This window comes from Exiguobacterium sibiricum 7-3, assembly GCF_000620865.1.
GTDB lineage: Bacteria > Bacillota > Bacilli > Exiguobacteriales > Exiguobacteriaceae > Exiguobacterium_A > Exiguobacterium_A sibiricum_A.
Genome location: NZ_KK211190.1, coordinates 261,971 through 492,656 on the forward strand (window position 1 = coordinate 261,971; position 230,686 = coordinate 492,656).

Annotated in this window: 222 protein-coding genes, 2 tRNA genes and 3 riboswitches (1 of these 227 only partly in view); of the genes, 160 read left to right on the plus strand and 64 right to left on the minus strand. The window is 46.4% G+C overall.

The annotated features are described in order from the left end of the window. Position 1: 1 nt before the first annotated feature. The 6 genes from P402_RS0102370 (at position 2) to P402_RS0102395 (ending at position 3,337) form a co-directional block, all read left to right on the plus strand. Positions 2 to 78: transfer RNA gene (locus P402_RS0102370), tRNA-Met, on the plus strand. 107 nt (positions 79 to 185) lie between these two features. After that, on the plus strand, positions 186 to 632 hold the full coding sequence (gene tsaE / locus P402_RS0102375) for a tRNA (adenosine(37)-N6)-threonylcarbamoyltransferase complex ATPase subunit type 1 TsaE (RefSeq protein ID WP_026827249.1): 447 nt from the start codon (positions 186 to 188) through the stop codon (positions 630 to 632). After that, on the plus strand, positions 629 to 1,282 hold the full coding sequence (gene tsaB / locus P402_RS0102380; protein ID WP_026827250.1) for a tRNA (adenosine(37)-N6)-threonylcarbamoyltransferase complex dimerization subunit type 1 TsaB: 654 nt from the start codon (positions 629 to 631) through the stop codon (positions 1,280 to 1,282). The genes tsaE and tsaB overlap by 4 nt, the downstream gene beginning before the upstream one ends. After that, positions 1,275 to 1,730 (plus strand): ribosomal protein S18-alanine N-acetyltransferase, encoded by a 456-nt coding sequence (gene rimI, locus P402_RS0102385; protein WP_026827251.1) that lies wholly within the window; start codon positions 1,275 to 1,277, stop codon positions 1,728 to 1,730. Before tsaB ends, rimI begins: the two co-directional genes overlap by 8 nt. Further along, on the plus strand, positions 1,730 to 2,737 hold the full coding sequence (tsaD, locus tag P402_RS0102390; RefSeq protein WP_026827252.1) for a tRNA (adenosine(37)-N6)-threonylcarbamoyltransferase complex transferase subunit TsaD: 1,008 nt from the start codon (positions 1,730 to 1,732) through the stop codon (positions 2,735 to 2,737). The genes rimI and tsaD overlap by 1 nt, the downstream gene beginning before the upstream one ends. A gap of 30 nt (positions 2,738 to 2,767) precedes the next feature. Then, complete coding sequence (locus P402_RS0102395; protein ID WP_026827253.1) at positions 2,768 to 3,337, plus strand: hypothetical protein; 570 nt, start codon at positions 2,768 to 2,770, stop codon at positions 3,335 to 3,337. Between the two features lie 44 nt (positions 3,338 to 3,381). Here P402_RS0102395 and P402_RS0102400 read toward each other — a convergent pair whose 3' ends face one another. Beyond that, positions 3,382 to 4,047, minus strand: a complete 666-nt coding sequence (locus tag P402_RS0102400; protein WP_026827254.1) for a haloacid dehalogenase type II — start codon at positions 4,045 to 4,047, stop codon at positions 3,382 to 3,384. A gap of 159 nt (positions 4,048 to 4,206) precedes the next feature. On the opposite strand from P402_RS0102400, the gene P402_RS0102405 reads away from it, so the two are divergent. Beyond that, positions 4,207 to 4,860, plus strand: coding sequence for a TVP38/TMEM64 family protein (locus P402_RS0102405; RefSeq protein WP_026827255.1), 654 nt, complete (start codon positions 4,207 to 4,209; stop codon positions 4,858 to 4,860). A gap of 20 nt (positions 4,861 to 4,880) precedes the next feature. On the opposite strand, the gene P402_RS0102410 is transcribed toward P402_RS0102405, so the two are convergent. Both P402_RS0102410 and P402_RS0102415 read right to left on the minus strand, forming a co-directional pair. Beyond that, positions 4,881 to 5,336: a flavodoxin gene (locus P402_RS0102410; RefSeq protein WP_026827256.1), complete on the minus strand. Its 456-nt coding sequence runs from the start codon at positions 5,334 to 5,336 to the stop codon at positions 4,881 to 4,883. Between the two features lie 106 nt (positions 5,337 to 5,442). Next, positions 5,443 to 5,763: a winged helix-turn-helix transcriptional regulator gene (locus tag P402_RS0102415; RefSeq protein WP_012371654.1), complete on the minus strand. Its 321-nt coding sequence runs from the start codon at positions 5,761 to 5,763 to the stop codon at positions 5,443 to 5,445. A 183-nt stretch (positions 5,764 to 5,946) separates the two neighbouring features. Here P402_RS0102415 and P402_RS0102420 point away from each other — a divergent pair, with 183 nt between their 5' ends. Together P402_RS0102420 and P402_RS0102425 are read left to right on the plus strand one after the other, a co-directional pair. Further along, entirely contained in the window at positions 5,947 to 6,345 is a 399-nt protein-coding gene (locus P402_RS0102420; protein WP_026827257.1) for a DoxX family protein, read from the plus strand. A 21-nt stretch (positions 6,346 to 6,366) separates the two neighbouring features. Then, positions 6,367 to 6,960 carry a flavin reductase family protein gene (locus tag P402_RS0102425; protein WP_026827258.1) on the plus strand — a complete coding sequence of 198 codons (594 nt, stop codon included), beginning with the start codon at positions 6,367 to 6,369 and terminating at the stop codon, positions 6,958 to 6,960. Positions 6,961 to 7,027: 67 nt separating this feature from the next. Here the strand turns inward: P402_RS0102425 and P402_RS16690 are convergent, their stop codons facing one another. Further along, positions 7,028 to 7,420: a hypothetical protein gene (locus P402_RS16690; RefSeq protein ID WP_051525108.1), complete on the minus strand. Its 393-nt coding sequence runs from the start codon at positions 7,418 to 7,420 to the stop codon at positions 7,028 to 7,030. Next, positions 7,420 to 9,321 carry an ABC-F family ATP-binding cassette domain-containing protein gene (locus tag P402_RS0102435; RefSeq protein WP_026827259.1) on the minus strand — a complete coding sequence of 634 codons (1,902 nt, stop codon included), beginning with the start codon at positions 9,319 to 9,321 and terminating at the stop codon, positions 7,420 to 7,422. The genes P402_RS16690 and P402_RS0102435 overlap by 1 nt, the downstream gene beginning before the upstream one ends. 156 nt (positions 9,322 to 9,477) lie before the next feature. Between P402_RS0102435 and P402_RS0102440 the strand changes: the two genes are divergently transcribed. The 11 genes from P402_RS0102440 (at position 9,478) to P402_RS0102490 (ending at position 18,126) form a co-directional block, all read left to right on the plus strand. Continuing rightward, positions 9,478 to 10,137 (plus strand): redox-sensing transcriptional repressor Rex, encoded by a 660-nt coding sequence (locus P402_RS0102440; RefSeq protein ID WP_012371649.1) that lies wholly within the window; start codon positions 9,478 to 9,480, stop codon positions 10,135 to 10,137. Then, positions 10,137 to 10,340 carry a twin-arginine translocase TatA/TatE family subunit gene (locus P402_RS0102445; protein WP_026827260.1) on the plus strand — a complete coding sequence of 68 codons (204 nt, stop codon included), beginning with the start codon at positions 10,137 to 10,139 and terminating at the stop codon, positions 10,338 to 10,340. Before P402_RS0102440 ends, P402_RS0102445 begins: the two co-directional genes overlap by 1 nt. Positions 10,341 to 10,347: 7 nt before the next feature. Beyond that, the gene (gene tatC / locus P402_RS0102450) at positions 10,348 to 11,127 is read left to right on the plus strand and encodes a twin-arginine translocase subunit TatC (RefSeq protein WP_026827261.1); all 780 of its coding nucleotides are present in this window, start codon (positions 10,348 to 10,350) and stop codon (positions 11,125 to 11,127) included. A 112-nt stretch (positions 11,128 to 11,239) separates the two neighbouring features. Beyond that, positions 11,240 to 11,312: transfer RNA gene (locus P402_RS0102455), tRNA-Ala, on the plus strand. Positions 11,313 to 11,558: 246 nt separating this feature from the next. Further along, positions 11,559 to 15,302: a S8 family serine peptidase gene (locus tag P402_RS0102460; RefSeq protein ID WP_026827262.1), complete on the plus strand. Its 3,744-nt coding sequence runs from the start codon at positions 11,559 to 11,561 to the stop codon at positions 15,300 to 15,302. Positions 15,303 to 15,449: 147 nt separating this feature from the next. After that, on the plus strand, positions 15,450 to 15,608 hold the full coding sequence (locus P402_RS17025) for a hypothetical protein (protein ID WP_014971497.1): 159 nt from the start codon (positions 15,450 to 15,452) through the stop codon (positions 15,606 to 15,608). A gap of 94 nt (positions 15,609 to 15,702) precedes the next feature. After that, positions 15,703 to 16,152: a hypothetical protein gene (locus tag P402_RS0102470; protein ID WP_026827263.1), complete on the plus strand. Its 450-nt coding sequence runs from the start codon at positions 15,703 to 15,705 to the stop codon at positions 16,150 to 16,152. A gap of 14 nt (positions 16,153 to 16,166) precedes the next feature. Next, on the plus strand, positions 16,167 to 16,643 hold the full coding sequence (locus P402_RS0102475; protein WP_026827264.1) for a hypothetical protein: 477 nt from the start codon (positions 16,167 to 16,169) through the stop codon (positions 16,641 to 16,643). A gap of 20 nt (positions 16,644 to 16,663) precedes the next feature. Beyond that, entirely contained in the window at positions 16,664 to 17,125 is a 462-nt protein-coding gene (locus tag P402_RS0102480; protein WP_026827265.1) for a hypothetical protein, read from the plus strand. 18 nt (positions 17,126 to 17,143) lie between these two features. Beyond that, the gene (locus P402_RS0102485; protein WP_026827266.1) at positions 17,144 to 17,617 is read left to right on the plus strand and encodes a hypothetical protein; all 474 of its coding nucleotides are present in this window, start codon (positions 17,144 to 17,146) and stop codon (positions 17,615 to 17,617) included. Between the two features lie 23 nt (positions 17,618 to 17,640). Beyond that, the gene (locus P402_RS0102490) at positions 17,641 to 18,126 is read left to right on the plus strand and encodes a hypothetical protein (RefSeq protein WP_026827267.1); all 486 of its coding nucleotides are present in this window, start codon (positions 17,641 to 17,643) and stop codon (positions 18,124 to 18,126) included. 54 nt (positions 18,127 to 18,180) lie between these two features. Here P402_RS0102490 and P402_RS0102495 read toward each other — a convergent pair whose 3' ends face one another. From P402_RS0102495 to P402_RS0102510, 4 genes are all read right to left on the minus strand, one after another. After that, the gene (locus P402_RS0102495) at positions 18,181 to 19,188 is read right to left on the minus strand and encodes a FecCD family ABC transporter permease (protein ID WP_026827268.1); all 1,008 of its coding nucleotides are present in this window, start codon (positions 19,186 to 19,188) and stop codon (positions 18,181 to 18,183) included. Beyond that, a complete protein-coding gene (locus tag P402_RS0102500) occupies positions 19,185 to 20,192 on the minus strand; it encodes a FecCD family ABC transporter permease (RefSeq protein WP_026827269.1) in 1,008 nt (335 codons plus the stop codon). The genes P402_RS0102495 and P402_RS0102500 overlap by 4 nt, the downstream gene beginning before the upstream one ends. Before the next feature lie 64 nt (positions 20,193 to 20,256). Then, entirely contained in the window at positions 20,257 to 21,168 is a 912-nt protein-coding gene (locus tag P402_RS0102505; protein WP_026827270.1) for an iron-hydroxamate ABC transporter substrate-binding protein, read from the minus strand. A 4-nt stretch (positions 21,169 to 21,172) separates the two neighbouring features. Then, positions 21,173 to 21,964, minus strand: a complete 792-nt coding sequence (locus P402_RS0102510; protein ID WP_026827271.1) for an ABC transporter ATP-binding protein — start codon at positions 21,962 to 21,964, stop codon at positions 21,173 to 21,175. A 184-nt stretch (positions 21,965 to 22,148) separates the two neighbouring features. On the opposite strand from P402_RS0102510, the gene P402_RS0102515 reads away from it, so the two are divergent. Together P402_RS0102515 and P402_RS0102520 are read left to right on the plus strand one after the other, a co-directional pair. Next, positions 22,149 to 23,207 (plus strand): NAD(P)/FAD-dependent oxidoreductase, encoded by a 1,059-nt coding sequence (locus P402_RS0102515; RefSeq protein WP_026827272.1) that lies wholly within the window; start codon positions 22,149 to 22,151, stop codon positions 23,205 to 23,207. Between the two features lie 156 nt (positions 23,208 to 23,363). Further along, a complete protein-coding gene (locus tag P402_RS0102520; protein ID WP_026827273.1) occupies positions 23,364 to 24,659 on the plus strand; it encodes a cation:dicarboxylate symporter family transporter in 1,296 nt (431 codons plus the stop codon). Between the two features lie 308 nt (positions 24,660 to 24,967). Here P402_RS0102520 and P402_RS0102530 read toward each other — a convergent pair whose 3' ends face one another. Continuing rightward, the gene (locus P402_RS0102530; protein ID WP_026827274.1) at positions 24,968 to 25,201 is read right to left on the minus strand and encodes a DUF4305 domain-containing protein; all 234 of its coding nucleotides are present in this window, start codon (positions 25,199 to 25,201) and stop codon (positions 24,968 to 24,970) included. A 21-nt stretch (positions 25,202 to 25,222) separates the two neighbouring features. Then, positions 25,223 to 25,915, minus strand: coding sequence for a CPBP family intramembrane glutamic endopeptidase (locus P402_RS0102535; RefSeq protein WP_026827275.1), 693 nt, complete (start codon positions 25,913 to 25,915; stop codon positions 25,223 to 25,225). A gap of 220 nt (positions 25,916 to 26,135) precedes the next feature. Here P402_RS0102535 and groES point away from each other — a divergent pair, with 220 nt between their 5' ends. The 5 genes from groES (at position 26,136) to P402_RS0102560 (ending at position 30,469) form a co-directional block, all read left to right on the plus strand. Then, positions 26,136 to 26,420: a co-chaperone GroES gene (gene groES / locus P402_RS0102540; RefSeq protein ID WP_012371631.1), complete on the plus strand. Its 285-nt coding sequence runs from the start codon at positions 26,136 to 26,138 to the stop codon at positions 26,418 to 26,420. Between the two features lie 19 nt (positions 26,421 to 26,439). Further along, complete coding sequence (gene groL, locus P402_RS0102545) at positions 26,440 to 28,077, plus strand: chaperonin GroEL (RefSeq protein ID WP_012371630.1); 1,638 nt, start codon at positions 26,440 to 26,442, stop codon at positions 28,075 to 28,077. 264 nt (positions 28,078 to 28,341) lie between these two features. After that, a complete protein-coding gene (locus tag P402_RS0102550; protein ID WP_026827276.1) occupies positions 28,342 to 28,881 on the plus strand; it encodes an ATP-binding protein in 540 nt (179 codons plus the stop codon). A gap of 84 nt (positions 28,882 to 28,965) precedes the next feature. After that, the gene (locus tag P402_RS0102555) at positions 28,966 to 29,541 is read left to right on the plus strand and encodes a GNAT family N-acetyltransferase (protein WP_026827277.1); all 576 of its coding nucleotides are present in this window, start codon (positions 28,966 to 28,968) and stop codon (positions 29,539 to 29,541) included. Then, on the plus strand, positions 29,528 to 30,469 hold the full coding sequence (locus tag P402_RS0102560; protein WP_026827278.1) for a HEAT repeat domain-containing protein: 942 nt from the start codon (positions 29,528 to 29,530) through the stop codon (positions 30,467 to 30,469). The genes P402_RS0102555 and P402_RS0102560 overlap by 14 nt, the downstream gene beginning before the upstream one ends. Positions 30,470 to 30,537: 68 nt before the next feature. Here P402_RS0102560 and P402_RS0102565 read toward each other — a convergent pair whose 3' ends face one another. Beyond that, positions 30,538 to 32,337 carry an LTA synthase family protein gene (locus P402_RS0102565; RefSeq protein WP_026827279.1) on the minus strand — a complete coding sequence of 600 codons (1,800 nt, stop codon included), beginning with the start codon at positions 32,335 to 32,337 and terminating at the stop codon, positions 30,538 to 30,540. A gap of 185 nt (positions 32,338 to 32,522) precedes the next feature. Between P402_RS0102565 and P402_RS0102570 the strand changes: the two genes are divergently transcribed. The 4 genes from P402_RS0102570 (at position 32,523) to wrbA (ending at position 38,771) form a co-directional block, all read left to right on the plus strand. After that, positions 32,523 to 34,682 carry a hypothetical protein gene (locus P402_RS0102570; protein WP_026827280.1) on the plus strand — a complete coding sequence of 720 codons (2,160 nt, stop codon included), beginning with the start codon at positions 32,523 to 32,525 and terminating at the stop codon, positions 34,680 to 34,682. 205 nt (positions 34,683 to 34,887) lie between these two features. Beyond that, positions 34,888 to 36,921 (plus strand): acyltransferase family protein, encoded by a 2,034-nt coding sequence (locus P402_RS0102575; protein WP_026827281.1) that lies wholly within the window; start codon positions 34,888 to 34,890, stop codon positions 36,919 to 36,921. Between the two features lie 107 nt (positions 36,922 to 37,028). Next, positions 37,029 to 38,063: a DUF2332 domain-containing protein gene (locus tag P402_RS0102580; RefSeq protein ID WP_026827282.1), complete on the plus strand. Its 1,035-nt coding sequence runs from the start codon at positions 37,029 to 37,031 to the stop codon at positions 38,061 to 38,063. Between the two features lie 105 nt (positions 38,064 to 38,168). Continuing rightward, positions 38,169 to 38,771 carry an NAD(P)H:quinone oxidoreductase type IV gene (gene wrbA, locus P402_RS0102585; protein ID WP_026827283.1) on the plus strand — a complete coding sequence of 201 codons (603 nt, stop codon included), beginning with the start codon at positions 38,169 to 38,171 and terminating at the stop codon, positions 38,769 to 38,771. 45 nt (positions 38,772 to 38,816) lie between these two features. Here the strand turns inward: wrbA and P402_RS0102590 are convergent, their stop codons facing one another. Further along, the gene (locus P402_RS0102590) at positions 38,817 to 41,255 is read right to left on the minus strand and encodes a HAMP domain-containing sensor histidine kinase (RefSeq protein ID WP_026827284.1); all 2,439 of its coding nucleotides are present in this window, start codon (positions 41,253 to 41,255) and stop codon (positions 38,817 to 38,819) included. A gap of 213 nt (positions 41,256 to 41,468) precedes the next feature. Between P402_RS0102590 and P402_RS17030 the strand changes: the two genes are divergently transcribed. Further along, a complete protein-coding gene (locus tag P402_RS17030) occupies positions 41,469 to 41,642 on the plus strand; it encodes a hypothetical protein (RefSeq protein ID WP_200868714.1) in 174 nt (57 codons plus the stop codon). 51 nt (positions 41,643 to 41,693) lie between these two features. On the opposite strand, the gene P402_RS0102600 is transcribed toward P402_RS17030, so the two are convergent. Next, the gene (locus P402_RS0102600; RefSeq protein ID WP_026827285.1) at positions 41,694 to 42,707 is read right to left on the minus strand and encodes a zinc-binding alcohol dehydrogenase family protein; all 1,014 of its coding nucleotides are present in this window, start codon (positions 42,705 to 42,707) and stop codon (positions 41,694 to 41,696) included. Positions 42,708 to 42,886: 179 nt separating this feature from the next. On the opposite strand from P402_RS0102600, the gene P402_RS0102605 reads away from it, so the two are divergent. Continuing rightward, positions 42,887 to 43,324: a hypothetical protein gene (locus tag P402_RS0102605; RefSeq protein ID WP_026827286.1), complete on the plus strand. Its 438-nt coding sequence runs from the start codon at positions 42,887 to 42,889 to the stop codon at positions 43,322 to 43,324. A 269-nt stretch (positions 43,325 to 43,593) separates the two neighbouring features. Here the strand turns inward: P402_RS0102605 and P402_RS0102610 are convergent, their stop codons facing one another. From P402_RS0102610 to P402_RS0102625, 4 genes are all read right to left on the minus strand, one after another. Continuing rightward, positions 43,594 to 44,091: a PCYCGC motif-containing (lipo)protein gene (locus tag P402_RS0102610; protein ID WP_026827287.1), complete on the minus strand. Its 498-nt coding sequence runs from the start codon at positions 44,089 to 44,091 to the stop codon at positions 43,594 to 43,596. Positions 44,092 to 44,184: 93 nt separating this feature from the next. Further along, on the minus strand, positions 44,185 to 45,102 hold the full coding sequence (locus tag P402_RS0102615) for a metal ABC transporter substrate-binding protein (RefSeq protein WP_026827288.1): 918 nt from the start codon (positions 45,100 to 45,102) through the stop codon (positions 44,185 to 44,187). Next, a complete protein-coding gene (locus P402_RS0102620; protein WP_026827289.1) occupies positions 45,099 to 45,959 on the minus strand; it encodes a metal ABC transporter permease in 861 nt (286 codons plus the stop codon). Before P402_RS0102620 ends, P402_RS0102615 begins: the two co-directional genes overlap by 4 nt. Continuing rightward, positions 45,956 to 46,696: a metal ABC transporter ATP-binding protein gene (locus P402_RS0102625; protein WP_026827290.1), complete on the minus strand. Its 741-nt coding sequence runs from the start codon at positions 46,694 to 46,696 to the stop codon at positions 45,956 to 45,958. Before P402_RS0102625 ends, P402_RS0102620 begins: the two co-directional genes overlap by 4 nt. A gap of 235 nt (positions 46,697 to 46,931) precedes the next feature. Here P402_RS0102625 and mgtE point away from each other — a divergent pair, with 235 nt between their 5' ends. Then, positions 46,932 to 48,284 (plus strand): magnesium transporter, encoded by a 1,353-nt coding sequence (gene mgtE / locus P402_RS0102630; RefSeq protein WP_026827291.1) that lies wholly within the window; start codon positions 46,932 to 46,934, stop codon positions 48,282 to 48,284. 70 nt (positions 48,285 to 48,354) lie between these two features. Here the strand turns inward: mgtE and P402_RS0102635 are convergent, their stop codons facing one another. The 5 genes from P402_RS0102635 to P402_RS0102655 all read right to left on the minus strand — a co-directional run bounded on the left by P402_RS0102635 (position 48,355) and on the right by P402_RS0102655 (position 53,575). Next, the gene (locus tag P402_RS0102635) at positions 48,355 to 49,893 is read right to left on the minus strand and encodes a glycosyltransferase (RefSeq protein ID WP_235188805.1); all 1,539 of its coding nucleotides are present in this window, start codon (positions 49,891 to 49,893) and stop codon (positions 48,355 to 48,357) included. Between the two features lie 194 nt (positions 49,894 to 50,087). Continuing rightward, a complete protein-coding gene (locus P402_RS0102640) occupies positions 50,088 to 50,720 on the minus strand; it encodes a hypothetical protein (RefSeq protein ID WP_026827293.1) in 633 nt (210 codons plus the stop codon). Positions 50,721 to 50,734: 14 nt separating this feature from the next. After that, positions 50,735 to 51,061, minus strand: coding sequence for a potassium channel family protein (locus P402_RS0102645; RefSeq protein ID WP_026827294.1), 327 nt, complete (start codon positions 51,059 to 51,061; stop codon positions 50,735 to 50,737). Beyond that, positions 51,058 to 52,641, minus strand: coding sequence for a GGDEF domain-containing protein (locus tag P402_RS0102650; protein ID WP_026827295.1), 1,584 nt, complete (start codon positions 52,639 to 52,641; stop codon positions 51,058 to 51,060). The genes P402_RS0102645 and P402_RS0102650 overlap by 4 nt, the downstream gene beginning before the upstream one ends. A 94-nt stretch (positions 52,642 to 52,735) precedes the next feature. Then, the gene (locus P402_RS0102655) at positions 52,736 to 53,575 is read right to left on the minus strand and encodes an SDR family NAD(P)-dependent oxidoreductase (RefSeq protein ID WP_026827296.1); all 840 of its coding nucleotides are present in this window, start codon (positions 53,573 to 53,575) and stop codon (positions 52,736 to 52,738) included. Positions 53,576 to 53,706: 131 nt separating this feature from the next. On the opposite strand from P402_RS0102655, the gene P402_RS0102660 reads away from it, so the two are divergent. Genes P402_RS0102660 through P402_RS0102670 form a run of 3 tightly spaced genes read left to right on the plus strand, consistent with a single transcriptional unit; the run spans position 53,707 to position 55,954 of the window. Next, the gene (locus P402_RS0102660; protein WP_026827297.1) at positions 53,707 to 54,462 is read left to right on the plus strand and encodes a DeoR/GlpR family DNA-binding transcription regulator; all 756 of its coding nucleotides are present in this window, start codon (positions 53,707 to 53,709) and stop codon (positions 54,460 to 54,462) included. Positions 54,463 to 54,464: 2 nt separating this feature from the next. Next, positions 54,465 to 55,505: a Gfo/Idh/MocA family oxidoreductase gene (locus tag P402_RS0102665; RefSeq protein ID WP_026827298.1), complete on the plus strand. Its 1,041-nt coding sequence runs from the start codon at positions 54,465 to 54,467 to the stop codon at positions 55,503 to 55,505. Next, the gene (locus tag P402_RS0102670) at positions 55,502 to 55,954 is read left to right on the plus strand and encodes a heme-degrading domain-containing protein (RefSeq protein ID WP_026827299.1); all 453 of its coding nucleotides are present in this window, start codon (positions 55,502 to 55,504) and stop codon (positions 55,952 to 55,954) included. The genes P402_RS0102665 and P402_RS0102670 overlap by 4 nt, the downstream gene beginning before the upstream one ends. A gap of 57 nt (positions 55,955 to 56,011) precedes the next feature. Here P402_RS0102670 and P402_RS0102675 read toward each other — a convergent pair whose 3' ends face one another. From P402_RS0102675 to P402_RS0102690, 4 genes are all read right to left on the minus strand, one after another. Next, a complete protein-coding gene (locus P402_RS0102675) occupies positions 56,012 to 56,491 on the minus strand; it encodes a DMT family transporter (RefSeq protein WP_026827300.1) in 480 nt (159 codons plus the stop codon). Positions 56,492 to 56,503: 12 nt separating this feature from the next. Beyond that, complete coding sequence (locus P402_RS0102680; RefSeq protein ID WP_026827301.1) at positions 56,504 to 56,932, minus strand: DMT family transporter; 429 nt, start codon at positions 56,930 to 56,932, stop codon at positions 56,504 to 56,506. Between the two features lie 70 nt (positions 56,933 to 57,002). Next, on the minus strand, positions 57,003 to 57,320 hold the full coding sequence (locus P402_RS0102685; RefSeq protein WP_026827302.1) for an ArsR/SmtB family transcription factor: 318 nt from the start codon (positions 57,318 to 57,320) through the stop codon (positions 57,003 to 57,005). A gap of 36 nt (positions 57,321 to 57,356) precedes the next feature. Beyond that, the gene (locus P402_RS0102690) at positions 57,357 to 57,806 is read right to left on the minus strand and encodes a GNAT family N-acetyltransferase (protein WP_026827303.1); all 450 of its coding nucleotides are present in this window, start codon (positions 57,804 to 57,806) and stop codon (positions 57,357 to 57,359) included. Between the two features lie 158 nt (positions 57,807 to 57,964). Between P402_RS0102690 and rpoE the strand changes: the two genes are divergently transcribed. Beyond that, complete coding sequence (gene rpoE / locus P402_RS0102695) at positions 57,965 to 58,501, plus strand: DNA-directed RNA polymerase subunit delta (RefSeq protein ID WP_234944546.1); 537 nt, start codon at positions 57,965 to 57,967, stop codon at positions 58,499 to 58,501. A gap of 253 nt (positions 58,502 to 58,754) precedes the next feature. Further along, positions 58,755 to 60,350, plus strand: a complete 1,596-nt coding sequence (locus tag P402_RS0102700) for a CTP synthase (RefSeq protein WP_026827304.1) — start codon at positions 58,755 to 58,757, stop codon at positions 60,348 to 60,350. An 80-nt stretch (positions 60,351 to 60,430) separates the two neighbouring features. On the opposite strand, the gene P402_RS0102705 is transcribed toward P402_RS0102700, so the two are convergent. Next, positions 60,431 to 60,940, minus strand: a complete 510-nt coding sequence (locus P402_RS0102705; protein ID WP_026827305.1) for a DUF2529 family protein — start codon at positions 60,938 to 60,940, stop codon at positions 60,431 to 60,433. A 93-nt stretch (positions 60,941 to 61,033) separates the two neighbouring features. Here P402_RS0102705 and P402_RS0102710 point away from each other — a divergent pair, with 93 nt between their 5' ends. From P402_RS0102710 to glpX, 5 genes are all read left to right on the plus strand, one after another. Then, positions 61,034 to 61,408 carry a response regulator gene (locus P402_RS0102710; RefSeq protein ID WP_026827306.1) on the plus strand — a complete coding sequence of 125 codons (375 nt, stop codon included), beginning with the start codon at positions 61,034 to 61,036 and terminating at the stop codon, positions 61,406 to 61,408. 132 nt (positions 61,409 to 61,540) lie between these two features. After that, entirely contained in the window at positions 61,541 to 62,395 is an 855-nt protein-coding gene (gene fba / locus P402_RS0102715) for a class II fructose-1,6-bisphosphate aldolase (RefSeq protein WP_026827307.1), read from the plus strand. A 165-nt stretch (positions 62,396 to 62,560) separates the two neighbouring features. Further along, positions 62,561 to 63,208, plus strand: coding sequence for a fructose-6-phosphate aldolase (gene fsa / locus P402_RS0102720; protein WP_012371594.1), 648 nt, complete (start codon positions 62,561 to 62,563; stop codon positions 63,206 to 63,208). Between the two features lie 27 nt (positions 63,209 to 63,235). Beyond that, entirely contained in the window at positions 63,236 to 64,483 is a 1,248-nt protein-coding gene (gene murA / locus P402_RS0102725) for a UDP-N-acetylglucosamine 1-carboxyvinyltransferase (RefSeq protein WP_026827308.1), read from the plus strand. A 31-nt stretch (positions 64,484 to 64,514) separates the two neighbouring features. After that, a complete protein-coding gene (glpX, locus tag P402_RS0102730) occupies positions 64,515 to 65,480 on the plus strand; it encodes a class II fructose-bisphosphatase (protein ID WP_026827309.1) in 966 nt (321 codons plus the stop codon). A gap of 605 nt (positions 65,481 to 66,085) precedes the next feature. Here glpX and P402_RS0102735 read toward each other — a convergent pair. Together P402_RS0102735 and P402_RS16810 are read right to left on the minus strand one after the other, a co-directional pair. After that, positions 66,086 to 66,865, minus strand: a complete 780-nt coding sequence (locus P402_RS0102735) for an SDR family NAD(P)-dependent oxidoreductase (RefSeq protein WP_026827310.1) — start codon at positions 66,863 to 66,865, stop codon at positions 66,086 to 66,088. Positions 66,866 to 66,937: 72 nt separating this feature from the next. Next, on the minus strand, positions 66,938 to 67,621 hold the full coding sequence (locus P402_RS16810) for a C40 family peptidase (RefSeq protein ID WP_081776596.1): 684 nt from the start codon (positions 67,619 to 67,621) through the stop codon (positions 66,938 to 66,940). A 374-nt stretch (positions 67,622 to 67,995) separates the two neighbouring features. On the opposite strand from P402_RS16810, the gene rho reads away from it, so the two are divergent. Further along, entirely contained in the window at positions 67,996 to 69,360 is a 1,365-nt protein-coding gene (gene rho / locus P402_RS0102740; protein ID WP_026827311.1) for a transcription termination factor Rho, read from the plus strand. A gap of 97 nt (positions 69,361 to 69,457) precedes the next feature. After that, positions 69,458 to 69,703: a type B 50S ribosomal protein L31 gene (locus P402_RS0102745; protein WP_012371588.1), complete on the plus strand. Its 246-nt coding sequence runs from the start codon at positions 69,458 to 69,460 to the stop codon at positions 69,701 to 69,703. 35 nt (positions 69,704 to 69,738) lie between these two features. Here P402_RS0102745 and P402_RS0102750 read toward each other — a convergent pair whose 3' ends face one another. Then, positions 69,739 to 70,389, minus strand: coding sequence for a DedA family protein (locus tag P402_RS0102750; protein ID WP_026827312.1), 651 nt, complete (start codon positions 70,387 to 70,389; stop codon positions 69,739 to 69,741). 177 nt (positions 70,390 to 70,566) lie between these two features. On the opposite strand from P402_RS0102750, the gene P402_RS0102755 reads away from it, so the two are divergent. Next, the gene (locus P402_RS0102755) at positions 70,567 to 71,187 is read left to right on the plus strand and encodes a thymidine kinase (protein ID WP_081776597.1); all 621 of its coding nucleotides are present in this window, start codon (positions 70,567 to 70,569) and stop codon (positions 71,185 to 71,187) included. Between the two features lie 69 nt (positions 71,188 to 71,256). On the opposite strand, the gene P402_RS0102760 is transcribed toward P402_RS0102755, so the two are convergent. Then, the gene (locus P402_RS0102760; RefSeq protein ID WP_235188806.1) at positions 71,257 to 72,015 is read right to left on the minus strand and encodes an alpha/beta hydrolase; all 759 of its coding nucleotides are present in this window, start codon (positions 72,013 to 72,015) and stop codon (positions 71,257 to 71,259) included. 62 nt (positions 72,016 to 72,077) lie between these two features. Next, a riboswitch (SAM riboswitch) is annotated at positions 72,078 to 72,181 on the minus strand. Between the two features lie 248 nt (positions 72,182 to 72,429). Beyond that, positions 72,430 to 72,533, plus strand: a riboswitch (SAM riboswitch). Between the two features lie 86 nt (positions 72,534 to 72,619). Between P402_RS0102760 and P402_RS0102765 the strand changes: the two genes are divergently transcribed. From P402_RS0102765 to P402_RS0102810, 9 genes are all read left to right on the plus strand, one after another. Beyond that, positions 72,620 to 73,651 (plus strand): methionine ABC transporter ATP-binding protein, encoded by a 1,032-nt coding sequence (locus P402_RS0102765; protein ID WP_026827315.1) that lies wholly within the window; start codon positions 72,620 to 72,622, stop codon positions 73,649 to 73,651. Next, complete coding sequence (locus P402_RS0102770) at positions 73,641 to 74,291, plus strand: methionine ABC transporter permease (RefSeq protein ID WP_026827316.1); 651 nt, start codon at positions 73,641 to 73,643, stop codon at positions 74,289 to 74,291. Before P402_RS0102765 ends, P402_RS0102770 begins: the two co-directional genes overlap by 11 nt. Before the next feature lie 34 nt (positions 74,292 to 74,325). Continuing rightward, positions 74,326 to 75,147: a MetQ/NlpA family ABC transporter substrate-binding protein gene (locus P402_RS0102775; protein WP_034770134.1), complete on the plus strand. Its 822-nt coding sequence runs from the start codon at positions 74,326 to 74,328 to the stop codon at positions 75,145 to 75,147. A gap of 27 nt (positions 75,148 to 75,174) precedes the next feature. After that, on the plus strand, positions 75,175 to 76,386 hold the full coding sequence (locus tag P402_RS0102780) for a M20 family metallopeptidase (RefSeq protein WP_026827318.1): 1,212 nt from the start codon (positions 75,175 to 75,177) through the stop codon (positions 76,384 to 76,386). A gap of 159 nt (positions 76,387 to 76,545) precedes the next feature. Further along, a riboswitch (FMN riboswitch) is annotated at positions 76,546 to 76,689 on the plus strand. 157 nt (positions 76,690 to 76,846) lie between these two features. Further along, entirely contained in the window at positions 76,847 to 77,893 is a 1,047-nt protein-coding gene (gene ribD, locus P402_RS0102790; protein WP_026827319.1) for a bifunctional diaminohydroxyphosphoribosylaminopyrimidine deaminase/5-amino-6-(5-phosphoribosylamino)uracil reductase RibD, read from the plus strand. Further along, positions 77,878 to 78,504 carry a riboflavin synthase gene (locus tag P402_RS0102795; RefSeq protein ID WP_026827320.1) on the plus strand — a complete coding sequence of 209 codons (627 nt, stop codon included), beginning with the start codon at positions 77,878 to 77,880 and terminating at the stop codon, positions 78,502 to 78,504. The genes ribD and P402_RS0102795 overlap by 16 nt, the downstream gene beginning before the upstream one ends. Beyond that, positions 78,504 to 79,688, plus strand: coding sequence for a 3,4-dihydroxy-2-butanone-4-phosphate synthase (ribB, locus tag P402_RS0102800; protein ID WP_026827321.1), 1,185 nt, complete (start codon positions 78,504 to 78,506; stop codon positions 79,686 to 79,688). Before P402_RS0102795 ends, ribB begins: the two co-directional genes overlap by 1 nt. 1 nt (position 79,689) lies before the next feature. Continuing rightward, on the plus strand, positions 79,690 to 80,148 hold the full coding sequence (ribH, locus tag P402_RS0102805; RefSeq protein WP_012371577.1) for a 6,7-dimethyl-8-ribityllumazine synthase: 459 nt from the start codon (positions 79,690 to 79,692) through the stop codon (positions 80,146 to 80,148). Between the two features lie 130 nt (positions 80,149 to 80,278). Beyond that, positions 80,279 to 82,921, plus strand: a complete 2,643-nt coding sequence (locus P402_RS0102810) for a putative bifunctional diguanylate cyclase/phosphodiesterase (RefSeq protein WP_026827322.1) — start codon at positions 80,279 to 80,281, stop codon at positions 82,919 to 82,921. Positions 82,922 to 82,968: 47 nt separating this feature from the next. Here the strand turns inward: P402_RS0102810 and P402_RS0102815 are convergent, their stop codons facing one another. Both P402_RS0102815 and P402_RS0102820 read right to left on the minus strand, forming a co-directional pair. Further along, entirely contained in the window at positions 82,969 to 83,622 is a 654-nt protein-coding gene (locus P402_RS0102815; RefSeq protein ID WP_026827323.1) for a DUF4352 domain-containing protein, read from the minus strand. 11 nt (positions 83,623 to 83,633) lie between these two features. Continuing rightward, complete coding sequence (locus tag P402_RS0102820) at positions 83,634 to 84,992, minus strand: alkaline phosphatase (RefSeq protein WP_034769633.1); 1,359 nt, start codon at positions 84,990 to 84,992, stop codon at positions 83,634 to 83,636. A 248-nt stretch (positions 84,993 to 85,240) separates the two neighbouring features. On the opposite strand from P402_RS0102820, the gene P402_RS0102825 reads away from it, so the two are divergent. Together P402_RS0102825 and P402_RS0102830 are read left to right on the plus strand one after the other, a co-directional pair. Beyond that, positions 85,241 to 86,056 carry a DUF6612 family protein gene (locus P402_RS0102825; RefSeq protein WP_235188807.1) on the plus strand — a complete coding sequence of 272 codons (816 nt, stop codon included), beginning with the start codon at positions 85,241 to 85,243 and terminating at the stop codon, positions 86,054 to 86,056. A gap of 196 nt (positions 86,057 to 86,252) precedes the next feature. Next, positions 86,253 to 87,611, plus strand: a complete 1,359-nt coding sequence (locus P402_RS0102830) for an alanine/glycine:cation symporter family protein (protein WP_026827326.1) — start codon at positions 86,253 to 86,255, stop codon at positions 87,609 to 87,611. A gap of 59 nt (positions 87,612 to 87,670) precedes the next feature. Here the strand turns inward: P402_RS0102830 and treC are convergent, their stop codons facing one another. From treC to P402_RS0102865, 7 genes are all read right to left on the minus strand, one after another. Further along, positions 87,671 to 89,314 (minus strand): alpha,alpha-phosphotrehalase, encoded by a 1,644-nt coding sequence (gene treC, locus P402_RS0102835; RefSeq protein WP_026827327.1) that lies wholly within the window; start codon positions 89,312 to 89,314, stop codon positions 87,671 to 87,673. Positions 89,315 to 89,340: 26 nt separating this feature from the next. After that, complete coding sequence (treP, locus tag P402_RS0102840; protein ID WP_026827328.1) at positions 89,341 to 90,780, minus strand: PTS system trehalose-specific EIIBC component; 1,440 nt, start codon at positions 90,778 to 90,780, stop codon at positions 89,341 to 89,343. 206 nt (positions 90,781 to 90,986) lie between these two features. Continuing rightward, positions 90,987 to 93,701: a sensor domain-containing protein gene (locus P402_RS0102845; protein ID WP_235188808.1), complete on the minus strand. Its 2,715-nt coding sequence runs from the start codon at positions 93,699 to 93,701 to the stop codon at positions 90,987 to 90,989. A gap of 204 nt (positions 93,702 to 93,905) precedes the next feature. Next, positions 93,906 to 94,616, minus strand: a complete 711-nt coding sequence (gene treR / locus P402_RS0102850) for a trehalose operon repressor (protein ID WP_026827330.1) — start codon at positions 94,614 to 94,616, stop codon at positions 93,906 to 93,908. A gap of 46 nt (positions 94,617 to 94,662) precedes the next feature. Continuing rightward, the gene (locus P402_RS0102855) at positions 94,663 to 95,625 is read right to left on the minus strand and encodes a hypothetical protein (protein ID WP_026827331.1); all 963 of its coding nucleotides are present in this window, start codon (positions 95,623 to 95,625) and stop codon (positions 94,663 to 94,665) included. Then, on the minus strand, positions 95,618 to 96,484 hold the full coding sequence (locus tag P402_RS0102860; protein ID WP_026827332.1) for an ABC transporter ATP-binding protein: 867 nt from the start codon (positions 96,482 to 96,484) through the stop codon (positions 95,618 to 95,620). The genes P402_RS0102855 and P402_RS0102860 overlap by 8 nt, the downstream gene beginning before the upstream one ends. Then, positions 96,478 to 96,846, minus strand: a complete 369-nt coding sequence (locus P402_RS0102865) for a GntR family transcriptional regulator (protein WP_026827333.1) — start codon at positions 96,844 to 96,846, stop codon at positions 96,478 to 96,480. Before P402_RS0102865 ends, P402_RS0102860 begins: the two co-directional genes overlap by 7 nt. A gap of 191 nt (positions 96,847 to 97,037) precedes the next feature. Here P402_RS0102865 and prfA point away from each other — a divergent pair, with 191 nt between their 5' ends. The 14 genes from prfA to wecB all read left to right on the plus strand — a co-directional run bounded on the left by prfA (position 97,038) and on the right by wecB (position 109,762). Next, complete coding sequence (prfA, locus tag P402_RS0102870; protein ID WP_026827334.1) at positions 97,038 to 98,096, plus strand: peptide chain release factor 1; 1,059 nt, start codon at positions 97,038 to 97,040, stop codon at positions 98,094 to 98,096. Beyond that, positions 98,096 to 98,944 (plus strand): peptide chain release factor N(5)-glutamine methyltransferase, encoded by an 849-nt coding sequence (gene prmC, locus P402_RS0102875; protein ID WP_026827335.1) that lies wholly within the window; start codon positions 98,096 to 98,098, stop codon positions 98,942 to 98,944. Before prfA ends, prmC begins: the two co-directional genes overlap by 1 nt. Continuing rightward, positions 98,941 to 99,939 carry an L-threonylcarbamoyladenylate synthase gene (locus tag P402_RS0102880; protein ID WP_026827336.1) on the plus strand — a complete coding sequence of 333 codons (999 nt, stop codon included), beginning with the start codon at positions 98,941 to 98,943 and terminating at the stop codon, positions 99,937 to 99,939. Before prmC ends, P402_RS0102880 begins: the two co-directional genes overlap by 4 nt. Positions 99,940 to 99,956: 17 nt before the next feature. After that, positions 99,957 to 100,475, plus strand: coding sequence for a low molecular weight protein arginine phosphatase (locus P402_RS0102885; RefSeq protein ID WP_026827337.1), 519 nt, complete (start codon positions 99,957 to 99,959; stop codon positions 100,473 to 100,475). A 2-nt stretch (positions 100,476 to 100,477) separates the two neighbouring features. Further along, positions 100,478 to 100,918: a ribose 5-phosphate isomerase B gene (gene rpiB / locus P402_RS0102890; protein ID WP_026827338.1), complete on the plus strand. Its 441-nt coding sequence runs from the start codon at positions 100,478 to 100,480 to the stop codon at positions 100,916 to 100,918. Further along, positions 100,919 to 101,458 (plus strand): TIGR01440 family protein, encoded by a 540-nt coding sequence (locus P402_RS0102895; RefSeq protein ID WP_012371558.1) that lies wholly within the window; start codon positions 100,919 to 100,921, stop codon positions 101,456 to 101,458. It begins immediately after the preceding gene. 110 nt (positions 101,459 to 101,568) lie between these two features. Then, positions 101,569 to 102,828 (plus strand): serine hydroxymethyltransferase, encoded by a 1,260-nt coding sequence (gene glyA, locus P402_RS0102900; protein WP_026827339.1) that lies wholly within the window; start codon positions 101,569 to 101,571, stop codon positions 102,826 to 102,828. Positions 102,829 to 102,927: 99 nt separating this feature from the next. Further along, positions 102,928 to 103,596, plus strand: coding sequence for a response regulator transcription factor (locus tag P402_RS0102905; RefSeq protein ID WP_026827340.1), 669 nt, complete (start codon positions 102,928 to 102,930; stop codon positions 103,594 to 103,596). Then, on the plus strand, positions 103,593 to 104,963 hold the full coding sequence (locus tag P402_RS0102910; RefSeq protein ID WP_026827341.1) for a HAMP domain-containing sensor histidine kinase: 1,371 nt from the start codon (positions 103,593 to 103,595) through the stop codon (positions 104,961 to 104,963). The genes P402_RS0102905 and P402_RS0102910 overlap by 4 nt, the downstream gene beginning before the upstream one ends. Positions 104,964 to 105,033: 70 nt before the next feature. Next, positions 105,034 to 106,065 (plus strand): ABC transporter permease, encoded by a 1,032-nt coding sequence (locus P402_RS0102915; protein ID WP_026827342.1) that lies wholly within the window; start codon positions 105,034 to 105,036, stop codon positions 106,063 to 106,065. Continuing rightward, on the plus strand, positions 106,062 to 106,706 hold the full coding sequence (locus P402_RS0102920) for an ABC transporter ATP-binding protein (protein ID WP_026827343.1): 645 nt from the start codon (positions 106,062 to 106,064) through the stop codon (positions 106,704 to 106,706). Before P402_RS0102915 ends, P402_RS0102920 begins: the two co-directional genes overlap by 4 nt. A gap of 107 nt (positions 106,707 to 106,813) precedes the next feature. Continuing rightward, the gene (locus P402_RS0102925; protein ID WP_026827344.1) at positions 106,814 to 107,791 is read left to right on the plus strand and encodes a hypothetical protein; all 978 of its coding nucleotides are present in this window, start codon (positions 106,814 to 106,816) and stop codon (positions 107,789 to 107,791) included. Positions 107,792 to 107,867: 76 nt separating this feature from the next. Then, complete coding sequence (upp, locus tag P402_RS0102930; RefSeq protein WP_012371551.1) at positions 107,868 to 108,497, plus strand: uracil phosphoribosyltransferase; 630 nt, start codon at positions 107,868 to 107,870, stop codon at positions 108,495 to 108,497. A gap of 128 nt (positions 108,498 to 108,625) precedes the next feature. Then, positions 108,626 to 109,762: a non-hydrolyzing UDP-N-acetylglucosamine 2-epimerase gene (gene wecB, locus P402_RS0102935; protein ID WP_026827345.1), complete on the plus strand. Its 1,137-nt coding sequence runs from the start codon at positions 108,626 to 108,628 to the stop codon at positions 109,760 to 109,762. A gap of 208 nt (positions 109,763 to 109,970) precedes the next feature. Here the strand turns inward: wecB and P402_RS0102940 are convergent, their stop codons facing one another. Next, positions 109,971 to 110,765, minus strand: a complete 795-nt coding sequence (locus P402_RS0102940; RefSeq protein WP_026827346.1) for a pentapeptide repeat-containing protein — start codon at positions 110,763 to 110,765, stop codon at positions 109,971 to 109,973. Positions 110,766 to 111,419: 654 nt separating this feature from the next. On the opposite strand from P402_RS0102940, the gene P402_RS0102945 reads away from it, so the two are divergent. The 13 genes from P402_RS0102945 to mreB all read left to right on the plus strand — a co-directional run bounded on the left by P402_RS0102945 (position 111,420) and on the right by mreB (position 121,840). Continuing rightward, positions 111,420 to 111,638 (plus strand): AtpZ/AtpI family protein, encoded by a 219-nt coding sequence (locus tag P402_RS0102945; protein WP_012371548.1) that lies wholly within the window; start codon positions 111,420 to 111,422, stop codon positions 111,636 to 111,638. Further along, on the plus strand, positions 111,635 to 112,021 hold the full coding sequence (locus P402_RS0102950) for an ATP synthase subunit I (RefSeq protein ID WP_012371547.1): 387 nt from the start codon (positions 111,635 to 111,637) through the stop codon (positions 112,019 to 112,021). The genes P402_RS0102945 and P402_RS0102950 overlap by 4 nt, the downstream gene beginning before the upstream one ends. 8 nt (positions 112,022 to 112,029) lie before the next feature. Continuing rightward, positions 112,030 to 112,773 (plus strand): F0F1 ATP synthase subunit A, encoded by a 744-nt coding sequence (atpB, locus tag P402_RS0102955; protein WP_026827347.1) that lies wholly within the window; start codon positions 112,030 to 112,032, stop codon positions 112,771 to 112,773. A gap of 75 nt (positions 112,774 to 112,848) precedes the next feature. Continuing rightward, positions 112,849 to 113,061, plus strand: coding sequence for a F0F1 ATP synthase subunit C (gene atpE, locus P402_RS0102960; RefSeq protein ID WP_012371545.1), 213 nt, complete (start codon positions 112,849 to 112,851; stop codon positions 113,059 to 113,061). A 136-nt stretch (positions 113,062 to 113,197) separates the two neighbouring features. Then, positions 113,198 to 113,731, plus strand: coding sequence for a F0F1 ATP synthase subunit B (atpF, locus tag P402_RS0102965; protein ID WP_026827348.1), 534 nt, complete (start codon positions 113,198 to 113,200; stop codon positions 113,729 to 113,731). Next, positions 113,731 to 114,264 carry a F0F1 ATP synthase subunit delta gene (locus tag P402_RS0102970; protein WP_026827349.1) on the plus strand — a complete coding sequence of 178 codons (534 nt, stop codon included), beginning with the start codon at positions 113,731 to 113,733 and terminating at the stop codon, positions 114,262 to 114,264. The genes atpF and P402_RS0102970 overlap by 1 nt, the downstream gene beginning before the upstream one ends. Before the next feature lie 19 nt (positions 114,265 to 114,283). Then, entirely contained in the window at positions 114,284 to 115,792 is a 1,509-nt protein-coding gene (gene atpA, locus P402_RS0102975) for a F0F1 ATP synthase subunit alpha (RefSeq protein WP_026827350.1), read from the plus strand. 57 nt (positions 115,793 to 115,849) lie between these two features. Continuing rightward, positions 115,850 to 116,701 (plus strand): ATP synthase F1 subunit gamma, encoded by an 852-nt coding sequence (gene atpG, locus P402_RS0102980; protein ID WP_012371541.1) that lies wholly within the window; start codon positions 115,850 to 115,852, stop codon positions 116,699 to 116,701. A 35-nt stretch (positions 116,702 to 116,736) separates the two neighbouring features. Continuing rightward, entirely contained in the window at positions 116,737 to 118,155 is a 1,419-nt protein-coding gene (gene atpD / locus P402_RS0102985; RefSeq protein WP_026827351.1) for a F0F1 ATP synthase subunit beta, read from the plus strand. 26 nt (positions 118,156 to 118,181) lie between these two features. After that, on the plus strand, positions 118,182 to 118,595 hold the full coding sequence (locus P402_RS0102990) for a F0F1 ATP synthase subunit epsilon (protein ID WP_012371539.1): 414 nt from the start codon (positions 118,182 to 118,184) through the stop codon (positions 118,593 to 118,595). Between the two features lie 319 nt (positions 118,596 to 118,914). Continuing rightward, positions 118,915 to 119,148, plus strand: coding sequence for a DUF1146 family protein (locus P402_RS0102995; protein WP_012371538.1), 234 nt, complete (start codon positions 118,915 to 118,917; stop codon positions 119,146 to 119,148). Between the two features lie 234 nt (positions 119,149 to 119,382). Then, positions 119,383 to 120,687: a UDP-N-acetylglucosamine 1-carboxyvinyltransferase gene (murA, locus tag P402_RS0103000; protein WP_026827352.1), complete on the plus strand. Its 1,305-nt coding sequence runs from the start codon at positions 119,383 to 119,385 to the stop codon at positions 120,685 to 120,687. A 169-nt stretch (positions 120,688 to 120,856) separates the two neighbouring features. Then, positions 120,857 to 121,840: a rod shape-determining protein MreB gene (gene mreB, locus P402_RS0103005; protein WP_026827353.1), complete on the plus strand. Its 984-nt coding sequence runs from the start codon at positions 120,857 to 120,859 to the stop codon at positions 121,838 to 121,840. Between the two features lie 428 nt (positions 121,841 to 122,268). Here mreB and P402_RS0103010 read toward each other — a convergent pair whose 3' ends face one another. Further along, on the minus strand, positions 122,269 to 123,138 hold the full coding sequence (locus P402_RS0103010; protein WP_026827354.1) for a hypothetical protein: 870 nt from the start codon (positions 123,136 to 123,138) through the stop codon (positions 122,269 to 122,271). A 179-nt stretch (positions 123,139 to 123,317) separates the two neighbouring features. Here P402_RS0103010 and P402_RS0103015 point away from each other — a divergent pair, with 179 nt between their 5' ends. After that, entirely contained in the window at positions 123,318 to 124,514 is a 1,197-nt protein-coding gene (locus P402_RS0103015; protein ID WP_026827355.1) for a multidrug efflux MFS transporter, read from the plus strand. A gap of 61 nt (positions 124,515 to 124,575) precedes the next feature. On the opposite strand, the gene P402_RS0103020 is transcribed toward P402_RS0103015, so the two are convergent. Beyond that, a complete protein-coding gene (locus P402_RS0103020; protein ID WP_026827356.1) occupies positions 124,576 to 127,068 on the minus strand; it encodes a bifunctional diguanylate cyclase/phosphodiesterase in 2,493 nt (830 codons plus the stop codon). A 230-nt stretch (positions 127,069 to 127,298) separates the two neighbouring features. On the opposite strand from P402_RS0103020, the gene P402_RS0103025 reads away from it, so the two are divergent. Together P402_RS0103025 and P402_RS0103030 are read left to right on the plus strand one after the other, a co-directional pair. Next, a complete protein-coding gene (locus tag P402_RS0103025; RefSeq protein WP_026827357.1) occupies positions 127,299 to 128,087 on the plus strand; it encodes a flagellar hook-basal body protein in 789 nt (262 codons plus the stop codon). 15 nt (positions 128,088 to 128,102) lie between these two features. After that, positions 128,103 to 128,888, plus strand: coding sequence for a flagellar hook-basal body protein (locus P402_RS0103030; RefSeq protein WP_026827358.1), 786 nt, complete (start codon positions 128,103 to 128,105; stop codon positions 128,886 to 128,888). Between the two features lie 102 nt (positions 128,889 to 128,990). Here the strand turns inward: P402_RS0103030 and P402_RS0103035 are convergent, their stop codons facing one another. Next, positions 128,991 to 129,854 (minus strand): NAD(P)-dependent oxidoreductase, encoded by an 864-nt coding sequence (locus tag P402_RS0103035; protein WP_026827359.1) that lies wholly within the window; start codon positions 129,852 to 129,854, stop codon positions 128,991 to 128,993. 110 nt (positions 129,855 to 129,964) lie between these two features. Next, positions 129,965 to 132,508 (minus strand): HAMP domain-containing sensor histidine kinase, encoded by a 2,544-nt coding sequence (locus P402_RS0103040; protein ID WP_026827360.1) that lies wholly within the window; start codon positions 132,506 to 132,508, stop codon positions 129,965 to 129,967. Positions 132,509 to 132,799: 291 nt separating this feature from the next. Here P402_RS0103040 and P402_RS0103045 point away from each other — a divergent pair, with 291 nt between their 5' ends. The 3 genes from P402_RS0103045 to P402_RS0103055 all read left to right on the plus strand — a co-directional run bounded on the left by P402_RS0103045 (position 132,800) and on the right by P402_RS0103055 (position 135,064). After that, the gene (locus P402_RS0103045; RefSeq protein WP_235188809.1) at positions 132,800 to 133,948 is read left to right on the plus strand and encodes an AI-2E family transporter; all 1,149 of its coding nucleotides are present in this window, start codon (positions 132,800 to 132,802) and stop codon (positions 133,946 to 133,948) included. Positions 133,949 to 134,020: 72 nt separating this feature from the next. Continuing rightward, positions 134,021 to 134,344: a winged helix-turn-helix transcriptional regulator gene (locus tag P402_RS0103050; protein WP_012371527.1), complete on the plus strand. Its 324-nt coding sequence runs from the start codon at positions 134,021 to 134,023 to the stop codon at positions 134,342 to 134,344. Between the two features lie 135 nt (positions 134,345 to 134,479). Further along, positions 134,480 to 135,064, plus strand: coding sequence for a hypothetical protein (locus tag P402_RS0103055; protein ID WP_026827362.1), 585 nt, complete (start codon positions 134,480 to 134,482; stop codon positions 135,062 to 135,064). A gap of 46 nt (positions 135,065 to 135,110) precedes the next feature. Here the strand turns inward: P402_RS0103055 and P402_RS0103060 are convergent, their stop codons facing one another. After that, positions 135,111 to 136,043 (minus strand): class F sortase, encoded by a 933-nt coding sequence (locus P402_RS0103060; RefSeq protein ID WP_026827363.1) that lies wholly within the window; start codon positions 136,041 to 136,043, stop codon positions 135,111 to 135,113. An 86-nt stretch (positions 136,044 to 136,129) separates the two neighbouring features. Further along, on the minus strand, positions 136,130 to 137,500 hold the full coding sequence (locus P402_RS0103065) for a copper amine oxidase (protein ID WP_026827364.1): 1,371 nt from the start codon (positions 137,498 to 137,500) through the stop codon (positions 136,130 to 136,132). 307 nt (positions 137,501 to 137,807) lie between these two features. On the opposite strand from P402_RS0103065, the gene P402_RS0103070 reads away from it, so the two are divergent. From P402_RS0103070 to P402_RS0103095, 6 genes are all read left to right on the plus strand, one after another. Further along, a complete protein-coding gene (locus P402_RS0103070; RefSeq protein ID WP_026827365.1) occupies positions 137,808 to 138,104 on the plus strand; it encodes a DNA-directed RNA polymerase subunit beta in 297 nt (98 codons plus the stop codon). 27 nt (positions 138,105 to 138,131) lie between these two features. Further along, a complete protein-coding gene (fabZ, locus tag P402_RS0103075; RefSeq protein ID WP_012371522.1) occupies positions 138,132 to 138,554 on the plus strand; it encodes a 3-hydroxyacyl-ACP dehydratase FabZ in 423 nt (140 codons plus the stop codon). A gap of 7 nt (positions 138,555 to 138,561) precedes the next feature. After that, positions 138,562 to 138,984 (plus strand): hypothetical protein, encoded by a 423-nt coding sequence (locus P402_RS0103080; protein WP_012371521.1) that lies wholly within the window; start codon positions 138,562 to 138,564, stop codon positions 138,982 to 138,984. A gap of 200 nt (positions 138,985 to 139,184) precedes the next feature. Beyond that, complete coding sequence (locus P402_RS0103085) at positions 139,185 to 140,669, plus strand: SdrD B-like domain-containing protein (protein WP_235188810.1); 1,485 nt, start codon at positions 139,185 to 139,187, stop codon at positions 140,667 to 140,669. A 117-nt stretch (positions 140,670 to 140,786) separates the two neighbouring features. Then, on the plus strand, positions 140,787 to 141,218 hold the full coding sequence (locus tag P402_RS0103090; protein WP_012371518.1) for a helix-turn-helix domain-containing protein: 432 nt from the start codon (positions 140,787 to 140,789) through the stop codon (positions 141,216 to 141,218). A gap of 132 nt (positions 141,219 to 141,350) precedes the next feature. Beyond that, positions 141,351 to 142,199 (plus strand): pirin family protein, encoded by an 849-nt coding sequence (locus P402_RS0103095; RefSeq protein ID WP_026827367.1) that lies wholly within the window; start codon positions 141,351 to 141,353, stop codon positions 142,197 to 142,199. 68 nt (positions 142,200 to 142,267) lie between these two features. Here P402_RS0103095 and P402_RS0103100 read toward each other — a convergent pair whose 3' ends face one another. Then, a complete protein-coding gene (locus P402_RS0103100) occupies positions 142,268 to 142,513 on the minus strand; it encodes a hypothetical protein (RefSeq protein ID WP_235188811.1) in 246 nt (81 codons plus the stop codon). A gap of 166 nt (positions 142,514 to 142,679) precedes the next feature. Between P402_RS0103100 and P402_RS0103105 the strand changes: the two genes are divergently transcribed. The 9 genes from P402_RS0103105 (at position 142,680) to P402_RS0103145 (ending at position 156,558) form a co-directional block, all read left to right on the plus strand. Then, positions 142,680 to 143,093 carry a hypothetical protein gene (locus P402_RS0103105; RefSeq protein ID WP_026827369.1) on the plus strand — a complete coding sequence of 138 codons (414 nt, stop codon included), beginning with the start codon at positions 142,680 to 142,682 and terminating at the stop codon, positions 143,091 to 143,093. Positions 143,094 to 143,627: 534 nt separating this feature from the next. Then, positions 143,628 to 146,927: a hypothetical protein gene (locus tag P402_RS0103110; protein ID WP_026827370.1), complete on the plus strand. Its 3,300-nt coding sequence runs from the start codon at positions 143,628 to 143,630 to the stop codon at positions 146,925 to 146,927. A gap of 211 nt (positions 146,928 to 147,138) precedes the next feature. Beyond that, positions 147,139 to 149,820, plus strand: a complete 2,682-nt coding sequence (locus tag P402_RS0103115; RefSeq protein ID WP_026827371.1) for a glycoside hydrolase family 70 protein — start codon at positions 147,139 to 147,141, stop codon at positions 149,818 to 149,820. 151 nt (positions 149,821 to 149,971) lie between these two features. Further along, positions 149,972 to 151,555, plus strand: a complete 1,584-nt coding sequence (locus P402_RS16145; protein ID WP_026827372.1) for a S8 family peptidase — start codon at positions 149,972 to 149,974, stop codon at positions 151,553 to 151,555. Positions 151,556 to 151,715: 160 nt separating this feature from the next. Then, positions 151,716 to 153,284: a S8 family peptidase gene (locus tag P402_RS16695; RefSeq protein ID WP_026827373.1), complete on the plus strand. Its 1,569-nt coding sequence runs from the start codon at positions 151,716 to 151,718 to the stop codon at positions 153,282 to 153,284. Positions 153,285 to 153,310: 26 nt separating this feature from the next. Further along, positions 153,311 to 154,012 carry a hypothetical protein gene (locus P402_RS0103130; protein WP_026827374.1) on the plus strand — a complete coding sequence of 234 codons (702 nt, stop codon included), beginning with the start codon at positions 153,311 to 153,313 and terminating at the stop codon, positions 154,010 to 154,012. Between the two features lie 18 nt (positions 154,013 to 154,030). Continuing rightward, a complete protein-coding gene (locus tag P402_RS0103135; protein WP_026827375.1) occupies positions 154,031 to 154,735 on the plus strand; it encodes a hypothetical protein in 705 nt (234 codons plus the stop codon). Positions 154,736 to 154,762: 27 nt separating this feature from the next. Continuing rightward, entirely contained in the window at positions 154,763 to 155,452 is a 690-nt protein-coding gene (locus P402_RS0103140) for a hypothetical protein (protein ID WP_026827376.1), read from the plus strand. 233 nt (positions 155,453 to 155,685) lie between these two features. Continuing rightward, positions 155,686 to 156,558, plus strand: coding sequence for an LCP family glycopolymer transferase (locus P402_RS0103145; protein WP_235188812.1), 873 nt, complete (start codon positions 155,686 to 155,688; stop codon positions 156,556 to 156,558). A gap of 41 nt (positions 156,559 to 156,599) precedes the next feature. On the opposite strand, the gene P402_RS0103150 is transcribed toward P402_RS0103145, so the two are convergent. After that, a complete protein-coding gene (locus P402_RS0103150; protein ID WP_026827378.1) occupies positions 156,600 to 157,760 on the minus strand; it encodes a hypothetical protein in 1,161 nt (386 codons plus the stop codon). A gap of 198 nt (positions 157,761 to 157,958) precedes the next feature. On the opposite strand from P402_RS0103150, the gene P402_RS0103155 reads away from it, so the two are divergent. The 22 genes from P402_RS0103155 (at position 157,959) to P402_RS0103260 (ending at position 179,941) form a co-directional block, all read left to right on the plus strand. Next, complete coding sequence (locus P402_RS0103155; RefSeq protein ID WP_026827379.1) at positions 157,959 to 158,690, plus strand: YveK family protein; 732 nt, start codon at positions 157,959 to 157,961, stop codon at positions 158,688 to 158,690. Next, the gene (locus P402_RS0103160; RefSeq protein WP_026827380.1) at positions 158,683 to 159,378 is read left to right on the plus strand and encodes a CpsD/CapB family tyrosine-protein kinase; all 696 of its coding nucleotides are present in this window, start codon (positions 158,683 to 158,685) and stop codon (positions 159,376 to 159,378) included. The genes P402_RS0103155 and P402_RS0103160 overlap by 8 nt, the downstream gene beginning before the upstream one ends. Before the next feature lie 11 nt (positions 159,379 to 159,389). Beyond that, positions 159,390 to 160,154 carry a tyrosine-protein phosphatase gene (locus tag P402_RS0103165; RefSeq protein ID WP_026827381.1) on the plus strand — a complete coding sequence of 255 codons (765 nt, stop codon included), beginning with the start codon at positions 159,390 to 159,392 and terminating at the stop codon, positions 160,152 to 160,154. 190 nt (positions 160,155 to 160,344) lie between these two features. Further along, on the plus strand, positions 160,345 to 161,238 hold the full coding sequence (galU, locus tag P402_RS0103170) for a UTP--glucose-1-phosphate uridylyltransferase GalU (protein WP_026827382.1): 894 nt from the start codon (positions 160,345 to 160,347) through the stop codon (positions 161,236 to 161,238). A 39-nt stretch (positions 161,239 to 161,277) separates the two neighbouring features. Then, positions 161,278 to 163,128, plus strand: a complete 1,851-nt coding sequence (locus tag P402_RS0103175; protein ID WP_026827383.1) for a nucleoside-diphosphate sugar epimerase/dehydratase — start codon at positions 161,278 to 161,280, stop codon at positions 163,126 to 163,128. Between the two features lie 29 nt (positions 163,129 to 163,157). Next, complete coding sequence (locus tag P402_RS0103180; RefSeq protein WP_026827384.1) at positions 163,158 to 163,784, plus strand: sugar transferase; 627 nt, start codon at positions 163,158 to 163,160, stop codon at positions 163,782 to 163,784. A 6-nt stretch (positions 163,785 to 163,790) separates the two neighbouring features. After that, positions 163,791 to 164,657, plus strand: a complete 867-nt coding sequence (locus P402_RS0103185) for an NAD-dependent epimerase/dehydratase family protein (RefSeq protein WP_026827385.1) — start codon at positions 163,791 to 163,793, stop codon at positions 164,655 to 164,657. A 15-nt stretch (positions 164,658 to 164,672) separates the two neighbouring features. Continuing rightward, positions 164,673 to 165,815: a glycosyltransferase family 4 protein gene (locus P402_RS16155; protein ID WP_034769647.1), complete on the plus strand. Its 1,143-nt coding sequence runs from the start codon at positions 164,673 to 164,675 to the stop codon at positions 165,813 to 165,815. Beyond that, on the plus strand, positions 165,812 to 166,897 hold the full coding sequence (locus P402_RS0103195) for a glycosyltransferase (RefSeq protein ID WP_026827386.1): 1,086 nt from the start codon (positions 165,812 to 165,814) through the stop codon (positions 166,895 to 166,897). Before P402_RS16155 ends, P402_RS0103195 begins: the two co-directional genes overlap by 4 nt. Before the next feature lie 4 nt (positions 166,898 to 166,901). Next, positions 166,902 to 167,777, plus strand: a complete 876-nt coding sequence (locus tag P402_RS16160) for a glycosyltransferase family 2 protein (RefSeq protein ID WP_034769650.1) — start codon at positions 166,902 to 166,904, stop codon at positions 167,775 to 167,777. Next, on the plus strand, positions 167,767 to 169,116 hold the full coding sequence (locus P402_RS0103205) for a hypothetical protein (RefSeq protein WP_026827387.1): 1,350 nt from the start codon (positions 167,767 to 167,769) through the stop codon (positions 169,114 to 169,116). Before P402_RS16160 ends, P402_RS0103205 begins: the two co-directional genes overlap by 11 nt. A gap of 2 nt (positions 169,117 to 169,118) precedes the next feature. Further along, positions 169,119 to 170,024: a glucose-1-phosphate thymidylyltransferase RfbA gene (gene rfbA, locus P402_RS16165; protein WP_051525109.1), complete on the plus strand. Its 906-nt coding sequence runs from the start codon at positions 169,119 to 169,121 to the stop codon at positions 170,022 to 170,024. Continuing rightward, positions 170,021 to 170,578 carry a dTDP-4-dehydrorhamnose 3,5-epimerase gene (rfbC, locus tag P402_RS0103215; RefSeq protein ID WP_026827388.1) on the plus strand — a complete coding sequence of 186 codons (558 nt, stop codon included), beginning with the start codon at positions 170,021 to 170,023 and terminating at the stop codon, positions 170,576 to 170,578. Before rfbA ends, rfbC begins: the two co-directional genes overlap by 4 nt. 2 nt (positions 170,579 to 170,580) lie before the next feature. After that, positions 170,581 to 171,567 carry a dTDP-glucose 4,6-dehydratase gene (rfbB, locus tag P402_RS0103220; protein WP_026827389.1) on the plus strand — a complete coding sequence of 329 codons (987 nt, stop codon included), beginning with the start codon at positions 170,581 to 170,583 and terminating at the stop codon, positions 171,565 to 171,567. Continuing rightward, positions 171,564 to 172,427 (plus strand): dTDP-4-dehydrorhamnose reductase, encoded by an 864-nt coding sequence (rfbD, locus tag P402_RS0103225; protein WP_026827390.1) that lies wholly within the window; start codon positions 171,564 to 171,566, stop codon positions 172,425 to 172,427. Before rfbB ends, rfbD begins: the two co-directional genes overlap by 4 nt. Before the next feature lie 5 nt (positions 172,428 to 172,432). Further along, a complete protein-coding gene (locus P402_RS0103230; protein WP_051525110.1) occupies positions 172,433 to 173,458 on the plus strand; it encodes an NAD-dependent epimerase in 1,026 nt (341 codons plus the stop codon). 17 nt (positions 173,459 to 173,475) lie between these two features. Beyond that, positions 173,476 to 174,642, plus strand: a complete 1,167-nt coding sequence (locus P402_RS0103235) for a nucleotide sugar dehydrogenase (protein WP_026827392.1) — start codon at positions 173,476 to 173,478, stop codon at positions 174,640 to 174,642. Between the two features lie 42 nt (positions 174,643 to 174,684). After that, a complete protein-coding gene (locus P402_RS0103240; RefSeq protein WP_026827393.1) occupies positions 174,685 to 175,896 on the plus strand; it encodes an acyltransferase family protein in 1,212 nt (403 codons plus the stop codon). Positions 175,897 to 176,068: 172 nt separating this feature from the next. Further along, positions 176,069 to 177,316, plus strand: coding sequence for an O-antigen ligase family protein (locus tag P402_RS0103245; protein ID WP_026827394.1), 1,248 nt, complete (start codon positions 176,069 to 176,071; stop codon positions 177,314 to 177,316). Between the two features lie 20 nt (positions 177,317 to 177,336). Continuing rightward, positions 177,337 to 178,242, plus strand: a complete 906-nt coding sequence (locus P402_RS16170) for a right-handed parallel beta-helix repeat-containing protein (protein WP_152538813.1) — start codon at positions 177,337 to 177,339, stop codon at positions 178,240 to 178,242. A gap of 40 nt (positions 178,243 to 178,282) precedes the next feature. Then, complete coding sequence (locus P402_RS0103255) at positions 178,283 to 178,792, plus strand: acyltransferase (protein WP_081776600.1); 510 nt, start codon at positions 178,283 to 178,285, stop codon at positions 178,790 to 178,792. A gap of 330 nt (positions 178,793 to 179,122) precedes the next feature. Then, the gene (locus tag P402_RS0103260) at positions 179,123 to 179,941 is read left to right on the plus strand and encodes a tyrosine-type recombinase/integrase (protein WP_026827396.1); all 819 of its coding nucleotides are present in this window, start codon (positions 179,123 to 179,125) and stop codon (positions 179,939 to 179,941) included. Here the strand turns inward: P402_RS0103260 and P402_RS0103265 are convergent. The 3 genes from P402_RS0103265 to P402_RS0103275 all read right to left on the minus strand — a co-directional run bounded on the left by P402_RS0103265 (position 179,919) and on the right by P402_RS0103275 (position 184,382). Continuing rightward, on the minus strand, positions 179,919 to 180,758 hold the full coding sequence (locus P402_RS0103265) for a tyrosine-type recombinase/integrase (RefSeq protein WP_026827397.1): 840 nt from the start codon (positions 180,756 to 180,758) through the stop codon (positions 179,919 to 179,921). The two genes, P402_RS0103260 and P402_RS0103265, sit on opposite strands and share 23 nt — an antisense overlap. Next, positions 180,755 to 181,189: a sigma factor gene (locus P402_RS0103270; protein ID WP_026827398.1), complete on the minus strand. Its 435-nt coding sequence runs from the start codon at positions 181,187 to 181,189 to the stop codon at positions 180,755 to 180,757. Before P402_RS0103270 ends, P402_RS0103265 begins: the two co-directional genes overlap by 4 nt. Before the next feature lie 337 nt (positions 181,190 to 181,526). Continuing rightward, the gene (locus tag P402_RS0103275) at positions 181,527 to 184,382 is read right to left on the minus strand and encodes a GGDEF domain-containing phosphodiesterase (RefSeq protein WP_026827399.1); all 2,856 of its coding nucleotides are present in this window, start codon (positions 184,380 to 184,382) and stop codon (positions 181,527 to 181,529) included. A gap of 413 nt (positions 184,383 to 184,795) precedes the next feature. Between P402_RS0103275 and P402_RS17130 the strand changes: the two genes are divergently transcribed. From P402_RS17130 to P402_RS0103305, 5 genes are all read left to right on the plus strand, one after another. Further along, positions 184,796 to 184,990, plus strand: a complete 195-nt coding sequence (locus P402_RS17130) for a hypothetical protein (protein ID WP_026827400.1) — start codon at positions 184,796 to 184,798, stop codon at positions 184,988 to 184,990. A 416-nt stretch (positions 184,991 to 185,406) separates the two neighbouring features. After that, positions 185,407 to 187,035 carry a hypothetical protein gene (locus P402_RS0103290; RefSeq protein WP_026827401.1) on the plus strand — a complete coding sequence of 543 codons (1,629 nt, stop codon included), beginning with the start codon at positions 185,407 to 185,409 and terminating at the stop codon, positions 187,033 to 187,035. A gap of 397 nt (positions 187,036 to 187,432) precedes the next feature. Next, a complete protein-coding gene (locus P402_RS16970) occupies positions 187,433 to 188,683 on the plus strand; it encodes a TcaA 3rd/4th domain-containing protein (RefSeq protein WP_235188813.1) in 1,251 nt (416 codons plus the stop codon). 19 nt (positions 188,684 to 188,702) lie between these two features. Next, complete coding sequence (locus P402_RS0103300; RefSeq protein WP_012371479.1) at positions 188,703 to 189,125, plus strand: zinc ribbon domain-containing protein; 423 nt, start codon at positions 188,703 to 188,705, stop codon at positions 189,123 to 189,125. Continuing rightward, positions 189,122 to 190,852, plus strand: coding sequence for a zinc ribbon domain-containing protein (locus P402_RS0103305; protein ID WP_160168604.1), 1,731 nt, complete (start codon positions 189,122 to 189,124; stop codon positions 190,850 to 190,852). Before P402_RS0103300 ends, P402_RS0103305 begins: the two co-directional genes overlap by 4 nt. 41 nt (positions 190,853 to 190,893) lie before the next feature. Here the strand turns inward: P402_RS0103305 and P402_RS0103310 are convergent, their stop codons facing one another. Together P402_RS0103310 and P402_RS0103315 are read right to left on the minus strand one after the other, a co-directional pair. Further along, positions 190,894 to 191,577 carry a hypothetical protein gene (locus tag P402_RS0103310; protein WP_026827404.1) on the minus strand — a complete coding sequence of 228 codons (684 nt, stop codon included), beginning with the start codon at positions 191,575 to 191,577 and terminating at the stop codon, positions 190,894 to 190,896. Further along, positions 191,574 to 192,320 (minus strand): zinc ribbon domain-containing protein, encoded by a 747-nt coding sequence (locus P402_RS0103315; protein ID WP_034769661.1) that lies wholly within the window; start codon positions 192,318 to 192,320, stop codon positions 191,574 to 191,576. The genes P402_RS0103310 and P402_RS0103315 overlap by 4 nt, the downstream gene beginning before the upstream one ends. A gap of 87 nt (positions 192,321 to 192,407) precedes the next feature. Here P402_RS0103315 and P402_RS0103320 point away from each other — a divergent pair, with 87 nt between their 5' ends. Both P402_RS0103320 and P402_RS0103325 read left to right on the plus strand, forming a co-directional pair. Further along, positions 192,408 to 193,631 (plus strand): hypothetical protein, encoded by a 1,224-nt coding sequence (locus tag P402_RS0103320; RefSeq protein ID WP_026827406.1) that lies wholly within the window; start codon positions 192,408 to 192,410, stop codon positions 193,629 to 193,631. A 21-nt stretch (positions 193,632 to 193,652) separates the two neighbouring features. After that, the gene (locus tag P402_RS0103325; protein WP_026827407.1) at positions 193,653 to 194,558 is read left to right on the plus strand and encodes a hypothetical protein; all 906 of its coding nucleotides are present in this window, start codon (positions 193,653 to 193,655) and stop codon (positions 194,556 to 194,558) included. 380 nt (positions 194,559 to 194,938) lie between these two features. On the opposite strand, the gene P402_RS0103330 is transcribed toward P402_RS0103325, so the two are convergent. Next, positions 194,939 to 195,760 carry a hypothetical protein gene (locus P402_RS0103330; protein WP_026827408.1) on the minus strand — a complete coding sequence of 274 codons (822 nt, stop codon included), beginning with the start codon at positions 195,758 to 195,760 and terminating at the stop codon, positions 194,939 to 194,941. A gap of 114 nt (positions 195,761 to 195,874) precedes the next feature. Beyond that, positions 195,875 to 197,584 (minus strand): hypothetical protein, encoded by a 1,710-nt coding sequence (locus P402_RS16175; RefSeq protein ID WP_051525112.1) that lies wholly within the window; start codon positions 197,582 to 197,584, stop codon positions 195,875 to 195,877. A gap of 496 nt (positions 197,585 to 198,080) precedes the next feature. Here P402_RS16175 and P402_RS0103340 point away from each other — a divergent pair, with 496 nt between their 5' ends. From P402_RS0103340 to P402_RS0103350, 3 genes are all read left to right on the plus strand, one after another. Further along, positions 198,081 to 199,613 carry an FAD-dependent oxidoreductase gene (locus P402_RS0103340; protein WP_026827409.1) on the plus strand — a complete coding sequence of 511 codons (1,533 nt, stop codon included), beginning with the start codon at positions 198,081 to 198,083 and terminating at the stop codon, positions 199,611 to 199,613. 328 nt (positions 199,614 to 199,941) lie between these two features. After that, entirely contained in the window at positions 199,942 to 200,961 is a 1,020-nt protein-coding gene (locus P402_RS0103345; protein ID WP_026827410.1) for a fatty acid desaturase, read from the plus strand. A gap of 126 nt (positions 200,962 to 201,087) precedes the next feature. Further along, on the plus strand, positions 201,088 to 201,600 hold the full coding sequence (locus tag P402_RS0103350) for a VanZ family protein (protein ID WP_026827411.1): 513 nt from the start codon (positions 201,088 to 201,090) through the stop codon (positions 201,598 to 201,600). A gap of 55 nt (positions 201,601 to 201,655) precedes the next feature. Here the strand turns inward: P402_RS0103350 and P402_RS0103355 are convergent, their stop codons facing one another. Next, a complete protein-coding gene (locus tag P402_RS0103355) occupies positions 201,656 to 201,850 on the minus strand; it encodes a hypothetical protein (protein WP_152538816.1) in 195 nt (64 codons plus the stop codon). Positions 201,851 to 202,210: 360 nt separating this feature from the next. Between P402_RS0103355 and P402_RS0103360 the strand changes: the two genes are divergently transcribed. Continuing rightward, the gene (locus tag P402_RS0103360; protein ID WP_051525113.1) at positions 202,211 to 203,626 is read left to right on the plus strand and encodes an ankyrin repeat domain-containing protein; all 1,416 of its coding nucleotides are present in this window, start codon (positions 202,211 to 202,213) and stop codon (positions 203,624 to 203,626) included. A gap of 82 nt (positions 203,627 to 203,708) precedes the next feature. On the opposite strand, the gene P402_RS0103365 is transcribed toward P402_RS0103360, so the two are convergent. Next, positions 203,709 to 205,805 (minus strand): 5'-nucleotidase C-terminal domain-containing protein, encoded by a 2,097-nt coding sequence (locus P402_RS0103365; protein ID WP_026827414.1) that lies wholly within the window; start codon positions 205,803 to 205,805, stop codon positions 203,709 to 203,711. An 822-nt stretch (positions 205,806 to 206,627) separates the two neighbouring features. Here P402_RS0103365 and P402_RS0103370 point away from each other — a divergent pair. The 3 genes from P402_RS0103370 to galU (P402_RS0103380) all read left to right on the plus strand — a co-directional run bounded on the left by P402_RS0103370 (position 206,628) and on the right by galU (P402_RS0103380) (position 209,395). Next, entirely contained in the window at positions 206,628 to 207,437 is an 810-nt protein-coding gene (locus tag P402_RS0103370; protein ID WP_026827415.1) for an ABC transporter permease, read from the plus strand. Between the two features lie 14 nt (positions 207,438 to 207,451). Then, on the plus strand, positions 207,452 to 208,405 hold the full coding sequence (locus P402_RS16180; protein ID WP_051525114.1) for an ABC transporter ATP-binding protein: 954 nt from the start codon (positions 207,452 to 207,454) through the stop codon (positions 208,403 to 208,405). 111 nt (positions 208,406 to 208,516) lie between these two features. Then, positions 208,517 to 209,395, plus strand: coding sequence for a UTP--glucose-1-phosphate uridylyltransferase GalU (gene galU / locus P402_RS0103380; RefSeq protein ID WP_026827416.1), 879 nt, complete (start codon positions 208,517 to 208,519; stop codon positions 209,393 to 209,395). 41 nt (positions 209,396 to 209,436) lie between these two features. Here the strand turns inward: galU (P402_RS0103380) and P402_RS0103385 are convergent, their stop codons facing one another. Beyond that, entirely contained in the window at positions 209,437 to 210,018 is a 582-nt protein-coding gene (locus P402_RS0103385) for a TIGR00730 family Rossman fold protein (protein ID WP_026827417.1), read from the minus strand. Positions 210,019 to 210,148: 130 nt separating this feature from the next. On the opposite strand from P402_RS0103385, the gene P402_RS17035 reads away from it, so the two are divergent. Then, positions 210,149 to 210,322, plus strand: coding sequence for a hypothetical protein (locus P402_RS17035; protein ID WP_200868715.1), 174 nt, complete (start codon positions 210,149 to 210,151; stop codon positions 210,320 to 210,322). A 300-nt stretch (positions 210,323 to 210,622) separates the two neighbouring features. Continuing rightward, entirely contained in the window at positions 210,623 to 210,811 is a 189-nt protein-coding gene (locus P402_RS0103395) for a hypothetical protein (protein WP_026827418.1), read from the plus strand. A 2-nt stretch (positions 210,812 to 210,813) separates the two neighbouring features. On the opposite strand, the gene P402_RS16190 is transcribed toward P402_RS0103395, so the two are convergent. Next, positions 210,814 to 211,695, minus strand: a complete 882-nt coding sequence (locus P402_RS16190) for a helix-turn-helix domain-containing protein (protein ID WP_034769671.1) — start codon at positions 211,693 to 211,695, stop codon at positions 210,814 to 210,816. A 146-nt stretch (positions 211,696 to 211,841) separates the two neighbouring features. Here P402_RS16190 and P402_RS16975 point away from each other — a divergent pair, with 146 nt between their 5' ends. The 4 genes from P402_RS16975 to P402_RS0103415 all read left to right on the plus strand — a co-directional run bounded on the left by P402_RS16975 (position 211,842) and on the right by P402_RS0103415 (position 214,553). Further along, on the plus strand, positions 211,842 to 211,988 hold the full coding sequence (locus P402_RS16975; RefSeq protein ID WP_160168605.1) for a hypothetical protein: 147 nt from the start codon (positions 211,842 to 211,844) through the stop codon (positions 211,986 to 211,988). Between the two features lie 75 nt (positions 211,989 to 212,063). Further along, the gene (locus P402_RS0103405) at positions 212,064 to 213,278 is read left to right on the plus strand and encodes a hypothetical protein (protein ID WP_235188814.1); all 1,215 of its coding nucleotides are present in this window, start codon (positions 212,064 to 212,066) and stop codon (positions 213,276 to 213,278) included. Further along, positions 213,271 to 214,014, plus strand: a complete 744-nt coding sequence (locus P402_RS0103410; protein WP_026827420.1) for a hypothetical protein — start codon at positions 213,271 to 213,273, stop codon at positions 214,012 to 214,014. Before P402_RS0103405 ends, P402_RS0103410 begins: the two co-directional genes overlap by 8 nt. Positions 214,015 to 214,235: 221 nt before the next feature. After that, a complete protein-coding gene (locus P402_RS0103415; protein WP_026827421.1) occupies positions 214,236 to 214,553 on the plus strand; it encodes a hypothetical protein in 318 nt (105 codons plus the stop codon). A gap of 65 nt (positions 214,554 to 214,618) precedes the next feature. Here P402_RS0103415 and P402_RS16700 read toward each other — a convergent pair whose 3' ends face one another. Continuing rightward, on the minus strand, positions 214,619 to 215,041 hold the full coding sequence (locus tag P402_RS16700; protein WP_026827422.1) for a helix-turn-helix domain-containing protein: 423 nt from the start codon (positions 215,039 to 215,041) through the stop codon (positions 214,619 to 214,621). 228 nt (positions 215,042 to 215,269) lie between these two features. On the opposite strand from P402_RS16700, the gene P402_RS0103425 reads away from it, so the two are divergent. Beyond that, a complete protein-coding gene (locus tag P402_RS0103425; protein WP_026827423.1) occupies positions 215,270 to 215,767 on the plus strand; it encodes a VanZ family protein in 498 nt (165 codons plus the stop codon). Positions 215,768 to 215,862: 95 nt separating this feature from the next. Beyond that, positions 215,863 to 216,855, plus strand: coding sequence for an ATP-grasp domain-containing protein (locus P402_RS0103430; protein ID WP_026827424.1), 993 nt, complete (start codon positions 215,863 to 215,865; stop codon positions 216,853 to 216,855). A gap of 271 nt (positions 216,856 to 217,126) precedes the next feature. Here P402_RS0103430 and P402_RS0103435 read toward each other — a convergent pair whose 3' ends face one another. Both P402_RS0103435 and P402_RS0103440 read right to left on the minus strand, forming a co-directional pair. After that, on the minus strand, positions 217,127 to 217,885 hold the full coding sequence (locus P402_RS0103435) for a hypothetical protein (protein WP_026827425.1): 759 nt from the start codon (positions 217,883 to 217,885) through the stop codon (positions 217,127 to 217,129). Between the two features lie 31 nt (positions 217,886 to 217,916). Beyond that, entirely contained in the window at positions 217,917 to 219,206 is a 1,290-nt protein-coding gene (locus P402_RS0103440) for an O-antigen ligase family protein (RefSeq protein ID WP_026827426.1), read from the minus strand. 328 nt (positions 219,207 to 219,534) lie between these two features. Between P402_RS0103440 and P402_RS0103450 the strand changes: the two genes are divergently transcribed. The 10 genes in view from P402_RS0103450 to P402_RS0103495 are tightly spaced (at most 22 nt apart) and all read left to right on the plus strand, a layout consistent with a single transcriptional unit that may run on beyond the window. Then, complete coding sequence (locus P402_RS0103450; protein WP_026827427.1) at positions 219,535 to 220,185, plus strand: YveK family protein; 651 nt, start codon at positions 219,535 to 219,537, stop codon at positions 220,183 to 220,185. A gap of 22 nt (positions 220,186 to 220,207) precedes the next feature. Then, entirely contained in the window at positions 220,208 to 222,079 is a 1,872-nt protein-coding gene (locus P402_RS0103455; RefSeq protein ID WP_026827428.1) for a polysaccharide biosynthesis protein, read from the plus strand. Positions 222,080 to 222,091: 12 nt separating this feature from the next. Further along, entirely contained in the window at positions 222,092 to 223,354 is a 1,263-nt protein-coding gene (locus P402_RS0103460) for an oligosaccharide flippase family protein (RefSeq protein WP_026827429.1), read from the plus strand. 14 nt (positions 223,355 to 223,368) lie between these two features. After that, positions 223,369 to 224,661, plus strand: coding sequence for a hypothetical protein (locus tag P402_RS0103465; RefSeq protein WP_026827430.1), 1,293 nt, complete (start codon positions 223,369 to 223,371; stop codon positions 224,659 to 224,661). Further along, positions 224,651 to 225,688, plus strand: coding sequence for an NAD-dependent epimerase (locus P402_RS0103470; protein ID WP_026827431.1), 1,038 nt, complete (start codon positions 224,651 to 224,653; stop codon positions 225,686 to 225,688). The genes P402_RS0103465 and P402_RS0103470 overlap by 11 nt, the downstream gene beginning before the upstream one ends. Next, positions 225,678 to 227,027, plus strand: a complete 1,350-nt coding sequence (locus P402_RS0103475; protein ID WP_026827432.1) for a phenylacetate--CoA ligase family protein — start codon at positions 225,678 to 225,680, stop codon at positions 227,025 to 227,027. The genes P402_RS0103470 and P402_RS0103475 overlap by 11 nt, the downstream gene beginning before the upstream one ends. Positions 227,028 to 227,039: 12 nt before the next feature. After that, entirely contained in the window at positions 227,040 to 228,383 is a 1,344-nt protein-coding gene (locus P402_RS0103480; RefSeq protein ID WP_034769675.1) for a nucleotide sugar dehydrogenase, read from the plus strand. Next, positions 228,371 to 229,480, plus strand: a complete 1,110-nt coding sequence (locus tag P402_RS0103485) for a glycosyltransferase family 4 protein (protein WP_026827434.1) — start codon at positions 228,371 to 228,373, stop codon at positions 229,478 to 229,480. The genes P402_RS0103480 and P402_RS0103485 overlap by 13 nt, the downstream gene beginning before the upstream one ends. A 16-nt stretch (positions 229,481 to 229,496) precedes the next feature. Next, on the plus strand, positions 229,497 to 230,117 hold the full coding sequence (locus tag P402_RS0103490) for a sugar transferase (protein WP_026827435.1): 621 nt from the start codon (positions 229,497 to 229,499) through the stop codon (positions 230,115 to 230,117). Then, positions 230,098 to 230,686, plus strand: the 5' portion of a protein-coding gene (locus tag P402_RS0103495; protein WP_026827436.1) for a lipid II:glycine glycyltransferase FemX. 479 nt of this gene lie beyond the right edge of the window; 589 of the gene's 1,068 nt are visible here — the first part of the coding sequence; the start codon lies at positions 230,098 to 230,100; its stop codon lies beyond the right edge, outside the window. Before P402_RS0103490 ends, P402_RS0103495 begins: the two co-directional genes overlap by 20 nt.

Below are 230,686 nucleotides of genomic sequence, written 5' to 3' on the forward strand. Positions count from 1 at the left end.
TCGCGGGGTGGAGCAGTCTGGTAGCTCGTTGGGCTCATAACCCAAAGGTCGTCGGTTCAAATCCGGCCCCCGCAACCAATTTTAAACTTAACTTCAACTTTACTACGAAACGTTCAGCGTTTCGTATTTTTTTTTGCCTTTTTTGTTCGGTACAATGGAGTAAGAGAAAAGGAGGAGGGACATCGATGATGGAACTTGAAATGATGAGTCTCGAACAAACGACGACGCTTGCCGTTGAACTGGGCCAACGTGCCTTTAAAGGAATGGTCGTAACACTTGATGGTGACCTGGGCGCAGGAAAAACGACGTTTACACAGGGGTTTGCGAAAGGACTTGGGGTGACACGTAACGTCAACAGTCCGACGTTTACGATCATGAAAGTTTATACTGGACGATTGCCACTCTATCATATGGATGTCTATCGTCTCGAGGGCGGGGATGATATCGGTCTTGAAGAATATTTAAATGGAGACGGTGTCGCGGTCGTCGAATGGTCGGAATTGATTGCCGACGTCCTTCCGCCAGAACGTCTTGCGATTACGATCGAACGGACAGGTGATGAGTCACGCCGTTTTCGTTTAGAACCAATCGGTGAGCAGTACATCCAACTATGTAAGGGGTTGAATCCATGAAAATCGTAGCGATTGATACATCGACGAAACAACTGTCTGTTGCGTTATCGGACGGACAACAGATTTTGGCAGAAGCCTCTTATGTGACGTCTTTGAACCATGCGACAAAACTGATGCCTTTACTCGAACGCATGATGCAGGAAGTCAACTGGTCGCCGCGAGATTTAACACGTATCGTCATCGCTGACGGACCCGGTTCTTATACAGGTCTTCGGATCGGAGCAACGACAGCTAAGACATTGGCGTATACGTTGGGTATCGATTTAGTGCCGGTCTCGACGCTTGAATTGATGGCAGCTTCAGCAGGGTTAACCGGACGAATCGTTGCGATTCAGGATGCGCGCCGTGGAACCGGATTCGTCGGCTTCTATGAAGATGGTCAATTGGTGGGCGAAGAACAGCATACGGTCGTTGCTGAGTTCGTCAAGACGCTGCCAGCGGATACGAAAATGACAGGTGATACAGACAAGTTCACAACGGAACTTCAATTATTCTCAATCGTGAATCCGGCATTCCGTGCACCACGGGCTGGTGTCCTTGCCTTGCTTGGAGCTGCACGTGAACCGGTCGAGACTCATGCATTCGAACCGCGTTACTTACGTCTCGCGGAAGCAGAAGCCAAGTGGATTGAGGCACAACGTCATGACTAACGTCTCTATTCGAAAAATGACGGTCACGGATGCGCCGGGTGTGCATGCCGTGGAACTCGAATCCTTTGCGACACCGTGGACGCTGGAATCATTCATTGCGGAGATGACACAAAATCCGAATGCGTATTACCTGGTTGCAGAGACGGATGAAATCATCGGATTCGCGGGGCTGTGGCACATTGCCGATGAAGGGCATATCACGAACGTCGCTGTTAAAAAAAAGGCACGTGGTCTTGGAATCGGTGAGGCATTGCTGGTTGCGTTAATTGAACAAGCAAGACAATTGGGATTACGGGCGATGACGCTTGAAGTGCGTGTATCAAATACACCGGCACGGACCCTGTATGAAAAACTGGGATTTTTATATGCCGGAACGAGAAAACGGTATTATCAAGATAATAATGAAGATGCAGCCATCTATTGGCTGGAACTGGAAGGAGACGAGTGATGACACAGCCGTTGATATTAGCCATTGAATCAAGTTGTGACGAGACAGCTGCGGCTGTCGTCCGCGGAGGGACAGACGTCTTGTCGAATGTCGTATCTTCCCAAATTGAAAGTCATAAACGTTTTGGAGGAGTTGTCCCGGAGGTGGCATCCCGTCATCATGTTGAACGCATCACGTATGTCATCGATGATGCATTGACGGAAGCTGGTGTCACGATGGATGACATCGATGCGATTGCCGTTACGGAAGGTCCGGGGCTTGTCGGAGCGTTACTCGTTGGCGTCAGTGCAGCAAAAGCGTTGGCGTTCGCGCATAGTAAGCCGCTCCTCGGTGTCCATCATATCGCAGGTCACATCTATGCCAACCGTCTGCAACAAGAGCTCCACTTTCCACTCGTCTGCTTGATTGCGTCCGGTGGACATACGGAATTGATTTACATGCCGGAAGATGGTGTGTATGAGGTCATCGGTGAAACCCGTGATGATGCAGCGGGAGAGGCCTATGATAAAGTAGCACGGACCTTGAAACTGCCTTATCCGGGTGGTCCCCGAATTGATCAACTGGCGCAAACCGGTCAGGATACTTTCCATTTCCCGCGGATTTGGCTTGAAAAAGAGTCGTATGACTTCAGCTTCAGTGGACTCAAATCGTCTGTCATCAATGCGGTTCATAATGCTGAACAACGCGGAGAGGTGATTATTCCTGAAGACTTGGCTGCCAGTTTTCAGGCCAGCGTCGTCGAAGTGCTCGTTACGAAAGCCATCCGTGCCGTCAAAGAAAAGGGTGGCAAACAGTTGCTTGTCGCGGGTGGTGTTGCGGCAAACCGCGGACTGCGAACAGGATTGACAGAAGCCTGCGAACGCGAAGGCATCGAGCTGGTCATTCCACCGATGCACTTATGCGGCGACAATGCCGCAATGATTGGAGCGGCAGCGATTCACCCTTACCGGGCAGGCCGCCAATCGACACTTGCCATGAATGCCGAACCTGGGCTAGATTTAAAGTAAGGAATTCGAGAGACATGGGGGAAAAATGGAATGAAAAAAGTCATCATCGTGTTATTAGGTGTACTTGTCATTGTCGCAATCGGCTTACAGATTCGTGAAATCGTCAATGCCTATCAAATCGCCTACAAAGAAGAGCTCGTACCGGATAAAAAAGCCGTCGAGACAAATACGAAGCAAAAGCCGTTGTATGAAATCGGTCGCGCGGAAGGTGAGCAGACACGGATTGAAAAACTGTACGCCTTTGATCAAACTGTCGATGGCGAGCTGAAGAATGTTGTGGTCGTCGACCGGAAGTATGGTTTGACGAATAAAGCGAGTGATGACTTCTTCACGATTGCACCGGGAAAACCGGCAACCGAACAAGAAAAAAAATCATTCCAACCGATGATCGATCGTCTGGATGGAGAGCAGGTCCAAGCAGAGGTCATTTCAAAACACCAAGTCGTTGCCAGTGAAAACAACAAAAAGCGGACGTTGACGCTTTACAAAGTGTTTTATAAAGACACCGACCAAAAAGAATACTTGTTCTTTATCGAAAAAGACGGCGGCTTGAAGCTGGATCTCTTTAAAAAAGGTTTCTCACGTCTTGCGAACTATTAAAATAAGCGATGTTCCCCACAAATCTTGGGAGAGCATCGCTTGTTTCATTTCCATTCAAGTAGACCGGTCAAGTCATCGTAAATGCTGTCCGGATCAAGATTCAGCTCTTCGACCGGCAGACCGGATCGATTGATCCAGGCTGTCCGGAAACCAAAACTTTTAGCACCGGTGATATCCCAGCCGTTCGACGACATGAACAGGATTTCTTCCCGCTTGAGACCCAGTGTATTGAGGGCATGCATGTATGATGCCGGGGTCGGTTTGTATTGTTTGATATCATCGACACTGATGATGTGATCAAACCGCTCCGCTAGACCGGACTGTTCAATCAACGGGTCCAGCATGTCGTGTGAGCCGTTTGAGAATACAGCCAGTTGTTTATGACTCATCTGTTGTAAGACGGAATCGACTTCTGGGTAATGATTGAGCTTCAAATAGACTTCCATCAGGGCGGCAATATTTTCTTCCGTGACGTGGAGCTTCAGTTGCAGTAAGGCGTAACGGAGCGCATCACGCGTCACTTGGCTGAACGGAACGTATTGACCGTTCAACTGGCGTAAAAATGAGTATTCGAGTTGCTTTTGGCGCCAGGCTTGGCTGATCGCTTCTCCATGTTCCGGATACAATGCTTCTGCTTTCACTTTGACGGAATGGACATCGAATAAGGTCCCGTACACATCAAAGACTAATGCTTTAATTGGTTGCGTCATGCTGATCACCTTTCTGAGTTACATGTTATCTGTATCTAGTTCCCGAAAACTGATGTCGCTGAAACACGTATTAGAGGAGAGAGCGGAGGCGTGACGCGAGCCGGATTCGGGAACTGATAGATAAGACCAGGCTCTACCGGAAAGGAAATGAGACATTTTATGACACGCCAACAAAAAATCATTCGAATTCTTCTGCTTGTCCTGATCATCAGCGGACTGATCTGGTTCAGCCGTTCCTATCTCAACCTCCGTCCAAGCGACATCAAGGACTGGATCTTATCATTCGGGATGTGGGCGCCGATTCTGTATATCTTACTCTATACGATTCGTCCGTTGATTTTCTTCCCGGCATCGGTCCTGTCGATCACCGGTGGTTTGGCGTTTGGTGCCTGGCTCGGGACACTTTACACCGTCATCGGAGCGACACTTGGCGCTGTCGTTGCTTTTTTAGTTGCTCAAAAGCTTGGGAACCGGCTAATCAAGAAAAAGGAACAAGTAGGAAAACTCAATCAGATTCAGCAGCAACTCGAAAAAAATGGATTTATCTATGTCCTGATTTTCCGGCTGTTGCCGATTTTTAACTTCGATTTGATCAGCTATGCCGCCGGGCTGTCGAAAGTCCGCTTGTTATCCTTTTTCCTCGCAACGTTGCTTGGAATCATTCCCGGTACGTTTGCTTATAACTTTTTAGGCAGCAGTATCGTCTCAAAAGATCCACAACTCATCATCGGTGCCATCCTCGTCTTTCTCGTATTGACGATTGTCCCGTGGTACATTCAAAAACGCTGGAAAGCAAAAAAAGACCTTGGCTGACGACAGCCGAGGTCTTTCGTTTAAGCATGTAATCGTTGTGCCCGTTCGAAAAATTCTTCAGCGAACGTGTGACAGGCGGCTTGTTTCTCCGGTGTATCCGGGTCAAACTCAATCTTCAGACCAGGAGCGATGACGGTCGCACCGGCTGATTGTAACGTCTGTTCGAGCAAATCGACAGCGGCGCAGTATTTCGGATAATCACGATCCCCCGAACCAAAGGCGGCAGCTGCCAAACCTTTCAAGTCACTATCAGCAAGATCCACAACAAAATCTTCCGCTTCATACGGTAAATCGCCGTCTCCCCATGTGTACGAGCCGAGTAGCACGGCATCATACTGAGAGAAGTCAGATGGATATAACTGATCAAGCTCTTGTATATGAACCGTACAGCCCTTACGTTCGAGTTCCGCCCGCAAAAGGTGCACGATATCTTCTGTATTGCCGGACATGCTGACAAAACCAATCATGATGTTCATCTGAATCATCCTTTCTCCAAATCATGAACACCTTTAGTTTAAATGATAATCGTTCTCAATACAAACGAAAATAAAAAGCCTCTCCGGAGTGGAGAGACTTTTTATGTCAGTCTTGGAGCTCGGCCCATTCTTCGATTGAACGAATGACAGGTTCAAGCTGACGACCTTTGTCAGTCAAACTGTATTGAATTTTAATCGGACGTTCCGGAATGACGGTCCGGATGACAATACCTTCCGCCTCAAGTTCCTTCATGCGCTCCGTTAACATACGACCAGATAACTCCGGAATCGCATCTTGAATTTCGTTGAAACGACAGGTCTTCGTCATAAGATGACGTAAAATCAAGCCCGTCCACTTCTTGCCCAAAATTTCAAAGGCATGTTCGACTTTCGGACAAAGGGCAGTCGGAATCAATGTCTCTTCCATCAGCACTCATCCTTTCTATAGTCTTAGTATACCCACTCTGATGCAAAATTACGAATTATTTTACTTAAAGTAATAAAATAAACAAAAACAAATCTATTTACTTTTAGTAAGTGTTAGTTTATAGTCGTATTTAGGTTACGAAAAGTAATTAAAAAACATTAAGTAAAAGGAGTTTTGATCAAGATGATGGATTTAGGATTATTTCTTATTCGATTGGTGATTGGATTAACATTTGCAGCACATGGGACACAAAAATTGTTTGGCTGGTTCGGTGGACACGGGATTGCAGGAACAGGCGGCTGGTTCGAGTCGATCGGGATGAAACCGGGTAAAACACTTGCGCTTGCAGCAGGACTGGCAGAACTGATTGGTGGTTTACTATTTGCCGGTGGATTGTTCTTATGGTTCGCGGCAGCACTGATTATCGGGTCGATGCTTGTTGCGATCATCAAGGTGCACGGACAAAATGGTTACTGGGTGACACAGAACGGGTACGAATACAACATGGCACTGATCGTCATCGCCCTTGGCGTCGCCTTGATTGGTGCCGGAGACTATTCACTCGCAGCCATGCTCGGGTGATCAGAGAAAGCGGGTAAAAAGATGAAGTTTGATGCACAGTCACTCAGTCCAAAAGAAAATTATAAATTGTTGATCGGGAGTATCATCCCGAGACCGATTGCCTTTGTCACGACGAAAGGAGCGGACGGAACGGTCAATGCCGCCCCGTTTTCGTTCTTCACCGTCGCTTCGAGCCATCCGCCGCAACTGTTGATTGCCGTTCAAAAGACGGATCAGGGCGAAAAAGACACCGCTAAAAACATCTTATTGAATCAAGAATATGTCATCCATATCGTCAGTGAAGAGATCGTCGAAGCGGTCAACGAAACGGCAGCCCCGCTCGCTTACGGTGAAAGTGAACTGGAGCGGACGAATCTGACACTGATCGACAGTGATTTGATTGACGTCCCGGCAGTTGCGGAAGCGAAGGTTCGCTTTGAACTGAAGCTGACACAACACGTTGAGCTGGAGGCAGCTGATTTATTGATCGGCGAAGTCATTCGATACCATGTCGCAGATGAACTCGAGGAGTCGTTCCGGATTGATGCGGACGGTTTAAAAGCAATTGCCCGTCTCGCCGGAAATGATTATGCCAAGATTGGTGAAATCTTCACGATTGCCCGCCCTACGAAATAAGACAACGCCATACAAATAGACGAGGAAAGCAGATTCGATATCCGCTTTCCTCGTCTATTTTTGTTGCTTACTCCATGTTATGGCGTTTACTGTACTGGAAACCGTCCAGCAGATAAAACAGGACGGCAAGCGCCCAGATTCCGACACAACTGATCAAAAAGGCGACCAGTGGTGAGACAGCGCCGTAATACATGATGATCATCGGATCATTCAGTTCGACGAACGACTGAATCGTCAACAACGTGCAGATCAGACCGGACAATAAACTGATGAACAGTCCGCTCCACGTTTGGATGACAAGACCAATCATACAGGAAATTAAGATGAACAATGGATAAACGGCATTAAACGCATCCGGACGAATGAAAGCCGAGACATAGTCCGCATACATCGGGACGAAGTAGAGGACGCCGGACAATAATCCTTGGATCAGATTGATCAGATAACTTTTCGAGCGCATCAGTGGAACGACTCCCACTGTTCCATCAAATCGAGCAAGTCGACATCAATCTGATCGCGCTCTGCCGAAAGGGCGGTCGCTTTCGGAATATCATTAAAGACTTCCGGTTCGCACAACAACTGTTCGATTTCAACCGACCGGTTTTCTAACCGTTCAATTTCTTGTTCGAGCTGCTCGAGTTGCTGTTTCTTTTTACGTGCTTCTTTTTGGGCTTCCTTGTCAATCGTCTTTGTCGACGCGACTTTGATTGCTTTCGCTTCTTCCGCTTCGAGACGGGCGATTTCTTCCTTCTCGGCTTTTTTCTCCATATAATACGAGTAGTCACCGAGGTAATCGGTCACACCGTCTGTACTCATCTCGATGACGCGGGTCGCAACCCGGTCGATGAAGTAACGGTCGTGGGAGACGAACAGCAAGGTGCCTTCGTAATCGACGAGTGCGTTTTCGAGGACCATTTTCGAATCAAGATCCAGGTGGTTCGTCGGCTCATCCAGCACAAGCAGATTCGTTTTCCGTAACTTCAGCTTCGCGAGCGCCAGACGTCCGCGTTCACCGCCCGATAATTCATGGACGAGCTTGAAGACATCATCGCCGCTGAATAGGAACTGCCCGAGAACGGACCGGACTTCCTGTTCGCGCATCAACGGCCATTCGTTCCAAATCTCATCGATGACACGGTTGCGGTCATTCAGTTCCGCCTGCTCCTGATCGTAGTAGCCGATTGAGACACCGGTACCGAAACGATAGTCACCGAACAGCGGTTTGAGACGGCCGACAAGCACTTTCAGTAACGTCGACTTGCCTATTCCGTTTGGTCCGACGAGCGCCAGTGATTCCGCACGTTGCAGCCGGAACGTAATGTTTTTCGAGACGGCTTCTTCGTAGCCGACAGCGAGTTGATTGACCTGCAGGACATCATTGCCGCTCTGCTTTTCAATCGGGAATGACAGAACCGTACTGCGTTCGTCACCGTCCGGACGGTCGATTCGGTCGACTTTTTCGAGACGCTTGCGGACACTTTGCGCCCGTTTCGTCGTCGTCGCACGGGCGATGTTACGCTGGATGAAGTCCTGCATCTTCGCGATGTCTTCCTGTTGCTGTTCGAACTGTTTCATTTCCTGTTCGTACAGTGCCGCTTTTTGTTCGAGATACTTCGTATAGTTGCCGGTGAATTTCCGCGACACGTTCCGGGACAATTCATAGACGACGTTGACGACTTGATCGAGGAAGTAGCGGTCGTGGGAAACGATCAAGACGGCACCACGGTAACCGGATAAGTAGCTTTCGAGCCAAGACAACGTATCGATGTCGAGGTGGTTGGTCGGCTCATCGAGAATCAACAGTTCCGGTGCCTGGAGCAACATCTTCGCCAGGGCAAGCCGGGTCCGCTGTCCACCAGAAAGCGTCTGAATCCGGCGGGAATAATCGTCCGGATAAAAACGCATCCCGTGTAAGACAGAGCGGATGTTGGCTTCGAACTGATAGCCGCCGGCTTCCGAGAAGTCGTGTTGCGCTTGATCATACGTTTTCAGGAGACGGTCATAGGCAGTCGGATCATTTAATATGTGCTCCATGCCCATTTCGATTTCCATCCGGCGAAGCGCCCGTTCCTGATCCTGCAGATGCTCAAAGACGGTCAGCATCTCGTTCCAAATCGATTCGTTCGACTCGAGTCCGCTGTCCTGCGCGAGATAACCAATCCGGACTTCCTTGCTTTTCATGATCTCCCCCGAGTCATGTGACAGCTCCCCGGCGATGATTTTTAAAAGTGTCGATTTTCCGGCACCGTTTCGTCCGACGAGGGCGATCCGGTCCCGTTCCTGTACTTCGAGTTTAATATTGTCTAAAATCGGCTCTACGCCGAATGATTTTGAGAGTTGGTTTACTTGTAAGAGAATCATATCCATCCATCCTTCCACCCTTTAGTCTATCACGAAAAATCCTGCCGAATATAATATTTGTTACTCTATGTGAAGTGGTTTACAATCAAGGGGAGTAGAATTCTTTGCATTGATTTGGGTGCCACGTCAGAACGTGGCCGAAGGGGGAACTGCAGTATGAATGGGCCAGACACAAAAATACCACAAGCAACGGCGAAACGACTGCCGTTATATTATCGTTTTATCCAGAGTCTCTATAACTCCGGCAAGCTGCGCGTCTCGTCAGCAGAGCTCAGCGAAGCGGTCAAAGTCGACTCCGCGACGATCCGTCGTGACTTTTCCTACTTTGGGGCGTTAGGGAAAAAAGGGTACGGTTATAATGTTCAACATTTGTTAACATTTTTCCGAAAGACACTCAACCAAGACGAGGTCACGAATGTCGCCTTAATCGGGGTCGGACATCTCGGAACAGCGTTTGCAAATTATAACTTTTTAAAGAATAATAGTACTCGTATCGTCATCGCGTTTGACGCCGATGAAGACAAGGTCGGAACGACGACGCAGGACGTTCCGATTTATCATGTGTCGGATATGAAAGAACAAATCAAAGCGAACCATGTCGATGTCGCCATCTTGACGGTACCGTCCCAGTTCGCCCAGTCAGTGGCGGATGAGTTAGTTGAGTACGGTGTGACCGGCATTCTGAACTTTACACCGGCCCGGTTGAATGTACCGGCCCATGTCCGGGTGCATCACATCGATCTGTCAATCGAGCTGCAGTCGCTCGTCTATTTCATGAAGCATTATTCGCAATCAGCTGAAGGAGTGAAATCATAATGGAAAACTTAATCCCGTTAACACTTGGTATTGGACCGGCAAGCATCGCCTTGATCGGTGTCGTCGCCCTCATCATCTTCGGACCGAAGAAATTACCGGAACTCGGCCGCGCGGCCGGTCAAACGTTAAAAGAGTTCAAGAGTGCGACACATGGCATCATGGAAGATGATAAGGACAAAAAGGACGAAATGAAAGAGAAGTGAGTGAATCATGGCGATCGATCAAGAACAGAGTGTGACATCGCACTTAGATGAACTGCGTAAGCGGATCATCTGGTCGCTCATCATCGTGGTAGTCATGTTTATCGCAGCCTTTCCGCTCGTCCGGCCGCTCGTCCGTTTCTTACAGGCCGACTTAAAGGAACTCGGAATCGGTTTAAATGCGTTTAACGTCGTTGATCCGCTGATGTTATATCTGAATCTTGCGTTCATCATCGCAATCGTCTTGGCGTCCCCGTTTTGGATGTACCAGCTTTGGGCGTTCATCCGTCCCGGTCTGCACGACCAAGAACAAAAAGCGACGTTGACGTACATTCCCGTGACGTTTTTCTTATTCCTCGCGGGCGTTTCGTTTTCTTATTTTTGGCTGTTGCCGTTTTTACTGGAAGTATCAACGGAACTCGGACAAGAGCTTGGGATTGAACAGGTCATCGGGGTCGAGAACTATTTCAGTTTCCTGATCCGGTTGACGATTCCGTTTGGTCTGTTGTTTCAGTTACCGGTCGTGACGATGTTTTTGACACGGCTCGGACTCGTGACGCCGTTCTTCATGCGGAAGAATCGGAAGTATGCGTATTTTGCGCTGTTCGTGATCGCGGCGTTGATCTCACCGCCCGACATCACATCGCATTTGATGATTTCTGTTCCGTTGTTCGTCCTGTATGAAATCAGTATCATCATCTCGGCACGGACGTATAAAAAAGTGCTGATTCTCGAGCAACAGGCGGAACTGGAACGACAGGCAGATCTGATGCGTGAGTTAAATAAGTAAAAAGAAGAAGCTTTTTCTTGCCGTGATGGCAGGAAAAGCTTTTTTTTGTAAGCGGTCTAATTTTATATTGAAAAAATGAACAGAAGTGGTTATACTCGTAATAGAAACACACGGGGGCTTAGCTCAGCTGGGAGAGCGTTTGGCTGGCAGCCAAAAGGTCGTCGGTTCGAGCCCGATAGTCTCCATATCGCTTTACCTGCCGAAACCTTGGGAAACCAAGGTTTTTTTATGTCCTTTTTTATTTACCTGTAAGAAATAGATAAGGAAATATAAGGATTTATACCTTTTGTGATGTAATAAACAAACAAATACTTTTAAAAAGCACCAAATTTAAATTGTATATTAAGCGAAAGTTAATTAAACTAAAAATACAGAATTTTCGTTTAATACGTTTTTGCTCCACATTACATTTTTGGAAAAGAGGAAAAAGAATGAAGAAAAAGAAGATTGCTCTGATGGCAGCTGCCCTCATGACATCTTCCAGCCTAGTTCATGCTGAGGGACACGTGTCATCACAAAAAGTGGATGTACAAAAGCCACAAGCACTCTCACTGAAAAAAGCGGGTCAAGAAAAGTCATACAGTCAAAACGAAAAAGTACGGATTGTCGTCGAGCTCGATCAAAAAGCAGCGATTGAACATGCACAAGCACAAAATAAGCGTTACAGCACGTTAAGCAACACGGAAAAAATTATTCTTAAGAATCAAATCGTCAATAAACAAAAAGAAGTCAAAGCAGCGATTGCCCAAAAAGATATTTCTGTTTCGTATAAAGAAAGTTTCACAACTGTCTTGAACGGTTTCAGCGGCGAAGTCAAATACGGTGAAATCAAAGAGTTGAAGAAATTAAGCGGCATCAAAAATGTACATATTGCACACGAATATGCGCGTCCAGAAGTTGAAAAAGGCGCGACACCAAACATGTTGCACAGCAAAGACATGGTCAATGCGAAGGAAACATGGCAGGACTACGGCTATAAAGGTGAAGGAACAATCGTTGCCGTCATCGATACGGGAATTGACCCGACGCACAAGGACATGGTCCTTAGTCCGGAGACAAAAGTTGATTTGACGTCTTCAAAAGTCGAGAGCTTTAAATCGTCAAAAGGCTTAAAAGGAAACTACTTTACGGAAAAAGTCCCGTACGGTTATAACTACGCCGATCATGACAGCGAAATCCGTGACCTCGGAGCAGGCGCTTCGATGCACGGGATGCACGTTGCCGGTACGGTTGGTGCCAACGGCGATGAGACGAACGGTGGCATTAAAGGTGTTGCACCGGAAACACAACTGCTCGCAATGAAAGTCTTCGGCAATGATCCAGGTATGCCGTCGACATTCAGTGATATTTATATCAAAGCGATTGATGATGCGATTGCCCTCGGTGCAGACGTCATCAACATGAGTCTTGGTTCAACGGCATCCTTCGTTCAAAAAGATGATCCAGAACAAAAAGCGATCGTCAATGCGATGAACAACGGTATTTTATGTGCGATTTCAGCCGGTAACTCAGCTTTTGCCGGAAGCGGTGCCGGAAATCCATACGCGTCGAATCCGGATGTCGGTGTTGTCGGTTCACCTGGACTGATCAGCGAATCGCTTCAAGTCGCGTCTGTTGAAAACACGCAATTGACACTTGAAGGTATGGCATTGACGGTCGACGGGCAGGATGCCGGTTACCTGGCGTACCAAAAACAAGATTCACCGAACCCGATTGCGGTCTTTGATAAAGAAAAGATGGATGTCGTCTATGTCGGTGATGGCAGTGAAGCCAACTATGCCGATAAAGACGTCAAAGATAAAGTCGTCTTCGTCGTCCGTAACGGCGGTTTTAACTATGCGATGATTCAAGCGGAAGCCGAAAAACAAGGGGCAGCCGGTGTCATCGTCCGTGGTCGGGTCGAGCACGGGGACTATGTCAGCATGGCACTTAACAAACCGACGATTCCACTCGTCTCGTTAAGCATCGCAGACGGCAACGAGCTCGAAGTAAAAGCGAAAGCCGGTAAGGCACTGACAGTGACGTTTGACGGGAAAGCCGTCTCGACACCAAACCCGGTTGCCGGTGAAATGTCTGACTTCACATCATGGGGTGTGACGCCGAACCTAGACTTCAAACCGGAAATCACGGCACCAGGCGGAAAAATCTATTCGACGCTTAATAATAACGAGTATGGCGTCATGAGCGGGACATCGATGGCAGCACCACACGTCGCCGGTGGAACGGCACTCGTCATGCAACGGATTGATAAAGACTTCAAGGTCAGTGGCGCGACACGCGTTAAACTCGCGAAGACCATCTTGATGAACACATCACGTCCGCAGCTGGATTCAGGTAAGTACAATCAGGAAGCGAAGACTGGCAATTACTACTCACCACGTCGTGAGGGAGCCGGACTGATGGACTTGCATGCCGCCATGAAAACACCGGTCGTCGTAACGGAAACGAAGTCGGGTGAAGGAAAAGCAGCCTTGAAACAAGTCGGCGACAAGTTCAGCTTTACGCTCGACTTAAAGAACTACAGTAATGAAAAGTTAACGTATAAACTTGCCGGAACGGTTCAATCGGATCTTGCCGTCCAAGGTCAAAATTTCCTTGAAGCGAACGGAATCTTCAAAAAAGGAACAGTTGATTCGGTTGATGCCAACAAAGGGACGTTCCCGATTTCCTTTACGGTCGGCTCGAAGAAAGCAAGCTCGGTCGCGATCAACGCGAAGAGTACGACAAAAGTCAACGTTACGGTTGATTTAAAAGATACAGTCGATTGGGCAAACGGTGCACCGCTTGAAACCATCTTCGAAAACGGCTACTTCGTCGAAGGATTCGTCCGTCTGATCGATACGAAGAGCAAAAATCCTGAGTTGACAGTTCCGTACGTTGGTTTCAAAGGAGCATGGGACAAAGCACCAATTGTTGATGCACCACTCTACGATGACAACACGTTCTACGGCGTCACAGGTCTTGCGACAGAAGTGAAGGATAACTTCAACTTCCTCGGAACGAATGCTGCAGGCGACGTCGTTAAAGAAAAAGTCTCGTTCTCACCGAACGGTGACGGCAGTGCCGATGAGGCCTTCCCGGTCCTGTCGTTCTTACGGAACGCGAAAAAAGTCGAGTACTCGATTCTTGACCGCAATAAATCAACACTCCGTAAACTCGAAACGCAGTCAGACGTCATCAAAAACTATTACGATGGCGGATCGGAAGATGGTTTCACACCGGTGACGAATGCGGCATGGGATGGAACGGTCAACGGTTCAAAAGTCAAAGATGGTCTGTACTACTACCAGGTCAAATCGGTCGTCGATTATCCGAATGCGAAATGGCAGACGGCGTTATTCCCGATCTACATCGATACAAAAGTTCCGGCAGCAACCGTTAAATGGGATGCTGACAAAAAAGCAGTTTCCTGGACAGCCGGTGACCAAGGAACGGGTATCGCTTCATTCGATATCCTGGTCGATGGAAAAAGTGTATTGGAACAGCCGCTTGCGCCATCTGCTAAAAACTACACGTTGACGGATCTGCCGAGCCGAGCAAAAGTCACGTTCGTGGTATCAGATTACGCCGGCAACAGCGTGAAGAAAAACGTCAACACATCAGGTGTCGATAAAGCCGTTCCGAGTGTCCAGATCGATACACCGGAAGCACTGGGCTTAACGACATCACAACAAGTGACGGTTTCAGGAAACGTCGCGGATGAGTCTGGTGTCAAATCATTCAAAATCAACGGAAAAGCCGTTAAATTACGCTGGGATGCGGTTCAACAACACTATGCATTCAGCCATGACATCACGTATACGACAGATGGTGTGAAGTCGTTTAAAGTCGAAGCCTATGATGGAAAAGGCAATCGTGTTGCCTTCAGCCGTCAAGTCATCATCGACTCGGAGCGTCCGACAATCCGCGTGACAGCACCAAAAACGGTTTCAAGCAAAACGAAAACAGCCAAGATGACGATTGTCCTGCGCGATAACTACGATGAGTTACGCTTTGATCTGAATGGCAACGCCGAATACCGCCGTTCGTTCAAGGAGCCATACGAGATGCGCGCCTTTAAGAAAACGATCAACAAGACCGTTACCTTGAAAAAAGGTCAAAACGTCTACAACTTGAAATTAAAAGATCTAGGCGGCCATGTCGTCGAGAAGAAAGTCGTCATCACGAAGAAGTAAGGATTTGAAAGCAGTGTTGGTCCCGGTGGACGTTCGCCGGAATCGACACTGTTTTTTTCGCAGTGTGTTACAGAAAGGCTTTCGGTGTTTATCAAGTTCCGGGAATGGGAAATTTCTTTATAGGTTATTTTTTGAGGGGGAACTCGTATGAATCCATTTACTACACTCATTGCCTTCATCGTCGGCTGTCTGGTTCTGTATCTCGGAATTCGGGATAAGAACGGTTGGTTGATTGGTGTCGCAATGATTCCGCTTGCCATTGTTGCATACAGTGTCATCTATCTAATCATCCAGGTCTCGGCCTAGAAACTTCTTTTGCAGAAGTTTCTTTTTTTTTGAAACATAACTGGTAAAATGTAAGTATATGACAGTGAAGAACAAACGAAAGGAACGTGCCCGAATGGAAACTGTAACGGTTCAACAAACCGAATTAAAGGCGCTATATCAACACATGCATCAACGAACGACCGCTAAATTATGGGGTGTCTTGGCTCTGTTCTTATTCGTCAGCAATATGATCGAACGACCGTTGTTTGCCTTAATCATTCCGATTCTGTATTTCATATATGATGTAGTGATGCAACGCCGCCGTTTTCAAATCGTTGCCCGTCACACGTCAAAAAAATCAGCAGACCGTCTGTTCCGTCTGCATGTCGGCGTCGGCCTGTTTCAATACGGAGCGCTGGCTGCGTTGATTGTTCTCACGGCTAATCGTTCGAGCACGGTCTTTTTGCTCGGACTGTGTCTTGGCGTCATCCCGTTTTACTGGCTCTGCAGACGCTTCTTGACGTACCGCTCCAAACAGATTGATCCGACCTATATCAGCGAAACAGAGATTCAGCAAGGATAAAGGAGGAAAGCCGGATGCAAACGGCACGGGACGAACGGTTACACGAACTGACGCTTGCTTATATCGACAAGAGTCAACTGCAAAAGAACGGCTGGCTGATGGCGGCAGTAGCGGCGACGCTCGGCATTTTTTCGGAAACGATGGATTCAGCCCTTTACTTCGGTCTGTTGCCGCTTGTCTATCTGATTTTTGATTTCCCGTTCCAGCTGGAAAAACGCAGGATTTTAGAACGGTATCTCTCAAAAGATCAGATCATGACACAATCGATGCTGTGGCTCGGAATTCAGATTGTGTTATATGGCTCATTGCTCATGGTTGTACTCGAAACGAAAGGTCTGTCCTTATGGAAGATGACTTTTTGGATCATCTTGATTCTCGCTCCGATTTATTTTGCGACCGATTGGCTGTTTAAGAAAATGGCACGGTCAGGCGATCCCGACTTCGTCAGTGATCAGGAAGTGCATAAGCACGTGAAGTATCTGGAAGAATGACATCTAAAGGAGAGAACATCATGCGCACGGCACGGGACGAACGGTTACATGAGTTGACGCTGGCTTACATGGAGAAAGACCTTTTAGGAACGAAGTGGTTATGGACAGTTCTACTTTTGATGGGTATCGGGATTTTAATGACGTGGTTTGATTCGATTCTACTGACGCTGTTATTTCCGGCTGCTTTCCTTGGATCCAATCTTCGTTATCAAGTCAAAAAACGTCAGATTCTTGAATCGTACATCGGTGAAGAACTGGCAACCAGACACTGGCGGTTTTGGCTTGTCCAAAACGTTGTCTTAAGTGTTACTTTTGCAATCCTTTTGGTACAGACGATGAATATGTCGTTTTGGCAGATGTGGGGATTGATTCTGATTATCCTGCTCCCGATTTACTTGGTTTCTGAATGGTGGTTTAAAAAACGTATTCGGCGCGATGATCCGGATTTTGTCAGTGATCAGGAAGTGTACAAAAATGTGTAAAGTAGGAGCGAAAATCAAATGAACACACTGCTTGAAAAAAATACACGGTTGAATTTGCTTGGACCGCCGCTCAAAAAACTTCAACATCTGACGCCGGTTCCGGTTTTGATCCTCGCATTGATTGGTTGGTTCATTCCGGGTTTTTGGGAGACCGGACTGTTTACGTTGTTTTCGATTACCGTACTTTGTTTAGGCGGTGTCGTCCGCGAAATCATGCGTCTGCGAATTTTAAAACAACGTCTGTCGGTTGAGTTGTATCAACAGACCGTTTTAAAGGTCGGTCGGGCTTCGATGATCGGCTATCTTGTCCCTATCATTTTATTCTATGCAGGAATGATCTTTCCCCAGTATTCAAGTGTTTCTTTCACCCTGATTCTGTTCTGGGTCTTTGCGATTACAGTATATGTCTCTCGATTAAATACGATAGCGAAACAACTGGATCCCGCGTTCGTGACGATGCGGGAAGTCGAGCAGTACCGGAAAAGAAGTTAGTTCGGTGGAAAGGGGAGAATGGTATGGAAGAGGTGGGACGACAACGAAAGCTTGATTATCTGCGCTTCACGAAACGTGCCCGGCATGTCCAGACGGTATTTTTTATACTCGTCTTGGTCGTCTTTTTGTTTCTGGCAGATGATTTTAATTTCTCTGAAGCATCGATGCATTATTTTTTACTGATTCCAGTCCTCGGCTACCAATGGACGGTTCGTTTGTTGAAGTACCGTTACTTCACAAAACGATTTGACCGGATGGAAGTTTGGGATCACCTCGGGTTGCCGTACATCGTCATTACGATTAGCGAGCTGCTACTTGTCGTTGCGTCCCAGTTCTTGATTCCGTATGTGTCGCGACCAACGCTGATTGGACCGATTCTTGTCTTTTTACTGTCCGTCTTGTCACTCGACCGTCTCGTCGATTCCCGGATCAAACGACTCGATCCGACGCATTTATCAGAACGCGAGCTGATTCTCGCGGAACGGGAAGCGCGGCGCGTTAAATATTGAACAACAAAAAAACGAGGAGCGGAGTAAATATCCGGTCCTCGTTTTTTGTTGTCGTTATTTTTTAAGCAACAGATAGATAAAGTACGGGGCACCAATAAGGGCAACGACGATACCGGCAGGCACGCCGTCCGGATCGGCAATGTTGCGTCCTATTGTATCGGCCAGGACGAGCAAAAATCCGCCAATCAACAGCGCAATCGGTAAAAACCATTGATGGCGAGGACCGACGAGCGCACGGGCAATGTGCGGCGCCATCAAACCGATAAAGGAAATCCCACCGGTGACAGAGACGGCGGATGCAGCGAGTGCGACAGCCGTCAGCAACAGTTGAATCCGTTCCTTTTCAATCGATACGCCGACGCCAATTGCGACCGGTTCATTTAAGGCGAGCAGGTTGAGCTTGTTCGATTTATAGAGTGTAAACGGAATCAGGACGATCAGCCACGGCAACAGAGCATAGACAAACGTCCAGTCCGTGCCCCAGATGTTACCGGCCAGCCATTTGGCAATGAAGTCGACCTTTTCGCGTTTTGTCGACGAGATCAGAATGACCATGATGCCGGACAACGCCATCGAAAAGCCGACGCCGGTCAAAATCAACCGGATTGGTTGCAAGCCGCGATTCCGGTCGTAAGAAAGCGCGTAAATGGCTACGGCCGTCACTAAAGCACCTAAGAATGCAGCAACCGGTAATCCGTAGATAAATGAGCCGACATCAACCGGGAAATAGAGGAAGAAAATCGCCACCGCAACACCGGCTCCTGTGTTGATCCCGATGATTCCAGGGTCCGCCAATTCATTACGAGTGATGCCTTGCAAAATCGAACCGGACAAGGCGAGTGCCATTCCCGCAAGTAATGTAATGATAATTCGTGGCAGACGGAGCGAGAACAGAACGAAGTCCTCTTTGAACGATCCTTGTCCGAACAGGGTCGGCAACAGGCGATCGTACGAGACGGACGCAGGCCCCAGACCGATACTGATGACAATCGTTCCAAGCAATAACAGACTTAATAATAAAAAGATCAGGCGTTGACGGTTGCGTAAACGGGTTTCCATCATGAGAAAACGTGACCTCCTTTACGGACAATCAACAAGAAGAACGGCAGTCCGAGCATCGAGACAATCGCAATGACCGGGGTCTCGTACGGTGCGAACAGCGTCCGGCCGATCGTATCGGCAAGCAGCATGAAGGTTGCTCCGAATACAGCCGTCATCGGCAGAATGTAACGGTAATCGGTCCCGACGATCGCCCGGACGATATGCGGAATCATCAATCCGATGAAGGCCATGTTGCCGACTAAGGCGACGGCAGCACCGGCAAGCAGGATGACGACGACGTACAACACGACTTTGATCCGGGTGATGTTTTGACCAAGACCAAGTGCAACTTCTTCCGACAGGCTGAGAATCGTCAATTGACGTGCGAAAATCATCGCAATCAATGTACCGATGATGATGACCGGCGTGATGGCTTGAAGCTGTCCCCAGGTCGTGCCGACGAGACCGCCTGACGTCCATTGCGAGACGTCCTGGGCAATCTTAAAGTAAATCCCGATCCCTTCAGCAATCGCATACAGGAAGGCGGAAATCGCAGAGCCGGCAAGGACGATCCGAAGCGGCGAAAAGCCGCCTTTTCGGGAAGCACCGATGCCGAAGACGAGTGCTGCGCCAAGTGCTGCCCCGAGGAAACAGGCGAGCATGATGCCGTAATAGTTGATGCCGGGAATGAAGACGAGTGCCAGGGCAAGGGCCGCATTGGCACCGGCTGTTAGACCGAGCAGACCGGGATCCGCCAACGGATTTCGGGTCATTGCCTGCATGATCGCCCCGGAGATGCCGAGGGCGGCCCCGACGAGAATCGCTGCCAGTTCACGCGGCAGCCGGATTTCCTGAATGATTTTTGCTTTATCGTTAAGCGGACCGAACGTCAAGGCGTTCCAGACTTCGCGGATCGTCGTATCAGCAGCACCAAACGTCATCGATAGCCAAAACATGATGACGAACAGAATGAGTCCGAATGAAATTTTTAAGCCAAAAGGTAGTCGAGCGGATGACACGGATATCGCCTCCAGTTTGTATGAATCCCAAAAAAGGAGGGAGCGATGAGGCTCCCTCCTTTAGTATACGTTACGCGCCAAGGAAATTTTTCTTGAAGAACTCCAGTTGACGTTCCAGTGTGAGTGGATCGTTGAAGTAGAACTCTTTTGAATCAACTTCGAAGACGTGGTTGTTTTTAACGGCAGGGATGTTTTTGTACGTGTCCGTTTTAGTGAACGAGTTGTCTGCTTCCGCTGTTTTGCTGAAGATCAGATAGTCGCCTGCATATTCCGGCAGAACTTCAGGTGATAACGCGTAATAGCCGTCTTTTAACGCCATTTCCGTGACTTTTTTAGGCATTTTCAATTTCATCTCTTGGTAGAGGATTTCTGTACCGCGGCCCCAGTTGTCGCCGAAGACGTACAGCTGTTTGTCGAAGCTTTCGATGACGGAAACCGTTTTGTCTTCACCGATTTTGGCTTTGATTTCTTTTCCAGCGTCCGCAGCACGTGTTTTGAAGTCTTTGACCCAGTCGCGTGCTTCCTGCTCTTTGTTGAGTAATTTACCGATTTCGATGTGTTGCGTCAAATAGTCGACTTTTCCGTATGTGTATGTGACGGTCGGTGCGATTTTTTTGAATTTATCGATGTTTTTTGTCGTGTTGTAACCGATGATGAGATCCGGATTGAGTTCGATGACTTTTTCGACGTTTTCTTCTGAAACTTCTTTGACGTTTTTCAGATCAAACTTCGGATTTGATTTAGACCATGAGTCGACACCGACGAGTGGGACGTCGAGCGCCATGACGTTTCCGGCAAAACCGGCGAGGACGACGACACGTTTCGGATTCGCCGGTACTTCGACGTCTCCGTTTTCGGATTTATAGGTAATCGTTTCTTTTTTTGTATCAGCGGACGATGTCTCTTCTTTTTTCTCCGTGTTGCCACAGGCGGCAATCACAAGCGTTAACAATAAAAGAACCGGTAATAGCAGTTTTTTCATGACTTCAATCTCCCTTAATTAAGTTGTAGGTGACGCACATCGGTTTATTCGTGCGCGGATCACGACCGATTTCGGCATCGATATGGAATACATCTTTCAGGACGTCTTTTGAGATGACTTCCTCACACGTTCCGGCTTTAACGACTTCACCGTCTTTCATGGCGATGATGTAGTCGGCGAAACGTGCCGCTTGATTCAAATCGTGTAACACCATCACGATTGTCCGGCCTTGCGTCCGGTTGAGCTGTTCCAGCAGCTCGAGGACTTCCAGCTGGTGGGCGAGATCAAGATAGGTCGTCGGTTCGTCGAGGAAAATGATGTCCGTTTCCTGAGCGAGGGCCATCGCGATCCAGACCCGTTGCCGCTGACCGCCGGACAAAGCGTCGACCGGACGATGTTTGAATGCCGTCGTGTCTGTCGCTTCCAGTGCCCAGTCGATGATCTCGTAATCATGTTTCGTCAGACGCCCGAATCCTTTTTGATAGGGAAAGCGACCGTATGAGACAAGCTCTGCGACCGTCAGACCACTTGCACTTTCCGGTGTTTGCGGCAGGATAGCCATTTTCCGGGCAAGCAGTTTCGTACTCTCCTTCGCGATATCGAGACCATCAAGTAACGCGCGTCCCGATTGATGGGGAATGATCCGGGTCATCGCTTTCAGTAACGTCGATTTGCCGCATCCGTTCGCCCCGATGATCGTCGTGATTTGTCGATCGGGAATCTGAACCGTCAAGTCTTTGACGATGGTACGATCTCCGTAACCGATGCTGATTTCTTCTGTTGCTAGACGTACCATATGCACAGACTCCTTTTCGTTTAAAGCTGTATTCATTGATAATGATTATCACTATCGTCCACCTAACCATACCAGTTCGATAAAAACGCTGTCAACATTTTTTCTTGTCTTCAAGACATGTTCACGTTATCATTGGGAATGAGAATGATAATCAGTCGTATCGAATCGTGAGGGAGTGAGCGAGATGGAACAGCAGGAATTGTTCGATGTAACGGTAATTGGTGGAGGCCCGGCCGGGTTATACTCTACTTTCTATAGTGGACTACGCGGAATGAAGACGAAATTGATCGAATATCAGGCAGAACTGGGTGGAAAGATTCACGTCTATCCGGAGAAGATGATTTGGGACGTCGGGGGTCAGCCGCCCATTACCGGTGCAAAGCTGATGGAACAGCTGGTCGAACAAGGACTGACGTTTAATCCGACCGTTCATCTGAATGAAAAGATCATCTCGATCACGAAAGATGTGTTTGGCAATTTTGTGCTAGAGGCAGAATCGGGAACGGTCCACTATTCGAAGACGGTCATCGTTGCCGTCGGAGGCGGAATCCTCAACCCGCAGAAGCTGAAAATCGAAGGCGCTGAACGCTATGAAGTGTCGAACTTGAACTATACCGTCAAATCAATTGAACGGTTTAAGGATAAGACCGTCATTATTTCCGGCGGGGGTAACTCGGCAATCGATTGGGCGAACGAGCTCGAACCGGTCGCAAAAAAAGTTTACGTCACGTACCGGAAAGACTGCTTCACGGGGCACGAGGCGCAAGTTGAACAGCTCGTCAACAGCTCGGCTGTTTGTCTGCTCAATACGACGATCCATAAGCTGGTTGCGAGTGACGACCATCACCGGATTGCCTCGGTCGAACTGATCGATTGTGCAACAAGCGAGACGGTGGCGCTTGAGATTGACGAAGTCATCATCAACCACGGCTATGAGCAGGATGCAGAGTTGCTTGCGAACTGCGATCTTGAGTTGCAACAGGTCGATGATTTTTACATCGCCGGTACAGCATCAAGTGAGTCAAGTGTGCCCGGCCTTTACGCAGCCGGTGATATCCTGTCGCATGATGGCAAAGTTCATCTCATCTCCGGTGCATTCCAGGATGCAGCGAATGCTGTCAACCGGGCGAAGAAGTTTATTGAACCGGAGGCACCGAAAGTCGCGATGGTGTCGTCCCATAATGAAGTCTTTAAAAAACGGAATCGGGAATTGATTCAGGAAATGGTCAATCAAAATCGTTAACAGACAGAGCAAAAACGTGTTTCTACAGCCTTTTTGGCAGTAGGAACACGTTTTTTGTCCATTCTGTACTAATACAGAACGATTTGACATCTTGCTGTATTTAGGACAAAATTCACTTATGTGTTTTTAAAACGTGTGAAATTAAGGAGGCAGATTATGGCAGCAACGAAACGCAAACCACTTGGTCTTGCTTGGCAGATTTTAATCGGATTGATTCTCGGGATTACCGTCGGTGGTATCTTTTACGGGAATCCACATGTCGCGGAGTGGCTGAAGCCAATCGGTGATATCTTTATCCGGATGATGAAAATGATCGTCGTCCCAATCGTCTTTACAACAATCGTTCTCGGTGTCTCATCGGTCGGAAGTCCAAAAAGTCTTGGTCGTCTCGGCGCGAAGACACTTGGTTACTTTACAATCGTTACGATGATTGCGATCTTTACCGGATTATTCGCAGCAAACCTTGTTGAGCCGGGAGCCGGTATCAATATGGCGACGCTCGAAAAGACAGACATCTCAACGTACGTCGCAACGGAAGAAACGACGAAAGATCAAGGTCTTGTCGAGAAAATCGTTAATATCGTTCCGACGAACATCCTGGATGCGATGGTGCGTGGCGATATGCTGGCCATCATCTTCTTCTCAGTTCTGTTCGGACTTGGTGTCGGATTCGCGGGGGAAAAAGGTTTACCGGTCGTCCGCTTCTTCGAAGGGGTCGCGGCGGCAATGTTCAACCTGGTTAACATCGTCATGAAGTTCGCCCCAATCGGTGTCTTCGCCCTGATTGGTGTTACCGTCTCGACGTTCGGAATCGAATCACTCGGTTCATTGTTTAAATTGATCGGAACGTTATATGTCACAGCACTTCTATTCATGGTCATCGTCTTCGGGTCGATCATGAAATGGGTCGGGGTTCGTGTCTCGGATTTCGTCCGTGTCTTCAAAGATGAATTACTTCTGACGTATTCGACGGCATCGTCGGAAACGGTGTTACCGCGTGTCATGGAAAAACTCGAAAAAATGGGTGTTCCAAAGTCAATCGTCAGTTTCGTCGTTCCGACGGGTTACTCGTTTAACCTCGATGGATCAGCACTTTACCAAGCGATGGCGGCGTTATTCATCGCGCAGATGTACAACATTGATTTATCGATCGGCACGCAGTTGACGCTCGTCTTCGTCTTGATGTTGACATCAAAAGGAATGGCTGCGGTACCTGGCGTTTCGTTCGTTGTTTTACTCGCGACACTTGGAACGGTTGGAATTCCGCCAGAAGGTCTTGCCTTCATCGCCGGGATCGACCGGATCATGGATATGATGCGTTCTGTCGTCAACGTGACAGGGAACACGCTTGCATCACTCGTCATCGCGAAATGGGAAGGTGTCCTTGACTCCGACCAGCTGGACGAGTTCATGTCGACGGAAGGTAAGCAGGATAAAGTGAAAAGTGCATAATAGGTACGACAGCAGACCAGATGAATCGTCATCTGGTCTTTTTTTGTTATCTTAGAAATAGGAGGACGTAATCTGTTGTTCGCTGACCGCGGTATCGTGTTTGTCACGCCCGCTTTTCTCGGGCGGAACGCAAGCCGCTGTCGTCTCTGACGAAAGGGTCTCGCCTGTTCCTGACGGAAGCGGAGCTTCCTTTTCCCGCAGAAGTCGGGCGAAACACACGATACCTTCCTTTTGTCGAATCGTTACATCGTTTGATAGGATCAGAAAAAAATGAGATCACCGAGTAAAATCGGCGATCTCATTTTGCATTATTTCTTGTCGTTCTTTTTTTCCTGTTCTTTCTTAATCATCTTCTTGGCTGCCATCCGGAAGCGGAAGATGAGGTAAAGACGGTAAAAGTCGACCGCTGCGAACAGCGTCAAGAGGATTGTCCAGAAGTTGAAGACCGTTCCGGCCTCAATCGAATTGCTGTACGCGAGGTACATGAACAGAATACCGAAGATGGCATAAAAGAATGCCATGAAGTTTGAACCTTGTCGCATGAAAACACTACCTTTCGTTAATTAAGTCGTTGCGTAGAGGGCAAGCACGACGATGCCGTTATTAAAGACGTGAATGGCGATCGGTGCAATGATACGGCGGGTCTTGACGAAGACAAGCGAGAAAACGAAGCTCATCGCGACGTATATCAAGAATTTATTATCTCCGTGAATCAAACCGAAGATGACACCGCTGAGAACGAAGCTGAAGATGAAGTTCAGTTTCGTCGAGAGGTTTCCGAACATGATATGGCGGAACAAAAATTCTTCCATGATTGGACCAAGCAGGACGACCATGACTTGAAGAATCGGAATGACCTGGATGGCCTTCATGATTTCATCCGTATTTTGTGATTTCGCAATATTCTCGATACCACCAGACAGCCAAGCATCCACCAGATTGACACTGATCAGGGAGACATACAACAAGACAATCCCAATCCCGATCCACTTTAACGTATCCATCGTGTCGGTCTGATTGCCTTCTGCTTTCCACTTTTGCCAATCAGGACGCAGACAATAGAAGGAAACAATCACGGCGACGGTAAAACCAATCGCGAGCCACCAACCGAGGACGCTCGGAATCTGACTTTTTGAGAGGAAACTCGGAAAGGTTGCCGGAACAAGTTGCACGATTAAATAAATCACGATCGGAATGACGTGACGCATTTGCCACTTCTCTGCCATGTTGAACGGCAGATTGACGGAATTTTTCATCGGTTAGGACACAACTCCTTTGTAATGAAGGTACTGTCCCGATTGTAACAAACAAACCGACCGGGCGCACGAATGGTGATGGTTCAAAGATGGCGATTTCGGGAAAACGGATAAGGGTTCGGGCTTGAATTCCAACTGAAAACCGTTTAAGATAAAAATATGTTAGCACTCCAATTAAGTGAGTGCTAAAAAACAGTCATGTTCAAGGAGGATGTTTCGCATGTTAAAACCACTTGGTGATCGCATCGTGATCGAAGTCGTTAAAAAAGAAGAAACAACACTCGGAGGAATTGTTCTTCCTGGGTCAGCGAAAGAAAAGCCGCAAGAGGGTAAAGTCGTCGCTGTCGGTACAGGCCGTGTGACGGAGCAGGGTGTCCGTGTACCACTTGAAGTGAATGTCGGGGACCACGTCATCTATGCGCAATACGCAGGGTCAGAAGTGAAAGTCGATGGCAACGAATACTTAATCTTACGCGAAAGCGATATTTTAGCAGTAGCAAACTAATCAAAGGGGGATTTCAGTCATGGCAAAAGATATCTTATTCAGTGAAGAAGCACGCCGGGCGATGCTTCGTGGAGTAGACGCATTAGCAGACGCAGTCAAGGTGACGATCGGACCAAAAGGACGTAACGTCGTCCTCGAACGTAAATTCGGTTCACCACTCATCACGAATGATGGTGTGACGATCGCAAAAGAAATCGAACTCGAAGACCACTTCGAAAACATGGGCGCGAAGCTTGTGGCAGAAGTCGCATCAAAAACGAATGAAATCGCAGGGGATGGTACGACAACAGCGACAGTCCTCGCACAAGCGATGATCCGCGAAGGACTCAAAAACGTCACTGCAGGCGCTAACCCGATGGTCATTCGTAAAGGGATCGAAAAAGCAGTCCGTCGTGCCGTCGAAGAACTGCACGCGATTGCGAAACCAATCGAAGGCAAAGAAGCGATCGCACAAGTTGCGGCGATTTCAGCTGCTGACGAAGAAGTTGGTCAATTGATTGCGGAAGCGATGGAACGTGTTGGTCAGGACGGCGTTATCACAATCGAAGAATCACGCGGCTTCACGACGGAACTTGATGTCGTCGAAGGGATGCAGTTCGATCGTGGCTATGCATCACCGTACATGATCACGGATTCCGATAAGATGGAAGCGGTCCTTGAGAACCCGTACATCTTGATCACGGACAAAAAGATTTCGAACATCCAGGAAATCCTGCCGGTCCTTGAGCAAGTCGTCCAACAAAACAAACCACTCTTGATCATCGCGGAAGACGTCGAAGGCGAAGCACTCGCGACACTCGTCGTCAACAAACTCCGTGGAACGTTCAACGCGGTTGCCGTTAAAGCACCAGGTTTCGGAGACCGTCGTAAAGCGATGCTCGAAGACATCTCGATCGTCACAGGCGCAGAATTGATCACAGAAGAACTTGGTCTTGATCTCAAAGAAACACAAATTACGCAACTCGGCCGCGCGTCGAAAGTCGTCGTCTCAAAAGACAACACGACAATCGTTGAAGGTAACGGACACAGTGACTCGATCACAGCGCGTGTCGGAGCAATCCGTTCACAAATCGAAGAAACGACAAGCGACTTCGATCGTGAAAAACTGCAAGAGCGTCTCGCGAAACTCGCAGGCGGCGTAGCTGTCGTCAAAGTCGGCGCAGCAACAGAAACGGAACTGAAAGAACGGAAGCTTCGGATCGAAGATGCACTCAACGCGACACGTGCAGCCGTTGAAGAAGGAATCGTTGCCGGTGGAGGAACAGCCTTCATTCACGTGACGAAAGCCGTTGAATCGATTCTTGCTGTCACAACTGGCGACGAAGCGACAGGTGTCAATATCGTTCTTCGTGCGCTTGAAGCACCACTCCGTCAAATCGCGGAAAACGCCGGTCAAGAAGGCTCAGTCATCGTCGAGCGTCTCAAGCATGAAGCGCAAGGTATGGGTTACAATGCCGCAACAGACGAGTACGTCGACATGATTGAAACAGGAATCGTCGATCCGGCGAAAGTAACGCGTTCAGCACTTCAAAACGCAGCCTCTGTTTCAGCGATGTTCTTGACGACAGAAGCCGTCATCGCCGATAAACCGGAGCCAGCCGGTGCACCTGCAATGCCTGATATGGGCGGCATGGGTGGAATGGGCGGCATGATGTAATTTAGCTACATGAATTCCTGATTAATGGGGTTCGTGTTTGGTAATTCACTTTTAACGTTCTAGAAGGTCCTTTGTAAGTTCTTTGAACTTATAAAGGGCCTTCTTTTTTTTAGTATGGAATTTCTTTTGATATGAATAAAATTATTTTTGGATTCTTTGAAAAATTAGTAGTCTATTTTCAAATAAATGTAATTTCAATTCAGGAAAACTATATAATTAGAAGTCTAGTATAGTAAGCGGTAAAACTGTAAGGAGGAATGAAGCATGGAGAACAGGATTCATATCATGGGTGCTTCGGGATCCGGAACATCCACACTGGGAAAAGCTTTAGCAGAGGTTCTACGATGTAATGCTTTAGATACAGATGATTATTTTTGGATATCTAAATTTACTGAACAACGACCTATACCTGACAGGATAGAAATGCTGAAAAATGATTTGTCCAAATCCGAAAAATGGGTTTTATCAGGAGCTGTTGTGAAGTGGGGAGAATGCTTAGAGTCGCATTTTGATCTCGTTGTTTTCTTATGGGTTCCGCCACAAACCAGACTTGCAAGATTACAGCAACGTGAAATAGCACGATATGGAGAAGAAGTATTGCCGGGTGGCGATAAGTATGAACAATCGCAAACTTTTCTTAAGTGGGCTGCTCTGTATGATCATGCAGGTATGGAAGTAAGAAGCAAAATTTTACATGAACAGTGGATGCAAAAATTATCTTGTCCGATCTTAAGAATTGAAGGCGACTATTCTATTGAAGAATGTGTTACAAGGGTTAAACAGTATTTGGATAAAAATATTTAAACTAATGTTAAAATTCAGAAGAAGTATTTAATATTTTTTTTATGAAGTGTTACCTTGGAAATTACATAGCAAAGGATGAGTTCAATGGATCCGTTTGAAAAAATTATAATTCAGCCGTTAAAAGATTATCTTGTAACTATCGTCAACACGACTAATGACTTCTTTCCGATCATCGGTAAGCTTATTCCGAATTTTTCGAACGGCATCTGGTCCTATGAAGAAGAGTTATATGATACTCCATCTGAAATCCGCTTTCCGGATGACAAATTGGATTGGTCTGCTTATATCGACAGCAGTGAAAAAATTGTCTTGTTAGCTTTTCATGAAGACACTTGCATCGGTCAAATCCGTCTCGTGAAAGACTGGAACCGTTTTGCCTATATTGAAAACATTGCTGTCAAAAAGGATTTCCGGAAAAGCGGTGTCGGTCACTTATTGCTTGAAGCAGCAGAAACCTGGGCGAAGGGACAGTCGTTGATTGGCCTATCGCTTGAAGCACAAAACGATAATCTGATTGCCTGCCGTTTTTACGTCAAAGAAGGATTTGTCCTTGGTGGTGTGGATACGCTGAAACAATCCGCTAATCCGAACATTGATTTGACACTATACTGGTACAAGATTTTTTCGGAAACTGAAGGAACTGCCGATGAACAAGGATGAATTGATCGCATTAGCGGAACAGATGTCGATTGATGAATATGTGTACGATGAAGAACGAGGTTATTCCACGAGTGAAGGTTCGCCGTCTGACTTGGCGTATGAAATAGCACGGCGCTTTCAGGATGTTCAAATGCTTCCTGTGTTAATGGACCTGCTTGAACAGACGAAGCGACTAGAAATGAAACAGTATTTCTACTTTATGCTTGGCACGATTGGTACGAATACAGGCGACGTCCTTGTTGTTAACCTACTGTTAGAACGGCTGGCACAAGAGACAAAGCCGACATTAATCGTCAAAGTCCTTGATGAACTGGCGAAACAGGAACAGGTGGACGATGCGGCAGCTATCATCAAGTATGTCGAGGATCCTCGTTCGGCTGTTCGAAATTCGGCAATTGAGGCATTACGTGTCTGTCGGGGAGATGCAGTAGAGGATGCTTTAATTCGATTTATTACGACCTCCACTGATTCATTTGAAATCACAAGTGCAAATTTTGTGTTGGCAACAATCGGAACGAAGCGGGTGATTCCGTATCTGTTACCGCTCCTAGATCATCCGAAAGGTGATGTCCGGCACTCGGCACTCAATGCGCTCAGTGAACTTGGAGACGATTCGTTCCTGCCGTTGTTTTTAAAAGGTTTGGAGGATCGGTCAATCGACGTCAAAACGTATGCCTTGCTCGGAATTGTGAAACACGGAGATGCATCCGCCATTCAGCCGGTCATCAAACGGCTGAAAATAATGTTGAAGCGGAAGCGGCAGATTCAAAGTGACGAAGGCCTGGCTGCACTGCGTTTTTTAAATCGCTATCGACAATCCGACAAGACGATTCCGGTGTTATTTGACTGGATCGTCGCGAAAAAATGGAATGTTATGTTTGACGACGAGCAAGACTGGCTGAATGAGCATCTCGAAGGCAACAGATGATCTGTACAATCTAGATTCATCAACAATAAAAAAAGACGAAACCGGATTAAAGTCCGGCTTCGTCTTTTTTACTTCAACCCGTTCTTTTCAATGATCGCGTCCGACAGACGCAAATCGTTCCGCACCTGTTTCGTCTGCGGTCGGCACATGTCGCGCGCGACCGCTTCTTTTGTCGAGACGTCATAACACGTGCCATTGCCCGCTTTCCCGGTCAGCTTCGCTTTGTAATAGTAGTTTTTATAACGGAATGAACCGTCGCGGAACGCTGTCAGGTTCGGTTCGTCATCAAGCAACGAGTGTCCCGTCATGTACGGGGCGTCGAGATTGAGTAAATCGACGATCGTCGGGGCGATATCGATTTGTCCGCCGTTTTCCTGGATCGTTTTACCCGTGTCCTGATTCGGTTTCTTGATGAACAGCGGTACACGGCGGTCGAGTTCAAAAGCATCGACAGCATTGTCGATTTGCGCTTTTTGCTGCATCTCACTGTCTTTGTTCGTCAGACCGCTGTCATGATCGCCGTAAAAGATAACGAGTGTGTCGTCCCACATGTCTTTTTTCTTCAATTCCTTGACCATCTGTCCGACGGCCCCGTCGACATAACGGATCGTTTGATAATACCGTTTCAGCATCGGATCCTCGTAACCGGACAAGTCCAGTTGCTGTTCGTCTTTCGGAATTTCATATGGGGTATGACTCGTCAAAGCGACGAGGAACGAGAAGTATGGTTCCTTTAACGTTTCCATGTGTTCAATCGATTTTTGGAAAAACTGTTTATCATTTAATGCCATACCGATTTTCTTTTGTTTCGGATAATCGTCCTGGCTGAAAAAATGCTTGAATCCGATGTTTTGATAGACCTGATCGCGGTTCCAAAAGCCTTTTTCATACGCATGCATCGCGGCCGTATCATATCCGTTCGTACGCAACAGATTGGGCAGCGCGTCAAACTCGTTATCCGGGAACCGGGTATAGACGGAACCGGATTTTAACGGATAAAGCGACGTGTTCGTAATGAATTCGGCGTCCGAAGTCCGCCCTTCGTGTGTCTGATGATAAAACGATGGGAAATACAGCGATTCTTTTTTCAGCTGATTTAAGTTCGGTGTTAAGGTCTGACCGTTAATCTGTTGATCGATGACAGAAGCCTGGAACGATTCGAGCTGGACGAGAATGATATTCGGTTTTTTCGTGACGCCGTCTGCGGCTGAAGTCGAGTTGCCCTCGATTCGTTGACGCTCAGACGCGGTCAAGCTTTCTTCTGAGCCGATTGCTCCTTGGATTCCGCGGAACAGATCGAGTCCATGGTACCCCCAGAAACCGAGCTGATAATAGTCCCGCATGTCGGAGACCGACTGGCTGAGCCGTTGATCTTCTTTGACGACGCTGTAGGTGACTGGCGCAGCAAACAGGATTACACCCGTGAGGAAGACAAGACCTGCCGTCTTCTGGCGTTTGCTTTTCGTGACCGCAAACGTCTTGTTGCGTGTAAAGAAGAGAATCGCTAAGAAAATCAGGCTGTCCGCAAACAACAGGAAGTCGGACGGCAGGATCAGGGCGGCGAAACCGCTGCTGACATCACCCATCTGCAACATCTGCGACATCAACGAGACTGACAGGAAATCTTCGAAGTAACGGTAGTACCACAGATCGGAAATCAAGAGGAAGCTGTGGGCAATTAAAAGACCCAACCAAATCCAGCGGCGTTTGTTCCACTGGATCAACAGCGTCCAACTCGACAGCACGAACATCCCGCCGAGGTTCATGAAAAAGAGGTCAACCGGGAAAGCGGTGTTGGTATAAAAGCTGAACAGCACGAATTTTAACGTGCCTAACAATAAGTAGAGGGCGTAACCAAATACAATCATAATATTCTCCTAACGTTCGTCATTATTGTGAAGTAGTCTATACCCTCAACTAAATGGGAACGAACGTTTGAATCGGTTGGGATATGTTTGTCATTGACCTGATGTATCAAAAAACATCTGAATAGAAAAAATAAATGGAATAAAATAGAATTAATCACTGAATTTTGAAAGGATGTTCTACATACATGAACTGGAAACATTGGATGGGAGGTGCCGCGGTCGTCTGCGGAACCTGGTTAACGCTGACGACATTGACGGAAGCAGCACCGTACGACATTAAAAAGAATGATCAAGCAATCATCGGATTTTATGACTTAGAAACGAAGCAGACGACACCGTATCCAAGCGGCGTTTCACCATACGCGTTCCTGCGGGCGGACTCTGCGGACAAGACATGGTTCCTGTTCCAGGACGATTATTTTGACGAAAGCTTCCAGCCGTACTATTTGATGAATGCCAAAACCGGTACATCGGAAGAAGTAAAGCTTCCGGCTAACCTGGAGTATTTACGGGTTCTCGATCAAAATCATCTTATGGCGCGCGGGATCTCGGATGCGTTTCATATAGTAGAGCGGCAGGGAAACGAATTCGTCATCAGCGATACACTAAAGGATGGACGTAGTCCCTCCGTTCAGTGGATCAGTCCAAATCGTTTCTCCCTGATCCGTGACGGGGTTGCCGACTGGTACGATGTGAAGACAGACGGGACGTTTGAAAAAGTCCGGACCGTCGAAGTAAACAGCTTTTATTCGTTAACCGGTGACTGGATTCTTGATGTCAGCAAAACAGCTGTAATTCGGAATGTCGAAACGAAGCAGACGTACGCCTTACCGAATAAACGGACCGATCAGGTTGTCCGTGGCGCCTATGAGACGGCAGACAGTTTGTATATCCAATTGACGGAAGAGGACGAGACAAAAGACGATCACCAATCAACTTCCTTGTATGTTCTAAACAAGCAAACAGGACAAGTCAAAACACTCGTCGACTATTCCGACGGTCTGGCACAGGAAGTTCTGACGGATGGACGCGCCGTTTACCGGGTGAACGGTCAAACGACGCTGCTCGACTTTAAAGCGTATTTACGTCAACCGATTGCGATTGACGATCGGACGAAAGCGGATACGGCATTTCTTGAAAAGACGGCATTGACACCGGATGTCCAACTGACGCGAATCGACGGGACAACGGAGCCGCTTGCGCTTCGAGATATTACGTTTACGGGCGACGTGGACCAGGAGAACGGTGTCCGGATTCCGACGAGTCAAAAGCGGATTTACAATACGGCCTATACAGTCGCGTATACGGCGGAAACAGGTGTCGTCCTGAAAGACACGACGCGTTATCAACACAAACGCTATTTGACGGCGACGCTCGATTCACTGAAGGAAGTCAAAGAAGGGGTCTATACGTACCCGATTGATCTGGGACAGGCTGATGTACCGGTCAACGTGTTCCGTCAGGACGGAACACTTATCAACAGTGCGGTCTCGGACGAGAAGGGGATGCTGACCATCGGACTCGGCACGACCGGATTGCTCGGGCAGCCGGTCTCGTTTAAAATCGGTGACGAAAATACGTTCGATCAGAAAACGACGGTACAACGGACGGTCGCCGGATACGAAATTCCGCGTGTGACCCAGTCGACGAATACGAATTTCAAAACCTTTACGTACCGGTTGGAGAGTAAACAGGACGGCGGAACGTATACCGTCTATCATGGAAAGAAAAAAATCACAGCCGTTCCGGCAACGAAGAAGACGGAACTGACGATTCCGTATACCAATCAACTGGCCGAGTACCGGATTGTCCGTTCCGGCAGTTACGTCTCGAAATCACTGGCGTTAAAAGACAGCGTGATGTTGTACAGTACGTTAAACAATCCGTTAAACGACGAACAGACGACAATTGACGGTGTACTCGATGCGGATGCGTCTTACGGAAAACTCTACATCGACGGCAAGTACACAGCGTACATCGACCGGAAGAAAACACGGATTTTCGCCATCCCGACCAAACCGTTGAAAGCCGGCCAGGTCGTCAAGCTCGTGGCGCGCAAAGGAACGCAACTGCAGGTTTCCGAGCAACGGGTCGTCGCAGCCGGTAATCCGACGCTGAAATCGTACACGACGACACTAAGTCCGACGAGTACAGCCTGGAAAGTCAAAGCGACAAAAGGCAAGACGATTGTCGTGACGATCAATCAAAAGCGGTATACAAAAATCGCGACCGGCAAAACACAGACGATGACGTTCCCGAAACAAAAACGCGGCACACGTGTGACGGTTCATGCGGAATCAATCAAATTACGCAAGAGTAAAATCTTTACACTGACTGTGAAATAAGCCGGATATAATACGACTCTTCCACGCTGGAGGAGTCGTATTTGTTATGGGAAAAAACGAATAAATTGTAAAATTTAATTTCTAAATGTTGTGGATTTTATAAGTATTTTACTTTAGGATGGATTGGTGCGTGTTTAACGATGAAGGGAAAAATTTCAATTCAATTTTTTCTGCATGAGAAAAAAAGTATAGGAGCTAATACAAAATGAATCAACTGAATCAAAAAGAAGCACCGCCTCAAAAACTCATTAACACCAAAAGCCAGTTCCGCCCTGAAATCGAGGGGTTGCGTGTTGTCGCCGCCCTGCTCGTCGCGGTCTATCATATTTGGTTCAACCGTGTCTCGGGTGGTGTCGATGTTTTCTTCGTCATCTCCGGATTCCTGATCACGACGTCGATTATCTCGACGATCAACCGGACGGGTGAATTTCGTTTCCTGCCTTATGTGACAAAATTAATTAAACGGCTGTTGCCGTCGGTCCTGTTCATTTTGGCCGTCGTCCTCGTTCTCAGTTCATTTTTACTGCCGCAATCGATTCTAGAGAAGACAATTCGTGAAGTCGTCGCCTCGATGTTTTTCTATCAAAACTGGCAACTCGCCATCTCGAGTACGGATTACCTGGATGCGAGTCAGATGAAATCGCCGGTCGAACATTTCTGGGCACTGTCGATTCAAGGTCAGTTCTATATGATTTGGTTTGTTCTGTTCTCATTCATCTTATGGATGGTCAAGAAGTATACGATTAAAAACGTCAAACCGATGATCAACACGATTTTAGGGGTGTTGTTCGTCACATCGTTAAGCTATTCGATTTATTTAACTGAAGTCAATCAGCCGTGGGCCTATTTCATCACGATGACGCGCGTTTGGGAATTTGCCTTAGGTAGCCTGCTTTGCATCAACCTGTCGTCGATCCATGTTCCGAAATGGATGGCGACCTTGATGGGCTGGCTCGGTCTGATTGGTCTTGTCCTGACCGGTATCCTCTTTAACGTTTCTCAAATGTTCCCGGGTTACATCGCCCTTTGGCCGATGACCTGTGCATTGTTCATCGTCTTGTCCGGAACACGCGACACGACGTTCGGCATCAAACGTTTCCTCGGATCAAAGCCGATGGTCAAACTCGGAGGCATCGCCTTCGGAATTTACCTTTGGCACTGGGTCCTGCTTGAATTTTACCGCTACAACGTCCAGCAGACACCGGGCTTCCTCATGGGAACGGCCATCATTCTATCAGCGATTTTATTGTCGTACCTGATGACGGAATTTATTGAAAAACCGATTCGCAGTGCAAAAGTCGACCGGGCGGCTTTCAAGAAGCTCGGCATCATGATGAGCATCAATGTCTTGTTGATCGGGTCACTCTTCGGACTGAAATATTTCGAAGAACAGGAATTAAAGAACGGTGTCAGCGCAAGCGATTATCCGGGCGCAATGGCCGTCAAGAATCCGGACAAAACGCCGGAGCACGATCCGTTCCCATCGTATGCGAATGTCTTTGATGATCTGCCGCTCGTCCATGTCGACGGCAGCAACCAAGGACTAAATAAAAGTGACGTCAAAGTCGGCGAATACGGTGAGACGAAAGACTACATCGCGACCATCGCTCTTGTCGGGAGCTCACACTCGGAGCAGTGGTTCGGAGCGATTCATGAAGCCGCAAAAGGCGAAAAGTACCGTATTTTAAACATTACCCGTTCCGGGACACGCTTCTCGACCGGCTATGATGATAATGTCTTAAAAGGCATCTGGAATCAAAACGTCCTCGACTATTTAAAGGATGCTGATGTCGATCTGATCATCTCGCACGTCACGGCGGCAGATGCGACGAAAGATAAGATTCATCAACAGATGGTCGATCAAATGCAGTACGTCAAGGATGAGTACGGCATCGATGGTCTGGCGCTGCGGGATAATCCGCGTTACAGCTTCAACGTCCTCGAATCGCTTGAGACGACGAACATCAAGGAAACGACGAAAAAGATGAACGCCGAAGTCAACCAACGCGATGAAGCGTACTGGAAAAACTTCGAAAAGACGAACAAGTCGCTCTATAAACTCGATTTAACGGATCACTTCCGGGTCGATGGCGAATTCCGTCCAGTCATCGGGAACGTCGTCATCTATCGTGACGTCAGTCATATGACGAACTCGTATGCTGAAAGCTTCGGACCGGTCTTCAAACAGAAACTGAATGAAGTCGTGACGGATATCCTGAAGAAAAAAGAAGAAAAGTAAGAACTGAAACACTTCCACTTATGGGTGGAGGTGTTTTTTGTAGAGAAAACAGGTCTTTGGAATAATTTGGGGAATATAACAGGGAACGTAAAAAGGGGGAACAACACATGACAGAAACTGAACTCGCACAACGTTTTCAGACGTTTGCCGAACGGGAGTGCCGCGACTCCAGTCCGTTATACGAATACTTATCACTCGAAATTGCCAAGGATCCAGGAATTCTTAGCCTATGCCGGCATGCCCGCGACGGTCAACCGGTGCCGAACCTCCTGTTCGGAGCAGTTCATTACCTGCTGCTCAAAGGCGTCGATCATCCGCTCGCCACGTATTATCCGAGCGTGACGAACCAGCCGAAGCCTTTTAATAATGCGTTTGCCGACTTCCAGTCATTTTGTCAGACGTACGAAGCGGATCTGATTCTGTTGCTTGCGCAACGGCTCGTTCAAACGAATGAAGTCCGGCGCTGTACGTATCTTTATCCGGTCTTCAGTCAGATTCATCAACAGACCGAGCAACCACTTGCGTTGCTCGAAATTGGAACAAGTGCCGGCTTGCAATTGTTGTTTGATAAATACAGCTACGTATACGGAAACGGGGAAGTCGTCGGAAATCCATCATCGCGCCTTCAGTTGACATCGGTCATCGAGGGGACGGAAACGCCTGCCATGGCACAAACACCGCCGCCGGTCACAAGTCGGATCGGACTTGATCTGAACATCGTCGACTTGAAAGATGCGGACGAACAACTCTGGCTGAAAGCGTTAATTTGGACGGAACACCACGAGCGGCTCGCGATGTTCGAGTCGGCTGCCCGGTACGTCGAAGAGTTCCCGCTGGAGCTGGTCGAAGGGGACGGAGTCCGCTTGTTGCCGCACTATGCAGCACAGACACCGGATGACAGCATCCTCTGTATCTTCCATACGCATGTCGCGAACCAGATGCCGCTCGCGGTCAAAAAAGAACTGTTGCAGGTCGTCGAAGAAATCGGTCGGACGCGCAATCTCTATCACGTTTATAACAATGTTCAGGATCGTTATCTGCACCTTGATTCGTACATCGACGGCGTCTTGACGGAACAGACGATTGCCGAAACGGACGGACACGGCCGCTGGTTCAAATGGCTCGTAACACAAGAAGTGTAAAATCCTCTTGAATTCAAGGGAAACGTGTTACTTTATCCAAAAAACGGGAAAAGATGATTTGTACATCCATCGTCCGTCACTGTTTTTGAAAAAAGGAGCGAAGTCATGTCTAATGTGAAACTGGCTGTCATCTATTACAGTTCGACCGGAACCAATTATCAACTCGCCACGTGGGCGAAAGAAGCAGGAGAAGCGGCCGGCGCTGAAGTCCGCCTTGCGAAAATCAAGGAGACGGCACCGGCAGAAGCAATTGCCTCGAATCCACTCTGGCAAAAACATACCGATGCGACACGCGACGTCGAGGAAGCGACACCGGATCTGCTCGACTGGGCGGACGCCATCATCTTCAGCGTCCCGACCCATTACGGACACGTCCCGGGACAATTCCAACAGTTCCTCGATACGACAGGCGGTCTTTGGGGACAAGGAAAACTCGTCAATAAAGTCGTCAGTGCCATGTCGTCTGCACAAAATCCGCACGGTGGACAGGAAGCAACCGTCCTTGCCGTCTATACATCGATGTTCCACTGGGGCGCGATTGTCGCAGCACCAGGCTATTCGGACCCGGTTCTGTTCGCAGCAGGCGGAAACCCGTACGGTACGACCGTTACTGTCGACCAGGACGGAAACATGGTCGAGTCAGTCGAACCTGCCGTTCGTCATCAGGCGAAACGGACCGTCGATATCGCAAGCCGCATCAAAGGATAATAAAAAACCGCACCATTCCGACAAGGAAGTGGTGCGGTTTTTTCGTCATAACGGTGGAGTCGGATTGAGCGGTAAGTCGACCGTGAACGTCGAACCTTGTCCTTCAATCGATTCGACATGAATCTCGCCGTCATGGGCACGGGCGATTTCGCGGCAAATCGATAAGCCAAGCCCGGTTCCGCCAATTTGACGGGTATCGGAATTGTCGACACGGTAGAATTTTTGGAACAATTCACTCATCGCTGAAGACGGAATCCCGATGCCGTGATCGGTCAAGGCGACCGTGACACGGTTGTTCTGTTCCGTCAATCGGATTTCAATCGGACCACCGCCCGGTGAATACTTGATGGCATTGTTGACCAAGTTTCCGAACAGTTGACGGATTTTCTTCGAATCCCCGTTAATGATTTGGACCGTCTCCTCGGAGAAGATCTGGATGTTATGTGCTGAAGAGGACAAGCTGTGCAACTGCTTTAAGTCCTTCATCATCGCCAGTAAATCAAATGGCTCGAACGTATACTCCTGTCGATTTGCTTCCATTCGCTGAAGATCGAGGAAGTCGTTGATCAACAGCGACAGCCGTTCGGTTTCCGAATGGACGGCAGCCAGATATTTCTTTTGACGGTTTGGTGGCAGGTCACGTTGAATCATCAGTTCCGTGAACCCGTAGATCGAGGACAACGGAGTCCGTAATTCGTGCGAAATCGTCGAGACAAGTTCGTTTTTGATCCGGTCGATTTCCACTTCGTTGGTTACGTCACGGAGGACGAGCAGAATCCCGCGGAATTTTCCGCCGTAGTGAATTTCTTCCGAATACGTTTTGATAAAACGTTTCTCCCGGTTGATTGAGAAGGTGATACCTTCGCCTGTTTTGCGCTCGATGAACGTTTGACGTAAATAGAGTTCAAACTCCGGCAGTTGATCAACCTGATATTTTAAATGAGTGATGGAATCATTGACTTCAATCAGCCATTCCGCTTTCGAATCCTTCACAGACGGGTGGTCGAACAAATCGAGTAACGGACGATTGATCAATTGAATCGGTCCATCGGGTTCGATGTAGACGATCGATTCCCGGATCGAGTTCAACAAGCGGGCCGTTTTTTCGCGTTCCCGTCCGATTTCGTCGAACGTCCGCATCCGGAGTAACGACAAGGCAAGTTGACGTGCAAAGGCAGCAAGTTCTTCTTGTTCCTGCGAATCAAACGGATGATGGAGACGCATCAGGTAGATATAGGCGATGATCTCATCGGTGCTGGCATCAAGAACGGGTGTGACGGCAATCGCGCGTTGGGCAAACTGAGCGGTATGCGGGATTTTATCCTTCCGTGCTCTGCGGATGACGGGTTCGATGGTCGCAATCAAATCGTCCTGTTCCTGTTCCGTCAGACCGTAGGAAATGATATTTGTCACCGTCGTCCCTTCCTTGAAGATCAAGGACCCGTTCGTCGAATCCGTAATCTCCACCATCTTTTCGATGACGGCAGGATAGGCGGTCACTGTGTCGCGGGAAGCAAGGGTCTCCGTCAACTGATTCCGGATTTTCAAGTGTGCTTCGTTCCGTAAGGTGAGTTGCAGCGCCTGCTCTAAATTATCATTGGACGACATCAACCGGTGTTTATTGTCGGTCAGGGCCGTCGCCATTTGATGGAACGATTTACTGAGCTCACCGATTTCGTCGGTCCGATTCATAGGAATCAACGGTGCGGTATGTTGTCCTTGCGCAAGCAGCTTACTTTCTTTACTGAGGAGTTGAATTTGACGTGTCGTCCGTTCAATAAACGGTCGGATGATCAAAAGAATGACGAGGAAAAGGACAAGTAAATTGACGAGCCAAATCCATTCCGCATATTTCGTTTGTTTGATGAGTTTATCCTTCGCCATCGATTCTTTCGCTTGAAGGCTCGTCCGGTAGCTCGTGAAGACACTTTCCATCGTGTTGACACTTTTCCGCATCGTTTCGCTGTTCGAAGCGTTCATCTTGAATTTTCGATTCGGATCCCGTTTGACTTGCGGCATCATCGATTTCAAACTCGGCATCTGTAAAAACGTTTCATCGACAGTGCCGTCTTGTTTTGCTTTCACGTATTTAATCAGGCTCGGCATGACGAATGTCGTGTAAGACGTATAGAGGGAGCGGACATCCGATGCATAAATTTGATCGGCTTTATAGGTTCCGTTTTGTTCGAACCACTCTGTTTTTTGCTCAAGTGATGCTTTTTTTTCATTGATGGTCTCAAGAACGGTGTCATCGCCGAATACAATGTATCCGCGCATCTCATATTGTAAGGATTGCCAATCATCCCACAACGACGTCGCCCGTTCTTGACGTTCACTGATGGCATCAAGACTTTTTTTGGCACTTACGACCTGGTGATTTGTATAAAAGTAAGCGGCAATCGAAGATACTGACAGCGTAATCAGTATAAGGTAGAAAGCAGACATGATTTGCCGGCTTATTTTTTGATTGAACCATTTTTTCATATAATTATGGATGCCCCTTTACGTCAGCTTTCCTCGTGGATAAATAGATGTAACTACTATACCTATTTCTTACCGTAATCGTACATTTTTTAGACTCAGAAAAATAGTCTTATTAGAAAATTATCTTAAATACAAGAAATTCATACCAAAAAAACTGCATGATGGGTAAGAAGTAAGAAGGAATGGTACTTTCGCACAAAAGGAGGAAAAAAGATGAACTATCGATTTTTAGCAGTGCTGTTTGCGGCGGATGCTGCGGTCCTGATTATCGGAGGGATGTTGCTGCGTGATACGTTTCAATATGCACCAGTCATTGGCTGGGCGGGAGGACTCCTGTCGTTGTTTGCCGCCATCGTCTTTTCGATGAGACGTCAAAAAAACAGATAATCAAAAACAGGGCGTGCTTCTCGAAAGAGAAAGGACGCCCTGTTGTTTGGATCAATGCTGTTCGACGACGATTTTACCGATCGTCTTGCCACTCTCGACGAGGCGGTGGGCCTCTTTTAAATTCTCTGCGTTCAGTCCGATCAACGTTTGGGTGACAGTCGTCTCCAGTGTCTCTTCATCGAGCCAGGTCGCGACTTGCGTCAGAATTTCATGTTGGCGGATCATGTCAGGTGTCTCGAACAGGGAGCGGGTGAACATGAACTCCCAAGCGAAGGTGGCACTCTTTTGTTGCAACGCGCTGAGATTGAGTGCTTGATCGGTCTCGACGATACTGCAAATTTTTCCTTGCGGAGCGATGACATCGACCATCGCATCAAAATGCTGATCCGTCGCATTCAGACAAAAAATGTAGTCCACGTAAGAGTAACCGAGCTTCTTCAATTGTTCCCGGAAATCATCGTGGTGATTGATCGTATGATGGGCACCATGTGCTTTCGCCCAGTCAATCGTTTCCGGACGGGATGCGGTCCCGATGACGGTCAGGCCGGCATGGTTCGCGAGTTGCGTCGCGATGGAGCCGACACCGCCGGCTGCTCCGATGATTAAGATGGTCTTCTCAAGATTTGATTTGGCATCGAATGTCAGTTGGAGGCGGTCCGTCATGGCTTCGTATGCCGTCAAAGCGGTTAAGGGAAGAGCTGCCGATTCACTGAACGTCAAACGTTCCGGCTTCTTCGCAACGATTCGTTCATCGACGAGTTGGAAAGCACTGTTGGAACCGGGACGATTGATGGCGCCGGCATAGTAGACTTCATCACCGACGGAAAAGAGGGATGCGTGATCCCCGACTTCGACGACGACACCAGATGCATCATAGCCGATGACTTTCGGTTCCTGTTCGTCCGCGCCCTTAGCCCGGACTTTCGTATCGACCGGGTTGATTGAAACGGCTTTGACTTCAACTAAAAGATCGTGTCCTTGTGCGACCGGGCGTTCGATCTCAAGATCAATCAGGCTGTCAACTTCTGTAATCGGTAAATGTTTGTGGAATCCAATAGCCTTCATTTGTTGCATGACAAAACATCCTTTCAGAGATAAGTATCTTTTGAACTTTTCCACGCGTCACGAAAAACGAAACCCGTCCAAAATTAGAAAACGCATTTCCTTCCTCTGACGTCAAATCATTAAATTGGGAATTTGTAGTAGAATATAAAATATGAATCTTCCTAAAGGAGTCGAATTGTATGCATGATGTCATTTCTTTTCCGGCTGCCCCGACACAATCAATCATTGAACGGTTTTTAGTCCATGCGCATCCGTATCCCCGCTCGTACCAACCGGCGAAGTTGATTGCGCTTCGACGGGAACGAGGGGTCATGAACCGGTTATACCGGACAGAACGCGAATTGATTCTTCGTCCGAGTGAGCCGCTTGCCCCGCAAGTGCAGCGCCTGTCGCTCGAACAACAACGGCGTCTGATCGGTTATATGGAAGCCCGAAAAAATAGTTTCGGATTTGATGAGGCGGAAACGTATAAGTTTTATCTCCTTGAGGTTGCTTATGAATTACGGCATCTTCCACGGACCAGTCAACCGCTTCGGGCACATACATATTATCAGCTCGAGGAGCTATTATCAGGTAAACCGTTTGTTCTTCATGCGACGGCTCGCCTGAAACGGTAAGTCTTTACTTTCAAAAAGGGGCTGACACAAAAAAGAATCACTCGTTCTTTCACGCCCTTTCCTCAGGCGAGACATAAGCCAGTTTTCCTGCCCGTATTCAGGCAGGAAAGCGGGTCTTATTTGTCTCTGACAGCGCAAGTAGACTTGCGCTTTTCCTGTAGGAGTCGCGTGAAGAGAGTGATTCTTTTTTTTACGAGATAAGGGTGGTGGAGTACAATTCTGCCACCCTTATCTTTGGAGACTGATTACTGAGTCAGCCGATTTTTGATTTAGAGGGCCGGAGTCGGAGTCGGTTTGGCACCCGTCTTTGCATAGGCCGCATCAATATCAGAGCGGATTTTTTTGACCGGAGTACCTTGTTGGTAAGCGACGATCGATTGGGCTGCGATATCAAGACACGTTCCGCACGTAATCCCGTGTGTCGTCCAAGTCGTTTTTCCGTCTGCTGTTTGATCGGCGATGAAGCAGTCGTAGTTGCTCGTGTGTCCGGCCGATTCCCCGCATCCGCAATAACACGGCATCTTTTCCAAAAGATCCTGATGTTTGGCGACAGACAGGTAAATCGTCTGAATCGAAGAATCCGTTTCTTTTAAGAACGCCGGTGCAATCGCCGGCGACGTCGTCTGTTCCAGTTGATCGGCACTTGTGTGCGTCGCATGGGCCTCATGGTCAGTATGCGGCGCACTCTTTTGTTCCGTCTGTCCGCACGCACCGAGGGCAAGCGTTGCCGATAGTGTCATGATCATCCATCCGGTTTTTTTAGGCATCTTCATTCCTCCATCACTCGTTGATTCTTTCCTTAGTATACGGTGGAAGAATCAACGGCAGGTAAACCAGGGATGGCGATCCGATGACAGTTTTTAGCGGTTCAATTGTTGTTCAATCGTCTCGAAGTTCATTTCCATCATCGTCAAGTACGTCGAACCACCTGTTCCTTTTGCCCCGAGTGAATCCGTGTAGAGGGTTCCGCCGATCGGAACACTGGTTTCGCGGGAGACCGTCTCCATGCTGCGCCGGTCGACACTCGTCTCGACGAACAGTACCGGAATGTCCTGTCGTTTGATCAAATCGACGATTCGGCGGACTTGATCCGGTGTACCTTGGTTGTCGGAATTGATTTCCCAAATGTAGTCGGCGTTAAAATCGTATGCGTCGCTGAAGTATTTAAAGGCACCTTCACTTGTGATCAGATGACGCTCGGCGTCCGGAATCGCAGCAAAGCGTTCCTTCGCGTTTGCATCGAGTGTCTTGAGTTCCTTGATATAGGCGGAAGCATTCTTCTCATAATCGGCTTTGTTCGCCGGATCTTCTTTAATCAATCCGTCTTTGACGTTTTCGACATATTGAATGCCGTTGCTGAGATCAAGCCAGGCATGAGGATCGGTTTCCTGTTCTTTTCCGGCTGCCGTCAGATACTTTGGTTCGACACCCTTACTGAGCGCATAGACAGGCGCGTCTTTGCCGTCCTTGTTCGTACTCGAGCGGAGTTTATTGAACCATGATCCGCCGGCTTCAAGATTCAGACCGTTATAAAAGACGACATCGGCATCTGCCATCTTCCGGACATCGGTCGGCAGCGGATCGTATTCGTGCGGATTTTTGCCAATTTTGACCATGCTGTGGACATCGACATGTTCACCGCCGACGACACGGGTCATATCTTCTAAAATCGAATAAGTCGTAACGACTTGCAGTTTCCCGTCGTCGGCAGAATCTGGAGTACAGCCGGTCAGTAAAACAGCGAGACCGGTTAAAGGAATCCATCGTTTGAATGTCATGTCGTGAGCTCCTTTTTCGGTGATTTCCATTTCCGAAGCAACCCGTGGCGCGGTGAAAAAATAAATACCAGCGCAAACAGGACGGTCGCGACGAGGACGATCGAGGCTCCGGACGAGAGGTTATAGGTGAAACTGAAATATAAACCGACGACGGAAGAAATCGTCCCGAGACCGGCTGACAGGAAAATCATCCGTGACAACCGGTTCGTCAACAGATAGGCGGTCGCAGCCGGCGTAATCAACATCGCGACGACGAGAATGATACCGACTGTCTGGAGAGATGCGACCGTGACGAGGGTCAGCATCGTCATCAGCAGGTAATGAATCAACCGTGTCGATAAGCCGTAAGCGGCAGCCATCGTCGGATCAAATGAGGTCACGAGCAGTTCTTTGTAGAATAGAAAAATTGCCCCAAGGACAATCAGACCGATGGCAAGCGTCATCCACATGTCACTTGGACGGACGGCGAGGACGTTTCCGAACAGGATATGGTACAAATCGCTGCTGCTGCGTAAAAAGGAAATCAGGATGATACCAAGCGCAAAGGCCGACGTAAATAAAATACCGATTGCCGTATCATTTTTGATCCGGCTGTTTTGACTGACAAAACCGATGCCGAGAGCTGTCAACAGACCGGTCGCGACAGCGCCGATGAAGAAGTTGATCCCGAGCAGATACGAGATGGCGACACCCGGCAGGACCGCATGGGAAATCGCGTCGCCCATCAGCGACATCCCGCGTAAAATGATGAAGCAGCCGATGACGCCACAGATGATGCCGACCATGACGGACGTCACAAGGGCTTTCTGGAGAAAATCATATTCGGTCAAGGCTTGGATGAAATCGAGGATATTCATGACGAAACCTCCGCTTTCTGAAGGAAGGCAAGCGGATTGCCGTATGCGCCTTCGATGATATGCGGCTGCAGGACATCTGTTGGCGGACCAATCGAAATGACCCGGCGATTAAGCAGCAACAGGGTATCAAAATAATCGGCAGCCTTACTTAAATCGTGGTGGACGACGACAATCGTTTTGCCTTCATTGCGTAGTGTACGCAATAAATCGATGATGACCCGTTCGCTGCCGGCATCGACTCCGACGAACGGTTCGTCCAGTAACAGCAGTTCTGCTTCCTGCGCCAAGGCACGGGCCAAAAAGACACGTTGTTGTTGACCGCCCGACAGTTCACCGATTTGTCGGTCGGCATAGTCCTGCATGCCGACGCGTTCGAGACAAGTAATCGCCAAGGCCCGGTGTTGTTTCGTCGGACGCTTGAATAAACCGAGTTGTGGATAACAGCCGATCAGAACCGCGTCGAGCACCCGAATCGGAAAATCCCAATCAATCGCACTGCGTTGCGGAACATAAGCGACTTTCGTCCGGGCCTCTTTCGTCGATTGACCAAGCAAACGGATCGTAGTTGCTTCTGCCGGAATCAATCCCATGATTGCCTTGATGAAGGTTGATTTTCCGGCACCGTTCGGACCGATGATGCCTACAAGCTGCCCTGACATGAATCGAACCGACAATTTTTCTAAGGCGATGTTTTCGAAATACGAAACGTTTAATCGCTCTACTTCTACTGCGTGCATGTGAAGATACTCCTTTCAACTGCTTTATTTTTGGTGTGGAAACAAATGTTTCCTTAGGGCAAGAAAAACTCTAAAAAAAGAGTTTGCCTAATTACATAGATTATTCTCCTAACTAATAATGTTTCCTTTAGGCAAATTTTAAGGTGGGATGAAAGAAATGTCAACTGCTTTCGTAGAAGTGCTTTTGAAAACATCGTGCTAAGATGGAAGAGGAGAAAAACGCGGGGGTGAGAGGATGAGTCAGTCAGAGGAACAACAATGGAAGTTACTGTTACTTGAGGCATTGGTGAAAGAGCGGCGTGAAGATGCGCAGCAAGTGATTGAAGAAGTTTATCCATATGACTTAGCAAACTGGTATGGTGAGCTCGGTGCGACGGAGCAAGAACGGCTCCTCCGTTATCTTGATCATGAGCGTTTGGCGGACGTCATCGAGGAACTTGAACTTGAACAGCAACTCGAGGTGTTACGACGCCTTGATGTCGAGCATGCCGGTCACGTGATGGACTTGATGGAAAATGATGATTTGGCAGACATACTGGAAGAATTACCAAAAGAAGAAGTCGACCGCTTGTTATCCGGTATGCGTCAGGACGAAGCCTTGATTGTTCGAAACTTACTGACGTATCCGGCAGAGACGGCAGGCCGCTTGATGACGAACCGTTTCATCTGGGTGACGGATGAGTCGACGATTGGCGAGACGATCGAGAAGATGCGCGATTATATCGAATACTCGGAGACGATCAATTACGTCTATGTCGTCAATCAGCTGAGTCAGCTCGTCGGTGTCATCTCGTACCGTGATTTGATTCTTGCGAGTAACGACGAGCGGATTGCGGACGTCATGGACCGGAAAGTGATCAGCGTCTCGTCCGAGACCGATCAGGAGGATGTTGCGAAAATGTTTGAACGCTACGATTTAGTTTCGTTGCCGGTCGTCGAAGGGGACGTCCTCGTCGGATTGATTACGGTCGATGATGCCCTCGACGTCTTACGGGAAGAAGCCAACGAAGACATCGAGAAGTTATCCGCTTCCGGTAAGTCGATTGATTTTGATACAAAGCCCTGGGTGGCCGCGACCCGGCGTTTACCCTGGTTGATTTTGTTATTATTCATCGGACTGGTTTCAGGATCAATCATCAGCCAGTTTGAGGAAACCTTATCAAAAGTCGTCGCGTTGGCATTCTTCATGCCGATGATTGCCGGGATGACCGGAAATACAGGGACCCAGTCGCTGGCCGTCGTCGTTCGTGGTTTGATTACGCGTGAAGTCGACAAAAAAGTCGTCACCCGACTGATTCTCCGGGAGTTACGTGTCGGTCTGATCATCGGTGTGACATGTGGCATCTTGATTGCCATCATTGCCTATGTCTGGCAAGGGGACCCGATTCTTGGTCTCGTCGTCGGCAGTTCACTGATTATCACATTGATTTTCGGAACACTGGCCGGAACAATCATTCCACTGATTTTGCATCGTCTGAATATCGACCCGGCGATTGCATCCGGTCCGCTCATCACGACGCTGAACGATATCCTGTCGTTGCTCGTGTATTTCGGGATTGCGACAGCCTTTATCAGCCGTTTGATGTAACACAAAAAAGTATCGTTCTGCCGAATCTGTTGGATCCGGCGAAACGATACTTTTTTCTATCGACTGGAAATCAGTCGGTCTGGGCATCAAGTGTCTCTAACAAGTTCACCCAACGCGTTTCATAGTGTTGATCCGAGAACGGTTCAAGTGCTTTAGCGGCACGTGATCCCATCAGTTGTCGGGCATCGGGATGCATCATCAAGTCGATTGCGGCTTCGGCGAACTTAGCCGTATCTCGTTTAGGAATGAGACGTCCTGTCACCCGGTCCTCGATGATTTCTGCCGGACCATAACAAATATCGTAAGCGATGACCGGAATCCCGTAGCTCATGCTTTCGAGAATCGCCATCCCGAACCCTTCGGATTGTGAGGTGAAGAGCGTTGCGACGGCACCAGCATACGCTTCCCGCATATCAGCGACGAATCCTTTGAAGTGAATGTGATCGGTCAAAGCCAGTTCCTTGATCAATGCCAAAAGATCTTTTTCGAGTTGATCGTTATAACCGAACCCATAGAAATCAAGGAAGGCATTCGGATTATGATCGACGATCCGACGCATCACCCGAACGGTTTCTGCGACATCCTTTTTGATCTGAATCCGTGATACGACGACGAATCGATTCGGATTGACGGGATCAACAACAAGCTCATCCGCCACTGTGTTCGTAAACGCATGCGGGATGGAATGGAACAGGGACGCGTGACCAAACTGTTGCTTCATATGGTCGGCCTGTCGGGATGTCGCTGTAATGACAGCACTCCACTCATCAATCCGTTTGAATAAAGTATTCCAGACACCACTGACGGCTGCGGTTTCATCAAAAGGCGAAACAAAATGATTGCTGTGTCCAAATGCCACTTTCCGAATGTTTGGATGCTTGACGTTCAGTACGACGGCATCCAGGTTCTGTTTCGGTAAGTTCGGCAGACGGTCCCGGAATTCGGACGTCAGCAGGACAGCCGGATACTGTGCCAATAAGCGATTGAGTGCAAACGTATAAAAAGCAGCCGGGTCATTGAATTGGAGCTGTTCGTTTTTTCCGAAATAGAACAGATGACTCCAGTCCACGGAATTCATCTTGTGCCAAAGTGTTAAATAACAGGTGCCGTTGCCGTGAAGAAACTGGCGCGAGACAGGTTTGTTCGTCGTCTTGGAATAATGAACGATTTGGAAAAGTTGTCCGTTTTCAAGATATTCTTCCCGTTTTAGTCGATGACGTGTATCTGAAAAATAATCGATGAAAACAAGCCGATCCATTGCATCAAAACGGACATATTGGACGTAGACGCCATTGTCAAAGATACGGTAGGAATCGTTTTCCGTCCGGCTTACGTCATCAAAGACAATGAAGTGCCGATCTAACCGTTTCAAGAGTCGGGCTTTTGTCTGCTTCTCGTTTGCCTTCTGCTGTCCTAACGTATGGATCAGGTTCGTGACCTGGACATGCGGATTCAGAAGGTCAAGCTGTATCATCTCTTCTCGGGTACTATCGATCTGAGTCTGGAGACCAAGTGTCAAAAGATGGACAGCCCGGTCTGGTTCAGCAGCGGCGACCGTATTTGCTCGTTTGATGACGGCTTTGACAAGCCCGCCGCGTTTCGTGCCCAATGTATTTAAAGTGAAAAAAGTTGTTCTTTTCATGAATTTTGGCTGTCGGATAAACAATATTTTTTAGTTGGATAAAAGACAACCTCACCTCCTTTTTGTCTTTTTGAGTGATGCCAACCTTAGCACATCTATCGAAGACAAGGAAATAAGGGTTCATACATATACTCTCGAAATTGAATCGATTTAGACTAATTTCATCTTATCCACACGGCGAGCGGACCGATATCATCAAACCCGGCTTCGAGTGCTGTGATTAATTGATCGCCGTATTCATAGCCGACGAGCGGCTGCCCCGGAAAGTGGGCGGAACTGAGGCGAATGACATCATCCCAGAGCCGTTCATCCAGGTAATCCGAAGTCAGGTGTGACAATCCGGTCGTTTGACCGTTCGAATAGGCGATAAAACCTGCTTGCTGATGATCCGAAAAAAATAAGCGGACATCCGAACGGGCAAACAAGCTGTTCGGTAAATCTTCCGTTTCAATGAGTGTGAAAAAACGTGTTGCCTCACTTGAATTGGTCACAACGGTCCAATCGGCGGGAAGTGCCCGGCGATCAAGAATGGGACGGCGCGTAATCCATTCTGCCGTGAACAGATGGGTCAATCCAGCGCGTGAAAAATCGTAACTGGCGGTACAATCCTTGACGCTCGTAATCCCGGACAGGTCCAGCTGTTGTTGATGAGAGCGGACCATCATCTCCGGATAGAGCGGAGGCACGTCACCTTTCGCGAGCCAGCTATCCGGTGTTTCTGTCACGGTACATCCATGTAATTCGCAAATCAGACGACACCAATCGAAATTATTTTGAATGGCTGCTTGCCGCATCCAGACATCCCCTTTCAGTCTTCTTGTTCCTTGATCAAGACATAGGCCAGTGTGGCAATCAACGTAAGGAATAAACCACATCCGATTGTGATGTAGGCCATCGTAAAGATTTTCCCGAGTGTCGTGACGGGAGCAAACGTCGGATGACCGACCGTGCTCAACGTCGTGATACAGAAGTAAAGAGCATCGACGACGGTTAAATTTTCCTGGGTGCTGTAAAAAATCGTTCCGGACAGTAACGTCAACAGACAAAGTATCAATAGACCGCGAAAATAAGATAACTGGAAAGCATGGCGTAATCCTTTGAATAACCGTGAAAAAATCGCAAGCATGGAAATCATCGTGAGCCTCCTTCGGACGGTCGTTGGACCGAATCGAGTGTATCATGAATCCGGTATCCGTTTTTACCATTGTATTTGATATGATACATGGCCTGATCAGCATGATGAATCAATGTATCCAAACTGATACCGTGATCGGGTGAATAGCTCAGCCCGATACTTGTTCGAATCTCGATCAACTCTTCCGCGAGCGTAAACGGATTATCCTGGAAGGTCTGTAAGAGGGAAGTGGCGAACTGGTGCAACTGTTCCGGTGTTTGATTGTGCAACAGTAAAAAGAATTCATCACCGCCGACGCGGGCAGCGAAGCCAAGCGGTTCAACGGTCCGCTTCAGTAACCGAGCCAAGTGAATCAAAAAGGCATCACCAATTTGATGGCCGTACGTATCATTGATACCTTTAAAGCCGTCGAGGTCAACGACGACAATCGTGACACTGTCTTGCTCGAGAATCGCTTGCCCGGCCCGTTCGTAAAAATTACGCCGGTTGGGGATTTTCGTTAACGGGTCGTGGTAGGCGAAAAAGCGAATCGTTTGCTCGGCTTCTTTGAATGACTGGATATCCCGGATCAACAACATCCCGTGGATCTCCTGTTCGATGAAGACAAAGTCCGCGTCCATGACGACATAGCGTTCCTGTTGCTCGAGTGTCAGAATTTTTGTTTCGTATTCATTGAATTTACGCTGGGAAGCAAAATGGACCTCATAATGCTCAAGCCAACCCCGTTGCTTTTTCTCCGGCAGATAGTCGACGAAGGGATGACCTAGTAATTCTTGTTCCTTGAGCAGCGTATAAGCAGCTGGATTTGCACTCTCGATCCGTCCGTGACGGTCAAGCAACAGAATCGCCGAAGGATTCAAGTTGTAAAGCGTCGCAAACCGCTTTTGGTAAGAGGCAAGATAATCGAACCGGCGCATGGCAATCGTTAAAGCACCCGCCCAAAACAGCCCGCCGTACATATAGGCATAGGGTGGCATCACTCCGTAAAACGAGTTGTATCCGAAGACAACATCCCAAACGAGAACCAGGAGTGCAACACCCAGCAGAACATGGATGATGCCGCGCCGTGCATCCCGCAATTGAGTCCGGGCATAAAACAGTAAGCCGATTACAAGAAGGTGGAAAACGTTTCCCACAGTCATCGTGATTAAGTACGATGCATTGAATTCCGGATAAATGAAGGAACCGATCCGTTCAAATTGCTGACTGTTGATGACATTCGTCTGAAAGACATACGTAATCAGGACAATGACCATCGGTACATAAAAGACGCCCGGGTAAAGAAAGCGCGGCATCTTTTTCCACAGATTCGAGACACGGAAGATGAAGTGGAGCGATGTACTGAAGACAAGTAATCCGGCATTACCGAACCAGTACGTCACAAAAGCGGGACTCATGGAGACGGGAGCAGCATTACGGAAAAATTCGCCGAGGAACAGCATCCCGTAGGCGAAAGTGAAGAGACTCAGCAAGCGATGCTGCGAGCGTTTCGGGTTTCGCAAAAAGATGTCGATGGCCATATAAAACATAATGAACGTCGGAATCAAGTAGACGGCCGTGTATAAAAATAAGTGTGCCATGAAAAACCGTCCTTCTAAAATGAATTTAAAGAGATAGCTTCATTATAGAAAGAAGCAAAGAACGAATCTGATTTTGTTTTGAATAAAAGGGAAATCAGTCTAAATTTAGTGTCAGTTGCCGGGTTTTGATTGTTCCGACAAGACCGGACGGATCGCTCGCCGTTTTATGTGCAACAAAAGCTTCATCTTCCGGTGCCGTCCGAACGCGCAACGGCTTTTCATCGGCATGGACGAGTTCAAAAATCAACTCGGCAATCGTTTCCGGTGACTGGCGCTCGGCGTGTCGGACTCGGTACGTCCGTAAATAACTTTCGACGATCGGTTTGAAATCATCGTCATGAAGACCACCCGTCTGCTCCAAACGATCGAGGACGTTTGCTGTGAAGTTCGTCTCGACGGCAGCCGGTTCGATTAATGTGACGTCGATCGAGAAAAACGGTTTGTAGTAAGTGGCGAGGCTTTCGAACAAACCTTCGAGTGCAAACTTGCTGGCACAATAGATTTCGTTCATCGGCTGACCGACGAGTCCGCTGATGCTCGAGGTGGCTAATAGATGACTGCCATTCGGAGCGGCTTTCAGGAGCGGCAGACAACATTCAATGGTCCGCATGACACCAAACACGTTGATATCGAACAATTGATTGATTTCATAACTCGTCGCTTGTCCAAGCGCCCGTAACAATCCTTGACCGGCATTACAAAATAAAGCATTCAAGTGACCAACTTCCTGCTCGATGACGGAAACGGCCTGTTTTAGACTCGCGAGATCAGTTACATCGACTTCAAGAAAGTGCAGATGCGGTAAGGCGGCTTGTTCGAGTGCCGGTGTCAGTTCACGTGTACCGGCATACACCGTCCATCCTTCTTCAGCAAAACGTGTCGCCGTCGCGAAACCGATTCCGGACGAAGCACCGGTGATGAAAATCGTACGCATACATCATTCCTCCTCGTGAATTCCTGGTTATACCGTTCTTTACCCGAATTCACTGAAGTTATTTTGCGTTAAAATTGCATAATTTAATCAAAAAACTTAAAATGAAGAAAAAGAACGGGAGGACAGGCAACATGGCGCAACAGGATCGACTTCAACAAATGCGGGAATGGATCAAGACGGCACCTGAAATTTCACTCGATCAGTTGATGGAGGCGTACCGCATTTCGCGTGATACGGCCCGGCGTGATTTGATTCAACTGGAGCGGGAAGGAAAAATCATCCGGGTCAAAAACGGTTTGATCCGTGTTGGGACGAACACGACCGTTCAGTACGACCGGCGAACCGAACAGCCGGAAAAAAATCGGATTGCCAAACGTGCTGTTCAGTATATTCAACCGCAGCAAAAAATCATTCTTGATGCGGCTTCGACCGTCGCCCGGATGGCGGTTCATCTGCCGGCGCAACCGCTCCAGGTCATTACAAACGCACTGGCGATTGTCGACCAACTCGAAGCCCGTCCCGAAATCGATTTGTATGTGACCGGAGGGAAGTTGGACCGGCATGCGCGCAGTCTCGTCGGTATTAAAACGGCGGATGATATTTTGAACTATCAGGTCGACCGTGTGTTTCTTGGAGCATGTGGGCTGACGGAACAAGGGATATTCGCTGAAAACCTGGAAGAAGCAATCGTGAAAAAGGCAATGATCCGGAGTGGTGCGGAAATCATCGTACTGGCGGACCATACGAAGTTCGAGAAACGATTTCTGCACAAAGTCTGTGATCTTGCTCAGATCGATGTCCTGATTACGGATGAACGACCGCCTGAACAGTGGCAGGCCTGGTTGCACGAAGCGGATGTCTTACTGGAAATAGCAGAGGAGGAATAAACATGACGACGATTCAAACGACACTGGTCGGATTCGGATTTTCAGCTGTAACGTTTCATGCTCCATTGATTCAAGCATTACCCGAATTCACGGTCCGGCAAGTCGTATCAAGCCAGGCGGACAAAGTGGCGACCGTGTTCCCGGAAGCACAAGTGATCGGGACGCTCGAAGAGGCTTTGGAAGATGAACAGACAGAACTGGTCATCATCACGACTCCGACGGCTTTACATTTTGAGATGGCGAAACAAGCCGTCGAAGCAAAAAAACATGTTTTGCTCGAAAAACCGGCGGTCGTGACACTCGAAGAAGCAACGGAGCTACAGCGCCTCGCAACACAGTACGGCGTTTATGTCGCGGTTTATCAAAACCGCCGTTACGACGGCGATTTTCTGACGGTTGAACAGTTGGTCGAGATGAATGAAATCGGGGATTGGCAATTGTTCGAATCACGATTTGACCGGTATCGTCCGGTCGTCCGGGATCGTTGGCGGGAAAAGCCGGGAACGGGTTCGGGTATTTTGTTTGATCTCGGTTCCCACTTGATTGATCAGGCGCTTGCTTTATTCGGTGAACCAGATGCTGTGGTCGGAGATGTCTTATTCCAGCGTGACGGGGCGGAGACGGATGACGGATTCCAGATTACATTGCATTACGGAAAACGCCGGGTCGTCTTACGCTCGAATTCGTTTATTCAAGGAAAGACCCCGCGATTTGAACTGCATGCCACACGTGGCAGTTACATCAAATACGGAATGGATCCGCAGGAAGCACGCCTTGCGTCAGGACAAGCCGTCGATGCCTCAATTGGTCAAGAGGAAACCACCGACTTTGGATATCTGAAGATTGCCGATCATCCGGCCGAGCGATTGGCGACACTCCCGGGCAACTACCTTGGTTTTTACAAAGCGCTTGCTACAGGGCTGAAGACGGGTAACGTACCGGTTGATTTGACGGATGCTCTCAAGACGATGCAACTCATCGAGGCTGTTCGCTTGAGCAGTGAGACGGGACGCAAAATCTTCCGGAAGGAGTGGGATCAATGAAACTGACGAAATTGTTGGCGCAAGAAGAGACACTGACATTACGTCAGTTTACGAATCACGATGCCCTCCGTGCCGGACAGTATGTCATCGACCGGGCCTTACAGGATAAACTCAGCGTTGCCATCGAGCTGAAACGGAACGGGCAACGGTTGTTTTATGCAGCACTTGACGGGACGGCACCCGATCAGGAAGAATGGATACGGCGAAAATCGAACGTCGTCCTCCGGCACGGACACAGCTCACTCTACATGCGGTTGTATAATGAAGCGAAACAGCGTGCGTATCATACGATGTATGCTGTCAATCCGGCGGACTATGCGGATGCCGGCGGGTCATTCCCGATCCGCGTCACAGGGGTCGGTGTCATCGGAACGATTACCGTATCGGGTTTATCGCAGGAAGCCGATCATCAGCTGGCGATTGATGCATTAGCCTTTTTAAAAAAGTAAGCAGACGAAAAACCGGGAGTGCCTTCGAGTTGAAGACACTCCCGGTTTTGTATGGTCTCAAGAAGCCATCGAGTCGGAGGCAGGTGCCTCGACACGCCGTTTGTTGCCGCGGTAAATGAAGAACAAGGCGGCTAACATGAACAGAAGACCGGCAAAACGTTTAAGATCAAATGCCACCTCGACGCCACCGAATGTCCCGAAGTGATCCAGTACCATTCCGGCCGACAACTGTCCGATGACGGTTGCGATACTTGCTGCCGTGACCCCGATTTTCGGGACAGCGAGGATGGTCAGGAAGAGATAACTGACACCAAACCAGACGGCACTGAGCTGCCACCGGGGAGCATCAAGAATCAGCAGAACATCTCCTTGTCCGAAAAAGAGGACGGCGAGGGCGAGCAGGAGCATGCCTGTGAAAAAAGTTAAAAACGTACTTTCGAGTGCGCCGGCTTTTTGACCGAAGGCACCGTTGATTGAAGACTGGGCACTGAGGAGAATCCCTCCGAGCAGTGTCATCCCGAGTAATGCGATATTCATCAAGTTTCCTCCTTAGAAAATCAAAAATAGCGCAATGACCATCAGGCCGGATGCGATTAATTTGTCTTTGTTGATGGCGACGCGGGGACTTCCGAGCCAGCCTTTATGTTCAATGATCATGCTGGCGATCATCTGACCGATGATGACACTGATCATGGCGAGTCCGACACCGACAAGCGGGATGCTGATGATCAGGATCGTCAAATAGATGCTCCCGAGCAATCCGCCGAGCAACGTCCATTTCGGTGCCTTGAATGTATAGCCGAGCGAACCCTTTCCGAAAAAGAGGGTGATGATACCGATGATGATTGTACCGGCAAAGAAATTATAAAAGCTGCTTTCGAGTTTCCCGATGCTGTTGCCAAGTTCTCCGTAGATGGCGCCTTCAATACTGAGCGCGATTCCGGCAAGTAGAGCCAACAGGTAATAAATGAATTTCACAATCCGTTCCTTCTTTCTTTGTCGAATCTATATATCGAGAATTGTCGATATATGAACAAAGGAAAACCCATTAAAGTTCTCCTTTTAGATACTCTGCCAACTCGTTGATCTTCTCTTCATTTCGACGGTAATACGTCCACTTGCCGTGACGTTCGGATTCGAGCAATCCGACTTTTTGTAACATCGCCAGGTACTGGGATACGGTGGATTGGGACAAATTTGCCTTCTCCTGGATATCTCCGACGCAGACGCCTCCTTTTTCAGCGAGATTCGTTGACAAGTGAGCGGCCGGTTTGTTGAAATGAGTCTCTGGATCCTTGAGCCAGCGTAAGATGTCGAGACGGACTTCGTTCGACAACGCTTTGAAAAGATCTACTTGATGTGTCATGCCATCAATCTAATCGATACTTCTCGATATGTCAATTCATCGGTTTGAGTTGGCGAAGGATGTTTTATCGATCGTATGCGTGATTTTTTCACCGGAAACGAGTTGAAATCCGAGCCCTTGATAAAATGGATCGGCCTGTTCGCTGTAGAGGACTAACCGGTCATACGTCAAAAATGCTTCAGACATAATTTTTTCCAGTAAGGCAGTCCCGATTCCGTGCGATCGGGCTTCCGGCAATACATAGACGTGGCGGATCCGACCCGTTCCGGATTGACCGACTTGTTTCATATATCCACCGCAGGCGAGGACTTGATTGGTCGTCGACAGGACGACGAACATCGCTTCCCCGTTTTCTTGAAACGATTCCTCCCGGCGGTTTCGTAACATCCGCTCGATAAGTTGAAATCCTTCTTGGGAACTTTTAGCGAGTAACGGAAGCCAGTTGTATCCATCAAAATCGTTCACCCGTTCAATTGTCACATCCATCCGTGATTCCTCCTTCTTTTCTTTTGGATTATTCCTTTTTCGACCCTGTCAAAAACCCGATTTTCCTTTTCGGAGAATCTTTTTTTACGAGGGACTGGATTTTTAAAAGCCCTTTTGCGTATAATGAGAAGTAATGGATTGAACGCAAATGAAAGGAAGTGGCCGTCACAATGAGCCTCAGCCGTTTAAGTAAAGAAGAAATTACCGATCTTTCACTGATTAACTTCGTCAATGAAATGCTGCAAGAAGCGGGCGAACAGCCTATTACTTTCGATGACATCACAAAAGAAATCGAAAAATATCATACGTTTAAAAATGAAGAGGATAAGTTCGAGAAACTTGCCCAACTTTATACGGACATGAACATCGATGGGAACTTCGTTAACGTCGGAGCTAACCGTTGGTCGCTTCGTGCTTGGTACCCATTCGATAAATCGGATGAGGATTTGGTCATTGAAGCCCGTCAACGTGGTGAACTCGATGAGTTCGAAGAAGAGTTCAACTATGACGCGGAAGAAGATGAGTTCGAGACGATCGAAGATGATCTCGATACATTCGCGAAAACTGCTGATTATGATGCAGCAGACGACAGCGAAGAAGACACATTCAAAAAAGTTGCGGTCATTGATGACCTCGAAGACGATTTGGATGAAGAAGACCTCGAAGATTTCGAGGAAGATGACGAAGAAGTTTAACAACCGCAACCTGCCATTTTTGAACATGAAAATGGTAGTTTTTTCGTTGACGGCTGACACAAGGACGTGTGATTTTTTTCTTTAAAAATCTGCTTGACGAAGTTTTCGGAATGACGTAAGTTAGTCATGGGCTTCTTTAAGCAACGTGCTTAATTTCAGCAAAAGTGTCTCCTGTGAATGGGGGCACTTTTGCTTTTTTATTTTTTAACGACCTCTGACAGATTTCTGGACTCGAGAAGGGAGCAATTTAATCATGACAAAGTATATTTTCGTAACCGGTGGGGTAGTATCTTCGCTTGGTAAAGGGATCACGGCGGCATCACTCGCTCGTCTCTTGAAAAACCGTGGCCTCAACGTCACAATCCAAAAATTCGACCCGTACATCAACATCGACCCGGGAACGATGAGCCCGTACCAGCACGGGGAAGTTTTCGTCACGGATGACGGCGCTGAAACCGATCTTGACCTTGGTCACTACGAACGTTTCATCGACATTAACCTCAGTCAGAATGCGAACGTCACGTCAGGCCGCATCTACTCGACGGTCCTTAAAAAAGAACGCCGTGGCGACTACAACGGTGGAACGGTTCAGGTCATTCCGCACATCACGAATGAAATCAAAGACCGTGTTTTCCGTGCCGGAAAAGAAACAGGCGCTGACGTCGTCATCACAGAGATTGGTGGAACAGTAGGGGATATCGAATCGCTTCCGTTCATCGAAGCCATTCGTCAGGTGAAAAACGATATCGGAAAAGAGAACGTCATGTACGTTCACTGTACGCTTGTTCCGTATCTTGCAGCTGCAGGCGAGCTGAAGACGAAACCGACACAACACAGTGTCAAAGAACTCCGCAGCTACGGAATTCAGCCGGACATCATCGTGCTTCGTGCAGAACATGATGTACCGCAAGAAATGAAAGATAAAATTGCCCTCTTCTGTGACACACGTCCGGAAGCGGTCATCGAAGCGAAGGATGCATCGACGCTTTACGAAGTGCCGCTTAACTTACAACGTCAAGGCATGGACCAACTCGTCTGTGACTACTTCAAGTTTGATACGCCGGCTGCTGATATGACAGCATGGAAACAACTTGTTCACACCGTGACACACCTCGAGAAGAAAACGAAAATCGCTCTTGTCGGGAAGTACGTCGAACTCCGTGATGCGTACATCTCGGTTGCAGAAGCCTTGAAACATGCCGGTTTCGCCTTCAACAGCGACATCGAAATCGACTGGATCAATGCAGAAGACGTCACACGTGAAAACGTTCAGGAATTACTCGGTTCAGCAAACGGAATCCTTGTCCCGGGCGGATTTGGAGAGCGTGGAATCGAAGGGAAAATCGAAGCAACCCGTTTCGCCCGTGAAAACAATGTACCGTTCTTCGGAATTTGTCTCGGTATGCAACTGGCGACAGTTGAGTTTGCGCGCAACGTCTTGAACTTAGAAGGTGCTCACTCGGCAGAAATCGATCCGGCGACACCGTATCCGATCATCGATTTGCTTCCGGAACAAAAAGATATCGAGGATCTCGGCGGAACACTTCGTCTCGGTCTTTATCCATGTAAGCTTGAAGACGGTTCAAAAGCACGTGCGGCGTACTCGAGTGAACTCGTATACGAACGTCACCGTCACCGTTATGAGTTCGGCAACGAATTCCGTGAACAGTTCGAAGCAAACGGCATGATCTTCTCCGGTACAAGCCCGGATGGCCGTCTCGTTGAAATTATCGAGATTCCGGAACACAAATGGTTCGTCGCGTGTCAGTTCCACCCGGAATTAATTTCGCGTCCAGAGCGTCCGCAAGCTCTGTTCCATGACTTCATCCAAGCATCGCTTGGTGAGTAAGAAATTTAGCGAACGGCTAAACACCCCTGTTTCCAAATTGGAGACAGGGGTGTTCTGTTTATTATTATAGAAGAAAAGCGTCATTCCCACTCTTCCGTCATCTCTTGTAATTGCGTCAAAATGTGCGTCAACAGGAAGGCACCCAACGCGAGACTCGGCAAACCGTGACGGGAACCGTCCTCAGCCGGAAGCAGACCTTTATCGAATTTCAAGGCAAGCGGTGCGATTGACCGTTCCAGTGTGTCGGTCATGTCGCCGAGCGTGATGATCGAATAGGGCGTATGCCACGCATCATAGCGGGCAAGTGACGCCAGCAGATCGGAGCGCTCCGTATCCGGTGTGAAAATCAACACACGGTCGACCGCATGAAGGGTTTTATGATCCTTAATTTTCGTGACACGCTTCATCTGGTCCGGACCGTCGGACAGCATCGGATAAAGCCCTTCAAACTCGCCGTAGGCATCGAGATAGACTTTTCCTTGACCGACGAGTGCCTGAGCGAGCAGGCGGACGACATCAAACAGTTCGTCTTCCTGTTTTGTAAGCGTTTGTAGTTTTCCGTTGAATTGTGTCGCTAAAATTTTCAGCATTTCTAACATCCTTTCTAAATTTCTCTCATGGATAGTATATAGCAAGTTTTGCTTTCATGTAGAATGGAAATAACTAGAGGAGGAGTGTGGGAGATGAAAGGAAGATTACTCATCGCGGAAGATGAACCGGGGATTCGGAATTTACTGGCACAATTATTTCGGGCACAGGGGTATACGACCGACGTCGCTGTCGATGGTCTTGAGACGATCGAACGGCTGAAAGAGACGGAATACGACTTATTATTGATGGATGTCAATATGCCGGGTCGAACCGGTCTTGAAGTATTGCGTCATCAGGATGAGGTCGGACGACGGATTCGGACGATTCTGATGACCGCTTTAGACGAAACGGAAGCGATGGAAGAAGCGAAACGACTCGGTGTCGTCGCCTTCTTCGGAAAGCCGTTTGACATCTTTGAATTAAAAAAAGAAGTGACTGTGCAAATTTCGAACGATGTAAGCGGTTAATCCTTCACGTCGTCGTCACAATCCTAAATTCGGAGTGAAATGCTGTACGTTCCGGTGAATCAGTGTGTTATAATCAGTCTGAAAATGCACGTTTACGTGTAAGTAGCGATCAAAACAGAGGAGGATGTCATTATGCCATTAGTATCTATGACAGACATGTTAAACAAAGCTCTCGAAGGTAAGTACGCAGTAGGTCAATTCAACATCAACAACCTCGAGTGGACTCAAGCAGTACTCGGTGCGGCTCAAGAAGAGCAGTCACCGGTTATTCTTGGAGTATCTGAAGGTGCAGCACGTCACATGGGCGGTTTCTACACAGTTGTTAAAATGGTAGAAGGTCTCGTTCACGACATGAAAGTAACAGTTCCTGTTGCAATCCACCTCGACCACGGTTCGAGCGTTGAAAAATGTAAAGAAGCGATCGACGCTGGATTTACATCTGTAATGATCGACGATTCACACAGCCCGATCGACACGAACATCGAAACAACAAAAGCTGTTGTTGAGTATGCACACTCGAAAGGTGTTTCAGTTGAAGCGGAAGTTGGTACAGTTGGCGGACAAGAAGACGACGTCATCGGTGATGTCATGTACGCGAAACTTGACGACTGCGTTCGTATCGTCAAAGAAACTGGAATCGACACGCTCGCTCCTGCACTCGGTTCTGTTCACGGACCATACAAAGGTGAACCAAACCTTGGTTTCGCTGAAATGGAAGAAATCCGTAACGCAACAGACCTTCCACTCGTTCTTCACGGTGGAACAGGAATCCCGACACACGATATCGAAAAAGCGATTTCGCTTGGTACTTCGAAAATCAACGTCAACACGGAAAACCAAATTTCGTTCGCGAAAGTGGTTCGTGAAGTCTTGGCTGAGAAACCAGAAGCATATGACCCACGCGTATTCATCGCACCAGGTCGCGAAGCAATCAAACAAACAGTCATCGGTAAGATGCGTGAGTTCGGTTCAAGCAACAAAGCTTAATTTTTCATGCCTAAAGCACGGTAGACACTCGTCTATCGTGCTTTTTTTCATCTAAATCACCAGATTGTTTTGGAAAACGTTAGGACTTCTCCGTGAAAAAATTTATAATGGAAGAGTAAGCGATTTCAAGGGAAATTTTTAAGGGATGAAAGGGGAAAGAGAGAGATGAGATTTTTTATCGACACAGCAAACGTAGAGGATATTAAAAAAGCACATAAAATGGGGATTTTGGATGGGGTCACCACAAACCCGTCACTCGTCGCAAAAGAAGGCGTCGATTTCCATACACGCCTGCGTGAAATCTGTGAGATCGTCGGAGACGTCTCCGTCAGTGCCGAAGTCATTGCCCTCGATGCAGAAGGAATGATCCGGGAAGGGAAGGAACTTGCTCAGATTGCACCGAACATTACTGTAAAGGTTCCGATGACACCGGCAGGACTCGAAGCCGTTGCAGCACTTTCGAAAGAAAACATCACGACGAACGTCACATTGATCTTTAATCCGAACCAAGCCCTGCTCGCAGCGCGTGCAGGTGCGACATACGTATCACCGTTCCTCGGTCGTCTGGATGATATCGGTCAAGATGGGATGGGACTGGTCGAAACGATTGCTCAAATCTTCGTCATTCATGATATTCCGACACAAATCATCGCGGCTTCTGTCCGTAATCCGGTGCACGTCACGAATGCGGCACTCGCTGGGGCTGACATCGCGACGATTCCGCTCAATGTCATTGAGTCACTGACGCAACACCCGTTAACGACGCAAGGAATCGAACGTTTCCTCGCGGACTGGGAAAAAGCGCAGCAATAAAAGATTGTAGAGAAAGGTTGATGGAATGTGGACATTTTGCATATCGTAGGACAACAGCGTCTTGAAGGAACCGTCATGATCAGTGGATCGAAACAGAGTGCGATTCCGTGTCTCGCGGCAGCATTGCTGACCGATCAACAGGTCATTCTTGAGGGGGTACCGGACATTGGCGACGTTGCGACGATGATCCAAATCATTGAGATGCTTGGAGCTGTCGTAACACGTCAAGGCGATATGGTGACGATTGACCCGAGTCATGTCGAACCGATGCCGCTCACAGGAGCAGATACACGGAAGTTACGTGGATCGATTTACCTGATGAGTGTCCTCGCGGCACGATTCAAACAGGGGGTCGTCGGTCTGCCCGGTGGTTATGCCATCGGTCCTCGGCCGATTGATTTACACATCAAGGCATTAGAACGACTTGGTGTCGAGATGCGAAATGAACAAGGGGTTTACTACATGCATGTCGAAGAGTTGAAGGGAAACCGGATTTATTTGGACCTTCCTTCATTCGGTGCGACAATCAGTGCTTTACTGGTCGCCGTCATGGCGGAAGGAACGACGGTCATTGAAAATGCAGCGTGTGATCCGGAAGTCATCGACGTCAGTACGATGTTGACGAACATGGGTGCGAGTGTCAAAGGTGCAGGGACCGATGAAATTCGAATCAAAGGCGTCAAGACGCTTCAAGGATGCCACCACACCTTGATTCCCGATCGAATGGAAGCAGGTACGTTCCTGGCAATGGGAGCAGTCCTCGGCCGTGTGACGGTCGATAATGTCATTCCGTTACATCTTGAAAGCATCATTCAAAAGCTGGAACGATTCGGGGCCAACATCGAGCAGGGAGATGATTCGGTCACGGCATCCATCGATATGGCGAAACCGATTGACGTTCGGGTCTTTCATTACGGTGGATTTCCGAGCGATCTTCAACCAATCATCTCGGCTGTCCTGTTGAAACCGAAAGGCGCGAGTGTCGTCGTCGATAAGTTATATCCTCAACGTTTCCGGCACGTCCAGGAAATGCGGCGGTTGAATGGACGAATTACCCACGAAGACGCTTCGATCATCATCCGTGGCGGTGAAGCGTTGCGTGGCACGGAAATTGAAGCCCATGATCCACGTGGTGCAGCAGCACTCGTGTTAAGTGGAATGCTTGCTTCCGGTGAGACGTCATTACACCATGCAGAAGTACTTGATCAAAGCTATGAACAGTTCGTCGAGAAGTTAAAAGGACTCGGGGCTCTTGTTTGGCGCGAAACGGTTTAAGGTTTTCAGTTAGGGAGAGGGGATTATACACATGGAGAGAAGTTTATCAATGGAACTCGTACGCGTAACGGAGGCAGCAGCACTGGCTTCGGCACGCTGGATGGGGAAGGGCTTGAAAAACGAGGCAGATGACGCAGCAACAAGCGCCATGCGTGATGTGTTTGATACGATCCCGATGAAAGGAACGGTCGTCATCGGCGAAGGAGAAATGGATGAGGCGCCGATGCTTTATATCGGTGAGAAACTCGGAAATGGATACGGACCACGTCTTGACGTCGCCGTCGACCCACTTGAAGGCACGAACATCGTCGCCAAAGGAACATGGGGTGCGCTCGCAGTTCTTGCGGTCGCGGATGCAGGAGACTTATTACATGCACCGGATATGTACATGGATAAGATTGCTGTCGGACCGGAAGCAGCGGGACACGTCAGCTTGGATGCGACGATTGAAGAAAACATCGCTGCCGTCGCTAAAGCAAAGAATAAAGAAATCGAAGATGTCGTCGTCTCGATTCTCGACCGGGAACGTCATGAAGAAATCATTCAACGGATTCGCGCAACAGGGGCACGGATTCGTCTGATTGGTGACGGAGATGTCGCAGCAGCCATCAATACGGCTTTCCCGCATACAGGGATCGATATTCTACTCGGTTCAGGCGGGGCGCCGGAAGGTGTTCTGGCAGCCGTTGCTTTAAAATGTCTCGGCGGGGAACTTCAAGGCCGACTCTTACCGGCAGATGAAGCGGAAGTCGCACGATGCAAGAAGATGGGGATTGAAGACCCGTCGAAAATCCTCATGATGGATGACCTTGTCACGGGCGATGACTGTATCTTTGCAGCAACCGGTGTCACGGACAGTGAGTTGATGAAAGGTGTTCAATTTAGCGCGCAAGGCGGTCAAACACACTCTGTCGTCATGCGGGCGAAATCGGGAACGGTTCGTTTTGTCGAAGGGATTCACTCGTTCAAGAAAAAACCAAAGCTCGTTATTAAGTAAGTCTATTTTCATAATGCAAATAAAGACGAACCCGACTCAAATCGGATCCGTCTTAGACGTAAGACAAAAAGCGATTTTTCTCTTAAATGAGAAAGATCGCTTTTTTTGTTGGCTTCGAATCGTTTTCCTGGTACAAGAATCGCGCCGCTTCGCTTCACTTCACTGCAGGGTCGATCCTGCTTGTTTTTCCTTAGGAAGCGATTTCGAGCGGACAAAACACTTCTTCTTATAGCAGGGACTAGATAAAAAAATTCGTACTTCTCGACGCTTGGCAAGAAGTTCGTCCGATGCATTATGCATTAATAAAAAGAAGAACTGGATTTAGAAGTCGATTACGATTGAATTCTTCATGGAAAAAAATCCCTTCATTCCCGAAGAAGAGGAATATTGAAGAGCACGAGATGGAAGATAGCACAATAAATTCGGCTCAAACCGGATTCATCTTTATTGTAGGATGAAATCTTGTAGACTGTACGCGACTCCTACAGGAAAAGCGCAGGTTCACCGCGCGTCAGAAACAAACGAGACCCGGATACTTGTCCGTTTCAGGACAAAGAAGCCGCGGCTCGTGTTTCGCCTGAGGAAAGCAAGTACAGGAACAAGATTTATTCGAGAGCGTCACGTATCGGAGCTTGCAATTGGTGTGTCATCTGAACGAGTTTGCGTCGCGAGAAGAAGCGTGTCATAAAGACATACACTGCATTGCTGCGACCGGGGATGACAAGTGTTTTTCCTTTCATGTATCCCGTGAAGGAAAGTTGAGCAGTTGTTTTGGCATCCATGATTCCTGGTCGTTTAAATAACCCGGACGTTGCAAGATCGGCCGTTTTGGCGAAATCAGTATGCGTCGCTCCCGGACAAACGGCTGTCACCTGAATGTTGTAAGGTGCGAGCTCATCTGCCAAGGCTTCCGAAAAACTAAGCACGTAAGCTTTTGTCGCATAGTAGACGCTCATGAAAGGACCGCCATGGAAAGAGGAGGTCGAAGCAATCTGAATGATTCGTCCGCCGCCCTGCATTTTCATCCGACGGGCAAAAGCTTTCGTTAAATGCGTCAATGCCCGGATGTTGACGTCAATCATGTTCAATTCGCGTGATAAATCCGTTTCGATAAATTCACCATAAAGACCAAAACCGGCGTTATTGATCAAAACATCAACGGGAGTGTGTTCTGTCGCACGTAACAGGGCTTTGATTTGAAGGGATTGCCCGATATCATACGGAAGCACGACGGCAGAGCCGCCCCGTTGTTCGACAAAGTGTTTCGTTTCGAAAAGTTGTTCGACATTTCGGCCGACCAGTAACAGATGATGTCCTTGATCAGCATGCAGATAGGCAAGTTCACGCCCGATTCCGGCAGAAGCCCCGGTGATTAATACGTTCATGATATGTCCTCCTTGTATAATAGGGTAGAAAAAAAGCGATCGAGCCGATGCTCAACCGCTTGGTTCGTTAAATTATAGGTATGAACCCGCGCCGACAAGGCGTGAACCCCAGTAACCTGATTTGAAGCTTGAGTACTTGACGCCACCCGTTTCTGAGTTGACCATGCTTGATTTGCTTGTCGCCATACCGACGTGTTGAATGCCGCTACCGTGTGAGAAGAAAACAAGATCTCCAGGTTGAACGTTTGAGACACTTACTTTTCTAGAAGAAGAATATTGTGAAGAAGACGTACGTGGCAATGTTTTGCCTGCTGCTTTTTTGTAGACGTAGCTTGTGAAACCAGAGCAGTCAAATCCACGAGTTGTCGTTCCGCCCCATACATAAGGAGTTCCTTTATGTTTAGCTGCTTCGCTTAGAAGGCGTGTACGTGTTGAAGATGAAGTTGTTGATTTTTTAGCCGTTGAAGTAGAAGACTTGTATGTTTTCGTATACTGTGTAGATACATAACGTGTTTTGCCACCGTACGAAATTTTAGTCCAGCTGCCTGATTTACCTTTGTATGTAAATGTTTGGCCTGCGTTTACTTTACCGACGATGCTTGCTTTAGTAGAAGGAGCCGTACGAACACGTAATCCGCTATCTGTGATCTTGACTTTCGTTACTGTAGAAGCTGCCTCAACCTTATCTGTTCCCACTGATGCAAATCCTGAAACCACTAATGCTGCTGTCGCGACCGATGCTAGAAAACGTTTCATATGTGAAATCCTCCATGTCATTTTAAAGTAGTTTTGAAAACCGAGTTATATGATGTATCTCATTAAGTGTTTGTTTAAGCAGTGCACCTTACAACTGTGTAAGTTTTTCTCTGCACGATTATCTTAGCATGCGGATACATGAAAACGTTTTTTCAGTTCCGCTACAAAACATGACGTTTTTGTAACATAACTGCAATAATATACTCGAATATTACAAAGAAGAAATTCCCATTTCTTAAATCACGACGAAATGGATGAAATGTGATACCTTTAATTCACGAAGAATATACACCAAGATCCTTTGCACCATGAATTTGCACCATGAAGATGAAATCCTTTGCTCCTGAATTTATACGAAGAATAGGTGAATGCACATGCCAACTGAGAAAACTGACAAACCAGAACGTTCCTATACACTTGCTCAATTAAGCAACCTGACATTAAAAGATTTATATGAAATCGCAAAAACAAAAAACGTACCACAGTACCGTGAGGCTCGTAAGCGCGAATTGATGTTCAAAATTCTTAAAGCGCAAGCAGAATCCACCGGTCTTTATTTCCTCGAGGGGGTACTCGAAGTTATTCCCGGAAACCCACAGATGCAAAATGATGGCGGCTTCGGCTTCCTTCGTCCTATCAACTATTCGCAATCCTCTGAAGATATCTATATCGCCGCTTCACAAATCCGCCGCTTTAATCTCCGTAACGGAGACGTCGTGACTGGAAAGGTCCGACCGCCAAAAGAGAATGAACGGTTCCAAGGTCTTTTAAGTGTGGAAGCCGTCAATGGAGAAGCGCCGGACACGGCACGGAATCGTCTGTTCTTCCCGGCATTGACGCCGATTTATCCGGATCGCCTGATGCGACTTGAAACAGAACCGCGTCATTTGTCGGTCCGGGTGATGGATATGATTGCGCCGGTCGGGTTTGGCCAACGCGGTTTGATCGTCGCACCGCCTAAAGCCGGTAAGACTTCTCTATTAAAAGAAATCGCGAATTCGATTCAAGTGAATCACCCCGATGTCGAATTGATCATTCTATTGATTGATGAGCGCCCGGAGGAAGTGACGGACATCGAGCGGTCTGTTCCGGGAGCGGATGTCGTCAGTTCGACGTTTGACGAAACACCGGACAACCACGTCCGGATTTCGGAGCTTGTCCTTGAGCGGGCGATGCGTCTCGTCGAACATAAAAAAGATGTCGTTATCTTGATGGATTCGATTACACGTTTGACACGTGCTTACAACTTAACGGTTCCGCAAAGCGGACGAACGTTGTCCGGAGGGATCGATCCGGCCGCTTTCCATAAACCAAAACGCTTTTTCGGAGCCGCCCGGAACATCGAACACGGTGGCAGCCTGACGATTCTCGCGACAGCCCTCGTCGAGACCGGTTCCCGGATGGATGATGTCATCTATGAAGAGTTTAAAGGAACCGGCAACATGGAACTGCATCTGGACCGCAAGTTATCCGAGCGCCGGATCTTCCCGGCCATCGACATCCGGAAATCAGGAACACGGAAAGAAGAGTTGTTGTTACCGAAAGATCAACTCGACGCCCTGTGGACGATCCGCCGGACGATGAACGAGTCAAATGAGTTTGTCGACAGCTTCTTACGCAAGATTCGGGACACGAAAAATAACGAAGAATTTTTTGTTGAACTGAATAAAGAAAAGAAGAAACCCGTCCGGCGCGCGCCTGTTAAACCGCGTGTGACGAAAACCGACACAACGACTTGAAAATAGGTATTGCGGGTCGTGAAAAAATCGTTTAGTATAGGAAGGTAACTTACTCTGGCTCAGCAAATGAACCAGGGCGGAAGGAGAGAAAACAACCATGAAACAAGGAATTCACCCAAACTACAACAAAGTTGTATTTATGGACTCAACTACTGAGTACAAATTCTTGACTGGTTCTACACGTTCTTCGAACGAGACAATCACTTGGGAAGATGGAAACGAGTACCCACTCATCCGTGTGGATGTGTCTTCGGACTCGCACCCATTCTACACTGGTCGTCAAAAGTTCAACGCTGCAGACGGTCGTGTCGATCGCTTCAACAAAAAATACGGCCGCAAGTAATTGCGACTTCAGTATTAAAAAACAGCCTGTCTCCATCACTGGAGCAGGCTGTTTTTGTATAGACAGAACTTAGTACGGTACGCCAGATACGTTCTTAAGACGAAAGAGAGTCCGATTCCACCGGCAGCACCAATCAGATACGGGAGTGTATCCGGATTATTTGCAAAATGTTCCATGAGCAGACTGAAGGAAAAATGACGACCCAGGAAATAACCTGCCCCTAAAAAGATGCTGATCCAAATTAAAGCACCGGTATAAGCATAAGTAACGAAAATCCGGAACGGCATTTTCGAGACACCGGCAAAAAAAGCAGAGAGTTGACGGAGTCCGGGTATGTAATAACCGATAATGAGGACGGTTTTTCCGTAACGTAAAAATCCGGCTTCCGCTTTGAAAATATGTTTTTCAGAAATCCGTAACTTCGGAGCGATTCGATGCAATAATGGCATTCCGAGCTTTAGACCGAGGACATAGCTGATTGTCATACCGATACAGCTGCCGGCATAGGCAGCAAGGATCGTTCCGGCAAGCGGTAAATCACCATGGTGCATCCAGAATCCTGACATGACGAGTAATGTCTCGTCCGGAACAGGAAGACCAACGATTCCGCCGGCCAGCAGAACGGCGAGTCCGAACGCTCCATATTGGTGGAGGACTTCATGTAATATATGATGAATCGGAGTCACCTTCCTTCAAAGAAACTTCTCTTTCAGTGTACAGGAAATACATACCAGTTGAAATGAGAAGATGAAGAAAATGGGGAATTTGGCACGGGTTTTTGATTTTTAGAAGTCAATCCTTTTTCTCAATTTAGATTCGGGCTATACTCGTTAAAGTGACTAATTTAGAGGACGGTGTTTACGATGATGCATGTGATCAATCAATATGGTTGGATTGAAGTGATTTGTGGAAGCATGTTTTCCGGCAAATCAGAAGAACTGATCCGTCGTGTCAGACGGGCACAGTATGGAAAGTTACCGGTTCAGGTGTTCAAGCCGGCAATCGATGATCGGTACCACGAGGAGCATGTCGTGTCGCACGTCGGCAATTCCGTCATCGCGATTCCGATGGCGACGAGTCGTGATGTCTATGCAGCAGTGGCGGAAGAAACACAAATCGTCGCCATTGACGAAGTTCAATTCTTTGACGACGAAATCGTCGCGGTCATCGAAGCACTGGCTCAAGATGGCAAACGCGTCATTTGTGCAGGACTCGATCAAGACTTTCGGGCGGAGCCATTCGGCAAGATGCCCGAATTGTTGGCACGTGCAGAATTCGTGACGAAATTACAGGCGATTTGTCTGTCGTGCGGAGATCCGGCATCGCGGACACAACGATTGATTGACGGGAAACCCGCAAACTACAATGATCCAATCATTTTGGTCGGGGCGTCTGAATCCTATGAACCACGTTGCCGCCATTGTCATCAAGTACCGGGCAAACCGAAACCGTTACAGGAATGGAAAAAACAACAGCAGAATTGAGCATATCCGATTTGAAAAAGCGAACGATTCCTGGCAGTGAGGCCAAAGAATCGTTCGCTTTTTTTTATATCAACCGGTCCGTGTCAACTGGCTGAACTGCTCGACGAATCGTAAGGTTTCCCGAACAATTGTCTTTTGATCATAATCGAGTGTCGCAACATGGTACGAGTCAAGCAGACAATAACTGCGTTTATCCGCTGCACCAATCGTCCGGTACAAATAATCCGAACAGGTTGGCGGGACGACGTGATCCTCGGCAGAATATAAAATAAGTGTCGGAATTTGAATCGTTGCTAAGTGTGGTCGCGTCTCATCGATGAGTCGCAACAGTTCTGAAGCGCAGACGGCGGGGACAAGATCATAGATGATTTCAAAAGCCGATTGTTTGATATCAGGGACACTTTCCGGAAGATAGACCGGACAATCGGTGAACGACAAGGCTTCGTAAGCAGGGACAGCCAAGGCGGCGTTGATGGTGATGATTCCTGCGACCGGGAGACCTTCAGCGGCGAGCGACAGGGCAAGTGTCGCGCCCATCGATTGTCCGACGATGAAGATTGATTCACACCGTGCGGCCAATTGTTCGAAGCCGTCACGTAAGCTCTGTTTCCAGTCGTCTGCCATCGTCGTTTCGAATTCCCGTACATCCGTCCCGTGACCGTGCAGGCGAGGCGCATAGACGGAGAAGCCATGTTCTGCGAACTGTTCTCCTACAGCCCGAACACTTTGCGGTGTTGCGTTAAAACCATGACAGAGCAAAATGCCGACGGATCCGCGTCCTAAGGAAAAGGCTTCTGCACCCGGTATAACAGGATAAACCATACTCATCATCTCGTCCTCCATTTCAAAAATAAAAACCCGTTTGGCTTTGGACGCAAACGAGTTTCTCGTGTGTATCATCCAAAGCAGCCGCTTTGCTGGTCGGAGCACCTTGCACAGTAGCAGGTTGCCGTGGAGTCCTAGAGCCAGGTCTCTCGTCCACTCTTGATATATCGTATAGGAATTGTCGGATTAATCATTGAGAAGATAATAGCATTGACGGAAATGAATTGTCAAACTCTCTTTAATGGCATCAAAATTTATGCAAGGATCCGGTTTGTCCCGGTACAACAATCGATATGGGTCATATGGTTTATTTTTGAAAATATGGTTGACCTTTAAAAGATCTTTCTGTAGTGTAAAAATTAGTTTTACGACATAAGTTCAACCGGCAACAACACACATACGAATTTCATACCGCAACACTTATCCAGAGAGGTGGAGGGACTGGCCCTACGAAACCTCGGCAACAGACTCATTATGAGCACTGTGCCAATTCCATCAGACAATTGTCTGAGAGATGAGTCGAGTGGATTCTGCCATTGTGCGGATCCAGGTCTCTTCTTGTTTCTTAAGAAGAGACCTTTTTTGTATTTTGAAGGGGGAAAAAGTGGTGATTACATTCAAAAATGTAAAAAAAATCTATGAAACAAATGACCAATCGATCGCTGCGTTGAACGGAGTGGATCTCGAAATCCGAAAAGGCGAAATCTTTGGTGTCATCGGTTTCAGCGGAGCCGGGAAAAGTTCCTTATTACGATGCGTCAACCTGCTCGAACGGCCGACATCCGGCAGCGTGACGGTCGATGGACAAGATTTGACAACCCTCTCGGCGAAGCAGCTGCGGGAGGCAAAACAACATATCGGAATGATCTTTCAGCATTTCAACCTGCTGGATTCGAATACAGTGTTTGCGAATGTCGCAAAACCGCTTGTCTTAAAAGGTGTCAAAAAAGAGGAAGTCAACCGGCGGGTCAGCGAACTACTGGACTTCGTCGATTTGGCAGATAAGGCCGATCATTATCCGGATCAGTTATCGGGCGGACAGAAACAACGGGTCGGAATCGCCCGGGCACTCGCGACCCAGCCGTCGGTCCTGTTGTGTGACGAGGCGACATCCGCCCTCGATCCCCAGACGACGCAACACATATTACGCCTGTTGAAACAGATTAATCAGGAATACGGCATCACGATTTTACTGATTACCCATGAGATGGGTGTCATCCGTGAGATTTGTGACCGTGTCGCCGTCATCGAAGCCGGTCAGCTGATTGAATCGGGTACCGTGTTCGATGTCTTCTCGAATCCACAGACGGCAACGGCAAAAAACTTCGTCCGCTCCGTCATGCAGGATGAAATTCCGGCATCGGTTCAAACCGTCATCGATCAACGGGATGCCGGACATCACATCTACAAAATCAACTTCCTCGGGGCAGGGACGGGGCAACCGCTCTTATCGCAAGTCGCGAAACGGTTTGATGTCGATCTCAACATCCTGCACGGTAGCATCACGGAACTGCAAAACATTCCGTTCGGCAGTCTGCTCGTTGAACTGATCGGCGACGCGACGGAAATCAAACGGGCATTGCATTACATTCATCAGTCGGATGTCGTCGTTGAGGAGGTGCTCGCGGATGTTAGTTAATTACACAGATATTTGGAATGCATTCCTGCAGACGTTGACGATGGTCGGACTGTCGTTACTTTTCTCGACATTAATCGGTTTACCGCTCGGCATTCTGCTCGTCGTCACACGCAAAGGGGCGTTGCTTGAACAAATTCCCTTCTTCAATGTCTTAAGCGGCATCGTCAACATCTTCCGGTCCGTCCCGTTCATTATCCTGCTCGTCGCGATCATTCCACTGACACGCTTGATTGTCGGATCGTCGATCGGGACGCAGGCAGCCATCGTTCCGCTTGTTTTTTACGCGGCACCGTACATCGCCCGATTGATCGAAAGTTCGTTACTGGAAGTCGATACCGGTGTCTTGGAGGCGGCAGAAGCGATGGGGGCGACACCGTTGCAGACGATTTTCCGCTTCCTGTTGCCGGAAGCCCTCAGCTCGCTGGTTCTGAACTTGACGATTGCGACGATCGGCTTAATCGGTGCATCGGCGATGGCCGGGGCGATTGGTGGCGGCGGACTGGGTGACTTAGCGATCACCTACGGCTACCAACGGTTTGATACGACCGTCATGATCATCACGGTCGGGATACTCGTGATTCTTGTTCAAGGGTTACAGACGACAGGTAATCTGTTGGCAAGAAAAATTCGGAGACATTAAAAAAAACATAGAGCAGATAAGGGAGAGATGGATGATGAAAAAAGGTTTAGCGATTGGTGCAGCATTAACGACGGTATTATTTGCGGGATGTGCCGCTTCCGGAGAAGAAGATCAAAAAACGGTCAAGCTTGGCGTCAGCGGTTCTGATACACAAGTTTGGGAATATGTCGCGAAAAAAGCGAAGAAAGAGGGGATTACGATTGAGCTCGTTAAGTTCTCCGACTACGTCCAGCCGAACCTGGCCCTGGCAGAAGGTGAGATTGATGCGAACTCTTTTCAGACCGTGTCTTACTTCAACGCTTTCAAAAAGGAACATAAGTTAAAGCTGTCGCCAATCGCGACGACAGTGATTGCACCGATGGGGATTTATTCGGATAAGGTCAAGGACGTCAAAGACATTCCGGTCGGTGGGAAGATTGCCGTCCCGAACGAGGCGACCAATATGGGCCGGGCACTGCTGCTGTTGCAGGAAGCAGGCTTGATCAAGCTACCGGACGACTTTGACGGCAACGGATCCGTCGATAAGATCGTCGAGAATCCGAAAAAACTGAAGATTGTCCCGGTTGTCGCCGGACAGACGCCACGCGTCCTACCGGATGTATCGGCTTCGATCATCAATAACGGAATCGCCGTCGATGCAGGCTTCAACCCGATCAAGGATTCGATTCTTCATGAAAACGAGACGGCGAAGCCGTACATCAACATCATCGCAACCCGGACGGAAGATAAGGATAAAAAAACATTGAAGAAAATCGCTTCACTCTACCAGCAGGACGATGTCGCGGCCTTCATCAAAAAAGAGTACAAAGGAAGCACGATTCCGACGTTCGTCCCGCTCAGTGACATCGGGGAATAACTAAAAATCCAAAGGAGCGTGACCAAAATGACCATTCAGACGATACGGGAAAACTTGATTCAAACGATTGAACAGGACATTGAACAAAAACGTGAGTCTTATCTCGAGACGAGCCACCGGATTCATGCGACACCTGAAATTGGCAACGAAGAATATTTTGCGTCACGTCATCATGCCGAACGCCTGACGGCAGAAGGGTTCACGGTTGAGCTCGGTGTCGCGGGACACGACACAGCCTTCCTTGCCCGAAAGACTTCGGACAAACCGGGGGCGACCATCGCATTTCTCGCTGAATATGACGCGTTACCCGGAATCGGTCACGCGTGCGGGCACAATATCATCGGGACGACGAGTGTCGCAGCGGCGATTGCCGTCAGTAAAGTCCTTGATGAAGTCGGCGGCAGTGTCGTCGTCCTCGGGACACCGGCGGAAGAAGGCGGACCAAACGGCAGTGCGAAAGGAAGTTTCGTCAAACACGATTTGCTGGCGGGGATTGATGCTGCCTTAATGGTGCATCCGTCCGGAAAAACGCGGATCACCGGTTCTTCGCTTGCCGTCGACCCGCTCGATTTTGCCTTTACCGGTAAACCGGCCCATGCGGCGGCTTCGCCGGAAGAAGGGATCAATGCCCTGGATGCGGTCATTCAGTTATTTAACGGGATCAATGCATTACGGCAACAGTTGCCGAGTGATATCCGGATTCACGGTATCATTACCGACGGCGGAGATGCTCCGAACATCATTCCGGAGTACGCGAAAGCCCGCTTCTTCATCCGGGCGACGACACGCGAACGGCTGAATGCGGTGACAGCGAAAGTCAAAGCTGTTGCTGAAGGAGCAGCCCTTGCGACCGGGGCGACGCTTGAGGTCATCGCCTTCCAAAATGAGGTCGACAACCTGCTGTTCAACCGGACGTTTGACGAGATTTTCCGGGAGGAAGCAGTGGCGCTTGGGGAAGACGTCAAGACGGATGAACGCCCGGGTCTTGGTTCGACTGATGCCGGCAACATCAGCCAGGTCCTGCCGACCATCCATCCGTACATCAAGATCGGAGCGGATGATTTGGTCGCTCACACGGAAAGTTTCCGGGAAGCGGCGAAATCGGAAAAAGGCGACGAAGCACTGATTACGGGAGCCAAGATCCTAGCCCGGACGGCGTTACGTCTGCTGACGGATGACTCGTTGTTAGGTACAGTCAAACAAGAGTTCCATGACCGGAAAAACGGTTATTTGACCTAACAGCAAAAGACGTAAGTATGTGTTTTCCCGACCGGATGTCATCAAGACAACTGGTCGGGCAAAACCATACTTTTTTTCTTAATCCGAGAAAAAGAAAACAAATTCTTTTTTTGTATTTTAAAATTACCTGTGCTAATCTTGACCTGTACAACTGAATAACCAGTTCTTCGGGGTAGGGTGAAAATCCCAACCGGCGGTGATGCGATGTTAAATCGACGAGCCCGCGACCCATAGTGTACGCACTATGGCTGACTTGGTGTGACTCCAAGGCCGACGGTAAAGTCCGGATGGGAGAAGAACGAAAAAATGTGCTTGAAACCATTTTCTGAAAAAATCTGTTCAGAAAAAGGTCTATTTCTGTATGCTTTTAAACAGAAAAACAAGACGTTTCTTTCGTGACCCTTCAATCATGACGCCCTGCAAATGCAGCGGCGTCTTTTCTTTTGAAAGGAGCGAAAACATGAATAATAGAATGCATCAGGCGATGCAATTGGCACGGATGTTAGACGGACAAACAAGTCCGAATCCGAGTGTCGGTTGTGTCATTACGAAACATGGAAAAGTGATCGGCTTCGGTGCGCACCGGTTTGCGGGTGGTCCGCACGCGGAAGTCGAAGCGTTGAAAATGGCAGGAGAGGCGGCGCGCGGTGCCGATCTCTACGTCACGCTTGAACCGTGTAATCATCACGGAAAGACACCGCCGTGCACGGAGGCGATTTTAGCCTCCGGCATCAAGCGGGTGTTCGTCGCAACGGAAGATCGGCATGCGATCGTCGCCGGACAAGGTATTACACGTCTGCGTGAAGCCGGACTGACGGTCGAAGTCGGATTACTGGAGGACGAAGCGGTTCGTTTTTATACACCGTTTTGGCAAAGTCTCGAGCGGAAACGACCGATTGTCACCGTCAAGGTCGCCCAAAGTTTAAACGGTATCGTGACGACAGGTGAGCAACGCTTTATTACGTCAGTTGCAGCCCGGGCGGCAGGACGTGAGCTGCGGGCCACACATGACGCCATATTAGTCGGGAGTGAAACGATCTTAGTCGATGATCCCGCATTGACGTTACGCACGGAAGCCGGACCTGAACCGATTCGGATCGTTGTCGATCGCCGCGGACGGTTGACGGAAACAGCCCAAGTCTTTCGGGACGGCTTGAATCCGACATACTGGCTGACGGAACAGCCGCGTGTCTCGGTTCAATCGAATGTCACGGTTCTCGTCGGCACGTATACGACACCGAATCAGATTTTAGACATCTTGTACGACCAAGGCATCCGCAGTCTGTTGATTGAAGGAGGACCCACGATTCAGTCGGCGTTTTTAGAAGTAGATCTTGTCGATCGTCTTGACATCTATCAAGCCCCGTCGGTCTTACAAGGGACGACCGGATTGACGAGCACAATCGAGATTGAAGACCGGTTTGATTTAACCAACGTCGCGCAAATCGGACAGGATGTGCATCTGCGCTATACGCGGAAAGGAGACGGCTCATGTTCACAGGATTGATTGAAGAAGTCGGAACGATCAAACGAAAAGTCCCGCGTCCGAACGGTTTAGCACTCGAAATTGAAGCGCAGCATGTCCTTGAAGGAACGAAAATCGGTGACAGTATCGCCGTCGACGGCATCTGTTTGACGGTCACGGCGATGACTTCGACGGCTTTTACGGCAGATGCCGTTCATGAAACGATTCGGGCGACGTCTCTTCAGACGTTGCGGGTCGGAACACCAATCCAACTGGAGCGGGCGATGCCGGCGAACGGACGATTCGGCGGTCATTTCGTCAGCGGACATATCGACGGAACAGCACGATTCTTAAGCCGTCGACCGGATGGTGAAGCGATGGAATACCGCTTTGAGACCGGTGACTGGAGCAAATACTGTATTCCGAAAGGGTCAATCGCGATCAACGGAACGAGCTTGACGATTCAACACGTGGAGGCAAACAGTTTGACCATCTCGTTGATTCCGCACTCCCGGCAGGTGACGACATTCGACCGGCTGCAAAGCGGAGCGCTCGTTAATATCGAATGTGATTTAATGGCGAAACATCTGTATCACTTTACGCAACAGGAACAAAAAACGGATTGGTCGGCATTTTTAGGAGGCGGAGCATGATGAACGGATTTGATCTTGTAGAAGAAGCACTTGAAGAATTAAAACACGGACGTCCGATCATCGTCTGTGACGATGAAAGCCGGGAAAACGAAGGAGACCTGATTCTCCTCGCGGAACATGCAACACCGGAACAAATCAACTTCATGATCACATACGGGAAAGGACTCGTCTGTGTTCCGGTCAGCCCGCAACTCGCAGCCCGGCTCGAGTTGAACCCGATGACGGATCACAATACCGATCCGCACGGAACGGCGTTTACGATCAGCATCGATCACGAAGAAGCAAAGACCGGCATCAGTGCCGCGGAACGCGCGTTGACGATTCAACGGATGCTGACGGACGGGGCAAAACAATTTAAGCGTCCCGGTCACATCTTTCCCCTAATCGCCAAAGAGGGCGGTGTCCGTGAACGGCGCGGTCATACGGAAGCCGGAGTAGATTTGGCACGGCTTGCCGGAAGTGCCGAAGCTGCCGTCATTTGTGAAATCATCTTAGAAGACGGGACGATGGCGCGTGTAGACGACTTGTTGACGTATAAAGAAGTCCACGGACTGAAGATGATCACGATTGACGCGCTCGTCACGTATCTCGAACGCCCCGTCCGGCGGGAAGCGGACGTTTTGCTTCCGGCAGCACACGGTGCGTTTCGGATGCTCGGTTATACGACGCCTGATCAAAAAGAACACGTCACCGTCTTATCGGGAGAACCGGAAGACGGGATGCTCGTCCGGCTGCATTCGGAATGTCTGACGGGAGATGTCTTCGGATCAAAACGCTGTGATTGCGGTCCGCAACTTGACGCGGCACTGGCACGTATCGGACATGAAGGCGGAGCTGTTCTCTACCTGCGGCAAGAGGGGCGGGGAATCGGCTTGATGGCGAAACTGAAAGCTTATGAGTTACAGGAACAGGGACTCGATACGGTTGAAGCGAATCACGCACTCGGGTATGCGACAGACTTACGCGATTACACCGTTGCGGCTGCGATGTTGCACGATTTAGGTGTGACGAAAATTCGGCTGATGACGAATAATCCGGAAAAACAACAGGCACTGGAACGACACGGCATCACCGTGCTTGAGCGGATCCCGCTTGAGATTGCACCGGTCCCGGAAAACAAGCAGTATCTGCAGACCAAACAAACGAAACTCGGGCATCTGCTCGACATCCAAGGAGGACAATAACATGGTATTCGAAGGATTTTTAACAGGTGAAGGACTACGCGTCGCAATCGTCGCAGCACGGTTTAATGAATTGATCACATCAAAATTAGTTGGAGGCGCAAACGATGCGTTCCGTCGACACGGTGTCGCGGCGGATGCTGTCGATACGGCATGGGTGCCGGGAGCGTTTGAGATTCCGCTCGTCGCAGAGAAGCTCGCGAAAAGCGGAAACTATGATGCTGTCATCACACTCGGTGCCGTCATCCGCGGCGCGACATCCCACTACGATTATGTTTGTAACGAAGTCGCGAAAGGGGTCGCAGGTGCGTCACGTGAAACGGGAGTTCCGATTATCTTTGGTGTCCTGACAACGGATTCGATCGAACAGGCTGTCGAACGGGCAGGAACGAAAGCGGGCAACAAAGGATATGAAGCGGCGGTTTCAGCGATTGAGATGGCGAATCTGTTACGGACCATTTGATGAAGGAAAACGTAAGGCTTGAGACCTGTTTCTGATGGAAGCAGGTTTCTTTTTTGTCTCCCGCGCAGGACTTTGAATGCTCTATCCCTAATGGAAGGAGAAGGACTTTTTCATGAAGGAGGAAAGGTACATGATCAGTCTTAAAAAATCGTATTATCTGCCGGGTATCTTAATTTTCATTACGATGTACTACCTGTGGATTATTCTTTTGGAGGACCGACCGGCGCTTTTGGCTTGGGGAAGCAATCTGTTCTCGATCATCGGCTGTTTGCTGGCAACGATTCTTCTGTTGCAGGCGCACCGGACGTTCCGTCAACAAGAAGGGCGGTTTTTTCTGTATTTGGCGTTCGGGACGGGGAGTTATCTGATTGCCGAATTGGTTTGGATGTCCTATGAAAATATTTTGCGTATGGATGTCCCCTTTCCAGGCGTGTCGGATGTTTTTTACATCTTACAATCGGTTTGTTTTTTAGCCGCTTTTTTACATTTGATTCGCCGGCACGTCACGAAAAACCGGCTGATCAGTTTTATCTTCGATATTGCCATCGTCATGACGGTCGCCGTCACCTACAGCTGGTTTTTCTTGATTCGTCCCCTGTTCGATACACCGTTTGCGTCACGTGGTGAGGTGATTTTAGCGTTTGCTTATCCGATGTGTGACATCGTGCTTCTGTTTTGTATGATCAGCATTTATTATCTGTTTGAGAAAAAAGAGTGGCGCGAACGGATCCGTTTGTTCCAATTCTTGTTTTTAGGACTTTTACTGCAGGTTATTGCTGACACGATGTTTGTCTATATGACGACCGTCAGTGGCAATGAGGCGGTTCGCTTGATCGATCCGTTATTCATCCTCGGATTATTAATGGTCGGTGTAGCGGGGCATGTCAGCAAATCAGTAAGTGCGAACGAGCCGAGTGACAGACAGCAACGGAGTACGGTGCAACTCGGGAAACTGTTTTTGCCGTATTTGCTCGTCATCGTCCTGTTTTCAACGATGGCCCTGTACGCACGGCGTGACGAAGCCTTGAACGGGTTGATGATTGGCTGCGCGATTACGATTCTGTTGATTTTAATTCGGCAAATTTTGATGATTTTGAGTAATCACGAATTAATAGAAGAAATTCATCATAAGGCAGACGAACTTGAAGAGAGTGAAGAGCGGTATAAGTCATTGTTTACGTATCATCCGGATGCCGTCTACTCGCTGGATCTGAAAGGGCGCATCAAAAGTGCCAATCCGTCCTTTGAAAAACTGACGGAGCAAAGTGCGGACCAGCTGGTCGGCAAATCCTATCAACAGCTGATGGAACAACAAGCAGCGGCTGATGAGGAGATGACGGCGCATCAATTTGAAACGACATTTCGCAAATCGGGCGGGACGGATGTTTTGCTGAACGTAACAAACATTCCGATTCGTGTCCGGGACCGGTTTGTTGGCATCTATGGAATCGGTCAGGATATTACGCGGGTGCGGGAAAATGAATTGAAAATTCGCCGTCTTGCTTATTACGATCATTTGACCGGAGCGATCAACCGAACGTACTTTGAAGAAGTGCTTCATCATTTGGTAGAAGTGGAACAGGACGATGAAACGATCATCTTGTGCTTCATCGATTTGGATGACTTCAAACTCGTTAATGACTCGTTTGGCCACCACGTCGGAGATCAGTTATTGATTCAAGTCGCAAGCCGCTTACAAGAGGTGACAGAGCCGGACGATCTGGTTGCGCGTCAAGGTGGGGATGAATTTACGGTCATTTTGCGTCATGTCGCATCGGAAACGGACGGACGGATCCGGACGACCCGACTGCTCGAACGGTTACGCATGACCTATACGATTGATGAGATTGAACTGATTTCGAACCCAAGTATCGGAGCCGTCGGTTATCAGCGGACAACCGACAAGCCGATCGTGACGTTGTTGAAACAAGCCGATTTAGCGATGTATCAGGCCAAATCAAGCGGCGGGAAATCGATTATCTTCTTTGAAGATATTGCGGAGAAGGCGTCGTACCGATTGCGGCTCGAATCCGAATTGCCGGTTGCGATCGATACGAATCAACTGGTTTTGTATTATCAACCGCAAGTCGATACGGTAACGTACCGGATGGTCGGTGTCGAAGGGTTGATCCGCTGGAATCATCCGGAACTCGGTATGATTGCCCCAAACGATTTCATTCCGATGGCAGAAGAGGCCGGGATGATCATTCGTTTAGGCGAATGGGTGTTACGCGAAGGATTTTTACAGGCGAAGCAGTGGGAAGATGCCGGCTTGACCTTGAAGGTCGGACTGAACGTCTCGATGCAACAGTTCCACCATCCGACGTTTGTCCTGACACTTGTTCGACTTGTCGAAGAGACACAGGTCGATCCGACCAGAATTGATCTTGAAATCACGGAAGTCTCGGCCGTGGAAGATATTGAGGAAACGGTCGAGACGATGAACCGGTTAAAAGAGCTTGGTTTTACGATTTCAATTGACGACTTCGGCACCGGCTATTCTTCCTTGTCCCGACTGGCTGATTTTCCGATTGATACGCTAAAGATTCCACGCGAGTTCGTCGAAAAAATCCAGCCGGCAACAACGGGCTACTCGATGATCTCTTCGATCATCCACTTGGCGAAATCGCTTGAGCTCGAAGTCATCGCGGAAGGAGTCGAGACGCTGGAACAGGTCAATGTCCTCAATCGGTTGGAATGTTCACGGATGCAGGGGTATTACTTCGGTCGTCCGATGCCGCACGAACAGATTCCGGCGTTGTATCAAAAATAGGCAATCCCTTCCGTATTATGCGGAAAGGATTGCCTGTTTTTTTGTTCTCACTTGAGTGTTGTTGAGACCGAAACGCCTTTTTCGAGGACGTCGCGTTTCCCGTTCAGGACGTCACTGGTCAATAATTCAACGGACTCGAGCGGTTGTTCGATGATGAAGCCAAAGTTACCGGTCCGTGTCTCGGACGGCGCGTATGTCGTCGCGAGTGACTCGAGGTAGACATCGTCCCCGATCGTCTTCTCAGTCTTAGCGTCGAGTTTAAAATGGGCAACAGGGTTAAAGGTGACCGGTTCGTCACCTGTATTCGTGATTGTCACACGCGTCTTGACGAGGTCGAAGGATTCGTCATGGGTGAAGCCGTGGAAAAAGTCAATCATCCCGTAACTGGGACGGGCATGGAACACCTTCATTTCTTCAATCTTCATCGTGATTGGTCCGATGGTTCGTGTCACATCAGGACGGACGATTTGTTTTAATGTCAGTTCACCTTTATCGTCGGATACCGATTGGTTGACGGTCGTCAGTTTACGGTCATCTGGTAATTGCGGGTTCGGGACATACGTGGCAGACTTCTCGATCGATACCGGTGTCTCCTGTTTCGGGACCGATTTCTCTGACGACTTTTCTTGTATGGTGTCTGGCGCATTGCCGCAACCCGAAAGAATCGTCCCGAGCATCAAGGCAGCAAGTATCTGTTTCATGGAAAGTCTCCTTATTTCTTCGATTTCAACAGATCGAAGATGATTTTGGCGTGATCCGTATTATCGACTTGACCGGCGAATCGTTCTTTCGCTGGACCAAAGGCATAGACGGGGACATCTTCCCCGGTGTGTCCACCTGTCGTCCAGCCTGTGTGTGAGCGCTGATTGAAGATATCTTCAATCGCATTATCGACGTCTAGTACTTTCTTCGACTCCGCGGCACGTGAAACGGACTGGATTTCGTCTTCCGTCAAGGCGAGTCGATTTTGGTCGATGTACGTCGTCAAGGTTTTCCGGACATCTGCGCCTTCAATGATTTTTGCCGCCATGAAGTCCGGCGTCTTTTTCGCAGCCTTGATCGGCTCGGCGAACCAGTTGTAGATGCCGTCTGCTCCGATCGAGTAACCACCGGTCGAATGGTCGGCTGTTGCGACGACGAGTGTGTGTTTATCTTTTTTCGCAAAAGCGATTGCTGCTTTGAAGGCCCGTTCGAAGTCTTCCATTTCACTCATGGCACCGACGATGTCATTGTCATGACCGGCCCAGTCGATTTGGCTTCCTTCGACCATCAGGAAGAAACCTTTTTTGTTCGAATCAAGACGTTTGATGGCCGAGTTCGTCATCTGTTCGAGAGATGGAACGGTATTCTCGCGATCGATTCGTTTTGGCAATCCTCCGTCCGCGAACAGACCAAGAACTTGTTTGTTCTTATCCGCCTGCATTTGATCAAGATCCGTGACGTAGCTGTAACCGTCTTTCTTAAACGATTTCGTCAAATCGACATCCGGGCGGACAAAGTTCGATTTCCCGCCGCCGAGGAGGACGTCAATCTTGTGTTTGCCATTGACCCGCTCCTTGAAATAATCGTCGGCGATGGCGTTCATGTTCTTGCGATTCTCGTCATGCGCCCCGAACGAGGCCGGCGTCGCATGCGTGATTTCGGATGTCGCGACGAGTCCTGTCGATTTGCCGCGTTGCTTCGCCGCTTCGAGAACAGTTTTGACTTCTGATTTGTCGTTATCGACCGCAATCGCTGCATTATATGTTTTGACACCGGACGACATTGCCGTCGCGGCAGACGCCGAGTCGGTGATGTTTTGCTCCGGGTCTTCCGGATAAGTCATCTGTTGACCGACAAGATATTTATCGAATGCTGTTTTCTCAGCGATTGGCGTCGTTGGATCGTTTTTGAGATAACGGTGAGCAGACGTATACGAGACACCCATCCCGTCTCCAATCAAAAAGATGACGTTCCGGATTTCCGGGGATTTGGATGATTTTGTTTTTGCCTCGGCGTCATCTGTCGAGATCATCGTGCTAAGGGATAATGTCGATAATGCCACAATCGGGATGATTCGTTTCAACTTCATGGATGGTTCCTCCTTCAGGAAAATGAGTACGGTTCAGATCTACAGGACTAACTCTAGCTTTGGACTGTAAAACGAACGTTTGACCGGTGTAAAGTTTTGTTAAGAATCAAAGTTTAAAATTTACGTTGGACAGATGGACGTTAAGTTTGATGAGTAAAAAAGAGTCAGAACGGTAATAAGATAAGAAGTGGTTTTGAAACATTTTCCAGTGACAGATCGTAAAGAAAGATAATCTGTTTGAAGGAGGAATGACGGTGAAGAAGACAAGGTGGATGACGATCGGGCTCCTCACGGCAACGATTGGATTAGCAGGGTGTAATGACCAGACGATAGAAGATGGTCAAGGGGAGAACGGGTCGAAACAGCTTTCGAATACGGAGTTGCTGAAAAAAGCATCGAATGCGCAAGAAGACATTAAATCGTTCCGGATGGAAGGAACGACGGCATCGGATGTTGGCGACATGACGGTGGATCAGAGTGTAACGGTCGATCTGATTCAAGAACCGCTCGCAATGCATCAGACAGTTAATATGAAAAACCCGCAAGATGGAAAAGATCTTCAGGTGGAAAGTTATATCATGGATGATAAGTTGTACCTCTCTCAAAATGATCAGTGGTTTGTTCAGGATGCATCCCAACTCGGTGAGATGATGAATCAGATGAAATCAACCGTCTCAACAGATAAAAACCTGCAATTATTGAAAAAATATAAAGACAGCTGGACAGTTAAAAAGAGCGGTAACGTCTATCAAGTAGATGTGGATTTAAAAGGGGATCAGTTGAAAGCGTTTATGAAGGATTCCCTGGAACAGTCCGGGCAATTTAATCAAATGAAAGAGGTCATGGATCAAATTGAGTATAAAAAGATGGTCTACTCGATGACCTATGACGCAAAAACCTACTATCCAAAAACGATGGATATGGAGATGGAGTTTGCGGTTGACGGGAAAACGGACTTTTCGATGAAAAACGAATCGACGTTCTCGAAATTTAATGAAATTCAGTCGATTGAATTGCCGGCGGAAGCAAAAGATGCCCAGGAATTACCGAGTGCAAATCAATAAGTATCGTAACAGATAAAAAGCAAACGTCTTTTGGGTTCTCCCCGAGAAGGCGTTTGTTGTGATGATTTAATCATTTCTAAACTATTAAAAAATATAAGTTGCGCAATCCTATGCATCTGAAATTAAGTGTTGACAATTATCTGTAAATTCTGAAAAAATAGAAAAGTACATACCGGATTGAAGGAGGGGAAACAGAATGGGTACATCGTTCAGTGATTGGATTGGCACGGTATCCGATTTCGTATGGGGACCGCCGTTGCTTATCTTTTTGGTCGGTACGGGGATTTACTTGACGATACGACTCGGATTCATTCAAATTACGAAGCTTCCGTATGCCCTGAAACTGGCATTCTCGAAGCACCAGGATGATACGTCGGAAGGGGATATCAGTCATTTTCAGGCATTGATGACAGCACTTGCGGCGACGGTCGGTACAGGGAATATCGTCGGCGTCGCAACAGCAGTCGTCCTCGGGGGACCGGGTGCGATTGTCTGGATGTGGTTGTCCGGATTATTTGGAATGGCGACGAAGTATGCCGAGGCGATTCTCGCCGTCAAGTACCGTGTCGTCGATGAGAAAGGACAGATGGCCGGGGGGCCGATGTACTATCTCGAACGGGGGTTGAAACAAAAATGGTTGGGTGTGTTGTTTGCCGCTTTTGCTTCGATTGCCGCCTTTGGAATCGGAAACGGTGTTCAGACAAACTCTGTTGCGCTGGCGATGAAGTCAACGTTCGACGTGCCGTTGTATGTAACCGGAATCGTCTTGATGGTGGCGACGGGGGTCGTCATTCTAGGCGGGGTCAAATCAATCGGCAGAGTCGTCAGTTACTTTGTGCCGTTCATGATTTTCTTTTATGTCGGAAGCGGACTCCTCATCATGGTCATGAACTTTGATCTGATTCCGGGAGCACTCGCGACGATCTTCAGCAGTACGTTCTCGAACGAAGCGATTACGGGTGGTGCCATTGGTGCCGCAATTCGTTACGGGGTCGCCCGTGGGGTCTTTTCGAATGAAGCGGGTCTCGGTTCTGCACCGATTGCAGCAGCCGCTGCGAAGACGGATTTTCCGGGACGTCAGGCGCTCGTCTCGATGACACAGGTGTTTCTGGATACGCTTGTCGTCTGTTCGATGACCGGATTGACGCTTGTTATGGGTGGTCAACTCGATAAAAAGCTGGAAGGGGTCGAATTGACGACAGCCAGCTTTGAAGTCTTCCTTGGACCGGCCGGGAAGTACATCGTGACGATTGGTCTCGTCATGTTTGCCTTCTCAACGGTTCTCGGATGGTCGTATTACGGTGAAAAATCAATTTATTATCTGTTTGGTCAAAAGTCGATTTTACCGTACCGGATTCTGTTTGTGCTCGTCGCGGGACTGGGTGCGATGACGACGAACTTGAACATGGTCTGGGCAATTTCCGACGTCTTCAACGGACTGATGGCCATTCCGAATTTGATTGGTTTGATTGGTTTGTCCGGTGTCGTCATCGCAGAAACACGATTGTTCCGGGAACAGCTGAAACGGGAAGAAGCCGAACGACGAATTTCCTGAAATCACTGATGTTGCAAAAAATCCCGCATTCTCATATAGAGAGTGCGGGATTTCTTTGTTTAAGTCGTTTGATACAGCATGATGGATTCGTAAGGGCGTAATGTTATGTGCCCTGACGTCATTAAGACATCCGGATAGTTCTGAATCAACACCTGATGATCAAGCCACTCGTTCGGTAACGTGAACGAAATTGTCGTGCCGTAAAAGTTCGACAGAACGAGAACCTGTTCGTCGTCGGTCGTCCGTTCGTACGCCCAAAGCGAGAGATCGTCAGGTGTGAGAAGCCGGTAACTTCCGTTCGTCAAGACATCATACTGTTTGCGCAGATGAATCAGCTTTTTGTAATGATAGAAAACAGAGTCCGGGTCGGCGAGCGCCGCTTCGACATTGATTGAGGTATGGTTTTCAGGAACCGGAATCCACGGTGTCGCGGTCGAGAAACCGGCGTTCGGTGAAGCATCCCATTGCATCGGTGTCCGGGCATTATCGCGGGATTTTTGACGGACTGCTGCCAAAATGTCAGCTTCCGTTTGACCGAGCGCCATCTTTTCGGTGTAGGCATTCAGCGTCTCGACATCCCGGTAATCGGTCAGGTCCGTGAAGTCCGGATTCGGTGTTCCGATCTCTTCCCCTTGATAGATGTACGGTGTTCCTTGCAATCCATGTAATGTCGTCGCAAGCATCTTCGCACTTTCTACCCGGTAAACCGTATCGTCACCAAACCGGCTGACGACACGGGGTTGGTCATGGTTACACCAGAAAATCGCATTCCAGGCATTTCCCTGCATCCCGACCTGCCAGTCGGAGATAATCCGTTTCAGCTCCAGGAAATCGAACGGCGCCGCCGTCCATTTCTCCCCGTTCGGATAATCGACTTTTAGATGATGGAAGTTGAACGTCATCTTCAACTCCTGTTCATTTGTACTCGAGTAACGGAGGCAATGATCGAGTGTCGTCGACGACATTTCACCGACGGTCATCAAGTCGTGACCGGCAAAGACACGTTGATTCATCTCCTGCAGGTAGTCATGGACACGTGGACCGTCCGTGTAGTGTTTCCGTCCGTCACCGGTCGGGTCATTCGCAAAACTGTCGTCTTTTGAAATCAAGTTGATGACATCGAGCCGGAAACCGCGGACACCTTTATCACGCCAGAAGCACATCATCTGATAGACGGCTTCCCGGAGTGCCGGGTTTTCCCAGTTGAGATCGGCCTGCGTCTCGTCGAACAGGTGCAGATAGTACTTACCGGCGATGTCGTCAAACGACCAGGCAGGACCTCCGAATTTCGATACCCAATCCGTTGGTTCGTCCCGCCAGATGAAGTAGTTGTGGTAGGGGCTGTCCGGATGTCGTCCTTTCTGAAACCAGTCATGGTCCGTCGAACAGTGATTGACGACGATATCCATCATGACGGATAACTGGCGTTTATCCGCTTCCGCAATCAATTCGTCAAAGTCTGCCATCGTGCCGTAAGACGGATCAATCGCATAATAGTCACTGACATCATAACCGTTGTCGCGTTGCGGTGACGCATAGACCGGCGTCAGCCAAAGGTAATCGACGCCGAGCTCCGCCAGGTAATCGAGTTTCGCGGTCACGCCGCGCAGGGTGCCGGTCGGTTTGCCTTCCGGACTGTAAAAACTTTTCGGATAGATTTGATAGACGGCGGATTTACGCCAGTCGGTTGTAATAAGGTTCATATCAGGTCACACCTTTCTAAAAACGGTTATGCGGCCTCTTTGAGTGCCGCTTTCCGGGCGCGTTTCGTTGAGACATAATGGAACAGGAACGTACAGACAATCGGAACGATAATTGCGATAACCATTCCGATGATGAACGACAGAATCGATCCCGGAACGATCGAGATGAATGCCGGAAGACCGCCGACACCAATCGCCGGTGCGAGCACACCGCTGACGGCGATGAAGGAAGACGCAATCGCTGATCCGACAAGTGCCGCGTAAAACGGATACTTGAACCGGAGATTGACGCCGAACATGGCGGGTTCGGTGATGCCGAAGTAAGCCGAGATGGCCGAAGTCGAGGCCATGTTTTTATCATTGAAATTTTTCGCGAGGAACAACATCGCAAGTGTCGCTGATCCTTGGGCGATGTTTGAAATCGCAATCATCGGCCAGATGAATGTCGTCCCGCTTTGTCCGATCAATTGTAAGTCGACAGCGATGAACATATGGTGCATCCCTGTGATGACAAGTGGGGCATAAAGGGCACCAAAAAGTAACGCGCCGAGTAAGGGAACGGCTTCAAACGTGTTGACGACGCCGATTGTAATCCAGTCCCCGATTTGACGGGTGACCGGTCCGATGACGGCAAGTGCCAGAAAACCGGTTAAGGTAATCGTTGTAATCGGGACGACCAACAACTGAATCGCATTCGGGACACGATCTTTGAGCCACCGTTCGATTGTACTTAAGACGTAAGCGGCCGCGAGGACCGGTAAAATCTGTCCCTGATAGCCGACTTTTTCAATTTCAAATAAGCCGAGGATATTGAATGTCGGAATATCCCCTTTTAGTGCACTTTGACCGTAATTCCAAGCATTCAGAAGATCCGGGTGCACGAGCATCAGACCCATGACGATTCCGAGGATTTCACTGCCACCAAAGCGTTTCGTGGCGGACCAGCCGACCAGTGCCGGCAGGAAGACGAAGGCCGTGTTAGCCATCATGTTGATCAAATCCCATAAGCCTTGCAGGTTCGGATACCGTTCGATCATCGTCTTGCCGCCAAACTCGATGCCGAACAGATTGTTGATTCCCATTAACAGTCCGGCGACGATAATGGCCGGGATGATTGGCATGAAGACATCGGAAAAGATTTTAATCAATTTTTGGAACGGATTCATCTTGGAGGCGCCGGACGATTTAACGTCGGCGATCGTCGTTGCTTGTAAGCCGGTCAATTGAATGAACTCGGCGTACACACGGTCGACGTCACCTGCGCCGATTACGATTTGATAGACACCCGCATTGAGGAAAGCTCCTTTGACGAGCGGGACTTCGAGCAATGCTTCCTGCTCGACCAGACTTTGATCCTTTAATGTCAAGCGGAGGCGGGTGACACAATGGGCTGCCTGCTCAACGTTGTCTTTACCACCGATTCGTTCGATGATCTGTTCTGCAATTTGCCGGTAGTTGGGTTTCATCTCACATTCTCCTTTATGGATTAAACTGAGGACTCATTTGAAATGAAAACGTTTTCTTATATGCGCACACTCATCTTAACTTATCTATATAAGTTAAGTCAACAACTTATATAGATAAGTTTGAGGCCGCTTTAATTATAAAAAAAGACCAGCCCGGAAGCTGGTCTTCAAGAAGAACCGATTATGTTAGAGTCCGACTTATTTTTTCAGGAAGATTGCAACGCCTCAAAGACGAGATGGGACTGCTTCACATCCAAGTACTGGCATTCATATTCGATCAGACCATTATCCAGTTCAATCGCCTGGAGCGGTCGGACTGGAATCGACTGCTGATTCAAAATCAAGACGAGTTCGATCCCTTCATGAACAGGCAAATGCAGCGGTGAATAGAAGGAAACACCATGCATCGTTCCTTTGGAGACCGTGATGTTTGTTCGACCAACATGGATATCCTGTCCGTTCAGTCGTTGAATCGTAATCGAGGCATCGACCGTCCGTTTGCTGGTCGGAGCAGTCATCGCTTCCGTCGCCGCAATCTGTCGTTCTCGCATCGCGCGTTCAAAATGTACTTTTGGTAACGGTTTACTGAATAAGTACCCTTGGATGGTCGTACATTCCAGTCCTCTTAGGAAATGGAGTTGCCCCATCGTCTCGACACCTTCTGCGACGACACCCATGCCGAATTCCTTTGCCATGAAGAGGATACTCCGGACAACGGATTGTGTTTTTTTATCCTGGACCAATGTCGTCGCGAACTGTCGGTCAATCTTAATCGTATCAATCGGATACTGTTGTAGATAAGAAATCGAGGAATACCCCTTTCCGAAATCATCTAAGGCAATCTTGATCCCCATTTGACTCAGCATTTGAAGCGATTGTTGGATTTTACTGTTATCAAACAAGACATCAGTCTCGAGAATCTCGATTTCAAGCATGCTTGGTGAAACTCCGAAGCGTTGGAGTGTCTCTTGGCAGGTCTCGGCAAAGTTTCCATGGATCAATCGTTTCGGAGAGACATTGATCGAAATCGGAACAATCGGTAAGTCGGCAAGAATCCATTGATTGATGTTCCGGCATGTTTCTTCGAGCACCCAGTCGGCAATCAGGATATGCATCTCACTTTCTTCAGACAAAGGGATGAAGTCGTTTGGCGGAATCCGTCCCCAGTCCGGATGCTGCCAACGAATCAGGGCTTCCGCTCCGACGATTGTTCCGGACCAGGCATTGACCTTTGGCTGGTATTCGAGAAACAGTTCGTTGCGTCGGATAGCGGTCCGAATACTTTTTTGAAGCTCATGGCGCCGGTATGTCTCGATATTGAAGGTCGACGAATAGACGCTGTAGTCATTGACACGGGCTCGTCCGAGAGCGATGCTCGCCGCCTTGACAAGTTCTTCCGCCGAATCGGCATCTTCCGGGAACCGGCTTACACCGATTCCGATGGCCGGATACCATTCGTAAGAATCGATGACGATTTTTTGTTTGGATAGCTCAAGCAATTGTTCGCAGATTTTGTTGATCGAACATTCCGAGACGACGTTCGGGAACAGGACGATGTATTCGTCACCGTACAGATGACCGAAGTAAGAAGCGCCTGGAAGTTGGTGTAAGAGTTGGGTCGCCGTTTTCGACAGCCATTTATCGCCGATCGCATAACCGAAATCATGATTGATGTCCTGGAGCGTATTGTAACTGACCGTCAGGACACTGAACGTCGGATACGTCTTGATCCATTGCGCGATTTTCTCGAGGACGAGCGTCCGGTTCGGCAGACCGGTCACGCGGTCATGCATGGCCAGCTGAAAGATTTTCTCTTCCTGCTGTTTTAACTGGGTGATGTCTTGAATGACACTTTGAAAGGCGGAGACGATACCGTCTGTGTTGCAGATCGGCGTCCGGTTTTCTAATACCCAATACAATATTCCGTCGTGTTGGATCCGGTATGAAAGTTCGATTTCATGGTTGGCGAGGATACGCTGGTGACTCGCTTCAACTTTCGAACGGTCTTCTTCCAAAATCAAATCCGTTTCCCAGATTCCTTCCGTGGCTTCATAGTGGTGAAGGATGCCGGAAAAAATCTTCTCAAAGCCGCGTGTATGGAAAATGATTGTCTTTTCCATAAAATCGTAACGGTAGATGGCACTGGTCGAGACTTGTTGGAACGTCAGTAACTTTTCCTTTTCATCATGAAGCTGTTTATCAAGCGATTTGTGTTCTGATAAGTTGTAGATGACACACGTCAACTCTGCGTGCTCTTGAGAGTCAGTCTGACGGAACGCACACCGGCAAAAGACATCTTGAAAACCATATTGCGGATGCAGGACACGGGTTTCAATATCAAGCGAAGGCAGAAGACGATTGGCTTTTAGTAAATCGAGATACTCCCGAAATTCTTGCTGATAGGCAGGATCGATTCGTTGAAACAGTTCTTGTTTAGACAATGCCTTGATTTGGTCCGGTGAAACACCAAACAGTTCGGCGAACGAATCGGACGCACGTAACAAACAGCCGTCTTCATTAAAAGCGGCAATGGCGATACCGGGAAGCGTCTCGACCAATTGTTGATCAAATTGAATCGCGTCCATCTGCTGTTTCATCACACGGTTGGCCGTTAAATCACGCGCAATCCCGTAAGCGCCGACGATCAAATCGTTTGAAAAGATCGGGATGTTGACGATTTGCATCTCAAGATACTGTCCGTTCGCGTGACGGACACGTATGGTATAGGTTTGGCTGCTCCCGGACATGACTTTCTGGAACTGTTGAAGTGTTGGCCCTTGATCCTCCGGATGAATGAAAAAACTGAAATGATTCATTAAATCACGTCTGGTATAACCGAGCAGGGAAGAGGTTTTATCATTTAGACGCGTAACGCGTCCTAATATGTCGAGTGTATAAATCGCATCCGGATGGTTTTCCATGAAATGTTCATCAATGGTGGATACGTCCTGACTACGTTTTAGTAGGGTCTGTAATCCTTTCTTAAATGGCAATGGCAAAACCTCCAGTTAAAAAATATAAAAAGAAACCTAAAATTTGGTTTACATTTTTATAATATAACATTCAAATGGAAGAATGAACGATTCCTGAAAAAAAAACAAAAAAGGACTCTGAGTTTAGAGTCCTTAGCGTCGAGCAATATCCGTAAACTGAAACTTATCGAGCCGGTGCCGCGACTGCGTCCGTTCAAAATGCTGTCCCTCATAATAATACGTATCATTCGTGATGACGATGACATGAGAGGTGCCTTCTAAATCCAGGTACTGTTTATCTTCTGCGGTCGCGGGTTGCGCCTCGATTTTTCGTTTAGCATAACTGATCTGCCGTCCGAGTGTCTGTTCGATGTACGCATAGATCGACGCGCCGGCAATTTCTCTCGTTAGACCGGGGACGAGGGACGTCACGAACAGGTTGATATCAAAGATGACCCGTTCGCCGTCAATCGACCGGACGCGTTTGACCCGTGTGAGTGACGTACCGGGTGTGACATGGAACAAGTGAGCAAGTTCCTCGGTCGCTTCAATCAGCTCACAGGAGATGACATCGGTTTGGACGTCATGTTCGCCCATTTGCCGGTGGGCTTCAGAAAAGCTGACGATACCGTTGAATTGAAAGGCAATCGCATCCTGACTGAGTACGAAAACACCTTTTCCCTGGTGTTTGCGGACGAAGCCCTTGTCCTGTAACGCATCGATTGCTTTGCGGACCGTTCCGCGGCTGGCACCGAATTCCTGCATCAGTTCCGTTTCGGAAGGAAGTTTGGTTTCGGCCGGTAACGTCCCGTCCTGAATATGGTCGACCAATTGTTGATAAATCTGAAGATATTTTGGCATCATTGTTTCCGTCCTTTATCCAAAGTGTTGGGGATAGTGTAGCACGGAATCAACGTTTCCACCCAATCATCCGGCGATACGAACTGAAAGCAGGCCAAGCGAGAATCGCAACGGCGAGCCAGTATAAAAATTGATTTTCAGACGAAATCACGCCGATGACGGCAGCCAGTAAAATGGTGGTATAGACAGAGAAGACGATGATTAACAGCGGATGAATTTTCGGAAAAACCGTAAAACGGCCGAGCCGCTCATTTTCGCTTCGGACATAAAGCAGGCTACCACAACTGATTAAGATGACAAGCAACACCAGATTGAACACGAGAGCGCTGATTAACTGTTCGCCTTGGAACAATAAGGTGAACGAGGAAGCCGTCGTCGTCAGGAAATCGAACGACGAATCCGTCTCCTCGGCCAGACCAAATCCGAGCGTCGTGATGGCGACGATTGCAAAAAAGGTCAGATAGTTTAAGAACAGGAAGAACAGTCCGAGTAACAATTGGCCAATGACGTCACCGGCAATCGTTCCCGTGAGCAAAAAGATACTGAAGACGACGAGATCGAAGACGAAATAAGAGACAAAATCGAGTGCCAGATCAGAAGAGCTGACATAATCGAAAGGATTGATGCCGCCGATTCCTTGTAAGATCAGCCAGCTGACGAAGAAACCGATGATCGGCAGAATCAGCAAGATTGCGACACCGAGACTCCATTTGATCCAGTAAAGCGTTTTTTTATTGACCGGCAAAGCATGGAGCATTAAACTCCGACCGCTCCCCCGCTCTTTTCCGAGAATTAAAATCGCGAAGACAGCCATCAAAATCGCACCGAATCCGGCAAAACTCGGACTGACGAGGACGGACTGGATGATTTCGTTTTCTGCGCCGCCGTATGTACCGAAGTTGTCGATGACCGTGTAACTGCCGAAGCCGTAACTGAAGACGGCGAGCAGGAAAAGGGATGCGAGTGGCCAGATGCCCTGCTTGATATGATAACGGATCAGTTGTTTATACATGTTGATCGCCTCCGAACGTTCCTAAAAAGTAATCTTCGAGTTGGACAGGTAACACATCTCTCAGTAACGGATTCGTCTTGTCGACGTAAGCGGCACCGGCTTCCGAGCGGACGATCAGCGTCACGACCCGGCCGGTCTGCGATAAGACGTGGACGTCATGATGTTGGAAATCCGGGACCGTCTCATAGGCGAGTTGCCATTTCTGCATGCTGGATTTTGCATCTTCGAGTGTTTGCGGTTCTTTGACGAGATGTTGTTCGATCGTCATGATCCGGTCGGCCAGTGAATCAAGTTCCTCTAATTGATGGGACGCAATCAAGACAGCGGTTTGACGTTCAGCAAGCAGCGTCACGAGTTGTTTTAAGTAATTTCGTTTGTTGATCCGGTCGAGTCCATCCGTCGGTTCATCGAGTAACAGGACCGGTGCATTCGTCGCGAAAGCAAGCTGCAGTAAAAACAGCTGGGCCTGACCTTTCGAGAGTGAGGTGACGCGGCGTCCACGATCGAGATTCAACGACCGGCAATAGTTTTCAATGAAAGTCCGCTCAAAATTCGGATAAAACGCATTGTAAAAGCCGATTAATTCCCCCAGTGTCATCTGGCGATAGACGCCGACGGAATCCGGTACTAAAAACAGATGCTGTCGTGCTGAAGGAACATGGTGAATCGACTGTTGGTTCCATTCGACTTTGCCGCGGGACGGTTCCAGTGCTCCGACGAGTGTCTTCAGTAACGTCGTCTTACCGGCGCCGTTTCGTCCGATCAGTGCCGTGATCGTCCCGGCAGGTAACGTGAATGAGGCGTTTTCGTAAATCATTTTGGAATCAATCTGTTTGGTCAGGTGAGACACGGTCAACATGATGAATCCTCCCTTGTATGGATAAGTAGTTGATAAAGATCTGCGTTGGATATCGATAATTCATCGGCTACGGCGCAAAGTGTCTGCACATGCGGTTGAATCGCAGCCTGTTTGACCTGTTCGATCGGTAAGTCCGAAATAAAGGAACCTTTGCCGCGCATCGTGACGATGAAATTACGGCTCTCGAGTTCCTGGTAGGCACGGGAAACGGTATTCGGATTGACGAGTAACGTGCTCGCCAGTTCGCGGACCGACGGCATCTGTTCGCCGGACCGGAGCAGTCCGCGGGCAATCGCACGGATGATTTGGGCGACCAGTTGCTCGTAGATCGGCAACGAACTTTTAGGATCAACCGTAAACATTCGATTACCTCCTTAAGTGTATTAATTCAATTAGTACACTAATTATAGGAAATTCCATCCAGGACGTCAAGTGGAGGAAAAAGGAGTAAGCGGAAACATTTTTAAAAGGAAGAAATGTTTCTACGACGTAACGTGACTTTAAATATTTGCTATACTGACGACAGAAGAATCATCAGGAAGGATGACCGAAAATGTTAGAGCGATTAAGTGCCTTGGAAGACCGTTATGAAAAATTAAATGACCTGTTGGCGGACCCCGCCATCATCAAAGATACAAATCAATTGCGTGAGGTGTCGAAGGAACAGTCGCAACTCGCACCGACCGTCGAAGTCTACCGCGTCTACCGCGATAAGATGGAAGCCTACCAGGAGGCACGTCATATGTTGACGGACCCGGAGATGCGCGATCTCGCAAAAGAGGAAGTCGCCGTACTTGAGCCGGAAATCAAGGAACTCGAAACGAAGCTGAAAGCTCTGCTCCTGCCGAAAGATCCGAACGATGATAAAAACGTCATCGTCGAAATCCGCGGTGCGGCAGGCGGCGATGAAGCGGCTTTATTTGCCGGTGACCTCTTTAAGATGTATTCGAAGTTCGCCGAAAAACAAAACTGGAAGATTGAAATCATCGATGCCAGTTATACGGAGCTTGGCGGCTACAAGGAAATCATCTTCATCGTCAAAGGCAGCGGGGCCTATTCGAAATTAAAATACGAAAACGGTGCCCACCGCGTCCAGCGTGTCCCGTCAACAGAGTCGGGCGGACGGATTCATACATCGACCGCAACGGTTGCTGTCTTGCCGGAAGCAGAAGATGTCGAAGTCGAGATTCACGACAAGGATGTCCGTGTCGATACGTTCACGTCGAGCGGACCGGGCGGACAATCGGTCAACACGACCCAGTCGGCCGTCCGTGTCACGCACGTACCGACGGGCATCGTCGCCAGCTGTCAGGATGAAAAGTCACAGATTAAAAATAAAGAAAAAGCGATGAAAGTTCTTCGGGCACGTGTTTACGATAAGATTCAACGCGAGCAGCAGGCCGAGTATGATGAAAAACGAAAATCGGCGGTCGGGACGGGCGACCGGTCAGAACGGATCCGGACGTATAATTTCGCCCAAAACCGTGTCACCGATCACCGGATTGGTTTGACGATTCAAAAACTCGACCGGATTCTCCAGGGCGAGATGGATGAAGTCATCGATACCCTCGTGATGGAGTACCAGGCCCGGGCATCGGAGGCGGCGAACTGATGCGAATCGCAAAACGTCTCAATCAGGCACAAACGATGCTCGTGACGGCAGGACGCGAGGCCTCGAGTGCCGAATGGTTACTTATGCATGTTTTACAGGTCGACCGGACCGGATTGTTAATCCGCTTGTCGGACGAACTCGAGCCGGAACAGGACCTGTTGTTCAGCGAATATTTATTGGCACATTTAAATGGTGTCCCGGTCCAACATTTGATCGGCTACCAGCCGTTTTACGGACGGGATTTCCGTGTATCACCGGCCGTGCTCATTCCGCGGCCGGAGACGGAAGAGCTGATTGAATTCGTGACTGGACGCCTGCAAGGAGAAACATTCCAACCGGGGGAAATCGTTGATATCGGGACCGGTAGCGGAGCGATTTGTCTGACGCTTGCGCTTGAACTCGGACAACCGGTCACGACGGTCGATATTTCACCAGATGCCATTGCGGTCGCCAAAGAAAACCAACAGACGCTTGGAGGAGAGATCACTTTTTTGGAAGGTGATTTGCTGGCACCGCTTGCTGATGATTCCGTTCGGGTGTTAGTCTCGAATCCACCTTATATTGAAGAAGATGAATTACTCAGTGATGTCGTATTTGACCACGAACCACACCTCGCCTTGTTTGGCGGGAAAGACGGACTCGTGTTCTACCGCCGTCTGATTGAAGAAAGCAGTCGGATCCTGCGCGATGATTTTCGGTTGATTGCGTTTGAAATCGGACACAATCAAGGGCAAGAAGTGCAAATGATGTTAAAAAAACGTTATCCAACTGTAGAAACGGGTATTTTAAAAGATATAAACGGTAAAGACCGTATCGTGTATGCGGAACGAAAGGATTGTCCAGAGTGAAGACGGAAATGATTCAGCAGGAGACATTAAATGAAGCGGTACGACTATTACAGGAAGGTGAAGTCGTCGCGATTCCGACGGAGACCGTTTATGGTCTCGCAGGGGATGCGACGAGCGAAACGGCCGTTCGGCGAATTTTCGCCGCGAAGGGTCGACCTTCCGACAATCCGTTGATTGTCCATGTCGCATCCGTCGAACAGGCAAAGCAGTTCGTCACTCATATTCCGGATGTCGCGGCGCAATTGATGGATACGTTTTGGCCGGGTGCCTTAACGATCATTTTAGAATCAAACGGGCGTGCATCCTCACTCGTCACCGCAGGACTGGATACGATCGGATTACGGATGCCGGACCATCCGCTGGCGCTTCAGTTGATCGAAGCGACCGGGCTGGGTCTTGCTGCACCAAGTGCCAACCGTTCCGGAAAACCCTCACCGACGTCATCTGCGCACGTCGCGCATGACCTCTCGGGCCGCATCGCCGCAATCGTCGATGGTGGGGAGACCGGAATTGGTGTCGAATCGACGGTCATCGACTGTACCGTGAATCCACCGGTGATTTTACGACCGGGTGGCGTGACGCGGGAACAGATCGAATCGATCATCGGGGACACGGCACTTGATCCTGCCTTATCGATGAAGGACCAGACACCGAAGGCACCAGGTATGAAGTACACGCACTATGCACCGGAAGCCACCTTATCCGTTGTAGCGGGTGACCTCTCATTCCTGCAACAACTCATCGATGAAGCACGCCAAACTGGACAAAAGACAGGCGTCATTCTTTTTGACGGAGAAGACATCGAAGCCGATGTCCGTTGTTTCCTCGGAACGACGATGGAAACAGCTGCGCAACGTCTTTACGATTGTTTACGGCGATTTGATCAGACGACAGTAGATCAGATTTTTGTACGGGACCTATCAGAAGAAGGGGTTGGGCTAGCAGTCCGAAATCGGCTCCACAAGGCAGCAGGTGGTCGGATCATTCGCCCGTAAAGAAGGAGGATACTGAGATGAGCACACGTCGTGTATTGTTTATCTGTACAGGAAACACATGCCGCAGCCCGATGGCGATGGCATTATTACGCTCAAAAGTGGCCGATCAAGAATTTGATGTCCGTTCCGCCGGTCTGCGTTCGATGCAAGGGTTCGATGCTTCTGAAAACGCATTGCAGGTCTTACGTGAGCGCGGCATTGAACTTGAACATTATACGCAAGTATTTGACGACGTTCTCGGGCGTTGGTCGGATATCATCTTGACGATGACACGCAGCCATAAACAAGAAGTCGGCGAACGGTACCCGGAACTGAAAGACCGGACGTTTACGCTGTATGAGTATGTGACCGGTCTTGAACGGGACATCAATGATCCGTACGGCGGATCGATGAACGTCTATCGCCAGGTCCGAAATGAACTCGAACCCCTCGTCAACCGTCTTGTGTTAAAATTGACACAGAACGGAAACGGAAGAAAAGCACCGGACAACCGGAAACTTCCGAAAAAACAACCTAAACAAACGGGGGAATCGTAACAATGAAAGTAGCAATTGGAGCAGACCACGGTGGTTTTAAGTTAAAAGCAGAACTGACTGAACTCTTACAGGAGCTTGGAATGGATTATACGGACTTCGGCACGTATTCAGCTGAATCCATCGATTATCCGGACGTCGCGATTCCGGTCGCGGAAGCGGTCGCGAACGGTGAATTCGACCGCGGGATTTTAATTTGCGGGACCGGCATCGGGATCGGCATCGCTGCGAACAAAGTCAAAGGTATCCGAGCCGCACTCGTCCATGATACGTTCAGTGCCAAAGCGACGCGTCAGCATAATAACTCGAATATCTTGACGATGGGCGAACGTGTCATCGGGCCAGGTCTTGCGCGTGACATCGCGAAAATCTGGCTTGAGACGGAATTCGAAGGCGGACGTCACGAAAACCGTGTCTGCAAAATCTCGGATTATGAGGTGAAGTAAATGGATTTGGAACAAATCAAACAAGATCTCGAAGCGTCGTTGACGGAACTGAATGAACGCTTCCCGTTAAAAGGGAAGCTGCTCGTCATCGGTTGTTCAACGAGTGAAGTCATCGGTAAACAAATCGGTAAAGCGGGTTCGCCCGAAGTCGCAGAAGCGTTATTTGATGTCTTTGATACGTTCCGCCGTTCGCACCAAGTCGATCTTGCGTTTCAAGGCTGTGAGCACATCAACCGTGCTTTGACGCTGGAACGGCAAATCGTCGAACGTCTCGGACTCGAAGCCGTGACGGTCGTTCCGGTTCCGGAAGCAGGTGGTTCGATGGCGAGTGTTGCCTATCAACGTTTTTCGGCACCGGTCGTCGTTGAAGCGATTCAGGCCGATGCCGGGATTGATATCGGAGACACGTTCATCGGGATGCACTTGAAACATGTGGCGATTCCGGTTCGTCTGCCGCACCGCGAAATCGGTGAGGCGCATGTGACGGCAGCCGTCACGCGACCAAAACTAATTGGTGGCGCACGTGCTAAATACGAATGATTTGCGCAAGGGGTTGCATTCCCCTTGCTTTTTTAATGTGTTTTTAGAGGGTGCCCGTTATCGATTATTCGTGTTAAGATAGGTCTATCGAAATGAATGGGGGAATTCAGATGGAACAAACACCACTAACGTATCTGAAACAGCAAGATGAGGAACTCTTTTCGGCTATGCGCAAGGAACTAGGACGTCAACGCGATAATATCGAGTTGATTGCGTCAGAAAACTTTGTCTCACAAGCGGTCATGGAAGCTCAAGGCAGCGTGCTGACGAACAAATACGCAGAAGGTTACCCGGGTCGTCGTTATTACGGCGGTTGTGAGTTCGTCGATTTAGCGGAAAACTTGGCACGTGATCGTGCGAAGGCCATCTTTGGAGCAGAACACGTCAATGTTCAGCCGCACTCAGGTGCTCAAGCCAACATGGCCGTCTACTTCACGATTCTCGATCAAGGCGACACGGTCCTCGGGATGAACCTTTCCCATGGTGGTCACCTGACACACGGCAGTCCTGTGAATTTCTCCGGTGTTCAATACAACTTCGTCGAGTACGGCGTCGATCCAAAAACAGAGATGATCGATTACGATGTCGTCGCGAAGCTTGCGGAAGAACATAAACCAAAACTGATCGTTGCGGGAGCATCGGCTTATCCGCGCGTGATTGACTTCAAACGATTCCGTGAAATTGCGGACAGTGTCGGTGCCTACCTGATGGTCGATATGGCGCACATCGCGGGACTCGTCGCCGCCGGTCTTCATCCGAATCCGGTCGAACATGCGCACTTCGTTACGACGACGACGCACAAGACGCTTCGTGGACCACGCGGCGGGATGATTCTGTGTAAGGAAGAACATGCCAAAGCAATCGATAAATCGATTTTCCCGGGAATCCAAGGCGGACCGCTCATGCACGTCATCGCAGCGAAAGCCGTTGCGTTTGCGGAAGCATTAGCACCTGACTTTAAGGATTACATCGGGCAAGTCGTCGCCAACGCAAAAGTCCTTGGCGAAGAGTTGACAGCACGTGGACTGCGGATCGTCTCTGGCGGTACGGACAACCACCTGCTTCTCGTCGATCTCCAACCACTTGGGATCACAGGGAAACTGGCAGAGCATGCCCTGGACGAAGCAGGCATCACGGTCAACAAAAATACGATTCCGTTTGATCCGGCGAGTCCGTTCGTCACGAGCGGTATCCGGATCGGAACGGCAGCGATGACATCACGCGGATTCAAGGAAGCCGAGATGAAACAAATCGCAGAACTGATTGAACTGGTTCTGAAAAATCCAGAAGATCCAGAAACACTGACAAGCGCCCACAAGCAAGTCTTGGCCTTGACAGGTCGTTTCCCGCTTTACCCGGAACGCGGTTAAGTTTCGGACGCATCAGGACCACCTCTACCTTTTCGATTGATGAGAAGTGCGGGGTGGTTTTTCTGATGACATCAACCGAACGGGAAAGGAGTGAGCACAGTGGAGATTTTAGTAGTAGAGGACGATTTGAACATCCAGCGGCTTGTCCGCGAGACACTCGAAGCAGACGGACACCGTGTGCTGGCGACTGCGGATGGCAACGAAGCGGCACATTGGATTGACGGGCAAGTATTTGAAGCCGCAGTGCTCGATGTGATGGTCCCGGGACGAAGTGGCTTTGAATTATGCGCCCTGTTGCGGGCGAATCAGGAAATTCCGATTTTGATGCTGACGGCACTCGGCGAGCTGACCGATAAACGCGATGGTTTTACTGCGGGAGCGGATGATTACATCACGAAACCGTTTGATCCGGAAGAATTGGTATTTCGTCTTCATGCGGTCGCGCGGCGTTATCAAAAAGCGGTCGTGCCGGTCATACGGTTTGGTGACCTCACGATCGATAAACGGAGTCAACAACTGACAATCGGGACGACCTGCTTAACGATTCCCCGGCGTGAGTTTGATTTGTTGCACCAGTTAGCCAGTTTTCCGGGACGGGTCTTCAGTCGGGAAGAATTAATCGAACACGTCTGGGGACTTGATTTCATGGGGGACGATCGAACGATTGACGTCCACATCAAACGACTGCGCCGTCGCCTGGAAGGAACGGACGCAATCGAGATCCAGACCGTCCGTGGACTCGGCTACCGATTGGAGACCCCGTCATGAAATCGTTATATACGAAGATTGTTGGTCTCGTTTGCCTCGTCTTGCTGGGATCGGCCTTGATCGCCTTATTAATCAGTAATGTGTTGTATTACACCGTCTTACAAGCTTCTTATAGTAAAAAGGTCGAAGAGGCGGTTCAGACGTCGTTTGCCTATTATGAACAACATGGTGACCAACAGATTGACTCGTTTTACGAAATGCTCAGTGCGACCGGCTTTCAAATATATGTCGTCCCGGAAGTAGGGCAGGTGAAGCGGTACGGCAATCCGTTCCGTGATGAAACGTTGGCGCTTGATGTCATTCAATCTGTGCAGGACGGGCAAGTCTACCAAGGGATGCGGGATTATCCGTTTCATTTATTTTTACTTGGTCTATTTGATAATGAAGTCATCAATACGTACGGCGCGTCCCTCAAAACAGATACGGGAACGGACGCCGTCTTCATCCGACCGGATTTAAGCCGGCAGATTCGGGAGTTGCATTTGTTCGTCGGTGCCTTTCTCGCGTTACTCGTCCTGATCAGTTTTCTGCTGCTTGTCTTTTCGATCCGTTACCTCGTCCGTCCGATTAAACGGTTGACGAAAGCGACGGAGCAGATGACGGCGGGAGATTATTCAGTCACAGTCGCGACGACCGGTCAGGATGAAATCGGGGAACTGTCGCGTCGGTTTGACGAGATGGCGCAAGCCGTCGCGAAATCAGACGCGGAACGAAAAACGTTTGTCGCGAATGTCTCACACGAGTTCCAATCCCCACTGACGACGATTAAAGGCTATGCCGGACAACTCGAACAGACAGCGAAACCGGAAGACCAGGCGAAGCTTGTGACGATTGAACAGGAGGCAACACGGATGGCGGAACTGACACGGCAATTGTTGGTGCTCGCCCGACTCGACGAAGGACGACAGATGACACGGCAACCGATTGAGCTTGGTCAGGCGATTCAGGCGACATTGCAGACACTCAGCTATCAACTGGATGAGCAGGGGATTGCCGTCGCCCTGACCGTGCCGCACAAAACGATGATTTTCGCAAACGAGATGGCGCTGGAACAGATTTTCCACAACCTCATCCGGAATGCGCTTCATGTCTCGACAGACGGACAGTTAATTTCGATCCAAGCCGAGATGAATGAAAAGACAGTCACGGTGCGGATCAGTGACGAAGGACCAGGGATGACGGATGAGATGATCGAACATGCCTTCGAACGCTTTTATCAAGGCGATGCGTCACGGGGGACGAGCGGGACGGGTCTCGGGCTCGCAATCGTTCAGGAAATGATGCATCAACTCGGTGGGACGGTCCGGATCGAGTCCCAACTCGGGCTCGGGACGACGTTTATTTTGAATTTTCCACAAGCCGATTAACGTGTTCATGTTCCGTTCATCTTCAGCCTCTAAGATAAGACTTGTAATGAACAAGCAGGAGGGATAAAGCATGAAGATGGGGTGGCGTGAATTAATTCGGATGAAACAACGATTCACCTTGATGGCAATCGTGACGACCTTGATCGTCTTATTGATTTTAATGATTTCCGGTCTTGCGGACGGACTGGCATATGACAATGGAGCCGTCGTCCGGAACTTACCGGTCGAACAGATGGCGCTCAGCCAAGACGCCGAAGGACAACTGACACGATCGTTCTTAGATCAAGCCGATCAGCCGTCCGGGACGGAAGCGTTAGGGGTCCAAAGTATGGTCCTTGAGAAAAAGAATGGCACAAAAGATGATGTGACGGTTTTTGCCTCTCCAGCCGATACGACATATGGACCAAGCCAATTGTCGGAATTGAAGACGGGGCAAGTCTTGGTCGATACGGAGTATGCAAAACAAAGCGGAACAAAAGTCGGTGATACGATCACGGATTTCCGGACAAAGACGACGTTTGAAATCGTCGGGACGGTCAGCGATGGACGGTATAGCCATGCACCGGTTCTTTGGACGACACTAAATACGTGGAACACGTGGCAGGACAAGATGAAGACGAATTATGTGTCAGCGTTCCTCAGTCAGGATCCGATCAAGACGGATCTTGCGACGTATACGAAAAAACAAATCGTCGAACAAGTACCGGGTTATTCAGCAGAACAAAACTCATTCCAAATGATGCGAATTGCGCTCGTCTTGATTGGTTCCTTGATTTTGACCGCCTTCTTCTACATCTTGACGATGCAGAAGATGAAACAGCTTGGCATCTTAAAAGCGATTGGAATCCGGACACGAACGATCGGGCAAGGACTTGTCTTACAAGTATTCCTCTTGACGGTAGTCTCGTTTTTGATCAGTTTACTTTTGACATGGACGATTGGTCAGCTCTTACCGGGCAGCCTACCGTTCAGATTTGAATGGATGACGAGTTTCGGATATGGTGGGTTGATTGTGTTGACGGCGATGCTTGGGAGTCTGATTCCGTTGCGCGCCTTGAAAAAACTGGAGCCGGCTGATGCGATGGGAGGAATGACAGGATGATTAAGATGACACAGGTCGAACAAACATATGGAGCGATGAAGGTCTTGCAGGATGTTTCATTTGAAGCTGATACAGGTGAGCTGATTGCCCTCGTCGGACCGAGTGGGAGTGGAAAAAGTACGTTACTTCAATTGCTTGGTCTACTGCAGACGCCTTCAAGTGGTGTGATTCAGTTCGATGGAAGTCCGCTCAGTGATACATCGGACGAAGGACGACGTCAGATGCGACTCGAAGAAATCGGCTTCATCTTCCAAGAGTCACACCTCGTTCCGTTTTTGACGGCAGCGGAACAACTGGAGCTCGTGGCGGAAGAAGCAGGACGAACAATTGATGCTGCTGCCCAGTTGGAGGTCTTCGGCTTGCGTGACAGACGAGATCACTTACCGCACGCCTTATCGGGTGGGGAACGGCAACGGGTGGCAATTGCCCGCGCCCTCGTCAACGATCCGCGTCTCGTCTTAGCGGATGAACCGACGGCGAGCCTTGATTATACGAACGCGCAACAAGTAATGGAACTGTTACGCAAGCAAGCACATGAGTACGGGAAGACCGTCATCGTCATCACCCATGATGAACGGATGTTATCCTATTGTGACCGCGTGTTACGGATGGAAGATGGTCAGATTCAAGAAATCAATTAAAAGAGGATACTGCTTCGACTTTTGTTTTCGCACCAAAAAATAAAAGTCGAAGCAGTATTTTTGATATACTGAACTGAACACGAATAATCTAAGGGTGGATTTAAACGATGGACTTATCTAAATTCATACAGTCAGAATTGGAAACGATTAATACGGCACAGATTACGAAATGGTTGGAAGATAAAAGTTTATCCAAACGTGACTATAAACGATTGGTTGAAGATTTTAAAGCGATTGTCATCATGGAACAAGCGGGGTTTTATGAACAAGCCGATGCACGCTTCAGGCAGTGGAAACCTTTACCGTTACCGGCAGAAATTTACCGTTATCGATTGGCGATTGCAGGAAAAATCGGTGGGAAACGATTGGCCCGAAAACGTTTTTTAGCATATCCTTCTGCTGTACAGAACCATTCGCAACTGAAGTCGTGGAAAAAAAATCTTCAGAGCAATCCGTTATGGTTAGGTGGAATCGTCGTAGCCGGTCTATTGGCCGTCGGAATCACTCAGATTGATTTTTCCGAGGAAGCTCCGCCTAAAAAAGCTTCCGAGCAAACGAACGTTGAACAAAAACTTGCGTCTTTAGAAAAAGAAGTCGAACAGCTTAAGCAAAAAAATGAGAAGATGACGGCATCTGAAGAAAAAAAGAATACGACGAAAAAGCCGAAAGCGGATCAATCGAAAGAAACGGAACAAACAGAGGTGCAATCGTCAAAGAAGGAACCGGCACAAGCACTTCAAGAGGCAGTTTCTTCCGTTCAGTCTAAAGAGTATAAAACGGCGAACCAATTGTTGACGGGAAATGTTCTGACGAACAAAGAAACAGCCGGTATGGCACGTTTCTATAAATTGATTGCCGCCGGAAAGCTGAAAGAAACCAAACAAAGTGACTACATTGCGTATCGAAATGATTTCCCGGAATCCGGTTACATGAGTGATGTCTTATGGATGCAGGCGGTTTACGAACAAAAAAATAAAGTCGGCAATTACAAAACGACATTACAGGAATTAGCGAAACAACCGGATAACGAATGGTCATATGCTGCGAAGGCAATTCTTCAAGGTAAGAGTACACTGGGAGATTGATTCGAAGAAAACAGTTCCCAAGCAGTTGCTTTTTGGAGTACAATGCGAAAAGAGAATGGAGAGGAGATGCAAAACAATGAGTAAAGTACATGTATTTGATCACCCATTGATTCAGCACAAGATGACGATCATGCGTAAAGTCGAAACAGGAACGAAACAATTCCGGGAGCTTGTCGACGAAGTGGCTTCATTGATGGCATATGAACTCACACGTGACCTTCCACTTACTGACGTTGAAATCGAGACACCGGTCACGAAAACGACGCAAAAGATGATCGAGGGCAAGAAACTGGGAATCGTTCCGATTCTTCGTGCCGGTCTTGGGATGGTAGACGGCATGCTCCGCATGATGCCGAACGTCAAAGTCGGACACATCGGTCTTTACCGTGATCCGGAAACACTTGAGCCGACAGAATACTATCTCAAATTACCGACTGACGTCGCAGAACGTGATTTCGTCGTCGTTGATCCAATGCTTGCGACAGGCGGTTCGGCTGCTGACGCAATCTCCTCTTTGAAAAAACAGGGTGCACAAAGCATTAAGCTCGCTTGCCTCTGTGCGGCACCTGAAGGCGTCAAACGTATTCAGGAAGAACATCCGGATGTCGATATCTATCTTGCGGCACTTGATGAGAAATTGAACGACCATGGTTATATCGTTCCCGGACTCGGGGATGCGGGTGACCGTCTGTTTGGTACAAAGTAATCAACAGAGTGAAAGGCGCTTCCTGTGAAGGGAGTGCCTTTTTTTGTACGAGTTGCCACGAGCGTTCACTGCGCACGTGATCTGGAATATGTTTTAATAAGAACAGAAGCAAGAAGGAGGAAGTCCGTATGCCCATCAAAGTCATGCCGATTTTCGGCACAAGACCGGAAGCCATCAAAATGGCACCGCTCGTCAACGTCTTAAAGAACAATCCTGCATTTGATGTCCATGTCACGATTACGGCCCAACACCGGGAAATGCTTGATCAAGTCTTGGAGCTGTTCCAGATTACACCCGATCACGATTTGAACATCATGAAAGCGCGGCAGACCTTGGTCGACATCACGACACGTGGCCTCGAAGGACTCGACGCCGTCATGAAGGACGTCCGACCGGATCTTGTCCTTGTCCATGGTGACACGACGACGACGTTCGTCGGCAGCCTTGCTGCCTACTACAATCAAATTGCCGTGGGTCATGTCGAGGCCGGACTTCGGACCTACAATAAGTACTCACCGTTTCCGGAAGAAGTGAACCGGCAATTGACCTCGACGCTGGCCGATCTGCATTTTGCGCCGACCGAACAGGCAGCAGCGAATCTGGCGTCGGAAAACAGACACGCAGGCGTTTTCGTGACCGGCAACACGGCAATCGATGCCTTGCAAACGACGGTCCAACCGGATTATGTCCATCCCGTTCTCGAACAGATTGGTTCGAAACGGCTCGTCCTGATGACGGCGCACCGGCGGGAAAATTTAGGTGCGAAGATGCATCAGATGTTCCGGGCCATTCGGCGTCTCGTCGACGACCATCCGGACATTCATGTCGTCTATCCGGTCCACTTGAATCCTGTCGTTCAGGAAGCAGCGAGTGAGGTATTCGGAGGACACGACCGCATCACCTTGATTCCACCGCTCGACGTCTTTGACTTCCATAACTTCGCGAGCCGGGCCCATCTCATCTTGACGGATTCCGGCGGCGTTCAGGAAGAAGCCCCGTCACTCGGTGTGCCGGTCCTTGTCTTACGCGACACGACGGAACGTCCGGAAGGCGTCAAAGCGGGAACGTTGAAGCTGGCCGGAACGGATGAAGAAACAATCTATCGTCTGGCGAGTGAATTGCTCGAAGACGAAGTCGCGTATAAGAAGATGGCCCAGGCCTCGAATCCGTATGGAGATGGTCATGCCTCAGAGCGGATTGCGGCGGCGATTTTAGAACATTTTAATCAGGATGCGGCGTTTGAGCCGTTTAAAGTCGAAAACTGACGAAAGTTTAGACATACAGTAAAAGGACCGGTGCTACCGTCAAAAACGGCGGCACCGGTCCTTTTATGGAACACAACAGATCACCTTTCCAAATATCGTGAACGTCCTCGTTTCATGCGACTCCTGCATGAGGAAGAGGGCGGAACGACTGTTAAGATAGTATAACTCTTATGTTTACTCTTGTTAGAGAATAGTGAATACCATGTCATTACGTCCAGTGCGACGGACGGAGCAGCCGTTCCGGCAGACGTGTCTTGGCGTCGCCTTGTGCCGCATTGACCTGTGCCTGCGTCAAAAACAACGCATCGGTCAAATCAGCTCCAGCTAACTGACAGTCACGCAGGTCGGCACCGAGGAAGTTGACGCCGCGCAACCGGCTGTTCGATAAGTTTGCCGCGAGCAAAAACTGGCCGCGGACGCTTAAGCCGGAGAAGTCCTGTCCGGCAAGATTTTTCCCGATCCAGTCGCGAGGAAGCGTACGTCTGCCTTTTCCGGCGGCAAATGGCGTTTGAACCAGTTCTTCGATTTGGGCAAGAAGCGGTAACAAGCTTGCCCGTACTTGATCGAGATCGAGTGCCGCCAGTTTGTCCGGAGAAGAGCGGGTCAGAGCATCGAGTTCAGCCAGCTTGCCCTCGAGCAAAGGATGAATGGTCCGGGTGACTGGTCGGATACCGTCCGTCAGGTACCACATCATTTCCTGCAAGTGGACCATTTTTGGATAGAGCGTATACATGGCGGGTTTCGTCGTTTCATCGTAGATACCTTTGAATGTCACTTGCGAAATCTGTTGACCGGCACCGAAGCAGTCGTAGACAGTGCATCCTTTATATCCGTTCGGGCGCAACCGGTCGTGAATCCGGCAGCGGTAATCCGTATCTAAATTCCGGCAAGGCGTCGCTTCCGGTTTGTCGTGACCAAAATCGCTTGAGGCGGAAAACGCAAGGGCCGTGCAACAGAGTCCGAAGCAATCCCCGCACTGAACACGAAAGCGTTCGGTTTCCATGAGTTTCACTTCCTTTTGGTTAATCTGACTTCTTTTTACCACAGATCGGTAATCGTGGACAATCGTTTTCAAATCATGGGGAATGAATGAAAATAGCATAGGATTAGCTCGAACGGACGAACAAAATATATGTTTTTTGTAAAAAAAGAGCCGCATCATGACCTTGAAAATAGAAACTCATCCGTGAATTTTTAAGCTGTGACAAGGCACACACGAGACGAATTGGAAATCGTCCACCGGCTTTGTTACAAACAGATGTCAGAGACGTTTTTATGTCCCGAAACGGAAGCGTTTACAATTGTGAATGAAAAATGTTTTTTCACAAAATAGACACAAATCAAATTTAGACGACTTGTTTCTCATTCCGAAAGACGATATAACGTTACTGTTCAATGGTTTTGTTCACCTAGTGAACCATCTCGATAAACGTTGATAGTACTACATATTTTCTTCACATCTTCGTGAAAAGAGTGGCACGGGACACCTCTGTGAAAACCTTATCAATTGTTGATATACAATGGTTTTACGGCTCCATTTTAATTGTGAATTCATTTGACTATGAAATGGTTCTCATTGTATTCTTGACTAGTATGAAAATCCGCAAATTGTGGGAAAGAAAAAGAACTCACAACTGGGAAAAGGGGGTCGTCTCTAGTGCGCCAAAAAGGGCTCGCGACGAGTATGGTCATGGCCTCGCAAATTTCGACGGCACTAGCCGCACCGATCGTCATCGGCTTTCTTGTTGGGAACTATGGGGAACAGCAGGACTGGTGGCAAAAGATGGGCGCGACGTTTGCAGTGTTCATCGGGATTTTCATCGGAATTCTCTGCATGATCGCAATGATCAGGCACTTGTTAGGAGACAAGACATGAATATCATCCTTCAAGATGCGTTGTATCGTGCGTACTTAAGATGGTTCGGACTCTATTATGGAATCCTTGCCGTTCTGTTACTTGTCGGTTATCCGAGTGATCCGGTGATTTATGGACTGGCACTGGGTGGGGCAGGTAGCTTCATGATCTTGACGCTTCAACGATTAAGCGTCGATCGAATGTATCGTGTAATCGAGCGTGGGCGCAAGCCGATGTCTCGAGGGACCGTATCACGCATGGCGGTCGCGGTACTCTGTGTGATGATCGGCTTGAAGTATGAAGCCGAATTGTCATTAACTGCGGTGGTAATAGGCCTTCTCGCCGGCCACGTCATACAATTTTGTGAGTATTTTACTCACGAACTTAAGCGGGAAAAGAGGTGAATAATCAAATGAACCACGAAATGCCACTTTACGAAATCCCACTCTGGGGCGACTTCGTTCTGTACGGTAGCTGGACAAACTTGATCACAGTGCTGATTGCAGCTGCTCTCGTTTTCCTGATTGCCGTGGCCGGTACGCGACGTCTTGTGATGAAGCCAACCGGTGCTCAAAACGTGATGGAAATGTTCCTCGAGTTCGTTCGCGGAATCATCAGCAGCACGATGGACTGGAAAACAGGGGGTCGCTTCCTAACTTTCGGAATGACACTGTTCCTCTTCATCATCGTGTCCAACTTAATGGGTCTTCCCTTTAACGTTGTGACGGGTCACTACATTTGGTTCAACTCACCAACTGCAGATCCGTATGTGACACTTGCACTTTCATCTATGGTAGTGGTCATGAGCCATTATTACGGTGTGAAAATGCGCGGCTTCGGCTCGTATGCGAAAACGTTTATGACGCCGATGTTCATTATTACCATCATCGAGGAGTTCGCAAACACGTTGACACTTGGTCTTCGTCTTTACGGTAACATCTTCGCGGGTGAGATCATGATTGGTATCATTCTCTCGATCGGTATCATCTCTGGAACGAACGATTTCCAATTCCTCGGACCAGTCGGTGTCATCCTGTCAGCGATCCCAATGTTGATCTGGCAAGGATTCTCACTCTTCATCGGAGCAATCCAAGCGTATATCTTCCTTATCTTAACGATGGTTTACATCGGGCATAAGGCAGCGCACGACCATTAATTCGAAGGTAAAGCATCTGCTTTTCCGATAATCGCACGACCAAATTTCGAACACAATCTAGGGAGGCAATTCATAATGGAACTTATTGCAACAGCGATCATCATCGGACTCGGCGCACTCGGCGCAGGTATCGGTAACGGTCTTATCGTAAACGGTACAGTATTAGGACAAGCACGTCAGCCAGAACTCAAAAACGAACTTCGTCAAACAATGTTCATCGGTATCGGTCTCGTTGAGGCACTTCCAATCATCGGTGTAGCGGTCGGTTTCCTTCTCCTCAACTCTTAATCCGTATTTAATCTTACGTACCAAGAACTGAGCTACATAGGGCGTTATTCGTTCCATTAGAGTGAACCGTCATGGGGGCTACGGCTCCCTTATGTAGATATTGAAGTAGGACCAACCACGAGGGGAGTGTAATCGAATGAATCTAACGTATCTTGCGGCAGAAGCAGGCGGCGAAAGTAGTCACCTCTTACTTGCTAACATGATCGTCACGATCGTCGTTTTCCTCTTGCTCCTCATCCTCTTGAAGAAATTCGCATGGGGCCCGCTCGTCAACATGATGAAAGCGCGGGAAGAGCATGTGGCTAGCGAGATCAATTCGGCTGAAAAAAGCCGGAAAGACGCTGAAGTCTACGTAGAACAACAACAAGCAGAACTCAACAAGGCACGTACGGAAGCACGTGACCTGTTAGAAGCATCACGCCGTCAAGCCGAGGCAGAACAAGCACGTGCGATGGAGCAGGCACGTCTTGAAACAGAAATGAGCAAGGAAGAAGCTCGCCGTGCAATCGAACGTGAACGCGCTGAAGCACAAGCTGCTTTGAAGAACGATGTTGCTCTTCAAGCAATCGCTGCAGCACGCCATGTCATGAAAACACAGCTTGCGACAGACGAAGCGGCTCAAAAAGCACTCGTCGACCAATTCCTTGCTGACACTAAGGGCACGAACTAATGCGTGACCACGTAGCGGGACGCTACGCAAAAGCGCTCTTCGATCTTGCACTTGAGCACCATGTGCTCGAACAAGCAGAAGCTGATGTGCGAACGCTCGGCGAAGTGCTCCACGCAACACCAGAGCTCGCATCGGTTTTAGAAAACCCGTCGATTTCTGCAGAAGAGCTGAAGCAAGTCCTTCAGACGAGCTTCACAGGCTTCAATACGATTGTCTTGAATACGATCCTCGTCATGGTCGAAAACGACCGGGCATCGGAAGTATTGTCATTGCCGGAGCATTTCATCGCGTTGTTGAATGAGCACCGTAACGTTGCGACAGCAATCGTGACAAGTGCATACAAACTGTCAGACGAAGAACTCACGAACGTGAAGGAAACGTTTGGCCAAAAATCAGGTAAAACGCTTGAAGTAGAAAATGTTGTTGATACGAACGTAATCGGCGGACTTCGTGTTCAAATCGGTTACACGACATATGATGGCACGATCGAAACGAAACTAACGCGACTTGAGCGTGAGCTGTTAAAAGCGTAAGAAAATAGGGGTGAAACGCATGAGCATTAGAGCTGAAGAAATCAGCGCCCTGCTTAAAGCGCGTATCGCGCAGTACGGTTCTACGATGGAAGTGAACGAGACAGGTACAGTTATCCAAATCGGTGATGGTATCGCTCGTGCACACGGACTCGACAACGTCATGTCGGGAGAGCTCGTAGAATTCGCTAACGGCACAATGGGCTTGGCGCAAAACTTAGAAGAAGGCAACGTCGGTATCATCATTCTTGGTGACTACCTTGAAATCAAAGAAGGCGACTCTGTTCGCCGTACGGGCCGCATCATGGAAGTACCAACAGGAGACGCGCTCCTCGGACGTGTCGTCAACCCACTCGGTATGCCAATCGATGGTCTTGGTCCAATCGAAACGGAACACTATAACCCGATTGAGCGTAAAGCTTCTGGTGTTATGGCACGTAAATCGGTTCACGAACCACTTCAGACGGGAATCAAGGCAATCGATGCCCTCGTTCCAATCGGTCGTGGACAACGTGAGTTGATCATCGGTGACCGTCAGACGGGTAAAACGTCGATCGCCATCGATACGATCATCAACCAAAAAGAAGAAAACATGATTTGTATCTACGTCGCAATCGGACAAAAAGAATCAACGGTCCGTGGTGTTGTTGAAACACTCCGTAAAAACGGTGCACTTGATTACACGATCGTCGTTTCGGCAGCAGCTTCACAGCCGGCGCCACTTCTTTACCTCGCACCATTCGCTGGTGTAGCGATGGGTGAACACTTCATGGATCTCGGCAAGCACGTTCTTGTCATCTATGATGATCTTTCGAAACAAGCAGCGGCATACCGTGAGCTTTCGCTTCTTCTGAAGCGTCCACCAGGCCGCGAAGCCTACCCGGGTGATGTCTTCTACCTTCACTCACGTCTCCTTGAGCGTGCGGCGAAATTGAACGACGGACTTGGCGCAGGTAGCTTAACAGCCCTTCCGTTCATCGAGACACAAGCGTCGGATATCTCGGCTTACATCCCGACAAACGTTATCTCGATCACGGATGGTCAAATCTTCCTTCAATCGGATCTCTTCTTCTCAGGTGTCCGTCCAGCGATCAACCCGGGTCTCTCGGTATCGCGTGTAGGTGGTTCGGCTCAAGTGAAAGCGATGAAGAAGGTAGCGGGTACGCTCCGTCTTGACCTCGCTTCTTACCGTGAGCTAGAAGCCTTTTCACAGTTCGGATCTGACCTTGATAAAGCGACACAATCGAAGCTTAACCGTGGTGAGCGGACAGTAGAGGTTCTGAAACAGGATCTCAACCAACCGTTGACTGTCGATAAGCAAGTCATCATCATCTATGCCTTGACTCGTGGTCACCTTGATGATGTTGCCGTTTCAGATATTCGTCGTTTTGAAAAGGAACTCAACCTTTGGCTCGATCAAAACCGCAAACAACTTTGCGATGAGATCCGTAAAACAGGTAACCTTCCAGCTGACGAAGAACTCGTTACTGCAATCTCAGAATTTAAGAAAACGTTCCAACCGACAGTCTAAGAGATTTCTCTTAGGCTCGGCCGGACGCTCTTGATACTAACAAGGTGGTGAATCGAAATGGCATCGTTGCGCGAGATACAAATGCGGATCAACTCGACGAAAAGTACGAAACAGATCACGAAAGCGATGAACATGGTTTCGGCGTCGAAACTGAACCGCGCTCAAGCACATAGCGCGAAGTTCCAGCCTTACATGCTGAAAATGCAGGAAGTGCTCGGAACCATTGCGAATGGCACGACAGGTGCTAGCCATCCGATGCTCGAAAAACGTCCTGTCAAAAAGACAGGCTATATCGTCATCACATCGGATCGCGGCTTAGCTGGTGCATATAACGCCAACGTGCTGCGTGAAGTCTACCGGGAAATCAATGAAAAGCATACTACGGACAGTTACGTCTTGTTCGTGGTCGGTAAAGTCGGTGTCCAGTTCTTCCGTTCACGCGGAATTACGGTCACGGATGCGATCACAGGACTAAACGATTCTCCTTCGTATGTCGATGTCGCAGAAATCGTGAAGCGTACAGTGAGTGCGTTCACGCTCGGCGAAATCGACGAACTCAAGCTGTGCTACAACCACTTCATGTCTGTCATCAGCCAGGAAGTGAAAGTCGAAACCCTTCTCCCGCTCGGAGAAATCGAAGCTTCGTCTTCGACGACTTATGAGTACGAGCCAAGCGAGGAACAAATCCTGGCTGAACTCCTTCCGCGTTATGCGGAGAGCTTGATTTTCGGTGCGCTTCTTGACGCGAAAGTAGCAGAACATGCGTCACGTATGACAGCAATGCAAAGTGCGACAGATAACGCAGATGACTTGATCGGTCGATTGACTCTCGTCTACAACCGGGCTCGACAAGCTGCAATCACGCAAGAAATCACAGAGATCGTCAGTGGAGCCGCTGCCCAGCAGTAATCCACTCGGCGTAATGATAGCTAGGAGGAAACACGATGAACGAACTCGGTTTAAAAGGCCGCGTCGTCGCGGTCATGGGACCTGTCATCGACGTTAAGTTCGACGGACACTTGCCGAAGATCTACAACGCGCTTCGTATTCAATATACGCCGCAAACAGTAGAAGAAGTGGCTATCGACTTGACGCTTGAGGTCGCCTTGCACCTTGGTGACGATGTCGTCCGTACCATTGCGATGGATTCTACGGATGGTGTACGCCGTGGAGTGGAAGTACTGGACACTGGTGCTCCAATCTCGGTACCTGTCGGAGAAGCAACGCTTGGTCGCGTCTTCAACGTACTCGGTAACCCAATTGATGAAAAAGAACTCGATGCAAGCGTGGAACGTCTTCCGATCCACAAAAAAGCACCGACGTTTGATAACCTTTCAACGAAAGTTGAAATCCTCGAAACAGGAATTAAAGTCGTTGACTTACTCGCTCCTTACATCAAGGGTGGTAAGATCGGTCTCTTCGGTGGTGCCGGTGTAGGTAAGACCGTCCTCATCCAGGAATTGATCAACAACATCGCGCAAGAGCACAGCGGTATCTCGGTATTCGCAGGTGTTGGTGAGCGGACGCGTGAAGGTAATGACTTGTACCACGAGATGACGGATTCAGGCGTTATCAAACAAACAGCGATGGTCTTCGGTCAGATGAACGAGCCGCCGGGCGCACGTCTTCGTGTTGCCTTGACTGGTTTGACAATGGCGGAATACTTCCGTGATGAGCAGGGACAAGACGTTCTTCTCTTCGTTGATAACATCTTCCGTTACACACAAGCAGGTTCAGAAGTATCGGCCCTTCTCGGCCGTATGCCATCTGCCGTTGGTTACCAGCCGACACTTGCTACAGAGATGGGTATGCTTCAAGAGCGTATCACGTCAACAAACAAAGGTTCGGTTACATCGATCCAAGCGGTTTATGTACCAGCCGATGACTATACTGACCCGGCTCCTGCAACGACGTTTGCCCACTTGGATGCAACGACGAACCTTGAGCGCCGTCTCTCTGAGATGGGTATCTATCCTGCCGTGGATCCACTTGCATCGACATCACGTGCCCTTTCACCGGAAATCGTCGGCGAAGAGCATTACGGTATCGCTCGTCAAGTTCAGGAAACACTTCAGCGTTACAAAGAACTTCAAGATATCATCGCGATCCTCGGTATGGACGAGTTGTCTGAAGAAGACAAGTTGACTGTACACCGTGCGCGTCGTATCCAGTTCTTCTTGTCGCAGAACTTCCACGTAGCTGAGCAGTTCACAGGACAAAAAGGATCGTACGTCCCAGTTAAGGACACGATCCGCGGCTTCAAAGAAATCCTCGATGGGAAACACGATGATTTAACGGAAGAAGCATTCCGTCTCGTCGGTCCGATCGAAGATGCGATTGAAAAAGCGAAGACGCTTGTCTAAGTGACAAAGCATAAGGGGGACTTGAGATGAACACACTTCATGTCAATATCGTCACCCCGGATGGCGAAGTGTATGATGGCGATGTCCGTATGGTCGTTGCGAAAACGATATCTGGTGAAATCGGGGTTCTCCCGCACCACGTACCGCTCGTAACACCACTCGACATCAGCATCTTGAAGTTGCGCCACGAAGATGGCGGACGCACGTTGATCGCTATCAGCGGTGGCTTTATGGAAGTGCGCCAGGATACAGTGACAGTTCTTGCTGAAACGGCTGAAGCAGCAGACAAGGTCGATTACGACCGTGCGTCGGCTGCGAAAGTCCGGGCAGAACGTCGCCTCCAGGACACGAAATTATCAGACCTTGAGTTCAAACGCGCTGAGCTTTCATTGAAACGCGCAATTAACCGTCTCAACCTAAAAGAGTACGGTCGCGATTGACCAAGTTAAAAAGACCCGGTTTCCGTCATGGAAGCCGGGTCTTTTTTAGGACAGGTCAATGATTTTCTGTAGGACAACCGTTTTCACAAATCCATTGGGGGATTCAGGTTTAACAACGGACAAAAAAGTAAAAGTACATTATATGTGTCCTCTTCACACATTTTTCAATCTTATTATGTGGAATTTTCCATAATCATCTTTTCATAATATATTTTATAGGATAAAATAAATTATCTTGTGCCTTTTTGTTTGCGCAATCATTCATTGTATGAAATCATGGTAAGGTTGGAAAAACCTTAACAGAAGAGGTGCAGTAGCAGTGACGTCAATCGGTTTAAGTGCATTAATCAGTATGCTCGTCTATTTAACGGCGATTGTCTTTGCCTGGTGGGCACTCCTTCCGGTCAAATGGGAGAAGTTCCTGCAACATCCGAAAGGACCACAGGCGGTTGTCTTACGCGTGTTGCTTGCCGTGGCGCTCGGTTCGCTGATTGCCCGCTTTTTGCTCGATTATTCAGGATTCGCACAGCGTCTCCAGTTCTTAGTCGGGTGAACTTGTAACTTCGTTGTAAACCCTAAATCATCAATCTGATTTAGTATGGAACAGGATAGTATTCTTATAATGAAGAAACGTAACCATTGTGAAGCTGAAAAGTCGTGTTGGATTTGGAATGAGAGAACAACTACAGAGTGTTTCTCTTCTATCATGCGTTGGTCTTCAACTATGATTCACACCAATCGCGAATTAAAATAATAGAACAGAAACGAAAGCAGAGGAGCATGAGTAATGGAAAAAATCGTTGTCCGTGGCGGACGTAAATTAGCTGGAACGGTAAAAGTAGAAGGTGCAAAAAACGCAGTCTTGAAAACATTGGTCGCAACATTGCTTGCTTCAGAAGGTACATCGGTCCTTCAAAACGTTCCCCGTTTAGCAGACGTGTATACAATCAACAACGTCTTACGGAACTTGAACGCAGAAGTCACATTCGATGCCGAAGCAAACACAGTCTCGGTCAATGCAGAAGCAGAATTGAAAGACGAAGCACCACTTGAATACGTTCGGAAGATGCGTGCGTCCATTCTTGTCATGGGACCACTCCTTGCGCGTCTCGGTCGTGCGCGTGTCGCAATGCCGGGCGGCTGTGCGATTGGTTCACGTCCAATCGATCTTCACTTAAAAGGATTCGAAGCGATGGGCGCAAAAACAATCATCGGTAACGGATTCGTTGAAGCACACGTCGACGGTCGTCTGCAAGGTGCAAAAATCTACCTCGACTTCCCGTCAGTCGGTGCGACAGAAAACATCATGATGGCAGCGACACTTGCTGAAGGTACGACAGTCATCGAAAACGTCGCGAAAGAACCGGAAATCGTCGATCTCGCAAACTTCCTGAACGCAATGGGCGCAAAAGTCCGTGGTGCGGGTACAGAGACGATTCGCATCGAAGGTGTCGAAAAACTTCATGGCGGCAACCATTATGTCATTCCAGACCGGATTGAAGCCGGTACATTCATGATTGCAGCTGCAATCACGGAAGGTGACGTTGAGGTCATCGGTGCTGAGCGTGAACACCTTCGTCCATTGATTTCGAAAATGGAAGAGATGGGTGTTAAAATCTCAGACACAGAAGAAGGACTTCGTGTCATTGGACCGAAGAAACTCGTTGCGATTGACGTCAAGACGATGCCACACCCTGGTTTCCCGACAGACGTTCAAGCGCAAATGATGGCATTGGTCTTAAAAGCAGAAGGAACTTCTGTCATCACGGAAACAGTCTTCGAAAACCGTTTCATGCACGTCGAAGAATTCCGTCGCATGAACGCTGATATCAAAATCGAAGGACGTTCATCAATCATCACAGGCGGCATCCAGCTTCAAGGCGCAGAAGTCCTTTCAACGGACCTACGTTCAGGGGCAGCACTTGTCACAGCAGGATTGATTGCTGAAGGCGAAACACGTGTCGGTGCATTACATCACATCGATCGCGGATATGTCGATTTCCATCTTAAATTACAAGCACTCGGCGCAGATGTCGAGCGTATCACGGAAGAAACTGTTGCCATCGAAGAGACGGCAGCGGCGAAGCTTTAAGCTCTCATTTCATTCCTTTATATTCTTGACGACTTTCTTCAAAAGAAAGTCGTCTCTTTTTGTTCCCCTGTGCTAGAATTGAAAGGTATGTATACATAAATGGGTTAGACGTCCAAACGACGTTCTAAATTTTGGAATAATAGCCAGTGGATAAAGGAGATCACGCGAGATGTTTTTGACAAAGGATATCGGAATTGACCTAGGGACGGCAAATGTCGTCATTCACGTAAAAGGTAAGGGAATCGTACTCGATGAGCCATCGGTCGTTGCTATTGATAAAGTAACAGGAAAGATTCATGCTGTCGGAACGGAAGCGCATCAGATGGTCGGCCGGACACCGGGGAACATCGTCGCCATCCGTCCGTTACGCGATGGTGTCATCGCTGATTTTGAGATGACGGAAGCGATGTTACGCCACTTCATCGATAAAATTGAAGTGAGAAGTATGTTCGGCGGAGTCCGGATGTTGATTTGTACACCGGCCAGCATCACGACGGTCGAAGCGAAAGCGATTCGTCAAGCAGGTGAAAAATCAGGCGCCAAAACCGTTTTCCTTGAAGTCGAACCGAAAGTCGCAGCTGTCGGAGCAGGGATGGATATTTGGATGCCTGCGGGACACATGGTAATTGATATCGGTGGCGGGACGACGGATGTCGCGGTCCTGTCGATGGGTGATATCGTCTGCGGTGAGACCATCAAAGTCGCCGGAGACCGATTTGATCATGATATCATTCGTGCGATCAAGGACAATCACAAATTGATTATCGGAGAACGGACGGCTCAAAACGTCAAGATGACGGTTGCGACCGTTTCAGACGAGGGGCGTCAAGAAGAGATGGACATTCGTGGTCGGAATCTCGTGACAGGCCTCCCGGACAACATCACGATTTCATCCCAGGAGATGCATGAAGCATTGGCGGAAGCCGCAATGGAAATCGTCGAAGCGACAAAACGTGTCCTCGAGAAAACACCACCGGAACTTGCGGCAGATATCATCGACCGCGGGATCATCCTGACGGGTGGCGGAGCGTTGCTTGACGGAATCGACCAGTTGCTGGCGAAAGAACTTGGACTTCCGGTCCTCATTGCAGAAGATCCGATGTTATGTGTCGCACGCGGGACAGGGATCATGCTGGATCATCTAGGGAAATAAGGCGAATTAAACAAGAAGCTGACTCATAAGTCACGCCAAGATTAATCCTTGTGTCGGACGTTTCCGACATCCTCGCTTTCCATGGGCGGAAGGTAAGCCGCGGCATCCCGCACTCCATGCGGTCATGCCGGGTCTTACCTATTCTTGACGGAAGCGTTAACCACGCTTCCTTTTCCCATAGGAGTCGAGGATGAACGTCTCCGTCCTCTATCAATCAAAAATGGCCGATCATCCTATCTTTTGACGGGATGATCGGCCATTGCTCTGCAAATTTTTATTATTCACGGCGAAAAAGTGCGATGAATTTTAATCGAAAGACATCTTCCGTTTGGAGTCAGCCTCTTTGCGTTCGAAAAAATGGTTTCTTTTGATACTGGTTCAAAATTGATTCGTATTTCCTGTGCACGATAGAAGTCACGGTCTATTGATTACTGCGTACTACGCATGAAGGCTTGATACGCATCAAAATCATGATAGACGATGGCGCTTGGCGGCAGGGAACTGTTCATCGTCTGATTGACGAGCTGATTGAGGGCAGTCCGCGTCTGTCCGTAAAACGTGATACTTGGTGTTTCCGGCAGTTCCGTGAATTCCAGTGCGTACGACAGACGGTGTTGATGACTGGCGGCATAGAGAGCATCCGTCATCGTAATCGCAGCGAGACCGTTTCCGCCACTGTAGACGGTCCGGTAACTCATCAATGTGACTTCATCAGCCAGTTCCATCGCCCATTCGCTGAGAGGTTGCCCGGAAGCATCCGGCACGGTATGGAACCAAAACGGCAGGAACAGTTGCAACGGGAGACGTTGCGACGAGCTGACATCGTGAAAAGCTGTCAGCAAGCGTTGGTAGGAGGAGATGACGGCCGCTTGATCCGTTTCCCAGGCCGGTAAAGCATAAGGCTCGAGATCGACACTGATGCCATCCGGACGTTCCATTGTTTCTTGAAGATAGACATTGATCCAGGCTAACGGATCTTCGACGTTCGGTCGGTTCGTCGTCCCTTCATTCGTAATCCATGCGGGCTGGCCGAACAGGAAATAGACTTCGATTCCGGCAAGATGGGCTTTTTCAACGAATGTGCGGTAGAGAGTTCGGTCACCCTCGACAGCGACATGCAGGTAGACACGTTTCATCTGTCTGTTTGCCAGCTGTGTGACTTTCGTTGAAATTTGTTTCGCTTCAGGAATTGACCACATCACGGTATGACGCGTGACGGTGACGGCCGCTTCGGTTCTGGCAGGCAGAAGCGTCGCAACCATCGTAAGACAAATCAAACTGACGATGAAGCGTTTCATATCGTTCACTCCCTTATTGAGTTATCTTATTATCGGTTGTCCGGTGCGACTTGGATATAAGCCAATAGTCCGGGAGCCCTTAGAATCAGTTCAAATCCTAGACATTTCACTTTGTGAAGTGTATATTAGAGATTGTTGTATTGAAACGGAATTACCATTAAAAAGGAAGTGAAGCCACAATGCCATTGTGGAAACGAAATTTAGTTGTTGTTTGGATCGGTAGTTTTTTAACCGCTGCCGCGTTAAGTTTAGTCTTACCGTTTTTGCCCTTATTCATTGAAGAACTTGGTGTCCACGGACGTCAGGAAATTACGACCTGGTCCGGCGTAGCGTTTGGTGCGACCTTCCTTGTCGCAGCGATCGTCTCACCGATTTGGGGACGGTTGGCCGATAAAAAAGGACGGAAGTTGATGTTGCTCCGCGCAAGCCTCGGCATGTCGATCGTCATGTTCCTGATTAGTTTCGTGCAGGATGTCTATCAACTCGTTTTCTTACGACTCGTCATGGGTGCCGTCTCCGGATTCATCTCCGCCGGAATCACCTTGATTGCGTCACAAACCCCAAAAGAGAAAAGTGGCTGGGCGCTCGGTACATTATCGACCGGTGGGATTGCCGGTGGATTACTCGGACCTCTGATTGGAGGATTCCTTGCCGATATGATTGGGCTTCGACCCGTTTTTCTCTTTACGAGCATTCCGCTCTTCCTGACGTTCCTCGTCACGTACTTCTTTGTCAAAGAAGACTTCGTGCCGCTGCAAACGAAGCAGATGGCATCAGCGAAACAAATCATTCAGTCATTGCGTCATCCGGAACTGATTTTAAGCCTCTTCCTGACGACGTTCCTGATTCAGTTCGCGGCTCAATCAATTAGTCCGATTCTGTCGTTGTATGTCCGGGAACTCAGTCCCGGTACGGAACGATTGGCCCTGTTATCCGGAATCGTCGCGTCGGCTCCCGGTATTGCGGCGTTGATCGCTGCCCAGCGGCTCGGTCGGTTGTCGGATAAAATCGGGGCAGAACGCGTCTTGTTCTTCGCCTTGTTAATCTTCGCAGCCTTCTTGATTCCGCAAGCCTTCGTGACCGATACGAGTCAATTGATTGTCTTACGGATGGGACTCGGATTTGCGACCGCTGCCTTGATGCCGTCGGTCCAGGCGCTGCTTCGGAAACACACACCGGCGAATGCATCGGGTCGGATTTTCGGTTACAACCAGTCGGCCCAGTTCATGGGGAATTTCCTCGGACCACTCGCGGGTGGCCAGATTGCCGGTCACTTCGGTTTCGAAGCGTTGTTCCTGTTTACCGGTCTGATTGTCATCACGAACGCGGTGCTTGAACGGACGCAAACGGCTGTCCTCAGCAAAAAACATTCATGATGCATACGAAAAAGGCTGTTTCGATTTTCATCGGAACAGCCTTTTTGATCTGTGAGAAATGTCAGGATAACATGAAGAACTCATCGAGCTTCAGTTGCTCGGACGTTTCGAGGGCTTTCATGATTTGACCTGACTGGGCACGGATTTTATAGTCGGCTGAATAATGGAACAGTCCGTTATCGAGTTCAGTCACAGCGAGTGGTTCAATCAGTATTTTCGGATGGACGATATCCGTTAATTGAAGCGACAGCTCGATTTGATGGTCGACTGGCAGGCGGATTGACGCATAAAAATGAACAGAGCGGTTCGTACTGCGGGTGATGAGGATCGGGGAAGCCCCGACGTTGACATCCTTTCCGTTCAATCGTGTGATCGAGATAAGTCCGTGTAGAGACGGCAACGGTTTTTTCGGTGACTTCTTCATCGATTCTACCGGCTGCAGGACTCCTTGTTTCAAAAGAAGACGTAACGCTTCGATGCCGACGGGTCGGCTGAACAGGTAACCTTGGACGGCATGGCATTCAAAATTCCGGAACTGATCGAGTTGGGTCAGCGTCTCGATTCCTTCGGCGACGACGGACAACTGAAATTCTTTCGCCAGGTAAACGATGCTTTTGATTAATGGAACCGACCGGTCGTCTTCTTCGAGTTGGGCGACGAACGACCGGTCAAGTTTCAGACTGCTGATCGGATACGTTTGAAGACTGCTTAAGGAAGAAACGCCGCTCCCGTAGCCGTCAAGGATCAGCTGGATGCCTAACTGGTGGAGCTGCTGCAACGTCTCTTTGACGAACTCACTTTCGTGCAACAGGATGCTTTCCTGAAGCTCGAGTTGTAAGTACCGCGCCGGGACTTGATAGCGATGCAGGCACGTACGGATCGTTTGGAAGAAGTCACGGTGAAGCAGTTGATTCGAAGAGAGATTGATTGAAATCGGGACGATCGGAACACGTTGTTGCAAGAGGGATTGAATCGTCTGACAGACGGTGTCGAGCACCCATTCTCCGATGGGCAGATAACAATGACCTTCTTCCGACAACGGGATGAAGTCTTGTGGAGGAATACGTCCCCATTCGGGATGATCCCAACGAATCAAAGCTTCACATGCTAAAATCTGTCCGCTCCATATGTCGACCTTGGGTTGGTATTCAAGAAACAGTTCGTCTTGTTCGATTGCATGACGCAGACTCTGCTCGAGCTGATGACGACGATAGATTTCAAGGTCGAGCTGTGACGTATAAAATTCGTAAGCGGGTTGTACCTTTAGTTTGGCACGGGACAAAGCACGATTGGCAGTCTGGAGTAACTCTGTTGCCGTCGTCTCGTCATGTTGGAACGGACTGAGACCAATCGCAAGTTCGGCCGCCAGTTCGTAGCCTTCAATCTGAAAACGGGTCGTGTTCAGCGTTAACAACTTGAGGCATATCTCTTTCAGGATGACTTCGTCGAACGGTTGTGTCGACAAAGCGGCATAATGGTCGCCGGCAAGGCGGGCGCAATAGAGGTCCGGTAATGTTTCCGTTAAATAGTGACTCGTCTGTCGCAACCATTGATCACCAATCTCATAGCCGATCTGTTCATTGATCTGATGCAACTGATTAAAATCAAGCGATAAAATCGTAAACGGATGATCAGTCCGGATCAGGTGCTCGACTTCTTCGAGGAACAGGGTCCGATTTGGCAGTCCGGTCACTTCATCATATAAAGAGAGCTTGCGAATCTCTTCTGGTTGGATCGTCCGGTCTGGCACACGTTCCGGTTCATTATCGGGTGTAGCGACAGCCTGAAACAGAAAACTGAACAGCTCCTGAGAATTTTCTTCGAAACGCAACCCTTGGCACGTGACATCTTGTGTGTAGTCACGTGTTTGATTCATTCGTAAAGAACAGGAGACAGTTGGTTCACCTGTCTGAAGAAGCGTCAGTTGTTGTTTAAAGCGTGACCGGTCTTCGGGATGAATTTCATATAAAAATTCATCGTAATCGAGGGAAGTCAGCCGATGTTGTGAGATATCAAGTAAAGAGGCGAAATGAGCCGATAAAGTCAGCCGGTCCTGTGTCGTTTCGTACTCAAAAAAAGCCAGTCCTGGAAGCGATGCGGTCAGCTGTTCTTTCGCCGAGAGTCGGGTATGCTGAAGTCGAAGCTGGATATGTTGAGTGATGTCCCGGGCAATGCCGTAGACACCGATGATGACATGATTTTGATAGATTGGAATATTCGTGACGTTCATCGTCAAACGATGCCCGTCGTGATGGGTAACTTCTGCTGTGAAGTGAATGGTCTCGCCGGTTAAGGCCCGTTGTTTGAGCGGAGCAATCCGTTTGGCTTCAGCGGATGTGATGAAGTCGCTGAAATATTGGTGATGGAGTTTTTTTCCGCCATAGCCGAGCAACAGGGACAGTTTTTGATTGTAGGAGACGATTTGGCCTTCCAGATTTAAGGTATAGACCGCATCCGGATGATTTTCGAGAAAGTGTGTCGCGTCGACCAGTTGTTTAAAATCAAGCGAGCCGTTGATGAAGGATTCTGTGTTCTTCTTTTTGAAGAAGGGCATAATCTCACCTCATTTAGTATCGTTATAACTTGATTATAACAATTTATGGGATTTAGAAATATCGTGTCTGTTGAAAAATAAGCAAATGTTTTTGAACAACAGGGGTAGGCCTTTCGATGCATCTACGAGATTCATTGCCTTATTTTGAAAAAAACATCGAATTTCCAAAAAATTGACCGATATACTTAAGGAACAGAATTGAACAATAAGTCAATGAGGAGCCAACACATATGTTACGAGGAATGTATACGGCGTCTGGTGCGATGCAGGCGTTACAACGGCAACAAGAAATGTTAAGCAATAACCTGGCCAACGCCCGGACGCCGGGATTCCGGGCCGATCAGGCGTCCCTGCGGACCTTTCCGGAGATGATGATCCAGCAGTCGGGCATCAACGAACAATCCGGTGTCCGTTCACGCGGGACGGTCGGAAAACTCGCGACCGGTGTCTTCATGCAGGCAGCAACACCGAACTTTGCCCTCGGTTCGATCACGGAGACGGGCAATGCGACGGATCTTCAAATCAGTTCGCTTGAAGGGGCAGCCTTGTTTACAATCCGGCATGCCGATCCTGCGACCGGTGAAGAAGAGACCCTGTACACGACGAACGGTCAGTTCGCTGTCGGACAGGACGGTCTCCTGCGGACGACGGAAAATGATCTTGTCCTTGGTGACGACGGTCAACCGCTCAACGTCGTGAATGAAGATTTCACCGTCAGTGCGGACGGTGCTGTCACGGACGGGAACGGTCAAGCAATCGGTAACCTCGGTCTTGTCGTGACGAATCAGCCGGAGACGCTTGAGCGGACCGGGAACGGTCTGTTCCGTTCGCCGGACGCGTTAAACGCCGGTGCCGTCAAAGTCGATCAAGGCGTGCTCGAACTCGGGAATGTCGAAGTCGAACAGACGATGACAGAGATGAATGCCGGTCTCCGTCAATTCGAAGCCAATCAGAAAGTCATCCAGGCCTATGACCGGACCGCTGAAAGAGCAGTCTCGGAAATCGGACGCGTCCGTTAATCAAGGAGGAAATTCATGCAATCACTTTATACGTCGGCCAGTACGATGGCTCAGCTTCAAAAACAGCTTGATACGACGGGACATAATTTGGCGAACGCCAATACGAACGGATACAAACGACGGGATTCCCAGTTCAATGAACTGCTCGTCCGGAATCTGAATAACCAACCGGCGGGACTGACGACCGGACCGCTGACGACACCGGCCGGTCTCCGCCTCGGTGTCGGCGGGTATGTCGCCAATGAAGCGACGCGTTTCGCAACCGGGACGTTCCAAAATACCGGACGCAAGCTCGATGCGGCCCTCAGCAATCCCCACCATTTCTTTGGTGTGATTGATGCGGATGGCGTGACGAAATTTACACGCGACGGCAATTTTGAATTGTCACCGCAGGCAAACGGTCAAGTTCTATTGACGGATGATGCCGGACGTTCGGTCATCAATCAGGCGAACGAACCGATCACGTTCCCGGACAATGCGACGTCGATTGAACTGAACAAGGATGGCAACATCACCGGCGTACTGAACGGCGAACGCCGTGTGCTCGCCCGGATTGGCGTCGCCGATATTCCGAACCACGGGGAATTGACGGATGTCGGAGGCGGACTCTTCACCGCGACGGGACGATACCAGAACACGACAACCGTGAATCCGTTGACGGTCGGAACGCTTGAGACATCGAATGTCGATATGGCGACGGAGATGACGAACTTGACGCAAATTCAGCGGGCCTATCAGTTTAATTCAAAAGCCCTGACGACATCGGACCAGATGATGGGCATCGTGACGTCGCTGAAATAAGCGGAAAATGTATATCTGAATACACGAAAGAGGGGGCCGGATTTTTAAAATCCGACTCCCTCTTTTCTGTTTGTACTGACGCTGATGTCAGTGTGGATACGATTAGTTTTTTTTCAACGCGAGATAAATCGCGGCCATGTCTTCGTCGCCGTGACCCTCTTCTAAAGCGTTTTGGTACTGCTTGTTTGCCGTCGTTGCCAGGGGCAGGTCAAGCGTCAAGCGTTTCGCTTCTTCCGTGATTAACCCGAGATCTTTTGCCATCAGGCGAAGCGGGAACGCAGGCGGGAACTTTTCCTCCCGGTACATCGTTTGTTTGCCTTGGAAAAGCGGTGTGTTCATCCCGGAAGCACCGATCAGCTGGAGGAGCTTGTTTTTATCGAGTCCGGCCCGTTCGCCAAGCAACAGCGTCTCGGCAACACCTTCCCCGACAAGTGCGAGCAGGAGGTTGATGGCGAGTTTTGCTGAACTCCCTGTTCCGTGGGCACCGAAATGAATGCTTTCTTTTCCGAGAATCTCGAAGTAGGGACGACAGGCGGCAATCGCCTGTTCGTCTCCGCCGAGTAACAGAACGAGTTGACCTGCTTCAGCAACCCCGACGGATCCGGAGACCGGGGCTTCGATATAGATTGCACCAATCTGTTCGGCACGTTCCGAAAATGAAGTCGATTGATCCGGTGAAATCGTACTCAAGTTGACGAGGGTTTTCCCTGACAGTGCACTCGTCAGCAGCCCGTCTTCCTGTTCGAAGACCGCCGTGATGGCAGGACCATCCGCGAGCATCAGAAAGATGATGTCCGACTGTTCGACGACGGCGCGGGGCGATTCGAGCGCGACAGCCCCTTCTTTGACGAGAGAAGCCGTCTTCTCGACCGTCCGGTTATAAACGTTAACCTGGTGCCCGGCCTGTCTGAGACGTAACGCCATCGGCACTCCCATATGACCTAATCCAATCCAACCTAATGTCATCAATAGAACTCCCTTCGTTTTTCAGCTCTTTCTCTCAATACCCGTCCTGCAGCGGTCCATAACCTGACAAAAAAACGTGCCTCGTCTGATTCAGACAAAGGCACGTCAGCTTATTCTTCGTACGTGAGGATGGTCGAGATGACCGCAATCGGGAAGCGGATCGTAAAGGTCGATCCGGCACCGATCGTCGATTCGACATCGATCGTCCCGTTATGATGTTTGACGATTTCCTTACAAATCGATAGACCAAGTCCGGTTCCACCGATTTTCCGGGTTTCCGAATTGTCGACCCGGTAGAACTTATCGAACAACTTCGACATCGCTTCTTGCGGAATCCCGATTCCCTGGTCGCGAATCGTGATTTCAGCGAAGCCGTCGTGGTTTTCGATCCGAATCGCGACATCGCCGCCGTCCGGTGAATATTTGATGGCATTGCTGAGCAGGTTGTTTAGCAACTGTTTGATTTTTTCCGAATCAGCATCAATCATGATTGGACCTTCCGCCTCAAACGACAACTGGTGTGTCGTGTGCGAGGCATCATGGAAATCGATCAGTTCGCTTGCGAGCTGGACGAGATCGAACGTCGCCATCTGGTAACGCTGTTCGCTTGACTCCATCCGTTGGACATCGAGGAAGTCGTTGACGAGTGTCGTCAGACGGCCCGTCTCCGAATGAATCGTCGTCAGGTATTTCCGTTGTTTCAAGGAATCGATTTCCCGGTTGAGCATCAATTCTGTGAAACCATAGATTGAGGATAACGGTGTCCGGAGTTCATGGGAGACCGTCGAAACGAACTCTTCTTTCATCCGGTCGGCTTCCGTCTCCTTCGTGACATCACGCAGGACAAGCATCGTTCCGACCCAGACCTGATTGATCTGGATTTTTTCCGAATAAATCTGGATGTAGGCACTTTGCGAGCGGATCGAGACGAGTAAGCTGTCTTTCGGCAGATTCTGTTCGACGATTTGTTCGATATACTGTTCGAACGGTTCCGGCTCATCGATGATGGCGGAGAGCGCCGACATCGCCTGGCGGAAGGACGACAGATTGCTTTCGTCCTGGTATTCCGTCTGGACTTCCGGGAAAAGTTTCATCAACGGTTCATTGACGAGCAGTTCGTCTGATTCATGTTCGATGTAGACGACAGCTTCCCGGATCGAGTTCAACAGTTGACCGGTCTTATTTTTCTCATGGATCATCTTTTCATAAATCCCCATCCGCATCAGCGAGAGTGACAGCTGGTGCGAGAACGACAGGATGTCGCCCATCTGTTCCGGTGTGAAGGCATCACGGTAACGGACGAGGTAGACACAGGCGATGATCTGTTCTTCGTTCGGGTCAAGAATCGGCACGGCGACTTCATACATGTAATACGGATACGGCAACGGACTGTCGTGTGCGACTTGTTTCGATGAGTGGACCGGTCGTTTCAGGACACGTGCCCGGTGGAACAAGGACTGGTCATCCTTGACGAGCTGACCGACCATCTCTTCCGTCATCCCGTATTCAATCGTTGAACGGACGTCATGCTGATCAAGGAACAGCAGGGCACCGATTTCCGATTGCGTGATCGAGACGAGTTTTTCGATGATTTCCGGATAGGCCGTCAACGTCTCGCGTGATGCCAGTGTCTCCGTCAGTTCGTTGCGATATTTGAGATGCTGTTCGCTGCGCAACGTGATTTCGAGTGCTTCCTCGAGTTCCTCTTGCTGCGCTTGCAGTTCTTCCTGCTGGGCGACGAGCTCTTCCTGTTGCGCCTGTAACTCTTCATTTTTCGCCAGCATATGGACTTTATTGTCGGCGATCGATGTCGCCATCCGATTAAACGATGTCGTCAATGTATACAGTTCATCCTGACGTTTCGGTAATGGGATGTTGTCGATGTCCTCACCACTGGCGAGCAGGGCGCTGTCACGGGATAACGTATTGACCTGCTTCGTCACCCGGCTGATGAAGGGGCGAACGAGCAGCAACAGGATGATGACGAGAACCACGAGATTCGAGAGCCAGATGAACTGGGCGACCCGCATCTCGCCGAGCAGGCTGGTCTTCGCTTCCGTCTCCTTGTCCTGAATCAATGTCAGGTAGTTGGCGAGCAACGTATCGATGCCGGCAGCATCGGCATCTGTCGTCAATTGACTGTTCGTGCCTTTTAGTGTTCCGTTCTCATTAAATAAATCGTCCCCGTTTGATAAGGAAGCAAGTGTCTTTGGATCGAGGAACGCCTCGTCAATCGAACCTTGTTTCTTACCGGCGACATATTCCGTCAAAAGTGGAAGGGCGGTCCCGAAGTAATCGTCGTAAAGCGTTCGGGTCGCGACCGCATAGTCCTTCCCTTGTTCATAAATGGCATTTTTTTCGAACCAGGTCGTCAAACGATTGATTTCCCGCTGGTTCGCTTTGATTGTATCGAGCATTTCTGGTGTGCCGAACAGCACATACGATTTCACATTGCTCTGCACAAGTGTCCATTCGTTGGCTAACGCATTGGCGTTCGTCCGGCGTTCCCGTAAATCATCGAAGGTCATATTCGTCTGGTCGATCTTTCGTTCCGTATAGTTGTAGACGATCGCTGACGTCAGACTGAGTGCGATGAAAACCATATAAAAGGCAAACATCAATTGGCGACCAATTTTTTGATTAATCCATTTCACTTGTTTATCCTCCGTATATTATTTTGTAAGGTTCAAAAAATTAATCCGGTATTTTTATCTTACTTAATTAAATGGGCATTCATCAAACTTTAACACGCAAAGATGCAAAAAAGATATTTTATTTACTGGATTTATGACAAGAATGAAAAAGCAATCCACTTTACGGATATTCTTGAATGAACAATCCTTCAACTATTTTTTGAAAATAAGGATTAGAAGAGGGGGAATAAAGGAAATCTAATGAAGGAGAAGTCCTCATTTTAATCATAAGGAAGTGACAAGATGCAAAAAATGTTTGAGAACAAATGGTACCGTGGTGCCTGGTGGATCATGACGCTGCTAATCATCGTCTGGATTGGGAATCATGTGACATTCCTGTTCCGGCCGATTGCGATTTTATTGCAGATGGTCGTTCCGCCACTCGCGATTGCCGGTATTCTGTATTATGTCCTGTTGCCGATCGTCGAGCTGCTTGAGAAAAAGATGAAACGGCGTCCAGCGGTCATTCTGGTCTTACTCGGACTCGCCGGCATTTTAACGACGCTCGGTTTCATCTTCGGTCCGATGTTGTCCGATCAGATTACGGAATTCGTTAATTCGATTCCGACGCTTGCTTCGCAGTTCCAGCGTCAACTGGTTGATGTCCGGAATCAACTGGAAAACAGTGCCTTCTTCTCCCGTTTCCTCAGCGGACAAGATGACCTGTTCAACAAGTTTTCCGGGAATGTCTCGGAGTATGCTTCGACCTTCCTGAAAAACATCGGAACCGGTGTCGGCGGCTTCGTCAGCGTCATCACGACGACAGTCGTCACGATTGTCATCATTCCGATCATGTTGATCTACATGTTGCTGGACGGAGATAAGCTGAAAGGCAACCTCGTCAAGATGATGCCGTTCGAATACCATAAGGAGACAAAAAAGATTCTCCATGATGTGCATTTGACAATCATGAGTTATATTCGAGGACAAGTCATCGTCAGTATCGGTGTCGGAATCATAGCCTATATCGGTTATTTGATCATCGGGATCGATTACGCCCTGTTGCTTGCCCTGTTTGCGACTTTGACGAATATCATTCCGTTCCTCGGACCGGTCATCGGGGTTGTTCCGGCACTGATTGTCGGGTTTATCCAGGATCCGATCCTTGCGATTTACGCCGTTATCGTCATGACGGTTGCGCAACAGATCGACTCCCACATCATGTCACCGCTCGTTCAAGGAAAAACGCTTGATGTCCATCCGTTGACCATCATCATCGTCTTGCTTGTTGCCGGGAACATCGCTGGATTCTTCGGTGTTCTGCTCGGTGTTCCGTTCTATGCTGTCATGAAGGTCGTCATCCTGAACATCCGTCGTCTGTATCACCTGCGGTCGCAAAAGAAGATGGTCATCGCGGAAGATGATAAGACGTTTAATACGATCGTGACGACAAAAGACTGACTTTGAATTTTCGGGACAGTTCGGTCATACTGAAAGAGTAGTCGATTGTGTCACGAAAGGGGTATGTGTCAGATGGATCAACGTCACGTAGAAGAACAGGCTGATTTATTGGCCCTCCAAAAGTTTCAGCACAATTTCGAAAATAGTCTCAAGTCGAGTGTCATCTTTATTCTGCGGGATGGTGCGTTGACGATTGGTGAAATTGAACAACGTCTCGATCAGTCGCACGGTCAGATTCTTGAGCAACTTCAGGAATTGATTGAAGACGGACTCGTCTTGCAACAGATGTCGGAAAAGGTCCATGGACTCGCGTATTCCTTGACGGGTCCGGCGGAAGAACTCGTTCGCCAGTTTAAGGAATCGATTGCCTGGAGCAAACAACACATTACGTATTAAGGAAGTCCGTCCCCTCGAGCAGCTGTTCGAGGGGTTTTTGTTATTACAATTGTGAAAAAATGTATAATTATTGAATCGAAACCGACATAATGAGGGAAAGTGCGTTGACGTCAGAGAAGGGGAGAAGGAATCGATGTGAAAACAATCCTATTGTATGTCCTGATACCAGTATGCGTCATTTTCGTCATCGTCAAGTGGATCATTCCCGTCGCAGGATGGGGGACGGACTCTCAATCGGTCGAGCCGAATCCGATTCCGGTCATGCAAAAATGGCATGAAGATCAACTGAAACAATTTGACCGCGAAAACCGAATCGGGGTTCGGTATACGCTCGGTGAACTGGAAGTCGAGACGTTAGCGATGAAACAGCGGGATATCGTCCGGACGACACCTTTGTTACGGGTGCTGGTCTCAAAAGAAAAACTGGTTCAAGTCGGAACAGGAACGGACCGGTTACTTGCTTTGACCGTGACGATTAAAAATCAATCAGGTGATTCGATCGAATTGTCCCAAAAGCTTGGTGAATATGAGGAAAACGGGAAAAGAACAGAAATTTTACACGAGCGACATCCGCTCGCCGGCAAGTATCGCGCGGGAGAAGAGCGGACAGGAGTCTTACTTATACAAACAGAACAGAAAGAACTGACGATGGGAAAACTAGATTTATTCTATCAAACGATGTCCGGGGAAAAACAACTCCGGATCGCCTTAAATGAATGATCGACAAAAATCCCGTGCCGATTGAGGCACAGGATCTTTTTGTCGATTATTTTTGAACCGCACTGAATGCTTCTTCTGACTCAATTCCGGCTTTGTTGACAGCTGTGACGATGAAACGTCCCGTTGGATCTTTCGGTAAAGGAAACGCTTTTCGTTCGATTGATTCCGTCGAACCGAGCTTTTTCCGTTTTCCGTCTTGTTCTTGATAGACGTTATACGTAACAACTTCTTCGTCGGTTGAGGCGTACCAGTTAACGAATCCACCTGACACGCGGACGTTCGTCGCTGGTTTTGGTGGTGTTTTGACGGGGTCGGATGCCTTTTGATCCAGTTCAGTGAAGACGACGAGACGGTTGTCGTATGTGCCTTCATTTTCGTCATACGTACCGATACACGTGATCAGGTTCAAGTTACGCTGATCAGATGCACCAAAGATTTTTTCGAGCGGTGCATCGAGGTGACCGTACTCGACCAGTTTTTTGACACGGAAGACAAGGTTCCGACCTGACTCATCCTTGATTTTGACCATATCGCCTTTTTTGAGTTCATGCAGCTGATAAAAGACGGCAGGACCGGTCTTCGTATCAGTATGTCCGTCAATGACGGCATTTCCGACATCACCCGGACGGGGACCGAACTTATACCACCCGACTTGTTGTTCGTTTTTCGGTGTCCCCATGGCGCCTTTTTTATCAAGACCAACTTGTTCCACATTGGTCTTGACCTTAAGTGAATCAATCGTCAGGGTTTTCGGCAGTTCCACTTGATTCGTGGAGAGGTTCTTAAATTCTTTTTTAAAGATTTCAGATGGTTTGAGTGGATCTTCCTTTGTCTCGGAAGATGCGGCTGATTCAGTTTTTGCATCGCCTTGCGTAATATTCGTTTGAGGTTCTTTTGTATTTCCAATCAGTAGAAAAATTAACGTACCGATTGAAACGAGCATCAAGAGGATGCTGACCGGTAATAACCATTTTTTCAAGACACGTCACTCCTTTCCGAGACAAAGCCTCTTACACAGAAAAAGGATAGTGCCGAGGCGCTATCCTTTTTAGTATACCCGAAATCTTATGCGTTTTGACGTTTGCGTGCGAGGACGATTCCGGCTGCACCGAGTGCGAGACCGAAGAGTGCGATGGCACCAGTCGTTCCAGCTGTATTGTTGTCGCTCATGCCGCCGTTACCTGTGTTCGGCATTGAACCTGGTGTACCATCCATGAATTTCTCAGGTGATTGTTTGACGATCGCTTCACCGAGGTTCTCACCGACGCCGTACATGTAAGCATACGACTCACGGAATGTATCAGCTGATCCTTTGTAGTCGCCTTCGACGTACTGCATGAACGTATCTTGGACGTATGTCTCGTGACCAGAGACCGCTTCTTGTGCCGCTTTTGTCGGAAGGTTTTCTTCCGTTGCTGCGCCAAGGAACGCACCGAAGTCATTCGAGAACATTTTGAGCATGTCTTGTGCGTCGCCCATCAATTTCTTGTCGTCGTTGATCGCTGCTGTGACGAGGTTCGCTTGCGCTTCGATGTGGTTTTTTGTCCAGACTTGCTCGAACTGATCCGCACCCGCTTGACCGTAAACCGATTTCATTGCCGCTTTGAAGTCAGCTGTGTGCATGTCTTCCGCCCAGTTCGCTGCATCGTAGTCTTTCGCTTGATCGACGCCTGCCGTCATGCTGATGTTAGCAAGGGCGACGTGCTCAGCTGCGAGGCTGTTGAGTGTTGACCGGAGGTCAGCTGCTTTTGTATCGGCTTTCGTGTTGTCGAACTTCTCAGGCATCTGTGTTGTGATCGCGACTGAGAGTGCTTTCGAGATATCATACATGCGGCTGTATCCTTCGCGGAACGTGTTGTACGATCCTTCGTAGTCACCAGCTGCATATTGTTGGAATGTTTTATAGACGTCTGCTTCATGGGCACGGAGAACTTCTTCCGCTGCTGCCTTCGGCAGTTTACCTTCTGTTGCTGTATCAAGGAAGCTCGAGAGGTCCTGGACGAACTCTTCTGTTTCCGCTTTTGACGCGTTGATGCCGTCCTGGTCGTCCGCTTTCACGGCTTTGACGAGATCGGTTGTGTATTTGTTGTGGTCAACGAAGATTTTTTCGAATTGTTTTGCGCCTTCGTCGCCGTAGACAGAAGCGATCGCCGGTGTCATGTCGAGTGCGTTCTGTTTAAGTGCTGCTTCATAATACTGGGCATCTTTTGATCCGTCATATTGTTTTTTCATGTCCATGACGGCAAGCACGAAGTGCTCAGAGAGTAACTGATCGAGTGTCGCACGGAGGTCAGCGGCTTTTGTTTTGACCGTGACGTTCTTCGCGCCGTCCTCATGTTTCATGTCGTCCCCGCCACCGGAAGCGAATGCTGCCGTTCCTGGTAATACGAGTGCTGCTGCCATTGCTGTTGCTGCGAATTTTTTCGTGTTTTTCATTTTGTCTCATCCTCTCAAATTTGGGTGATATCTAATTGGTATTTGGTAGTTGTTGTCTGTATCGTTCTGAACAGCATACGCGCCCGGTTTTGAATTGGATTGAAAAATAGCAGATTTATTTTTAAAAAAATGCGGATATTCCGATTCCTTCTATATATAGAGATTCAAAAACTTTTTTAACGAATTCCTTGTTTCTGCATGTTACACTTAAAAAAAGAACTGTTTTGTAGCTAAACTGCAACTATTTAATACCAGGTACTAATATGCTATACTGTTCTTTAGACTGAACCAATGAAAGGTGATCAAGATGGTACAAAATCAAGCCGGAACGGACCAACCGACCCGTGAACGTCTGAAACGTAATCAACAGATCAAGAACGAAGAGCAACAAGAGCAGGAACCGAAGCAACGTAAAAAACTACGTCAGTATTCTTCGCGTCGTGTTCCGATCATTGTTCGTTTATTGATCATTCTTCTTCTTGTCGTCCTTGCGTTAGTAATCGGTGCGATGGTTGGATATGCGACACTTGGTGGTGGCGAAGCGATGGACGTCCTCAAGCTCGACACATGGACCCGCATCACCGATTTTTGGACACAATCTTAAATTAACCAGTGATTGGAGCTGCGCTATATGTATACGATTGAACAAATCAAGGAAGTGATTCCGCACCGTTATCCATTTTTACTCGTCGACCGGATTTTAGAAGTCGAAGAAGGAAAACGTGCTGTCGGCATCAAGAATGTCACGGCCAACGAAGAATTTTTCAATGGCCATTTCCCGGATTACAACGTCATGCCTGGTGTGTTGATTGTTGAGGCATTGGCGCAAGTCGGAGCCTTCGCTGTTCTTAAGATGGAACAAAACCAAGGTAAGCTGGCCTTTTTTGCCGGCATCGAGAATTGTCGTTTTAAGCGTCAGGTCGTCCCCGGTGACCAGCTCCGACTGGAAGTCGAACTGACGAAACTGCGTGGACCGATTGGTAAAGGGCGTGCCACAGCAACAGTCGATGGGGAAGTCGCCTGTACTGCTGAACTGACTTTCGCAATCAAGTGAATCCGTGATGAAGCGTTTGCTGATTCCTTTGGCAATCTCGCTGCTTGTCATTCCCGGTTGTCAGCGTGCTGACGAAGTGGAGACCGCTTCCCCGACGGTCATCATCGATCCTGTCACACGTGCCGGACAAACGGAAAATATCTCGGCTCAGATTTCAGCAACGGACAATGATCGGATGCGTCTGACGATTCGGACAGCAAATGATATCCGGCTCGATGACCAACAGGTCGATATTCGACTCGATGTTGCCAATCAGTCTATTCCGTTCCCATTCGTTTCGTTTACAGCGAAAAAAATGGGGGAAATCAGAACGTATACGTCGGATACGACAATCGAAAAAGAAGTCTTTGATGAAAACCGCTTGCCGGTCTTAATCATCGATGCCGGTGCCGGACGTGGAATTGAAATTCCGCTTGAAGTCGTTCGTTAATGGAAAGGAATCATACGATAACCACCTGTTCCCCGGTTATCGTATGATTCTTTTTTTGTTTTCGTAAAAAACGGACATGAATTGTCTTTTTCTTAAATGAATTTCAGAAATCATGTGGTTTATTTTCCCTTTATTGTTTAAAATCTAGGTAACACATATTTTAGAATGGAGCGAAAATAAACATAATGCGAAAAATTGGAATGTACATAGTAGCGTGTCTGCTTGTCTTTGGTATCATTACACCAGCCCAGGCAGAAACGGTGTCCTCATGGGATGTCACAGGAACGGGGACGAACCCGTATACGTTGACGTTCACGGGTGAAGGAATGGTCAATCTCGAATCCGAAACGGAGTTAGTCTTTGAAGACGGATTGACAGGACAAGCAATTGATATCGCGAAAAATCCGACAGTGACGTTTACGGCGGAGACGGCACCTGTCGTCAAAGTCACATCGACGGATCAAGCGAAAACGATTTTGATCGAATTCGGCCGCGAAGTCAAAGCGGAGCCGACACCGGAAGAACCCGTGACAACGGAACCTACACCGGAGGAACCGGCGACGGAAGAACCAATCAAAGAAGAGCCTGTGAAAGAAGAACCAGTTAAAGAAGAGCCGAAGCCGGAAACAGAACCAGTCAAGGAAGAGCCGGTCCAAGCAACGACTGCAGTCATCAACGGAATCATCTGGTTTGATGAAAATGAAGACGGGATCCGTCAGGAAAAAGAAACACGCATCAGTGACGTCCCGGTTTATCTCTTAAATAAAAACTATGATGTCGTTGAAGAAGTCTATACGAAAGACGGTCTGTATACGTTTAAGGATATTAAGCCAGGAACGTATTACGTGGAAGTATACGGCATGGACATCGGGTACTACTACACGTCTCCTCAACACGAAGGAACAGATCCGACGATCGATTCGGATCTTGACGAAGAGGATTTAGCAAAAGTGAAACTTAAAGCAGGTGACATCGTTCAGGTGGATGCCGGTCTCTACGGTCTCGATGACGAAGAGATGGACATGGCGAATCTGTTGATCGTAACGAACTTCCTCGATGCGAACAACGATCAGATTCCGGGTTACTCGGAGCAGACGATTCCTGCGACGTATACGGTAACGGATGCCATCACAGGTAAAGATGTGTATACGGAAGAAGTCGGAAAAGACGATGCCTTATCAATCGAGTTGACGCCGGGTACGTATACGGTGAAGACAGAAGTCGCAGCCGGATACACAGTCGAAGCGATCCACCATGTCTCACTCGATGACATGATGGATTCATTCGATCTGACGAAAGCAGGAGCAGAAGCGCTTGCTTTCGGCATGGCCGATGAAGACGAAGAAGAATTCCCGGGATACGATGAATTCCTCAAACTGTTTAAACGAAAAGCAACAACGGATTCGGTCACACTGACGGACGAGACGATGGGGTATTTCCTGCTTGCTGAAATCAAGAAGACGAAACCGGTCGTTGAACCGAAACCAACACCGCAACCGACGAAGACATCGACTACACCGGCGCAAGCACCCGTCACGGAAGTCAAAGCAGACAATCCGGAGACAGGCGGTATGTCTGGTGAACGACTCCCGCAAGCAGGGGAGGATCAACCGTTCCCATACGCTGCGACAGGAGCAGGACTGGCCGTCGTCGGACTCTGGTTATTGTTACGACGCGCAGGATAAGTAAAACTCTCTGGACCACATCGGTTCGGAGGGTTTTTTGATGTGTGTATCTATTGACACACACGCACACACGTGTGTATAGTGAGGGTATCAAATGAATCGGAAAGAGGGATAACGATGTTAACGACAAAACAGATCAGTGAATTGTTACGTGTATCAGAAGAGACGGTCCGTCGCTGGATCCGTACGGGCGAGTTACACGCCGAACAGGACGGAAAAGGCTATTTGGTTGATGAACTGGCGCTCAAACGTCTCGTCGACGAGAAGTCACAGATTCCGGGCAATGCGATGAACAAAGTCTTGCCGATCATCAATGACCTGTTTGGTCCGGAAGCGGCGAAGTTTGCCAAGTCGAACCTGTTTGACCCGCTCCGTCAGTCGATGGATCAGTCGGCACCACCACGTCCGGAAGCTTCACCGGAGTCGGTCGCAGAAGAACTGAGCCAACTGAAACGTAAAAAACGTCGCCTTGAACTCGAACATGAACTGAAACTGCTTGAAATCGAAGAGAAGATTGCCGTCCTCGAACAAAAGGCGTCACGCCTTTAATTGAAGTACTGAACGATTCCGTTAACCGGAGTCGTTTTTCTTTTGAATAAAACTCTCTGACAAGCAAACGAGTACGGCTTAAGAACGCGGCTGTGCGACAATGAAAATATGATAAGTAGAGGAGATGAAGAGATGTTCAAACGGGATGTCAAGAACCACTGGCAAGTGATGTATCAACAAAATGGTTATCCCCATGTGCAGCAGGGCTGGGTCCTGTCACCGGACCGGAAAGACGAGTTTGATCCGTTCATTTTGATGGCGGAGGACTGGTTCAAACGCGGGACGTTTTCCGATCATCCCCACCGCGGCTTTCAGACGATCACCTATGTCATTGACGGCCGGCTCGAACATATCGACAATCATGGCGGACACTCGATTCTCGATGCGGGTGACGTCCAGTACATGAACGCCGGCTGGGCGGCACGGCATGCGGAAGAAGCGGTCGATGACGATTTGATCCATACGTTACAACTGTGGCTCAATCTGCCGAAACGCTTGAAAGAGACGACGACATCGTATCAAAACGTCCTGTTGGAACAGGCACCGGTCGTTCCGTTTGCAGGTGGACACGTCCGGGTCTATTCCGGTGCGATTGCCGGCGTGACAGGACCGCTCGACAGCCTGGTTCCAATTACGATGAGTGAGATATCGCTTGCTCCGGGCGCGACGTATACACATATCTTACCGGCGAACCATAATGCGTTCTTGTATGTCCTGGCAGGAGAACTGGAAGTCGGAGCAAGCGAGACGCGCCTCGCGAAGACGACGGCAGCGACATTGACGTTTGACGAACAGGCGCAAGGTGACAGTGCACTCGCATTGACGGCCGTCAGCCGGACGAAGGTCCTGATTTACTCCGGTCAACCGATCCGGGAGGAGACGATTGCCTATGGACCGTTCGTCATGAACACGGAAGAAGAGATTCGTCAGGCGTACCGGGATTACCATGACGGAAAATTCGGACCACCAGCCGTCTTGTGACAACAAAAAAACCAGTTCCGTTTGATTGGACTGGTCTTGAGTAATCGATAGTCGGACACCGCTCGACCTCAAGATGAGGAAGAACCGGTCGTCCGTTTTTTCTTGCGATGCCAATACCAGTAAGCGAGCCCGAGTGCAATCGGGATAGCGGCCAGGTAAGGATTCGCTTCTAAATAACTGATGATCTCAAACAGCGCGAACCATCCACTGAGTAAACCGAGGATGAGTAAGATCGTCCGAATCGCTTCGGGAAGCTTGCGGATACGATATGCGAAGAGACATACGAGGCAAAAGATGATAATCGCCACGAGCATTCCTCCCATTCCCGTATCCAGTATAGCGTATTCGAAAAGCTTTTTCGATGTTGAATGATGTGTTTTTTATCTACATGATTTTCGAACAATTAAACCTTTTGACCTGTCATATAGGGTGAGTCCATCAAGGATTCATCCTATTTTTTTATGGAAAAGGAGAAGGCGGATGAAAATCGATTATTTCAGCGTCATGCCGAGTGGTCCAAAAGGAGCACTGGAAACACACTGTCTGACGAATGGAAACTGGTACGAACGGGTCAGTGAAGAGTGGGAACGGGCGATCCATTATGGAGCAGGTCTGATTCGGATCAAGGACAAGGGAGCCGAATTACGGATTCCGATTGAATTCGGATTCGGTTACGTCTTGCAGTACTTACGGCAGTTCGCGGCAGCAGAACGACATACGATTGACCGGGCGAGACGACATCTCCAGCAGCAACTCGAATGGATCGGACGTGGTCTGCCGATTCAATTGCGTCGCTTGGACGACATGATTGAGTTGACGGCAGATGCCGATCACCGGTTTCGACGCGACTCGTTTTTGGAAGCGGTAGAGCAAGCGAATCAGAGTATATCTTGAGAGGAAAGCCGTCACGGGATTGAAACGTGATGGCTTTATTATATTTCAGAAAAATATTGACTTAAGTGAAATTCTATATAAATGTAAGCGTTTTCTTAAAAAGGGATGGTTAGATTTTTAATTTCCATATACAACCTGTAAATATATTTTATTAGTTACTACTATTCCCCTGATTTTTACAAAAAACCTATTGTCGTTAGTTTCTGAGTTTTGTATATTTGAGCTGTAGCTGAGTGACTCACTTATTTAGGAGTGAGACTTGGTACGAACCTACGACATATGAAATGCCTTGAAAATAGGCATTCGATAACATTTTTCTGTTCATCCCAAACTGGATACATAATGGATCACTGACGATCGTCTACTGAATAGGCGATGGATCGGCGTGTGAAACAGAACGTATTCCTCCGAAGAAGACAGAGAATTTGTTGAGTGTATTAAAGTAAATATTTACAAATATTTTACTTTAAGTGTAGGTTATCTGGTTGGGATTGTCGCATTTAGTTTTGAAAGACAAGAGGAGGAATTGTAAACATGGCTTACACGAAAAAATCAAACAAATTGTACGCAGCTGCAGCTGCACTCGCAGTCACTGCATCTGTCGTCGCACCGGTTGCTGCTGACGCGGCTTCGAAGGTCTCTGTTAAATACATCGAACCGATCTTGATGAAACATGCAGGCGGTGATAAGTACGCAGTTAAGAAATTGATGTTACCGACGAAAGTCAAAGTCAAGCTCACAAACGGCAAGTACGAAATGCGTTCAGTGAAGTGGAACGGTACCGTGAAGTTTGAGAAAAAGTACATTAACAAGTTCCAAGTCTTGTACGGAACAGTTTCTGGTACTTCGAAAAAAGCAATCCTCAAAGTAGAACTTCAGAACTATCCGGTTGATGTCCTCGAACCAGTCCTCGAACCAGTTGCAGTCGGAGGAAAAGTTGTTCTTCCGAGCACGATCAGCATTCGTTACAAATCAGGTATTATCGTTAAACGTCCAATCAGTAAGTTTAATCTCAAAACACCGGATACTTCAAAAGCCGGCAAATATAAACTTGCTTACTCATACAAAGGTGCGAACTCTGTCGTGACAGGTTCAATCAATTATGAAGTCAAAGCAGCGAACATCATGAACGTCATGGGAAGCGTCGATGATCAGACACTTTCTGTTAAAGCAGACGTCATGTACGCAGCGGCAGGCGCAATGGCAGAACTCTTAATCTACCCAGGTAAAGATATGTCAAAAGCACCAATTGTCGTCAAAGGGACGCTTTCAAAAGGGAAATTCATGGCCTCACAAGGTGGAATTCCTGAAGGAACACACAGCTATGTCGTGAAAATCGGCGATGTGAAATCAGCAGCAATGGACTTCACGGTAGCAAACACGATGTTGACGTCAGCAAAAGCCATCGGCAACAAAAAAGTGGAAGTCACGTTCTCACGCGCAGTTGACAGCGCATCAGTCGAAAACTTCAAAATCGCAGGCGGAACAGTTACAGCTGTTACCCTCAGCCCGGACAAAAAATCAGCACTCCTCGACGTGTCAGGTCTTGAGTACGATAAAGACTACACAGTTGAAGCGAAAGGTATCATGATCGGCGGCGTCGCTCGTGACCTTGGTTCAATGAGCTTCATGACACAAGGTGTTGAAAACCTCTGGATGCTTGAAGTCTCACCTAAAGCGTCGACAATCGTCGCAAACGGTGCTGACAACACAGAAGTGACGTTCTTACTCAAGGACAAAGCAACTGGTGAAGTCGATAAAAATGCAGACGATATCGTCTTGAAATTATCAACATCATTCGGTGCACTTGCGAAAGACCGCGTGACAATCCAGGACGGAAAAGCAACGGTCCTCCTTACTTCAGAGTTCAGCAACACAGACCTCGAAGCAATGATCCGTGCAGAAATCATCGAAACGGCAGCAGGCGATTACAAAAATCTCATCGGTAAGATTTCAGGAGAGACGAAGGTCAAATTCAGCACAATCGCTGTGACTCCGGCTCCAATCGAGATGATCAACGTTCTTGCAGCTGAATCGAATCAAGCAGATCGTGTGACGGTCTTCCTTGATAAAGCAGTCTCACGTGAACTCTTACTCAAATCATTCGGACTCGATAAAGTCATGCAAGGTCTTCACGAAGAAGATTACCTCGCAAACGACAACATCCAAATCGAACAATTTGACGGTATGAAGCGTGTTATCGGTGTTAAAGCGATTCCTTCGAATCCAAAAGCATTCGAGTTGATCTTGGACAAAGAAACACCACTCCAAGACAACGCAGTCGTTAAGCTCGTTGCAAAAATTACGAGCAGCACGGATACAGAAGTGAAATCAAAAGCAAGCTTCAAGTTGACGGATGCCCGTCCGGCTGAAGTAACATCTGTTAAAGCAGTCGGTCTGAACCAACTCGAAGTGAAATTCTCTGAAGCGGTCGATTCTGCGAAATTCAAAATCGACGGTCAATACGGAGAGAAGTACTTCAAAGTCACGCATTACGGATTTGACAACAAAACAGGTGTTGACCGCCGCGATACAGTCCGTATCATGTTGAATGATGATTATCCGGGCGTCAAAGAAGGATACTTCGCAGCAGGCAAACACTCGCTTCAAGTCTGGGATACAATGGACTTCGCAGCACTTTCAGATGAAAGCAACATCGGAACGACACAAAACCTCGACTTCACGGTTGCGGCAGATACAGTCAAACCGACAGCTGGCGTCGTCGTTGAGTCACCTGAACAATTCCGCGTGATGTTCAGCAAAGACCTCAAAAAAGCAGACATCGCAGACTTACTTGGCGATGAAATGGTATTCGAGCGCTACAACTCGAACACGAAGAAATACGAAGACTTCAGCGAGTATGTCAATGTCACGTCTTATAACAAAGAGACGGGCGAAGCTGTCCTCGAATTGATGAAAGACTGGACGGAGATCTACGATACAGTCAACACGAAAGAGAACTACTACAACGATAAGTTCCGCATCACGCTCGAAAAAGGTGCAATCCAGGCCGAAGCGAACGGTGAGAAAAACGACGCGTTAGTACTTGATCTCAACTACGAAGGATCGCCGCTCAACACGCCGGATCTGAAGAGTGCTGAGATCAACACAATCGACCGCGTACCAATGACGAACGACTTCGTTGTCATGATGAGCGAACCGGTGAAAATCCGTGACCTCGATGAGTACAACACTCCACTCATCAATGCGGACGGTATCGTCTTACCTCCGAAAACGACAGTTGAATTCATCGGTAAGAACAAAGATGGAAAAATCGTTACGATCGACGGATCTGTCGTCAATTATACAGATACAACGGACAAAAACTTCCAAGTCAAAGCAAACGAGAGCCTTCAAAAACTCGTCGACATGGAAGGATACGGCGAAGAGTGGAAAGTCGTCGTCAAATCATTGTCTGATGATGTCGGTAATACGGTTGCAACAGCAACACATGACTTCAAACTCATGAAAACGCCTGTTAAACCAGTTCTGACACCGTTCGAAATCGTTAAAGTCTCTGCAAACGAGAAAAACGAAAAAGACGTCATCCGCGTCAAGTTCACAGAGGGTGTTCAATACTCTGGTATGTACGATGCGACAAGCACAGCGAACTATATCCTGAACGGAAAAGCACTTCCGGTCGGAACAAGCATCTCGCTTGCTGACTCAGATGACAACGTATCAAACGGACTGGATATCGTTAAGATCAAAGTCCCGGCTGGTACACTCAAAACGTTGTCGAACGTTATCGTTGTCAACAAAGATCTTCAGTCATATGACAACTCAGTCTTGACTGGCGGTTACGAGAAAGCAGTTCTTCTCGGATTAAACTAATCCCCTCGAACACCTTTCGTTCAGCAATGGATGAAAGGTGTTGTTTTGTGGTGATTAGCGCAATCGATTGCATTTTGTGAAACCTATTGACTTATTTTATTAAAATAGAGGTGTCATGACAAAAGAAAGATGTTAAATTATGTCATGTTGATTAGTAATTAAAGGGAAAAACAATCAAATACATACAGATAATAAAAGGAGAATAATACCAATGAAGAACACGAAAAGAATATCAGTGGGATTACTCGCTACCGTCGTAGCAACAAGTAGCTTTGGTGTAGCACCGAAGCAAGCAGCAGCATATACATCCGGTGAAAAGCTCGATAACCATGTCATCTTCCAAAGCTTCAGCCTCTACCAACCGTATGACAGCAACATGTACCGGACTCTTGCCAAAAAAGGTGACCTGTTGAACTCATGGGGAGTAACAGATGTATGGATGCCACCTGCATATCGTTCATTTGATATGGCACGTTACATGGAAGGCTATGCTATTGCCGATCGGTATGACTTAGGTGAATTCCCACAAGGACCAGGCGGAGCGACGGCGACGAAATACGGAAAAGCCAGTCACCTCGAGATGATGGTCGACATGTTACATGACGATAACATCAAAGTTCAGATGGATTTGGTTCCAAACCAAATGCTTGGTTTGAACCAACGTGAAGCCGTCTTCGTTCGTCGTGCAACTAGCTCAGGGGAGCCGTTCGCAAATCCTTATACAGGTGGACAAATGACAAAAACGTTAGCAACACCATACTTGGCCTATACAAAAGGCGGCGGAATGGGACAGGCGAAATACGGTTACCTCAAAGAATGGAACAAAACCTTCTTAAACGGAACATCTCTTCAAGGTCAGGGTACAGGGCGTGTCATGACGGACAAAGCCGGTAAACCATACCGTTACTTTGGACCAAACAATGAGAAAAACTATCTCCCGGAATGGTTGGTTGAAGCGTCTAAAACACAAAGCCTGAACGTCGTTGATACATATCTTGCGGCAGATGGCTGGTATGAAGTATCGCCACAAAACTGGAAACCGATGTTGTCGCAGTATGCGAAAGATCCAGGATATCTTGCCTACATGAAAGAAAATGGTTTTGCCACAAAAGAAGCATTACTTGCATCTCCTGACAACACGAAGATTGCTAAATTGACTGAAGAATACATGAAAACACAAGCTGTCTACGGATATGGATCGGAAGAACGTTCGTATCAGAATGACAATTCGGGCATCGACATCGAAGATCAGTTCCTGTTCGTCGATGAAGCAGGTTTACCGCTTCAAGCCTACAACAAGACGATGACAAATAATGACGAGTTCCTGCTTGGAGTAGACTTGGCCAACTCGAATGCAGAAGTCATCAAAGAGCAAAAGAACTGGATGAAATGGATGCTTGAGACGTACAAGTTCGACGGATTCCGGATCGATGCAGCGTCGCACTATGATACGGCGATTTTGAAGGCGGAAGCGCAAGTCGCAAAAGAGCACTTCGGTAAACAAGAGCATTTGAGCTACATCGAAAGCTACAAGTCAGAGCAAAAATCGTATATGAAGGCAAACAATGATGAACAGCTCATCATGGATTCACCGCTCTACTTCACGATGCGGAATGCACTCGGGAACGAAATGTCAAAACGTCCGTTAAGTGCTATCGCAAGTGGTTCAACCGTCAACCGGGCAGGAGCAGGATCGACTGATGTGTCCGCCAACTGGTCATTCGTCAACAACCATGACCAGGAGAAAAACCGCGTCAACCAAATCATGCTTGATCTCTACGGTATCAAAACAGGCGTCCAGTACGCAGCAGGCGAAGAGCCGAAATCGTTCGAAAAAATGTACGATAAAGACACTGAGAAAAAAGCACTTAAAATCTACAATGCTGAACTGGCAAGCACGAAGAAAAAATACTCGGTCGATAACGTTGTCGCACAGTATGCATACTTACTGACCAACAAAGACACAGTCCCAACCGTCTATTATGGTGACATGTATCAAACGGATGCTTCATATATGACGAAACAAACACCGTATTATGATGAAATCACGAACTTACTGAAAGTCCGGAAACAATATGCATACGGCGCACAAAAAGTCGTATCGCACACAGCGAACACTTCAAAAATCGCCGGAGATCACTTGATTTCAAGCGTCCGTCTCGGTAAAAACCGGAATACGGGTGTTGCGACGGTCATTGGTAAAAAATCAGCGCTCAACACGACGATCAAAGTCGACATGGGGAAACTTCATACGAACCAAGTCTTCGTCGATGCAAGTGGTGTCAGCAAGACGAAACTCGTCACAGATAAAAACGGTATCTTGACGGTTCCGGTCAAAGGCATGAGAACAGCAGAAGTTAATGGGTATCTTGGTGTCTTCGTTCCCCAAACAACAAAAGCACCAACGGCAACGATTGAAAAAGCAAGTGTCTACCAAGGAAAAGGCATCAACCTGAAAACGAAAGTCGCAAATAGCTCATCTGCTGTTTCGTCGATCCGCTATCAAGTGGCAGATCCGTCAAAAGCAACAGTTGATACAATTGGACGTCTCGTTGGTAAAGCAGCTGGTAAGACAATGGTCACAGCAACTGTGACACTAAAAGACGGTTTCGTCTTGACGGCAACTTTACCGATTGAAACAAAAGTCAATACGGTCACACTCAAAGCAACTGGCAAGACATTAAAAACAGGTCAAGTGACGACGATTGGTTATTCGGCAGCGACGGATCAAATCAAGTCAGTCAGCTACGCCTCACTTAATAAAAAAATTGCAACCGTCTCGACAAAAGGTCAAGTCAAGGCAGTGAATAACGGGAAGACTTCGATCCGCGTGACGTATACGACGGTCGGAAACTACAAGGTCGTTAAGACATTCAAAGTCAGCGTCAAATAATCATCAAATCATCACCCTCGAGGTGATGGTTTTTTTTGGATTCCGGTCAATTGAACGAATTAGGTAAATACTTTTAAATATTCCACATTATCCCATAAATAAAGAGTATATTATAGGTGTATAGACCTAAGACGATTGAAGGAGTGCAGAGATGAAAAAACTTATTACAGGTAGCCTGACGGTTAGCTTACTTATAGGATTTGGTTTAAACGGAGAAGCGATCGACAAACAAAAAACGATTAGTAGCCAGCAGGTGGAGCATGCAAAAGCATTACCAACGTTCCATGGCAGTTATATCGGAGCACCGATGAAAGGACGATTTGACGAAGAAGGGTTTGACGTCTGGTACATGGATGCAGCCGACTTTATCACGGACGGGACGCATCTTGAATTTGAACTCGACTGGGACGTTTACGGGACGATATTTACGAGTAAAGCAGATGCCGATGCAGGTCGTGTCTACGACCGGTACTTTCAACGTAATGACGAAACGATGTATTTCCCGCTCAGCTGGAAAGGGCGTCAGTACTTAATTCTTGAAGGGTCTCCTGGCGATACGTACTCTGTCCCGTTTAGTGTGTCGCGGTACGAACCGGTTGATTTGACGAAAGGTTCGTCTGTCACGACGAAGGCGAGCACGGCACTGATCGTCAAAACAAAATCCGGTAAGATGCGTGCAAGTAGTGTCGGTGCCAAGTCGGTTCAGTCATTGGCACCTGAATTACGACTCGAAAAATTGACGTATCGATCGGCCGCGGAAGCGAACCAAGCGAAACAGAAACTTGAGCAATCAAGTTCGACAGCGTACGTCGAATACGATACGCCGGTTCAAGCGTTTGGCGCCGATGCGTTCAAACACCACCAGTGGTCACTCCTGAACACAGGACAGAAAAAAGGTCTCAAAGGAGCGGACATCGGTTTCACGGCGATGCAAAAACGGATTGCGAAAAAGAAACAGTCGACGACACTCGTCGCTGTCATTGATTCAGGCGTCAACCCGAGTTATGCTGATTTCGCCGGCAAGGTCCGGATGGATCTTGGATACGATTTCGTCAATCGTTCGAAGACGGCTTGGGATGATAATGGACATGGTTCGCATGTCGCAGGAATCATCGCCGCCGGTAGTGACAATACGTACGGAATGACAGGGATTAGTGCCAAAGCTTCGATCATTCCGATTAAAATCTTGGACGAAAGCGGAGCCGGTTACACGTCGGATCTCGTGAGCGGCATCAATCATGCTGTCAAAAAAGGAGCGAAGGTCATCAATCTTAGCCTTGGTGGTTATGCTTCATCTAAATCGGTCGAATCGGCACTCGCTTATGCGAAAAGCAAAAATGTCTTAGTCGTCGCTGCTTCTGGTAACGAGGCGAAAAAGGCATTGTCATACCCGGCTCGTTCAAAATATGTCCTATCGGTCGGTGCGACAGGGCGGACGGATAAACGTGCCTCGTTCTCGAACTATGGGACGGGACTTGATCTTGTGGCACCGGGTGTTTCGATTCCAAGTTATCTGGCGGACGGAGAACTCGCTTTTGCGAGCGGGACCTCGATGGCAGCCCCACATGTCGCGGCAGTCGCGAGTGTCTTGTACAGTCTGAAACCGACGATCAAAGCGACCGATGTCGAAAGTATCCTCAAAAAATCAGCGAAGGATCTTGGCAGTAAAGGGTACGATACGACATATGGATCGGGTCGTCTTAATGCCGACAAAGCAGCCAGTTACATTAAATGAAGCAAGGCGAATCCGTTCTTTCAAAGGATTCGCTTTTTTTTATGATTTATTTTAAATTTCCGGAAAAAATTCTGATGAAAAATCAAAAATCAGGTGTTTATCGTAAAAATTTCCATTATACTGGATGTATAGGACAAAAGGCATATAGAGGAGTGAAAAAATGCAAAAATGGTTAGTCGGCTTGACGGTTTTCGGTCTACTGGGAACAGCCGTACCGATTCAAACAGAAGCAGCAGGGACCGGTGCGCAAAAATTACCGGCGCTGGACGCGAAAACAAAGAAAGCCTACATTAAAGGAAAGTTTGACAGCAAAGGAAAAGCCTTGTTTTACTTTGATACAAAAACCTACCTGACGGGCGGCACTCACCTCAAGTTTGCTGCGGACGCTACGGAAGCGGTCACGGTCTATGAATCACAAACAGACTATAAACAACAACTGGTCTACGGACGGTACGATCAAGTTACGAATCAGTCGCTGATTTTCCCGCTCAGTTGGAGTGGACGTCAATACATAGAGATTGAAGGAAAGAAAAATACGGCGTTTGTCGTCCCGTTTAAACTTGAACGCCTGCAACCGCTTCGGGAGTCGATTGGTCAGTCTAGCACATCGGCGAAAGCGAGCAGTCTCGTCGTCAAATGGACGGGAACAGCTGATCAGAATCAGCAGTTGTCTGAGCAAACGGATGTCGTCAAACGGGAAACGATTGATGCAGGACTCAAGCTCGAAAAATTCACGTATCGGACGGTCATGCAGGCGCTTGCCGCAAAACGCCAACTCGAACAAATACGTGGCGTCGCTTATGTCGAACTCGATAGTCAGATGCATGGACTCGGAAATGATGTCTTCAAATCGTATCAATGGTCGTTGAATAATACCGGACAACGGGGTGGTGTCAAAGGAGCGGATATCAACTTCGACGCGATGAAAAAACGGATTAATTCGAAAAAACAATCGACGGTCCTCGTCGCGGTCATCGATACCGGGATCAACCCGACGTACGCCGATTTTGCCGGACGGGTCCGGATGGATCTTGGGTATGATTTTGTCAACCGCCGTCAGCTCGCCATCGATGATCATGGTCATGGCTCACACATTGCTGGTATCATCGCGGCGAACAGCAACAATACGTACGGCATGTCCGGCATCAATGCCAAAGCATCGATCATCCCGATCAAAGTGCTCGGGGAAGACAACTACGGTTCCAACTCGAATATCGCCAAAGGGATTCTGCATGCGGTGAAGAAGAAAGCCAAAGTCATCAATATCAGCATCGGTGGCGGATTCTCGTCCCGTGCGATTGAGGATGCTCTCGCCTATGCGAAAAAACAAGGTGTCCTTGTTGTCGTCGCGGCGGGGAATGAAGGAACGAACAAACTGTCCTATCCGGCACGGTCGCAGTATGCGCTCTCAGTCGGGTCCTCCAACCGGTTCGACAAACGATCGGCCTTCTCGAACTATGGCGAAGGACTCGATTTGATTGCACCGGGACAAGACATTCCAAGTTACCTGAGTGACGGGGTATCGGCCTTCTGGAGCGGGACGTCGATGGCAGCACCGCATGTCGCCGGTGTCGCGAGCGTCCTCTACAGCTTAAAACCGACGATCAAAGCGTCTGAAGTCGAAAGCATTCTCAAAAAATCAGCACAAGACCTTGGGGAAAAAGGATATGATACGTCGTACGGGTACGGACGGCTTGATGCTGATCGGGCTGTGAGACTCTTGAAATGAAAAAAGTAGAGGTAGCGATAAGACCGTTGAAACAACTGATCACGGGGCTCATTGTCGGTGTCCTCTGTCTGACTGCGACGATAGAAGTACAGGCGATATCGAAGGAAGAAAAACAGGTGCTAGCAACCTACCGGTCATTTGCGTTTGGGCTGACGTTGGTACAAGTCGCCAAAGTCATGTACGGAAAGTCCTACAAACAACACCTGACTGAGAAGAACGGGGCGACAGTCTTTAAGAAAAAGGCAATACGCGTCAAAAACGAACAAGGATATCGGACACGGACGTATGCTTTTTTCGACCGGTCGAAGACATTGCCGACGCGGATGGAACTGGAGTTTGATACGAAACGAAACAAGTCGACGTACTACCTCACCACGAAAGCACTCCAGTTTCTTGCGGATTCACCCACCGGATTACGAGAAAGTACCCGAACGATTCCTCATATCACAAGGATACACAGCGGACAAACGGAACGGCAACTGGATCGTCATGTCTCGGGTCAAGGGCTGGGACATGTGGCGATGCGGTGGAGTTGGGATTATACAGCCGTCCAGACAAAGCAGGAACGGAAAAAGTATAAGTACCTGGGGCAATCAAAAGTTTACGTGTTCGACAGTTCGAATCCGCACAAACAAATTGATCTGGTCATGCATTATGACGATCGTCATAAAAAATACAAAGTGAATTACTATTCTGTCTTAACGCTTGAAGAAGACGAGGTAAAGTAAAAAAGAGGAGCGTCATTCGTGCGAAAGAATATCTGGAAATATACCTTGATGCTGACACTCGCCACATCGATCGTATTCAGTGGAACGGCCAATGCGGCGACGACACAGGAAAAACAAGTCACGACTGCGTTTGCGAAGTATAAGACAGGAATGACGATTGCCGAGTTTGCGAAACAACGGTATGGCAAGACCTATAAAAAACATCTGACGAAAAAGAATGGACGGACGATTTTAAAGGAAAAGTCACCAAAAGAAGAGACGTCTAAAGATTTAGACTTCACAGTGTACTTCGTTCCCGGCAAAGAGGAAAAAAACTATATGACCTTTTTGTTTGCAGCTAAGCCGAAAGATAAAGTCTACCGTTTGGCATTAAGATCCCTTGAATTTAGTGGAGAGAATCCGATGGGCGTTCGGCAAAGCGATAAACAGCTGAAGCGAGGTAAACAAGTCGAGTACGATATGACGGAACAGCAGCTCGACAACGTATTGACAGGAAAAGGTCTGGGTGACTGGATGACATGGTCGACAACAGACTTCAGTCATAGCTTTTCAAAACAAGAGCTGAAAAAAATGGGTCTTGGTGAAGGAAAAACAAAAATCTATATTTTCCGGACAAATCATCCGAACAAACGTTTACAAGTCCATATGACATTCGATTCAAAGAAAAAAACCTATCGTGTCGATTGGATGGAAAATATATCGAGTACGCAAGAACTCTACTAATCCTAAAACAGAAAAGAGAGAACACACATGACAACAACATTTGGTAAATTAACAATCGCGGCAATTATCGCAGGTTCAACACTCATCGCCGGAACAGCAGAAGCGGCAACGAAACAAGAAACAAAGGTAACGACACAATTCAAGACGTTGAAGAATGGGATGACGATTGAACAGGCAGCAAAAGTTCTTTACGGAAAAGACTATAAAAAACAATTGACGAAAAAGAACGGAATGACCGTCCTCAAGCAAAAAGCAGAAGCGACGAGTACGACGCAAGGTCAAAAGACGACGATTTACAGTGTTTATGATCGAAAGGCTCCTGTCCTTTCTGATATGACGACGCTGATGTTCATGACGAAGAAGAACAGTTCAGTTTATCGTCTGACATCGAAGTCACTTGATCTGTTCCGCGATTCTTCGACAGGAGCACGTGAAAGCAAAATGAAGCTTGCGAAGGGAGCAAAAATCAAGACGGGAATGACTGAAAAGCAGTTAGATGGAGTTTTATCAGGAAAAGGATTAGGCGAATGGACTGGACTCGATTCAATTGATATGACATCTGTTCAAACAAAACAGGAAATCGACTTAGGGCTTGCCATTAAATTAGAATCAAAAACATATGTCTTCCCGACTGCAACAAAACAGAAAAAATTTGTCATGTTGGAATATAACGCGAAAAAGAAAACGTATGTCGTATCAAGCCAAATGTCATTTTAATATCTACTAAGGAGTTTACCAACCGGTAGACTCTTTTTTCATCTTTTCCCGTTTTTGACAATTCACAGCCGATTTTCAGTATACTCGACTGTAAGATCGTTTTTATTTGACCGATAGTAACGAGAACTCATGAAGTTACATAGGAAATAAGCTTTAAGAGAAGGGAACGTGGAAAAGTGGAACGTGTCAAAAAAAGAAGGAAAGTCAAAAAGCGGTGGACGCCGTTAAAGATTATGTTATTGATTGCCTTAGTATTGGTTGTCGGAGGTGGAGGGTTCATCGGTTATACCTATTACCAAGTCGACCAGACCGTCAAAAAGATTCAGTCGCCGGTCAAGAATACGGGTGATGAAGTCGTCGAAAAACAAAAACCGGTTTCTGTTTTATTACTGGGTGTCGATCGTCGAAAAGGTGAAACAAACGGACGAAGCGACTCGATTATGATCATGACGCTTAACCCGACACAAAATGAAAGTCGTTTGATTAGTATCCCACGCGATACGAAAGTCGACATCGTCGGTAAGGGGACAAACGATAAAATCAACCACGCCTATTCATTTGGGGGACCGGAGATGGCCATCAAAACAGTCGAGAAGTTCCTTGATATTCCAATCAACTATTATGCAGAAATCAATATGGAAGGATTCACTTCACTGGTTGATGCGGTTGGCGGCGTCACGGTCAACAACGATTTAGATTTCAAAGTCGGCGAGAAACAGTTCATCGTCGGGAAAATCAATTTGAACGGTGATGAAGCATTGAAGTATACGCGGATGCGTTATGAAGATCCGCGTGGTGACTTCGGTCGTCAAATGCGTCAACGCCAAGTCATCGAACAAGTTGTTGCCAAATTATCATCAGATGTTTCGGTCAGTAAGTTCAATGCGATCATGGATGTCGTCGGTAAAAACGCACAAACTAACGTGTCGTTCAAACCGATGCGGACACTTGCCTTCGATTACATGGATGCGTTTAAAAATCAAAAGAATTTAAAGCTTGAGGGAACAGGTGGAAAAGAAGCGGATGGCATTTATTACTGGCATCCGACCGAGGATTCACTGGCCCAAACGAAAACCGCATTACGTTATTCGCTTGGTCTGGAATAAACAAAAGGGACAATCCGAAAAGTGGATTGTCCCTTTTGCTGTTATAGATTTTGTTCCGCCAAGCGAACACGGCTGGTACTTGTTTCTGTTTGTTCGAACCGTTGCAGGCGATAAGAATTACTTGTCACAAGACCGGTCATCTCTGTTTCGAGTTGGAGGGGAGCGAGTGTCGCCAGTTCAGCATTGGTGATTGCCGTTTCCGTCCAGTCGATTGCAATGACTTTATTGTTTTGGAGCGTAAAAAAATGAGTTCCGTAAAACAGGTACGAGTTGACCTCGTCGGAAAACGTCCGTTCCGGTGGACCATAAGTACTATTTAAATCTTCTGCGGTTTTGCCGATAAGGTCAATGAGCGTCTCGGTGACAAAGCTTGTATCGAGATTGTCACTGACCCATGTCAATAAGGATTCATCGGCAATTGCGTCTCCGTTTAAAGACTTCGTCGTATCAGTATTTTTGATATAACCCGTCAATTCATCCGTCAATTCAACCTTACTGATGGAATCGGTTGTTTCAAGAACCCGGTAACCATCACCAAAGTCAGCTTCAAAAAGCAGATCGGTCAAGGCGGAGTCACTATAGATATTGCTGTTTCTAGTTTTGACGTAAAGGATATTTGATTCTTCTTTGATATCCGGTGCGGGTTCTTTTGTTTTTTCTTTTGATTTTTCAACAGTGACCGGTTGTTCGATGGTTGACTTCGGTTTGCTTGAAGACGGACTCGCGATGTAGTTGGAATAGACATACGTTCCGCCGGCACCAAGAAGGAAACATAAGATCAATAGAGCAACCCAGCCCCAAGGGATTTTTCTTTTAACACGTGGTTCTGGTCGGGTTTTTATTTTTTTTCGACGGACGGCTTCTGGTTCACGGTGTGTACGCGATAAGGATGGGGCGATTTCTTCCTGATCTTCTTTCGATTCGACCGGTCCATCTTCTTCAAGGATGGGACGGGCGACGAGTGTTCCATAAAAATCAGCCAATTCATCATGATGTTTGCCGGCTAAAAAGGCTGACCATTCGTCGGCGGTTACTGTATCCTGCTTGAACGGAACAAGTGGTGTCTGACCGGTCAAACGAATCATCGTGTCCGTTAACGACTCTGTCGAAGCAAGGCTTAAACGAATCCGTTCATGAAGGCGGCGGATGTCTTCTTCCGAGTGCGATGTATAGTATTGAAGGGCTTGTAGAGAGCGATGCATGAAGATCTTCCTCCTATGTTGATATCCGGAAATTCATGTAAAAAGAAACATGTCATTCTTTATTATACGCAACAAATTTCAAAAAACGTATGTTATTTCCTGAAAATTAATCAACCATTTCCCAATTTTTTGTTATACTGAGTTCTAGTTGATGAAAAAAGACACCGTATTAGACAAATAAAGGAGAATAATCAAACCATGAATGAAACGATCAGCTTACAAGAATTATTTTCAATTTTGAGAAAATCGCTTTGGCGGATTCTCGCACTGACCATCGTCGCAGCCGTCATCTCATTTGCCGTCAGTACCTTTTTGATCAAACCGACGTATCAAGCCGGTACACAGATTTTGGTCACACCGAAAAAACAGGAAAACGATGTGATTGATGCTTCGCAAGTCCAATCGTCCGTCACACTTGTCAATACATACCGTGTCATCATCAAAAGTCCGGCCATTCTCGAAAAGGTTCAGGCAGAAGTGGAAAATGCTCCCACTAGTATTAACGCCTTAAATAATATGATTACCGTCGAAAGTGAACAAAATTCACAGGTTATCAACGTTTCCGTTCAAAGTACCGATGCTGCTCTTGCATCAAACGTCGCCAACTCCGTCGCCAACGTGTTCAGTGAAGACATTACGGATTTGATGAATGTCGATAACGTCAAAGTGTTATCTGTTTCAGGCATTCCGACAGCTCCGGTCAGTCCAAATATCATTTTGAATACAGCGATTGCCGCAGTGGTTGGCTTCTTATTAGGTGTAGGACTTGCTTTCTTACGTGAAGTACTCGACCGTCGAATCCGGACAGAGGAACAAGTTCAGCAAATTCTTGACTTGCCTGTTTTAGGAAGTATCCCGGATATCGACAGCAAAGTCTTCAAGTCATCAGCGAAAGCAACAAAACGAGAGGCGGCAAAACAATATGGCTAAGAAAAATAAGATGAATAAAGATGCCCGTAATCTGATTACAGTCACTCAACCGAAGTCGCCGATTGCCGAGCAATACCGGACCATCCGGACAAATATCGAGTTCATGGCAGTGGATAAAGAGATTCAAGTCATGCTTGTGACATCAGCCACACAAAGTGAAGGGAAGTCGACGACTTCTTCGAATCTCGCGGTCGCATATGCGCAACAAGGAAAAAAGGTCTTGATCATCGACACGGATATGCGTCGTCCAACGGTCCATTATACATTCCGGGTTGCCAATGGTCTGGGATTATCGAGCCTGTTGACACGCCAAGCCGAGCTTGAAAAAGCTATCCTACCAACAAAAGTCGAAAATTTATCGATCTTAACGGCAGGACCGATTCCACCGAACCCGGCCGAGCTGTTGTCGTCAAAAGCGATGGAAAAATTAATTCTGCAATTGCGTGACGAGTATGATGTCATCATTTTGGATGCTCCGCCGTTACTGCAAGTCGCGGACAGCCGGATCACATCTAAACTGACGGACGGTGTCGTGCTGGTCGTCAGCTGTATGACATCGGATCGTCAACGTGTCCTTAAAGCTAAAGAACAACTCGAACTGGCGGAAGCGAAGATCCTTGGCGTCGTCTTGAACCGCCGGGAGCTGACGGATGATTCAGCGTATCAATACTATTATTCCTATGAATAAGGGGTGCCATCATGGTTGATCTTCATTGTCATCTTTTACCGCTGGTCGATGACGGTCCGGCGAGTATCGAGCAAATGTTACAGCTGGCGGAGCAGGCAGCAAGTGAAGGGATCACACGAATCATCGCGACCCCGCACCTGTTTCATCCGCAGTTCGAGACGGAAGACGTCGATGTGAAACTGACCGTTGATGAATTAAATGTCTTACTCCATCAGCGCAATATTCCAATCACCGTCTATCCGGGGCATGAGATTCGTTTGACGGGTGAGTTAATCGAAGAAGTCCAAAAGGGGACGGCATTGCCGCTTGCGGATTCACGTTATTTACTGATTGAATTTCCTTCGACCGGAATCCCGTCGTATGCGCGACAAGTGTTTGCCGAATTAATTTCTGACGGCTACGTTCCCGTCATTGCGCATCCGGAAAAAAACAAAGCTATCATCCAGAATCCGACATTGTTGTTTGATTTAATTTTAAATGGTGCAATCAGTCAAGTGACTTGTGCGAGTCTGATCGGTAAGTACGGTAAGGATGTCCAACGTTTTGCCGTTGCCTTACTTGAAAACGGTTTGGCTCATCTCGTGGCGTCAGACGCCCACCATACTGAAAAGCGTCCGTTCTACTGGGAACAATGCCGAAAATATTTGGAGCATGAATTAGAAGACTGGTTGTATGAAGAAATTTATGAGAACAATGAAGCGGTTCTTCTGAACCAGCTCGTGACGATTAATCCTCCGAATCCGGTTGAAAAGAACTGGAAAGGTCAGTGGGTATAAAGGATTTAATGTGAAGAAAATGTAAAGAGAGTGAAAATCCACTCTCTTTTTTCTGTGTTAACGCTTACATTATTAACAATTGGAAAACTTTATGGAATGGATTCAACTGGATGTGGTATTGTAATTTACATAAAGAATACCAAGTTGATTATATTATGGGAATCTGAAATTAGAACTGGGAGTTGATTTCATGAATCGTGTAAAAAAGGCGGTTATTCCAGCTGCTGGACTTGGCACACGTTTTTTACCGGCGACAAAAGCGATGCCGAAGGAAATGTTGCCGATCGTCGATAAGCCGACGATTCAATATATCATCGAAGAAGCGATTGAATCGGGGATTGAAGATATTTTAATCATCACTGGTAAAGGCAAACGGGCCATCGAGGATCATTTTGATTCCGTGCCGGAACTCGAAGCAAACTTGATTGCGAAAAATAAGTCGGAGTTGTTGCATTTAGTAGAAGCAACGACAAACATCAATATTCATTTCATCCGTCAGTCGAAACCAAAGGGTCTCGGAGACGCGATTCTCCAAGCAAAGGCCTTCATTGGCAACGAACCGTTCGTCGTCATGCTCGGGGATGATATCGTCCAAGCCGATATTCCATGTACACGTCAATTAATTGAGCAGTACGAGATTACGAACAGTTCAATCATCGGTGTCCAACCGGTTGCGGATAAAGATACGCATCGCTACGGCATCGTTGATCCAAGCACGAGCATCTCTGCGAACTTACATAAGGTGAAATCATTTGTTGAAAAGCCGGCACCAGGCACGGCACCATCGAACTTAGCGATTTTAGGCCGCTATTTACTGACACCGGAAATCTTTAAATACTTAGAAACACAGGAAGTCGGGTCAGGCGGCGAGATTCAATTGACGGACGCGATTACACGACTGAATGAAATGCAACGGGTCTTTGCTTATGAATTTGACGGAAAACGTTATGACGTCGGTGAAAAACTGGGCTTCATTCAAACGACACTCGAGTTTGCCTTGAAACGGGATGACCTGGGAGATGACGTTGCAAAGATGATGGCAGACTTACTCGCAGAACGTGCGAAGTCCTCTTCGCTTGTCTAAGCACGTGTCCTCCATCATAAAGAGAAAGGAGACTGTCCTTTGAAATTCTACTATTATTATCGGACCCTGACGTTAGCCTGCATCGATGCTGTCGCTTTAGGAATCGCGATGGGGTTTACCTATTTTTTCTTATATCCAAAAGAACTGTTTGATTTGATTGATAGTAAACTATTGCTTCAATCAGCTGCTGTCTTTGCATTGTTGTTCGTCACATTGGCCTTTTTAATGAAGTTGTATCGTGTCAACTGGAAGTATGCCAGCATCCAAGAGGCGCTGACCTTGTCTTTGTCACTCGGTGCCAGCTCGATTGGACTGATGGTTTATCAAAAATTTGTGTTCGGACAAGTTCTTGAACGCATCACGATTCTTAGTTTTTGTATTTCATTATTATTGCTTGGAGCGATTCGTGTTGCGCTACGACTACTTGGAATCGGACAACATTGGCGAAAATATGCCTTACCTCGCCGGATGGTCAAGTCACGTAAACGGACACTTGTCATTGGTGCCGGACGAGCTGGACGCTCGTTAGTCCGTCAATTATATGTATCTCCGTTCCATGAGCTAAAGCCTGTTGCATTTTTGGATGATGATCCAAAAAATATGCATTTCATGATTCAAGGAATCGAAGTCGTTGGGACGACTGCAAATTTAAAAGCAGTCATTGAAAAACACCGGATTGAAGCGATTGTACTCGCGATTCCGTCACTGACACAGCAACGACGGGTTGAACTGATCACGGAAGCGAAAATGCTTTGTAAAAACGTTCAAACGTTGCCGATGATTGAAGAGTTGATTACAGGAAAAGTTTCTGTCAGTGCGATTCGAGACGTTTCGATTGAAGATTTACTAGGTCGTGAACCGGTTGAACTCGATATTTCGGGGATTAAATCTGAAATCGAAGGACGAACAGTTCTTGTGACCGGAGCAGGTGGATCGATTGGATCAGAAATTTGCCGACAAATCATTCAATTCAATCCAACAACACTTGTATTACTGGGTCATGGTGAAAACAGTATTTACCTGATTGAACGAGAGCTACGCGGACTTCAGTTTCCGATTAATTTAGTACCAATCATTGCAGATGTCCAAGATCGCACGCGACTGGAAGAAGTGTTTGCGACACACAAACCACAGGTCGTTTTCCACGCAGCAGCGCATAAGCATGTGCCTTTAATGGAAGCCAACCCGTACGAATCAGTTAAAAACAATGTGTACGGGACAAAAAATGTTGCCGAAGTAGCTGACTTATTCGAAGCAGAACGATTTGTGATGATTTCAACCGATAAAGCCGTCAATCCAACAAACGTCATGGGATCCACAAAACGGATTGCGGAAATGGTTATTCAAGAACTGGGATGTCGCAGCAAAACGAAGTTTGCGGTCGTACGTTTCGGAAATGTACTGGGGAGTCGTGGCTCGGTCATTCCACTGTTTAAATCACAAATTTTAGCGGGCGGACCGGTTACGGTCACACACCCGGAAATGACACGATTCTTTATGACGATTCCGGAAGCAAGTCGGTTAGTCATTCAAGCCGGTATCTTAGCAGATGGTGGAGAAGTGTTTGTCCTTGATATGGGAGAGCCAGTCAAAATCGTTGATCTTGCTAAAAACATGATTGAACTGAGTGGTTTTACAGAAGATGAAATGCCAATCGTGTTCTCGGGGATTCGCCCGGGTGAGAAAATGTACGAAGAACTACTGAAAGACGGCGAAGTGGATCCGGAAGCGATTTATCCGAAGATTTTTGTCGGCCGAACGCGTCAAAAAGAACCAGTCATGAATATTTTGAATCTAGTCGATCGACATAAGAATGCACCACTGCAATTAAGAAACGTCTTACTCGATATTGCGAATGATGTTGCGGTTCGCGAAGAAAACCTAGTCTGACGAATGATATCTAAAAGGAGGAATGAAATTTGAATTACTTAAAAATCAAACGTCCACTTGGATTTTCGATTGCCTGTGTTGCCTGTTTAGTATTGATTCCTGTCTTTATCCTGATTATGGCTGCCATCAAGGTGGAGTCACGAGGGCCTGTATTCTTTAAACAAAAACGAGTCGGTCTGAATAAAAATCATTTTAATATTTTAAAATTCCGGACGATGTACATCGAAACACCAAATGATACACCAACCCACTTGTTAGCGGATCCAGACGTGTACATTACACGTGTCGGTAAGATTCTACGAAAAACAAGCCTGGATGAACTGCCACAGCTGTTTAATATTTTGAAAGGCGAGATGGCATTTGTCGGACCACGTCCAGCGTTGTGGAACCAATACGATTTGATCGATGAGCGAGATAAATACCAAGCAAATGACACGTTACCCGGTTTGACAGGCTGGGCGCAAATCAATGGTCGTGATGAACTACCGATTGAAATCAAAGCCAAGTTAGATGGAGAGTACGTAAAACGAATGGGAATCCTGATGGATACCCGGTGTTTCGTCGCAACAATTTTTAGTGTTTTGAAAAGTGACGGAGTAGTTGAAGGTGGTACAGGAAAAATTACTGTAAAAGAAGTTGCAAGTACGAAGGAGTAAACAACGATGAAAAAAGTTCTTGTTACAGGTGAGAATGGCTATATAGGGAACAAATTTAAAGAATGGGTTCAGTCAGGCAATAAAGAAATTGAGCTGAATTATGTTTCTGTAAGAGGAGAAGAATGGCGTAAAACTGATTTTAGTGCTTATGATACTGTTTTACATCTTGCGGGTATAGCGCATGTTTCTCGTAATCCAAAACTTAAAGAGTTATATTACAAAATCAATAGAGACTTGACGATTAAATTAGCTGAAAAAGCCAAGAAAGAAAATGTAAAACAGTTTATTTTTATGAGCAGTATTATTGTTTACGGATTAGATAATAAAATTGGTGATTATAGTAGCATCAACAACAATACAATTCCAGCTCCAGTAGATTTTTACGGAGACAGTAAATTACAAGCAGATTTACAAATTCAATCAATGAACAGCAAAGAATTTAAAACAGCAGTAATTCGTACACCAATTGTATATGGACCAGAGTGCAAAGGAAACTTTAAGAAAATAATAAACTTAGCAAAAATCACTCCTATTTTTATCGATTTAGATAATAAGAGAAGTATGATCTATATTGATAATTTAAATTGTCTAATTGAACAAATAATAAGTAGTAAGAGTTCAGGAGTATTTTATCCTCAAAATACAGAGTATGTAAGTACAAAACAAATCATTGAAGTTGCTGCAAAATATAGCGGACGCAAAATATACTTTATTTCGTCTTTCAACTTTTTAATAAAATTAGCTAGTAAAAAAATCAGTATCATCAATAAAATATTTGGTAATAAAATTTATGAGAAAGATATTTCGAAATCTAATCAGTATCAAGTTTGTGATTTCGAAACATCAATAAAAAAAAGTATGATTAATAACTAAATGGGGATATATAATATGAAAAAAAAGAGAGTTATGTTGCTTGGGAATCATGCTTTTGTTATTTACAATTTTAGAAAAGAACTGATCCAGCAATTATTAAAAGATGGATATGAAGTCTATCTGTCTATGCCTTATGATAAGGACAAAGTACCTATGATGATAAAATGGGGCTGTAATTTTATTGAGACAAATGTTGATCGCAGAGGGACAAACCCATTTAGAGATTTAAAATTAATTAAACACTATTTAAAGATTTTAAAAAAATACAAGCCTGATGTAGTCCTTACCTATACGATAAAACCCAATTTATATGGAGGAATTGCTTGCAGAATAAATAAAATCCCATATATAAACAATATAACAGGACTAGGTAGTGGCTTTAATAAAAAGGGATTATTAAAGAACCTTATAAAATTATTATATACGGTGGCTTTGAAAGATTCGTCTAAAGTATTTTTTCAAAATGAACATGATAAAAAAGTATTAATAGATGAAAAAATTATAACAAAAAATTTTGAAGTACTACCTGGTTCAGGTGTTAATTTAAAAGAATACTTATATCATGAAATGCCTTCATATTCTGTAACTAAGTTTATTTTTGTTGGAAGAATAATGAAAGACAAAGGGATTCATGAATTCTTAGAAGCTGCAGTGAAAAGTAAAAGCAAGTACGGGGATAACATCGAATTTAATGTTGTAGGCTTTGTAGAACCTACTGAAATACATTTAAGTAAAAAAATTGAGGATTTAAATTCTAATAAAGTTGTAAAGTACCATGGTTATCAGAATGACGTGAAGCATTATATTCAAAATGTACATTGCTTAATTCAGCCTTCACATGGAGGTGAGGGACTTTCTAATGTCTTATTGGAAGCTGGTGCAATGGGAAGAATATTATTAGCTTCAAAAATACCAGGGTGTCAAGAAACAATTGAAGTTGGTAAAAATGGTTATGTTTTTGATAAAAAAAATGTAAATAGTCTCTGTGAAAGTATAGATAAACTTATGAATTTAGACATTCAAAAGTTAGATGAGATGTCGTTATATTCAAGGTATAAAATTAATAAAGAGTTTGATCGTAATATTATTATTGAAAGATATCTTAAAGAAATACAGAACCTGACATTGTTAAATCATCATGAGAGAAAAATTATATGAAAATCTTATATATCACTACACATTTGGATAATGGTGGAGCAGAAAAGCTAGTAGCAGATATGGCTGTGTATAGTAAAAATAAAGGGTATGAAGTCACTGTATTGATGATTCTAAATCGAAAAGGTGTTCCATATGAAAATTTAATATTAAATAAAATAAAAGTTATTAACTTAAAGATGTCTTCTTTTTTGAATTTCAGAATACCATTCATTTTGAATAATATTTCAAAAGAATTTGACATTATTCATACTCATACTTACTATGCACAGTTATACTCAAGTTTCTTTATTGATAAAAAGAAACTTATTACCACCGAACATAGTACAAATAATAATAGAAGAAGTAAAAAAATTTTTCGTTTGATAGATAGCTTAATGTATTACAAATATTCTAAAGTTGTATCTATTACAGATAGTGTAGAAAGAAATTTGAAAAATTGGATTTTCTCAAACACTAAAGATAAATTTACAGTAATAAATAATGGAATCGATGTAAAGAAGTATTTTAATGATAAAAAAATAGAAAAAGAGGAAATTGGTTTTAAGAAAAAAGAAATCTTGTTGATATCAGTAGGGAGGCTTGAACCGGTAAAAAATCAATTATTATTAATTGAAGCTTTTTCAGAGATTAGAGATCCTAATGTAAAATTAATTTTAATTGGAAATGGAAATTTAAAATCAATAATAATTGAAAGAATAAAAAATAAAGGTTTAATTGATAGAATCACTTTATTAGAAAATAGAAAGGACGTGGATGTCTTCCTAAATGCAAGTGATATTTTTATTTTACCTTCGTTATGGGAAGGTTTTGGATTATCAGCACTGGAAGCAGCTATATCGGATAATATACTAGTTCTTTCTGATATAGAAGGTTTGAAAGGTATGATTAATGAAGTAACTGAACAAGCAATATTTTTTGATCCGAATAGTAAAGAAGATTTGGTTAAATCAATAATAAGAGCGATTTCTATGATAGAAAATGATAAAAAATCTATAAATATTGATTATGTTGAGAAATATTTAAGTATAGAAAGTATGATGAATAAATACTTAGAAGTTTACAAAGAACGTAAGGGAGGATAAAAAATTGGATTTAAGTTTTATCATCGTTAACTATAATACAGCGATCCTAGTAGAAGAGTGTATCGATTCTTTATTGAAAAATAAATCATTAAAAGAAATAGAGTTTGAAATAGTAGTTGTAGATAACGGATCAAACGATAATTCTGTTTCTTTCCTTACTAAAAAATATATAAAATTTTCGAATATTAAAGTTATTGATTCTAAAGAAAACAATGGTTTTGGTAAAGGAAATAATATAGGTGTTTCTAATAGTGATGGTGAATTCATATGCTGTATTAATAGTGATACAATTTCTCAAAACACAGATTATTTGGAAATATTAAGTAATTTTAAAAATGAAAAAATTGGAATATTAGGAGCGAAGATACTTAATAAAGATAATAGTATTCAAAGCTTAGGTTTTAAAAAGCCAAGTGTAAAGAACGATTTTTTATTGAGTTTTTTATTTTGGAATTTTAATCTTATAAAAAAAATACGATATCATAACTATACAGATAAAGGATTAATAAATGTAGATTGGGTATCTGGATGCTTCTTTTTAATTCGAAAAGTTACTTTTGAAGAAGTAGAAGGTTTTGATGAAAAAATATTTATGTATTCAGAGGATTTAGATTTATCGGTTAGAGTTGGAAATATGGGTTTACAGAACTATGTTCTAGACACGACTGATATCTATCATTTACACGGTGGATCTACAAATAATAAAAAACCGAATTTCCAAAAAATGCTTGACGAGAAAAAAAATTATTTTTATGTGATCCAAAAAAATAAATTGGCTAATTCCCTAGAACTATTTTTAATCAAAATCTTCACTAAAATGCATGTACTTATGTTGTACATATTAAAAAATGTTGTAAGGAAGATTAAAATTGAAAATTAAAAATATACTCATTATTTTAAACTCAAATTTTATAATGTTAGCAGGAAGCTTGCTATTAACTTTTTTGATTCCTATATACTTATCTGTAAATGACTTTGCAGAATATAGAAAATATATTTTGTATATATCATACATTGGTCTTTTTAGTTTTGGATTTATTGATGGGTCATTATTAAAATATGGGCATAAGTATTTAGAAAATAAAACATTATTCATCCAAAGAGACTTTAGATTTATTTTGAAATTTCAAATAATCATTTCTTTAATTATTGTAGTTATTTCTTTAGCTTTTAAAGATTTAATACTATTTTTATTAGCATTAGTTATTTTCCCTATAAATATGACAACATATTTCAAAATGATCTATCAAGCCACCGGGTCATATAAAAACTACTCTTTATTAAATATAATGTATTCTATTATCAATACACTAAGTATCTCTTTTGTAATTTATCTTGGGTTATTTGGATATAAAGTATTAATAATAGCTACTTTATTAAGTTACTGGTTGGTTTATTTTGTAGCACAATATAAAATGATTAAATTTTCAAAACAAATGTTAAATAATAATTTAGAGAATGATTATACCATTAAGAACATATTTTCAATTGGATATATTGTATTGATTTCGAATTTAGCAATTTTATTTTTTTACAACATTGGATTATGGGTAGTGAATTTTTTATTTTCCAATAGTGAATTTGCAAATTATTCATTAGCAAATTCTATGCAAAATATGATTTTATTAATAGTAAATAGTGCAAGTGTTGTTTTCTTTAAATATATTTTTTCTGAAGAAAATGATAATAAAATAAAAAAAATAAATGAGATTTTGCTTTTTTTAGGAATTGTTTCATTTGCTTCTTTTTTTATTTTAAAAGCAATTATAGATGAATTTTTTGCTGATTATACAAGTTCTTTGCATATTTTGAAATTTTTAATTATGTGCCTACCATTTACAATGGTTTATAACATTTCGTTTATTAATTACTATAAAAAGCATAATTTAAACTTTAAAATGTTAAAATCCATTGTTTATTTAAGTATTTTTAATTTAATTATAAGTATAATAATTTCCTTTGTGTTTGAAGGAGTACATTTAATAGCATTTGCCTCATTTTTAAGTTCTATTTTATTAAATGTTTATGTATCTCTCATTGATTTGAAAATATTTAGAATAAATATGAAACAATGGATTTATATATTAATTACGATTTCAATATTTTATTTTTTAAGTGAAAAAAAATGGTATGTAGGTTTATCATACTACGTAATCTACTTAGTACTATCTTTAATTCTATTTATGTTATTAAAAAAGAAAATAAGACGGGAGCCTTAAATATGAAAGGTATCATTCTGGCTGGTGGAAGTGGAACCAGGTTGTATCCACTGACAAAATCAATCTCTAAGCAATTGCTACCGGTATACGATAAACCGATGATTTACTATCCGATGTCGACTTTAATGTTAGCTGGAATCAAAGAAATATTAATTATTTCAACACCAGAGGATACACCACGCTTTGAACAACTGCTTGGTAATGGAGAAGAACTTGGACTCTCCTTGTCATATAAAGTTCAGGACTCTCCTGACGGTCTTGCTCAAGCATTTCTAATAGGAGAAGAGTTTATCGGAGAGGATTCTGTTGCTCTTGTGCTCGGCGATAACATCTATTATGGTCACGGGTTTACAGAGTTACTTCAAAGAGCAGCTTCTTTAAAAGAAGGCTCAACTGTTTTCGGTTATCAGGTTCACGATCCAGAACGTTTTGGCGTTGTTGAATTTGATGATCATCAAAATGTGATTTCAATCGAAGAAAAACCTGAAATCGCTAAAAGTAATTACGCTATTACTGGACTTTATTTTTATGATAATCGAGTCGTTGATTTTGCTAAATCGTTAAAACCTTCTCGAAGAGGAGAACTTGAAATTACAGATTTAAACAAATGTTACCTTGAAGACAATTCCTTGCGTGTCGAGTTACTCGGTCGTGGATTTGCATGGCTCGATACAGGAACACATGAATCGTTGCTTGAAGCATCGACGTTTATCGAAACGATTGAAAGACGTCAGAAACTAAAAATCGCTTGTCTTGAAGAAATCTCATATCGCATGGGGTACATTTCTAAAGGACAGTTGATTGAATTAGCGCAGCCACTACAAAAAAATGCTTATGGGCAGTACTTGCTTCATGTTGCGAAAACAGTGAAAGATACTTCTGAAAAGAAAGCAGGTTTTACTTTATGAAAGCAATAAAAAGTAAATTAGAAGGCGTTCTTTTACTAGAACCTAACTTTTTTGGAGATCATCGTGGTTTTTTCATGGAGAGCTACAATCGCCAAGTTTTTCATGATTTAGGCATTACACATGAGTTCATTCAAGATAATCATTCACTTTCTAAAGAAGCCGGTGTGCTGCGCGGTATGCATTATCAGTTGGAACCAAAAGCGCAAACAAAGCTCGTTCGAGTTGGATCAGGAGCAATCTATGACGTAGTGGTTGATATGCGGATTGGTTCACCGACCTATGGAGAATGGGAGGGATTTATTTTAAGCGAACATAATAAACGTCAGTTGCTTGTTCCAAAAGGCTTTGCACATGGTTTTTGTACGCTGACTGAGGATGTTAATGTTCTTTATAAAGTGGATGAATTGTATTCGGCTGAACATGATCGTGGCATTCAGTGGAATGACCCTGAATTAGATATTAAGTGGCCAGTGACAAACCCGATTCTATCAGAAAAAGATACAAAACATCCAACGTTGAAAGATACAGAAAATAATTTTAAATGGAGTGAATGAGTATGAATTTAATCGTTACTGGTGGTGCTGGTTTTATTGGAAGTAACTTTGTCCGTCATATGCTCAATACATATCCTGACTATACAATCATCAATCTTGACTTGCTAACCTACGCAGGAAACAAAGAGAGTTTGGCTGATTTAATCGATAATCCTAAACATGTTTTTTTGGAAGGAAACATCACAGATCGTGATTTGTTAGATCAACTGATTACAGATTATAAAATAGACGGCATCATTAACTTTGCTGCTGAGTCGCACGTGGATCGCAGTATCTTAAATCCTGAAGTATTCGTCGAAACAAATATTCAAGGAACACTGGCATTGTTAGACGCTGCCCGTAAGCATAAGTTGAAGAAGTATGTTCAAGTCTCAACAGATGAAGTGTACGGTTCGCTTGGAGCTGAAGGATACTTCACGGAAGATACACCGCTTGCACCAAACAGCCCATACTCAGCTTCTAAAGCAGGTGCAGATATGTTAGTCCGTTCATATTTCGAAACATACGGTATGGATGTCAATATTACGCGCTGTTCAAATAACTATGGACCGTATCATTTCCCGGAAAAATTAATTCCTTTAATGATTACGAATGCAATGGATCAAAAGAATCTCCCGATTTATGGAGATGGTGAAAATATTCGTGACTGGCTTCATGTAACCGATCATTGTGCAGCAATTGATTTAGTTTTCCACAAAGGTAAATCCGGTGAAGTTTACAATGTAGGCGGACATAACGAGAGAACAAATAATCAAATCGTTGATTTAATTGTTGGCCGCTTAGATGTTTCGAAAGACTTGGTAACATATGTTGAAGATCGTTTAGGGCACGATCGCCGTTATGCGATTGATCCAATCAAGTTAGAGACAGAACTAGGATGGAAACCAAAATATACGTTTGATACAGGGATCGTTGAAACAATTGACTGGTACTTAGCAAACGAAGCTTGGTGGCGTCCACTTAAAGAAAAAGCAGAACTCGTGAAATGAAGAAAACTATTTTAATTACAGGTGCCAATGGACAATTAGGTACGGATTTAGTTCATTTAGTCGACTCCTCATCATATGAAGTTGTAGCTTTTACGAAGCAGGGTTTAGATATTACGGATTACCCAGTTGTTGAAGAAACAATTCAACGAATTAAACCGGACTGGATTCTACATGCAGCTGCTTACACCAATGTTGAAGCAGCTGAAGATGAAGGGAAAGAAATGAATTGGCTCGTCAATGCGACAGGTACAGAAAATGTTGCAAAAGCAGCGAAGCAAGCTGGAGCAAAAATGATTTACGTCAGCACTGACTATGTATTCGATGGCACAAAAACAACCGAGTATGAAGTAACAGATCAAGTTAACCCATTGAACGAGTACGGCAAAGCCAAGTTGGCTGGAGAACAAGCCGTACAAAGTATTTTAGGAGACGACGGATATATTGTAAGAACTTCATGGGTATTCGGTGTTCATGGTAATAATTTTGTTTACACAATGATGAAACTAGCTGAGACGCGCTCTGAATTAAATGTAGTTGCTGATCAATTTGGTCGGCCGACGTTTTCAGAAGACTTGGCACGATTTATGTTATATCTTGTTGGAGATTCTAAAATTCCAGGTGGAGTCTATCACTTTTCTAATGACGAATCCTGTTCGTGGTATGAATTTGCAACGGAAATTCTAGCAGACACCACTACAACAGTAAATCCATGTAATTCAGATGCTTTTCCACAAAAAGCAGAGCGTCCGCAAAATTCAATCCTCAGCTTACTCTCTATAAGCAAGTTGAATTATACAGTGCCAACATGGAAAAATTCTTTAACAAGATTTAAAGAAAAAACTCTAGAAAATAAGGTGTGAAAATAGTGAATGTCACTGCGAAAATTTTAGTCACAGGTGCCGCTGGTTTTATTGGTGTGCATTTATCAAATCAGTTAACGAATCATGGCTATAGTGTAATAGGTTTGGATAATATAAATACCTACTACGACTTAAATTTAAAAAAAGACCGACTAGCTCAGCTAGACGATAATAGAAATTTTACGTTTGTTGAATGTGATTTAACGGATAGAGAGCGTATTAATAAAATTTTTGAAGAACATCGACCGGCAGTTGTCATCAATTTAGCAGCCCAAGCAGGAGTCCGGTACTCCATTGAGAATCCGTATGCCTATTTAGATTCCAATCTAACCGGATTCCTTAATATCTTAGAGGCTTGTCGGAATTATCCAGTCGATCATTTACTGTATGCCTCATCTAGTTCGGTATACGGTGGAAACAAAGTCGCACCATTCTCTACAAATCATAATGTCGATCATCCAGTCAGCCTTTATGCTGCGACTAAAAAATCGAATGAATTGATGGCACATACATACAGTCATCTCTACAATATCCCAACGACAGGACTTCGATTCTTTACAGTATATGGTCCATGGGGACGTCCAGATATGGCCTACTTCTCCTTTACGAAAGATATCATTGAGGGGAATCCAATCAAAGTGTTTAATCATGGGAAAATGGAACGTGACTTCACCTACATCGATGATATTGTAGAAGGAATCATCAAACTCATTCCACTTGTACCAGAAAAGAATTCGGATTGGGACGAAAGTGTCGACGAACTGGGTGCAAGTTTTGCTCCTTACCGTGTTTATAATATTGGAAACAATAGCCCTGTCCCATTAATGAAGTTTATTAATGTACTAGAAGAGAAAATCGGTAAAGAAGCGAACAAACAGTATATGGAGATGCAGCCAGGTGATGTTCTTCGGACTTACGCAGATGTCTCCGAACTCGAGCGTGACATTGACTTCAAACCAAGTACAAGTATTGAAGAAGGTCTTGGAAAATTCGTTGACTGGTATAAAGAGTACTACAGCGTCAAATTATAAGAATAGAGGGACTTGAAATGAAAATTACCGTAGCAGGAACAGGGTACGTCGGCCTTTCCATGGCCGTTTTACTCGCACAGCATAATGAGGTCACATCGATTGACATCATTAGAGAACGTGTCGATCTTGTCAATAATCTAAAATCACCAATCGTTGATGCTGAAATCGAAAACTTCTTACAAAACAAAGAATTGAATCTGCATGCGACAACTGATAATTTTGAAGCGTACAAATATGCTGAATTCGTCATTATTGCGACTCCGACGGATTATGATCCAACACGGAACTACTTCAACACGCGGACAGTTGAGAGCGTCATCGCGACAGTCCTTGCCATTAATCCGGATGCGACAATGGTCATCAAATCGACGGTACCGGTTGGCTACACACAAGAATTAAAAGAGAAGTTCGATACACCAAATATTATTTTCTCACCAGAGTTTTTGCGTGAAGGGCAGGCACTGCATGACAATCTTTACCCATCACGCATTGTCGTCGGTGAACAATCAGAACGAGCGCAACAGTTTGCTGATCTTTTACTTCAAGGAGCAATCAAAAAGGATGTACCGATTCTTTTGACAGATTCGACAGAAGCAGAAGCCATCAAGTTGTTCTCCAATACGTATCTTGCGATGCGTGTCGCGTTCTTTAACGAACTCGATACGTATGCAGAAGTCCGTAATCTTGATACGAAGCAAATCATTGAAGGTGTTGGGCTCGATAGCCGGATCGGTAATCATTATAACAATCCTTCTTTCGGATACGGTGGGTACTGCTTACCGAAAGATACAAAGCAACTCCTTGCGAACTACGATGAAGTGCCAAATAACATTATCGGGGCAATCGTTGAAGCGAACCGGACACGGAAAGATTATATTGCGGATACAATCATTAAACAAAATCCGAAAGTCGTCGGCGTTTATCGTCTAACGATGAAAACGGACTCAGATAACTTCCGAGCATCATCGATTCAAGGCATTATGAAACGAATCAAGGCAAAAGGAATCGAAGTGACAGTCTTCGAACCTGTATTGACGGAAGATACATTCTACAATTCTCGTGTCATTCGTGATCTTGAAGCGTTTAAGCAAGAATCAGATGTGATAATTTCTAATAGAATGCACCCTGAGTTAAGTGATGTTGAAGAAAAAGTTTATACAAGAGACTTATACAGCAGAGATTAAATAGAGAACTAATTAAGAATTAAAATAAGGGACGTGAAGCGAGTGGGGCATAGATATGAAGAATTTGATTCGATAAGAGGGATTGCTTCTTTAAGCGTTCTGTTTCACCATTGTTTAATAGTGGTACCTATTTTTTATGCTGCTCATCTTCATCAACAGAACTCAGATATGTTAGTAAATGTTTTTTCAAATTCGCCTTTACACGTTGTGTGGGCCGGACATGAGGCAGTTATTCTATTTTTTGTCTTAAGTGGATTTGTACTTTCACTTCCTATTTTAAATGGGAAACCACTTCAGTATAAAAGCTACTTAATCAAAAGATTTTGCAGAATATATCTTCCATATATATTTGTTATGGTACTCTCTTACACTTTTTATATGATATATAAAAATTTTAACTTGATTGATAATTTTTCTGAAAGTACAAGTATTTGGTTTAATACTATGTGGTCAGAAAATCCAGATTTTAAATCTCTTATTTCAATTATACTTATGTTAGGTTATGGAACACATAATTTAAATACAGTTACTTGGAGTCTTATTCATGAGATGAGAATTTCTATTTTTTTCCCTTTTATAATATTGTTTGTTAATAAAAAAAATCCACTAAAATTCTTTGTGATAGCAATTAGTGTACTTTTCTCAATTTGGTTATTATTTATGTTTGTATCTAACCTTGGTCTAAGTGAAGTCGTTTCTTACTTATTTTATAGCGTCGGTTATACTTTTTATTATAGTATTTTTTTCGTATTTGGGGGAATGTTAGCTAGATATAGAAGTAAGCTTTCTAATGTATTTTATAAAGCAAAAATAGAGATGAAAATTTTTGCAATTTTACTCTTTATATTTGGTTATACTATTGAGTGGAATACAACATTTATTAGTTATTTGAAATATAGTGAAGTTTTAAATATTAAGCTCTTAGTTAATTTTTTGATTGATTTTACGATAGCATTTAGCGTTTGCTTATTGTTTATTATTGTATTAGGTTCTGGATTATTCAAAAGTATTTTGAAAAGACAAGAATTATTATATCTAGGTAAGATCTCGTTTAGTTTGTACTTGATACATCCTATTAGTTTAATGATGTTAATACATTTATTTAAAGAAACTTTAAATTTAGAATTTTTAATTTTAATTTCAGCTTTACTTTCAATAATATTCGCACATTTTTTGTACAAATACATAGAAATTCCTACAATAACACTAGGTAAAAAACTCAGTAAAAGCAGTGAAAAGAAAAAAGTTGCTTAATTTTCTTTTCACTGCTTTTTTATAATAGTTAAATTAAGTGTACTTAATAATATATTATAAAATTGATTTCATAGATTTGATTAAAATCGAGTAGAATTTTTTTTGAAATCTATAAAAATGTACAACTAAATTTATAAGTTATTTAGTTATGAATATAAGGAGAGATACAAAAATGAGGTTGTTATTGTTATATTTAGTTTCATTTGGTTTTATAAGTGCATTTGCTATAAACAAATGGGCGTCCATTCCTTTGATATTATCTTTACTGATATTAATTCAAACCATGTTTTTGGCATTCAAAAACAACGTAAACTTAATAAATAATAAATACATATCAATGTATATTTATTTATTTTTACTAGCTACTTCTTTTAGTTATTTATTGCAAGTTAATACATTCGGCTTTCAAATAAAAGGTTTTACTCACACTGTTTCTTATTTTCTAGTGATTATTCTATATTTTTTGAGTATCGAGTTATCTTTTAGAATACACAATGTTTCGATTAGCATTATTTTTAAGTATATATCTAAAGGAATCTTAGTAGTTTCGTTTTTTACTTTGATCGAATTTATCAGCAAGAATTTTTTTATGTTTGATTTTGATAAATACATCCCTAGAGCTCAAGTAGAACAATTTGATGCAATTTATAATACTGGATTTAGAATATTTTTTAGATCAAGAGGAACTACTGAAGAATCTGGAGTCTTAGCAATGTATTTATTAATGTTTTTCCCTTTCGTAGTTTACTATTATAAATTTATTAACATTAGCAGAAAAAAACTTATAGGATCAATTGTAATGATTTTATTGGCAATATTCAGCACGTTTAGCGCAGCTGGTTTTATTGAATTACTTATTGCTCTTTTGATTGTTATTTTATTGGCTATAATGAAAAAAATTAAAAATGGTTTTTCAAGTATACCGATTTTTTCAATTTTATTAACTATAATTTTAATGATTTTAGCTTTAATAAGTATTGTATATAAAAGGATAGATTTTGATTTTCTTGAAGGGATTTTTGTTAAGCTTACTTTTAGTAATGAATCATTTTCAGCAGGTTCAAGGTTGGAGCGGTGGAATTATGCCTTTTCATTGATTCAAAGCAATCCTATTTTTGGACACGGTGCTGGAATCGCAACTTTACAAAATGGGACAGGTAGTACAAATTTTTATTTAGAAGTGCTTATTGAAACTGGTTTTGTAGGTTTTTTGTTAATACTAGCATTATTTATAGCTATATTTAAAATGATTTTCAAAATGAATGATAGTATAAAATATGTTTACTTATTTTCTATCATAATTGTTTTGATACATTCTATAGTAATTTCACAATACCTTTTACCATGGATTTGGACATTGTTAGCTATCATTAGCTATCACTACTATATGAATAAAGAAGAAGAGGATAATATATTTTGAATAATTGTAGGGAAAAACTTTTGATAGCGATTTTAATAACAATATTGATTCCAAGCATTATATATATATATTGGATTAATAATATAAAAACAGCACTTCCTAGTGTTTTTATAGAAGATTTTAAAGCAGTTCCAAACGATAGAATAGATGATACTGACCAAATCCAAGAAGCAATTAATCATTTGAACAAGCATGGAGGTGGAGTAATTAAATTTCAAAAAGGAATTTATTTAGTCGATGCTGTAAAGTCAATTCAATTAAAAGATAATATTACTTTAGAGTTTAAAAAAGGTTCCATTTTAAAAGCCCTTCCTAACAGCGCAGAAGGATATGAAATGTTGAGTATTCATGATGTAAAAAATATAGAAATATTAGGAGCTGTAAAAATTATAGGCGAAAGAAATGAACATTTAGGCGTTACAGGAGAATGGGGAATAGGTATTAGTATAAAAGGTTCTACAGGGGTTCATATTGAAAAATCTACAATTACAAATTGTTGGGGGGATGGTATATATATCGGTAGGTCTAATAAAAAAAAATACAGTAAAAACATTACTATAGAAAATGTAAAATTTCATAATAATAGACGTCAAGGAATTTCTATTATTTCAGTAATTAATCTTAAAGCAACTAATATTAATGTTAACAACACCAATGGTACGAAACCTGCAAGTGGGATTGATTTAGAACCTAATCGTCCAGATGAATTTTTACAAAATGTAGAAATTGTTAATCTTTATACAAAAAATAACCAAGGATATGGTTTACTCTTTGCCATAGGACGATTATCTGAGAGTGAAAATTATATAAACATTAAAGTTACTAATACTAAAAATATCAAAGATAATATAGGGATATTTGTACCAAATAGGATAAAAGGAAAAATCAAAATAGGTGATGAATATATATTAAACACATCACGATGAAATGTTTAAAAAATATAAAAATAAGTTGGAGGCATAGACTTTGATTGATAAAATTAGGTTTATTGTTAAACAAAAGTTAAGAGATATGATAATTAATTCCATTGCTTCATCTTATTTTATGCCATTAATAGTTCGTAAAAAAATTTATAATATTTTTGGAATAAAGACGCATACAAAATCTATTCGACCTAATTGTTATTTTGGTGGAAATAATATAGAAATAGGCAAAGGGACAACTGTAAATGGAGGTTGTTATTTCGAAAATCTTGAAAAAATCAAAATAGGTAAAAACTGCGATATTGCAATGGAAGTGCTCTTTTGTACTTCTACGCATGAGTTAGGTGCAAGCGATAAACGAGCAGGAAAGCCTTATGGTCAGTCTATTTATATTGGCGATGGTTGTTGGATTGGAGCAAGGGTCACTATACTGCCAGGTGTAATAGTTGGAAATGGATGCGTGATTGGAGCAGGATCTTTAGTTACAAAAGATTGTGAGCCTAACAGTCTTTATTTAGGGTCACCTGCGAAAAAAATTAAAGAATTAAATTAAGTGAAACAAATTATAATTTGTAATAGAAATACTCATACTAAGCTTTAAGTAAAATGTTCGTAAATTAAACAGTGTCTTTTGATGACATAGTCTTTCAAATAGTTTTAAATGACATATTATTAATATGGTGTGTATGAAATGATATAGATTGGCTTATTTTTATTTATTAAACTCTGAAACTGTAATCTGTTTCTACAGCGATGATATTGAATCTAATTTATTAGAATATAATTGTATTTAAATTCTCATTAGTAGAAATTTCATAGTGTACAGTATAGTCTGGAAATTATGAAAATAATTTCTGGTGGGAAAATCAAAGGAGGACTTCTCATGATTCATTACGACTATTTAGAATGTTATCTTCTTGCGCATATTACTTACAGTAAGCAGACAATCAAAGCTTATCGTAGTGATCTCCGACAGATGAAGAAAAATTTTGTGGAATGGTCAGTGAAGTCCCTTCAAACGTATTTTGATCAATTGATTCAACAATATAAACCAACTACAGTGATGCGGCGATATCATGCCTTGATGGCACTGGGAAATGAACTCGTCCGAGTGAAACGTCTCAAAGTTAATCCGATGAAACAGGTCCGTCCGATTGTTCACCAGCATATCCAACAACGTGAGCATCATCCACTCGAAGAATCGATTCAAACAATTCGCCAAATCAATCATCCGACCTATCGTGTTTTCTTTGAGTTAATCAGTCAAACGGGCCTCCGCTTTATGGAGGCCCGTTTGTTGTCGATTGAGGATATTCAGTTTGCGAAGTCGACGTTACTTGTGCGACATGGGAAAGGACGACGCTTGCGGACGGTTCCGCTGGGAGAGAAACTTGCTCATAAGCTCCAAGCATTTTTAGGAGGACGGACGGCAGGACTCGTTTTTCGTTCCATTCGTGGTCAAGCAATCAATGAGCAACAAGCGCGTGATATTTTATGCAAACAGTCACTCGCTACCCGTGGACGACCGTTGCATCCGCATGACTTACGTGTGTCGTTTGCGACGTATCTCTATCAGAGCGGCAATTGCAAATTACTTGAGATTCAACGGTTACTTGGTCACAGCAGCTCCCGAACGACGGAAGGTTACATCCTCAGTCAGGAAACGAAACTTCAGCAAGTCATAGATGCGTTGTCGGCGTAAGTCGATTGATCGAGGAGCGGGCGACTTCTGACGACGGCAGGACATACTGTTGCGTCGTCTTCACGTCACTATGGCCGAGCAGGCGCATGACGGTCAGTAAATCAGCTCGATGTTCCCGGTACAGTGTCGTCGCGAACGTTACCCGTAAATCGTGTGGTCGCAGTATCCGCTTGAGGATTTGTTGACTGGCGAGCCGGAGTTGCTTCCGTGTTTGATTCGGATCAAGCAAACGTCCAGTCTCGTTTTGAAATAAGTGACCGTCGTTCGGTTGAACGTCGAGATATCGTGTCAGGACCGTCATCAGCTCGTCATGAAGCGGTACGTAGCGTGTTTTCTGTCCCTTACCATGACGGACAAACAGTTGACGTTCGGTCAGGTCGAGGTCGGTCCGGTGTAATTGTCGGGCTTCATTGAACCGAAGGCCCGTATGTAAAAGCAGGAAGTAGAACGTATACATCGTATCGTCTTGCAGGGTCTCAATGACACGTCGCGCTTCGATGTAACTAAAGGCCGTTCGGTGTTTCGGTATCGGGCGAGTCGGTTTCTTAATTCGGGATAAGGGGTTCGAGGGAATGGATTTTTCAGCGACTAAGGCGTCAAATAGTGTGGCCAATGCATGAATTCGCCGGGAGACAGTTGTCGGCGCGTAGGTTTGTTTTAACAGCGTGATATAGCGATGCATGGAAGGAATGTCGATGGATTCAGCGTGGGTAAAAAAATGGCGAACGTCAGCACGATAGGCTTTTTTCGTCAGCATACTGTAGCTCGGTGACTGTTCGATGATTGCCAGTAACCGCTCCAAGTAAAACGTCATCATAGGAGGATGTCCTGGACTTTCCGTTTGAGTTCCGACTTAAGAGATCGGAGTCGGGCTGGGGAGTAGCCGAGGCTGTCCTCATTACCGTGAAGAAGAGCTTGGAGAATCGTGAATTCCTTCCGCGATAATTCCTGTTTTAGTTGATCAAGCAGGTAGATGAACGAGACTTGCTGCTGACGGGGGAGTTCCGGTAACGTCTCGACAGCGACTTCACCGGCGAGTGTCCGGTTGCGGGTGGCTAAGTAATCGAGCATCGCGCCTTTAGCACGGATCCGGGCGAAGGTAACGGTCATGACTTTGCCTTCTTCGATCGATTTCCAAAGACGAAGCAAAGCAGCTTGGCGGCATTCATCTTGTTCATTCGGATGAATCGAGAGACGGGAGAGAAGAGAGTTGACGAGGGGCATCCATTGTTTTAACGCTTCATTCATTATGAGAGAATCCAATCTGAGATATGCATATCTATGTATTCCGCGGTAGTTTCAGTATAAGTAGAGTTATCCTCTGTTTTCAAATTGTCTTTTTTGAATCATGCCAACGGTTTTCTAAACTTTCGAGACGCAAAATCCCTCTATTTCTCGCGTCCAAAACGAAAAATCACTTGAAAAACCACTTGTTTCCGTCACTCGCTTCAGGATAACTCTACTTATCCAAGGAGGTGTTCGGGAAAAAAGTGAATTCCGGATTGGTGGACTTATGCGGCAATTCGAAATGAAAAAACGGTCATGAACGAGGTATCCATGACCGTATGTGATGTATGAAAAAAGATTAACGGGTATTCAGAATCCGGTACATCTCGAGTTCGGTAAATCCTTTAGTTTTAGGCTGTCGCAGGGCAGCAAACCGTTTTGCGATATCAGGAGACGACGTATACCGGGCTTCATACTGGTATAAGCCGTTGGCCAGTTCGGTTGCCCGTTTGATGCTGATTGGAATACTGTCATGCCCGTCCTCAAGCAAAATGACCAGCTTGACGGTCCCGTCGACCGGAAGGCGGATCGAGCTGTAGAAACCAAGCCCCTGAAACTTTTGATGGAGTATGAGAATTGGTGATGTCCCGACGTCTACCCGCTGACCCCGGACATGGGTAATCGTGATGGCTGCGTTGATGTAGGAAGATACACGATTCGGTTTATCGTTCAATTCCTCGACCGGATCAATCCGTCCGTTTTCAATCAGCGTCGTCATGTCATCTGCCGGAACCGGACGACTGAACAGGAAACCCTGAACGATCTTACAGTCCAGCTCCCGGATCATGAACAGTTCATCGAGGGTTTCAATGCCCTCGATGACGACACTCATCTCGAATTCCTGGGCGAGCAGCAGGATGCTCCGGACAATCGCCTGGGACTTCTTATTTTGATGGATATTCGTCGCGAACTTCCGGTCGATTTTAATCGTCTGGACGTTGTACGTCTGCAGGTAGGCGAGCGACGAGTAGCCGACCCCGAAATCATCGAAGGCGACAGCGACGCCGATGCGGTTTAACGACGTAAACACTTCAGCCATGAAATCCTCGTCCTCGAGAATCGTCGTCTCTGAAATCTCCAGCTCCAGTTTGTAGGGCGGGAGATGATGACGTTGAATCGCATCCGTAAACACGTTCATATATTCTTTTCTCATGAAATACTTCGGCGGAACGTTTAACGAGACAGGAATCGCGTAATCGATCGACTTGAGATAGCGGGAAACTTCATCAATCAGCCAGTCCGTCAACGGAATGTACAGACAGTTTTCTTCGGCTAGGGGAATGAATTCGCCCGGAGAAATTTCACCCCACGTCGGATGGGTCCAGCGCATCAAGGCTTCCGCACCGACCACTTGTCCGGTCCAGCTGTCGACTTTCGGTTGATAGACGAGATAAAACTCGTTGTTCTCAATCCCTTTGCTCATGTCCTGTAACAGTTCGAACTGCCGGACGGCTTCGATGTCCATGTTGGAAGCATACAGTTCCACGTGGCTGCCTTCCCGTTTTTGGGCACGGAATTTTGCCGTTCCCGAATGACGGATCAAATCGGACGATGTCACCGCATCCTCCGGATACCTGCTGACCCCGATCGAGACACGCGGCTGGAAGACGTAGTCCTGGAGTTCGATGGGTGACTTCGACAGTTGCAGGAGACGCTGTGAAAAGTTCTGAACCTGCTCCTCCGTCATCCGTTCAGGGAAAATCACTAAAAAATCATCGCCAAACAATGCTCCGAGATAAGCTTCCTTCGGCAACAGCCGCAATATGGTATCCGTGGCGATGGCCCGCCATGCGTCCCCCATCTTAAACCCGAACGTCTGATTGATGTCATTAATCCGGTTCAGACAGATGGACAACAGGGTAAACGGGTGATTTTGACGAATCAATAGCTCGACGGTCTCGGTAATCGCTTCCCGGTTCGGCATATTCGTCACCTGATCCATCATTGAAAGCTTAAAAATCTCTTCCTGCCGATTTTTGATCTCGGTTACATCTTTGATGATTGATTGATAGCCGGTCGCTTGTCCGTCCGTGTCAAATAACGGATAACACGTATCTTTGATCCATTTGAGACCTTTTTTCGTGTGGATCCGGTAAAACGCGACGATGCTTTTTCCTTGTTTGACTTCTTCCATCATGTGTAAAAAGTTTGGTCCATCTTCCGGTGTGACGAGTTGTTTCCAGTAGGTCGGGTTTTGGTGAATCTGTTCCTCGGGGACATTAAAAATCTTTGAGAAGTTTGGGGTCAAAATCTGATACCGGTCTTTTTTTAAACTGTATTCGATGAGTGCCGTATCGACGACGACACACAATGTTTCGAGTTTGTCTTTTTCACGTTTTAAGTCTTGTTCCATCTTGTCTTGTTCACTTAAATCAAACATGACCCAGGTGATGACATTTTGGTCCGCTGATTTTCCGACTTGGACTAAAATGCGTAACCAGCCTTTCGTAGTATGGCGCGCCCGGACAATACTTTTATATTCAAAAAAGGACGGGTCCTGGTAAAGACGGTCGACGTTTTGAGAAAATACCGGACGATCCTCTTCATGAATCAGATTTCTGAACTCGACCCGTCCCATTTGTTGGACGGTTTTTTTAGGGAGACCAAACAATTTAGGGACCTGTTCGGAATAAAAAAATTTAGCGGTATCAATCCGGTATTCGACTAAAGCCAGTCCCGGGATCTGTTCCGTCAAAAGTTGATTGACCTTTAACCGGTTGTACTCACGGGCTAATTCTTTCTGCTCTGTCAAATCCTTGACGATACCGTACAGACCAGTCAGTAATGCTCCGGAGTATAAAGGGACGTTCGTGATCGAGAAGTGGTACCGCTTGTTATCGTTGCGAATCGCTTCGATTTCATAATGGACGGTTTCCCCCTTCAAAGCCCGTTCCTGATACCGGAGCATTTCGTGGTATTCATGGGCGGGCAGCCATTTTTCAGGTTCCGTCAAAAAAGATGCCGATCCTTTAAATAATAATTCGAATTTGTCATTGGTCTTGACGATGTTTTTCGTTAAATCCATGACATATAAAGCATCCGGGTAGTCATTAATGGAAATCGGATCTGCCTCGCGTGCATAGACTTCTGAAACGTCGCGAGTGATGCTGGTTTTGATTTTAGGAAGCAGTTTCCAACTGTCGAATAACTTCATGACGACCCCGTCCCTTCTCATTTCCAATGATCAAAACATTATTTCAGCATTTAAGAATTTATATTGAAAAATTAAATACTGTAAAGAAAAACTTTTCATATATACTAAATTATAGGTATAGAAGACCTTTTTTAGCAATAGATTAAGTCTATTTACCTATGAATAGAGTTAACAAAAAAATAATATTTTATTTTTTTGTTATATTAATCCAATTATTCTTAGTGTCATCAGTAAATGAAATGAAAAAGAATTTTGATAGCAGGAATAATGGTTTTCACTCCATGTTACGCTCGAATGCAGGGAATACTTTTGCGTTTTTTTGTTGGGGGTATAAAGAGTGACTTTTGTTTAAGAGTAGAGGCGGAAAAGCAGAATAAACGATTTGTCTGCGGGAACAGGACACGAAACTTGAAGTGGTCAGTATCATCTTTGACAAACTGTTGTTTGAGAGAGACTTCCTTCTGCAATGGCTAAGATATTTTGGAATCCATGTCGGAGCAGCAGGGAAGTCAGCACGTATTCCGAACGCGACCGTGCCTGATCATATCGTGACACGGTACATCAAAGGACAAGGGACAATGACGACGATAGGACGATTTGTAACGTGACGTATATGCCGATGCTTGATTCGACTGTGCGTGAGTAGACATGATGATACCCTTCACTGTTTGACGAAGAAAAAAGAACCTTCTAAGGTACTTGCAGATGGCATGTTGAAAGGTTCTTTTTTTGAGGCTGGACTGGTATTAACAAGTCAATAACGATCATCTGTGATCAGTCTCAGTTTAAGGAGGACTGAGAACATGATTTAAAGATTCGGTTGATGCTCGACATGTTCGATGCGGACATACTCAATGTTGAGCAACTGTTCGAACGGATTAAAACGAAACAAACCATGATTTCAACACGATACAAGTCCAATAAAAGAGAAAATATTTCCTTATATTTCAAAATAGATAGTCGTTCTCTTTGTTTTTTCTATAACATGTAGATTAGCCGATTTATTAATGAGAGGATGAAGAAAATGATAGCAGGGATTATTCTAATTTCGATTCTATACCCTAATTTATCAGTGTCAGCAAGCGTCAGCTTACCGACAGTTGCTCAAATTAATGATGATGTAATTGGACAAAACTCTACAATTCGCGGCAATACATTGTATTATGCCGATCATGAAGGAACAAATTTAGTTGATTTAGAGACTGGAACACGTTTAAGAAAAGAAGATACAGGTGATACATTACTTGATGTCAGTACAGATGAATCCTGGATGATTGCAAAAGAATTTTGGCACACCTATTTTACGATTTATGATGAATTTGGCGAAGAAGTCAGAACAGTCGATAACCTTAGATATCAGAATCAGGTCTATCGATTTAACAGTGGAATTCAAGCTAAGTTTTTACCCAATTCCTCTAAACTCGTTATTGCGTCAGATGATTATATTTTCTTATACGACATCAAAACTGAAAAAGTATTGTCCGCTCGAGGTATCAGTACTGATGGTACGTTGAAAGTCTCGAATGATTATATCATGATTGGAGATGACTCCTCGATTCATGTCATGAATCATGCTCTCGAAATGGTCACTGAAATTTTACCGCAGGAAAGAATTATCTCGTATGATGTGACACTATCTAATACTTTAATCTTTAATACCTATGACGGACGTATTTATCAGTACAAGAGCCCGTTTACTAAGTCCGTTCTATCATCACTAAAAACGTATGATGAAATCGATTTGGATGACAGCGGGGTGTTTCTTGGTACTTCAAAAGGAATCTTATACGATATGCAAACAGCTAAACGAATTTATACAAATATAGACGAATCACGTATCGTATTTAATGAAAACTCGTCCAAAATAGTGACATTGGGAGATTCTGTGCGTGTCTATGATGCAAAAAATTTAAAAAAGCGAATCGTGAGCGCAAAAATCAGTACAGATTTTAATTCGTTAATTGTTCGAAACGAAACGATACCGACATTTGTTGCCATATCGAAAGATGGAACGAAAACTAAATTGACGAATCAAGCCGTTTGGCGGTCTGATAATTCACAAGTTGCCTATTTTTCGAAAGGTAAGTTAATTGGGAAGTCTCCTGGAAAAGTAACGATCAAAGGCTCTTATGAGGGGCATACTGCTACGCTTTCGCTGACAGTACGCAAAGAATCCAAAAAAGCGAATTTAAAATGGCTGATGAATCAAAAAAATATATTGAATCAAAAAGGAACGTTCGTGAATGCTTCACATCAATTTTACGATTCTTACTCTAAAGTAAAAGGAACGAATGGAAAGATATATTACCAAGAAAAAGTTTACACTAACGGTATTTTTAAAGGAAACGTACTTTATGGAACGTATCGTAACAAAAAAACCATTGACGAAATTTTATTACCTTTAAGTGTCGAAAAACGAACTGACATTAGTGAACAACAAATAATTGATGTGTTCGGAAAACCAAAGAAAACGTATAAATATGATCCGGCAGTGTCTTCAAAAGTGACACGAGGAACTAGTATCCTCGATCAACATCAAATTAAAAAAATTAGTTTATACACGGTAAAAAAGAATAATGCTCTTGAAGTCATCTATGATGAAAAAGGCTATGCGCGATACCTTCACCTTTTTGAATCAACTCCCGGAGACTGAATCATTAAAAACAGACTGAATCTTCCTTCTAAAAAAGGGAAGATTCAGTCTGTTTGTTTTTTTATATATTTCATTAAATGTATAGAAAGAACAATTATTTGATCAATTCTAAAGTTTTATTTTAAATATAAGTAAATAGATTCTTTTTATTACAAATTAAAGTTAAAATATATCTTTTTTGTGTTAATATCTTCTATGGATAAATTTAACTTAATAGAGTTTGATTATTCGTGTGAGATAAAAGGAGGTTTATGAAATGTCATGTGTGAATTGTGCGGATTCCGCGAAGCGTGGATTGAAATTTTGTCCGAGCTGTGGCGATGCTCTTGTGGGCCGCGAAGAAGAAAATAACCATATTGAAAAAGAAAGATACGAAAAACCTATTCAATCTAAGAAAATGAATAAAACAACAAAAGCTCTTCTGTCAGCCCTTGTACTTCTGTTAATAGCTGGTGGGGCTTACTATGGTTTATCGACACAATGGTTTACCGTTGAGGCGACTACAAATGAAGTACGTGATGCCATTCGCTCGGGTGATGCGAAGTTATTGGCTGAACATACGGAGTTTAATGGGAAGCAAATCGATCAATCAATGGCTCAGCGTTTTCTGGATGCCTTGAAGGAGACACCTGAACAAAAGAAATCATTTATGGAATATTTATTAATGGCGGGGACATCTCTTCAAGCTGAGAACGAAAGTGATGTTCCAGCACAAATTGTAGCGGACGGACGTCAGTTTGGAATCTTCAAGGATTATCGTTTACAGCTAGAGGGAGTGCGAACGGAAGTCATCAGTAACTTTGAAGGAACAAAAGTGACGCTTGTTAATCCGGTCGGGACAGAAAGTAGTAAGGCGTCAGCAGATGGTATTCAAATGGATGGCATATACCCGGGACTGACGGATGCCAAAATTGCCTACGATGGGGAGTATGGAAAAGAGTCAAGTGAAGTCATCATCAATCCGTTAACCTTAGATGCTTCGAATCGAAAATATGAAATCACCTTAAAAGGAAACGCCGTCTCCTTAGATCAAACTTATCCAGACGCGTTTTTAATCGTCGATGGAAAAGTAACATCGAAGACGATCTCGGAACTTGATTCATACGGACCGATTCCGAAGAACGGGATTACTTTAGCTATCGAAAATCAATTTGCCTGGGGGGATGAAACGTCAGAAGACGTCCTCGTCAAACCAAATACGAAAAAAGTCGATTTTGTATTTCAACCATCGGAAGCTACTCTTGATCAAATCGAGCAAGTCGTTGAAGAACATGCTTCCGATTGGGTCGATGCAGCGAACTATCAGGATACGAGTTACTTCACACTAGTCGATGATGCTTCTTATATAGCGAAGCAACAAAAAAATTACGATGACTGGAGTAGAAAAGATTTGGAATGGGATGGCGAGTTCATGAGTGCCTCGATTGATCGTTCTTCTGCAAAGTTTGTTGAATATGGTGATACGGTCGGAATCGAATTAATGGCAACGACGTATATCCGTGGCGAACTTTATTCGTATGATAGTGAATCCCCTGGAAAGTCAACATCAAAATCACTCTTCCGGTACCTTTTCACGTATGGAGTCGCTCCGGATTCTGATAGTTATGAAGAGAGTTTTAGAATTCAGCAAGCTACGAACATTAAGTAAAATCAGGGAGGAAACACAGATGATGGATTGGAAAATGATAAAATCACGCTTTCAAGAAATGACACCAAAAGAACTGCATGAGAATGCCGAACAAGCTCGACGCGAAAAAGGACGTCTTTTGTACGAAATCGGAGAGCGGCATTACATGAAGCTTCGAAGTGAAGGGCGCCGTGATGAAATTAAAGACATTTTGGCGCAGGAAGTGCTTGTATTTGGTGCATTATCACGAATTGAAGAAATGGAAGTTGAGGCGGCGCAAAAGCAATGTAAATCATGTCGAACTGCACTAGAACCGGGTGCAAAATTTTGCGGTAAGTGCGGTACAGCCGTTCCTAGAGAAACCGATCAGATGAAGGTGGAATGTTCTACTTGTCATACACCGCAACGGAACGATCAACAATACTGTACATGCTGTGGATCCGAAATGGGGCAACACGTATGAAGTACTGCTCGACCTGTGGAAAAGCTCATGCTCAACATGCTCAGTATTGTAGTGTAGACGGGACAGTACTCGATAAACAGTTACGACCGATTCGCTTTGAACAAGCAGCTCACTTTTGTGTTGGGTGCGGACATCAGATGGATAGTCGTTCTTCTTATTGTCCTAGTTGTGGCCATTCGCGACTTGTGGCAGCAACGTCAGAAGGTTCAATCGTAGATCGTTTACCGGGCATGGATGATATCCGTAAAAAATGGAAGACACAAAATTGGGGTACGAACTTAACGTGGAAAGAGCGGGGAAGAACATTTTTGTCACGCTTTGATCTGTCGACTTCGAATCCAAGTTTAGTAGTCGGAAGCGTAGCTGCCCTGATTTGTTTCGCAGCAATCATCGTTTTACTGTTCATTATTCTGGGTCTTGTTAGTGGAGAAGCCTCCCTTGATTCATTAAAGGCCGCTCAACAGAATATCGGAAGTGATTATAGTGCGGTTGGTCTCTTTTTCTTCTTGTTATTTGTATCGCTGGCAGGTCTTCAACTGACATCAAGTGAAGACTTAAAATCGTGGTTGATCACGGAAGTATCGCGCGGAGATGCCGAATACTTATCGGAAATCCAGAAAGCAGTCAATCAGTTGGATTTTCATATTTTCTCCGGTCATCTTCTTCTTTCGTTACCCGGTCTATTCTTACTAGTTGGTAGTGCTTGGTTACTGGAACGAGGTGGAGTCGTTGGGGGGAAGGCAGTCTCATGGAACGAACGAATTGAACGAACCTTCGTTTTTTCGCTGACATTATCTCTGATTGCTTTACTAGTCGGACTATTTGCGACAGACTTTGGTATTTTTGATCTTCATCTATTAAAAGGCATCTTACGGACTTTCTTCATCTCGTTTTCTGGCGTCCTATTGTTCCTCTTTATTGGACAAAAAGAATTACGCGGATCTTGGCAAGTCGGTCGGGTTGCTGCGATGACTCTGATGAGTATTTATTTAGCAGGTGTCCTTCTGACATCAATCGGACAACTCTATTATCTAAACGAACTAGATGAACTAGATGATGCAGCAGTTGGAGAGGCGACAAGTCTCGTGCTCTTAAGTGGTGCTTCACCAATCTATGTAATGTCACAAGCGGGTCAAGTTGATTTTAAAATGACGGTCTTAACAGAAGAATACCGTCTTGGCGCCGCCTTATACGGAGAAGACCGGTTAAACGACTTACAAAAACCCGTCACAGAAGCAGAAGAGGCATCGGGTCTTGGTCGGATTCAAGACATTGTAGGCAATCAAATTGAGAATGGGAATGATCCAACGCTCGATCCAAAAGTCACACGTTTTGATGAAACAGTCGATATTGGTCTTGTATCTCGTATGATTCAAATAGCCGATAGTTCATCTCCTTTTGAAGAAGAACAGCTTCTTCGAACAAGCGTTGCACCATACGGACTAATTTTTCTTCTTCTCATGTTTGCCATCCATATAGGGATAGGTTTCCGCTGGATACGAACATTACATGCTACGGTCGTCTACGGAAGTGTCTTCCTAGTTGGAGGTCTCATATTGGCATATTTCACACAGACTCGACTAGAAGTTCAGTGGGATGGAGATCTCATGGCTGGTGTCGTTATTTCAAGCCTGACACTTTGGAATGCTTTCATGCTCTTCCTCTTCCCATTCTTCGGTGGTCTAGCAGGATATGGACTACGACGTTTGAAAGGTACGAAAGCGTAATACACAAAAACGCTTGTCTCCATATGAAGACAAGCGTTTTATCATAAAGACTGATTTTTTGACTTTTCAAAGTCGACAGTAGAGTCTTTTTCAATACCGGAATCTCGGAAGGTTAAATGACCATCCTCGTCAAAAGTGATTTCAAGTGATGATTCATAAAAATAAACCATTAAACTGTTTTCCGAATCAAAGCGACCTGTATATTCAAAGTCATCGAGAGGTTCACCTTCATAGTCAAGTACATCATGAAGGGTTAATGTTGCTTTTCGATTAGGATACGTACTGACATCGATTGTCGCATTTGAGTAATCCTGCTCATACTCCCCTTGGTCACTCGTCGTGTAAGTATAGGTACCTTGAAAATCTTTAAATTCACGTTCGATTTTCAGTAAAGTTCGATGATATGTTGAAGCTTGATTCGCAAGTGATCGATCACCGAATGTTTGGTTCATGACACGTTCAGCAAACTTAACAGCATTTGTAGTCTGATTCATATAAATAGCGGCTTCAAGATCGTGAAATGCCTCTTGTTGCTGACTCAGAGCAATCAGATGTTTGTCGGTCGCACCTTCTAATTTTGCTTTTTCAAACCATTGCTTTTCTTGTTCGAGCTCACCTTCTAGTGTGCTTTGCGCACTTTGTTTCATGTACAAGTTAGCAGACTCATTTGTACAACCACTTAATAAAACGGTGAAGACAATCGTAAGACTTGTTCGTAACATCATGATTTGATCTCCTTCTTAAATGAGCGTTTAACTGAAGTGATTGTGTATGCTCCATCTTCGAAACTTAATTCATAGTTCGTAATCGTCTTATGTAGCTGTTGGTCTTCATCTTCAAAACCTTTACGTGAATAGATTTCGGTTGTTTGAACATCGAATTGATTTTTTTTTATTAATTCGATTGAATCGAACGTCATATCTTGTAATGTCACATAACTATACGGATCATCTTCAGAAAAAGCTAAACGATTTCCAAAAGAATTAAGCTCATCATCTGTCAAATCCTTTTCACCGTAGAAAAGATCGGAATAAGGACTATAATCTTCGATGTTCGAATCGTAGTAGCTCCAGTCCCCATCTTTTTTATCAATAGAAGGAAGACATTGGGCATAGGTGCTTAGGAAACGATAAAGCGAATCCGGTGAAGCGGAGTCAAATACGAGATAGTCTTCTAGTTCCTCATCTGCTAACTGACTACGCTGCGTGCCTGAGAACCCTTGAGGCAATACCTCATCGCGGTCAGCTTCGGAGCGAGTCAACTCGCTTGTCTGAAACAAAGGTTGTGAGGACTGATAGCTTGTATAGGCAAAAACGCCTCCTCCAACTAAAAGTAGGAATACAAGTAAAAACAACACCCAAGATTTTTTAGAAAAACGTGACCCTTTTCTAGCATTCTTTTGTCCACAAACAGGACAGAAAATCATTTGGTCATTCATAGGGGTATGACAATTTAAACAATGTGCCATCTATGTGTGCACTCCTTTCTTACCATGGTTATTATAATGTAAAATAAAGATAAAAATAACAAAATTTTCATAAAAGGAGAAGTGATTATGGATCCATACGAACGATTAGGCATATCAAGAACATCGAGTATGAAAGACTTAGACAAAGCTTATGAAGAAAAGTTAATAGCACACCCTGAAGAATCAGAAGAACGTACAGAAATCGAACGGGCATACGTCGTTATCAAATATGAAAAAAAACAAAAGCAAAAGCGAAATAAAAGAGGTGTCGGAATTCTAAGCCTTCTTTTGATAGCAGGAATTGGTGGAAGTGCCTATTATTACTGGGGCATGGAAGAAGATGTTGTTGCTAAAAAGTCAAACGAACCCAAGTCGAATGCCACATTTGTCATAGGGGAAGAAGAAGCGAAAGAGGAAGATAAAAAAGAATCGACTTCCAAAGAAAAAGGTAAAACGAAAGAAGATACAAATTTAGAGGAATCGTATGAACAAATCAGTGATATTTCCGAGATTTTCTTTCGGGAGTTGGAAGATGCATTGACTGACCGAACGGTTAAAGGTCTTTCTGTAAGTACGAGTACGTACAATCAAGGTTTCCAAAGCAGCTTAAATGATTTAATCAACGGTGGATATGTCTTCGATGGTGAGTTGACGACGAATGCTATTCCTCAAAGCGATATCGTCATTAAAGGTGATCAAGCGACGGCGAAAGTGACAGTGGATTATTCTTCTCGTTCTTATCAGCCTTATTTTCATGAACGACCAGATTCGAGTACAATCGTCTGGCAACTAGACTTGATAAAGTCAGGACAGGATTGGTTAGTGACGAATCGAACTTCGCTTTCTGATTCAGCAAAAGGTCGCGGTATGGAAGTGAGACAATCTGTGAAGGACGACATCATCAGTACCATCAATGATCATGCCAGTGAATGGAAAAGTGCATATGAGAGCATGGATACGTCTTATTTTACGTTGTACACAGAACCTGACTATTTGGCAAGACAACAAAGTTACTATAACTCTTTAGAAAAGAGAGGCGTTTATTGGGAAGGATATTTTGACAGTATTGAATATTCACCGTCGTCCATTAAGATCAGTGAAAATGCGACCGATTTATCGGCTACGATTGAAGCGATTTCTTATTATGTAGGCGATTATTACGATGAAGACGATTCGCTCGTTGAAGAAGATCCCGGCGATAATGTACCGTTTCGATATCATCTCAAATATGACCTGGATCAAGAACAATGGTTTATCAAGAGTACCGAACAATTAAGTTCATTTAGCGTCAATGATGCAGAACGCTATTAACCAATCGAGGAGGAAATTGAAATGAAAAAAATAGTATTATTTACAGCGGCAGGGCTATTAATCAGTCTCTTGCCTATCCAGATGGATTCGGCAGCGGCACTCAGTAAATCAGAAAACAAGATTGTCGATAAACAACTCGCTTCATTAAAAAAAAGTAAACTCTCAGGCGGATATAAGCCGATTGATGTACGGTCCGTTTATTTACTCGGGGGAAAGTATCCGGAAACGTTTGTTTTATACGAACGCTTTAATTCAAAAACGTATATGAACGATGTAATCGGAAAAGCTCAAAAATATGATGCGAAAAAGAAAAAATGGTCGACGGTGTATACATACACAGATCGAGATACGGATTATTATGCAGTGCGTGCTAAAGGAAAGATGATAGATACGAAAAAAGAACAGTTGGTGATTGGACCGACTGGTGGAAATGGCGGATATTTCACACCCGTTTTATTAGGATCGACAGACGGAAAGAAGATTAAAAAGATTTTTGAGGCAAAAGAATCTTATGGATTTGGTAAAGCGGTCATTCGAGATAAAAAATTATATGTCGGGTCGATGACAATCGTTCACGATGTCTACTCCTACAAAGGAACGAAGTTAAAACATCGTTACGGAACAGGAGCAGACGATCGGAAAGTCGCCGGGAAAGTTTCGAAATATATGACGTTAGACCGATATGCAGGTTATACGTATTTAACAAGTCCACACAATATTAGCCTAAAGAAAGGGCAATCGGTTGCGATTGTCCGCGAATACAAAGATGATACGACGCCATACGTTTATCGCGCGCTTTCATCAGGTGAAGGTCGTCTCAAAATGGAAGGCTATCATTTCAAGGCAGTCAAGACTGGTGTCGAGCGTTGGACGTTTGAGCCGGATGCTTATGGAGAAGCAGATAAAGTGAAGTTTACGGTTCGTTAAAGCGATAAGAAGTAAATATGATATGCAGTGACTTCGAAAAAATTTCGGAGTCATTTTTTATACGCAAAAAAATAACCAGGTATTGTATGAATACTAAATAATCAATTGATGAAAGAAATCAAATAAATAGTAATCCAAAATAATGGTTCATCACCATAACACGTGATTGCTGTTTTAACGAACAAGCTCAAGACAAAATCTGAAAAAGAAGAGCGCGAAGTTTCGGTAGCCAGAAACATACCCTGTGTTGATGAACCGAATTAACAAGTATTTTTATAAAAAATGAAAAAAGCTATAGAAAAGCCCCTTGATCAGTAAAATGTTACTTTTCGTAACTGTTTACTGATCAAGGGGTTCGGTAACTACTTATTCATACAAAGTTAATTTACGATATTTAGTGCATTAACCGCTTGTTGTGATTCCAGCATCAAGTCATTCGCCTGATCATCCAATAAAATAGGTATATCTTCTGACTGTTCTTCTTGTTGCGCCAAGTCCTGATTCGTTAATTTGTAAAGTATCGCAACCAGTTTGATGTTCGTATCAACCAGCATTTTTTCTTCATAAGAATAAGAAGTATAATCTTTATTGTGTTCGACTAAAGTCTCTAGTAAATATACTTGTTTACGATAGATTTTATGAATCATATTGAGATGTATTTCCATTTTAATAGCGAGCACATCGAGTCGTCTTAAAAAATCATGTGATTTTCTGATTGATGTAATGATTTGATCGACTTCTTGTTGAACTTCAAGTGCTTTTTCTAAACTCGAATTATTCTTTAACTCTTTAAGTATTGAACCGAATGCAAAGAAGCTTCCTACTAAAGAAATCATCGAGATGGTCATGATTTTTTTATGCATCTCTGATTGGAATTCTTCGACTCTTTTGAAATCGGTAAAAGAATGTTTGGGTATAGTAAACGTATCATTACTTTTCTGTTCGAACTCTGGTCGGTTTTTGATGTGTTCGAATGCATTTGAAAATCGTTGAAAACTCTTGAAAATTTTAACCTCAAGTTTTTCCAATGAAGCCAACTGTGCTAACGTTTCTTGTTCGACATTAGTAAGATCGTGTTTATAAGCATTGTACCTATTCTCGGAGGCTTCAACAATTTGTTGCGGTTTTTTAAGCTGTTTTACTTTTTGTGTGACTATATTTGATCCTATTTTGATTTTCTTAGATATAAATGGAAGTGGCATTTAAAACACATCTCCTTTTTAAGTGCTGATCTGCTGATTCACTTACACAACACGTCTGTCTCTAAATAATGTAATTACACAGTTTAAGATAACTAAAATGGGTCGTATGAAAAATCATAATTTAAATTGTAGCTTACTAGTTGAATCATTCATGAAATCTGTTAATCCATCGATGGTCCCATCGTAAGACAAATGAATGTTGTATTTTTGGACAATCTTTGAAAGCGTATGATTGATTTCTACATCCGAGTGCGCAGCATTCATTTGAAGTGCAATTTCCTTAGTCACTTCGACTTGTGTTGAAAAATGATTTAAATCAATTTTTTCAAGCTCTGCTACATATAGAAGTAAGTCATCGTTGATTTTTCTAAAGTCATCTAATTTATAATCGATTGAAGATTTAGCTTGATTCAGCCAATCGATAATCCTTTTTACGTTCTTTGAATTCTCAATGTAGTAAATCAAGCTGATACTCATCAAACCCGTGACACTTGCGCCTACGAATGTTGTTAATACATCCCCGATGATCGGGATATTGAGTGCGGGAATTTTCCTCATAGCCTCCATAACAACGGTTCCTAAAATAATCGAGGCGCCAGTAGAAATGAGAATGGCGACCGATTTAATGACTTCACCATGCGGCAAGTTTTTGGGATTGAGTATTAGTACGTTCAAAGCTTCTACAACAGTAGATAAGCTTTCACGGATAATCTTTACGATGTTTTTTGCGGATGTGACAAATATGTTGATCAAAGTTGTCACTAACGACGATAAAATTCCTGACAGCACGCCATCCTTAAATCCCTGAATAATCTCTTTGTACTTTTTACAGACGCGTTTGAACGCAGTCTTCATGATATTCGCCATTTCACTAAAGAATAGTTTCAAATCAAAAGAAGTTCGCATCATTTTGATCAAGAGGGGTAACTCTGATTTTACTATCATCACAACCTCAGCTAAAATCACACCTAATGCCTGTCTTAAACCCATTTTAATACCGAGTTTATAACTAGATTTGATGGTATCATTCAAAAATTTAGTACTCGTGTAGTATTTACTCTCCAGTTGTTTGTCATAGCTATCGCGTGCTTCTTTCTCGGCACTCTCCATTTTTTTTGCATCAACTGATTCCAACTGAATGAGTTTATTCAATTCTTTTTTTTCACGGTCGTCGAGAGTAGACTGACTGGAAAGTTCTTTTATTCGTTCCTGTCTGTCAGGTCGCATGTTATCTAATGAATCATTGAACTGTTTTGTGGTTTTGGCGCCTTTTGAACGATTGATGGAACGGTTCGTATGCTTTAGATTGGTGGACTGGTTGGCGAGTTCAACACCGTCTGCACCGGCTAGGATGCGACCAGCATCCGCTTGGATTTCTTTAGCAGAAACAACATGATCCAAATCGATTTTTTCATTACGGGAAATCTTTTTTCCTGTGTAAGCATCTTCTAAAACACCTTGATCCTTTTGGATAGCGCCTTCTCTGTTGCGATCAATATAGTTTTTCTGACTGTGATACTTTGTAGAGGTTGATTTATCGTAATTGCTCTGTACCTCGTAATCACGTTGGTTGTTTTCGTTAGCATATCCTTCGAACTGAGAATCACCATTTTGCATAGCTCTGACGTTATGAATGGTATCCACATCTCCGCCGTGACGATCTTTTACAAATAAAAGATCTAATCCAAAGGAAGTAATTAAACTTTTGATGATCACTTCCTGATATTGATTTAAAAGATCTTTTACAGGAAATTTTTCTGAAGTACTGACTGGTTGGTTTGTTTTTAAGTTTTGCACAAGACCGTATGTCTCTATTGTATTCATGGGAACACCTCGTCATATTTTATTTGGAAGAGATACAGAGAGAGCATATAGACAGCTAAATAATTAGAGTCTCTTTTGCTGCACGAATTAGCTCGGATAAGATGATTTTTTAAAAGTTAATAATTCACAAAAATGTCTTATTAGCAATATATGTTAATTCTATAAAAGTAAGTTTATTCTTTCTTTGATTTTTTATTAGAATAGTAAATGATTTATTCGAAATCAGTTTAGTGTGAAAATTTTTTGTAGGGTTACTCTTCAATAACCTTGTATTCATGCGATTTTTCATTCGATATTGGAAAAGAAATACGGAAGGCGGTTTGATATCCATTACTTGTAGAGAATATTGTTGTGTTTGGTGAATGGATTGAATGCTGTTATGTTATCTGATTGATAAGTATTTAAAATATATATTTTATGTATGTTTTCAAAAGAACAAGGGTAACTGTAACTGTTAGCTCGAAAGCAAAAACTGACATTTACGGAGGCGGACAAAATGAAGCAACTGGATGGATTTCCAACATCGTACTGGCGGACTTCGATTGAACCTTCAACTTATCCACAGCTAGACGATAATCTGACGAGTGATGTCGTCGTCATCGGGGCCGGAATTGCCGGACTCGTGACAGCCGTTCAACTGATCGAACAGGGCTATAACGTGACGTTGATTGAAGCCGACCGCATTGCAAGCGGGACTACCGGATATACGACAGCGAAAGTCTCGTCGCAGCACGGTTTGATTTATGACGAACTGATCCAGACATTCGGCGAAGAGAAGGCACGGCTATACCACGAAGCGAATGAAGAAGCGATTCGTTTCCTGCGTGATCAGACAACACGTCTTGGAATTGAGTGTGAGCTTGAAGAACAGGATGCGTATCTCTATGTCGCGTCAACCGGACCAAAACACAAGCAACTGGCCAAGGAAGCGGATGCCTACAGTCGGCTTGGTATCAATGGAGGAGATGCGACGGAAGAGGTCAAAGCCAAGTTGCCGTATCCGGTCGAACAGGCCCTTGTTATCCGTAATCAGGCCCAGTTCCATCCAGTCAAATACTTACTTGGTCTCGCCCGTTATTTCACTGAGCAAGGCGGGAAGCTGTATGAACAGACACGGGCGACGTCCGTTGAATCGAAACGGACGCCGGCGGTGCTGCTTGAATCCGGTCATCAGATCGAGGCGAAGAAAGTCATTGTCGCGACACACTTTCCGTTCAATGATTTCAAAGGGCTGTACTTCTCGAAACTCGAGGTACATCGTTCTTATATCGTATCGGGACTTGTTCCGGAAGATTTCCCAGACGGCATGTTCATGAGTGCCGATAAACCAAGCCGTTCGTTCCGTCATACGCATACAGCGGACGGGAAACGACTCGGACTGTTCGGTGGGGAAAATCATCTGTCGGGCCATCAGACGGATACGAAAGCCAACTATCAAGCATTGGCTCATTTCGCAGAGAGTGAATTTGATGTCGCCCAAATCGAGCAATTCTGGTCGGCCCAGGATTTGATTTCGCTTGATAAAGTGCCGTACATCGGACAGATGACGAGTGATGATCCGAATATCCTTGTTGCGACCGGATTTGCGAAGTGGGGAATGACGAACGGGATTGCAGCAGGACTGCTTTTGTCTGATTTATTAACGGGCACGCCGAACCGTTTCCGGGGATTGTTTGATCCGAACCGGTCGAAGTTGCATAAACAGGATGCCAAACAGTTCGCGAAGAACAATGCCGATGTTGCGATTGAACTGTTGAAGGGGAAAGTCAGTCGCGCCAGTCAATCAGCGGACGACCTCGGCATCGATGAAGGCGGACTCGTCCGTCATGCCGGGAAGACGGTCGGAGGATACCGCGATGAGTCAGGTGAGTTGCATCTCGTCAAGACGACGTGTACGCACATGGGATGCGACGTCAAATGGAACAACGGGGAACGGTCATGGGATTGTCCGTGTCACGGCTCGCGGTTTGATTACCGGGGAAATGTATTAGAAGGTCCGGCGGTAAAACCGTTGAAAAAATTGAATTAATCCTAAGCCGTCTCTGGTACCAGAGACGGTTTTTTAATTGAATTGGAAGAGATATCTTGAAACTTTCTATTGTTGGAGAGTCAATAGTTTTATGTCCGTCTGACCTTAAATAATTCGAATGATATCAGAATTTAATATTCAATCCGATTTTTTATGTGCTATAATTACCTGGTATTAAAAATATTCAAGCGTTTAACTATATCGGTCGGGTCGATCTTCATGTGGATGTTACGAATTCACCGTCACGGACGCCGTTTACAGGTTTTATATCAAGTTCATTTCATAGTAGCGTCGTGAACGCTGTACGAATTCGAGGAGGAAGCAACACATGAGTAAAGAAAAAATCGCCCAGCTCCGCAAACACGTTTCGCCTTTTGAGAAGGCAGACGTCAAATCCAGCGTCCAGCAGATGATCAATACGATCTTGCCGTTTCTCGTCGCCTGGTTCCTGGCGTATCAAGCCTTGCAGATTTCCGTTTGGCTCGCTGTTCCGCTTGCGATCGTCGCAGCCGGTTTCGTCGTCCGGATGTTCATCATCTTCCATGACTGTACACACGGGTCATTCTTTAAAAACAAAAAAGCCAATGCGATCGTCGGAACGATCACAGGCATCCTAACCTTGTTCCCGTATGAGAAGTGGAAACGTGAGCACTCGATCCACCATGCATCAAGCGGCAACTTGGACAAACGCGGTGTCGGTGACATCTGGGTCATGACGATTGAAGAATATGTCGAAGCCTCAAAATGGACACGTCTGAAGTACCGTCTTTACCGGAATCCGCTCGTCATGTTTGGTCTTGGACCACTCCTGTTGATTCTTGTCGTCAGCCGCTTCAATCGGAAAGACGCCCGGAAAAAAGAACGCATCAATACGCATGTCATCAATGCCTCATTGATCGTCTTATACGGCATCATGATTTACTTCATCGGATGGCAGGCATTCCTGATCATTCAAGGAACGACGATGTTCACGGCAGGCGTACTCGGAATTTGGTTATTCTACGTCCAGCATACGTTCGAAGATTCGTATTTCGAAGATGAGAGTGAATGGGATTACGTCAAGGCCGCAATCGAAGGCAGCTCGTATTATGAATTGCCGAAAGTCTTGCAGTGGGTGACAGGGAACATCGGTTTCCACCATGTTCACCACTTAAGTCCACGTGTGCCGAACTACAACTTAGAAAAAGCCCATACGGCGACACCACCGCTTCAAAAAGCGACGACGATCGGATTGTTCTCAAGTCTGAAGTCGCTTCGCTACAAGCTGTATGATGCTAAAAATAAAACGTTTGTGACATTCGGCGAAATCAAGCATCTCTTGCGTGAACCGAAAACATCTGTCATGTGATCAATCGTGTCTTACTTCTCTTCAAGAGGAGTAAGGCATTTTTTTGTTGAACCCTCCGACTTTTGCCGTATGTGTCGTTTTGACATCCGTGGTACGATGGCAAGTATTGAAAGGAGGGATGTTCGGATGCGTCGTCCATCGATTGGCTACATCATGGCAGGAGCTATCTTGCTTTTATTATTCGGATTCAGTTCGATGAGTTATCAGCAACAATCGCTGATTCCGTTGTTGACCAATCATATCCCACTCGGCTGGGTCTATGCTTTTTCGTTCGTCTCGTTTCATTATGAGGTGCCGATCAGTGTCGCGTCGTTAGGTCCAGCGGCGTTCCTCGAGTTCTTCATCCGTAAAGGGATGCATGCCGGTCTGTTCTTCATCCTCGGGACAAGCCTTGTCCACGTCCTACGTACAAGGGGATACCGGCCTGTTCCAGCTGCTTTCTTTGCCGCGACTACAGCGATTACGGTCGGAGTCTTTGATGAGTTTCATCAGCAATTGACCGGCGGACGGACGCCGTTAGTCGGAGACGTCATCATCGACGGAAGTGGTGCGGCCTTCGGGATTGTCCTCTACACTGCGCTTCGTCTTTTCCTAAAAGCCGATCGCCTTGTCAAATCGGAATATCAGCAATCGAGCTAAACACAAAAATACCCGGTCGTCTCAATCTTGCTGAGGCGACCGGGTATTTGAACGATTAGAAGCGTTGGACCCACTCGATTTTGTATTGCGTCCGACCAAATTGTTTACGAAGCATCGTATCCGCTTTTTTTCGTGCAGCTGTGTGGTCGCCGGCTTTAATGATCAGGCGGTCCGTATCGACTACTTCATCCTGTTCAATGACATGATACTGAATCGTATATTCCTTATTAAAAAGTCCTAATAACCCCAAGAAAATCACTCCCATTTTTTTCATTCTATTAGTTATTATATGGTATTAAAATGCGGAATGCAATTTATATCAATGACTTTTGTCTCACCTAGTAAGAAAACGTTTGTGGTTCTAAAGAATCACATCTAAAATATTTCAAATGTTACAAGGAATCCTTATATCGCTTCAATAAATCTATTTAATATGATTTTTACTGGAATAAATTATATTAAATATAGGTCTTTAGACATGATTTTAAAAAACTTATTTTTATATCTAAAATATATTTAAAAATAGTTTTTTATGTATTAACAAGAATTGACTTGGAACTCTTATGGAATTATCGGTATGATAAGAGAAGTAAGAAAAAGAGGTGAACCAATGAATGAAAAAATGAAACAAATCAGACAAAGAAAGCCGTCTGCTACAATACGCGAAAAACTTTATTTTTGGTTACTTTTACTGAGTACGGTTGCGACAGGTTGTGGTTTAGTCATCGTTGTCCTGGCACTGGGAACGATAGGAATTGTAATCGTCGGCATGGTCCTTCTTTTGCTCGGTATCGTCTGGGTGCGCCAGTGGAACCGGGTAATGACGATCCGGACGGACGGGATTGTCTTGAACGAACAGCAGCAGCCACTCGTTTATGAACAACTTCGACAGGACGCTGAACGATTGGGATTTTGGAAAGTGCCGGAAATCACCGTAACCAACCATAAGACAATCAACCGTCCGCGGACGATCGGCTTGTTTCAAAAGTATCTGCTTGTCTTACCGACCGGTTATTCGGTCGATGAGACGACGCGCTTCGAACTGATACGCGAACTCGTCCATTTGAAACAAAACTATGAAGAAAAACGGATGCTGCTGTTACTCGGGAGTTGGGTGCCTTTCCTTAGAAGTGCGTATCTCAGGGCGTGTGAAGAGACAGCTGACCGTATGGCACTGGCTTGTCTAACGGAAGAGGAACGTGTTACAGCGCTCGTCCGGTCTGTCGTTGGTCCAGTTTCCTGGCAGACGTTGAACCTGACCGCCTACATCGATCAAAAACGACAACCGATGCCGTTTGCCGCCGTACTCAGCGAACTGTTCCGAAACCAATCGTCCATTTCCCGTCGATTGACGTTTGCCGGACTCGACGCGTCACGAAAACGATCTGCCCGTGTAGCAAGTGTTGTCCTCGTCAGTCTGAGTTGTCTGGGACTGGCCGGTCTGGTCTTCGTTGCGACAGAGCTTAAACTGCCCCAATGGTTGACAGACAGTGTCTCTTCCGTCGAACAACAGACAACTGCAAAAGAAGATCTTGGAGAATCGAAACTGATGGCGGCAATTCAAAAGGGGACACTGGCAGAAATCGAAGCGTTGATTCCGAAGAGTGACATGGAAGCAGTCGATGCTGACGGAGATACGGCTTTGCATTATCTTGGGTACCGGAAGTCAAGTAAAGGGCTGGATACAGTCTTTAAAGCCTTGCTGGCTGCCGGGAGCGACGTCGACGCCGTCAATGAGTTCGGCGAACGGCCGTTCATCACCGCGGTCTACAGCAACAACAAGGAATTGGTTGAGTTGTACTTAAAACGGGGCGAAAAAATCAATCAGCAGGATGACGAGAAATATACACCGCTCCATCACGCCGTTGAGGGCGAAGGAAAAGAGACGGTCAAACTCTTGCTCGAGCGTGGCGCGGATCCGGCGATCAAAAATGCCGATGGTTATACACCGCTGATGATGGCACAGGAATATGAACTCGATGACATCATCGCCTTGCTGAAACAAAATCAGACCCAGACGTTATGAACACAAAAACAGGAGGGGATATGGATCCGCCTCCTGTAAATGCAAAAAGACCGGCTGTTAAGCCCGGTCTTTTTTTGATGACTTATTTTGTTTCTGCTTTTGTATCGATGATTCGACCTTCGATTGAGTAGTTGACTTCGCCGAGTGACTTCGTGAAGTCGCGGAGGTTTTCCCAGTCCGACAGACCAAGATCCGTCACACGTCCCGCTTTATAAGCAACTTCGAACGGCGTAAGTCCGTCGCCACCTTTAGCCGTGAAGGCATTGGTTGCGATGACGTACGTTTTCGTCAAGTCAAGTGGTTCGAACGTGTCGCCGTTTTTGACTTCCATCTTCGTGACACGGTCGCCTTTCGCGAGTTTGCTGCTGTACTCGAACTTCATGCCCGAGACGTGGAGGAAGCCACCGTTCTCGATTGGTGCGACACCAACGCTGATTTCAAGCAGGTCTTTGATTTCCTGACCTGTCAATTTCGCTGTCGCGAGTGTGTTACCGAAGGGAAGAGTCGTTAAGACTTCACCGACTGTGAGTGGACCGGCATTGATGGCAGCACGGATTCCGCCACCGTTTTGCATGGCGATGACTGTATCTTTGTTATATTCTTTCGCTTTTTGGAGCATACCGTCCGTGATCAGGTTTCCGAGTGCCGTTTCACTGTTGCGGACGCTGACTTCGCCACGCGGGTTCACGAGTTCGTTGACGATGTTGGCGCCGACTTCTTCGTTTTTGAGTTCTGTGATTTGATCGGCATATGGTTTGAGAATCGAAGCGGCCGTTGCATCTTCCGCTGCTTTCGAGACGTCGATCAATGATCCTTTATACTCTGTCAATTTCCCTTTGTAATCGAACGTCAAGTTCAGGTTACCGAGGAAATCACCGTATTGGTAGGCTTGGGCAATGATTGTCGGTTCTGCTTTACCCGGTACGATCGTATCATCAACGACGACCGGTGTTTCGAGTTTCGTATGCGAGTGACCACCGACGATGACATCGATGCCGTCCACATTGCGTGCGAGCAACTGGTCGTTGTCGACTGCCGGATTATCGTCAAAACCAATGTGTGTCAAGGCGACGATCTTGTTGACGCCACGGTCTTCCAGTTTCTTGACGGCTGCTTTCGCGCTATCGATGTAGTTCGCAAAGGCAACAGATCCCGGACTCGAAATATCCGCTGTTTCTTCTGTCGTCAGACCGAAGAAGCCGATTTTTTGTCCTTTGTATTCTTTGATGATTCCTTGATAGATTTTGCCTTTTTCAGGACCCGCTGTGATCGTTTTCGATTGCAGACCACCGAGTAATTCGTTTTTGCTGAAATCAACGTTCGCTGTGATGAACGGGAATTTGGCTTTCGTGACGAATTCTTGTAAAGCTAAATGATTGTCCGCATCTCCGAGATCGAACTCGTGGTTACCGAACGTCATCATGTCGTATTTCATATAGTTCATGAGCTCAAGATCAGCTTGGCCTTTAAATTTGTTGAAGTAAAGCGAACCAGAGAAGACATCGCCTGCGTCAAGTAAAAGTGACGGAGTACCGTCTGCTTTATAGGCAGTACGGAGTTCTTTAATGACGGTAGCGCGTTTTGGTGCTTTATCGAGGTTTGCGTGCGTATCGTTCGTGTGCATCAAACCGATCGAGAAGTCATCTTTATTGATATCGAGGACGTTGATTTTTGCTTTAAGTGTAATCGTCTTACCGAGACGTGTGTAGCTTGCGACAGCATATTTCACGCCGGCTTCACTCGTATCGACTTTCGTCCAATGCACCGGCTTGTCATAGACGCGGCCTGTTGCATAGAGGACAGCCAATGTTTTTGGAAGTTCCGGTTTTTCACCGACATAGATCGTCTGTTCTTTAACACTTTCGACGAACTTCACGGCATAGTTTTGAATGAGGATTTTTACTTCGATCGGTGATTTCTTCTTGCCATACGTTCCTTTGATCGTCTGATAGCGGTTGAAGATGTGACGATCATAACTGTTCCACGTGATTTTCTCGCCCTTGTATGTAGCCGGTAACTTGACTGGGGCACCTTTTGTGAAGACGAGTGACTTGAGTTTGACCGTTTTGACTTTGACATGCGTTGCTGCGGATACAGTAGTCTGCGCAACCGGCACGATTGCCGATGTCGTCAGGGCGACAGCGACGGCTGCCGCGTAAAGCGGTTTTGATTTATACATACGTAAAAATCCTCCTTCAAAGTGGGTGTATGAATACAAGGTCGAAATGCGATCGTTGACCTCTTCTTCTACTATAAGTCGTTCTAGGTATCTGGTGCGATAAAACTTTTGTAAAATTCGTAAATTCTTAGGTCGGACGACATAACAACCAGGGACAGATGTTTGTTAGGGAACAAAAATCCAGTTAATTGGACCTAATTTCAAAAAATGATAACGCTTTCATTATAATCTGTCTGATTAAAAAAAGAAATGGAAACATACATCAAATCGTCAAACATTCCCATTAATTGATAATCTATTGGTGGAGTTCAGAGTGCGAATTCTGTATGATGAAGAAACGAGGAAAATAGCGGGAGGAGAGCAATGAGACGATGAAAGAGACGATTCAGGGAACCATGGTTCTGGTCATTTTATGTGTAATGAGCATTTTATTGATTTGGGGATTGTCATCCCCGCCCACGACGATTGAATTTCCACTTCTATCCCATTCGAAACCAGTTAACAGCGATGTCTTTTCTATCGTTGCTAACTGGTTTTTTTGTCGGTCAGAAAGCTACAGTTTGGTGTCGGTTTGCCCAATACATTGACATGAATTTTAACGATGGCTAGAATTGATTAAGTGTATGGCACCTGGTGCCTACTTTTTAATAGGAGAAGAGTGCTTGGAAAAGGAAGGGAGGAATCAATCAACGTGCAGGCATCTGCCTGTCCGCGGTCGGTCGTTCGTTTGAAGAATCGCGAACGGAGCCCGTTTTTTTATTTTGAAGTGGATGCAACGGAACTAAAATACATGTACCTTTACAGATCGGAAGGAAATTAATTATGTGGAAAGAAATGAAAAGCATCATCCGCGAACAAGTGGAGAATTTTCCGCTGATTCGCCGCCTCGCCCGTTATGAGATTAAATCGGCGCACGCGGAGCAACGACTTGGACTTTTGTGGGAGCTTTTGAATCCCGGTTTACAGATCTTTATTTACTGGTTCGTCTTTGGTGTCGGTCTGAAAGGGAATAAAAACGTCGACGGTGATACGCCGTTCATCGTCTGGCTCCTCTGCGGAATCGTCGTCTGGTTCTTCATCAACGATGCTTTGTTGCGCGGATCGAACTCGATCAACAGTCGACTGGCGATGGTAACGAAAATGCGTTTCCCGATGAGTGCAATTCCATCGTATGTCATCTTATCGCGGATGTATCAACATTTCGCGATGCTCCTGATCGTCTTCATCGTCATCATCCTAAATGGTATTCCGATTACATGGAAGTTACTCCAGCTCCCGTATTATATGGCAGCGACCTACATTTTCGTCTATGCGTTCTCACTTTGTTTCTCAACATTGATTACGCTCGTCAAAGACATTCAATTGTTCCTGCAGTCAATGATGCGGATGCTCTTTTATCTGACACCGATTCTGTGGAATATCGAACGGTTCCCGGACGTCTTACATGGTGTGCTTCGTCTGAACCCGGTCTTTTACCTTGTTGAAGGATACCGTGCCAGTCTGCTTGGCGGTGCCTGGGTCTGGCAAGAGTGGCCGACGGGACTTTATTTCTGGAGCGTGACATTGCTCTTGTTCACAGCCGGAACGTTTTTACACATCAAGTTCCGTAAATCATTCACCGAGCTCGTTTAAGGAAGGAAATCGCCATGTCTATGATAAAACTCGACCATGTCACGAAACGGTTTGATATGGTCACGACGACAAAAGAAAAATTCAAGCTACTGTTTAAGAATCAAAGTAAAAACGTCAAGACGTTCACGGCGCTCCGCGATGTCTCACTTGATATCGGGTCCGGTGAAGTCGTCGGTCTTGTCGGGATCAACGGTTCCGGGAAATCGACGCTGTCGAACTTAATCTCCGGCATCATCTACGCTAATGAAGGTGACGTCGCGATCAATGGGGAAGTAGCGATCATCGCTGTGTCCCAGGGGCTGAAAAACGTGCTGACCGGTCGTGAGAACATCCATTTGAAATGTTTGATGCTCGGGATGGACGATGCAGAAATCGAACGCCGGATGCCGGGTATCATTGATTTCGCGGATATCGGAGATTTCATCGATCAACCGATTAAAAAATATTCGAGCGGGATGAAGTCACGACTCGGATTTGCGATTGCCGTCAATGTCGACGCCGACATCTTGATCGTCGATGAAGCCTTGTCGGTCGGTGACCAGACATTCTATAACCGGTGTATCGACAAGATGAACGAGTTTAAAAACGAAGGCAAAACAATCATCTTCGTCAGTCACTCGCTAAACCAAATCCGGAGCTTCTGTGAGCGGGTCATCTGGCTCGAATACGGACAGGTCAAGCTCGACGGGACGACGAAGGAAGTCGTACCGGAATACAAGAAGTTCCTGACTGAATACAAGAAGCTGACGAAAGAAGAACAGCACCAGTATCGGCGGGATCGTCTGAAGGAGCAGGGCGCACAAGCAAAACCAGGCAAGAAAAACACCGATGCGGAAGATACGGTCAAACATCCGGGGTGGATCTTGTCAGGGATCAGTTTACTTGTACTTGCAGCCGGCACTCTGATGGTCATTGATGAGACACCGTCGTTTGCGACGTTAACGGAAGCAGTCACTAAATTATTTTAAGGACGGATCAGGGACACTTGTCTCTGGTCTTTTTTTTTCTAAAACAGGGAACAAGACACTAGAAAGCGAATGTTTATCAAGTAGCGGATGAAGCGACGAGGAGGAATGGGCATGTCAAAAGTCAGAAAAGCGATTATCCCGGCAGCCGGTCTTGGGACCCGGTTTTTACCGGCAACCAAAGCGATGCCGAAAGAAATGTTACCGATTTTAACGAAACCGACAATCCAGTACATTGTTGAGGAGGCTGTGGCGTCGGGCATCGAACAGATCATCATCGTCTCCGGGCGAAACAAGCGGGCGATTGAGGATCATTTTGACCATGCACCGGAACTCGAGAACATCCTGCGTCAAAAAGGAAAACTCGATTTATTGAAAGAGGTCGATGCCTCGACGACGATGGCAGAAATTCATTATATTCGTCAAAAAGAACCGAAAGGACTTGGACATGCGATTTGGAGTGCCCGTCATTTCATCGGCGATGAACCGTTTGCCGTCCTGCTCGGCGACGACATCCTCGTCTCGGAAGAACCGGGTCTGAAACAACTGATCGATCAATACGAAGAACTGGACGCATCGGTCGTCGGTGTCCGTCACGTGCCGACTGAAGATACGCACCGGTACGGTATCATCGATCCGCTGAATCAGACAGGACGTCGTTACCAGGTCCGGCAGTTCGTCGAAAAACCGGTCCAGGGAACAGCACCGTCCAATATGGCGATCATCGGGCGGTATATCCTGACTCCGGCCATCTTCAAATTCCTGGCGACGCAGGAAGCCGGATCAGGCGGAGAGATTCAGCTGACGGATGCGATTGAACGGCTGAATGGACAGGAAGACGTCTATGGATATGAGGTCGAAGGGAAACGGTTCGATGTCGGGGAAAAGATGGGGTATGTCGAGACGACGTTAGCGTTTGCGCTCGAAGACGCGGAGATTCAGGATGAGGTCAAAGCTTTGCTACACCGTTACGTTAAGGGATGGACGGAGTAAAACGTAAAAAAAGCTCACAACGTGAGCTTTGCAGGGTTCTATTATGTTTGTTCCGGCTTCATGTAAGTCTTGACACGAGGTGCCTTGTACGACCGGAACCGTTCAAGCAGTCGTTCCGGATCAGACTCGACGATCAGCATCGCAGCATGTTCGGGAATCAGGAAACCCTGCGTCTCCATTTGCTGAAACAGTTGGACGAGCGAATCATAATAGCCGTCGATGTTCAGGATACCGCACGGTTTTTCATGCAGTCCGAGCTGCGCCCATGTAAAGACTTCAAAAAATTCTTCCATCGTTCCGGGACCACCCGGCAGGATGATGAAGCCGTCGGCAAGTTCCGCCATTTTGGCTTTTCGGTCGTGCATCGATTCGACAAGATGAAGTTCCGTCAGATTCGGATGGGCAATCTCTTTTTCCTGCAGGAAACGCGGCAGGACACCGACTGCCTGTCCGTTTGCTGCGAGGACAGCGTCCGCAACGGCACCCATCGTCCCGACGCGTGAACCGCCGTAAACGAGCCCGATTCGATGTCTTGCCAATGCTGTTCCGAGAGTAGTCGCTGCTTCACGGAAAACAGGTGTTGCTCCGTCTTTAGAACCACAAAATACCGCTAACTTTTTCATCCATAGGTCCCCCTCATTAAAAATCGTCTTCTGTCAACATATCACATCATGACGTTTCAAATAAGAGGGATTTTGTATGGATATCACGAAGAAGAACGAATCAAGAAACGTCAAAGTGAAGGAGGAAAAGATGAGACCCAAAACCATCGTCTGGCTCGTATTGCTGATTGCGGCAATCAATCTTGCAATCGGTATTTGGATTCCGGAATCGCCTGCCCGAACAACGGTCAGCAGCATTCTGCTTGGACTGGTCGTCCTGCTTGGAGTAGGTTATTTTGTTGCGTTGCGCCGTTCGTCAAAATAAGGCTAAACCCGTTTCGTTTGCGTGCTGCAAACGAAACGGGTTTTTTTGTGAAGAAGAATCAAAGAGATTAGAGTGATTGAATATTCTAAAAAATCTATTTTCATACACTTTATCGACACAAAGATGGATAAAATGTAAAAAAGATACACGTTTCGTGACCTATGACCTAAGCCAAAAGATGTGGTAAGTGTAAATAATGTGCAAAACACACTAAATATTCGTATTCGAATATCCGAAGGGGGTCTAAGGATATATGATGTTGTTACGAAGCTAGACAAAAAAATTAGGAGGTTATTCATTATGAACTTGAAAAAGAAATTAGGATTAGTTGCTGGAGCACTTGCTTTAACTGCATCACTTGGTCTAGGAACTATTGATTCTGTTAAAACTATTGATGTGGCAGGAAACGGTTTACCGCTCGAGTATTCAGTAAAACGTGATGTAGCAGGGAACGGCTTACCGCTCGAATATTCAGTAAAACGAGTATAATTTTATTTCTTTATATATTTTTCTTTGACCGTTTCAATAATTTTTTTGTATTCGTCCATACGTAATAAATCAAATAAAAAATAGGCTTTTTCGTATATATCAGAAATTTCTTGTCTATCGTGATTTAATTGTTCTAAACAAGCTCCTTTTTGAGAAAAAAGTTGTCCTAATAATGACATATCTTTGAAATTTAAGCTTTGATCAATTGCATCATTTATGAGCTTTAATGCTTGTTCGGGTCTTTTAAAATCAAGTAATATTTTTGAAAAATTATATGAAATTCTTATTTTGTTAATTAGTAGCTCATCGCTATCAAAATTCAATTGTAATATCTCTTCATAAACTTTAATGCTATGTTGATAGATTTTATTTTCAGAGTATAAGTTAGCGATAGCTGATTTGATTCGTATTAACATATTGGGAGAATAATGGATTGTTGAATACTTTTCCGATAATTGCTGTAATTCAACAATACAGGTTCTGTAATCTATTTTATTGAGTCGATAAGCACATAAGTAAAAATAATATTTATAAAGTAAAGTTGACTCTAACTCTACTCCTTTACTTCTGGCAAGCAGAATAAATTTTGTTTCTTGATAAATACTAGAAAATTCTTGATTTCGAAATCTAGATACTAAAGACTCATCTATTATTTTTATTGAATTTTGTTGCTCGGTGTGATCTAAAAAGACTGTGATTGGAACTTGTAGTCTTCGTGATAACGCGTATAGCAAATCAACGGTCGGAGAATGTGTCCCACTTTCAATCTTACTGATTTCCGCTTGGCTGCAAATTCCATTCGCCAAATCCTTCTGTGTCAGCTTATGTTTCTTGCGAAGACGGCGAAGGGCAAGACCAATCTGCGGTGACGTGAATTGATCCATCGGGTTCTGTCCTTTCTGTCCAGTGGATTTGAGAAAACGATACCCTTCTCCATTATAAGAGGGAACGGGATCTGATACCAAATTTTTAGTTCAACAAGTCGTCAACGTGTTGTCTGCCATTTTAACGAAAGAAAGGGGTAACTCCTATGAATCTCACCTTTAAAGAATCGCGCCGGACCATGACATCTTACGGCTGGTGCTTAAATGTTGCTACTGTCTCGGTCGCACCCTTGGCAAGTCGGGAAATGGACCGGATCAAACCGCCAGCGAAACGAGAACTAAAAACTTCATGATGACGTCGCTTGATGACGTGGCTTCATTCCGTCACAGGTCTGAAGCCCTTTTTATTATTATCTCTTGAAAGGAGCATGGATATGATCGGACTGACGGTTCTTTCTGAAAGTGAAGGCTGGTTGCACCAACTTGACCCGACCGATGCCCTCACGACTTTTTGTGAGCAGCACCGGTTCTCAATGGATCGTTATGATTACGATCAACATACGTTCTTGGATTTACTCGATTATATGGACTTTCAAGAATTCGAGCATTATTTGTTCGTCCTGCAAGGGCCGGGGGAACGGACCTTGCGACTCGTCGCGTATTTACAACAACGGATGCTACATGTTCAATTTCATTTGATTAATGAACGAGGGGATGTCTTGTTCGGTGATCCGTATTTCTTGAATGAGATGATCCCGTTAGAAGGGACGGCAGGGCATGCGCAACCGATTGAATTACAAGATGCTTTGATGTCGTTATTCACCGGCGTCTATCCGGATACCGCCTCTCGAGAGCCGCAACCGTTACGTCATGTCTATGTTGAAACAACAGAATTGCTCGACTCGATTGCACCAGCTCTGTTTGATCAAATGACAATCAACAGTTTGTTATACATCGATCAAGCGACCCGTCATGACTTACCGGTCATTGAACTGATGAGCCGGACACCGGTCTTGTTGGCCTTTTCCGACACGTTATCGTTTAATGTCAGAGAACGTTTGGCGACTTACGACCGGGAAGGGTTAGCCGCGGCCATCAAGCAGTGGCACGAAACGAGTGTCGTCTCGAGCCTGGAACACCGGATCGGAATTCTCGATTATGCGACACTTGCCGGCATGTCGGCGTCGCACCGTCTTTTCTTTTATCACGAGGGCATCTTTTCCGACTACGGAAAAAGGATGTCACTCAGTTCGACGTTTGATTTGAATGTCTGTCAGCTACGGGAACGGCAACTGAAGAAATGGGAAGAGCTGGTTCCGATAGCGCAACTCGCTTTATACCCGATTCTGTATCAACTGGCTTCCGCATTCCAAGGAACAAGCCAGTTCGTGACACCTTACAGCGTGCTCGAGCTTCCGCGAACGGAAGGGAAGTTTGGTCCGTTGACGATGATTGGCATTCAAAACAATGAAGGCTGTTTTGCTTTTGAACTGGTGACAAATCAATTGTTTGAGACGGATGAGTCGTTTCTCGCCATCCTCGAAGCGGATCAGAAAGAACGGTTTGATGTCCTGCCGGAACGCCTTGGTTCAGATTATGAAGCAGCGATTCAGACGTATAAGGAGTTGATTTATCATGGATGAGGCGCCATTGTTCGGTCCATTTTCACGAAAAGGAAGTTATTCACGGGTTCAAGTACTCGATAACTTATTTGCGGACGACCGGTTCACAGCACTTTACCAAGAAACGTCCTCCTTGCCGGAAATCGACGAGTTGATGTTGTATCGCCGTTATCTGAAAAAGAAGGATCGTGTCCTGGTGCACGGAAATTTTTCAGCGAAGTTATTTAATACGTTATGCGCAGAAGGATACGACCTGTATCTCGTCGAACCGGAATTGAACCGGATTGCCGGGATTTCTGAACAGTACTTAAAACGGGTCTACGGCCTCAGCAATGAATTGATTGATGTCATGGGAAACAGTGCATTCAACAAGATCATCCTACCCGGCACGACGATTGCACGGTATTCGCGCGGGGAGCTGTTATTGTTTTTCCGGAACATTCGCCACTTGCTGGCGACGGACGGACAATTACTCGTCAACATCTACAACTCGGATTATCTTAGACGACATGTCCAACCAATCGCATCGCGTCGGATTCATAATTGCACGCTGTTCTATGGTCAAAAGGTCGATCGCAACCGTTTGATCTTCAATTCATATTTGAAGTCAGAGACCGATGAGAAAGTCGCTTATTTGATTGAACACCTCTACGAACCGGATACGTTGTTCGAGTTCGCCAAACTCTCGCGTTATCGCGGCCGTACATTATACGCCGGGAAAAGCATCAGTATTTTAGAACTCGATAAGCTCGGGTGAAATAGAGACGAAGGCAGGGACGGATTTTATAATCGTCCCTGTTTTAGTATAAGCAAAAAATGGTAAAAAAAATAAATTTATGTTTTACTTTTCCTTTTAAATGGATAAAAAATATTTTTAATACTAGTTTAATTAGGTCTAAAGGGGGGGTAATAAAGAAAGGCAGTCGTTTTTGTTTAGTCAGATGACATCACGATGAAATCGGAGGATAGGTAAACGTTATGGATGAAAAGATGGCCGAGCAAAAAGCCTTACAAGCCAGTTGTTTATCTTTTATCGAAACATTATTTCCGGAGGAGACTTTTGAGTTTGTTGATCGGGTGGTGCTTCCCGATGCCTTTGGTAAGCACGGGACACATATGACATTCCAATCAGCCATTCGGGAACTTAAGCTCAGCTTCGTCGATCAAGCACATAGTCGCTTCGAACGTGTTTTCTTAGCCGAAAAGACGGCAGAATCCCCGTTCTTCAGCCGGATCATGGAAGCGACGTATGAAGAGGGGCAGTTGTACATTCACCATGTCTTGAAATCTGATTAACAGACCGGCAAAAACACGATGAGACGTGCACAGGAATGATTCCTGTCCGCATCTCATCGTGTTTTTTAGGTTGATTCAATCGATTGTAATCCCTGTTGGAGCGCCTGATTAATCGATGTCGCCATATGATCGCGGACTTCCTGTGTCAGAAGGCGGCCATTGAAGTAAACTTCCGGCGATAGCGTCAAGTGGACGAGGGTATCTTCCAGAACGAGTTTAAAATCGAGCGGTTGTGTCGGTTCGAAGGATTGAGCCATAAACTCTTGTAATGAAGGGTGTTGGACATACTGCGGATCAATTAAATCGATCACAGTCGTATTCAGTGCAAGTGCAAGCCGTTCCAGTGTTTGGGCATTCGGCATCCGTTGACCACGCTCGTATGCTGAAATCGAAGTAACGGTTTCCCCGCATCGTTCTGCCAGATATTTTTGGGTGTAATGATGTTGTTTACGCAATTGCATGATTTTTTTTCCGAGAGTACGTTTCACAGGACTCAACTCCTATTCTTGCATCCTTGCTTACTAGTACTAAATAACCACTTTCATTATATCGCAAACCTTTGAAATGTAAAAAAAAGTTTTTATAAAAAAATTATTGCATGATTATGTATTTAATGGATTTTAAATTCAAAATGTTATAGATTATTTAAAAGTATTAGAAAGGATTAGAAAAGAGAACATGCTATTCTATTAGTTAGTGAGAAAAGGAGGCCATATATGTTTAGAAAGATTCCATGGTCCGGTTATGTGACCCTGTTGATTTTGATCATCTTGTTTATATCAAGTTCGATGCCGTATCAAGAGCAATCCTTAAAACCGGGTTTGTCGCGATACGTTGACTTAGGTTTTGTCGAACATCTCCGGTTCATTTCGTTTGATTATCACGGAGAAGTCAGTGTCGTAGCGCTTGGTGCTTCTGGGTTCGTTGAGTTTTTCATTCGAAAGGCAGCGCATCTATCAATCTTCATCGTTCTCGGAACCGCCTTGGTGGATTTAACGTATCGATTGATCCGTCCGTATGCTTTGGCAGGTCTGTTTGCCTACACGGTTGCGATCACGATTGCCGTCTTTGATGAGTTCCATCAAATTTTGACGGGCGGACGGACTGGATTGATTCAGGATGTCTTACTGGACGGCACGGGTGCTTTGATCGGAATTCTATTGTATCGATTATTTTGGAAAAAAAGACCAAGTGAACAATGGGTGCGACAGTGAGTCTTATGTCCTAGTTTTTTTAAAAGAAAAAGCAGGGTTTTGATGATGCAAGTCGAAAAAAAGATTAACATCATTAATTAAGAGGAGTGAATCGGATGCAGAAACCTCATCTATTGATTACGAGCGCCGGTCGCCGAGCAAAGCTCGTCGAGTATTTTGTCAAAGAGTTTAAGACGGGACGTGTCAGCACAGCGGATTGCAGTCCATTGGCATCTGCGTTATACATGGCGGACCAGCATTACATCGTACCGAAGATGGATGAGGTCGATTACATCGATCATTTACTGAAGCTTTGTCAGGAAGAAGGCGTGACGGCGATCATGACGCTGATCGACCCGGAACTTGGTCTTCTGGCACAAGCAACGGAACGCTTTCAAGCAGTTGGTGTGACGGTCATCGTCTCACCCTATGCGTCCTGTCAACTCTGTTTCGATAAATACACGATGTATGAACATTGTCTGCGCCAGGGTATTGCCCATGCACGCACCTACGCGTCGATGGCGTCGTTCCAGGAAGCTGTCTCTGTAGGCGAAGTGAATCTACCGGTCTTCGTCAAACCACGCAGCGGAAGCGCCAGTCTCGAAGTACGGCGGGTTGAGACGATCGAAGAGGTCGAACAGTTATTCCTGAAGAATTCCGATTTGATTGTCCAGGAGTTATTGGTTGGTCCAGAACTTGGAGTCGATGCGTATGTCGATTTAATTTCCGGGAAAGTGACGTCCATCTTCATCAAGGAAAAATTAACGATGCGAGCAGGAGAGACTGATAAAAGCCGTTCGATTATCCGGGAAGATGTGTTTGAGCTGATCGAACATGTGTTAGACGGGTCTGGATTGGTGGGGCCCCTTGATTTTGATTTGTTTGATGTCGCGGGTACATTGTATCTATCGGAAATCAATCCTCGTTTCGGTGGGGGATATCCCCATGCCTATGAATGTGGTGTTAATTTCCCGGCGCAACTGTTCCGGAATTTGATGCATCAGATCAATCTTCCGCATATCGGACAATACATGGATGATGTCTATATGTTGAAGCATGATACGGTCACTTTGATTTCAGCGGCGGAACTGCAACGGATCAAACGATGAATAAAAAATGAGGCTGACTCAAAAAAAAAAAATCACTCGTCTTTTGCCCTTTCCTCAGACGAGACACAAGCCGGTTTTCCTGCCTCATTCAGGCAGAAAAACCGGCTTGTTTGTCTCTGACAGCGCAAAAATGCACTTTTTCCTGTAGGAGTTGCGTGTAGCGAGTGAGTCTTTTTTTTACGAGATAAGGGTGGCGGATTATCATTCTGCCACCCTTATCTTTGTAGAGGCTGACTTTTAGGTCAGCCCCATTTTTTTGCGACGATATCCATCAAGAAATCGAAACACGGGATCGTTTAAGACACTGCACGGCAGACGTCCAGCTCCCGAACAAGGCATTGATCGTCGACGTACTCGGGACGGATCGTCCTTCCGCCCATTTCCGGTAATGGATGATGCTGAGGGATGGGAGCTCGCGTTGTGCCTGTCTTAATGCGTCGAGGACATCTTCTTCGACCCACTTCCGCCGTGGGGGAGCGATGTCGAGACAAGCGAGCGCATCGACCCAGGAACCGTACTTTCGGGCAATCGTCGCGACCGTCGGATGTCCATTTTCCTGCGCCCAAATCGAGTAGGTCTGGGTCGTCAGGCGCGGAAGAACGTCCGATGCTTCGAGGAGCGCGTTGATGATGCGTTCTTCTGTCATACAGATTGAACGTGTCATCTCGATGTGTGCTTCCTCAAGGGCCCGTGACCATGACCCGAAACGGAGATTGATCAACGTCAATGAAGGTCCGTGCTTTGCTTTGGCCCATTCACGGTAACTGTTGCTGTGAAACGGATGCAACCGTTCCGATGCTTCTTTGATGAAAGCAAGGATCTCCTGATCGGAATAGTATGGACGAATGGATGATAAACCAGCTGCATGCAAGGCTTCACGCCATGATCCGAACACGTTGATGATCGTCGTGATCGACGGGATTTCTTTTCCGGTCGACCAGCGGGCATACGTCTTGGCGTCCAAGGCAGGGTAAGCAATACTCGCCTCGATTAAGCTGTCGATTACTTGTTGTTCTGTCCATTTCTTCATGATGTCATACCCCTTTCGTGTAGGTGTTCGTCTAGGTGTGGGTACTTTCTTGTGAGGTCGCGCGACGGCGTGTCGCATAAATCAGGAAACTGAGCCAGATGAAATAAAAACCGCTCGGACGAATCAGGACACTTTCCGTGAACTGGAGCAACAGCAACCAGAGACCGAGCAACAATAAGCTGATCGACAACGGATCGTCGTGCCGGCAATCCCGGATGAACCGGACAAGTATTAACAGAAAGGACGCTGTATAAAGCAACAGTCCAAAGAATCCGAGTTCATACAAGTAAACGATTGGCGTGCTATGGAACGTGTAGAGTGTACTGGATCCAAGCTGCTGCTCCAACCCGATGACAGAGGAGCCGAGACCGTGTCCGAACCAAAAGCGGTCGAGAGAGGCGGTCAGACCGGCTTGCCAGAGTTCACTCCGCCCGTTGAGGCTGATCAGTTCTGCAAACAAGGAGCGGTTCAGTGATAAGGAGCCGATAAGAATGACAGCACCTGTGAGATAAAAACTGGCCACGAGAAAACGTAAACGTCGAGCCGGTATCATTAAAAGCGTCGTCAACAATGCGAGCAGACAAAACGAGTAGAGACCGGTCTGCGAAGCACTGAGCACCAGACCGATGAAAATCACAATCAGGATGGTTCCGAAAAGAATGAATGACCGTAAATTCCGGCGCGCGATGGACTGCAGGACGGACATCCAGGCGATGAGGCCACCCGGAACGAGCCACGCTGCCAACGTGTTCGGATTGTTCGTCAGACTGGCGGACCGGAGAAAGCTGCCTTGTTCCCCGACATAAAGCTGGGACAAGGAAAAAGGACCGAGTTGTAATGACTGGATGTTATCGATCGGAACGTACTGTCGACCGAATGAGACGATGAGTGCATAAGCAGCGAGACAGAAAGCCTGATACAGAAGAATGAGATTCATCAGCTGAAACCAACGGATGAAAAGTGGAAGCGCGAGTGATAGGACGATAATGACGAAAAGCCATGTCGTAAACAATTGGAGTAAGGTAAGCGAAGAATCGGCAGCCGGACGAAATAAGAAGACGATGCCGTGAAACGTGACATACAGCAAGAATGAAGTGACGAACCATTGTGTCGAAGCGCGCGGTGGAAAATAGAAGGGACGGGTAACAAGATACATACTGATGAACAGGATGAGATAGACAAGGGCTATCCAGACACTCCAATGACTCGGCAGGACTTCATCCGTAAACGAGAGCGGACGTGTCCATAAATCGACTGTGATCCAAAATGCAAGGATGAATAAGCCAATCGATTCAGGTATATTGACTGATTTTAACATCATTACTAGTATCTATCCACCCTTCATATAGGACTTATTACCGAATTTTCAGATTTTTAATCATCAAATTGGTATTTACCCTTAATTTATTAAAAATCATGCGCATGAAATGAATAATTTTGAAAAAACGGCGATCATTTTTTGGTGAATCGTCTTTTTTTCGTGAATCAATCTTTTTCGATGAACTAACGATACGCAAGCATGATGACTCCTCAAAAAAATATAATCATTTCCACCAAGCTCTAATTGTTTTGGCAGTCGTTTGGAAATAAGGTGTAAGCATAACCAGTGTCCATCCAACATGTCAGGTAACGAGAAAGAGGTGAACCATGTGAATTCGATTCATCAAAAAAAGACATTCGGTGACCATGTGATGACATTAAAGAAAGGCTGGTGGGTACTCTGCTTACTGGCCCTTCTCTTAGCGGGTGCCGGATATGCCGTCAGCACCTATGTGATTCCCCCGACGTATGAAGCGACCGCTTATATCCTTGTCGTTCCGCAACAAAATGCGGAAGCGACATCGACGCCGACGCTTGTCAGTACCTACCAAGATATTTTAAAAAGCCCCGAAGTCATTGATCAGGTCGCCCAAAAGATGGACGTAACGGATAAACGGATTTTTGATTTGACGGATCGCCTGACCGTCGCCAGTAATCTGGATTCCCAAGTCATCGCCTTATCGGTCACGGATCGATCGGCGGAACAAGCCGCGATTCAGGCAAATACGATGACGGAAGTCTTCCAGGATTACGTACCGCAACTGATCAAAACAAGCAACACGGAAGTGTTCTCGACGGCCCGGATTCCAACGAAACCGGTCTCACCAAACGTTCTGATGAATACCGCCATCGGTGGAATCCTCGGACTTCTCTTCGGCTTATTGATCGTCTACTCCCGGGCGCTCGGAAAAAAGTCAGTCGCTGAAGAAACAAAAGAAACTGCGTATCCGCAAGCTGTCAGTCATCCCAGCCGTTCTTGATTTGAGAAAGGAGGAGCCTATCATGCAAGCCCCGCCATTTCAGCAGTATCGCCGGCATATGAAGATTGGTCTACTGCGGCTGATCGATGCCGCGATCATCATCGCAGCGACGGTCGTGACCTTTTACTTCTTTAATCCACTGAACCTTACGGCGAACTTCGAACTGGTGGATGCCGTCGAAGTCGCCTTGATTCAATGGATTGCCTTAACACTCGTCGCCCATTGGATGCGTTTTTATCAAATCATTTGGCGGTATGCCAGCCTTCGTGATTTAGGTGTGTTACTCGTCGTCGTCGTCGCGAGCAGCTTCGTCCTTCTCGGACTCGAATACGCTCTGTTCGATTTTGCGGTCGAACGCGCCGTCTTCCTTCAGACCGGTTTAGTCCTGAACGGGATCTTATTCGTTCGTCTGTTGATTCGCGGTCGGAGCCTCGAGCTGAAACGGGAAAATCGAACACTTGGGAAACGGACGTTGATTATCGGTGCCGGTGCATCGGGACAGATGATCACAAAAGAATTAAAGCAGAAAAAAGCCCATATCCTGAATGTGGTCGGTCTACTGGATGATTTGACGGAACTAAAAGGGATGATGATTCACGGTGTACCGGTCATCGGGACGATTGACCAACTCGAATGTATCATCGAAGAATATAAAATCGAAGCTGTCGTCCTGGCGATTCCGTCCCTTACCTATCCGGACCGGGTCACCTTACTGAACCGGATCAAACAGACGAAAGTCGAAGCCCATACGTTACCGATGCTCGTTGAACTCGCTTCCGGCAAGGTATCTGTCAACCAGATCCGTGAAGTATCGATTGCTGACCTCCTCGGTCGAGAACCGGTCGAACTCGATATTACGGAAATTGAAAAAAGTGTCAGTCAGGCCACGGTCCTCGTCACCGGTGCCGGTGGATCAATCGGGTCAGAAATTTGCCGGCAACTTGTTAAATTCAAACCAGCCCATCTGATTTTGCTTGGTCATGGCGAGAACAGCATTTATCTGATCCGCCGCGAACTTGAAGCAACCACGGAAGGCATCACGTTACATTCCGTCATCGCGGATGTCCAGGATGCGGACCGGATGATGGATGTGATGCAACGTTTTAAACCGGATCTCGTCTACCATGCGGCAGCTCACAAACATGTGCCGCTGATGGAAGACAATCCGAGTGAAGCGGTCAAAAACAACATTTACGGAACGCGCAACGTCGCCTTGGCAGCGGAAGCCGCCGGTGTCAACCGGTTCGTCATGATCTCGACTGATAAGGCGGTCAACCCGACGAGTGTGATGGGGGCGACGAAACGGATTGCCGAGATGGCCATCCAACAAATCGCCCGTAACAGTGAGACGACGTTCGCGGTCGTCCGGTTCGGCAACGTGTTAGGCAGCCGCGGATCAGTCATTCCGCTCTTTAAGGAACAAATCGCAAACGGTGGTCCGATCACCGTGACGGATCCGGCGATGACCCGGTATTTCATGACGATTCCCGAAGCGAGCCGACTTGTCATCCAAGCCAGTGTCCTCGCTGAGGGCGGTGAGGTGTTTGTCCTCGATATGGGAGAGCCGGTCAACATCACGACACTCGCCCGGAACTTGATTCACTTAAGCGGATTCACGGAAGAACAGATTCCGATCGTCTACAGTGGTATACGAAAAGGTGAAAAGTTATACGAAGAGTTGCTCGCGACGGAAGAAGTTCATGAAGAACGGGTTTTCGATAAAATCCTCGTTGGTAAGACACGACCGTTCGGATCCATTGATCCTTATTTACGAAATATCGCTCTGACGCTTGATGATGAACAGGCATTGCGGACGTATTTACTTGAAGCAACGAATCGGACCGACATGATGCCGGAGACGATTCCACCGGCGATTCGGATCGCCCGGGAATGAGGGGGAGACGAGATGAAATCTGTTCGGCAACTGTCACGATTTAATCTGATTTTCATTGCGGATACGGCCTATTCTCTCCATCAGTGGATGATTTTGACACTGCTAATCAAATGGAGCACACCACTCAATATCGGTTATTTCAATTACGCACTCGCTTTAACGGCACCGATCGTCATGTTTTGTTGGTTAAACGCCAGTACGATCCTGACGGCAGAACGATCGGGCTTAAAAAACTTCAACCTGTTCATCAAGACCCGCTTTTCCTTATTATCAGCCGGTGTCTTCGTCCTTCTCGGCGTCTATTATTTCTTCGGGGAAGCCGACATCCTCTGGCTGACCTTACTCGTTTACCTGAACAAGTATATGGAATCATTCGCTGATCTCGCTTACGGATTCCTCCAAGGACATATGGCCTTCAAGGAAGTCGCTTTATCAAAGATTTTCCGCAGTCTCGTCAATGTCTCCGGAGCGGCCCTGATTCTCTTTACGACGCATTCGATTCACGGTTTCGTCTTAGCACTCGTCGCCGGAAATCTGATCATGTTAATCCTCTACGATTTACCGACCGTCCGGCGTATCGGTCATGGATTTGAAAACCAGCAGATGAGTGAACGTTACCAAACGGGACGACAATTGTTCCTCAAAGCAGTCCCGCTCGGTTTCGTCGCCTTGTTGATTGCACTCAATGCCAACATTCCACGCCTGTTCGTCGGTCATGCGATCGGAACAGAGGAACTCGGTTACTATGCGAGTATCGCGTATCTGCTGGTTCTCGGCAGCTTGTTCATCCATTCGCTCGTCGCCGTCTTACTGCCGAACTTTTCCTCCGACAGCGGGGAACGGCAAAGCTTACCGGAATTAAGGAAGCTGACCCGGTCGATGCTGCTCATGACCAACGCAGTCGGTATCCTGCTGATCATCGGCTCGATCTTCTTCGGCAAGTGGGGCCTGACGATTTTCTACAATGCCTCGTTCGTCCAGTACCATACGATTTTCGTCTTGATGATGGTCGCATCACTCTTCTTTTATAATTCGACCGTCATTCAAGCCTTGTTGACCGGGTTCCAACAGTTCCGGGTTCAGACAATCGCCATCTTCGGCAGTGTCATCGTCAACATCGTCGCCTGCAGCATCTTGATTCCGATGTACGGATTATATGGGGCGACGACAGCATACGGTCTCTGTGCCGTCACGCAAATCGGGCTGTTGATCCCGGCGCTCTACCGTTCCCTGTATCCGCGGAAACTGACACTTTCAATTGAACAAAGCAGCTAAAGGAGGGAAAAAGCATGCGGCCGATTCTGATTGTCGTCATTTTGGAAGCCCTACTCAGTCAATTGGTCCGACCGCTCTTTTTAACTTCTGAAGGTTACGTCGCGACCGTCCTTGCCATCAATTCCGTCCTGCTGATGGTTTATCTGTTGAAGCAGGCCGAGACGACTCCGTTGTTCCTGATTTTCGTGACAGCCTTTCTGATCCGTCTGACATTGATGTTAGTGGATTTGGAGCTGTTTCGGCTCCCGCCGCACAGTGGGGATGATACGGAAGCGTTCCATCTGGAAGGATTGCTGATTTATACCGACCCGACGATGTTCAACGAAGTCGTCCGGGGGAGTTACTCCAAATTTCTAGGAATCTTTTATCTTGCGTTTGGCCCGGAACGAATGCTCGCCCAGTATTTCAACGTCATTCTCGGCGTCGTCTCGGTTGTCATTTTATCGAAAACACTGTTGCTCCTGAAACTGCCGATGCACTACATCCTGATTGCGACCGGTGTGTTTGCCTTCTTTCCTCAAGGACTGTTACTTTCACCGATTCTCCTGCGGGATCAGCTGGTCGCACTCGGAATCGTCTATACACTCTACTACATGGTGCGCTGGACAATCGATAAGTCGGCAGCCAGCCTGACGTTTGCGTATCTCGGTTACTTTATCAGCACGATGTTTCACTCAGGACTCGCGATCGGGATTCTTGTCCTCCTCGTCTACTTCTCCTTTTATAATCACGAGACGAAACGGATGGATTTTGAAGCTTCGAAAGTACAGCGGTTGCTTGTTCAAGTCGTCATCGTCGGTTTCATCGTCTATAGTTTCCAGGACGTCCTGTTCGCGAAATTCACCCACGTCTCTGAAAACGGACAGCTGTTCAGCGGGATGAGTTATGACCGCGGCGGATCGGCGTATTTGAACGGACTGACGGTGACCGGACCGTCTGACATGGTTCTGTACGCACCACTCCGGATGATTTACTTCTTGTTTTCACCGTTCCCGTGGCAATGGTCCAGTGTGATGAACATCGCAATTTTCTTCGCCGATGCGGCCTTTTATCTCCTGTTATTCGGTCTGACACTGATGCACCTGAAGTATTTGAAACAACATCCGTTCGGCAGTGTACTGCTGTTCATGCTGATTCTGTTCATCGTCAACGCCGTCATCTTTGGTCTTGGGACAGGGAATGTCGGAACAGCGATTCGCCACCGGTATAAACTGTTTCCGATGCTGCTGATCGCGTATACATCGATCCACTATATCCGCTATCAAGTGCTCCACCACTTCGAGGAGGTTGAGAAACGTGCAGAATAAGACGATTTTAATTACCGGGATTGCAGGATTCATTGGATTTCATGCGGCACGTCGCTTTATAGCGGAAGGATACCGGGTCATCGGTCTCGATGAAGTCAACGATTACTATGATCCGACGTTGAAAGAAGCCCGCTTGGCCGAACTGGGGCCGAACCGGTATACGTTTTACCGGGTGTCGCTCGAAGATACGGTGGCGGTCAATCAAATCTTTGAGACGGAACAGATTGACCTGGTGCTCCATTTAGCGGCTCAAGCCGGTGTCCGGTACAGCATCGATCGTCCGGACGTCTACATCACATCGAACATCGTCGGATTCTTGTCGATCCTCGAGGCCTGCAGGCACTATCCGGTCGAACAATTGATTTACGCTTCTTCCAGTTCCGTCTACGGATCGAATACGAAGATGCCATTCGCGACGACGGATGCAGTCGATCATCCGCTCAGCCTCTACGCCGCATCGAAAAAAGCAAACGAGCTGATGGCACACACCTACAGCAGTCTTTACGGAATCAAGACGACCGGGCTTCGCTTCTTCAGTGTCTACGGACCGTGGGGACGGCCGGATATGGCCTTGTTCAAATTCACGGAAGCCATCGCGAAGGGACAACCGATTGATCTTTACAACTACGGGGAGATGGGACGGGACTTCACGTACGTCGATGACATCATCGAAAGCATTTACCGGCTGATGCAGACGGAACCAGCCGCTGATCCGCTGTTCGATAAAGCAGCGCCGCTACCGGATCGAAGCTTCGTGCCGTACCGCGTCTTTAACATCGGCAGTCACAGCCCGATCCGACTAAACGAATTTGTCGCCTTGATTGAAGAGCGACTTGGTAAAAAAGCAATCAAACATGAAATGCCACTTCAAGCAGGAGATGTTCCAGAGAGTTTTGCAGATGTTGAATCCTTATTCGAGACGATTGGTTACCGGCCACAAACAACGATCGAAGCAGGTGTCCATGCATTCATCGACTGGTATGAACAGCATTACCGGCTGAAGGAGGAAGTCCAGGATGGCGCTTAAAGAAGAAATTTACTACAAGTCCCCGATATTTATTCAGAATATTTTGACATCCATGTACGGAAAAAAGCTGATGCAGGAACGATATGGTTCGGGATATGAGAGAAAGCTCCAAGAACTACGTGTCAAAGACCGGACAGTGGACTATCGGACTGAACAGCTCGAGCGGTTGAATACGTTTCTCCTATTCATCCAGGCGCACACGCCGTATTATCGGAAACTGTTTCAGGAGCACGACATCCGTCTTCCTTTCACGTCGCTCGAACAGTTACAGACGATTCCGGTCCTTGAAAAAGAAACGTTACGGCAGCAAAACGAAGCATTCATGTCAGAAGTCGACGCTCCGGTTCGCGGGCGGACGGGCGGGACGAGCGGGAAATCGCTCCAAGTCGCCTTCATGCGGGAAGACGTTCAGGAACGAATGGCGCATCTCGATTATTTTAAAGAGTTACACGGCTTTCATGGCGGAATGCGGCGCGCCAGCTTTACCGGACGAACATTGACGGCGATCGATCAAAAAAAGCCGATCTTTTGGCGGATGAACCGACCGCTCAATCAATTGTTGTTATCGATCTTTCATATGAAAGAAGAAAACTTTCCGGCCTACATCGAAGAGCTGAACCGGTTCCGACCGGTGGCACTCGACGGAACACCGACCGCAATGCTTGAAATCGCTTTGTATCTTTTAAAGCATAAGTTACGTCTCGACTTTTCACTGGTTGCGATTTTCCCGACATCGGAAACGGTGACGCCGGAGATGCGGCGGGTGCTCGAAGAAGCATTCCGAGCTCCGGTCTTTGATCAGTACGGTTCGTCGGAAGGTGCCCCCATCATCTCGGAATGCCGGGAGCATAAACTTCATCTGCATCATGAAACGGGCATCATCGAACCATACGGAGATCGGGGAGAAGTCGTCGTCACATGTTTTACGACCCGCGGGACACCGCTCGTCCGGTACCGGATCGGTGACCGGATGACACTCGGACAAGATGCTTGTACCTGTGGACTGAACGGTCCGGTCATCGAGTCGATTGACGGTCGCGGGACAAGTTATATCGTCAGTGAAAAACGCGGCAAGGTCTTCGAAGGCGATATCACGACGATCGCCCGGGAACTGCCGAACTCGGTCTTGCGTCTTCAGGTCGAACAACATGCATTGAATCATGTGACGCTCCGTTACATTCCCGATCAGCAACGGTTCGTACCGAAACATGAAAAAATCCTGTTACGGGAGATGCAGAAGCTCCTCGGATCCTCGATGCACGTCACGCTCGAGCCGGTCCAGCAGATGAAGCAGGAGCCGAATGGAAAAACACTGATCGTCAAACAGTCGATGAAATAGGAGGAATCCATCATGAACAAGGCAGTCAAACACATCGTAGATACGACAGCAGCCGAAACACGATCACTTCCCATCGCCAACCGTTCGATTGCCGTCGTCGGCCTCGGATATGTCGGTCTTCCCGTCGCCGTCGCCTTTGGTGAAAAAACGGAAGTCATCGGCTTTGACATCAAGGAACAGCGGGTCGCAGAACTGAAAGACGGAATCGATGCGACCCTTGAACTCAGTCCGTTCGTCCTCAAAAATGCGGACGTCGAATACGTCACCGACGCAGCGGCACTCGGAGCAAGCGACTTCATCATCATCGCTGTCCCGACACCGATCAATGCGCAAAATCAGCCGGATTTGACGCCGCTCCTCCGTGCGTCGCAACTCGTCGGACGCCAGTTGAACAAAGGGGATATCGTCGTCTACGAGTCGACGGTCTACCCGGGAGCGACGGAGGAAGATTGTATCCCGGTCCTCGAAGAAGCATCCGGTCTGCAGGCCGGGGTCGACTTCTTCGTCGGCTACTCGCCGGAACGGATCAATCCCGGCGATCATGAGCATACGTTCAAGACGATCAAAAAAATCGTTTCGGCCCAAAACGAAGAAACACTCGATATCGTCGCTGAAGTCTATGAAGCGGTCGTCGAAGCCGGCGTCCACCGGGCCTCATCGATCAAAGTCGCGGAAGCCGCAAAAATCATCGAGAATACGCAACGCGACTTGAACATCGCGCTGATGAACGAACTGGCCATCATCTTCGACCGGATGAACATCGATACGCTTGAGGTCCTCGAGGCCGCCGGAACGAAGTGGAACTTCTTACCGTTCCGTCCGGGACTCGTCGGCGGTCATTGCATCGGTGTCGACCCGTTTTACTTGACGATGAAGGCAGAATCACTCGGTTATCATCCGGAAGTCATCCTCGCCGGACGGCGGATCAACGACACGATGGGACGGTTCATCGCCACGTCGCTCGTCAAGAATCTGATTAAACAAAACATGCCGGTTCTTGGTGCACGAGTGACGGTGCTTGGTCTGTCATTCAAGGAAAACGTCAGCGATATCCGGAACTCGAAAGTTGCGAACCTCGTCAAGGAAATCGAAGAGTTCGGAATTGAAGTCCAGGTGACGGATCGTCTCGTTGAAAAAGGGGACGCGAAACGCGAGTACGGCATCGATTTAGTTGATTTAGCAGACTTAAAACCAGCCGACGTCGTCATCTTCGCCGTCTCGCATGAAGAGTACGTCGAAGGCAACTGGCTGCTTGCGCAACACCTGCTCAAAGTCGGTCGCGGCATCGTCATCGATATAAAAGGGATGCTGACACCATCAGAAAAACCGGAAGGGGTGCATTTATGGCGACTTTAAAAATCCTTCAGGTCTGCGCCCTCGATACGACGGCCGAGACGATGTTGCAACCGTTGCTGTTGGCCTTACAAAATGCCGGACACGAAGTCGGGATTGCCTGTGCCGACACCGGGGCGGCATCAAAACTCGCTGCGCAAGGATTTACGATGCATGACATTCCAATCGAACGGAAAATCGACTGGACGAGTAACTGGAAGACGATTCGCTCGATTGTTCAGATTTTAAAAGACGAACAGTATGACGCCGTGCACGTGCACACACCGGTCGCGGCGGCCCTTGGCCGGGTCGCGGCGAAGCGGGCGGGCACGAAACACATCGTCTATACGGCACACGGTTTTTATTTTCACGAAAAGATGGGACGCGTCACGTACCAGCTGACGTATTCCGTCGAGAAATGGCTGGCGCGGTTCGCGACCGATTATCTGTTGCTCCAAAGTCAGGAAGACTACGAACTGGCGAACCGGAAACGGTTTAAAAATACGACCCGTCTGATGCATCTCGGGAACGGGATCGACTTGACCCGATTCTATCCGCGGCCTCGCCAAACGACCGGACCGTTCACGTTTTTATTCATCGGCCGGATTGTTGAAGAGAAAGGAATTCTCGAACTGCTGACCGCTTTCGAGCAGGTCGTCTCGGTCCAACCGGACGTCCGGCTGATGATTGCCGGTGAGATGATGGAAAGCGAACGCGATCAGACGACGAAGCATACGTTCAGGAAACGAATCCGGGAAATCCCGAACATCGATTATCTCGGTTTCGTCGAAGATGTCCCGGAACTATTACATCAAGTCGATGCGTTCGTATTACCGTCGCATCGCGAAGGTGTTCCCCGTTCGATCATCGAAGCGATGGCGACGGCGAAACCGGTCATTGCGACGAACATCCGGGGCTGTCGGGAAGAAGTGATCGACGGAAAAACCGGTTATCTGGTCGAGGTGCAGGATGAAACACAACTGGCCCGACGGATGCTCGATCTTGTCGAACAGCCGGACGTCGCGTCAGAGATGGGCCGGGCCGGGTTCGAACGGGCGATGAAACACTTTAACGAAGCAGATGTCATCAAGCGGCAACTCAATCTCTTTTCAAGTTTATGAGAAGGAGGACGTTATCATGAAACGGACATTCGATTTCACTGTCAGTCTACTCGCCATCATCGTCCTGTTGCCGGTCTACGTCTTCGTCGCCTTATTCATCTATACGAAGCTCGGACGACCACTCTTCTTTAATCAAGTCCGTCCGGGGTATAAAGGTGAACTGTTCAAGATTTATAAGTTCCGGACGATGTCGAACGAAACCGATGCGGACGGCAAGCTATTACCGGACGCCGACCGGATTCCAAAATCGGTCGAATGGATCCGGCGCTTGAGTCTCGATGAAATTCCGCAGTTCTTTAACATTCTGCGGGGACAGATGAGTTTCGTCGGACCACGTCCACTGCTCGTCAGCTATTTGAATCATTACTCAAAAGAACAGATGACACGGCACGACGTCCTGCCAGGCTTGACCGGATGGGCGCAAATCCATGGACGGAACGCGACGACCTGGCAGGAACGGTTGGAACAGGATCAGTGGTATGCAGCAAACCATACGTTCCGACTCGACTTATATATTCTTTGGAAGACCGTCAGGATTGTTATTTCTTCAGAAGGGAATTCGACGGATCATCAAACGGGGATGGGGGAGTTCAAGGGACTCGATGGGGGTGTCCATCATGATGTCGCTAAGCAATGAACGATTGATTCACGATCCCCGGGAATGGGATGCTCTCATCGTCCGGTATGGACTCGATTGTTATTATGAATACGCTTACTTCGAACTCGCGGCAGAACCGGAGGCGGTACCGGAGATGTACATTCATCCTTCGGAGTTCGGCATCCTGATTTATCCGTACTTGAAGCGCAAAATAACCGGAACATCTTTTCAAGACCTGACGACTCCGTATGGATATGGCGGACCGGTCTTCGTCGGACGCTGGTCCAGTGATCAAGTCGAGGACATCCGCCGCCACTTTCTCGATTATTGTCATGCAGAACGGATTGTCAGCGAAACGATTCGGTTTCATCCCCTTCTTGAAAATGATGAGCTTGGACGGATCTGGTGTGAAACGACGAAAGTTTTGCAACCGACGGTGACGGTCGATTTGACTGATCCGCTTGAGACGATTGAAAGTCGCTTCTCTTCGATGACGCGTCGTAATATCAAAAAAGCGATTCGGGAAGACGTCACGGTAAGGGTAGCCGGACAAGACGAGTATGACAGTTTCATCCGGCTCTACCGGTTGACGATGGACAAACACCAGG

Coding starts and splice junctions, on each gene's coding strand:
- P402_RS0103020 (WP_026827356.1), bottom strand. CDS start 127,068: ATGCCCTTCTTCAAAAAGAAGAACACAGAATCCTTCATCAACGGCTCG.
- P402_RS0102690 (WP_026827303.1), bottom strand. CDS start 57,806: ATGGATGTGACAATTGAACGGGTGAACGATTTTGATGGATACAACTGG.
- P402_RS0103080 (WP_012371521.1), top strand. CDS start 138,562: ATGAAGCGTTTGCTGATTCCTTTGGCAATCTCGCTGCTTGTCATTCCC.
- P402_RS17025 (WP_014971497.1), top strand. CDS start 15,450: ATGAATCCATTTACTACACTCATTGCCTTCATCGTCGGCTGTCTGGTT.
- P402_RS0103070 (WP_026827365.1), top strand. CDS start 137,808: ATGGTACAAAATCAAGCCGGAACGGACCAACCGACCCGTGAACGTCTG.
- P402_RS0103010 (WP_026827354.1), bottom strand. CDS start 123,138: ATGAAACGCTTCATCGTCAGTTTGATTTGTCTTACGATGGTTGCGACG.
- P402_RS16970 (WP_235188813.1), top strand. CDS start 187,433: ATGAATAAAACAACAAAAGCTCTTCTGTCAGCCCTTGTACTTCTGTTA.
- P402_RS0102705 (WP_026827305.1), bottom strand. CDS start 60,940: ATGCTGAAAATTTTAGCGACACAATTCAACGGAAAACTACAAACGCTT.
- P402_RS0102815 (WP_026827323.1), bottom strand. CDS start 83,622: ATGAAACAGATACTTGCTGCCTTGATGCTCGGGACGATTCTTTCGGGT.
- P402_RS0103310 (WP_026827404.1), bottom strand. CDS start 191,577: ATGATGTTACGAACAAGTCTTACGATTGTCTTCACCGTTTTATTAAGT.
- P402_RS0103115 (WP_026827371.1), top strand. CDS start 147,139: ATGAAGAACACGAAAAGAATATCAGTGGGATTACTCGCTACCGTCGTA.
- P402_RS0102445 (WP_026827260.1), top strand. CDS start 10,137: ATGGAAAACTTAATCCCGTTAACACTTGGTATTGGACCGGCAAGCATC.
- P402_RS0102860 (WP_026827332.1), bottom strand. CDS start 96,484: ATGTTGACCGTGTCTCACCTGACCAAACAGATTGATTCCAAAATGATT.
- fba (WP_026827307.1), top strand. CDS start 61,541: ATGCCATTAGTATCTATGACAGACATGTTAAACAAAGCTCTCGAAGGT.
- P402_RS0102650 (WP_026827295.1), bottom strand. CDS start 52,641: ATGGCACACTTATTTTTATACACGGCCGTCTACTTGATTCCGACGTTC.
- P402_RS0103395 (WP_026827418.1), top strand. CDS start 210,623: ATGAACTTGAAAAAGAAATTAGGATTAGTTGCTGGAGCACTTGCTTTA.
- P402_RS0103475 (WP_026827432.1), top strand. CDS start 225,678: ATGGCGCTTAAAGAAGAAATTTACTACAAGTCCCCGATATTTATTCAG.
- P402_RS0102925 (WP_026827344.1), top strand. CDS start 106,814: ATGGACTTATCTAAATTCATACAGTCAGAATTGGAAACGATTAATACG.
- P402_RS0103105 (WP_026827369.1), top strand. CDS start 142,680: ATGAAAATCGATTATTTCAGCGTCATGCCGAGTGGTCCAAAAGGAGCA.
- P402_RS0102505 (WP_026827270.1), bottom strand. CDS start 21,168: ATGAAAAAACTGCTATTACCGGTTCTTTTATTGTTAACGCTTGTGATT.
- P402_RS0103370 (WP_026827415.1), top strand. CDS start 206,628: ATGTGGAAAGAAATGAAAAGCATCATCCGCGAACAAGTGGAGAATTTT.
- P402_RS0103270 (WP_026827398.1), bottom strand. CDS start 181,189: ATGAATGAAGCGTTAAAACAATGGATGCCCCTCGTCAACTCTCTTCTC.
- P402_RS0102825 (WP_235188807.1), top strand. CDS start 85,241: ATGACGGTGAAGAAGACAAGGTGGATGACGATCGGGCTCCTCACGGCA.
- atpB (WP_026827347.1), top strand. CDS start 112,030: ATGAACCACGAAATGCCACTTTACGAAATCCCACTCTGGGGCGACTTC.
- P402_RS16180 (WP_051525114.1), top strand. CDS start 207,452: ATGTCTATGATAAAACTCGACCATGTCACGAAACGGTTTGATATGGTC.
- P402_RS0103140 (WP_026827376.1), top strand. CDS start 154,763: ATGACAACAACATTTGGTAAATTAACAATCGCGGCAATTATCGCAGGT.
- P402_RS0102760 (WP_235188806.1), bottom strand. CDS start 72,015: ATGAGTATGGTTTATCCTGTTATACCGGGTGCAGAAGCCTTTTCCTTA.
- P402_RS0102665 (WP_026827298.1), top strand. CDS start 54,465: ATGACGACGATTCAAACGACACTGGTCGGATTCGGATTTTCAGCTGTA.
- P402_RS0102495 (WP_026827268.1), bottom strand. CDS start 19,188: ATGATGGAAACCCGTTTACGCAACCGTCAACGCCTGATCTTTTTATTA.
- P402_RS0103265 (WP_026827397.1), bottom strand. CDS start 180,758: ATGATGACGTTTTACTTGGAGCGGTTACTGGCAATCATCGAACAGTCA.
- P402_RS0103195 (WP_026827386.1), top strand. CDS start 165,812: ATGAAAATCTTATATATCACTACACATTTGGATAATGGTGGAGCAGAA.
- upp (WP_012371551.1), top strand. CDS start 107,868: ATGAGTAAAGTACATGTATTTGATCACCCATTGATTCAGCACAAGATG.
- P402_RS16190 (WP_034769671.1), bottom strand. CDS start 211,695: ATGGATCAATTCACGTCACCGCAGATTGGTCTTGCCCTTCGCCGTCTT.
- atpA (WP_026827350.1), top strand. CDS start 114,284: ATGAGCATTAGAGCTGAAGAAATCAGCGCCCTGCTTAAAGCGCGTATC.
- glpX (WP_026827309.1), top strand. CDS start 64,515: ATGGAGAGAAGTTTATCAATGGAACTCGTACGCGTAACGGAGGCAGCA.
- P402_RS0103405 (WP_235188814.1), top strand. CDS start 212,064: ATGGATATGATCGGACTGACGGTTCTTTCTGAAAGTGAAGGCTGGTTG.
- P402_RS0102485 (WP_026827266.1), top strand. CDS start 17,144: ATGAACACACTGCTTGAAAAAAATACACGGTTGAATTTGCTTGGACCG.
- P402_RS0102970 (WP_026827349.1), top strand. CDS start 113,731: ATGCGTGACCACGTAGCGGGACGCTACGCAAAAGCGCTCTTCGATCTT.
- P402_RS0103360 (WP_051525113.1), top strand. CDS start 202,211: ATGAATGAAAAAATGAAACAAATCAGACAAAGAAAGCCGTCTGCTACA.
- P402_RS0103480 (WP_034769675.1), top strand. CDS start 227,040: ATGAACAAGGCAGTCAAACACATCGTAGATACGACAGCAGCCGAAACA.
- P402_RS0103320 (WP_026827406.1), top strand. CDS start 192,408: ATGGATCCATACGAACGATTAGGCATATCAAGAACATCGAGTATGAAA.
- P402_RS0103260 (WP_026827396.1), top strand. CDS start 179,123: ATGATTCATTACGACTATTTAGAATGTTATCTTCTTGCGCATATTACT.
- rho (WP_026827311.1), top strand. CDS start 67,996: ATGCCAACTGAGAAAACTGACAAACCAGAACGTTCCTATACACTTGCT.
- P402_RS0103065 (WP_026827364.1), bottom strand. CDS start 137,500: ATGAAAAACACGAAAAAATTCGCAGCAACAGCAATGGCAGCAGCACTC.
- P402_RS16695 (WP_026827373.1), top strand. CDS start 151,716: ATGCAAAAATGGTTAGTCGGCTTGACGGTTTTCGGTCTACTGGGAACA.
- fabZ (WP_012371522.1), top strand. CDS start 138,132: ATGTATACGATTGAACAAATCAAGGAAGTGATTCCGCACCGTTATCCA.
- glyA (WP_026827339.1), top strand. CDS start 101,569: ATGGAACAAACACCACTAACGTATCTGAAACAGCAAGATGAGGAACTC.
- P402_RS0103035 (WP_026827359.1), bottom strand. CDS start 129,854: ATGACATTAGGTTGGATTGGATTAGGTCATATGGGAGTGCCGATGGCG.
- P402_RS0103455 (WP_026827428.1), top strand. CDS start 220,208: ATGCAAGCCCCGCCATTTCAGCAGTATCGCCGGCATATGAAGATTGGT.
- P402_RS0102460 (WP_026827262.1), top strand. CDS start 11,559: ATGAAGAAAAAGAAGATTGCTCTGATGGCAGCTGCCCTCATGACATCT.
- P402_RS0102535 (WP_026827275.1), bottom strand. CDS start 25,915: ATGAAAAATTCCGTCAATCTGCCGTTCAACATGGCAGAGAAGTGGCAA.
- treP (WP_026827328.1), bottom strand. CDS start 90,780: ATGAAACCCAACTACCGGCAAATTGCAGAACAGATCATCGAACGAATC.
- P402_RS0103095 (WP_026827367.1), top strand. CDS start 141,351: ATGTTCAAACGGGATGTCAAGAACCACTGGCAAGTGATGTATCAACAA.
- tatC (WP_026827261.1), top strand. CDS start 10,348: ATGGCGATCGATCAAGAACAGAGTGTGACATCGCACTTAGATGAACTG.
- P402_RS0102515 (WP_026827272.1), top strand. CDS start 22,149: ATGGAACAGCAGGAATTGTTCGATGTAACGGTAATTGGTGGAGGCCCG.
- P402_RS0102885 (WP_026827337.1), top strand. CDS start 99,957: ATGAGCACACGTCGTGTATTGTTTATCTGTACAGGAAACACATGCCGC.
- P402_RS0103145 (WP_235188812.1), top strand. CDS start 155,686: ATGTTATTGATTGCCTTAGTATTGGTTGTCGGAGGTGGAGGGTTCATC.
- P402_RS0102400 (WP_026827254.1), bottom strand. CDS start 4,047: ATGACGCAACCAATTAAAGCATTAGTCTTTGATGTGTACGGGACCTTA.
- P402_RS0103015 (WP_026827355.1), top strand. CDS start 123,318: ATGCCATTGTGGAAACGAAATTTAGTTGTTGTTTGGATCGGTAGTTTT.
- galU (WP_026827416.1), top strand. CDS start 208,517: ATGTCAAAAGTCAGAAAAGCGATTATCCCGGCAGCCGGTCTTGGGACC.
- P402_RS0103300 (WP_012371479.1), top strand. CDS start 188,703: ATGATGGATTGGAAAATGATAAAATCACGCTTTCAAGAAATGACACCA.
- P402_RS0102645 (WP_026827294.1), bottom strand. CDS start 51,061: ATGATTTCCATGCTTGCGATTTTTTCACGGTTATTCAAAGGATTACGC.
- P402_RS0103185 (WP_026827385.1), top strand. CDS start 163,791: ATGAAAAAAGTTCTTGTTACAGGTGAGAATGGCTATATAGGGAACAAA.
- rimI (WP_026827251.1), top strand. CDS start 1,275: ATGACTAACGTCTCTATTCGAAAAATGACGGTCACGGATGCGCCGGGT.
- P402_RS0102470 (WP_026827263.1), top strand. CDS start 15,703: ATGGAAACTGTAACGGTTCAACAAACCGAATTAAAGGCGCTATATCAA.
- atpD (WP_026827351.1), top strand. CDS start 116,737: ATGAACGAACTCGGTTTAAAAGGCCGCGTCGTCGCGGTCATGGGACCT.
- P402_RS0103165 (WP_026827381.1), top strand. CDS start 159,390: ATGGTTGATCTTCATTGTCATCTTTTACCGCTGGTCGATGACGGTCCG.
- P402_RS0102830 (WP_026827326.1), top strand. CDS start 86,253: ATGGGTACATCGTTCAGTGATTGGATTGGCACGGTATCCGATTTCGTA.
- P402_RS0103100 (WP_235188811.1), bottom strand. CDS start 142,513: ATGCTCGTGGCGATTATCATCTTTTGCCTCGTATGTCTCTTCGCATAT.
- groES (WP_012371631.1), top strand. CDS start 26,136: ATGTTAAAACCACTTGGTGATCGCATCGTGATCGAAGTCGTTAAAAAA.
- P402_RS0103460 (WP_026827429.1), top strand. CDS start 222,092: ATGAAATCTGTTCGGCAACTGTCACGATTTAATCTGATTTTCATTGCG.
- ribD (WP_026827319.1), top strand. CDS start 76,847: ATGAATAATAGAATGCATCAGGCGATGCAATTGGCACGGATGTTAGAC.
- atpE (WP_012371545.1), top strand. CDS start 112,849: ATGGAACTTATTGCAACAGCGATCATCATCGGACTCGGCGCACTCGGC.
- P402_RS16975 (WP_160168605.1), top strand. CDS start 211,842: ATGAATCTCACCTTTAAAGAATCGCGCCGGACCATGACATCTTACGGC.
- P402_RS0102910 (WP_026827341.1), top strand. CDS start 103,593: ATGAAATCGTTATATACGAAGATTGTTGGTCTCGTTTGCCTCGTCTTG.
- rpiB (WP_026827338.1), top strand. CDS start 100,478: ATGAAAGTAGCAATTGGAGCAGACCACGGTGGTTTTAAGTTAAAAGCA.
- P402_RS0103410 (WP_026827420.1), top strand. CDS start 213,271: ATGGATGAGGCGCCATTGTTCGGTCCATTTTCACGAAAAGGAAGTTAT.
- P402_RS0102775 (WP_034770134.1), top strand. CDS start 74,326: ATGAAAAAAGGTTTAGCGATTGGTGCAGCATTAACGACGGTATTATTT.
- P402_RS16810 (WP_081776596.1), bottom strand. CDS start 67,621: ATGAAACGTTTTCTAGCATCGGTCGCGACAGCAGCATTAGTGGTTTCA.
- fsa (WP_012371594.1), top strand. CDS start 62,561: ATGAGATTTTTTATCGACACAGCAAACGTAGAGGATATTAAAAAAGCA.
- P402_RS0102655 (WP_026827296.1), bottom strand. CDS start 53,575: ATGCGTACGATTTTCATCACCGGTGCTTCGTCCGGAATCGGTTTCGCG.
- P402_RS0102395 (WP_026827253.1), top strand. CDS start 2,768: ATGAAAAAAGTCATCATCGTGTTATTAGGTGTACTTGTCATTGTCGCA.
- P402_RS0102675 (WP_026827300.1), bottom strand. CDS start 56,491: ATGAATATCGCATTACTCGGGATGACACTGCTCGGAGGGATTCTCCTC.
- rfbA (WP_051525109.1), top strand. CDS start 169,119: ATGAAAGGTATCATTCTGGCTGGTGGAAGTGGAACCAGGTTGTATCCA.
- P402_RS0103465 (WP_026827430.1), top strand. CDS start 223,369: ATGCGGCCGATTCTGATTGTCGTCATTTTGGAAGCCCTACTCAGTCAA.
- P402_RS0103025 (WP_026827357.1), top strand. CDS start 127,299: ATGTTACGAGGAATGTATACGGCGTCTGGTGCGATGCAGGCGTTACAA.
- P402_RS0103425 (WP_026827423.1), top strand. CDS start 215,270: ATGTTTAGAAAGATTCCATGGTCCGGTTATGTGACCCTGTTGATTTTG.
- P402_RS0103485 (WP_026827434.1), top strand. CDS start 228,371: ATGGCGACTTTAAAAATCCTTCAGGTCTGCGCCCTCGATACGACGGCC.
- P402_RS0102950 (WP_012371547.1), top strand. CDS start 111,635: ATGAATATCATCCTTCAAGATGCGTTGTATCGTGCGTACTTAAGATGG.
- P402_RS16690 (WP_051525108.1), bottom strand. CDS start 7,420: ATGCGCTCGAAAAGTTATCTGATCAATCTGATCCAAGGATTATTGTCC.
- P402_RS0102735 (WP_026827310.1), bottom strand. CDS start 66,865: ATGAACGTATTAATCACCGGGGCTTCTGCCGGAATCGGGCGTGAACTT.
- P402_RS0102755 (WP_081776597.1), top strand. CDS start 70,567: ATGATGCATGTGATCAATCAATATGGTTGGATTGAAGTGATTTGTGGA.
- P402_RS0103490 (WP_026827435.1), top strand. CDS start 229,497: ATGAAACGGACATTCGATTTCACTGTCAGTCTACTCGCCATCATCGTC.
- P402_RS0103275 (WP_026827399.1), bottom strand. CDS start 184,382: ATGAAGTTATTCGACAGTTGGAAACTGCTTCCTAAAATCAAAACCAGC.
- P402_RS0102555 (WP_026827277.1), top strand. CDS start 28,966: ATGGATCCGTTTGAAAAAATTATAATTCAGCCGTTAAAAGATTATCTT.
- P402_RS0103315 (WP_034769661.1), bottom strand. CDS start 192,320: ATGGCACATTGTTTAAATTGTCATACCCCTATGAATGACCAAATGATT.
- P402_RS0102590 (WP_026827284.1), bottom strand. CDS start 41,255: ATGAAAAAATGGTTCAATCAAAAAATAAGCCGGCAAATCATGTCTGCT.
- P402_RS0102510 (WP_026827271.1), bottom strand. CDS start 21,964: ATGGTACGTCTAGCAACAGAAGAAATCAGCATCGGTTACGGAGATCGT.
- P402_RS0102780 (WP_026827318.1), top strand. CDS start 75,175: ATGACCATTCAGACGATACGGGAAAACTTGATTCAAACGATTGAACAG.
- P402_RS0103345 (WP_026827410.1), top strand. CDS start 199,942: ATGAGTAAAGAAAAAATCGCCCAGCTCCGCAAACACGTTTCGCCTTTT.
- P402_RS0102810 (WP_026827322.1), top strand. CDS start 80,279: ATGATCAGTCTTAAAAAATCGTATTATCTGCCGGGTATCTTAATTTTC.
- P402_RS0102605 (WP_026827286.1), top strand. CDS start 42,887: ATGCATGATGTCATTTCTTTTCCGGCTGCCCCGACACAATCAATCATT.
- P402_RS0102570 (WP_026827280.1), top strand. CDS start 32,523: ATGAACTGGAAACATTGGATGGGAGGTGCCGCGGTCGTCTGCGGAACC.
- treR (WP_026827330.1), bottom strand. CDS start 94,616: ATGATGCCAAAATATCTTCAGATTTATCAACAATTGGTCGACCATATT.
- prfA (WP_026827334.1), top strand. CDS start 97,038: ATGTTAGAGCGATTAAGTGCCTTGGAAGACCGTTATGAAAAATTAAAT.
- tsaB (WP_026827250.1), top strand. CDS start 629: ATGAAAATCGTAGCGATTGATACATCGACGAAACAACTGTCTGTTGCG.
- P402_RS0102550 (WP_026827276.1), top strand. CDS start 28,342: ATGGAGAACAGGATTCATATCATGGGTGCTTCGGGATCCGGAACATCC.
- P402_RS0103235 (WP_026827392.1), top strand. CDS start 173,476: ATGAAAATTACCGTAGCAGGAACAGGGTACGTCGGCCTTTCCATGGCC.
- P402_RS0102480 (WP_026827265.1), top strand. CDS start 16,664: ATGCGCACGGCACGGGACGAACGGTTACATGAGTTGACGCTGGCTTAC.
- P402_RS0102575 (WP_026827281.1), top strand. CDS start 34,888: ATGAATCAACTGAATCAAAAAGAAGCACCGCCTCAAAAACTCATTAAC.
- treC (WP_026827327.1), bottom strand. CDS start 89,314: ATGAACCTTATTACAACCGACTGGCGTAAATCCGCCGTCTATCAAATC.
- prmC (WP_026827335.1), top strand. CDS start 98,096: ATGCGAATCGCAAAACGTCTCAATCAGGCACAAACGATGCTCGTGACG.
- P402_RS0103245 (WP_026827394.1), top strand. CDS start 176,069: ATGAGGTTGTTATTGTTATATTTAGTTTCATTTGGTTTTATAAGTGCA.
- P402_RS0102520 (WP_026827273.1), top strand. CDS start 23,364: ATGGCAGCAACGAAACGCAAACCACTTGGTCTTGCTTGGCAGATTTTA.
- P402_RS0103050 (WP_012371527.1), top strand. CDS start 134,021: ATGGATCAACGTCACGTAGAAGAACAGGCTGATTTATTGGCCCTCCAA.
- P402_RS0103330 (WP_026827408.1), bottom strand. CDS start 195,760: ATGCCACTTCCATTTATATCTAAGAAAATCAAAATAGGATCAAATATA.
- atpG (WP_012371541.1), top strand. CDS start 115,850: ATGGCATCGTTGCGCGAGATACAAATGCGGATCAACTCGACGAAAAGT.
- rfbB (WP_026827389.1), top strand. CDS start 170,581: ATGAATTTAATCGTTACTGGTGGTGCTGGTTTTATTGGAAGTAACTTT.
- P402_RS0102490 (WP_026827267.1), top strand. CDS start 17,641: ATGGAAGAGGTGGGACGACAACGAAAGCTTGATTATCTGCGCTTCACG.
- P402_RS0103030 (WP_026827358.1), top strand. CDS start 128,103: ATGCAATCACTTTATACGTCGGCCAGTACGATGGCTCAGCTTCAAAAA.
- P402_RS0102405 (WP_026827255.1), top strand. CDS start 4,207: ATGACACGCCAACAAAAAATCATTCGAATTCTTCTGCTTGTCCTGATC.
- galU (WP_026827382.1), top strand. CDS start 160,345: ATGAATCGTGTAAAAAAGGCGGTTATTCCAGCTGCTGGACTTGGCACA.
- P402_RS0103415 (WP_026827421.1), top strand. CDS start 214,236: ATGGATGAAAAGATGGCCGAGCAAAAAGCCTTACAAGCCAGTTGTTTA.
- P402_RS0102560 (WP_026827278.1), top strand. CDS start 29,528: ATGAACAAGGATGAATTGATCGCATTAGCGGAACAGATGTCGATTGAT.
- rfbD (WP_026827390.1), top strand. CDS start 171,564: ATGAAGAAAACTATTTTAATTACAGGTGCCAATGGACAATTAGGTACG.
- P402_RS0102845 (WP_235188808.1), bottom strand. CDS start 93,701: ATGGAAAACCATCCGGATGCGATTTATACACTCGACATATTAGGACGC.
- P402_RS0103340 (WP_026827409.1), top strand. CDS start 198,081: ATGAAGCAACTGGATGGATTTCCAACATCGTACTGGCGGACTTCGATT.
- P402_RS0102580 (WP_026827282.1), top strand. CDS start 37,029: ATGACAGAAACTGAACTCGCACAACGTTTTCAGACGTTTGCCGAACGG.
- P402_RS0102620 (WP_026827289.1), bottom strand. CDS start 45,959: ATGAATATCCTCGATTTCATCCAAGCCTTGACCGAATATGATTTTCTC.
- tsaE (WP_026827249.1), top strand. CDS start 186: ATGATGGAACTTGAAATGATGAGTCTCGAACAAACGACGACGCTTGCC.
- P402_RS0102855 (WP_026827331.1), bottom strand. CDS start 95,625: ATGTATAAACAACTGATCCGTTATCATATCAAGCAGGGCATCTGGCCA.
- ribB (WP_026827321.1), top strand. CDS start 78,504: ATGAACGGATTTGATCTTGTAGAAGAAGCACTTGAAGAATTAAAACAC.
- mreB (WP_026827353.1), top strand. CDS start 120,857: ATGTTTTTGACAAAGGATATCGGAATTGACCTAGGGACGGCAAATGTC.
- P402_RS17030 (WP_200868714.1), top strand. CDS start 41,469: ATGAACTATCGATTTTTAGCAGTGCTGTTTGCGGCGGATGCTGCGGTC.
- P402_RS0103290 (WP_026827401.1), top strand. CDS start 185,407: ATGATAGCAGGGATTATTCTAATTTCGATTCTATACCCTAATTTATCA.
- P402_RS0102565 (WP_026827279.1), bottom strand. CDS start 32,337: ATGATTGTATTTGGTTACGCCCTCTACTTATTGTTAGGCACGTTAAAA.
- P402_RS0103150 (WP_026827378.1), bottom strand. CDS start 157,760: ATGCATCGCTCTCTACAAGCCCTTCAATACTATACATCGCACTCGGAA.
- P402_RS0102410 (WP_026827256.1), bottom strand. CDS start 5,336: ATGAACATCATGATTGGTTTTGTCAGCATGTCCGGCAATACAGAAGAT.
- P402_RS0102600 (WP_026827285.1), bottom strand. CDS start 42,707: ATGAAGGCTATTGGATTCCACAAACATTTACCGATTACAGAAGTTGAC.
- P402_RS0102940 (WP_026827346.1), bottom strand. CDS start 110,765: ATGGAAACCGAACGCTTTCGTGTTCAGTGCGGGGATTGCTTCGGACTC.
- P402_RS0102420 (WP_026827257.1), top strand. CDS start 5,947: ATGATGGATTTAGGATTATTTCTTATTCGATTGGTGATTGGATTAACA.
- P402_RS16145 (WP_026827372.1), top strand. CDS start 149,972: ATGAAAAAACTTATTACAGGTAGCCTGACGGTTAGCTTACTTATAGGA.
- atpF (WP_026827348.1), top strand. CDS start 113,198: ATGAATCTAACGTATCTTGCGGCAGAAGCAGGCGGCGAAAGTAGTCAC.
- P402_RS0102610 (WP_026827287.1), bottom strand. CDS start 44,091: ATGCCTAAAAAAACCGGATGGATGATCATGACACTATCGGCAACGCTT.
- P402_RS0103440 (WP_026827426.1), bottom strand. CDS start 219,206: ATGATGTTAAAATCAGTCAATATACCTGAATCGATTGGCTTATTCATC.
- P402_RS0103305 (WP_160168604.1), top strand. CDS start 189,122: ATGAAGTACTGCTCGACCTGTGGAAAAGCTCATGCTCAACATGCTCAG.
- P402_RS0102625 (WP_026827290.1), bottom strand. CDS start 46,696: ATGCACGCAGTAGAAGTAGAGCGATTAAACGTTTCGTATTTCGAAAAC.
- P402_RS0103085 (WP_235188810.1), top strand. CDS start 139,185: ATGTACATAGTAGCGTGTCTGCTTGTCTTTGGTATCATTACACCAGCC.
- groL (WP_012371630.1), top strand. CDS start 26,440: ATGGCAAAAGATATCTTATTCAGTGAAGAAGCACGCCGGGCGATGCTT.
- mgtE (WP_026827291.1), top strand. CDS start 46,932: ATGAGTCAGTCAGAGGAACAACAATGGAAGTTACTGTTACTTGAGGCA.
- ribH (WP_012371577.1), top strand. CDS start 79,690: ATGGTATTCGAAGGATTTTTAACAGGTGAAGGACTACGCGTCGCAATC.
- murA (WP_026827352.1), top strand. CDS start 119,383: ATGGAAAAAATCGTTGTCCGTGGCGGACGTAAATTAGCTGGAACGGTA.
- P402_RS0103090 (WP_012371518.1), top strand. CDS start 140,787: ATGTTAACGACAAAACAGATCAGTGAATTGTTACGTGTATCAGAAGAG.
- P402_RS0102440 (WP_012371649.1), top strand. CDS start 9,478: ATGAATGGGCCAGACACAAAAATACCACAAGCAACGGCGAAACGACTG.
- P402_RS0102435 (WP_026827259.1), bottom strand. CDS start 9,321: ATGATTCTCTTACAAGTAAACCAACTCTCAAAATCATTCGGCGTAGAG.
- P402_RS16175 (WP_051525112.1), bottom strand. CDS start 197,584: ATGAATACAATAGAGACATACGGTCTTGTGCAAAACTTAAAAACAAAC.
- P402_RS0103045 (WP_235188809.1), top strand. CDS start 132,800: ATGTTTGAGAACAAATGGTACCGTGGTGCCTGGTGGATCATGACGCTG.
- P402_RS0102615 (WP_026827288.1), bottom strand. CDS start 45,102: ATGACATTCAAACGATGGATTCCTTTAACCGGTCTCGCTGTTTTACTG.
- P402_RS0103435 (WP_026827425.1), bottom strand. CDS start 217,885: ATGAAGAAATGGACAGAACAACAAGTAATCGACAGCTTAATCGAGGCG.
- tsaD (WP_026827252.1), top strand. CDS start 1,730: ATGACACAGCCGTTGATATTAGCCATTGAATCAAGTTGTGACGAGACA.
- P402_RS0103430 (WP_026827424.1), top strand. CDS start 215,863: ATGCAGAAACCTCATCTATTGATTACGAGCGCCGGTCGCCGAGCAAAG.
- P402_RS0102640 (WP_026827293.1), bottom strand. CDS start 50,720: ATGCGGCAAGCAGCCATTCAAAATAATTTCGATTGGTGTCGTCTGATT.
- P402_RS0102670 (WP_026827299.1), top strand. CDS start 55,502: ATGAAACTGACGAAATTGTTGGCGCAAGAAGAGACACTGACATTACGT.
- P402_RS0102920 (WP_026827343.1), top strand. CDS start 106,062: ATGATTAAGATGACACAGGTCGAACAAACATATGGAGCGATGAAGGTC.
- P402_RS0102895 (WP_012371558.1), top strand. CDS start 100,919: ATGGATTTGGAACAAATCAAACAAGATCTCGAAGCGTCGTTGACGGAA.
- P402_RS0102660 (WP_026827297.1), top strand. CDS start 53,707: ATGGCGCAACAGGATCGACTTCAACAAATGCGGGAATGGATCAAGACG.
- P402_RS0103160 (WP_026827380.1), top strand. CDS start 158,683: ATGGCTAAGAAAAATAAGATGAATAAAGATGCCCGTAATCTGATTACA.
- P402_RS0102990 (WP_012371539.1), top strand. CDS start 118,182: ATGAACACACTTCATGTCAATATCGTCACCCCGGATGGCGAAGTGTAT.
- P402_RS0102915 (WP_026827342.1), top strand. CDS start 105,034: ATGAAGATGGGGTGGCGTGAATTAATTCGGATGAAACAACGATTCACC.
- P402_RS0103155 (WP_026827379.1), top strand. CDS start 157,959: ATGAATGAAACGATCAGCTTACAAGAATTATTTTCAATTTTGAGAAAA.
- P402_RS0103110 (WP_026827370.1), top strand. CDS start 143,628: ATGGCTTACACGAAAAAATCAAACAAATTGTACGCAGCTGCAGCTGCA.
- P402_RS0102530 (WP_026827274.1), bottom strand. CDS start 25,201: ATGCGACAAGGTTCAAACTTCATGGCATTCTTTTATGCCATCTTCGGT.
- P402_RS0102865 (WP_026827333.1), bottom strand. CDS start 96,846: ATGTTTACGGTTGATCCTAAAAGTTCGTTGCCGATCTACGAGCAACTG.
- wrbA (WP_026827283.1), top strand. CDS start 38,169: ATGTCTAATGTGAAACTGGCTGTCATCTATTACAGTTCGACCGGAACC.
- rfbC (WP_026827388.1), top strand. CDS start 170,021: ATGAAAGCAATAAAAAGTAAATTAGAAGGCGTTCTTTTACTAGAACCT.
- P402_RS0102425 (WP_026827258.1), top strand. CDS start 6,367: ATGAAGTTTGATGCACAGTCACTCAGTCCAAAAGAAAATTATAAATTG.
- P402_RS17035 (WP_200868715.1), top strand. CDS start 210,149: ATGAGACCCAAAACCATCGTCTGGCTCGTATTGCTGATTGCGGCAATC.
- P402_RS0103385 (WP_026827417.1), bottom strand. CDS start 210,018: ATGAAAAAGTTAGCGGTATTTTGTGGTTCTAAAGACGGAGCAACACCT.
- P402_RS0102710 (WP_026827306.1), top strand. CDS start 61,034: ATGAAAGGAAGATTACTCATCGCGGAAGATGAACCGGGGATTCGGAAT.
- P402_RS0102475 (WP_026827264.1), top strand. CDS start 16,167: ATGCAAACGGCACGGGACGAACGGTTACACGAACTGACGCTTGCTTAT.
- P402_RS0102700 (WP_026827304.1), top strand. CDS start 58,755: ATGACAAAGTATATTTTCGTAACCGGTGGGGTAGTATCTTCGCTTGGT.
- P402_RS0102820 (WP_034769633.1), bottom strand. CDS start 84,992: ATGAAGTTGAAACGAATCATCCCGATTGTGGCATTATCGACATTATCC.
- P402_RS0102745 (WP_012371588.1), top strand. CDS start 69,458: ATGAAACAAGGAATTCACCCAAACTACAACAAAGTTGTATTTATGGAC.
- P402_RS0103365 (WP_026827414.1), bottom strand. CDS start 205,805: ATGTATAAATCAAAACCGCTTTACGCGGCAGCCGTCGCTGTCGCCCTG.
- P402_RS0102770 (WP_026827316.1), top strand. CDS start 73,641: ATGTTAGTTAATTACACAGATATTTGGAATGCATTCCTGCAGACGTTG.
- P402_RS0102795 (WP_026827320.1), top strand. CDS start 77,878: ATGTTCACAGGATTGATTGAAGAAGTCGGAACGATCAAACGAAAAGTC.
- wecB (WP_026827345.1), top strand. CDS start 108,626: ATGCCCATCAAAGTCATGCCGATTTTCGGCACAAGACCGGAAGCCATC.
- P402_RS0102685 (WP_026827302.1), bottom strand. CDS start 57,320: ATGACACATCAAGTAGATCTTTTCAAAGCGTTGTCGAACGAAGTCCGT.
- P402_RS16155 (WP_034769647.1), top strand. CDS start 164,673: ATGAAAAAAAAGAGAGTTATGTTGCTTGGGAATCATGCTTTTGTTATT.
- P402_RS0103350 (WP_026827411.1), top strand. CDS start 201,088: ATGCGTCGTCCATCGATTGGCTACATCATGGCAGGAGCTATCTTGCTT.
- P402_RS0103325 (WP_026827407.1), top strand. CDS start 193,653: ATGAAAAAAATAGTATTATTTACAGCGGCAGGGCTATTAATCAGTCTC.
- P402_RS0102415 (WP_012371654.1), bottom strand. CDS start 5,763: ATGGAAGAGACATTGATTCCGACTGCCCTTTGTCCGAAAGTCGAACAT.